At 63.5% G+C, this 230,686-nt stretch carries 200 protein-coding genes, 2 tRNA genes, 2 pseudogenes, 1 riboswitch and 1 other annotated feature (1 of these 206 cut by a window edge); of the genes and pseudogenes, 106 read left to right on the top strand and 98 right to left on the bottom strand.

Annotated features, from left to right (window positions below; all coding sequences use genetic code 11):
- The 3 genes from AB4037_RS15000 to AB4037_RS14990 all read left to right on the top strand — a co-directional run.
- A protein-coding gene (locus AB4037_RS15000) for an extracellular solute-binding protein (protein WP_434957355.1) crosses the window boundary here: on the top strand, window positions 1–568 show its 3' end. The gene continues 755 nt to the left of window position 1, outside the view; only the last 568 of its 1,323 coding nucleotides appear in the window; the start codon falls outside the window, past its left edge; its stop codon occupies window positions 566–568.
- 96 nt (window positions 569–664) lie between these two features.
- On the top strand, window positions 665–2,176 hold the full coding sequence (gene arfA / locus AB4037_RS14995; RefSeq protein WP_441772057.1) for an arabinosylfuranosidase ArfA: 1,512 nt from the start codon (window positions 665–667) through the stop codon (window positions 2,174–2,176).
- A 360-nt stretch (window positions 2,177–2,536) separates the two neighbouring features.
- Complete coding sequence (locus AB4037_RS14990; protein WP_441772056.1) at window positions 2,537–4,120, top strand: Na+/H+ antiporter; 1,584 nt, start codon at window positions 2,537–2,539, stop codon at window positions 4,118–4,120.
- 104 nt (window positions 4,121–4,224) lie between these two features.
- Here the strand turns inward: AB4037_RS14990 and scpA are convergent, their stop codons facing one another.
- The 3 genes from scpA to AB4037_RS14975 are packed head-to-tail and all read right to left on the bottom strand — an operon-like array spanning window position 4,225 to window position 8,138.
- Window positions 4,225–6,384 carry a methylmalonyl-CoA mutase gene (gene scpA / locus AB4037_RS14985; RefSeq protein ID WP_441772055.1) on the bottom strand — a complete coding sequence of 720 codons (2,160 nt, stop codon included), beginning with the start codon at window positions 6,382–6,384 and terminating at the stop codon, window positions 4,225–4,227.
- A complete protein-coding gene (locus AB4037_RS14980) occupies window positions 6,381–7,742 on the bottom strand; it encodes a methylmalonyl-CoA mutase family protein (RefSeq protein ID WP_441772054.1) in 1,362 nt (453 codons plus the stop codon). The genes scpA and AB4037_RS14980 overlap by 4 nt, the downstream gene beginning before the upstream one ends.
- Before the next feature lie 3 nt (window positions 7,743–7,745).
- Window positions 7,746–8,138 carry a DUF2780 domain-containing protein gene (locus AB4037_RS14975; protein ID WP_434957350.1) on the bottom strand — a complete coding sequence of 131 codons (393 nt, stop codon included), beginning with the start codon at window positions 8,136–8,138 and terminating at the stop codon, window positions 7,746–7,748.
- Window positions 8,139–8,339: 201 nt separating this feature from the next.
- Here AB4037_RS14975 and AB4037_RS14970 point away from each other — a divergent pair, with 201 nt between their 5' ends.
- The 4 genes from AB4037_RS14970 to AB4037_RS14955 all read left to right on the top strand — a co-directional run bounded on the left by AB4037_RS14970 (window position 8,340) and on the right by AB4037_RS14955 (window position 13,127).
- Complete coding sequence (locus tag AB4037_RS14970) at window positions 8,340–9,842, top strand: helicase HerA-like domain-containing protein (protein ID WP_434957349.1); 1,503 nt, start codon at window positions 8,340–8,342, stop codon at window positions 9,840–9,842.
- 193 nt (window positions 9,843–10,035) lie between these two features.
- A complete protein-coding gene (locus AB4037_RS14965; protein WP_434957348.1) occupies window positions 10,036–10,494 on the top strand; it encodes a response regulator in 459 nt (152 codons plus the stop codon).
- Between the two features lie 135 nt (window positions 10,495–10,629).
- Window positions 10,630–12,015 (top strand): M20/M25/M40 family metallo-hydrolase, encoded by a 1,386-nt coding sequence (locus AB4037_RS14960; RefSeq protein ID WP_441772053.1) that lies wholly within the window; start codon window positions 10,630–10,632, stop codon window positions 12,013–12,015.
- 71 nt (window positions 12,016–12,086) lie between these two features.
- Complete coding sequence (locus AB4037_RS14955) at window positions 12,087–13,127, top strand: zinc-dependent alcohol dehydrogenase family protein (RefSeq protein ID WP_441772052.1); 1,041 nt, start codon at window positions 12,087–12,089, stop codon at window positions 13,125–13,127.
- Here the strand turns inward: AB4037_RS14955 and murJ are convergent.
- The 4 genes from murJ to msrB all read right to left on the bottom strand — a co-directional run bounded on the left by murJ (window position 13,105) and on the right by msrB (window position 18,784).
- Window positions 13,105–14,634, bottom strand: coding sequence for a murein biosynthesis integral membrane protein MurJ (murJ, locus tag AB4037_RS14950; RefSeq protein WP_434957345.1), 1,530 nt, complete (start codon window positions 14,632–14,634; stop codon window positions 13,105–13,107). The two genes, AB4037_RS14955 and murJ, sit on opposite strands and share 23 nt — an antisense overlap.
- Before the next feature lie 692 nt (window positions 14,635–15,326).
- The gene (locus AB4037_RS14945) at window positions 15,327–15,926 is read right to left on the bottom strand and encodes a superoxide dismutase (RefSeq protein ID WP_434957344.1); all 600 of its coding nucleotides are present in this window, start codon (window positions 15,924–15,926) and stop codon (window positions 15,327–15,329) included.
- Between the two features lie 313 nt (window positions 15,927–16,239).
- Window positions 16,240–18,375, bottom strand: coding sequence for a S9 family peptidase (locus tag AB4037_RS14940; protein ID WP_441772051.1), 2,136 nt, complete (start codon window positions 18,373–18,375; stop codon window positions 16,240–16,242).
- Window position 18,376: 1 nt separating this feature from the next.
- Window positions 18,377–18,784 (bottom strand): peptide-methionine (R)-S-oxide reductase MsrB, encoded by a 408-nt coding sequence (gene msrB, locus AB4037_RS14935; RefSeq protein ID WP_434957342.1) that lies wholly within the window; start codon window positions 18,782–18,784, stop codon window positions 18,377–18,379.
- A 655-nt stretch (window positions 18,785–19,439) separates the two neighbouring features.
- On the opposite strand from msrB, the gene AB4037_RS14930 reads away from it, so the two are divergent.
- A complete protein-coding gene (locus AB4037_RS14930; RefSeq protein ID WP_068288823.1) occupies window positions 19,440–19,859 on the top strand; it encodes a MucR family transcriptional regulator in 420 nt (139 codons plus the stop codon).
- Window positions 19,860–20,005: 146 nt separating this feature from the next.
- On the opposite strand, the gene AB4037_RS14925 is transcribed toward AB4037_RS14930, so the two are convergent.
- Together AB4037_RS14925 and AB4037_RS14920 are read right to left on the bottom strand one after the other, a co-directional pair.
- Entirely contained in the window at window positions 20,006–20,425 is a 420-nt protein-coding gene (locus tag AB4037_RS14925; protein WP_441772050.1) for a SufE family protein, read from the bottom strand.
- Window positions 20,426–20,466: 41 nt separating this feature from the next.
- Window positions 20,467–20,769, bottom strand: coding sequence for a hypothetical protein (locus AB4037_RS14920; RefSeq protein WP_434957340.1), 303 nt, complete (start codon window positions 20,767–20,769; stop codon window positions 20,467–20,469).
- Between the two features lie 353 nt (window positions 20,770–21,122).
- Between AB4037_RS14920 and AB4037_RS14915 the strand changes: the two genes are divergently transcribed.
- Genes AB4037_RS14915 through AB4037_RS14905 form a run of 3 tightly spaced genes read left to right on the top strand, consistent with a single transcriptional unit; the run spans window position 21,123 to window position 24,008 of the window.
- On the top strand, window positions 21,123–22,871 hold the full coding sequence (locus tag AB4037_RS14915; protein ID WP_441772049.1) for an ATP-binding protein: 1,749 nt from the start codon (window positions 21,123–21,125) through the stop codon (window positions 22,869–22,871).
- The gene (locus AB4037_RS14910; RefSeq protein ID WP_441772048.1) at window positions 22,864–23,661 is read left to right on the top strand and encodes a peptidoglycan-binding domain-containing protein; all 798 of its coding nucleotides are present in this window, start codon (window positions 22,864–22,866) and stop codon (window positions 23,659–23,661) included. The genes AB4037_RS14915 and AB4037_RS14910 overlap by 8 nt, the downstream gene beginning before the upstream one ends.
- Window positions 23,658–24,008, top strand: coding sequence for a DUF1491 family protein (locus tag AB4037_RS14905; protein WP_434957337.1), 351 nt, complete (start codon window positions 23,658–23,660; stop codon window positions 24,006–24,008). Before AB4037_RS14910 ends, AB4037_RS14905 begins: the two co-directional genes overlap by 4 nt.
- A gap of 278 nt (window positions 24,009–24,286) precedes the next feature.
- Here the strand turns inward: AB4037_RS14905 and AB4037_RS14900 are convergent, their stop codons facing one another.
- Entirely contained in the window at window positions 24,287–24,526 is a 240-nt protein-coding gene (locus AB4037_RS14900) for a hypothetical protein (protein ID WP_441772047.1), read from the bottom strand.
- Between the two features lie 8 nt (window positions 24,527–24,534).
- On the opposite strand from AB4037_RS14900, the gene AB4037_RS14895 reads away from it, so the two are divergent.
- The 3 genes and pseudogenes from AB4037_RS14895 to AB4037_RS14885 all read left to right on the top strand — a co-directional run bounded on the left by AB4037_RS14895 (window position 24,535) and on the right by AB4037_RS14885 (window position 25,377).
- The gene (locus tag AB4037_RS14895) at window positions 24,535–24,696 is read left to right on the top strand and encodes a hypothetical protein (RefSeq protein ID WP_441772046.1); all 162 of its coding nucleotides are present in this window, start codon (window positions 24,535–24,537) and stop codon (window positions 24,694–24,696) included.
- Between the two features lie 12 nt (window positions 24,697–24,708).
- A pseudogene (locus AB4037_RS14890) lies at window positions 24,709–25,023 on the top strand (ADP-ribosylglycohydrolase family protein); the annotation flags it as partial.
- 15 nt (window positions 25,024–25,038) lie between these two features.
- Entirely contained in the window at window positions 25,039–25,377 is a 339-nt protein-coding gene (locus AB4037_RS14885; RefSeq protein WP_441772109.1) for an ADP-ribosylglycohydrolase family protein, read from the top strand.
- Window positions 25,378–25,392: 15 nt separating this feature from the next.
- Here AB4037_RS14885 and AB4037_RS14880 read toward each other — a convergent pair whose 3' ends face one another.
- From AB4037_RS14880 to AB4037_RS14870, 3 genes are read right to left on the bottom strand one after another with little or no spacing between them, the layout of a single operon-like run.
- Entirely contained in the window at window positions 25,393–25,920 is a 528-nt protein-coding gene (locus tag AB4037_RS14880) for a DUF1254 domain-containing protein (protein WP_441772045.1), read from the bottom strand.
- Window positions 25,917–26,528 (bottom strand): DUF1214 domain-containing protein, encoded by a 612-nt coding sequence (locus AB4037_RS14875; protein ID WP_441772044.1) that lies wholly within the window; start codon window positions 26,526–26,528, stop codon window positions 25,917–25,919. Before AB4037_RS14875 ends, AB4037_RS14880 begins: the two co-directional genes overlap by 4 nt.
- Complete coding sequence (locus AB4037_RS14870; protein ID WP_441772043.1) at window positions 26,525–28,714, bottom strand: transglycosylase domain-containing protein; 2,190 nt, start codon at window positions 28,712–28,714, stop codon at window positions 26,525–26,527. The genes AB4037_RS14875 and AB4037_RS14870 overlap by 4 nt, the downstream gene beginning before the upstream one ends.
- A gap of 229 nt (window positions 28,715–28,943) precedes the next feature.
- On the opposite strand from AB4037_RS14870, the gene AB4037_RS14865 reads away from it, so the two are divergent.
- From AB4037_RS14865 to AB4037_RS14850, 4 genes are all read left to right on the top strand, one after another.
- Window positions 28,944–29,399 carry a VOC family protein gene (locus AB4037_RS14865; RefSeq protein ID WP_434957329.1) on the top strand — a complete coding sequence of 152 codons (456 nt, stop codon included), beginning with the start codon at window positions 28,944–28,946 and terminating at the stop codon, window positions 29,397–29,399.
- Window positions 29,400–29,457: 58 nt separating this feature from the next.
- Entirely contained in the window at window positions 29,458–29,949 is a 492-nt protein-coding gene (locus AB4037_RS14860; RefSeq protein WP_441772042.1) for a YcgN family cysteine cluster protein, read from the top strand.
- A gap of 481 nt (window positions 29,950–30,430) precedes the next feature.
- A complete protein-coding gene (locus AB4037_RS14855; protein ID WP_434957327.1) occupies window positions 30,431–30,589 on the top strand; it encodes a hypothetical protein in 159 nt (52 codons plus the stop codon).
- Window positions 30,590–30,899: 310 nt separating this feature from the next.
- On the top strand, window positions 30,900–31,616 hold the full coding sequence (locus tag AB4037_RS14850) for an MgtC/SapB family protein (RefSeq protein WP_441772041.1): 717 nt from the start codon (window positions 30,900–30,902) through the stop codon (window positions 31,614–31,616).
- 77 nt (window positions 31,617–31,693) lie between these two features.
- Here the strand turns inward: AB4037_RS14850 and AB4037_RS14845 are convergent.
- Both AB4037_RS14845 and AB4037_RS14840 read right to left on the bottom strand, forming a co-directional pair.
- Window positions 31,694–32,430 (bottom strand): annotated as a pseudogene (locus AB4037_RS14845) (S1 family peptidase).
- Between the two features lie 166 nt (window positions 32,431–32,596).
- Window positions 32,597–33,451 carry a S1 family peptidase gene (locus AB4037_RS14840; protein WP_441772040.1) on the bottom strand — a complete coding sequence of 285 codons (855 nt, stop codon included), beginning with the start codon at window positions 33,449–33,451 and terminating at the stop codon, window positions 32,597–32,599.
- Between the two features lie 502 nt (window positions 33,452–33,953).
- Between AB4037_RS14840 and AB4037_RS14835 the strand changes: the two genes are divergently transcribed.
- The 7 genes from AB4037_RS14835 (at window position 33,954) to AB4037_RS14805 (ending at window position 40,981) form a co-directional block, all read left to right on the top strand.
- Window positions 33,954–34,628, top strand: a complete 675-nt coding sequence (locus AB4037_RS14835; protein ID WP_068296769.1) for a response regulator transcription factor — start codon at window positions 33,954–33,956, stop codon at window positions 34,626–34,628.
- On the top strand, window positions 34,625–36,049 hold the full coding sequence (locus AB4037_RS14830) for a sensor histidine kinase (RefSeq protein WP_441772039.1): 1,425 nt from the start codon (window positions 34,625–34,627) through the stop codon (window positions 36,047–36,049). Before AB4037_RS14835 ends, AB4037_RS14830 begins: the two co-directional genes overlap by 4 nt.
- 247 nt (window positions 36,050–36,296) lie before the next feature.
- Window positions 36,297–36,695 (top strand): hypothetical protein, encoded by a 399-nt coding sequence (locus tag AB4037_RS14825; RefSeq protein WP_434957322.1) that lies wholly within the window; start codon window positions 36,297–36,299, stop codon window positions 36,693–36,695.
- 247 nt (window positions 36,696–36,942) lie between these two features.
- Window positions 36,943–38,085, top strand: a complete 1,143-nt coding sequence (gene ccmI, locus AB4037_RS14820; RefSeq protein WP_441772038.1) for a c-type cytochrome biogenesis protein CcmI — start codon at window positions 36,943–36,945, stop codon at window positions 38,083–38,085.
- On the top strand, window positions 38,082–38,537 hold the full coding sequence (gene ccmE, locus AB4037_RS14815; RefSeq protein ID WP_441772037.1) for a cytochrome c maturation protein CcmE: 456 nt from the start codon (window positions 38,082–38,084) through the stop codon (window positions 38,535–38,537). Before ccmI ends, ccmE begins: the two co-directional genes overlap by 4 nt.
- Window positions 38,534–40,519 carry a heme lyase CcmF/NrfE family subunit gene (locus AB4037_RS14810; protein WP_441772036.1) on the top strand — a complete coding sequence of 662 codons (1,986 nt, stop codon included), beginning with the start codon at window positions 38,534–38,536 and terminating at the stop codon, window positions 40,517–40,519. The genes ccmE and AB4037_RS14810 overlap by 4 nt, the downstream gene beginning before the upstream one ends.
- A 3-nt stretch (window positions 40,520–40,522) precedes the next feature.
- A complete protein-coding gene (locus AB4037_RS14805) occupies window positions 40,523–40,981 on the top strand; it encodes a cytochrome c-type biogenesis protein (protein ID WP_434957318.1) in 459 nt (152 codons plus the stop codon).
- 39 nt (window positions 40,982–41,020) lie between these two features.
- Here the strand turns inward: AB4037_RS14805 and AB4037_RS14800 are convergent, their stop codons facing one another.
- The 7 genes from AB4037_RS14800 to AB4037_RS14770 all read right to left on the bottom strand — a co-directional run bounded on the left by AB4037_RS14800 (window position 41,021) and on the right by AB4037_RS14770 (window position 48,565).
- Window positions 41,021–41,530, bottom strand: a complete 510-nt coding sequence (locus tag AB4037_RS14800; protein ID WP_441772035.1) for a Dps family protein — start codon at window positions 41,528–41,530, stop codon at window positions 41,021–41,023.
- Between the two features lie 183 nt (window positions 41,531–41,713).
- Window positions 41,714–42,598, bottom strand: a complete 885-nt coding sequence (locus tag AB4037_RS14795; RefSeq protein WP_434957316.1) for a TonB family protein — start codon at window positions 42,596–42,598, stop codon at window positions 41,714–41,716.
- A complete protein-coding gene (exbD, locus tag AB4037_RS14790) occupies window positions 42,595–43,032 on the bottom strand; it encodes a TonB system transport protein ExbD (protein ID WP_441772034.1) in 438 nt (145 codons plus the stop codon). Before exbD ends, AB4037_RS14795 begins: the two co-directional genes overlap by 4 nt.
- Window positions 43,033–43,037: 5 nt before the next feature.
- Entirely contained in the window at window positions 43,038–44,033 is a 996-nt protein-coding gene (gene exbB / locus AB4037_RS14785; RefSeq protein WP_434957314.1) for a tonB-system energizer ExbB, read from the bottom strand.
- A gap of 125 nt (window positions 44,034–44,158) precedes the next feature.
- Window positions 44,159–46,762 (bottom strand): TonB-dependent receptor domain-containing protein, encoded by a 2,604-nt coding sequence (locus AB4037_RS14780; RefSeq protein ID WP_441772033.1) that lies wholly within the window; start codon window positions 46,760–46,762, stop codon window positions 44,159–44,161.
- A gap of 268 nt (window positions 46,763–47,030) precedes the next feature.
- Window positions 47,031–47,969 (bottom strand): FecR family protein, encoded by a 939-nt coding sequence (locus tag AB4037_RS14775; RefSeq protein WP_434957312.1) that lies wholly within the window; start codon window positions 47,967–47,969, stop codon window positions 47,031–47,033.
- A gap of 65 nt (window positions 47,970–48,034) precedes the next feature.
- Window positions 48,035–48,565 carry an RNA polymerase sigma factor gene (locus AB4037_RS14770; RefSeq protein ID WP_441772032.1) on the bottom strand — a complete coding sequence of 177 codons (531 nt, stop codon included), beginning with the start codon at window positions 48,563–48,565 and terminating at the stop codon, window positions 48,035–48,037.
- Between the two features lie 369 nt (window positions 48,566–48,934).
- On the opposite strand from AB4037_RS14770, the gene AB4037_RS14765 reads away from it, so the two are divergent.
- The 3 genes from AB4037_RS14765 to AB4037_RS14755 all read left to right on the top strand — a co-directional run bounded on the left by AB4037_RS14765 (window position 48,935) and on the right by AB4037_RS14755 (window position 52,921).
- A complete protein-coding gene (locus tag AB4037_RS14765) occupies window positions 48,935–50,473 on the top strand; it encodes a Do family serine endopeptidase (RefSeq protein ID WP_434957310.1) in 1,539 nt (512 codons plus the stop codon).
- A gap of 246 nt (window positions 50,474–50,719) precedes the next feature.
- A complete protein-coding gene (locus AB4037_RS14760; RefSeq protein WP_434957309.1) occupies window positions 50,720–51,400 on the top strand; it encodes a response regulator transcription factor in 681 nt (226 codons plus the stop codon).
- Window positions 51,401–51,472: 72 nt separating this feature from the next.
- Window positions 51,473–52,921 carry an ATP-binding protein gene (locus AB4037_RS14755; protein ID WP_441772031.1) on the top strand — a complete coding sequence of 483 codons (1,449 nt, stop codon included), beginning with the start codon at window positions 51,473–51,475 and terminating at the stop codon, window positions 52,919–52,921.
- On the opposite strand, the gene AB4037_RS14750 is transcribed toward AB4037_RS14755, so the two are convergent.
- Window positions 52,883–53,527 carry a CHAP domain-containing protein gene (locus AB4037_RS14750; protein WP_441772030.1) on the bottom strand — a complete coding sequence of 215 codons (645 nt, stop codon included), beginning with the start codon at window positions 53,525–53,527 and terminating at the stop codon, window positions 52,883–52,885. The two genes, AB4037_RS14755 and AB4037_RS14750, sit on opposite strands and share 39 nt — an antisense overlap.
- A gap of 72 nt (window positions 53,528–53,599) precedes the next feature.
- Here AB4037_RS14750 and AB4037_RS14745 point away from each other — a divergent pair, with 72 nt between their 5' ends.
- From AB4037_RS14745 to AB4037_RS14735, 3 genes are all read left to right on the top strand, one after another.
- Window positions 53,600–56,512: a bifunctional [glutamine synthetase] adenylyltransferase/[glutamine synthetase]-adenylyl-L-tyrosine phosphorylase gene (locus AB4037_RS14745; RefSeq protein WP_441772029.1), complete on the top strand. Its 2,913-nt coding sequence runs from the start codon at window positions 53,600–53,602 to the stop codon at window positions 56,510–56,512.
- Window positions 56,513–56,643: 131 nt separating this feature from the next.
- Window positions 56,644–56,949, top strand: coding sequence for an ATP-dependent Clp protease adapter ClpS (gene clpS / locus AB4037_RS14740; RefSeq protein ID WP_434957305.1), 306 nt, complete (start codon window positions 56,644–56,646; stop codon window positions 56,947–56,949).
- A complete protein-coding gene (locus tag AB4037_RS14735; protein ID WP_434957304.1) occupies window positions 56,946–57,164 on the top strand; it encodes a hypothetical protein in 219 nt (72 codons plus the stop codon). The genes clpS and AB4037_RS14735 overlap by 4 nt, the downstream gene beginning before the upstream one ends.
- A 35-nt stretch (window positions 57,165–57,199) precedes the next feature.
- Here the strand turns inward: AB4037_RS14735 and AB4037_RS14730 are convergent, their stop codons facing one another.
- Both AB4037_RS14730 and pepN read right to left on the bottom strand, forming a co-directional pair.
- Entirely contained in the window at window positions 57,200–59,491 is a 2,292-nt protein-coding gene (locus AB4037_RS14730) for an ATP-binding protein (RefSeq protein ID WP_434957303.1), read from the bottom strand.
- Window positions 59,492–59,851: 360 nt separating this feature from the next.
- Entirely contained in the window at window positions 59,852–62,473 is a 2,622-nt protein-coding gene (pepN, locus tag AB4037_RS14725; protein WP_441772028.1) for an aminopeptidase N, read from the bottom strand.
- Window positions 62,474–62,657: 184 nt separating this feature from the next.
- Here pepN and AB4037_RS14720 point away from each other — a divergent pair, with 184 nt between their 5' ends.
- The 3 genes from AB4037_RS14720 to AB4037_RS14710 are packed head-to-tail and all read left to right on the top strand — an operon-like array spanning window position 62,658 to window position 65,305.
- Window positions 62,658–63,260, top strand: coding sequence for a class I SAM-dependent methyltransferase (locus AB4037_RS14720; RefSeq protein WP_441772027.1), 603 nt, complete (start codon window positions 62,658–62,660; stop codon window positions 63,258–63,260).
- Window positions 63,261–63,293: 33 nt separating this feature from the next.
- Window positions 63,294–63,971 (top strand): response regulator transcription factor, encoded by a 678-nt coding sequence (locus tag AB4037_RS14715; protein ID WP_441772026.1) that lies wholly within the window; start codon window positions 63,294–63,296, stop codon window positions 63,969–63,971.
- Window positions 63,968–65,305 carry a sensor histidine kinase gene (locus tag AB4037_RS14710; protein WP_441772025.1) on the top strand — a complete coding sequence of 446 codons (1,338 nt, stop codon included), beginning with the start codon at window positions 63,968–63,970 and terminating at the stop codon, window positions 65,303–65,305. Before AB4037_RS14715 ends, AB4037_RS14710 begins: the two co-directional genes overlap by 4 nt.
- Window positions 65,306–65,355: 50 nt before the next feature.
- Here AB4037_RS14710 and AB4037_RS14705 read toward each other — a convergent pair whose 3' ends face one another.
- The 3 genes from AB4037_RS14705 to recQ all read right to left on the bottom strand — a co-directional run bounded on the left by AB4037_RS14705 (window position 65,356) and on the right by recQ (window position 71,714).
- Window positions 65,356–65,922 (bottom strand): TetR/AcrR family transcriptional regulator, encoded by a 567-nt coding sequence (locus AB4037_RS14705; RefSeq protein WP_441772024.1) that lies wholly within the window; start codon window positions 65,920–65,922, stop codon window positions 65,356–65,358.
- The gene (locus AB4037_RS14700) at window positions 65,915–69,583 is read right to left on the bottom strand and encodes an acyl-[ACP]--phospholipid O-acyltransferase (protein ID WP_441772023.1); all 3,669 of its coding nucleotides are present in this window, start codon (window positions 69,581–69,583) and stop codon (window positions 65,915–65,917) included. The genes AB4037_RS14705 and AB4037_RS14700 overlap by 8 nt, the downstream gene beginning before the upstream one ends.
- Before the next feature lie 274 nt (window positions 69,584–69,857).
- Window positions 69,858–71,714, bottom strand: a complete 1,857-nt coding sequence (gene recQ, locus AB4037_RS14695; protein WP_441772108.1) for a DNA helicase RecQ — start codon at window positions 71,712–71,714, stop codon at window positions 69,858–69,860.
- 289 nt (window positions 71,715–72,003) lie between these two features.
- Here recQ and AB4037_RS14690 point away from each other — a divergent pair, with 289 nt between their 5' ends.
- From AB4037_RS14690 to AB4037_RS14660, 7 genes are all read left to right on the top strand, one after another.
- On the top strand, window positions 72,004–72,972 hold the full coding sequence (locus AB4037_RS14690; RefSeq protein ID WP_441772022.1) for a CobW family GTP-binding protein: 969 nt from the start codon (window positions 72,004–72,006) through the stop codon (window positions 72,970–72,972).
- Between the two features lie 108 nt (window positions 72,973–73,080).
- Window positions 73,081–73,311, top strand: a riboswitch (cobalamin riboswitch).
- Between the two features lie 191 nt (window positions 73,312–73,502).
- A complete protein-coding gene (locus tag AB4037_RS14685; protein WP_441772021.1) occupies window positions 73,503–74,546 on the top strand; it encodes an ABC transporter substrate-binding protein in 1,044 nt (347 codons plus the stop codon).
- Window position 74,547: 1 nt separating this feature from the next.
- Window positions 74,548–75,570: a FecCD family ABC transporter permease gene (locus AB4037_RS14680; RefSeq protein ID WP_434957293.1), complete on the top strand. Its 1,023-nt coding sequence runs from the start codon at window positions 74,548–74,550 to the stop codon at window positions 75,568–75,570.
- On the top strand, window positions 75,567–76,370 hold the full coding sequence (locus AB4037_RS14675) for an ABC transporter ATP-binding protein (RefSeq protein ID WP_434957292.1): 804 nt from the start codon (window positions 75,567–75,569) through the stop codon (window positions 76,368–76,370). The genes AB4037_RS14680 and AB4037_RS14675 overlap by 4 nt, the downstream gene beginning before the upstream one ends.
- Before the next feature lie 35 nt (window positions 76,371–76,405).
- On the top strand, window positions 76,406–77,185 hold the full coding sequence (locus tag AB4037_RS14670; RefSeq protein ID WP_441772020.1) for a class I SAM-dependent methyltransferase: 780 nt from the start codon (window positions 76,406–76,408) through the stop codon (window positions 77,183–77,185).
- 228 nt (window positions 77,186–77,413) lie between these two features.
- Window positions 77,414–78,388 carry a transaldolase gene (gene tal / locus AB4037_RS14665; RefSeq protein WP_441772019.1) on the top strand — a complete coding sequence of 325 codons (975 nt, stop codon included), beginning with the start codon at window positions 77,414–77,416 and terminating at the stop codon, window positions 78,386–78,388.
- Between the two features lie 24 nt (window positions 78,389–78,412).
- Entirely contained in the window at window positions 78,413–78,904 is a 492-nt protein-coding gene (locus tag AB4037_RS14660) for a GreA/GreB family elongation factor (protein WP_434957289.1), read from the top strand.
- Window positions 78,905–78,986: 82 nt separating this feature from the next.
- On the opposite strand, the gene bfr is transcribed toward AB4037_RS14660, so the two are convergent.
- Window positions 78,987–79,469: a bacterioferritin gene (gene bfr / locus AB4037_RS14655; RefSeq protein WP_441772018.1), complete on the bottom strand. Its 483-nt coding sequence runs from the start codon at window positions 79,467–79,469 to the stop codon at window positions 78,987–78,989.
- 273 nt (window positions 79,470–79,742) lie between these two features.
- On the opposite strand from bfr, the gene AB4037_RS14650 reads away from it, so the two are divergent.
- The 6 genes from AB4037_RS14650 (at window position 79,743) to AB4037_RS14625 (ending at window position 85,332) form a co-directional block, all read left to right on the top strand.
- Window positions 79,743–80,012 (top strand): (2Fe-2S)-binding protein, encoded by a 270-nt coding sequence (locus AB4037_RS14650; RefSeq protein ID WP_434957287.1) that lies wholly within the window; start codon window positions 79,743–79,745, stop codon window positions 80,010–80,012.
- 146 nt (window positions 80,013–80,158) lie between these two features.
- Window positions 80,159–80,686, top strand: coding sequence for an RNA polymerase sigma factor (locus tag AB4037_RS14645; protein WP_441772017.1), 528 nt, complete (start codon window positions 80,159–80,161; stop codon window positions 80,684–80,686).
- The gene (locus AB4037_RS14640) at window positions 80,683–81,516 is read left to right on the top strand and encodes an anti-sigma factor family protein (protein WP_434957285.1); all 834 of its coding nucleotides are present in this window, start codon (window positions 80,683–80,685) and stop codon (window positions 81,514–81,516) included. Before AB4037_RS14645 ends, AB4037_RS14640 begins: the two co-directional genes overlap by 4 nt.
- A gap of 202 nt (window positions 81,517–81,718) precedes the next feature.
- Window positions 81,719–83,068: an NAD(P)-dependent oxidoreductase gene (locus AB4037_RS14635; RefSeq protein WP_441772016.1), complete on the top strand. Its 1,350-nt coding sequence runs from the start codon at window positions 81,719–81,721 to the stop codon at window positions 83,066–83,068.
- Window positions 83,069–83,079: 11 nt separating this feature from the next.
- Window positions 83,080–84,399 carry an NAD-dependent dihydropyrimidine dehydrogenase subunit PreA gene (gene preA / locus AB4037_RS14630; RefSeq protein WP_434957283.1) on the top strand — a complete coding sequence of 440 codons (1,320 nt, stop codon included), beginning with the start codon at window positions 83,080–83,082 and terminating at the stop codon, window positions 84,397–84,399.
- Between the two features lie 258 nt (window positions 84,400–84,657).
- Window positions 84,658–85,332 (top strand): hypothetical protein, encoded by a 675-nt coding sequence (locus AB4037_RS14625; RefSeq protein WP_441772015.1) that lies wholly within the window; start codon window positions 84,658–84,660, stop codon window positions 85,330–85,332.
- 32 nt (window positions 85,333–85,364) lie between these two features.
- On the opposite strand, the gene AB4037_RS14620 is transcribed toward AB4037_RS14625, so the two are convergent.
- The 6 genes from AB4037_RS14620 to AB4037_RS14595 form a co-directional block, all read right to left on the bottom strand.
- Window positions 85,365–86,525 (bottom strand): slipin family protein, encoded by a 1,161-nt coding sequence (locus tag AB4037_RS14620; RefSeq protein WP_441772014.1) that lies wholly within the window; start codon window positions 86,523–86,525, stop codon window positions 85,365–85,367.
- 319 nt (window positions 86,526–86,844) lie between these two features.
- Window positions 86,845–86,907 (bottom strand) — tRNA-Ile (locus AB4037_RS14615).
- A gap of 4 nt (window positions 86,908–86,911) precedes the next feature.
- Window positions 86,912–86,980, bottom strand: a tRNA-OTHER gene (locus tag AB4037_RS14610).
- Between the two features lie 374 nt (window positions 86,981–87,354).
- Complete coding sequence (locus tag AB4037_RS14605; protein WP_434957280.1) at window positions 87,355–87,918, bottom strand: hypothetical protein; 564 nt, start codon at window positions 87,916–87,918, stop codon at window positions 87,355–87,357.
- A gap of 16 nt (window positions 87,919–87,934) precedes the next feature.
- Complete coding sequence (gene rutR, locus AB4037_RS14600) at window positions 87,935–88,579, bottom strand: HTH-type transcriptional regulator RutR (protein WP_434957279.1); 645 nt, start codon at window positions 88,577–88,579, stop codon at window positions 87,935–87,937.
- Between the two features lie 38 nt (window positions 88,580–88,617).
- A complete protein-coding gene (locus tag AB4037_RS14595; protein WP_434957278.1) occupies window positions 88,618–89,169 on the bottom strand; it encodes a cupin domain-containing protein in 552 nt (183 codons plus the stop codon).
- A gap of 284 nt (window positions 89,170–89,453) precedes the next feature.
- Here AB4037_RS14595 and AB4037_RS14590 point away from each other — a divergent pair, with 284 nt between their 5' ends.
- Both AB4037_RS14590 and AB4037_RS14585 read left to right on the top strand, forming a co-directional pair.
- On the top strand, window positions 89,454–90,779 hold the full coding sequence (locus AB4037_RS14590; RefSeq protein ID WP_441772013.1) for an aspartate aminotransferase family protein: 1,326 nt from the start codon (window positions 89,454–89,456) through the stop codon (window positions 90,777–90,779).
- 232 nt (window positions 90,780–91,011) lie between these two features.
- Window positions 91,012–92,508 carry a CoA-acylating methylmalonate-semialdehyde dehydrogenase gene (locus tag AB4037_RS14585; RefSeq protein WP_434957276.1) on the top strand — a complete coding sequence of 499 codons (1,497 nt, stop codon included), beginning with the start codon at window positions 91,012–91,014 and terminating at the stop codon, window positions 92,506–92,508.
- A 218-nt stretch (window positions 92,509–92,726) separates the two neighbouring features.
- Here AB4037_RS14585 and AB4037_RS14580 read toward each other — a convergent pair whose 3' ends face one another.
- The 9 genes from AB4037_RS14580 to AB4037_RS14540 form a co-directional block, all read right to left on the bottom strand.
- Window positions 92,727–93,758, bottom strand: a complete 1,032-nt coding sequence (locus tag AB4037_RS14580) for a lysozyme inhibitor LprI family protein (RefSeq protein WP_441772012.1) — start codon at window positions 93,756–93,758, stop codon at window positions 92,727–92,729.
- A gap of 318 nt (window positions 93,759–94,076) precedes the next feature.
- Complete coding sequence (locus tag AB4037_RS14575; RefSeq protein ID WP_441772011.1) at window positions 94,077–94,850, bottom strand: enoyl-CoA hydratase; 774 nt, start codon at window positions 94,848–94,850, stop codon at window positions 94,077–94,079.
- 95 nt (window positions 94,851–94,945) lie between these two features.
- The gene (mmsB, locus tag AB4037_RS14570; RefSeq protein ID WP_441772010.1) at window positions 94,946–95,833 is read right to left on the bottom strand and encodes a 3-hydroxyisobutyrate dehydrogenase; all 888 of its coding nucleotides are present in this window, start codon (window positions 95,831–95,833) and stop codon (window positions 94,946–94,948) included.
- Window positions 95,834–95,890: 57 nt separating this feature from the next.
- The gene (locus AB4037_RS14565) at window positions 95,891–96,955 is read right to left on the bottom strand and encodes an enoyl-CoA hydratase/isomerase family protein (RefSeq protein WP_441772009.1); all 1,065 of its coding nucleotides are present in this window, start codon (window positions 96,953–96,955) and stop codon (window positions 95,891–95,893) included.
- On the bottom strand, window positions 96,955–98,097 hold the full coding sequence (locus tag AB4037_RS14560) for an isobutyryl-CoA dehydrogenase (protein WP_441772008.1): 1,143 nt from the start codon (window positions 98,095–98,097) through the stop codon (window positions 96,955–96,957). The genes AB4037_RS14565 and AB4037_RS14560 overlap by 1 nt, the downstream gene beginning before the upstream one ends.
- A 180-nt stretch (window positions 98,098–98,277) precedes the next feature.
- Window positions 98,278–99,774, bottom strand: coding sequence for a CoA-acylating methylmalonate-semialdehyde dehydrogenase (locus tag AB4037_RS14555; protein WP_441772007.1), 1,497 nt, complete (start codon window positions 99,772–99,774; stop codon window positions 98,278–98,280).
- Window positions 99,775–99,910: 136 nt separating this feature from the next.
- Window positions 99,911–101,632, bottom strand: a complete 1,722-nt coding sequence (locus AB4037_RS14550; RefSeq protein WP_441772006.1) for an AMP-binding protein — start codon at window positions 101,630–101,632, stop codon at window positions 99,911–99,913.
- An 88-nt stretch (window positions 101,633–101,720) separates the two neighbouring features.
- On the bottom strand, window positions 101,721–102,905 hold the full coding sequence (locus tag AB4037_RS14545) for an acetyl-CoA C-acyltransferase (protein ID WP_441772005.1): 1,185 nt from the start codon (window positions 102,903–102,905) through the stop codon (window positions 101,721–101,723).
- 60 nt (window positions 102,906–102,965) lie between these two features.
- Window positions 102,966–103,733, bottom strand: coding sequence for an SDR family NAD(P)-dependent oxidoreductase (locus AB4037_RS14540; RefSeq protein ID WP_441772004.1), 768 nt, complete (start codon window positions 103,731–103,733; stop codon window positions 102,966–102,968).
- 165 nt (window positions 103,734–103,898) lie between these two features.
- Here AB4037_RS14540 and AB4037_RS14535 point away from each other — a divergent pair, with 165 nt between their 5' ends.
- Window positions 103,899–104,888, top strand: coding sequence for an AraC family transcriptional regulator (locus AB4037_RS14535; RefSeq protein WP_441772003.1), 990 nt, complete (start codon window positions 103,899–103,901; stop codon window positions 104,886–104,888).
- A 134-nt stretch (window positions 104,889–105,022) separates the two neighbouring features.
- Entirely contained in the window at window positions 105,023–106,360 is a 1,338-nt protein-coding gene (locus AB4037_RS14530; protein WP_441772002.1) for an APC family permease, read from the top strand.
- Window positions 106,361–106,372: 12 nt separating this feature from the next.
- Here AB4037_RS14530 and AB4037_RS14525 read toward each other — a convergent pair whose 3' ends face one another.
- The gene (locus AB4037_RS14525) at window positions 106,373–107,143 is read right to left on the bottom strand and encodes a helix-turn-helix transcriptional regulator (RefSeq protein WP_441772001.1); all 771 of its coding nucleotides are present in this window, start codon (window positions 107,141–107,143) and stop codon (window positions 106,373–106,375) included.
- A 95-nt stretch (window positions 107,144–107,238) separates the two neighbouring features.
- Between AB4037_RS14525 and AB4037_RS14520 the strand changes: the two genes are divergently transcribed.
- Window positions 107,239–108,654: an amidase gene (locus tag AB4037_RS14520; protein WP_441772000.1), complete on the top strand. Its 1,416-nt coding sequence runs from the start codon at window positions 107,239–107,241 to the stop codon at window positions 108,652–108,654.
- 109 nt (window positions 108,655–108,763) lie between these two features.
- Here AB4037_RS14520 and AB4037_RS14515 read toward each other — a convergent pair whose 3' ends face one another.
- The 3 genes from AB4037_RS14515 to AB4037_RS14505 form a co-directional block, all read right to left on the bottom strand.
- On the bottom strand, window positions 108,764–110,365 hold the full coding sequence (locus tag AB4037_RS14515; RefSeq protein WP_441771999.1) for a phosphoenolpyruvate carboxykinase: 1,602 nt from the start codon (window positions 110,363–110,365) through the stop codon (window positions 108,764–108,766).
- Window positions 110,366–110,708: 343 nt separating this feature from the next.
- On the bottom strand, window positions 110,709–111,368 hold the full coding sequence (locus AB4037_RS14510; protein WP_434957261.1) for a dihydrofolate reductase family protein: 660 nt from the start codon (window positions 111,366–111,368) through the stop codon (window positions 110,709–110,711).
- 142 nt (window positions 111,369–111,510) lie between these two features.
- Entirely contained in the window at window positions 111,511–112,230 is a 720-nt protein-coding gene (locus tag AB4037_RS14505) for a GAD-like domain-containing protein (protein ID WP_434957260.1), read from the bottom strand.
- Window positions 112,231–112,728: 498 nt separating this feature from the next.
- Between AB4037_RS14505 and AB4037_RS14500 the strand changes: the two genes are divergently transcribed.
- From AB4037_RS14500 to AB4037_RS14460, 9 genes are all read left to right on the top strand, one after another.
- Complete coding sequence (locus tag AB4037_RS14500; RefSeq protein ID WP_434959672.1) at window positions 112,729–113,499, top strand: ABC transporter ATP-binding protein; 771 nt, start codon at window positions 112,729–112,731, stop codon at window positions 113,497–113,499.
- Window positions 113,489–114,418 carry an ABC transporter permease gene (locus AB4037_RS14495; protein WP_441771998.1) on the top strand — a complete coding sequence of 310 codons (930 nt, stop codon included), beginning with the start codon at window positions 113,489–113,491 and terminating at the stop codon, window positions 114,416–114,418. The genes AB4037_RS14500 and AB4037_RS14495 overlap by 11 nt, the downstream gene beginning before the upstream one ends.
- Before the next feature lie 221 nt (window positions 114,419–114,639).
- Window positions 114,640–115,533 carry an ABC transporter permease gene (locus AB4037_RS14490; protein WP_441771997.1) on the top strand — a complete coding sequence of 298 codons (894 nt, stop codon included), beginning with the start codon at window positions 114,640–114,642 and terminating at the stop codon, window positions 115,531–115,533.
- Between the two features lie 32 nt (window positions 115,534–115,565).
- The gene (locus AB4037_RS14485) at window positions 115,566–116,564 is read left to right on the top strand and encodes an ABC transporter substrate-binding protein (RefSeq protein ID WP_441771996.1); all 999 of its coding nucleotides are present in this window, start codon (window positions 115,566–115,568) and stop codon (window positions 116,562–116,564) included.
- A gap of 220 nt (window positions 116,565–116,784) precedes the next feature.
- Entirely contained in the window at window positions 116,785–118,239 is a 1,455-nt protein-coding gene (gene hydA / locus AB4037_RS14480) for a dihydropyrimidinase (RefSeq protein WP_441771995.1), read from the top strand.
- 261 nt (window positions 118,240–118,500) lie between these two features.
- The gene (locus AB4037_RS14475; protein WP_441771994.1) at window positions 118,501–119,097 is read left to right on the top strand and encodes a DUF1349 domain-containing protein; all 597 of its coding nucleotides are present in this window, start codon (window positions 118,501–118,503) and stop codon (window positions 119,095–119,097) included.
- Window positions 119,098–119,114: 17 nt separating this feature from the next.
- Window positions 119,115–120,356, top strand: coding sequence for a Zn-dependent hydrolase (locus tag AB4037_RS14470; protein WP_441771993.1), 1,242 nt, complete (start codon window positions 119,115–119,117; stop codon window positions 120,354–120,356).
- A gap of 40 nt (window positions 120,357–120,396) precedes the next feature.
- Window positions 120,397–121,005: a hypothetical protein gene (locus AB4037_RS14465; protein WP_441771992.1), complete on the top strand. Its 609-nt coding sequence runs from the start codon at window positions 120,397–120,399 to the stop codon at window positions 121,003–121,005.
- Between the two features lie 9 nt (window positions 121,006–121,014).
- Complete coding sequence (locus AB4037_RS14460) at window positions 121,015–121,482, top strand: YiiD C-terminal domain-containing protein (RefSeq protein WP_441771991.1); 468 nt, start codon at window positions 121,015–121,017, stop codon at window positions 121,480–121,482.
- A 23-nt stretch (window positions 121,483–121,505) separates the two neighbouring features.
- Here AB4037_RS14460 and AB4037_RS14455 read toward each other — a convergent pair whose 3' ends face one another.
- From AB4037_RS14455 to AB4037_RS14445, 3 genes are all read right to left on the bottom strand, one after another.
- Window positions 121,506–122,294: a bestrophin-like domain gene (locus AB4037_RS14455; protein WP_441771990.1), complete on the bottom strand. Its 789-nt coding sequence runs from the start codon at window positions 122,292–122,294 to the stop codon at window positions 121,506–121,508.
- A 23-nt stretch (window positions 122,295–122,317) separates the two neighbouring features.
- Entirely contained in the window at window positions 122,318–123,508 is a 1,191-nt protein-coding gene (locus AB4037_RS14450) for a M23 family metallopeptidase (protein ID WP_441771989.1), read from the bottom strand.
- Window positions 123,509–123,651: 143 nt separating this feature from the next.
- Entirely contained in the window at window positions 123,652–124,638 is a 987-nt protein-coding gene (locus tag AB4037_RS14445) for an aldo/keto reductase (RefSeq protein WP_441771988.1), read from the bottom strand.
- 143 nt (window positions 124,639–124,781) lie between these two features.
- On the opposite strand from AB4037_RS14445, the gene AB4037_RS14440 reads away from it, so the two are divergent.
- The gene (locus AB4037_RS14440; protein WP_441771987.1) at window positions 124,782–125,699 is read left to right on the top strand and encodes a LysR family transcriptional regulator; all 918 of its coding nucleotides are present in this window, start codon (window positions 124,782–124,784) and stop codon (window positions 125,697–125,699) included.
- Between the two features lie 12 nt (window positions 125,700–125,711).
- Here the strand turns inward: AB4037_RS14440 and AB4037_RS14435 are convergent, their stop codons facing one another.
- From AB4037_RS14435 to AB4037_RS14425, 3 genes are read right to left on the bottom strand one after another with little or no spacing between them, the layout of a single operon-like run.
- On the bottom strand, window positions 125,712–126,680 hold the full coding sequence (locus AB4037_RS14435) for a threo-3-hydroxy-L-aspartate ammonia-lyase (RefSeq protein WP_434957248.1): 969 nt from the start codon (window positions 126,678–126,680) through the stop codon (window positions 125,712–125,714).
- Window positions 126,677–128,758, bottom strand: coding sequence for a prolyl oligopeptidase family serine peptidase (locus AB4037_RS14430; protein ID WP_441771986.1), 2,082 nt, complete (start codon window positions 128,756–128,758; stop codon window positions 126,677–126,679). The genes AB4037_RS14435 and AB4037_RS14430 overlap by 4 nt, the downstream gene beginning before the upstream one ends.
- A gap of 41 nt (window positions 128,759–128,799) precedes the next feature.
- Window positions 128,800–129,960, bottom strand: a complete 1,161-nt coding sequence (locus tag AB4037_RS14425) for a M20 aminoacylase family protein (RefSeq protein WP_441771985.1) — start codon at window positions 129,958–129,960, stop codon at window positions 128,800–128,802.
- 98 nt (window positions 129,961–130,058) lie between these two features.
- On the opposite strand from AB4037_RS14425, the gene pgi reads away from it, so the two are divergent.
- Together pgi and AB4037_RS14415 are read left to right on the top strand one after the other, a co-directional pair.
- On the top strand, window positions 130,059–131,696 hold the full coding sequence (pgi, locus tag AB4037_RS14420; protein WP_441771984.1) for a glucose-6-phosphate isomerase: 1,638 nt from the start codon (window positions 130,059–130,061) through the stop codon (window positions 131,694–131,696).
- Window positions 131,697–131,857: 161 nt separating this feature from the next.
- Window positions 131,858–132,940 carry a dipeptidase gene (locus tag AB4037_RS14415; RefSeq protein WP_441771983.1) on the top strand — a complete coding sequence of 361 codons (1,083 nt, stop codon included), beginning with the start codon at window positions 131,858–131,860 and terminating at the stop codon, window positions 132,938–132,940.
- Window positions 132,941–133,021: 81 nt separating this feature from the next.
- Here AB4037_RS14415 and AB4037_RS14410 read toward each other — a convergent pair whose 3' ends face one another.
- The 17 genes from AB4037_RS14410 to AB4037_RS14330 form a co-directional block, all read right to left on the bottom strand.
- Window positions 133,022–133,756, bottom strand: a complete 735-nt coding sequence (locus AB4037_RS14410; RefSeq protein ID WP_441771982.1) for an endonuclease III domain-containing protein — start codon at window positions 133,754–133,756, stop codon at window positions 133,022–133,024.
- Between the two features lie 10 nt (window positions 133,757–133,766).
- Window positions 133,767–137,090 (bottom strand): error-prone DNA polymerase, encoded by a 3,324-nt coding sequence (locus AB4037_RS14405; RefSeq protein WP_441771981.1) that lies wholly within the window; start codon window positions 137,088–137,090, stop codon window positions 133,767–133,769.
- Entirely contained in the window at window positions 137,087–138,805 is a 1,719-nt protein-coding gene (locus AB4037_RS14400; protein WP_441771980.1) for a Y-family DNA polymerase, read from the bottom strand. Before AB4037_RS14400 ends, AB4037_RS14405 begins: the two co-directional genes overlap by 4 nt.
- Window positions 138,720–139,532, bottom strand: a complete 813-nt coding sequence (locus tag AB4037_RS14395; protein WP_441771979.1) for an ImuA family protein — start codon at window positions 139,530–139,532, stop codon at window positions 138,720–138,722. The genes AB4037_RS14400 and AB4037_RS14395 overlap by 86 nt, the downstream gene beginning before the upstream one ends.
- 236 nt (window positions 139,533–139,768) lie before the next feature.
- Window positions 139,769–141,253 (bottom strand): SulP family inorganic anion transporter, encoded by a 1,485-nt coding sequence (locus AB4037_RS14390; RefSeq protein WP_441771978.1) that lies wholly within the window; start codon window positions 141,251–141,253, stop codon window positions 139,769–139,771.
- Window positions 141,254–141,322: 69 nt separating this feature from the next.
- Window positions 141,323–141,378, bottom strand: a sequence feature (sul1 is cis-regulatory element that is thought to sense ions involved in sulfur or methionine metabolism; They are found in Alphaproteobacteria).
- Between the two features lie 512 nt (window positions 141,379–141,890).
- Window positions 141,891–142,175, bottom strand: a complete 285-nt coding sequence (locus tag AB4037_RS14385) for a type II toxin-antitoxin system RelE/ParE family toxin (protein WP_441771977.1) — start codon at window positions 142,173–142,175, stop codon at window positions 141,891–141,893.
- On the bottom strand, window positions 142,172–142,453 hold the full coding sequence (locus AB4037_RS14380) for a type II toxin-antitoxin system ParD family antitoxin (protein WP_441771976.1): 282 nt from the start codon (window positions 142,451–142,453) through the stop codon (window positions 142,172–142,174). Before AB4037_RS14380 ends, AB4037_RS14385 begins: the two co-directional genes overlap by 4 nt.
- Before the next feature lie 74 nt (window positions 142,454–142,527).
- Window positions 142,528–143,472 carry an ABC transporter permease gene (locus tag AB4037_RS14375; RefSeq protein WP_441771975.1) on the bottom strand — a complete coding sequence of 315 codons (945 nt, stop codon included), beginning with the start codon at window positions 143,470–143,472 and terminating at the stop codon, window positions 142,528–142,530.
- Entirely contained in the window at window positions 143,469–144,524 is a 1,056-nt protein-coding gene (locus AB4037_RS14370) for an ABC transporter permease (RefSeq protein ID WP_441771974.1), read from the bottom strand. Before AB4037_RS14370 ends, AB4037_RS14375 begins: the two co-directional genes overlap by 4 nt.
- A gap of 13 nt (window positions 144,525–144,537) precedes the next feature.
- Complete coding sequence (locus tag AB4037_RS14365) at window positions 144,538–146,049, bottom strand: ABC transporter ATP-binding protein (protein WP_441771973.1); 1,512 nt, start codon at window positions 146,047–146,049, stop codon at window positions 144,538–144,540.
- A gap of 238 nt (window positions 146,050–146,287) precedes the next feature.
- Window positions 146,288–147,322 carry a BMP family protein gene (locus AB4037_RS14360; protein WP_434957235.1) on the bottom strand — a complete coding sequence of 345 codons (1,035 nt, stop codon included), beginning with the start codon at window positions 147,320–147,322 and terminating at the stop codon, window positions 146,288–146,290.
- A 161-nt stretch (window positions 147,323–147,483) separates the two neighbouring features.
- On the bottom strand, window positions 147,484–148,779 hold the full coding sequence (locus tag AB4037_RS14355) for an amidohydrolase family protein (protein WP_434957234.1): 1,296 nt from the start codon (window positions 148,777–148,779) through the stop codon (window positions 147,484–147,486).
- 95 nt (window positions 148,780–148,874) lie between these two features.
- Complete coding sequence (locus AB4037_RS14350) at window positions 148,875–149,795, bottom strand: ABC transporter permease (RefSeq protein ID WP_441771972.1); 921 nt, start codon at window positions 149,793–149,795, stop codon at window positions 148,875–148,877.
- Window positions 149,795–150,862 (bottom strand): ABC transporter permease, encoded by a 1,068-nt coding sequence (locus tag AB4037_RS14345; RefSeq protein WP_441771971.1) that lies wholly within the window; start codon window positions 150,860–150,862, stop codon window positions 149,795–149,797. The genes AB4037_RS14350 and AB4037_RS14345 overlap by 1 nt, the downstream gene beginning before the upstream one ends.
- Window positions 150,846–152,384, bottom strand: a complete 1,539-nt coding sequence (locus AB4037_RS14340) for an ABC transporter ATP-binding protein (RefSeq protein WP_441771970.1) — start codon at window positions 152,382–152,384, stop codon at window positions 150,846–150,848. Before AB4037_RS14340 ends, AB4037_RS14345 begins: the two co-directional genes overlap by 17 nt.
- Before the next feature lie 130 nt (window positions 152,385–152,514).
- The gene (locus AB4037_RS14335) at window positions 152,515–153,609 is read right to left on the bottom strand and encodes a BMP family ABC transporter substrate-binding protein (protein WP_441771969.1); all 1,095 of its coding nucleotides are present in this window, start codon (window positions 153,607–153,609) and stop codon (window positions 152,515–152,517) included.
- A 63-nt stretch (window positions 153,610–153,672) separates the two neighbouring features.
- On the bottom strand, window positions 153,673–154,443 hold the full coding sequence (locus AB4037_RS14330) for a GntR family transcriptional regulator (protein WP_441771968.1): 771 nt from the start codon (window positions 154,441–154,443) through the stop codon (window positions 153,673–153,675).
- Window positions 154,444–154,638: 195 nt separating this feature from the next.
- Between AB4037_RS14330 and AB4037_RS14325 the strand changes: the two genes are divergently transcribed.
- The 4 genes from AB4037_RS14325 to AB4037_RS14310 all read left to right on the top strand — a co-directional run bounded on the left by AB4037_RS14325 (window position 154,639) and on the right by AB4037_RS14310 (window position 158,996).
- Entirely contained in the window at window positions 154,639–155,505 is an 867-nt protein-coding gene (locus AB4037_RS14325) for an aromatic ring-hydroxylating dioxygenase subunit alpha (protein WP_441771967.1), read from the top strand.
- Window positions 155,506–155,539: 34 nt separating this feature from the next.
- Window positions 155,540–156,445, top strand: a complete 906-nt coding sequence (locus tag AB4037_RS14320; RefSeq protein WP_441771966.1) for an aromatic ring-hydroxylating dioxygenase subunit alpha — start codon at window positions 155,540–155,542, stop codon at window positions 156,443–156,445.
- 126 nt (window positions 156,446–156,571) lie between these two features.
- Window positions 156,572–158,338 carry a Rieske 2Fe-2S domain-containing protein gene (locus AB4037_RS14315; protein ID WP_441771965.1) on the top strand — a complete coding sequence of 589 codons (1,767 nt, stop codon included), beginning with the start codon at window positions 156,572–156,574 and terminating at the stop codon, window positions 158,336–158,338.
- Window positions 158,339–158,348: 10 nt separating this feature from the next.
- The gene (locus AB4037_RS14310; RefSeq protein WP_441771964.1) at window positions 158,349–158,996 is read left to right on the top strand and encodes a glutathione S-transferase family protein; all 648 of its coding nucleotides are present in this window, start codon (window positions 158,349–158,351) and stop codon (window positions 158,994–158,996) included.
- 24 nt (window positions 158,997–159,020) lie between these two features.
- On the opposite strand, the gene ade is transcribed toward AB4037_RS14310, so the two are convergent.
- The 3 genes from ade to AB4037_RS14295 form a co-directional block, all read right to left on the bottom strand.
- Window positions 159,021–160,811: an adenine deaminase gene (gene ade, locus AB4037_RS14305; protein WP_441772107.1), complete on the bottom strand. Its 1,791-nt coding sequence runs from the start codon at window positions 160,809–160,811 to the stop codon at window positions 159,021–159,023.
- Window positions 160,812–160,877: 66 nt separating this feature from the next.
- The gene (locus tag AB4037_RS14300; RefSeq protein WP_441771963.1) at window positions 160,878–162,281 is read right to left on the bottom strand and encodes an NCS2 family permease; all 1,404 of its coding nucleotides are present in this window, start codon (window positions 162,279–162,281) and stop codon (window positions 160,878–160,880) included.
- 244 nt (window positions 162,282–162,525) lie between these two features.
- A complete protein-coding gene (locus AB4037_RS14295) occupies window positions 162,526–164,322 on the bottom strand; it encodes an adenine deaminase (RefSeq protein WP_441771962.1) in 1,797 nt (598 codons plus the stop codon).
- A gap of 116 nt (window positions 164,323–164,438) precedes the next feature.
- Here AB4037_RS14295 and AB4037_RS14290 point away from each other — a divergent pair, with 116 nt between their 5' ends.
- Complete coding sequence (locus AB4037_RS14290) at window positions 164,439–165,377, top strand: LysR family transcriptional regulator (RefSeq protein WP_441771961.1); 939 nt, start codon at window positions 164,439–164,441, stop codon at window positions 165,375–165,377.
- A gap of 273 nt (window positions 165,378–165,650) precedes the next feature.
- Here AB4037_RS14290 and AB4037_RS14285 read toward each other — a convergent pair whose 3' ends face one another.
- Entirely contained in the window at window positions 165,651–167,018 is a 1,368-nt protein-coding gene (locus AB4037_RS14285; protein WP_441771960.1) for an outer membrane protein, read from the bottom strand.
- 509 nt (window positions 167,019–167,527) lie between these two features.
- On the opposite strand from AB4037_RS14285, the gene dusA reads away from it, so the two are divergent.
- On the top strand, window positions 167,528–168,514 hold the full coding sequence (gene dusA, locus AB4037_RS14280) for a tRNA dihydrouridine(20/20a) synthase DusA (protein WP_441771959.1): 987 nt from the start codon (window positions 167,528–167,530) through the stop codon (window positions 168,512–168,514).
- 110 nt (window positions 168,515–168,624) lie between these two features.
- Window positions 168,625–169,227, top strand: a complete 603-nt coding sequence (locus AB4037_RS14275; RefSeq protein WP_441771958.1) for a hypothetical protein — start codon at window positions 168,625–168,627, stop codon at window positions 169,225–169,227.
- Between the two features lie 93 nt (window positions 169,228–169,320).
- Here AB4037_RS14275 and AB4037_RS14270 read toward each other — a convergent pair whose 3' ends face one another.
- From AB4037_RS14270 to cobT, 3 genes are all read right to left on the bottom strand, one after another.
- Complete coding sequence (locus AB4037_RS14270; RefSeq protein ID WP_434957218.1) at window positions 169,321–170,079, bottom strand: MBL fold metallo-hydrolase; 759 nt, start codon at window positions 170,077–170,079, stop codon at window positions 169,321–169,323.
- Window positions 170,080–170,386: 307 nt separating this feature from the next.
- Entirely contained in the window at window positions 170,387–170,686 is a 300-nt protein-coding gene (locus AB4037_RS14265) for a porin (protein WP_434957217.1), read from the bottom strand.
- A 241-nt stretch (window positions 170,687–170,927) separates the two neighbouring features.
- Window positions 170,928–171,953, bottom strand: coding sequence for a nicotinate-nucleotide--dimethylbenzimidazole phosphoribosyltransferase (gene cobT, locus AB4037_RS14260; RefSeq protein ID WP_434957216.1), 1,026 nt, complete (start codon window positions 171,951–171,953; stop codon window positions 170,928–170,930).
- Window positions 171,954–172,136: 183 nt separating this feature from the next.
- Here cobT and cobS point away from each other — a divergent pair, with 183 nt between their 5' ends.
- From cobS to cml, 6 genes are all read left to right on the top strand, one after another.
- Entirely contained in the window at window positions 172,137–172,943 is an 807-nt protein-coding gene (cobS, locus tag AB4037_RS14255) for an adenosylcobinamide-GDP ribazoletransferase (RefSeq protein ID WP_441771957.1), read from the top strand.
- A 36-nt stretch (window positions 172,944–172,979) separates the two neighbouring features.
- Entirely contained in the window at window positions 172,980–173,228 is a 249-nt protein-coding gene (locus AB4037_RS14250; RefSeq protein WP_441771956.1) for a DUF1289 domain-containing protein, read from the top strand.
- 107 nt (window positions 173,229–173,335) lie between these two features.
- Window positions 173,336–174,121, top strand: a complete 786-nt coding sequence (locus tag AB4037_RS14245; protein ID WP_441771955.1) for a transporter substrate-binding domain-containing protein — start codon at window positions 173,336–173,338, stop codon at window positions 174,119–174,121.
- A gap of 42 nt (window positions 174,122–174,163) precedes the next feature.
- Complete coding sequence (locus tag AB4037_RS14240; protein ID WP_434957212.1) at window positions 174,164–175,039, top strand: NAD(P)-dependent oxidoreductase; 876 nt, start codon at window positions 174,164–174,166, stop codon at window positions 175,037–175,039.
- A 28-nt stretch (window positions 175,040–175,067) separates the two neighbouring features.
- Complete coding sequence (locus AB4037_RS14235) at window positions 175,068–175,403, top strand: hypothetical protein (protein ID WP_441771954.1); 336 nt, start codon at window positions 175,068–175,070, stop codon at window positions 175,401–175,403.
- A gap of 273 nt (window positions 175,404–175,676) precedes the next feature.
- Window positions 175,677–176,879 carry a CmlA/FloR family chloramphenicol efflux MFS transporter gene (gene cml, locus AB4037_RS14230; protein ID WP_434957210.1) on the top strand — a complete coding sequence of 401 codons (1,203 nt, stop codon included), beginning with the start codon at window positions 175,677–175,679 and terminating at the stop codon, window positions 176,877–176,879.
- A gap of 272 nt (window positions 176,880–177,151) precedes the next feature.
- Here cml and AB4037_RS14225 read toward each other — a convergent pair whose 3' ends face one another.
- The 6 genes from AB4037_RS14225 to moaA form a co-directional block, all read right to left on the bottom strand.
- Complete coding sequence (locus tag AB4037_RS14225) at window positions 177,152–177,364, bottom strand: hypothetical protein (protein WP_149254465.1); 213 nt, start codon at window positions 177,362–177,364, stop codon at window positions 177,152–177,154.
- Window positions 177,365–177,531: 167 nt separating this feature from the next.
- Window positions 177,532–178,317, bottom strand: a complete 786-nt coding sequence (locus AB4037_RS14220) for an enoyl-CoA hydratase-related protein (RefSeq protein ID WP_434957209.1) — start codon at window positions 178,315–178,317, stop codon at window positions 177,532–177,534.
- A gap of 14 nt (window positions 178,318–178,331) precedes the next feature.
- Window positions 178,332–179,261, bottom strand: coding sequence for a DMT family transporter (locus tag AB4037_RS14215; protein WP_441771953.1), 930 nt, complete (start codon window positions 179,259–179,261; stop codon window positions 178,332–178,334).
- Window positions 179,261–180,145: a DMT family transporter gene (locus AB4037_RS14210; protein ID WP_434957207.1), complete on the bottom strand. Its 885-nt coding sequence runs from the start codon at window positions 180,143–180,145 to the stop codon at window positions 179,261–179,263. Before AB4037_RS14210 ends, AB4037_RS14215 begins: the two co-directional genes overlap by 1 nt.
- Window positions 180,146–180,258: 113 nt before the next feature.
- Window positions 180,259–181,389 (bottom strand): N-methyl-L-tryptophan oxidase, encoded by a 1,131-nt coding sequence (gene solA, locus AB4037_RS14205; protein ID WP_441771952.1) that lies wholly within the window; start codon window positions 181,387–181,389, stop codon window positions 180,259–180,261.
- 182 nt (window positions 181,390–181,571) lie between these two features.
- The gene (moaA, locus tag AB4037_RS14200) at window positions 181,572–182,603 is read right to left on the bottom strand and encodes a GTP 3',8-cyclase MoaA (RefSeq protein WP_441771951.1); all 1,032 of its coding nucleotides are present in this window, start codon (window positions 182,601–182,603) and stop codon (window positions 181,572–181,574) included.
- A 276-nt stretch (window positions 182,604–182,879) separates the two neighbouring features.
- Between moaA and AB4037_RS14195 the strand changes: the two genes are divergently transcribed.
- Window positions 182,880–183,296, top strand: coding sequence for a gamma-butyrobetaine hydroxylase-like domain-containing protein (locus tag AB4037_RS14195; RefSeq protein WP_434957205.1), 417 nt, complete (start codon window positions 182,880–182,882; stop codon window positions 183,294–183,296).
- A gap of 96 nt (window positions 183,297–183,392) precedes the next feature.
- Here AB4037_RS14195 and AB4037_RS14190 read toward each other — a convergent pair whose 3' ends face one another.
- Complete coding sequence (locus AB4037_RS14190; RefSeq protein ID WP_434957204.1) at window positions 183,393–184,556, bottom strand: patatin-like phospholipase family protein; 1,164 nt, start codon at window positions 184,554–184,556, stop codon at window positions 183,393–183,395.
- A gap of 29 nt (window positions 184,557–184,585) precedes the next feature.
- Entirely contained in the window at window positions 184,586–185,332 is a 747-nt protein-coding gene (locus AB4037_RS14185) for an acetoacetate decarboxylase (RefSeq protein WP_434957203.1), read from the bottom strand.
- A gap of 182 nt (window positions 185,333–185,514) precedes the next feature.
- Here AB4037_RS14185 and AB4037_RS14180 point away from each other — a divergent pair, with 182 nt between their 5' ends.
- Window positions 185,515–186,303 (top strand): 3-hydroxybutyrate dehydrogenase, encoded by a 789-nt coding sequence (locus AB4037_RS14180; protein WP_441771950.1) that lies wholly within the window; start codon window positions 185,515–185,517, stop codon window positions 186,301–186,303.
- A 65-nt stretch (window positions 186,304–186,368) separates the two neighbouring features.
- Here AB4037_RS14180 and AB4037_RS14175 read toward each other — a convergent pair whose 3' ends face one another.
- Both AB4037_RS14175 and AB4037_RS14170 read right to left on the bottom strand, forming a co-directional pair.
- The gene (locus AB4037_RS14175) at window positions 186,369–186,953 is read right to left on the bottom strand and encodes a L,D-transpeptidase (protein ID WP_434957201.1); all 585 of its coding nucleotides are present in this window, start codon (window positions 186,951–186,953) and stop codon (window positions 186,369–186,371) included.
- Window positions 186,954–187,143: 190 nt separating this feature from the next.
- Complete coding sequence (locus AB4037_RS14170) at window positions 187,144–187,890, bottom strand: SDR family oxidoreductase (protein WP_441772106.1); 747 nt, start codon at window positions 187,888–187,890, stop codon at window positions 187,144–187,146.
- A gap of 78 nt (window positions 187,891–187,968) precedes the next feature.
- Between AB4037_RS14170 and AB4037_RS14165 the strand changes: the two genes are divergently transcribed.
- Complete coding sequence (locus tag AB4037_RS14165) at window positions 187,969–188,322, top strand: ArsR/SmtB family transcription factor (RefSeq protein ID WP_441771949.1); 354 nt, start codon at window positions 187,969–187,971, stop codon at window positions 188,320–188,322.
- A 79-nt stretch (window positions 188,323–188,401) separates the two neighbouring features.
- Entirely contained in the window at window positions 188,402–188,803 is a 402-nt protein-coding gene (locus tag AB4037_RS14160; protein ID WP_441771948.1) for a rhodanese-like domain-containing protein, read from the top strand.
- A gap of 86 nt (window positions 188,804–188,889) precedes the next feature.
- Here the strand turns inward: AB4037_RS14160 and AB4037_RS14155 are convergent, their stop codons facing one another.
- Entirely contained in the window at window positions 188,890–189,660 is a 771-nt protein-coding gene (locus AB4037_RS14155) for a helix-turn-helix domain-containing protein (protein ID WP_441771947.1), read from the bottom strand.
- Window positions 189,661–189,887: 227 nt separating this feature from the next.
- Between AB4037_RS14155 and AB4037_RS14150 the strand changes: the two genes are divergently transcribed.
- From AB4037_RS14150 to AB4037_RS14085, 14 genes are all read left to right on the top strand, one after another.
- Window positions 189,888–192,164, top strand: coding sequence for a marine proteobacterial sortase target protein (locus AB4037_RS14150; RefSeq protein ID WP_441771946.1), 2,277 nt, complete (start codon window positions 189,888–189,890; stop codon window positions 192,162–192,164).
- A gap of 173 nt (window positions 192,165–192,337) precedes the next feature.
- The gene (locus tag AB4037_RS14145; RefSeq protein WP_441771945.1) at window positions 192,338–192,925 is read left to right on the top strand and encodes a class GN sortase; all 588 of its coding nucleotides are present in this window, start codon (window positions 192,338–192,340) and stop codon (window positions 192,923–192,925) included.
- 54 nt (window positions 192,926–192,979) lie between these two features.
- The gene (locus tag AB4037_RS14140) at window positions 192,980–193,762 is read left to right on the top strand and encodes a DeoR/GlpR family DNA-binding transcription regulator (RefSeq protein ID WP_441771944.1); all 783 of its coding nucleotides are present in this window, start codon (window positions 192,980–192,982) and stop codon (window positions 193,760–193,762) included.
- 388 nt (window positions 193,763–194,150) lie between these two features.
- A complete protein-coding gene (locus tag AB4037_RS14135) occupies window positions 194,151–195,659 on the top strand; it encodes a sugar ABC transporter ATP-binding protein (RefSeq protein ID WP_441771943.1) in 1,509 nt (502 codons plus the stop codon).
- Window positions 195,659–196,654 (top strand): ABC transporter permease, encoded by a 996-nt coding sequence (locus tag AB4037_RS14130; protein WP_434957195.1) that lies wholly within the window; start codon window positions 195,659–195,661, stop codon window positions 196,652–196,654. The genes AB4037_RS14135 and AB4037_RS14130 overlap by 1 nt, the downstream gene beginning before the upstream one ends.
- Before the next feature lie 12 nt (window positions 196,655–196,666).
- Window positions 196,667–197,635 (top strand): ABC transporter permease, encoded by a 969-nt coding sequence (locus AB4037_RS14125; RefSeq protein WP_441771942.1) that lies wholly within the window; start codon window positions 196,667–196,669, stop codon window positions 197,633–197,635.
- A 160-nt stretch (window positions 197,636–197,795) separates the two neighbouring features.
- Complete coding sequence (locus tag AB4037_RS14120; protein WP_434957193.1) at window positions 197,796–198,899, top strand: autoinducer 2 ABC transporter substrate-binding protein; 1,104 nt, start codon at window positions 197,796–197,798, stop codon at window positions 198,897–198,899.
- Window positions 198,900–199,329: 430 nt separating this feature from the next.
- On the top strand, window positions 199,330–200,376 hold the full coding sequence (locus tag AB4037_RS14115; protein WP_441771941.1) for an ADP-ribosylglycohydrolase family protein: 1,047 nt from the start codon (window positions 199,330–199,332) through the stop codon (window positions 200,374–200,376).
- Window positions 200,373–201,344, top strand: a complete 972-nt coding sequence (locus AB4037_RS14110; RefSeq protein WP_441771940.1) for a PfkB family carbohydrate kinase — start codon at window positions 200,373–200,375, stop codon at window positions 201,342–201,344. Before AB4037_RS14115 ends, AB4037_RS14110 begins: the two co-directional genes overlap by 4 nt.
- Before the next feature lie 87 nt (window positions 201,345–201,431).
- On the top strand, window positions 201,432–202,496 hold the full coding sequence (locus AB4037_RS14105) for an ABC transporter substrate-binding protein (RefSeq protein WP_441771939.1): 1,065 nt from the start codon (window positions 201,432–201,434) through the stop codon (window positions 202,494–202,496).
- Window positions 202,497–202,845: 349 nt separating this feature from the next.
- Window positions 202,846–203,613 (top strand): ABC transporter permease, encoded by a 768-nt coding sequence (locus AB4037_RS14100; protein ID WP_434959665.1) that lies wholly within the window; start codon window positions 202,846–202,848, stop codon window positions 203,611–203,613.
- 9 nt (window positions 203,614–203,622) lie between these two features.
- On the top strand, window positions 203,623–204,402 hold the full coding sequence (locus AB4037_RS14095) for an ABC transporter permease (RefSeq protein WP_441771938.1): 780 nt from the start codon (window positions 203,623–203,625) through the stop codon (window positions 204,400–204,402).
- Window positions 204,389–205,444 carry an ABC transporter ATP-binding protein gene (locus AB4037_RS14090; protein ID WP_441771937.1) on the top strand — a complete coding sequence of 352 codons (1,056 nt, stop codon included), beginning with the start codon at window positions 204,389–204,391 and terminating at the stop codon, window positions 205,442–205,444. The genes AB4037_RS14095 and AB4037_RS14090 overlap by 14 nt, the downstream gene beginning before the upstream one ends.
- Before the next feature lies 1 nt (window position 205,445).
- Complete coding sequence (locus AB4037_RS14085) at window positions 205,446–207,689, top strand: MGH1-like glycoside hydrolase domain-containing protein (protein WP_441771936.1); 2,244 nt, start codon at window positions 205,446–205,448, stop codon at window positions 207,687–207,689.
- A 193-nt stretch (window positions 207,690–207,882) separates the two neighbouring features.
- Here the strand turns inward: AB4037_RS14085 and AB4037_RS14080 are convergent, their stop codons facing one another.
- The 3 genes from AB4037_RS14080 to AB4037_RS14070 form a co-directional block, all read right to left on the bottom strand.
- On the bottom strand, window positions 207,883–209,742 hold the full coding sequence (locus AB4037_RS14080) for an ABC transporter ATP-binding protein (protein WP_441771935.1): 1,860 nt from the start codon (window positions 209,740–209,742) through the stop codon (window positions 207,883–207,885).
- Between the two features lie 257 nt (window positions 209,743–209,999).
- Window positions 210,000–211,289: a glycerate kinase type-2 family protein gene (locus AB4037_RS14075; protein WP_434957185.1), complete on the bottom strand. Its 1,290-nt coding sequence runs from the start codon at window positions 211,287–211,289 to the stop codon at window positions 210,000–210,002.
- 174 nt (window positions 211,290–211,463) lie between these two features.
- Entirely contained in the window at window positions 211,464–212,087 is a 624-nt protein-coding gene (locus AB4037_RS14070) for a CGNR zinc finger domain-containing protein (RefSeq protein ID WP_441771934.1), read from the bottom strand.
- Between the two features lie 97 nt (window positions 212,088–212,184).
- Here AB4037_RS14070 and AB4037_RS14065 point away from each other — a divergent pair, with 97 nt between their 5' ends.
- Window positions 212,185–213,123, top strand: a complete 939-nt coding sequence (locus AB4037_RS14065) for a DMT family transporter (protein ID WP_441771933.1) — start codon at window positions 212,185–212,187, stop codon at window positions 213,121–213,123.
- A 134-nt stretch (window positions 213,124–213,257) separates the two neighbouring features.
- Here AB4037_RS14065 and AB4037_RS14060 read toward each other — a convergent pair whose 3' ends face one another.
- Window positions 213,258–213,533: a hypothetical protein gene (locus AB4037_RS14060; RefSeq protein WP_434957182.1), complete on the bottom strand. Its 276-nt coding sequence runs from the start codon at window positions 213,531–213,533 to the stop codon at window positions 213,258–213,260.
- Window positions 213,534–213,939: 406 nt separating this feature from the next.
- Here AB4037_RS14060 and AB4037_RS14055 point away from each other — a divergent pair, with 406 nt between their 5' ends.
- The 5 genes from AB4037_RS14055 (at window position 213,940) to AB4037_RS14035 (ending at window position 220,133) form a co-directional block, all read left to right on the top strand.
- Window positions 213,940–215,133 (top strand): tyrosine-type recombinase/integrase, encoded by a 1,194-nt coding sequence (locus AB4037_RS14055; RefSeq protein WP_441772105.1) that lies wholly within the window; start codon window positions 213,940–213,942, stop codon window positions 215,131–215,133.
- Window positions 215,134–215,591: 458 nt separating this feature from the next.
- Window positions 215,592–216,272: a hypothetical protein gene (locus tag AB4037_RS14050; protein ID WP_441771932.1), complete on the top strand. Its 681-nt coding sequence runs from the start codon at window positions 215,592–215,594 to the stop codon at window positions 216,270–216,272.
- 394 nt (window positions 216,273–216,666) lie between these two features.
- Window positions 216,667–219,366, top strand: coding sequence for a DUF3987 domain-containing protein (locus AB4037_RS14045; RefSeq protein ID WP_441771931.1), 2,700 nt, complete (start codon window positions 216,667–216,669; stop codon window positions 219,364–219,366).
- 243 nt (window positions 219,367–219,609) lie between these two features.
- Window positions 219,610–219,819 (top strand): hypothetical protein, encoded by a 210-nt coding sequence (locus AB4037_RS14040; protein ID WP_441771930.1) that lies wholly within the window; start codon window positions 219,610–219,612, stop codon window positions 219,817–219,819.
- Complete coding sequence (locus AB4037_RS14035; protein WP_441771929.1) at window positions 219,816–220,133, top strand: hypothetical protein; 318 nt, start codon at window positions 219,816–219,818, stop codon at window positions 220,131–220,133. The genes AB4037_RS14040 and AB4037_RS14035 overlap by 4 nt, the downstream gene beginning before the upstream one ends.
- 220 nt (window positions 220,134–220,353) lie before the next feature.
- Here the strand turns inward: AB4037_RS14035 and AB4037_RS14030 are convergent, their stop codons facing one another.
- Together AB4037_RS14030 and AB4037_RS14025 are read right to left on the bottom strand one after the other, a co-directional pair.
- Window positions 220,354–220,896, bottom strand: coding sequence for a recombinase family protein (locus tag AB4037_RS14030; protein WP_441771928.1), 543 nt, complete (start codon window positions 220,894–220,896; stop codon window positions 220,354–220,356).
- Between the two features lie 524 nt (window positions 220,897–221,420).
- A complete protein-coding gene (locus AB4037_RS14025; RefSeq protein WP_441771927.1) occupies window positions 221,421–221,906 on the bottom strand; it encodes a hypothetical protein in 486 nt (161 codons plus the stop codon).
- Between the two features lie 467 nt (window positions 221,907–222,373).
- On the opposite strand from AB4037_RS14025, the gene AB4037_RS14020 reads away from it, so the two are divergent.
- The 4 genes from AB4037_RS14020 (at window position 222,374) to AB4037_RS14005 (ending at window position 227,040) form a co-directional block, all read left to right on the top strand.
- Entirely contained in the window at window positions 222,374–222,946 is a 573-nt protein-coding gene (locus tag AB4037_RS14020) for a hypothetical protein (protein ID WP_441771926.1), read from the top strand.
- Window positions 222,947–223,017: 71 nt separating this feature from the next.
- Window positions 223,018–223,404 (top strand): hypothetical protein, encoded by a 387-nt coding sequence (locus AB4037_RS14015; protein ID WP_441771925.1) that lies wholly within the window; start codon window positions 223,018–223,020, stop codon window positions 223,402–223,404.
- A gap of 7 nt (window positions 223,405–223,411) precedes the next feature.
- Window positions 223,412–224,911 carry a hypothetical protein gene (locus AB4037_RS14010; protein WP_441771924.1) on the top strand — a complete coding sequence of 500 codons (1,500 nt, stop codon included), beginning with the start codon at window positions 223,412–223,414 and terminating at the stop codon, window positions 224,909–224,911.
- On the top strand, window positions 224,911–227,040 hold the full coding sequence (locus AB4037_RS14005; RefSeq protein ID WP_441771923.1) for a hypothetical protein: 2,130 nt from the start codon (window positions 224,911–224,913) through the stop codon (window positions 227,038–227,040). The genes AB4037_RS14010 and AB4037_RS14005 overlap by 1 nt, the downstream gene beginning before the upstream one ends.
- 300 nt (window positions 227,041–227,340) lie before the next feature.
- On the opposite strand, the gene AB4037_RS14000 is transcribed toward AB4037_RS14005, so the two are convergent.
- The 3 genes from AB4037_RS14000 to AB4037_RS13990 form a co-directional block, all read right to left on the bottom strand.
- The gene (locus AB4037_RS14000; protein ID WP_441771922.1) at window positions 227,341–227,883 is read right to left on the bottom strand and encodes a hypothetical protein; all 543 of its coding nucleotides are present in this window, start codon (window positions 227,881–227,883) and stop codon (window positions 227,341–227,343) included.
- A 45-nt stretch (window positions 227,884–227,928) separates the two neighbouring features.
- The gene (locus AB4037_RS13995; protein ID WP_441771921.1) at window positions 227,929–228,288 is read right to left on the bottom strand and encodes a Rap1a/Tai family immunity protein; all 360 of its coding nucleotides are present in this window, start codon (window positions 228,286–228,288) and stop codon (window positions 227,929–227,931) included.
- Between the two features lie 81 nt (window positions 228,289–228,369).
- Window positions 228,370–228,555: a hypothetical protein gene (locus AB4037_RS13990; protein ID WP_441771920.1), complete on the bottom strand. Its 186-nt coding sequence runs from the start codon at window positions 228,553–228,555 to the stop codon at window positions 228,370–228,372.
- Window positions 228,556–228,748: 193 nt separating this feature from the next.
- Between AB4037_RS13990 and AB4037_RS13985 the strand changes: the two genes are divergently transcribed.
- On the top strand, window positions 228,749–230,542 hold the full coding sequence (locus tag AB4037_RS13985; RefSeq protein WP_441771919.1) for a DUF4209 domain-containing protein: 1,794 nt from the start codon (window positions 228,749–228,751) through the stop codon (window positions 230,540–230,542).
- The last annotated feature ends 144 nt before the right edge of the window (window positions 230,543–230,686 follow it).

The raw sequence follows: 230,686 nt of genomic DNA, 5'->3' as shown, positions 1-230,686 counted from the left end.
GCTTTACCAGAACGGTGACACCACCAAGGGGCAGGACTATGCCGCCTCGGTCGCCAGCTTTGCGGCCGGCGATGCGGGCGTGTTCATCTGCGGTACCTGGCTGGTCGATACCTACGACCAGGAATCCAAGAAGAGTGGCGCTCCCTTGTCCGGTGGCTATGCGGTGGTGCCTTTCCCGCAGCTCTATCCCGGCAGCCCGCGCGTCTGGGCCGACGGGCATAGCTGGGTGGTCCTCAAGGCCGATCTCACCGATGCTCAGCGCAAATCGGCCTACGAGTTCCTGAAATTCCTGTGGGACAATGATTTCCAGTGGGCACGCACCGGCCATCTGCCCATCCGCAAATCCGTGGCCGGCAGCGCCGAGTTCAAAGCCCTGCCGCATCGGGCCGATCTTGCGCCGCTGACCAGCAATGGCGCCGCCCGCCCGGCGGCGGTGAAGCGCCAATTCGCGATCCAGGAGATCGAGAATGACGAGGTCACCGCCGGCGTGACCGGCGACAAGGAGATCGACGCCGCGCTCGCCGACGCGCAGTCCCGCATCAACGAATTGCTGGCGAACGCGAAGTAACGCCGCGTTTCGCCACATCCAGGACCCACGGCTCTCCTCCCGCCGTGGGTCCCTTTCCCGCCAAACATTTCCCAGGTTCAAAGGTCAGTTTACGCCATGCCGTCCGCCCGCCTGATCGTCGATCACGATTTCATCATCTCCGATCTCGACCGCCGCATCTTCGGTACCTTCGTCGAGCATATGGGACGGTGCGTCTACACCGGTATCTTCGAACCTGGCCATCCCACCGCGGATGACCAGGGTTTCCGCCAGGATGTCGCCGAGCTGACCCGCGAACTCGGCACCACCATCGTGCGCTATCCGGGTGGCAATTTCCTGTCCGGCTACAATTGGGAGGACGGCGTCGGCCCGGTCGAGCAGCGGCCGCGCCGGCTCGATCTCGCCTGGTTCTCGACCGAGACCAACGCCTTCGGCACCAACGAATTCATCGACTGGTCCCGAAAGGTCGGGGTGGAGCCGATGTTCGGCGTCAATCTCGGCACCCGCGACCATGACGAGGCGCGGCGCTTCATCGAATATTGCAACCATCCGGGCGGTACCGAGCTGTCGGAACTGCGCAAGAGCCACGGCTATGACAAGCCGCACGACATCAAGTTCTGGTGCCTCGGCAACGAGATGGACGGCCCCTGGCAGATCGGCGCCAAGACAGCGGGCGAATATGGCCGCATCGCCCATGAGACCGCCAAGGTGATGCGCTGGGTCGATCCCTCGATCGAGCTGGCGGCCTGCGGTTCATCCAACCGCGACATGGCCACCTATGCCCGTTGGGAATACGAGGTTCTCGACCATTGCTTCGACTATGTCGACTTCATCTCCCTGCACACCTATTTCCAGAACCCGCATGACAGCACAGAGGAATTCCTCGGCAATATCGAGCTGCTGGAAGCCTTCATCCGCGAGGTGGTGGCGATTGCCGATGCCGTGGCCGCCACGCGCCGCTCGCCCAAGAGGATCATGCTTTCCCTCGACGAGTGGAACGTCTGGTACAAGGCGCGCACGCATGAGCATCTGCGCAAGCCCGGCTGGCCCGAGCACCCGGCGCTGATCGAGGAGGTCTACAACACCGAGGATGCGCTCCTGGTGGGCGGTGCGTTGATCACCCTGCTCAACAATGCCGACCGCGTGAAATGCGCCTGTATCGCCCAGCTCGTGAACATCATCGGCCCGATCATGACGGAGCCGGGCGGAGCGGCCTGGCGCCAGACCATCTTCCATCCCTTCGCGCTGACGGCGCGCCATGCCCATGGTCGCGTGCTGCGCTCGCTGATCTCCTCACCCTTCTATGCCGGCAAGACAGCGCCGGAAATTCCCTACCTCCATGCCTGCGTCACCGAGGACGAGGCGACCGGCCAGGTCACCATTTTCGCCCTGAACCGTCATCTCGGCGAGCCGATGGATCTCGAAGTCCTGCTGCGAGGCTTCGGCGGCAACCGCCAGGTGGTGGAGGCGCTGCAGATCCACCATCCCAACATGAAGGCTGTCAATACCAAGGACGCCCAGGACACCGTCGCACCGGCTCCAATCGAGAAGGTGAGCCTGGAGGGAGATCGCCTGCAGGCCAGGCTGATGCCGGGTTCCTGGAACGTGATCGTCACCGCTCCGCGCTGAGCGGGGAGGGGAGCGATATCGTCATCGGGCTGAACAAGGCGCGATTTCAGAATTGAGCGCGCCAATCCTTCCCCGTTTGCGGGGAGGATGGCCCGAAGGGCCGGGTGGGGGAGAGTGGCGCCACAGAGCTTCTTATTGCTCGATTTGAACCACTCTCCCCCTTCCGTCGATGCTTCGCATCGCCACCTTCCCCGAAATCGGGGAAGGATTGGCGCGTCTCGCTCGTCCTGGCCGTGCTCCTCGGAATGAGAGGCAAAGATAGGAGCAGTCTCATCAACCCGGCATTTGTGCTGAAACGCCGGCTTTCATTTCTGACATGACGTTATAGGGTCTGGAAAAGCCAAATGGGGGCAAAGGCTGATGGACCCTATTCACCTGTTCGAACTGGTGATCGCGATGTTCCTGGCGATCATCGTCCTGCACTTTGCTGCGCACAAGCTGGGGCTGCCGCCATCCGTCGCGCTGCTTGCCGGAGGAGCATCGCTCGCCTTTCTGCCGGGCCTGCCCGCCATCGCGCTCGATCCCAACCTGGTGCTCGTCATCTTCCTGCCGCCACTCCTGATGGACGGGGCCTGGTTTATCGCGCTCGGGCGGTTGCGACGCCACATGATCGGCATTGCCTCGCTTGCGGTCGGGGCGGTGGTCTTCACCTGCGTCGTCGTGGCCGTGGTGACCCATCTCGTATTCCCGTCCTTGCCCTGGGCGGCATGCGCTGCACTGGGAGCGATCGTCTCGCCGCCCGACGCCGTCTCCGCTCGTGCCATTCTGCAGCGGGTGAAACTGCCTCGGCGCCTGCAGATCCTGCTCGAGGGCGAAAGCCTGTTCAACGATGCGAGCGGCCTGGTGCTTTTCCGCTTCGCCATCGCGGCCGGCGTTACGGGTGCCTTCAACGCGGTGGACGCGGTCGGCGAGTTCTTCCTGTTGGCATTGGGAGGCGTTCTTATCGGCATTGCCGCCGGCGCGGCATGGGTGCTGCTCGCCCGCCGCCTCGGTGACGAATATCTGATCATCGCTGCCACGTGCCTGTTGTCCTGGTCGTCTTATCTGCTGGGTGAGATGTTCCATGTCTCCGGCGTCATCGCCACGGTCACCACGGGCCTGATTGCCGGCTGGTATCAGCACACCGTGTTTTCGGCCTCGGTACGCATGCGCGGCACCTCGTTCTGGTCCGTGATGATTTTCCTGATGGAGGCGGCGGTCTTCATCCTGATCGGTTTCACCCTGCGCGGTGTGGTGGAACGGGGCGGCGGTTTCGGCGTGGTGTTCGAAACGATGGCCGTGCCCATTCTCGTGATCCTGCTGGCGCTCACCCTGGCGCGATTTGCCTGGGTGTTCGGTTCGGATCTGGTGATCCGGCTTTGCGAGGTGTTGGGCGTCGATCGCTACAAGCCGCTTGGCATCCCCGGCGCCATCGTGCTGAGCTGGGCGGGTGTGAGGGGCGTCGTCACCTTGGCCCTGGCGTTGAGCGTGCCGGAAGGGTTCCCCGGTCGTGATTTCATCCTGGTGACGTCGTTCGCCGTCATCCTGGGAACGGTGCTCGTGCAGGGCACGACCCTCGGGCGCGTGATCGGCTGGGTGAAGCCGGTCGAGCCGGAGACGGAACGGGCGCGCCTTACCATGGCCCAAGCCGAATCCGCCATGGCGCAGAAGCAATTGGTCACCATCCAGCAGCTTGCCTATGACAGCGAGGGTACGCTCATTCATCCCCGGTTGCTGGAACGCTACCAGCGCCGGGCGACGATGATCGTCGATTATGCCGAGCGCACGGAAGACTTTACGCCGGGACTGCATGCCCATTTCGATGTCGTGCTGGCCGCGATCGCCACCGGGCGCAACGAACTCATACGTCTCCACCGCGCTGGCAAGATCGACAACGAGACGCTGCACGAACTGGAACGTGACCTCGACCTCGAAGAGTTGAGTGCGATTTCCGCAAAATCGTGACGAGCCAAATCCTGCTGCGGCCTCGGCAGGTTGGGCCCGCGGGCGGGCTTGGGCGGTTGTGAGCCGTCGACCTGCACGGGGCACTCGGTCCTTTCGGGCCGAACCTACCGGCCATCGCGCGGTTTGTTATGGTGACGATGGCGCAGCTGGCTCAGCAATTCGTCGAGCAAGCTGCTGGCGGCTTCGGTGATGACCGTGCCAGGTGGGAAGATCGCCTGGGCACCCGCCGCATAGAGGGCCTCGAAATCATGTTCGGGTACCACGCCGCCCACCACGATCATGATATCCGGCCGGCCCTCGGCCACCAGAGCCTTGCGCAAAGCCGGAACCAGCGTGAGATGCCCGGCGGTAAGGGAGGAGACGCCGACGATATGGACGTCTTTGTCGGCAGCCTGCCTGGCGACTTCCTCAGGCGTGGCGAAGAGGGCCCCGATATCGACCTCGAAACCGAGATCGCCGAAAGCCGAGGCGATCACCTTCTGGCCGCGGTCGTGCCCGTCCTGCCCCATCTTGGCGACCAGGATCCTGGGCGGGCGGCCTTCTTCCTCGCGGAAGACCGCAGTCTTCTGCTGCACCTTCTCGATGCCGCCACCACTCATCGCCGCCTTGTAGACGCCGGAGGTGGCGCGGATCTCAGCCTTATGGCGGCTGAACACTTTTTCGAGTGCCGAGGAGATCTCGCCGACGGTCGCCCTGGCCCGGGCCGCATCGACCGCAAGCGCGAGGAGGTTGGCATCGCCTTCCGCGCCCTTGCTCAGGGCGTCCAGGGCCTGCTCCAAGGCCGCCGGATCGCGCTCGGCCTTCAACTGCTCGAGCTTGGCGATCTGAGCTGTTCGCACGGCTGAGTTGTCGACCTTGAGCAGTTCGATCGCCGGTTCCGACTGCGGCTTGTAGACGTTGACGCCGATCACGGCCTGCTCGCCGGCGTCGATGCGGGCCTGGGTCCGGCTGGCGGCTTCCTCGATGCGCAACTTGGGCAGGCCGGCTTCGATCGCCTTGGCCATGCCGCCCATGGCCTCTACCTCCTCGATATGCTGCCAGGCCTTGGCGGCGAGGTCGGCGGTGAGGTTCTCGATGGCGTGGGAACCACCCCAGGGATCGATCAGCCGCGTGGTGCCGCTCTCCTGCTGCAGCACGAGTTGGGTATTGCGGGCGATGCGGGCCGAGAAATCCGTCGGCAGCGCCAGGGCCTCGTCGAGGGCATTGGTATGCAGGGACTGGGTGCCGCCCTGCGTGGCCGCCATCGCCTCGATCAGGGTGCGGGTGACGTTATTGTAGACATCCTGCGCCGTCAGCGACCAGCCGGAGGTCTGGCAATGCGTGCGCAAGGCGAGGGATTTCTGGGACTTCGGATTGAACTGCTGCACCAGGCGCGTCCACAGCAACCGGGCGGCACGGAGCTTGGCCACCTCCATGTAGAAGTTCATGCCGATGGCGAAGAAGAAGGACAGGCGCGGGGCGAAATGGTCGATGTCGAGTCCGGCCTTCAGCCCGGCCCTGATATATTCGACACCGTCGGCCAGGGTGTAGCCGAGCTCCAGGTCCTGTGTCGCGCCGGCTTCCTGCATGTGGTAGCCGGAGATCGAGATCGCGTTGAACTTCGGCATATTCTGCGCGGTATAGGCGATGATATCGCCGACGATGCGCATGGAGGGGCCGGGCGGGTAGATATAGGTGTTGCGGACCATGAACTCCTTCAGAATATCGTTCTGAATGGTCCCCGCCAGCTTGTCGGGCGAAACACCCTGTTCCTCGGCCGCGACGATATAGAGCGCCAGGATCGGCAGCACGGCGCCGTTCATGGTCATCGACACCGACATTTCGTTGAGCGGAATGCCCTGGAACAGAGTGCGCATGTCGATGATGGAATCGATCGCGACGCCGGCCATGCCGACATCGCCGGTCACGCGCGCATGGTCGGAATCATAGCCGCGATGGGTGGCGAGATCGAAGGCGATCGAGAGGCCCTTCTGGCCCGCCGCGAGGTTGCGGCGATAGAAGGCGTTGGACTCCTCGGCGGTGGAGAAGCCGGCATATTGGCGGATGGTCCAGGGCTGCTGGACATACATGGTCGGATAGGGACCACGTAGGAAGGGTGCCAGGCCCGGCCAGGACTCGACCGCCTGCAGCCCGATCAGGTCGCTCTCTCCGTGCACCGCCCTGATGTCGATGCCCTCGGGCGTCTGCCAGACTTCGCCGGTGAGGAGCGGTCCTGGCACAGGGCGCCGGAAGGCGAGCGTAGAGAAATCGGGGATGCGGCTCATAAGGTGCCTCCTGCCGTGCTCTCCGCCGTGACCTCGAAGGGCATGGCATTACGCTGGCGGTTCAAGGCCGGGGCAGGCGGTGTGGCTGGATCGGGAGACGGTCGCAACACGGGAATGGCGGGTTCTTCGGCCAAGGTATATTTGCTGGCACCGATGATGGTGCTGATCGGGGGACGTAGCCTCTCGATCTCCTCCTGCAGCCAGCCCGACTGGATCACATTGATGATGCCGCCCTGGCGTTCGACGGCCTGGAACTGGGACCAGCCCGCTTCGCACAGCGCCTGTGTCAGCGCTTCCAGCCCGCCGGAACCGGCGGCCGGATCGGCGATGCGGTGCAGATTGGCTTCGCTGATGAGGACGTGCTGGCAATTGCGGGCGATGCGCCGCGTGTGCGCATCGGCCAGGCCGTTTGCGGCCGTGTAGGGCAGGGTGGAGATGCTGTCCGCACCGCCGAGCCCAGCGGCCGCCGTGGCCAGCCCGTTGCGCAGCATGTTGGTGGCCGGATCACGCCGGCTCAGCATGCGCCAGGCGGTTTCCGCGTGGATATGGATGGGGTTTGGAGCGAGGTCGCAGGCTTCCTCGATCTGCTGCCAGAGCAAACGCAAGGCCCGAAGCTTGGCGATGGTGGTGAAGGCTTCCTGGTCGGCAGCAATGGTAAAGCCGATGCAGTGACGTGCTTCTTCGAGGCGTAGCCCGGTCGCTTCCAGCACGCGCAGATAGGACAGGGCCGAACTCAGCAAGCTGGCGAGCTCGAGCCCCGGGGTTGCGCCCGCCTCATGGAAGGGTCGGCCATCGGCTGTCAGCACCGTGCCGCCCTGCCGATGATTGGCGAGAACCGAAGCGGTGGAAGGCCATGCCGTCGGCAAGGTGCCTGTGGTCGCGAGCAGGCCGATCGGATCGTAGCCGTAATGGACGGTGCCACCTTCGATTTCGCTGAGCCAGCGCGCAATCTCGAGCGTTTGCGGGCCGGCTTCGATGCGAATCTCGATTGCATTGCGCAGGACGCCCGCCAGCAGGCCGTCCAAGGCGTTCATGGCATTGACCGCGACGCCGAAGCCGCGCGCGAACGGACTATGGGCTGTCGCCAGCACGATCCCGCCGGCGCCACCTTCCAGATCCTCGAGAAGCTGGGTGTTGGCTGCAGCGACGTCCGGATGGTCGGCTCGCTGAACCACGGTCCAGGGTGCAGCCGGCGGCCGCCCGGGAATGGGCAGGGCGCCGGCCATGCGGGCATAGAGGGGCTGCAGGCGTGCGCCGTCTGGCAGCAGGCTCGTCAGTCTGTCCTCGAAGGAGGCTCCCTTGAGCACACCGGCGACGGCTTCGCGCCAACGGGCCTCGTCCGCACCCGCCTCTGCCATGGTTCAGACGAACTGCCCGAGTTCGGGAATCTCGGCGACGATCTTGCCGACCACTTCGGGGCCGGCTTCCTTCTCGGCATAGGCGAAGAGTTCCTTGCCGATTGTCTGGATCTGGTTGAGGTCGAGGCCGAGGGCCATCAGCTGGCCGCCGAGGCCGGCGATGCCGCCACCAACATGGCCGACCATGCCGGCCAGCATGCCCATGAAACCGCCGCTCTGGGCATTCATGGCCTCGTTGGTGACTTCACGCGCGCCACGGATCGAATCGACCAGCTTCGATACCGCGTCGGCAGGTCCTTCCCGCTCCAGGAAGGCAAGCACGGCGCCGATAGCCTGCGTCGCAACTTCGGGGCTCACGCCAATTTTAGCACCCAGTTGGGCGACCAGCTCTTCCATCTTTCTTCTCCCTGACGTGACGCGGATGCCACCAAGGATTCACGATAGGCAAACCGCTCTTCTCTGTTTCGCATTTTGCCATGGAGATCAAGGCCGTGGCTTTAAATACTTGTAACACTTCCTCAAGCCGTTGCCCGTAGCGATATGTGGCGTGGGCGGGTATGGTTCGCCTCGCGATTTGACCGTTCAGGACAGGAAGAGATGACCGATCAGAGCCGGATTTTCGTTGCCAAGAGCGCAGAGCCCCAATATCTCGCGCTGGCCTTCGGCAACCGCCATGGGTTGATCACCGGGGCGACAGGAACCGGCAAGACGGTGACCCTGCAGGTTCTGGCCGAAGGGTTTTCGGCACGCGGCGTGCCCGTCTTCGCCGCCGACATCAAGGGGGACCTGTCCGGCGTGTCCCAGCGCGGCGAAGCCAAGGACTTCATCGTCAAACGCGCCGCCGATGTCGGCATCACCTATGAGCCCGACCAGTTTCCCGTACAGTTCTGGGACGTCTTCGGTGAGCAGGGCATGCCGATCCGCGCGACCGTCTCCGATGTCGGGCCGCTCCTGCTCGCCCGGATGCTGCAACTCAACGACGTCCAGGAGGGGGTGCTCAACGCCGCCTTCAAGCTTGCCGACGACCAGGGCTTGCTGCTGCTCGATCTCAAGGATCTTCAGGCGCTGCTGGCTGATATGGCCGACAGGGCGGCCGAACTGATCAAGACCTATGGCAATGTCTCCAAGACGACGGTGGGAGCGATCCAGCGTCAGCTTCTGGCATTGGAGCAACAGGGAGGCGATAAATTCTTCGGCGAGCCTGCTCTGTCGCTCGCCGATATCGGCCTGCTCGATGCCAGGGGACGTGGCACCATCAACATCCTGGCGGCCGACAAGTTGATGATGGCGCCCCAGCTCTACGCCACCTTCCTGCTTTGGCTCTTGTCCGAACTCTTCGAGCAATTGCCCGAGGTCGGTGATCTCGACAAGCCCAAGCTGGTGTTCTTCTTCGACGAAGCGCACCTCCTGTTCACCGATGCGCCGCCGGCGCTGCTGCAGAAGATCGAGCAGGTCGTGCGCCTGATCCGCTCCAAGGGCATCGGCATCTATTTCGTCACCCAAAATCCGCTCGATGTGCCCGACACCGTGCTCGGCCAGCTCGGCAATCGCGTGCAGCATGCCCTGCGCGCCTTCACGCCGCGTGATCAGAAGGCGGTCAAGGCCGCCGCGGAGACCTTCCGCCCCAATCCCGACCTCGATACCGCCAAGGTCATCTCGGAGCTCGGCAAGGGCGAGGCCCTCGTGTCCTTCCTCGAAGGCAATGGCGTGCCATCGATCGTGCAGCGGGCCCTCATCCTGCCTCCGGCGGCACGGGTGGGCGCCATCTCGCCAGCCGAACGCCAGGCGATCCAGCAGGCCTCTTCGCTGCGCGGCAAATATGAAACCGTGGTCGATCGCGAATCCGCCTTCGAAATGCTGCAGCGTCGCGTGACCGAGGAGGCTGCACCTGCCGAGCCGGCGGAGGAGGGGGGCGGTTTTCTCGGCAGCGTCTTGGGAAGCGTGTTCGGTTCGGGTAGTGGTGGCGGGCGCTCGTCCGGTCGTATGACGACGTCGCAGGCTGTGGTCCGCTCCGTCACGCGCACCATCGCCACCACGGCCGGTCGTGAGATTACCCAGGCGATTCTTAGGGGCGTTCTTGGCGGGCGTTCGCGGCGCTAGGGCCTGTCGTCGCAACGTCATAGCTGAAGAGTCAGTATATAAGTACTACCGGTACACCGTTATTCGGGTCGCCTACGTCAAATTTCCCGTATTGCATTCCTAGCCCTCCTGGTGAGGTATTGGATCAGCATATACGTTTGGGTACCCTTGGCGTATGAGCTTTTGAAGCGCGATTGCTGGAGGCTCTTGGGCGATGGATGGCGCATCTATACTGAATGATCGTTCGAATAGAAAAGTAATACAATCTGCCGATGTTTTGGTGGTCAATCCAAACCAGGAGGTTGCCGAGTTTTGGCGCGAGAACCTCCTGGATTTCGGTATGACCAAAGTCAGACTTGCTTCGGGCATCGTGGATGCTTTGGAGATGGCGCGCCGGGATCCGCCACTGGGTGTGGTGATCGCACTGCCGGTGCTTGCCGATGCCTTTGCGTTGTTGGGCGCACTCAGCCAGGATGAAGGGGGCGAGTTGCGCGAAGTGCCGATTCTGCTGATCGCAAACCAGCCCAACCGTTCCGCGCTTCTGACCGCCACTCAAGCTGGTTTCGATGCCGTGCTGACCGAGCCGGTGTCGCCGCGGCAGATCTATCGGCGGGTGGGATCGATGATTCAGCGTACGCGGCTCACCGCTCGGATGCGGAGCCTTGCGAGCTGACCATGCTGTTGCCCTCCCCTTACGAGGGGAGGGCAAAGTTATAGGCCGAAAACGACGTTGAGTGGCAAGTCGGCCCTACCCAGAGTGGGCAAGGCGCGCTAGCTTGGCGCTTTCTCACCCGCATCGTTAAGGCCCATGTCTGACATCAATAAAGCGCTCGATGCTGCCGACAAGGCACTCGATGCCAGCCTCGACCGGCTGTTCGAATTTCTCCGCATCCCCTCGATCTCCGCCGACAGCGCCTATGCCGGCGATTGCCAGAAAGCTGCCGAATGGGCGGCCGCGGCCCTGAGGGACGTCGGCTTCGATGCCTCGCCTCGCAAGACGATCGGCCATCCCATGGTGGTGGGGCATCGCCGCACCGGCAAGGCCGGCGTGCCGCATGTGCTGTTCTATGGCCATTATGACGTGCAGCCGCCGGATCCGCTCGATCTGTGGCACACCAAGCCGTTCGAGCCGGTACGCAAGCCCGGCCCGCATGGCGACATCATCGTCGCCAGGGGGGCTTCCGACGACAAGGGCCAGGTGATGACCTTCATCGAGGCCTGTCGCGCCTTGATCGAGACCCAGGGGGAACTGCCCGTCGACGTGACGGTCTTCCTGGAGGGCGAAGAAGAATCGTCCTCGCGCAGCCTCGTGCCGTTCCTCAAGGAGAATAGGGACGAGTTGAAGGCCGATTTCTGCCTGGTTTGCGATACCGACCTGTGGGACCGCGATACCCCTGCCATCACCACCATGCTGCGCGGCATGGTCTATGAGGAAGTCACCATCAAGGCGGCCAGCCGCGACCTGCATTCTGGCATGTATGGCGGTGCTGCCCAGAACCCGATCCGGGTGCTGTCGAAGATTCTGGCCGCCCTGCATGACGATAATGGTAGCGTCACCGTGCCGGGTTTCTATGACGGCGTGAAGGAATTGCCGGACGCGGTGAAGGCCGAGTGGGGTGCCCTCGATTTCGATGGCGAGGCCTATCTGGCCGAAGTCGGCCTGAAGGTGCCGGCGGGAGAAAAGGACCGTACGGTGCTCGAGCAGATCACCGTGCGTCCGACCTGTGACGTCAACGGCATCAGTGGCGGCTATGAGGGCGAAGGCGCCAAGACGGTGATCGCCGCGCAGGCTTTCGCCAAGGTCTCGTTCCGCCTCGTGGCGGGCCAGGAACCCGAAAAGGTGCAGGCTGCCTTCCGCAAATTCGTGACCGATCGCCTGCCGGCGGACTGCAAGGCCGAATTCCAGTCGCATGGCATGGGACCGGCGATCGCCGTACCGACGGACAGCGAACCGCTGGCCAAGGCGCGCGCGGCACTGGCGGAAGAATGGGGCCGCACGGCGCCAATGATCGGGTCGGGCGGGTCGATCCCGGTGGTCGGCGACATGCAGCGCATCCTCGGCATCGATTCGCTCCTGATCGGCTTTGCCCTGGAGGACGACCAGATCCACTCGCCGAACGAGAAATACGACGTGCGCAGCTTCCACAAGGGCATTCGCTCCTGGGTGCGCATTCTCGACGCACTCGCCAAATAAGGGTCATCTTGATCAGGGCCGGTACGAGGCCGGCCCTGTCACCCTTTCGCGACATGTGATGCGGGTCGATCATGAAAGCCGTCGTCTTCGAACAATTCGGGCAGCCGCCGAGAGTACAGACCGTGCCCGATCCGACCCCGGCGCCGGAAGGCGTCGTCGTCAAGGTCGAGGCTAGCGGCCTGTGCCGCAGCGACTGGCATGGCTGGATGGGGCACGACCCCGATATCGTGCTGCCCCATGTGCCCGGCCATGAACTGGCGGGCACCATCGTGGCGGTGGGCAGCCGGGTCGGGCGCTGGCGCGCGGGGCAGCGCGTTACCGTGCCTTTCGTTGCGGGCTGTGGCCGTTGCCGCGAATGCGCCGGCGGCAACCAGCAGGTTTGCGAACAGCAGTTCCAGCCCGGCTTCACGGGCTGGGGGTCTTTCGCGGAATTCGTTGCGCTCGATTTCGCCGACGCCAATCTGGTCGAGCTGCCCGAAACCCTCGATTCGGCGACGGCGGCGAGCCTGGGCTGCCGCTTTGCCACCTCCTTCAGGGCGGTGGTCGACCAGGGCCGGGTCCGGCCAGGCGACTGGGTCGCCGTGCATGGCTGTGGCGGCGTCGGGTTGTCGGCGATCATGATCGCAAGCGCCGTCGGCGCCAATGTCGTGGCCATCGACCTGACCGAGGAAAAGCTGGATTTCGCCCGCCAACTAGGTGCGGTGGCGACGATCAATGCGGCGCAGACCAAGGATGTCGTAGCCGCGGTCCGCGATCTTACGGGAGGCGGCGCGCAAGTCTCTCTGGACGCGCTCGGTCATCCCGTCACCAGCGTCAATTCGATTGGTAATCTGCGTCGGCGCGGTCGTCACATTCAGGTCGGCCTGATGCTGGGCGACCATGCCAGGCCGGCCATTCCGATGGATCGGGTGATCGCCTATGAACTCGAGATCCTCGGCAGCCATGGCATGCAGGCTTTTCGCTACCAGGCGATGTTCGACATGATCGCCGCTGGCAAGTTGGCGCCTCAGAAGCTGGTCGGCAGCCGCATCGGCCTCGACGAGGCACCCGAAGCCCTGATGCGCATGGACCGCTTCGACGGCATCGGCATCAGCGTCGTAACGCGCTTTTGAAATTCATGCCCGCCGTACCGAAGGCGAAGTAGACCGTGGCGCCGTAGAAAGCGGCCCCGACGATGCCGACAAGCGCGAGGCTGACGATGTCGCCGACATGCGAAAGCCCGGCCAGGAGCGGCACCAGGCCTGTGGCCGCCGCATACATCGCCAAGCCGGCGGTAACGGTCGCCAGGGCGACGCAGGCCAGCATGGCATAGAGGCGGCGGTCGAGATGCATGAAGTGGCGGCGGCTAGCCAGGGCAGCCAGGATGCCGAGATTAACCCAGGCGCCGAGCGAGGTCGCCAGGGCAAGGCCCGCCTGCTGCAGCGGTCCCATCAGGATGATCTTCAGAAGGATGTTGACGCCGATGCCGGTGAGGGAGGCCCAGAGCGGCGTCGCCGTATCGCCGCGGGCGTAGAAGCTGGCCACGGCCGACCGGATCAGCACCACGGCCGGCAGGCCCGCGCCATAGGCGAGAAGGGCACTGGAGGCCGCCTCGGCATCGGCGGCCGTGAAAGCGCCGCGCATGAACAGCGCGCGCATGATCAGATCGGGAACGGCAAGAAAACCGGCGAGAAAAGGCGCGGCCAGCAGCCAGGTCAGGAAGATGGTGCGCCGTTGCGCGGCGTGCGCTTCCTCGACCTGTCCGGCCGCCAGAAGCCGGCTCATCTGCGGCAGGATCACCGTGCCGGCCGCGATGCCGATGATGCCGAGCGGCAATTGATTGATGCGATCGGCATAATAAAGCGCCGCCACCGCACCGGCCGACAGCAGCGAAGCGATGATGGTGTCGGCGAAGATGGCGATTTGCGTACCCATCGAGCCGATGGTGGCCGGCCCCAGCGCCTTGAAGAAGGCTTTCACCGGCGCGTCGAGCCGTATCGGCTCCGGCGTAGCAAGGACACGAGCCCGGTGCGCTGCCCACAGCATGAAGCCGAGCTGCAGAACACCGGAGACGGTGAGGCCCCAGGCCGCGGCGTGGGCGGTGGTCGGAAACCAGTGATGCGCGAGGAGGGTGGCGATCATCGCTACATTGAGCAGGATTGGCGCTGCCGCGGCGGCTGTGAAGCGCCCGACGGCATTGAGCACGCCACCATAGAGCGTGGCGAGGGTGATCAGGATGAGATAGGGAAAGGTGATGCGGGTGAGCGTGACGGCGAGATCGAAGCGTTCGCCCTCGAAGCCCGGCGCATTCAAGCCGACGAATTGAGGTGTGAAGATCAGCACCAATCCCAGCAGAATCACCTGCGAGATCAACAATATCGAGACGATCCGCCCCTGGAACAGCCGCGCGGCGTCATCGCCGTCCTGCTGGTGGACCCTGGTGTAGGCCGGCACGAAGGAGGCGTTGAAGGCCCCTTCGCCGAAGATGGCGCGGAAATTATTCGGCAGGCGAAAGGCGACGATGAAGGCCTCCGCCGCGGGGCCGCTTCCCATCAGGGCGGCCATCATGGCGTCCCGGACAAAACCGGTCACGCGCGACACCATGGTCCAGGCGCCGATGGAAAGAATGTTCTTCAGCAAGGAGAGGGCCTATCGTGACAACCGCTCCGCCCTATACGCGGCTTTGAACGGCGGGAACAGGCACTATCGCCTTGAAAAGGTTGCTAGAGGGTGATGGCGGGATGGATTTTCGGTGGAGAAGCCACCGTGCGTGCCGAGTATGTCCGAGATGGACGCTGGTTCGCTCTCCCGCTTGTTTCGGCCTGACTTTGTGATTCTCGCCAATTGCGTCAAAGTCCCCTGAAAAGAAAGAGGCCGCAGCTTGCGCTGCGGCCCAAGTCTAGGGAGGAAACGCCCAAGGAGGGCTATCAAACGGGGAACAAGTTCCGCGCCGTTTGATGAGGATTAGTTTAGTGTGCGCCGCACAATAAACAATTGCTGAGTTTGCATGGCTGCTAAGCGAGCCATGCGTGGCGATGGCAGGTGTCCCGATACCAAATTTTTGGAAAGCCAAACGATATCAGATGATTACTGGATACCCCCTAGATTTGGCATTCAGACTTTGTGCAAAAAATAGGGCAGGGCTGATCGCCGGATGAGGCCGGTTGGCAGCGAAATCTCCAAAAATACGAAAGGGCGGAGAAAACTCCGCCCTCGGATTCTCGACAGATCTGCCGGAAGACGCCTTGCGACCCGATGGATTGCCGGGAAGCGCAGCACGATCTCTGCTAGGGGCGGAGCGTCAATCGATCCGATTGGCGCTCCGGAACTGCTTACTTCACCGCTGCTTCATAGAGCTCGGCGACATATTCCCAGTTCACCAGGCTGTCGACGAAGGCTTTGAGATAATCGGGGCGGCGGTTGCGGTAGTCGATGTAATAGGAATGTTCCCAGACGTCGACGCCGAGGATCGGGGTGGCGCCATGTACCAGCGGGCTCTCGCCGTTTGGTGTCTTGGCGATGACGACCTTGCCGTCCTTGACGGCGAGCCAGGCCCAGCCAGAGCCGAACTGGGTGACGCCGGCCTGGATGAACTCTTCCTTGGCCTTGTCCACCGAGCCGAGGCCGTCGACGATGGCCTTTTCGAGATTGCCCGGGATCGCACCGCCGCCATTCGGCTTCAGCCACTTCCAGAAGTGCAGATGGTTGTAGTGCTGGCCGGCATTGTTGAACAGGCCGGCATTCTTGCCGAAGGACCCCTTGACGATGTCCTCGAGGCTCTTGCCTTCCCACTCCGTGCCCTTGAGCAGGTTGTTGCCATTGTTCACATAGGCAAGGTGATGCTTGTCGTGATGGAACTCCAGCGTTTCGCGCGACATATAGGGCGCGAGGGCATCATAGGAGTAGGTCAGTTCGGGAAGCGTGAAGGACATGGTGTTCCTCATGAAGTGGCATGATGGCGACGGGCATGGCTACAAAACGCAGCCCGCCCCTCTTGTGTTCCCAACGGTTGCCACGAGATCGAAGACCTCGCAGTCATCCGGGCGGGAGCCGAATGAATGGGTGGCGGTCACAAGCCCGCCGCCGCCGGAGCGGACGGAAAGGCCGATGCACCGTCGGCGGGCAAACTTAAGCGGGATGGTCCTGGAAGGGAACAGATTTGGTAGAATGATTGGCATGATTTTATGCAAGCCTGCTCAAGCCCGCCCGGCCGGACAAAACTGTGCCTACCGGGCGGGGGGCAAGTCATGCCGCGCCCATCGTCTGCAGGGCGAAGGCCTGGACCAGAGCCACTTCCTTCAGCCGTTCGAAACGCCCGGAAGCCCCACCATGGCCTGAATCCATGTTCACCTTGAAGATTACCGGATTGCCGTGCGGGTTCTTCTCTCGCAGCCTTGCCACCCATTTGGCCGGTTCCCAATAGGTCACGCGCGGATCGGTCAGGCCGGCGAGCGCCAGAATCGGCGGATAGGGGCGTGCGGTCACGTTGTCGACCGGGCTGTAGGAGAGAATTGTGCGGAAAGCTGCCTCGTCTTCGATTGGATTGCCCCATTCGGGCCATTCCGGCGGGGTGAGGGGCAGGCTGTCGTCGAGCATGGTGGTAAGCACATCGACGAAGGGCACTTCCGCCACGATGGCGCCGAACAGATCGGGGGCGAGATTGGCGATCGCCCCCATCAGCATGCCGCCGGCCGAACCGCCATGGGCTATGATTCTCTTGCGGGCCGTAAAACCGCGCTCGGCCAGATAACTGCCGGCCGCGACGAAATCCTGGAAGGTGTTCGGCTTCTTTGCGAGCTTGCCCTCGCGATACCAGCGCCAGCCTTTCTCCGTGCCGCCGCGGATATGAGCGATGGCATAGACGAAGCCGCGGTCGACCAGCGATAGGGCATTGGTGGAAAACTGGGCCGGCATGGACAGGCCATAGGCGCCATAACCGTAGAGTAGGAGCGGTGCCGAGCCATCCAGCGCTGTTTCCTTGCGATAGAGCAGGCTGATCGGCACGCTTTCGCCATCCGCCGTTGGGGCGAAGACCCGGCGCGTGACATAAAGCTGGGGATCGTGCCCGGACGGAACCTCCTGTCGTTTGCGCAGGATGCGTTCGCGCGAGCGCATGTCGTAGTCATAGGTCTCGGCCGGCGTGGTCATCGAGGAATAGACGAAGCGGATCTGGTCGGTCGTAAATTCCATGCCGCCGTCGAGTGACAGGGAATAGGCTTCCTCGGCAAAATCGATGGCGTGTTCCTCGCCACTCGACAAGGAGCGGATCACGATGCGAGGCAGGCCGTCCTCACGTTCGAGCCGAACCAGCCAATCCGCCAGCAGCACGATATCGAGAATATAGCGGCCCGGCTTATGCGGGATGAGGTCGCGCCAGGACGTCTGGGCCGAAGTCGCCTGCGCCGAAGTCACCTGATCCGGCTTCGCCAGAGGCGCGGTCATGATGCGAAAGTCCTCGGCGTCGTCGAGATTGGTCAGGATCAGCAGCTGGTCCGTCCCGCCGGGCAGGGGGCGATGCTCGATCTCATATTGGACGCCTTCCTGGCGCGCGGCGATCAGATGCACCGTGCCGTCGGCATCGTCGAGGCGGATGATCCGAACTTCCGAGGTTTCATGGTCGTGGATGTCGATGGTCGCCAGGCGGCGCGACTGGGTCTGCGACAGGCCGACGAACATGCCGGCATCGGCCTCTTCGTAGACCAGGCGGTCGGTGCCGGTCGGGGTTCCCAGACGATGCAGCCACACGCTGGAGGCACGATGGTTTTCGTCGAGCCGCACATAGTAGAAGCCAGATCCATCGGCGAGCCAGACAGCCTCACCCTCCGTATCGGGAGTATTGTCCGCCAGCATTACGTCTTTCGAAGTATCGAGCAGGCGTATCGTATGAAACTCCGAACCGTTCTCATCGCAACTCCAGGCGATCAGTCGGTGGTCGGGCGAGGGGGCAAAGCCGCCAAAGGCGAAGAAGCTCTTGCCCTTTGCCAGAGCGTCGCCGTCCAGCAGTATCGTTTCCTCGCCGCCATCGCGCGAACGCCGGCAGAACAGACGATGCTGTCCGCCCTGCCGAAAACGCGAATAGTAGTCGAACGGCCCGTCCGGCGAGGGTACCGAGGAATCGTCGGCCTTGATTCTCCCCTTGAGCTCTTCGAACAGCACGCTCCGCAAATGCTCGCCGCCCGCAAGCTGGGCGTCGGCATAGCGGTTTTCCTCCTCGAGATGCGCCTTGATGTCGGCGGGCAGCGTCGAGCCGTCACGCAGCACTTCTTGCCAGTTGTCGGCCCGCAGCCAAGCATAGTCGTCCTGTAATGTAATACCGTGAACGATGCGCTTGCTTGGCCGTTTTTCGGCGATAGGCGGCAGAATAGGGGAAGAAATCGTCATCTCATGCCTTCTGGTCGGGCGTGAAATTCATGGAATGGCCATTGATGCAGTAGCGCAGGCCGGTGGGAGGCGGACCATCCGGGAAGACATGGCCGAGATGGGCATCACAAGCCGCGCAACGGATCTCGACGCGGCGCATGCCGTAGGATCTGTCCTCCAACTCGACTACCGCATTCGCATGCACGGGTTCGAAGTAACTCGGCCAGCCGCAGCCCGAGTCGAACTTGGTATCGGATCGGAACAATTCCTCGCCGCAGCAGACGCAGGAATAGGTGCCCTTTTCTTTGGAGTTCCAGAACGGCCCGGTAAAAGCACGCTCCGTGCCGCGCTCGCGGGTAATGTGGTATTGTTCTGGAGAAAGAAGCGTCCGCCATTCCGTGTCTGTTTTGTTAACTTTCTTGTTTGGCACAAGTGTCTCCCAATATTTTGCCGCAAAGGGATGCTATCGAAACGATAGACATACTTTGCGGCTGATTCGACGAGCCGAGCGTTTGAAGACTATTCAGTTCGTCGTAAATAGGGAGTGGGACGACAGTTCGCAATTCAGTGTCATGTTGAATTCGGAGGCAAGCTTGCAAATTTGCGTTTGCTGTTTGCCGGGATGGCAATTGTCGCAAGGGAAGTCGGTCTAACTCCGGAGCTTTCTCATCGGCGTCTGATTGGCGGCAGTCGCGGCGATGCTGCGTAATGCGCTGGTCATGTGCGCCTTTTTACAATTGCTGTCTGTGGTGATGCCAGAGGCGACCTATCCGGTTGTCAGTGCAGATCAGATAGTCCGATCGGGTGTTCCAGTACCCATTTGTGATAGGGGCGCGTCTTACGTAGGCGGTTGCATGTTTTCATGGCAGTAATCAGAAGCGGCGTAGTGCAAAATTCATGCTTGTCTTGCAAAAGATCTTGATTGATAAGATTTGAGAGTTTACATCAGTGCGCAATTCGAAATTCGCGATTCCAAAGTTGCGAAGCGGATGTATGGCCTGCACTGCTGTTAATGAATGGCGCGGCAGTGTAGCCGGTGGTGAACATTTAGTTAAATCAGACCAAAAAAAGAAAGTCGATTTACCATGAGCGACGGATCCAACAACACCAACTTCATCGAGCTAGCGGCGGATATCGTCTCGGCCTATGTGAGCAACAATTCGGTTGCTGCATCGGACCTGCCTGGCTTGATCAATGAGGTCCATGGTGCTCTTCAGCGTATCACCAGCGGCGTGCAGGAAGTGCCGGCCGAGGCTCCCAAGCCGGCTGTTCCGATCAAGAAGTCGGTGACGGCTGACTACATCATCTGCCTCGAGGACGGTAAGAAGTTCAAGTCCCTGAAGCGTCATCTGCGCACGCAGTACAATATCTCGCCGGAAGAATACCGCGAGAAGTGGGCTCTGCCGGCCGACTATCCGATGGTCGCCCCCAACTATGCTCAGGCCCGCTCCAACCTGGCCAAGCAGATGGGCCTGGGGCAGCAGCGTCGCCGCAAGGGACGGTAATTTCGCTACGGCGATGCCGGAACGACAACAAGAGCCGGATGCCACGCATCCGGCTCTTGTTGTTTGAAGTATCTACAGCATCGTCCCGAAAGCCGGCGTCCACTTTTTGGCACGATGCTCTAGCAAGATGTTCGATGCGGAAGCGGTCAGGTCGTGACCAGTACCTGCCGGGCATCGCTGCGAATGCGTTCGACGAATGATTTCAGCCCGTTGGAACGCTGCGGCGTGAGATGTTCCTGAAGCTGCAGGTCGCGAAAGATTTCGAGCGCGTCGATGGCCAGGATCTCCGAGGCCGTGTGGCCGGCATAGACAGCGACCAGGATTGCCAACAGGCCGCGCACGATAAAGGCGTCGCTGTCGCACTGAAAGGTTGCGCGCCCATCCTTCCAATGGGTGACGAGCCAGACCTGGCTGACACAGCCCTGCACCTTGTTGGCCGCGGTCCGCGCCTCGTCCGGCAGGGGTTCGAGCGTCTTGCCGAGATCGATCAGGTAGCGATAGCGATCTTCCCAATCGTCCAGGAGCTCGAAGTTTTCGATGATGGTGTCGATGTTCTGGCTGCTCATCTCCTTCATATAGGGGAGATGCCGGAGAAGAAAAAGCCTTCTCAGGGAATGGCCGGGCGCGGTGGCGGCAGGGCGGTAAAGCGCTGAGCAGCCGGGGCCGGGGCGGTGGCGACGTCGTCGCTCGGGCCGGCCAGCAAGCCACCGAGCTGCCTGGCACCGGCCAGGCCGGCGGCGCATTGCTGGGGACTGGTGGCGCAATAGGACAATGCCGCGCTGACAGCCTTGTCGGCCAAGGTACTGGCCGACAGATTTGCCGAGGCTTGCCTGTCGTGCGGGGCCGGCGACGCCGGCAGCAGCAGGGCAACCACGGCAAGCCAGAACATCATGCGCAGAATGAAGAACACGTCATGGGCTCCCGATCGATGGCTAATTCTAGCATGAGCACCATCGACACGGGCGTGACGGACCGCACGGGCGGCGGCAAAGTGAAGGGATGGTTAACGCGCGGGCCGCCCTTGGTGAGGAATTGTTCACCATGTTTGGCACTTGGCCCGTCTGGAGGCCTTTCTAAGCACAGGAACGGCCTGGGAGGGCCGATCTCTTAGGGTTCGTTTAAAGGACGCGCTGCCATGGTCGACGGGTCATGTAGGGAGCGCGGCCACAGTGCCGTGCCGGGGCGTTGCGTCAGTTTGATTGGTTCATATCCGCCAAGGCATCCGTCGACCGTTTGGTCCACGGATCGGCGAAACACGATCCCTTGACAGCAGCCCGGCATGGTGCCTTCGTTGCCATGTTGTTGGGAGCGGCGCTGTTCGGCCTGACACTGGTGCCACCTTTCCTGGCTTTCTCGGGGGGCCCCAGCCTCGGCGTCGGTGGCGTCATGGTGCTGGTCGCTGCCTTGCTGGCCATCGTCTGGCGTCTGTCGGTCACCGGCCGTCTCGACGTCGCGGCGCTGTTGACCGTGCTTGCCGTGTGTGGCTTTGCCGGCGTGGTGGCCCGCCACAGCGGAGGCCATAGCGCGACCGCTTACGCCCTTCTTGCCATTGTGCCTGCCATTTCGCTGCTGACGGGTGCGCGCAATATCGTCATTCGTGCCATGGTGCTTGCCGGCCTGACGGCCATGGCAATAGCGCTGGCGGGAACCACGAACGCAGCGCCGCCGGCTCTTGCGGCCCGCTTCTTCGACGGATCGGGTGTCGTGCTCGCCCTTGCGGCCGTCGGTGGCATCGTGCTGATGGAATTGCGGCTGCGGCGTTACGACCGCCAGCTCGTGAAGTCCGGCGAGGCCCGCTATACCTTGCTGGCCGAGAATATCAGTGACCTCGTGACCCGGCATGGCAAGCGCGGCCAGGTCGTCTATGCCTCGCCGGCATCCCAGGCCCTGTTTGGCGCCGAACCGTCCGAACTGCTCGGCCAGGGCCTGTTCGACTATGTGCATATTGCCGACCGTCCCGCCTATCTGTCGGCGCTCTCCAGCGCCGAGATGGACGGTCTGGGCTCGACGGTCGAATTCCGCCTGCGCCGCAAGGGGGAGGGCGCGCCGGTCTTCCTGTGGGTGGAGATGCGCTGCCGACCGCTGGGCGAGGACGACGATCGCCAGACCGTTGCCGTCATGCAGGACATCACCGATCGCAAGGCCTATGAGCATCAGCTCATCGACGCCAAGATCGAGGCCGAGAAGGCCAACGCCGCCAAGAGCCGTTTCCTGGCCACGATGAGCCACGAGCTGCGCACGCCCCTCAACGCCATCATCGGCTTTTCGGAGCTGATGCTGAACGAGGAGATGATGAAGCTGTCGGCGGAGCGGCGGCATGAATATGCCGGTCTGATCCACGACAGCGGCCATCATCTGCTGTCGATGGTCAACGGCATTCTCGATATGTCGAAGATCGAGAGCGGCAGCTTCGAACTGGTGCCGGAATCCTTCCAGATCCGCGATCTCATCGAGAATTGCCGCAATATCCTGCTGCTGAAGGCGCAGGAACTCGGCATCTCCCTGGAGACGGCGATCGCGCCCGACATGCCGCCGATCATTGCCGACAAGCGCGCCTGCCGCCAGATCTACCTCAACCTGATGTCCAACGCGCTCAAGTTCACCAAGCGTGGAGGCCACGTCACCATCGGCGCGCGGCAGGAGAAATATGGCGTGGCTCTCTTCGTCGCCGATGACGGAGTGGGCGTGGCGCGCGAGGACGTGCCGCGGCTGGGCGAAGCTTTCTTCCAGTCGACCGCCGGCAAGCCATCCAAGGATTATGAACGTACTTATGAAGGCACGGGCCTCGGCCTCTCCGTCGTCAAGGGGCTCGCCCAGTTGCATGGCGGGGGCATGGAGGTCGACAGTCTGATCGGCCATGGCACCACCGTGACCGTGTCGCTGCCCTCCGATTGTGAAAGTGAGGCCTCCCGCCGCGCCTTCGCCAGTGGCGCCACCATTGAAACGCTGCCGGTACGTCCGGCGGCCCAAGATCATTTTGTTGAAGAAGAATTGGGGAAGAAGCGTGCGTGAAGCGTTAGCCCGTTCCGATCGCGATTTTCTGCTGTCGGATAAGGTCGAAGAGACCCCCTCGCGCTATGTCGGTGTCATGCGGGTGGTCCTGCAGCGTCCGGCCGAGGTTGCGGGTTTGGTCGTCATGGGCGGCCTCGGCCTGGCGATCCTGGTCAATGCGCTGGCTCTGCAGAACGGCACGCATACGTCTCCCTTCATCGCTCAGCGTGGCTCTGCCGCGTCGGCGCCCTCCGTGCCGGTGCCGCCCCAGGCACCCGATGCAGGCGAGCGCAGTTCCGCCGATGCCGCGGCCCAGGATGCTGTCGCCGTGCTGCGCGACGTCCAGCTCGCGCTGGCGGAACGAGGACTCTATGACGGCTTGGCCGATGGCGTTCTCGGCCCCAAGACCACTGCGGCGATCCGCTCCTTCCAGCAGCATAACGGCATGCCGGTCGACGGCCAGTCCAGTCCTGCCCTGCTCACCAGAATCATCGCCAGTTCCAGCCCCTTGTTGACCACGGAGTCCGGAGCCACCGAAGCACCGCCGGCTCCGCCAGTGGATCAGATCGCCGCGCTCATCAATGGCGAGCCTGCGGCAACCGCTGGTCCCCAGCCCGACAAGCGCGTGCTGGGTGTGGAAAAGGCCCTGGCCAAGCAGGGTTACGGTCCTTTGAAGGTCGACGGTTTCATGGCCACTGATACGCGCAATGCCATTTCTCGTTTCGAGAAGGATCGCGGACTCCCCGTGACCGGCCAGATCTCGGCACGGCTGCTGCAGGAATTGGCCCGTTCCGGTACCAAGGTAGAATGAGCGCGCGTCTCAAATCCAGCCTGTTCGTCGCCGCCTATCTTCGCCGCGCCATGGTGGAAGGCGCCTTCGCCGCGCTGCGTCAGCGCGGTTCGGAGGAGGCCGGAGCGATCTTCGTCAAGATCGACCATCTCGACGGCACCGCAGTGCTTTACGGGCCGGCACCGCAATCGCTCATCACCGAGGACGACGGCGTGCGCCGCTTCGTCCGTCTCACCCAAGCAGGTGCGACGCCGCTGGATGTTGAGACCCGATTGCAGCGCGAGTTCCGCTTCGATCCGGATCTCTGGGTGATCGAAGCGGAAGATCGCCAGGGCCGGCATTTTCTCGACCTTGCCGAGGAAAGCTGAGGCAGGCCCGCCCGGATTACCATTCTGCAATGTATCAAAACGTGATTCCGCAACCGACGGCTTTGGGTGCATAGTCCGGCCGAACTGCCGACGATGCCTTGCCGGACATCATGCCCAAAAGGCCTACGCCTATTTTGTTGGGCGCGTTTTGCCCGAAAAGGGCCATTTGGCCTTAATATCGCGCGCCGATGTGCAAAATCGCACATCGGAGTCACGCCGCAGTGACGGCGGGCGGTGTTTAGTGCGTACGTACACAGACTGTTAACTTTCCTTATCTGCTAATGCCGCAAAGCGAACGGAGTCTCGATTTCTGGTGCAATCTGCTGATAGGTCCCGCCATGAGCATCGTCCTGCCATTTCCCAAACAATCCCAAGCCCCGCGCCCGCCGAGCGAGCACGAGGCACACGAGCATAATGCCCAAATCCTGTTCTTCACGGGTGTGCGCATCGAGCGCCACGTGGAAGACGATCGTCAGTCGCCCCAGCCTCGTCGTGGCACCGGTGGCGGAAAGCGCCATCGTAAGGCGTGAGTTCGAGCGACCATCTCGACCGAGCCGAGGGGGCTCTCCTCGGGCTCGCCATCGCCGATGCGCTGGGCACCACACTGGAATTTTCAACCTGTGCCAGCCAAACTCCCCTGACCGACATCGTCGGCGGTGGACCGTTCGCCCTTCCGGCAGGGGCCTGAACCGACGACACCTCCATGGCATTGTGTCTGGCGGCAAGTCTTCAGCAGCATAAACAACTCGATCCGCGGGACTGCATGAACCGTTTCGTCAATTGGTGGCGATACGGCCATCTGAGCGCGATCGGCGAATGCTTCGATAATGGCGGCGTGACCACGTCCGCGCTGGCTAGATATGAGGCCAACGGCAACCCATTCGCTGGCCCGACTGCCCCCGATACCGCCGGCAATGGTTCCTTGATGAGGCTTGTTCCCGTGGTCATCGCGGCCCGCGGGGATCGGCAGCGAGCCTTGCGGGATGCGGCCGACCAGTCTCGCCTGACCCACGGTGCCGAGCCGGCAATCGTGCTGCGGCCGAGGTGCTTGCCGGATGGGCTTCCCGAGCGGCTGAGGCGTTGCGCCGGCACGGATTGGCGGCTGGTGGGACGCGATGAGATTTCCTCCACTGGCTATGTCATGCACACGCTCGAGGCTGCCTTGTGGGCCGTCAGTCAGTCGACCTGCTTCAGAGAGGCCGGCGTGCATGCGGTCAATCTGGGAGGCGATGTCGATACGATCGGTGCCGTGACGGGCCAACTGGCCGGTGCTCTTCGGGGACGCAGCAACGTCCCGCCTGCCTGGCAGCACAAGGTCTTGTGGGGCGACAGCATTATCGTGACTGCCCGTTCCCTCGCGCTCGACTGACAGAATGCTGGAAGGTCAGCGACAGCTTGCCGGCTCCAGTGCCCGTTCCACATCGGCCTGCTGCGTCGGTTCGGGGACGAGCGCGCGCACCACGATCAGACCCGTCGGTTCGGGCGCCTGAAGACGCAAGGCGACCGGTAGGTCGGGGCCTTGCTTGGCCCTGATCTCGGCAAGCTGGGCCAGCGTGAACAAGGTCATGTCGAGGGCGCCGTTTGCGCCCGCCCGGTCGGTCAGCGTGTAGAAATTGAGGCCTGCCGGCGTATAGAACGACACCGAGAGGAAGCCGGCATTCAGCGGCACATGCACATGAACTGGGCCATCGGCCAGGTCATAGCGGCAGAAGGCCGTCACGATAGCCGGATCCGGCAGTGGCAACGGGGTCTTGTCGGGAGGCAGTACGACGAAACGTCCGAGCGGGGCGATCGCGCCTGCGCGTTGGAAGCCGGTCTGTCCGCTGAGGCGAGGCAAAGCGACGATCGTGGTCAGATGCACCACGACGCCGATGAGCAGCCCCGCAAGCGTCCATAACAGCCAGCGGATCACGTTTTGTCTCCAGTGGCGCAGTCGAGCCGCTCGATCGCTGGAACGGCAACGGCTCTCCCCGCGCCGAATTCGGTGGCGAGGCCCGTCGAGACGGGACTGTCGTAAAGACGAAGGACCAGGCTCATCGGACCGGGAGAGCTGGGCAACCAGTTGCCGGGCTGGCTATCGGGCGCCACGGCGACGGTGACCTTGCCTTCTTCGTCGCGCAGGACAGCAGCGCTGGTGAAACCAGCCCGGTTGCTGGGATTGCGCGCGAGATTGTCGGATCGGTCATAGAGAGTAATGGTCCACCAGCGCGCTTGGGGCAGCATGGCCGCAAGGCGATAGCGGCAGGCCCCGTCAAGCGCCCGCCCCTCCGAATCTTCCCGCGCGGTGAAGGCAAGGCCTTCGCCGGGGCCGAGCGGCAGGTCCCCGCTGCGAGCGATGCGGGCCCGGTTGTAGCGATCTGCTCCGAGTGGGTCGGTCAGGGGCCATGCGGTCCAGGGACCGAGACGCATGGCGCCGAGCTGGAAATCGGACCCGGTTGCCCACCAGGTGAGGCCAAGGCCCAAGACGCCACCGAGGGCAAGGGCGTAGACCAGCCCTATGATCGTGCCAAAGCCCTTCATTCGATCGCCGACACCGGCGCTGGGCGACGCATCTGGGCCGCCTGTTTGGCAGGGACGCGGTCGGCCTGCTCGATCAGGACGGCGACATCGCGCAAGATCTGTGTGGCGTTGCGGGTGAGAACCGGTGGCGCGGCGGGGGCCTCCTGGGCTGCGCCGGTGGCATCGGGCGCTGGCTGCTCCGCCTTGCTGGGTTGCTGCCCCGGCGGGAACGGGGCAACGCCGGGTATTTGCCTGATATCCACGCCTTGATGGGCCACGGCCATCACCTGCTGCCAGGTCATTGCGGGGAGCGAGCCACCGGTCATCTCATCCATGGGCTGGAAATTGTCATTGCCGAACCAGACTCCACCAATGAAATTGCCGGTAAAGCCCATGAACCAGGCGTCGCGGTAGGAATTGGTGGTGCCGGTTTTGCCGGCCACCTTGATGCCAGGCAACTGGGCCCGCTTGGCCGTGCCGTTTTCGACCACGCTGTTGAGCATGCCGTTCATGTCGGCGATCACTTTGGGATCGATCACCACCGGGTCCTCGCGGGCGGGATCGAACTTATGGAGAAGGTCGCCCTTGGCATTGCGGATCTCCAGCGCGGCATGGGGAGGCGCCTTGTGCCCGCCGGAGGAGAAAACGCCGTAGGCGCCGGTCATCTCCAGAAGGTTGACGGCCTCGACCCCGATGGGCAAGGCCCAGGACTCCTTGAGCTCCGTCTCGATGCCCATGGTTCGCGCCGTCTCGATGATCATGCGCCGGCCATCGGCGGCGCTCTTGCTGAGGGCCAGGGAAATCTTGACCGGGATGACGTTGATCGAGCGGGTAATGGCCTGCGTCAGCGTGATCGGGCCGGAGAATTTGTGGCCGAAATTCTGGGGACACCAGTTCCGTATGCAGACAGGCGAATCCACCACGATGGATTTGGGCGTGAAGCCGTTCATCAGGGCGGTGGCATAGACGAAAGGCTTGAAGGAGGAACCGGGCTGGCGCAACGCGTCCGTGGCGCGGTTGAACTGGCTCTGGCTGTAATCGCGCCCGCCCACCATCGCGCGCACGGCGCCGTCGGGCTCCATGATCACGATGGCGCCCTGGTGCACGTTATAGTCCTTGCCATATTGGCGCAGGTTCGATTCCAGGGCGTTTTCCGCGGCGGCCTGAATGGCGGGATCCAGCGCGGTGCGCACGACGAAGACGGATTCGCTGCTCAAAGCGCCGTCATCGGCGAGATCGGCGATTTCGCCATAGGCCCAATCGAGATAATAGTCGGGGGCCTTCTCGCGCGCCCGGTCGACCGGCGTCGCCGGATTGCGGCGGGCGCCGGAAACCTGGCCCTCGGTCATGAAGCCGGCATCCACGAGATTGGAGAGCACCTGATTGGCGCGCCCGCGGGCAGCCGCCAGATTGTTGGTCGGCGCGTATTTGGTCGGCGCCTTGAACAAGCCCGCCAGCATGGCGGCTTCCGCAAGGGAGACGTCGCGCACCGACTTGCCGAAATAATATTGCGCGGCCGCCTCGATGCCGAAGGCGCCGCCGCCCATATAGGCGCGGTCGAGATAGAGCTTGAGAATCTCGTCCTTGCTCAGATGCCCCTCGAGCCAGAGCGCCAGATAGGCCTCGCGGATCTTGCGCTCCAGCGTGCGCTGGTTGGACAGGAAGAGATTCTTGGCGAGCTGCTGGGTGATCGAGGAACCGCCCTGCACCACGCCGCTTGCCTGGCTGTTGACGGTGAGTGCGCGCATGGTGCCGATGACATCGATGCCGAAATGATCGTAGAAGCGCCGATCCTCGGTGGCGAGCACGGCCTTGATGACATAATCAGGCATATCGGCCAGTGCCACGCTGTCATTGCTGCGGATGCCACGCTGGCCGACGATGGTGCCGTAGCGATCCTCGAAAGTGACGGCGATGTCGGCGCGGCGCAGCCAGTCGTCGCCGATCTGGCGGATTGCCGGCTGCATCAGCATCAGGCCGAAAATCAGGCCGGCAGTGCCGAGGGTCAGCCCCTCGCAGCCGACTTCCACCAGCAGCCGGCGCCAGCCCGAGACCTGAAATCTGTTCGAGATGTCGGAGCCGCGCTCGATCCCGGCCCGCACTTTCTGCCACGACGCGTAGACGGCGTTGTCGAGCCACGAGTCCAGACGAAGGGCGGCGCGGCTCAGGCGCTTTCGAAAGGACGGCTCTGGCTTGCGTTCAGGCACGATGGAACCAACCGGTACGCGAAAGACGTCGGGACAACCAGTCTAACCCCCGGTCGCCGATCCTGAAAGGCCTGCAATTTCACCGCCGCGATTTTCCGCTGGCATGGCAAACAACATGGCCTGCAGAATTAATTTCTCATCGCTGTCGGAACCATCCGCGCTGCATCGTCCTTGGGGCAAGTCCGCAAAACCTGGCCCATCAAAACCTGGCCCATGAGGAGGGAAGACCATGACTGAGATCGCCCCGCACGGCATGAACGTCCTGTCACCGCATCTCATCTGTGACGGCGCCGCCGATGCCATCGAGTTCTACAAGAAAGCCTTCGGTGCCGAAGAGATGATCCGCCTGCCCGGACCGGACGGTAAGCTGATGCATGCCTCGATCAAGGTCTGCGGCTGCTCCGTCATGCTGGTCGATGAGAACAAGAATTATGGCATGCTCTCGCCCAAGACCCTCAACGGCTCGCCGGTGACCCTCCATCTCTTCGTCGCCGATGTCGATGCCTTCGTCGCCCGCGCGGTCGAAGCGGGGGCCGAGGTGGCGATGCCGGTGCAGGACATGTTCTGGGGCGACCGCTACGGCGTGATCAAGGATCCCTTCGGGCATCATTGGTCGATCGCTACCCATCAGCGCGATCTCACCGCCGCGGAAATCGAGGAGGGCATGCGCAAGATGGCCTGCTGAAGCGCCTTGCGCCTCCAGCAGCTATCCTCGAAGGGTGACTCGGGCCGGCTGTTCGGCTATGGCAACGGCGATGGAACAGCCTTCGAAGCCTTTCTGGAAAACCAAGCCGCTGGAGGCGCTCTCGCCGGAGGAGTGGGAGAGCCTTTGCGATGGCTGCGGCCGCTGCTGCCTGGTCAAGCTGGAGGAAGAGGAAACCGGCGACACCTATTTCACCGATGTCGCCTGCTTCATGCTCGAATGCCATAGCTGCCAATGTTCGGATTACGAGCATCGCAAGCGCCATGTTCCCGATTGTGTCACGCTGACGCCCGAACTGGTGCGCACCATCGATTGGCTGCCGCCGACCTGTGCCTATCGGCTGGTTGCTGATGGCGAGGATCTCTATTGGTGGCATCCGCTGGTTTCGGGCGACCCCGACACCGTGCACCAGGCCAAGGTCTCGGTTCGCGGCAAGGTCAAGGCCGACGACAAGCAGGTGGGCGAGGGCGAGTGGGAAGAGCATGTGGTGCGCTGGCCAGCGCGCGTACCCAAGGCCGCCCGTAGGCGCTGAAGCCGGTCCTGCAAGCCGTTTCGACGCCATAGAGCCAGACTCGTCAGGATGGAGCTCCTGCAGCCCTATCTTCCCGCGAAGGTGGCGGACCCCGTTCGAGCGAGCCGACATGCGTGGGATCTCACGGACGAGGGACTCTGCCGGCCCGGCGTAGGCAAACATGACGGCGCGGAGATCCTGGGAATTGCCCCACTCGCGCAGCATTCCAGCAACACAGCACGATTATCTTGGCGTCATTCAACAGGAGTCGCGGGATGGAAACGCTTGTCGACATCGGCTCTGCTGCCGTTCTTATGATCTTGGCGGGCATGATCTTGCATGTTGCCCTATCCATGCCGGTTTGAGATCGCACGAATACTAAGTTTACTCTTTGGTAAACATGTTTTGCCGGGAAGCGGAGTTTGTGCGTTTTCGCACGGAACGAATGCGCGCGCGGTGTTCGAAATAGCGCGTGATGAACATCAGATTCGGGGGAAGATTGATGACACGCGCACAACTGGTTCTGGATCGTCCTGAGCGGCTGTCGGGCTTCGGCCGGGTGACTCCTACGGCGGCTGGACGGCATCTGAGTTTTGCGATTTCGACCCTGTCCTTCGTCGTGATCGCCGCTTCCGCGTTGTTCCTCGCCTCGTTTTTCTAGGCGCAGCCCATGTCACTTCGTCTTCCAAGCCTAGGTCCTGGAATTGCGGACCCAGGGAAGGAAGCGTTTGCCTGGTGATCGCCCGTTCGCTATCGGGCTGCTGTTTCGGTGATCCCCAGAGCCGGTCTCGTGGTCATATCATATGTATTAAATGTGACATGCTGATAGGGCATATCGCTCCCCGCATGTATTGAGCCTATGCGTCGGGAATGGCTGCAGCTGACCGCCGAGAGAGGCATCTCAATGCAGCGCCGGGGCGTGCCGGTCGCGTCCTCCGAGCTTATTGCCCGATCAGCCGAAGGTCCGTGTCTTGAAATTCGTCGAAACTTTTACCCTCTATCCGTTTCTCGACACGGTGGTGAGTCTGTTCAGCGCCTTCGTTTTCGGCACTCTCATCGGGGCGGAGCGCCAATATCGCCAGCGCACGGCAGGTTTGCGGACCAATGTGCTCGTAGCGTTGGGAGCGGCCGCTTTCGTCGATCTGGCCATGCGCATCGCTGGCCCGCAAGAGGCCGTCAAAGTCATCTCCTATGTCGTGTCCGGCATTGGTTTCCTGGGCGCGGGCGTGATCATGAAGGAGGGCATGAATGTCCGCGGCCTGAACACGGCGGCGACGCTGTGGTGCTCGGCTGCGGTCGGAGCCTGCACGGGGGCGGACATGGTGGCGGAGGGCGCGCTGCTGACGCTCTTCGTCATTGCCGGCAATACGTTGTTGCGCCCGCTGGTCAATGCCATCAATCGCATCCCGATCAATGCGCAGCGTTCCGAAGCAATCTATGAAGTGCGGGTGACCACCAGCCGGGCTTCGGTTCCCGCCATCCGCGAACTCTTGGTGGAGCATCTGGAGGCCGCGCAATATCCCGTCGGCGATGTCGAGCTGTTCGATCGGGGTGACGACATGGCCGAGGTGGTCGCTACCCTCGTCAGCACGGCGGTCGATCCCAAGGAGCTCGACGGTGTCGTTGCCCATCTCGAGCGCGAACATGGGGTTTCCCATGCGACCTGGGAAAGCAGCACGCAGGAATGAAGGTCAGCGAGGAGGCGCAGGAACGGTGGCGGAATCTGAGATCGCTACCCGGCAAACACGCGCAATGGCCATCACGGCTATTGGAAGCGCACGGGTGAGCCAGCTCTGTCGGCCATGGTCTCGATGAAGGAGCGATAGGCCGAGACGGCGGTAACGGTGGTGATCGTGCCGCAATCGCGCCCCTTGCCGCCCATCACGGCCGAGATCACGCCGACCAGCACGTAGTTTGTGCCCTGGCGCTGGAACACCGGCCCACCCGAATCGCCCCGGCAGATGCCGTTGTTGTTGACGGTGCGGCGGGTCGCCTTGTGATCGATCAGGAAGAGCTGGTGGGATTTGCTGTCGATCTGGTCCAGCATGTCGAAGCGCCGTTCGCGCAGCTTGCCGGCGCTGCTGACCACGCGATCGCGGCTCATACCGAAGCCGGCGACCTGCACGTCGACGAAGCTGCCATCATCGGCGATGCGCGAGGCCAGCGGCACGGGTACCGCCAATCGGGAAATTCATGGTCGACCCGGATCAGGGCGATGTCGTTGATGGCCGCCGAGGTGCCGAGCGCCGTGACGTCGAATTGAGGATGGATCGCCACCTGTGTCGCCTCGGCGAAGCGGAAGCGGAACTGGGTGTCGAGGGCACGGATGCGATAGTCGCCATGCCCGCTCAGAAAACAATGAGCGGCCGTCAGCACCAGCTTGCGGGAGATCACCGTGCCGCTGCATTTGGTGCCGCTCGGCCCCGTGATTTGCACGACATGGCTGCGGACGCCCGTGGGATCGGTGACGTCGCGACCGCCTTTGATCGCCAGGGCTGGCATGGTGAAGGCCACAAGGGACATGACAGCGACGGCGAGGCGGGTTTTCATCATGGCTAAGCTGTAGAGCATTTCCAACCAAAACCAAATTGTTGCGCGCCCAAGCGGCTTCCTGCCAATCGAGCCTCAAGCTCGATCGCAAAGAAGCTGCAGGATCTCAAACGCGTGGTCACGGCAGGGAGGCCCCCATCCGCGCCGCACTGCTTCGTATCCAGGGCAGGGCGGTGCCGAGCAGGGCTACACCCGTCATGCCACCGCAGCCCCGGCCGCTATTGGCGCCCACGGCGGAAGCGAGTACGCCGACAAGCATGCCCTCGCGCAGCACCGGACCGCCCGAATCGCCCTGGCAGGCGCCACCGAGCCCGCTGCCCTCACGCAGGCGCAACTGCACCCTGGAGATGGGCGGGGCTCCCTCCAGCGCGATCTCGCGCAGGACGCCGCCGCTCTTGCCGGCATTCTGGGCGGTCAGGCCGAAACCGGCGACGCGATACACCGCACCCGCAATGCCCGCTTCGGCGGCAAGCGGAAGCGGGGCGTAGCCGGCCAGGGGCGCGTCAAGCTTCACCAGAGCGAGATCGATGGTGAAATGCCGCTTGTCATAGGCCTTGGCATCGAACTGAGGGTGAACAGCCACATTGCCGAGCGGCGAGAGCACCGGCTTGCCGGCCTGATAGGTCAGCAAGCGGTAATTGGCGCCCTTGCGCACGCAATGGCCTGCCGTCAGCAGGAGATCGGGTGCGATGACGCTGGCCGAGCAGAAACTGCCGCGATCGGAGACGATCATCACGACGTGACGGGCCATGTCGGCCGCTGCTGGCGTACCGCCGACGATGGCGTAGGCCGGTGGCGCTGATGCGAGAGCCATGGCCAAGACCAAAAGGCTCGCGGCGAGCGAGCGCAGGGCCAGGATCGACTTCGGTATCAGTATGCGTGACCGACCCGACCCGCGCGTGAACCAGCCTGAGCCCGGTGGATTGACAGGGCGCTCCTGCTGGCGGAAGGCGGAATTGAGCATTACGTTCATGCCGTGTTCAGAGGCCCTGCAGAATGATGATGATGGCTCGAATCGAGGGGAATCACGGCAGAATCTAGAGCAAGGCGCGCCAAGCGGAAATGCTGCTTTGTTCTAACTCCTTGTTTCGGCGCGTTTTTGTATTTCTCCGCATGAGGCGACCATATCGCAGAGCGCTATAGCAGAAGGATGAGGATGGGGCGGATATCTTCCTTGGTGATGGTCTTGGCTCTGGGACTTGGGTGGTTTGGCGCGATGCAGCCGGCAATGGCCGCTTGCGTCAGCCTCAGCGAGGCACGCCCGCTCGTGAAGTCTGGTACGATCGTGCCTCTTCTTTCGGCATTGGGGGCGGCTCGACGTGCTGTAAAGGGGGAAATGATAGACGGCAATTTATGTGGAGACCCTGGCAATTACCGCTATGTCGTCACATTTCTGGGGACCGATGGGCGGGTTATAAGAGCGACGATCAACGCCAAGACCGGCGAAGTCGTGGGTGTGAAGTAAAGGAATACCGATGCGGCTTCTCGTGGTCGAGGACGATCAGGATCTCAACCGCCAACTCGTCAAGGCGCTTGAGGAGGCAGGCTACGCCGTTGACCGGGCCTTCGATGGCGAGGAAGGCCATTTCCTCGGTGATACCGAACCTTATGATGCCGTGGTGCTCGATGTCGGCCTGCCCAAGCTCGATGGCATCACAGTGCTTGATCGCTGGCGCCGCGCCGGCAAGGTGATGCCTGTCCTGATCCTGACCGCTCGGGATCGCTGGTCCGACAAGGTGATGGGCTTCGATTCAGGTGCGGATGATTACGTCGCCAAGCCCTTCCACATGGAGGAGGTCCTGGCCCGTCTTCGGGCGCTCATCCGCCGTACCACCGGCCACGCCACCAACGAACTGGTCTGCGGTCCCGTCCGCCTCGATGCCCGCGCCGGCCGTGTCGTGGTCGACGGCAATCCGATCAAGCTCACCTCGCACGAATATCGCCTGCTGGCCTATCTGATGCACTATACCGGGCGCGTCGTCTCGCGCACCGAATTGGTCGAACATCTCTACGACCAGGATTTCGACCGCGATTCCAATACGATCGAAGTGTTCGTCGGTCGCCTGCGCAAGAAATTGGGTGTGGATGTGATCCAGACCGTGCGGGGCATGGGCTATATACTCACACCACCGGACGCCATGCGCGTATGACCACGCGTTCGCTGGCCTTCCGCCTCTTCGTCGCCGCCGCGGCCTGGGTGGTGGTGGTGCTGGTGGTGGCGGGCGTGGTGCTCTCGTCCGTCTACCAGCATGCGACCGAGCGTTCCTTCGACGAACGCCTGCATGTCTATCTCAAGACGCTGGTGGCTGACATCGCCGGCGCCGATGTGGGTGACCGCACGGCGCCCGGCGCCATGGGCGAGCCGCGTTTCGAATTGCCGCTGTCGGGCTGGTACTGGCAGATCAACCGCCTCGACAAGCCGGCTTCCAACGGCTCCAAATCGCTGTTCGAGGCAACTCTGCCCAGCCTGGACGATCCGAATACGCCCGACGAGCCCAGCGGTGTCCGCGAGGGCTACATCAAGGGCCCGGACGATCGCCGGCTGCGCGCCGTCGAGCGCCTCATCGATCTCGGCGAGGATGGCCGCTACCGGGTGACCCTGGCGGGCCCTGCCGACGAGATCGACAGTGCCATTTCCGACTTTCAATATTCGCTGCTGCTGACCTTCACAGCACTTGGGGTCGGACTGCTCGCCGCCATTTTGCTACAGGTGCGCTTCGGCCTCAGGCCGCTTTCGCGCATCAGCGGTGCGCTGGCCCGCATGCGTACCGGCGAGGCGGCCAAGCTGCCACCCGACCTGCCCGACGAGATCGTGCCGCTCGCGCGTGAGCTGGATGCCCTGGTCGATGCCAACCGCGAGGTGGTCGAACGGGCGCGTACCCATGTCGGCAATCTCGCCCATGCCTTGAAGACGCCGTTGTCGGTGATCGCCAATGAGGCGGGCGCGGCGCCGGCGGGCGCGCTGGCCGAACAGGTCGGCCGGCAGGTCGGCGTGATGCGCAAGCAGATCGATCATCATCTCCAGCGCGCGCGTATCGCCGCAGCCGTCAGCGTGGTCGGAACGGTGACCGAGATCGTGCCGGTGATCGAGGGGCTGGTCCGGGCCATGGAGAAAATCCATGCCGTCAAGCGCCTGAAGATCAAGGTGCAGGTCGATCCAGCGTTGCGTTTCCGCGGCGAAAAGCAGGACATCGAGGAGATGACAGGCAATCTCATCGACAATGCCTGCAAATGGGCGATCAGCGAGGTCATGATCCAGGCCGAGGCCTTTCACCTGGATGGCGTCCTGTTCGCCCGCATCGTCATCGACGACGACGGGCCGGGCCTGTCTCCCGAGAAACGCGCCGAGGTCGGCCAGCGCGGCAAGCGGCTTGACGAAACCAAGCCGGGTACCGGCCTCGGTCTTGCCATCGTGCAGGATCTTGTCTCGCTCTATGGCGGTCGCTTCAATCTCGACGAAGCACCGATCGGCGGTTTACGGGCCATTCTCGATATTCCCGCCCTTCAGGGATCGGCGCCGCCACCCGGCGCCCGGCCTTCCTCGCGGAGTGGCGAGGGGGCGACAGTCTAGCCCCCCCGCGGCCCCCACGGGCACCGAAGCGGTTCACTTTCTCGTAACGTTCGGAACAGCAGGGTCTTGCGACACCGTGAGATGGTTGGCGCGGGGCGTTTTTGCGTGTAAGGCTGCCGACAGTATCCGCTCAAGGCGTTTTGCGATTTGATGGGATCAGCTCGAATCGCAAGGCGCGTCGAAAAAAGGGAGTTGGAGCAGATGAGTGTTCAGTCATGAACGCCCTTTGCTCTGGGTTAGGGGTCCTATGACAAAATCGATCGTCAAGCTGTTTGGCCTGGCTCTGGTGGCGCTGCCGCTGGCAGGATGTGGGCTTACCGGTTCGACCACCCAGCCAAATGTCGCCGCTGCGCCACCCACGCCCGCCACCAGCAATTCGCCGATCCTCGACAGTCTCGATCCTGCCGACCGAGCCCGGGCCGAACAGGCTCGTCGCACGGCCCTGGATGGCAAGGCGAAGGTCAGCGTCGACTGGAAGAGCGACAGCAACGCCTCCACGCATGGCAGCGCGGTCGCCGGGCCTCTGCAGAACCAGGGCGCAGCCCAGTGCCGGCAATATTCCCAGACCATCTACAAGGAAGGCGTGCCGAGTGTCGCACGTTCGACGGCGTGCCGGCAGCCGGATGGCGGCTGGGTCAACAGCTAAGGCGTTTTGCGATTGGACGGAAGCGCTGAGAGCCGCGAACATGCTCTTCAAGCCAATCCGTTGGATTGGCTTGAAGACAAGGAGTTGGAGCAGACAGGTGTTCAGCCATGGACGCGCTTTGCTCCGGCGATAGTCGGGTGAAGGGGCGTGTAGCCGCGCACGCCACCAAATTGCATTGCGTGATACTGCGTGTTTGCGCGTGTGACGCGCCCAAATTAGGCCTTATGGCCAGCGCAAGAGATTTCGCATGCTCCTATGGATAGCCCTGGCCGCCATGACCGGCCTCGCAGCTCTGGCGTTGCTGTGGCCGCTGGCGCGGCGCGGTAGCGCCCTGACGCCGCAGGCATCCGACATAGCCATCTACAAGGACCAATTGGCCGAGATCGATCGCGATCTCGAGCGCGGGCTGATCGCCAAGAGCGAAGCACAGGCCGCCCGCATCGAGGTCTCGCGCCGGCTGATCGAGGCCGACGAGGGAGAGAAGCTCGAGAAAGGTCGGCAGCCCGCCGCACAGGCGGCTATCGGGCGGCGCAGGCTTGCCGCGAGCATCGTCCTTGTCGCCGTGCCGCTGCTCAGCCTCGGGCTCTATGCCTATCTCGGCTCGCCGTCGAACCCCGATCAGCCCCTTGCGGCCCGCCTGGACAGCAATATCGAGAACGCTTCGCTCGATGAACTTGTGGCGCGGGTGGAAGCCAAGTTGGCGGAGAATCCGGAGGATGGTCGCGGCTGGGAATTGATGGCACAGATCTATCTGCGCCAGGGACGCTTCGAGGATGCCAAGCAGGCCTATGCCAACGCGTTGCGGCTGCTGGGCTCGACGGCCGAGCGCGAGACCAATTTCGGTGTCGCCGTCGTCGCCGCTGCCGACCGCATGGTGACGGCCGATGCCAAGGCGGCTTTCCAGCGAGCGGTCAAGCTCAATCCCACGGAATTCCGCGCGGCCTATTTCCTCGGCCTCGCCAAGGAGCAGGATGGCGACAAGAAGGGTGCAATCGAAGCCTGGCAGGCCCTGATTGCCGGCAATCCCGATGCTGCCGACTTCCTGCGGCAGGAAATCACCAGGGTCGGCGGGCAGCCCAAATCTGCTCCCGATGGCACCGCTCCCGATGCAGTTGGTCCGGGTCCCTCGAAGGACGATGTCGTCGCCGCCCAGACGATGACGCCCGAGGAGCGCGGCAAAATGATCCAGGGCATGGTCTCCGGGCTGGCTGAGCGGTTAAAATCCCAAGGGGGCAGCCCGGAGGAATGGATGAAGCTGATCAAGGCTTATAGCGTGCTTGGGCAGGCGGACAATGCCCGCAATGCACTTGCCGATGCCCGCAAGGCCCTGGCCAGTACGCCCGATGCCGTCAGGCAGATGGACGAGCTTTCGAAGGCATTGGGTCTATGACGCGTAAGGGCAGACGTCTGGCGATGATCGGAGCGGCCGGGGTGGTCCTCGCGGCTGCGGTGGGCCTGGTGTTGTTCAGCCTGGGCGGCACCATGTCCTACTTCGCCGGTCCGAGCGACATCGTCGGCAAGCAGACCACGCCGGGTCAGCGCTGGCGGTTGGGCGGCCTGGTGGAGCAGGGCTCCCTGCAGCGCGGTAGCGCGTCTGAGATCGCCTTCATGGTGACCGATACCAACAAGTCGATCAAAGTCATCTATTCGGGTATCGTGCCCGACCTGTTCCGCGAGGGCCAGGGCGTGGTGGCGGAGGGCGTGGTCGACAGTGCCGGCGTCTTCCAGGCCGATACGCTGCTGGCCAAGCATGACGAGAAATACATGCCCAAGGAAGTGGCGGATGCGCTGAAGGCGCAAGGCCATTGGGAAGAGGGCGGCGCCTACGGGAAGAAGCCATGATCGTCGAAGCCGGCCATTACGCACTCGTTCTCGCGCTCACGCTTGCCGCGATTCAATCGGTACTGCCGCTATGGGGCGCCCGCACCGGCGATCTCGGCCTGATGCGCATCGGTACCAGTTCGGCCCTGTTCCAGCTTCTCTTCATCGCCATGGCGTTTGGCGTGCTGACCTATGCCTATGTCAGCTCGGATTTCTCGCTCACCAACGTGTTCGAGAACTCCCATTCGGCCAAGCCGCTCATCTACAAGATCTCCGGCGTGTGGGGAAACCATGAGGGCTCGATGCTGCTCTGGGTCCTCATCCTGGCCTTTTTCGGCGGACTGGTGGCGGCTTTCGGCCGTAACCTGCCGCCGACCATGAAGGCGACCGTGCTGGCGGTGCAGGCCTGGATCAGTGCCGCCTTCCTGCTGTTCATCCTGCTCACCTCCAATCCCTTCACCCGCCTCACGCCGGCGCCGATGCAGGGACAGGATCTCAATCCGATCCTGCAGGATGTCGGTCTCGCCATCCATCCGCCCCTGCTTTACCTGGGCTATGTCGGCTTCTCCATCGCCTTTGCCTTCGCGGCTGCCGCGCTGATCGAAGGGCGCATCGATGCCGCCTGGGCGCGCTGGGTGCGGCCCTGGATCCTGCTGGCCTGGATCTTCCTGACGCTGGGCATCGCCATGGGGTCCTACTGGGCCTATTACGAGCTCGGCTGGGGCGGCTGGTGGTTCTGGGATCCGGTCGAGAATGCCTCGCTGATGCCCTGGCTGGCCGGCACCGCGCTTCTTCACTCCGCGCTGGTGATGGAAAAGCGCAACGCCCTGAAGGTGTGGACGATCCTGCTCGCCATCCTCACCTTCTCTCTCTCATTGCTCGGTACCTTCCTGGTGCGCTCGGGCGTGCTCACCTCCGTGCACGCCTTTGCCACCGATCCCAAGCGCGGCGTGTTCATGTTGGCGATCCTGGTGCTGTTCATCGGCGGCGGCCTCAGCCTGTTCGCCTGGCGTGCGTCTGCCCTGAAGCAGGGCGGCATCTTCGCGCCGATCTCCCGCGAGGGCGCGCTGATCCTCAACAATCTCCTGCTGACGGTAAGCTGCTTTGCCGTGTTCATCGGCACGCTCTATCCCCTGGCGCTGGAAGCCCTGACCGGCGGCAAGGTGTCGGTCGGCCCGCCCTTTTTCGACCTGACCTTCGGGCCGCTGATGCTGGCGGTGCTGATGGTGATGCCGTTCGGACCGCTTCTTGCCTGGAAGCGCGGTGATCTGGCGGGCGCCATGCAGCGCCTGGGCGCCGCGATCGGGCTCGCCATCCTGGCTGCGTTGGTGACGCTGTGGCTCAAGCAGGGCGGGCCGGTGCTGGCACCGCTCGGCGCAGGCCTCGCCTTCTTCATCATGGCGGGGGCGGTGGTCGAGATCGCCGGGCGTATCAAGCTGTTCCGTGAAACACTGGGATCGAGCCTGCGCCGGGGGGCCGGCCTGCCACGCTCGGCCTTCGGTACGGCCTTTGCCCATTTCGGCGTCGGCGTCACGCTGATGGGCATCGTCGCCGCCTCGGCCTGGCAGTCGGAGACCATCGTGGCGATGAAGCCGGGCGATACCGCCAGTTTCGGCCGCTTCCAGGCCACCTATGTCGGCTCGGTGCCCAAGCGCGGCTCGAACTACACAGCCACAGAGGCGAGATTCGTGATTCGTCGCGATGGCGTCGAGGTCGGCCAGATCGCCTCCTCCAAGCGCTTCTACCCGGCACGCCAGATGCCCGTGACGGAAACGGGCATCAGTACCCATGGTTTCGACCAGATCTATATCGGACTCGGCGATACCATGCCGGACGGAGCCATTGCGGCGCGGCTCTATGACAAACCGCTGATCACCCTGATCTGGCTGGGCTGCCTGATCATGGCGTTTGGCGGCCTGCTGTCGCTATCCGACCGCCGCCTGCGCGTCGGCGCTCCCAAGCCGGCGCGTCGTGTCGCCCAGACCATGCAGCCGGCCGAGTAGACGATGTTGAAGCGCGTCCTCCTTGCCTGCTTTCTCGGCCTCATGGTGCTGCCGGCCCTGGCCGTGCAACCGGATGAGGTTCTGCCTGATCCGGCCCTCGAGGCGCGCGCGCGTGCGCTGTCGGCGCAGTTGCGCTGCATGGTTTGCCAGAATGAATCGATCGACGATTCGAATGCCTCGCTCGCCAAGGATCTGCGCATCCTTGTGCGCGAGCGCTTGAAGGCCGGCGACAGCGACACGGCGGTCAAGGACTTCCTGGTTGCCCGCTATGGCGATTTCATCCTGCTGAAGCCGCCGCTGGAATGGCGCACCTTGGCGCTGTGGTCGGGACCGCCCATATTATTGCTGCTGGGCGGCATCGCCATCTTCCTGTCGACACGGCGGCGGCAGGCTGCCGCTCCTGCGCCGCTCAGTCCGGACGAGCAGGCCAGGATCGACGATATCCTGAAGCGGGAAGGGTAGGCCGGGAACCATCGCGGGTCCGTCGGCCTGAGCGATTCTCTATCGGCCGGTCTCGAACAGGAACCACGTCCGGCGCTCGGTCTCGCTGATCCAGTTTTCGATCAGGCTGGCGGTCGCGACATCGCGGTGTTCGTCGCATAGATCGTGGGTCTCGCGCAGGAAGCCGATCAGGCGTTTGTTGTCGTCGAGCAACTCGGCAAGCATGTCGCCGGGCGTGACGAAATCGGCATCATTGTCCGACAGGCGCTGCAGCCGTCCGATATGGCCGGCCGAACGCAGCGTGGTATCGCCGATCTTGCGGACCCTTTCCGCGATCTCGTCGGTCATGGCGAAGATCTGCTCGGCCTGTTCGTCCAGCAGCAGGTGGTAGTCGCGAAAATGTGGACCCGAGACATGCCAATGGAAGTTCTTGGTCTTCAGATAGAGGGTGAACACGTTGGCGAGCAGCGTCGTGAGCGCGCCTGACAAGTCCTTGGTTGCATTGGAGCCTAGATCGGTTGGGACCCCCAGATCCGCCGTCTTCAATGCTTTCGCCTTGTCCTTGGCCATTACGCAATTTCCCTTGCTATGAAGTGGCTACGCCTCCGGCCGATCCGTAATGGATCCTGCGACGGGAAGCGGCGGCCGTCATAGAACATCGCTTGGCCGACAAGGTTCATCGCGGACCGGACTTGGTCGGCTATCGTGCCGCCCGGCATCTTTTCTGCTCCGCTTGGTTATTCGTGCGCGATCTCATCTTGAATCAAACAAAACCGGCGCTGTAATCGTCCGGTTCATGCCGGCTGGGGGAGGCGGAACAGGCGAGGCGCGGCGGACCAGGGACACCACCTCCTGATCGAGTTCCGCAAAACCCGAGGAACGGTAGAGCGAGGCGGCGAGGACGTTGCCGGCATCATCGATCCGGAAGCGTACATAGGCGATGCCTCGTTCTCCGCGCGAACGGGCGTCGGCGGGATAGCGCTTGCGCCGTTCCAGATGCGCGATCAACTGTGAGCGCCACTGCGCCGGCGCCGGGCCGGACACCTGGCTGGAGCTGGTTTGCCGGGCGGCATTGCGGCTGGACTGGCTGGCCTGGACCTGTGCCTCGACGGCCGCTTTCGAGGCCTCCTGAGCCTGTTGGCGACGAGGCTTGGCCGGCTTTTGCTTGAGAGGCTTCTTTGGCTCTTCCCGGCGCGCGGTCTCCTGCTTCGCCTGCTTTTGCACGGGCCGCTCCTGGGGAAGCGCAACCTCGGCCTGCTCGACAGGCGTCTGGGTCGTTTCCATCGTCGGCTCGGGCTTGGCCGCCTCCGTCACCGGTTCGGGAGCCGGGACTTCCTTGACGGGCTCGGGCGGCACGGCTTCCTCGGGTGTCGTGACCGCCTCGCTTGCTGCCTGGGGTTCCGCCGGGCGCAGATCGGGAGAAATCTCGTTCGCCTGGGTCTCCCTTGCCTCAGGCATCGGCGCGAACTCGATCATGATCGCTGGCGGGGGCGCATCGGCTGCCGGCGCTGCTGGCGATGGCTGCAGGTACCAGACCGCCGCCCCCAGATGGATTCCCAGCGTGAGGAGGCCGGCGCCAACCCACAACGCCAGATCGGCGGCGCGGTTGCCATGATCCGTAATGGCCCAATCGGTCACGGCCGCGCGTCCTCCGGCACACTCTCCAGCCCGACCAGCGCAATCTTGAGATAGCCGGCCTCGCGCAGCTGGTTCATCAGAGTCATCAGCTGCTCGTAGCTCACCGATTTGTCGGCCCGCAGGAAGATGCGGGCCCGCCTGTCATTGGCGGTGAAATTGTCGAGAGAGGCCGCGAGGGTCTCGCGCTGGGCCGGCTCATTGCCGAGTGCGAGCGACAGGTCGGATTTCAGCGTCAGATAGAGCGGTTTGTCGGGGCGCTCCACCGGCATGGCCGTGGATACCGGAAGGTCGACGGCGATATCCACGGTCGATAGGGGTGCCGCCACCATGAAGATGATCAATAGCACCAGCATGACGTCGATAAAGGGTGTGACGTTGATCTCGTGGTTCTCGGTAAGCTCAATTCCGCTGTCTTCGCGCAATCCTCCCGCCATGGCGATCACTCTGCCGCCATGGCGGCTCTTGCGGCCGTGGTGTCGGGGATTGGTATGCGGCGCAGGTCCAGTTCGAGGCTGACCAGGCGCTCCACCGCGGCCGTGGCATCGGCCAGACGTTGCCGATAGCCGGCGACGGCGCGAGCGAAGAGATTGTAGATGACGACGGCGGGTATGGCGGCAACCAGGCCGATCGCGGTCGCCAGCAGGGCCTCGGCAATGCCGGGCGCCACCACCGCGAGATTGGTGGTCTGGGTGCGGGAGATGCCGATGAAGGCATTCATGATGCCCCAGACCGTGCCGAACAGGCCGACAAAGGGTGCGGTGGAGCCGATGGTGGCCAGGATGCCGGTGCCCCGGGTCAGCCGGCGCCCCGCCTGCGCCTCGATGCGCGAGAGGCGGGAGGCGACGCGCTCCTTCACCCCGTCGCTGCCGGCATGGTCGAGGGCCGGCAGCGACCGACGCAATTCATCCTCCGCCGAGCGCACCATGGCCGCTCCCGGCCCGCCACGACCGGTGAGGGCGTGCATGGCTTGCGACAAGTCCGTCGATCCGGCGATTGCCGCAAGGGCTCGCTTGGCGCGAGCGGCGGCGCAGGCGATCTCGACTGTCTTGGCCAGCCACACCGTCCAGGTCACCAGCGAGGCGAATGCAAGCCCGAGCATCACTGTCTTCACCACCCAATCGGCGGCCAGAAACATGCCCCAGGGCGAGAGGTCGTGGCCTGGCCCCGATGCGGGCATCGCTTCGAACAGGTGACCTACGGCTCCGATCGGATCTTCGAGGAAGGCGGGCGCCGGTGACGGCGCCGCGTCCGGTGCGGATGCCGGAAGGGGCGGCACGGGCGGTGTCACTTGTCCGGGCTCGACCGGAGACCCGGGAGCTGACGCCGGCGCCTGAGCCAGCGCAACGCCTGGCGGGAGCAGCAGCACCGACGCCACCACGATGTTATGACGGATGGCAAGGGATGGGCGGCAGCGGTTCTGGAGGTAGGGATACATCTTCGTCCTGTTGCTCTCCCATCCCGGCCAGGATGTCGGGGCCCGCTCCGAGGCTGGGAGGTGTGGTCATCTCATTGGAAAAAGGCCCGAACTCGGTCGATCGAACCGAGTTCGGGCCGATGCCGTCAGAATTTAGCGGTCAGCGAGGCATAGAAGGTGCGCCCGGGCCCCGGTTGCTGCACCAGGCTCAAGGGGTCGACGTAATATTGGTCGGTCAGGTTCTCGACGCGGACGCTGCCCGTGAGGTTCTTGCTGAACTTGTATTCGGCGAACACGTCCACCAGCGTGTGCCGTTTCCAGTCGACCAGGGCGATGAACTGGGAAGCGCCCTGCACCGTCACGTCGCCATGGCCGATGGCGCGGGCGCCGACATGGGAAATCCGGCCGCCGATGGTGAGCGTGTCGTCCATCAGCTTCTGGGACAACGTCAGTGCCAGCGAATAGCGGGGCGGAATATGGTTGGTCGCATAGTCGGCATAGAGCGACTTGTTCTCGCAGGTTCCGGCGGTGCGGCAGAACTCGACATTGGTGTAGTAGTTGGCCGCAAGGTCCGCCGTGAAGCCGCCGAGCTCATAGCGTCCGGACAGTTCCAGGCCGGAAAAATGGGCGCGGTCGATGTTGAAGATGCGCATGCCCGAAGAGCCGTTGGGGAATGCGTACCATTGGCGGGCGATGTAGTCGTCGACGGTCCAGTCGAAATAACCCAGCTTCAGCATGCCTTTGTCATGCGCCGACAGAAGACCTTCCCGGCGCAGATTGGTGCCGACCTCCCAATTGCTGGAACGCTCGGGCTTCAGCTGGGAATTGACGTTCATGGTGAAGGCCGAGACCGACTCCATGATGCTGGGCAGCCGCATTGCGTTGGAATAGTTGACGTAGAACTGGGCGCCATCGATGGGCTCCAGCGTTACCCCGATCGAGGGGCTGAAGCCGCCCTTGGCCAGCCTGGTATTGTAGGTGTAGTCGGGGCGCACCTGCTCGGGGGCGTTGCGGTCCTCGGACCAGAAATGCTGGTAGCGCAGGCCCCCATTGAGGGTGAGCCAGTCGACAGGCTTCCAGGCGACCTTGGCGAAACCGGCTGCTTCATGGCGGATGCCGTCGCGCAGGTCCAGCCAGGTTTCCGCCTCCTTGGTGCCGCGGCTAGGGCGGGTGTCCTCACCCCGATAGGAGACGCCATAGGTCAGGTCGGCCGAGCCATAGGCGAACAGGAACTTGGAGGTGTTGGTGATCTCGGCGCCCCACATGTCCGTGTCGGACCCGGAGCGGAAGTCCCCCGGCTTGGGCGGCCTGTAGCCGGCGCGCAGGGGATTGCGCATCTCCAGCTTGCTCCACCACAGATTGGTCTTCAGATTGATGAGATCATTGTCCTCGGGCTTCCAGCGGTAGCGCAACGTGACGGTATCGACCGAAGTTCCGGTGGTCTGGGCCTGCTGGACCGCCTGTCCCCGGTTATTGGTAAGCCGCGATGCCAAGAGGTCGCCAGCTTCGCTGCGAAAGCCGTTATAGCCGAGCTCCATGCTCTGGCCGTCGCCGAAACGCATCGTTCCCTTGACGATCCATGATTGCGTTTCCAGCTGGGTGTTCAGCACCTCCTCGCCGGCGCGATAATTGGCGATGCCGCCATTCGCGATATAGTCCTTGTAGTTCTCGCAGAAAGAGGGATTGGAACAGACGCGGCGTGGCCCCAGATGGATGGGATAGGCCGAGGGGCCGTTCGATCCCGCATGGTAATTGCCCTGCTTGCGATAGGCATAGCCTGCGAGCAGGTCGAAATTCTCTTGCTTGACTGCTGCCACGACGCTGCCCGATCCGCTTGTCGGTGACAGGAGGGCGGGGCTGTTCATGCCGGTCGGGGAAGGCGTGGCGACGGGCGGAGCCCAGGAGGCGTAAGGCCACTGGTAGCCGGCGACCGCGCCAGCCTTCGGCGAAGAGGTGTTAGTGCCGAACCCGCCGCGGAATCGCACGCCGTAATTCTTGCCGTCCTCCACGATGTCGGCCGCGTCCAGCGTGCGCATGGCGACGGTGCCGGCAATGCCGTTGGAGGTGACGTCCGATCCCTTGGTGATGTCGATGCCACCGAGAAGATCGGGATCCACGAAGGTGCGGTTGGAGGTGCCCTGATAGCCCTGATAGACGGTCACCGCGTTTTCGGCGCCGTCGACCGTCACCGCGACGCGGCCCATGCCCTGCATGCCGCGGATATTCACATCGATGGCGCCGGCGCCGTTGCGCGCTTCGCCCGATGTCACGCCCGGCGTGCCCCGGAATATGTCGGCCGGACTCGACCCCCGGAAGCGCTCAATGGCCTTTTCCGAGATGTAGGCGGTGGGTGCCGGCGTCTCATAGGGAGCTTCCTGCGGATTGCCGCCCTTGCTGGCCGTCACGGTGATGACGTCGAGCACCAGCGAACCGTCATCGGCAACGGGCCCCACCGTGCTGGTGGCGCGCCCGCTGATGGTCACGGTGTTGACGCTGGTGAAACTGTAGGAGAGACCCGTGCCGGCGAGCAGGCGCGAAAGGGCCTGTTCGCGGGTGTAGCTGCCGGAAAGGGCAGGACTGGTCCGGTCGGCAACCAGGGACGAGGCGAACAGCAGGCGCAGTCCGGCTTGATCGGCGAAACGGGTGAGGGCCGACCCGAGACCCTGTTGGGGGATATCGAGGCGAATACTTCCCTGCTGCGACGGTTGGGCGTAGGCGTGGCCGCCTGTACCAAACGTCGAACCCAGCACCAGACAGATCGATACCGATCCCAAAAGTGCAATTGTGGTGAAGCCGCCAAAGCCGCACCCCTTGTCATATCCTGATCTTCTGCCGCCCATCAATCCCGTCCCGCTGACCAAAAGGGAGGAGGGCGTGCATTGTCTGCAACGCCTGCCAGACCCCATATCTTGAGGACGAAACGAGCGAGGCGATCTTGCACCGCATCGGGAAGAAAATTTCGAAATGATGCGGCAGGGCGGGCGAAGCGGCGTTCCGGGCGCTCGTCGTCGGACAGCCTCAATGCAGGATGGTGACGAAGGGCAGCCGCGTGACCTTGACGGGAAGCGTCGCCTCGATGGTGGAGAGAATGGACTCCGGATCGGCGAGATCGAACACTCCCGTCACCTCCAGAGACTGCAAGCGGGCGCTGGCGATCATGATCCTGCCGCGGCGCTGGCGCTCAATCTCGACCACGACATCCCCCAAGGGCCTCCGATTGAAGATGAGCTTGCCCCTGCGCCAGGCCGTTTCGGATTCGGCGTCGACGGGCTCGGCTGGCGATGGCTGCCGGTCGGCGCCATAACGCACCCGCTGATCGGCTGCCGCCAGTACGCCTGAGCCAGGTCGGGTGCCGGCCATCACGTCCACCCGTCCCTCCACCACGGTGACGACCACCTCGTGCGAGCGGATGTCGACATCGAAGACTGTACCGACAGCCCGGGCCTGGCCGCCATTGGCGGTCACGATGAAAGGCCGTCCGGCATCGGGCATGACCTGAAACAGTGCCTGGCCATTGAGGAGTTGTAGGCGCCGCTGGCCGGCATCGAAGGCGACGTCCAGTGCGCTGTCGCCGTTGAGAAGGGCGGTGGAACCGTCCGGCAGCGTTATGGTTGAGCGCTCGCCGGCGCCGGTGCTGTGTTCGGCGAACAGATGCGGGCGTAGAAGGCTGGAGCCGGCAACGGCCAATCCGCCGATCGCCACCCCGCCGAGCACAGCCCGCCTTGTCAGTTTGGCGCGGGCACTGCGCTGAACCTTCTTCCCGGCAATGCCGATGCCATGCCAGATCGTCTCGGCTTCGCGGGCGGCCAATTCGTGCTCGGAGCTCTGCTTGCGCCAGGCCGCGAAAGCCTCATGGTCGGCTTTGCCGGCCCGGCCGGAATGCAGCTTCACCAGCCAATCTATCGCGGCATCGCTGAGCGCGAGATCCGCCTGCCTTCTTGTGGTGCCTGGGTCCATCTGTCTGTCGCGATTCTAGGGATTTTCCGCGGCGGCGCATTCTACACGCCATCGTACGAGGAAGCTCAGATGGCGGCACGGAAATGGTCGCGGCAATGACGCAAGGCCTGGACCAGATAACGCGCCACCATGCTTTCGGAAACACCGAGACGGCTTGCAATGTCGCGATGGCAGAGCCCTTCGCAACGGCTCAACAGCAACGCCGCCCGCGGTTTGGGAGCCAGCTTCGATAGCCCGATCGCCAGGAAACGCAACTGATCGCAATCGATCGTGATCGTCTCGGGGCTGGGGGCGCTGTCGGCGACCGCCGCCAATATCATCTCGTCGCTGATGCAGTGGGCGGCGTGCCGCCGCTCCTTGCGGGCGAGATCGATGGCAATGTTGCCGGCGACACGCAGCAGGAAGGCCTGGGGATCCTGAATGGGTGCACGCGGATTTTTCATGTCCGCCAGCCGCAGCCAGGTCTCCTGCACGGCCTCCTCGGCCAGATCGTGGGAACCGCTCCGCTTCCGCAACAGGCCCCGCAACGCCTTCCATTGGCGCAGATAGAGCGACATCAGGTCGTCACGGGTGTCGGGCGAGGTGATCGTCGTCATCGGCGCTGCATCGGGAAGGGAAGCGAAAGCCGCGCTTCATCCAAGCGATGCGCGTCAAGTGATGTCGCGATCTGATACTATATCAATAATTTCCCTGCAACATCAATAATTTAGATGAGTTCTAAGCGGCGCTGAACTCGCGCGACGTATGATCCATGTTCATTTGGAGGCGATGCAGACGGGTGCTCCCGTGGCACCATGGGCGCCTTGAGAAAAAAAGCGGCGACTTACTAAAGAGTAATCCCACGGAAAAAGAGTCGTAATGTTGGTCAGGGCATTGTCACCGGCAACGGCGCTGAATGGGGGCGCTGAAGCAAAGGCGACCGGCCTCTCCGAACGGAAGGCCGAGTCATTATGGAGCCTATCACGATGAATTCATCTGATCATGACATGAAGCCCAGGGACGTGCAGGCGAAATCCGGCATTCTCGCCCGGCGCCGCACGCGCCTGATGGCTGCCGTGTTCGGCCTTGGCGTCGCCGGCGCGGTTGCCGGCAACTTCGTGGTCATGCCGCCTGTCACACCCGCTTTCGCGCAGACCCAGAGCCAGGTCGCCCAGCCCGGCTTTGCCGACATCGTGCAGAAGGTGCGTCCCGCCGTCGTTTCCATCAAGGTGAAGACCGAGACCAACGCCAATGTCTCGGACGATGAGAATGACGGTGCGCCGCCCAATCCGTTCGAGTTCTTCTTCAACGGCCCGGGTGGCGGCGGCAATATGCAGCCCGGCCGGCCTCGCAAGCAGTTCGGCATGGCGCTGGGGTCCGGTTTCTTCATTTCGGCTGACGGCTATGTCGTGACCAACAACCATGTCGTCGACCATGCCAAGGAAGTCGATGTCGTTACCGATGCCGGCAAGACCTATACCGCCAAGGTGATCGGCGTCGATCCGAAGACCGATCTGGCCTTGCTCAAGGTCAAGGATGATGCTGTCAAATTTCCCTATGTCGAGCTCGAAATGCAGAACGAGCCGCGCGTGGGGGACTGGGTTCTGGCCGTCGGCAATCCCTATGGCTTGGGTGGCACCGTGACGGCGGGCATCGTCTCGGCCCGCGGCCGCGACCTCAACAACTCGACCTATAACGACTTCCTGCAGATCGACGCTCCCGTCAATCGCGGCAATTCGGGCGGGCCGACCTTCGACCTCTCCGGCCGCGTGATCGGTGTGAACACCGCGATCTACTCGCCGTCCGGCGGTTCGATCGGTATCGGCTTCGCCATTCCCGCCGAGACGGTTTCTCGCGTGGTCTCGCAGCTGAAGTCCGACGGCCAGGTGACGCGTGGTTATATCGGTGTGCAGATCCAGCCGGTGAACCAGGATATCGCCGATTCGATCGGCCTGAAGAAGGCCGCGGGTGCGCTGATCGCCGACGTGACCAAGAATGGCCCTGCCGCCAAGGCCGGCCTGCAGTCGGGTGACGCCATCACGGCCGTCAACGGCAAGGAAATCGCCGATTCCCGTGAGCTGGCCCGTGCGATTGCCGATGTGAAGCCCGGCGAGACCGCCGACCTGACGGTCTGGCGTGATGGCAAGGAGCAGAGCATCAAGGTCGAGACCAGCAAGCTGCCGGGCGACAAGCAGTTGGCGGATGCGCGGTCTCTGCAGGATGACGACACAGGCGGTAAGAGCTCGCTCGCCGGTCTGGGTGTCGAACTCGCTCCTGCCGCGGCCGTGGCGGGTGCCGGCAAGGCCGGCGTGGTGGTGACCGACGTCGATCCGGGCAGCCCTGCCTCCGAATCGCTGCGCCCGGGTGATGTCATTCTCGACATTGCCGGCAAGCAGGTGAGCAATGTACGTGAGGTTCGCGAGATCCTCTCGAGCGCCAAGGCCGACTCCAAGCGCACCGTGCTGCTGCGCGTGAAGAACAATGACGGTCTGCACTTCGTCGCCCTGCCGATCGGCAAGGTCTGATCCGACCGCTAAAGACTGATCCGGTTGCCCGGTATGGGCAACCGGATCAATTTGCGGTTCAGATCCTATGCGGACCCCATCCCGTCTCCTTCGGTCGGAGGAGAGTGGGGAGGGGGCTGCATTTTTGAATATGAATGTGAATGCTGCAGGGCGCAGGTCATTGCGCCCCTATGAGGTGACCTGGAAATGTGGCAAAGCTCGTCTCAGACGCCTTCAACTCAAAACGTGACTGAGTCTGAAACCAAAATGCGTATTCTGATCGTCGAGGACGACCGCGACGCAGCTGCTTACCTGGTCAAGGCCTTCTCGGAAGCGGGACATATTGCCGACCATGCCGCGGATGGTCTGAGCGGCTATGCGATGGCCAAGGATGGCCCCTATGACGTGCTGATCGTCGATCGCATGCTGCCCAAGCTCGACGGTCTTTCCATGATCTCGCGTCTGCGCCTCGAGGATACGCAGACGCCGGCCCTRATCCTGTCGGCGCTCGGTGAGGTCGATGACAGGGTCAAGGGGCTGCGGGCCGGCGGGGACGACTACCTGCCCAAGCCCTATGCCTTCTCGGAACTTCTGGCCCGGGTCGAGGTGCTGTCGCGCCGGCGGGCCGGCAAGGGTGAGGAAACGGTCTATCGGGTCGGCGATCTTGAGCTCGACCGTCTGTCCCATGTGGTCAAGCGGGCAGGCGAAGAGATCGACCTCCAGCCGCGCGAATTCCGGCTCCTGGAATACCTCATGAAGAATGCCGGCCAGGTGGTGACGCGCACCATGCTGCTCGAGCACGTCTGGGACTATCACTTCGATCCCGGTACCAACGTCATCGACGTCCATGTCTCGCGCCTGCGCTCCAAGCTCGACAAGGGTTTCGAGAAGCCTCTGCTGCACACTATCCGCGGGGCGGGCTACATGATCCGCGACAGTGCCAAGTAAGCTGTCCCGGCAGAGTTTTCAGGCGTGAGCACCAGGAACACCGCATTGGAGGCGGACTCGGAAAGACTGGCTGTGACCGGACTGCGAAAACTGATCCGAACCACGGCCTTCAAGCTGATGGCCGCCTATCTCCTGGTGTTCACGCTGTTTGCAGCCTCGCTGCTGGGTTATTTCTTCTGGAATGCGCAGCGCCTGCTCGGCTCGCAGATCAGCAATTCGATCAACAGCGAAATCAACGGTCTCAGCGACGAATATGGCCAGGGCGGCGTGATGCTGCTGGCCTCCACCATCGAGGCTCGCACCCGCAGGCCGGGGTCGCTGCTCTATCTGCTCACCACGCCGCAGGGAGAAGCGCTTGCGGGTAATGTCACCGAGCTGCCGGACGGCGTGCTCGACAAGCCGGGCCTCAGCAATATTCCCTATCGTCGCGACGATGGCGGCAAGGCCGGGCCTCGCACGGCCTTGGTGCGGGTTTTCGCCCTGCAGGACGGCTACAAGCTGCTGGTCGGCGTCGATCTCGACGAGCAGAGCCGCGTGCGCGCGATCATGTTCAACGCGGCGCTGTGGTCGGTCGGGCTGATCATGCTGCTTGGCGTGGCGGGCGGCTGGTTCGTGGCGCGGCGCGTGCTGCATCGTCTCGACGATATCAATGCCACCAGCCGCTCCATCATCGATGGCGATCTTGCCCGGCGCCTCAAGGTTGCGGGAACGGATGACGAATTCGACAGGCTGGCTTCGACGACCAACGCCATGCTGGACCGCATCCAGGAGTTGATGGCCGGCCTCAAGGAAGTTTCCGACAACATCGCCCATGATCTCAAGACGCCGTTGACGCGTCTGCGCAACCACGCCGAAGAGGCCTTGCGCACGGCCAGGGACGAGGACGCCTACCGTACCGCGCTCGATCGTACCATCGAGGAATCGGACAAGCTGATCGGTACCTTCAACGCGCTCTTGATGATCGCGCGGGCCGAAGGAGGCCGCATCGACGGGGCGCTCAGCGAGTTCGACGTCGCCGAGGCCGTACATGCGGTGGCGGAACTTTATGAACCCGTTGCCGAGGAGAGCGGTGCCAGAATCGTGGTAGCGGCGCAGTCACCCCTACCGCTGCGCGGCAATCGCGAACTGGTCAGCCAGGCGCTGGCCAATCTCATCGACAACGCCCTCAAATACAGCCCCAAGGAGGAGGGCGGACCAGCCGGTGACGTGACGATTGCGGCCGAGAAGCGGGAGGGCCGCATCATTCTCAGTGTGGCAGATCATGGCGCCGGCATTCCACAGGCCGACCGGCAGAGGGTGCTCGAACGCTTTGTCCGGCTGGAGTCGAGCCGGACGCGTCCCGGTTCCGGCCTTGGCCTGGCGCTCGTCTCCGCCATGGTGAAGCTGCATGGCGGAAGTATCCGGCTGGAGGACAATCAGCCAGGCCTACGCGTGGTGCTGGAATTGCCCGACAAGCCCGCCGAAGAATCGGCTCAGTCCAGGCTAGCCCTGCGCCGCCCCGGCCTTCGCCTGCGGCCCTGACTCATCTGCAAGCAGGGTAGGGACGCGCAGCCAGCCCAGGGTGGGCAACGCGTGCTCGACCAGGAAGCCGCCGATATTCTTGCTGCGCGATAGTACCAGGCGCTGGCGGGCCGGGCTGGTATTCTGCTGCACGATCTCGACGAAATCGTCGCCGGTTGCGGCAACGATGGCGACATGGCCATAGCCGCCGGCGCCGGCAAACACGATCAGATCACTCTTGCGCGGCGGCTCCGTCTCGCCTTGGCGAAACTGCAGCATGCCGCGCCCGAGGTTGAGCGCCCCGTGCGGGGTCTCCTCGTCGAAGAAGCTGATCGCGTGGCCCATGCCATCGGGCATGACATGGCCGCGTGCCTGGTAGAGATAGCGCTTGATGAATTCGACACACTGCCATTTCTGGCCAAAATAGGTGCCGTCGCCGGCATAATGGCGGCCATGGAAGACGGTGAAGATCGGGCCGTTGTCATAGACGGCAACACCGTCCAGGCTCTCGATCGCCGTGCCGTTCGCCCAAGGGCTGCCTTTCCATTCGAAGCCGCGCAGAAAGACATAGGCGCCCGTGCCGCACAGAACCACGACAAGAGCACTCAATACCAGCCATTTGCGCATGCGATTTTTCCGGGTCAATGCTATCGCGAAGGAACAACGAGAAAGACCGAAAGATTGTGGCGAGGCGGCGGCATGATTCCCATTGAAGACAAACGTCGTGTCAAATCCCGTTTCGCCGATCTGGCGGAGGCCCTGGATCCGGTCGGTCAGCCCGCCGTGGCCGCGGCGCTGGAAGGCGGACCGGGCCATGCCGTGCTGGCCGGGCTTGCCACGGCCTCGCCCTTCCTGTGGGGGCTGGCTCTGGCTGATCCGGTGCGGCTGGAGCGTATCCTGGCCGGAGCACCCGAGACCGTGCTCGAAGCGGCGATTGCGCGGGCCAGGGCCCAATGCAGCGCCGCGGCCGATATCGCCGAAGCCATGCGGGCGTTGCGCCTGCTCAAGCAGGAGGCTGCCCTGTTGATCGGCATCGCCGATCTCGGTTGTGCCTGGTGTCTTGCCGAGGTCACGACGGCCTTGACCCGTGTTGCCGACGAAAGCGCGACGCTGGCCTTGCGTTTTCTGCTGCGCGAGGCGGCTGCCGCAGGCCGCTTCCTGCCCGTCGACCCTGAAAATCCGGACAGGGATTGCGGTCTGGTGGCATTGGCTATGGGCAAGCAGGGGGCGTTCGAACTCAATTATTCATCCGATGTCGACCTGATCGTCCTCTACGATCCCGAAACGGCGCCCCTGCACGAAGGGCTGGAGCCGGCGCCCTTCTTCGTGCGTCTGACCCAGGGGCTGGTCAAGCTGTTGTCCGAACGCACGGCGGACGGCTATGTCTTCCGGGTGGACTTGCGCCTTCGCCCCGATCCGGGCGCCACCGCGATCGCCATCTCGCTTCCCGCTGCCTATGGCTATTACGAAAGCGTCGGGCAGAACTGGGAAAGGGCGGCCATGATCAAGGCGCGCCCCTGCGCCGGTGACATCGCGCTGGGCGAGCGCTTCCTCGCCGGGCTGGTGCCCTTCATCTGGCGGCGTCATCTCGACTATGCCGCCATTGCCGACGTCCATGCCATGAAACGGCAGATCCATGCCCATAAGGGTCATGAGGCGATCGCCGTGGCCGGGCATAATCTCAAGCTCGGTCGCGGTGGCATCCGCGAGATCGAGTTCTTCGTGCAGACCCAGCAGTTGATCGCCGGCGGCCGCAATCCCGATCTACGGGGACGCGGCACCATTGCCATGCTTGCGGCCTTGCAGGAGGCCAGCTGGATCACGCCGCAGGCGCGTGACCAGTTGACCGAGGCCTATGATTTTCTGCGCGGGCTCGAACATCGCCTTCAGATGATGGCGGACGAGCAGACCCACAGCCTGCCCACGGAGAAGCCGGCTCTGCTGGAGTTTGCCCGCTTCGCCGGCTACGCCGATATGGGCGCCTTTTCCAAGGCGCTGATCGCCCGCCTGGAAACCGTGCAGCAGCATTATGCCCGCTTGTTCGAGGCATCGGCGCCGCTCGCCAGCGACGTCGGCAGCCTGGTTTTCACCGGCAAGGAGAACGACCCGGAGACCCTGAAGACATTGGAGCGCCTGGGCTATGCCTCGCCCTCGCAGGTGGCGGAGATGATCCGCGGCTGGCATCACGGGCGCTACCCCGCCATGCGCTCGGCCAAGGCCCGCGAGGATCTTACCGAGCTCACGCCCGCCTTGCTGCAGGCACTGGCCAAGGAGGGCAGGCCCGACAAGGCCCTGTTCGTGTTCGACGGGCTGCTCGCCCGCATGCCCTCGGGCTACCAGCTCTTCTCGATCCTGCGCAACAACGCCAAGCTGTTTTCCGTGCTCGCCCGTATCGTTGGCGTAGCGCCGCGCCTGGCCGAGGTGCTGGTGCGGCGCCCTCATGCGCTCGACGGCCTGCTCGATCATGGCACGGAGGGAAGCGATGCTCAGGGGTTCAACGCACAGGCCTGGATCGACGGTCGCCTCGCCGGCGCGCTCGCGACGGGCGAGAGCTACGAGGACAAGCTCGACCTCGTGCGCATTTTCGTGCGCGAACGCATTTTCGTGCTTGGCGCCCGCCTGCTTTCCGGGGAACTCGATCCCCTGCTGGTCGGCGAGCAGATCACCGTTTTGGCACAGGCCGTGGTCAGGGCCTTGCTCGATCTCGTCATCACCGAGTTGAAGCAGGCCCATGGCAGCCCCCCCGGCGCCCGTGTCGGCATCATCGCCATGGGCAAGTTCGGCGGGTGGGAACTGACCTCCTCCTCCGACCTCGACCTGATCGTGCTCTATGACCATGATCCCGATGCCGTCGAAACCGACGGGCCACGTTCGATCGCGCCTTCGGTCTGGTTCGCCCGGCTGACGCAGCGGCTGATCGCCGCCCTCTCGGCTCCGACGGGGGAGGGGACGGCCTTCTCCGTCGACATGCGGCTGCGCCCTTCCGGTCAGAAGGGGCCGGTCGCCATCCATATCGATGGGTTCAGGGACTATCAGCTCAAGGAAGCCTGGACCTGGGAGCATATGGCGATGACGCGCGCGCGCGTCGTCGCCGGAGATGCCGAGTTCGGGCGGCTGGTCGCGGAAACGATCGCAGGGATCCTCACCGTGAAGCGCGAGCCCCGCAGGATCCTCAAGGATGTCGCGGAAATGCGGGCCCTGCTCGCAAGCGAGAAGGGTGGGCGTGGGCCCTGGGACCTCAAGAATACCCGGGGCGGCCTGGTCGACATCGAATTCATCGCCCAGACGCTGCAGCTCCTGCATGCGGCCGAGCATCCGGCGATACTCGACGTCAATACCGGCCGGGCTCTCGACAAGGCAATGGAGGCCGGCGTGCTGGCCAAGACGGCGCATCGGCGCCTCACCGAGTCCTGGCGGCTCTACACCGCTCTTTCCCAGGTGATCCGCTTTTGCGTCGGCGGCAATCTCGATCCAGACAAGACCTCGGAGACCGGCAAGATCCTGCTCAGCCATGTGGCCGAATGCAGCGATTTCGACGAGCTCAACGCCGTCATCGGGGTGACGCAGACCCAGGTGCGGGATATCTTCAAGCAGATCGTCGGCGGAAAGTAAGGCCTCACGCAGGGACGGGCTCGCTCGTTCGCCGACACCCTTCGAGCGGGCTCGATTTTGCCGTCGGGACGTGGAAGAATGGGATTGATCCTCGCTTCCAGACGGGAGCCTTCATTGGGAGATTTCTGCCAATGAGCGACACTGACTTTCGCCCTCGTACCAAGACCGAACTCAAGACCCAGCGGCCGCGGCTGCACAAGGTCATTCTGGTCAATGACGACTATACGCCCCGGGAATTCGTGGTGATGGTGCTCAAGGCCGAATTCCGTATGAACGAGTCACAGGCCTATCGCGTTATGCTTACCGCCCATCAAAGAGGCGTCTGTGTGGTGGCTGTCTTTGCGCACGACATCGCCGAGACAAAGGCCACGCGGGCGACGGAGATGGCGCGCAGCCAGGGCTATCCCCTGTTGTTCACCACGGAGCCGGAAGAATGAACACGCCCCGCACGATACAATCCTACGATGCCGAGATCGCGATCATTCGCGAGAACATCCGTCAATTGATGGAGCAGGCGGCGGCATCCTCCGGGGCCGCGAACGAGGACCTCCTGGCCGACCGCATCGCCGCTCAGGAGGCGCGGCTGGCGGCGCTGCAACAGCAGATGGATGGTGCTGAAAACACCGGTAAAGGGGGCACGAGCCGAACCTGACCACGCAAAAGGTGGCCGAGGCGATTGCGCCGGCGTCAGTGCAGCAAGGCTGCCGATGCCGGCCGTCTCGGCACGGGGCGCATCAGGACGGGGATGGCCGGTTCGATCATCGGACGCGTGGCTTCGACCGGCAGCACCACCATGACGACGGTGCCGACGCCCACGGCGGAGCGGATACGGATCGAGCCGCCATGCAATTCCGCCAGGGATTTGGCGATGGAAAGGCCGAGGCCCGACCCTTTATGCGTCTTGGTGAACTGGGTCTGAACCTGCTCGAAGGGGCGGCCGAGCTTGCCGATCGCTTCCGCCGGAATACCGATGCCGGAATCCTCGACATAGAGGGCAACCCGGTTGCCGTGCTGGCGGATGCGCACGCCGATCCTGCCGCCTTCCGGCGTGAACTTGATGGCATTGGAGAGAAGATTGTTCATGATCAGGCGCAGGGCTCGGCGATCGGCCTGAACGTTCACGCCATTGCTCCAGGAGGGGTGGAGGCTGAGCTTCTTTGCTTCCGTCTCGGGCCGGATCGACCGCAGGAGGTCGCCGAGCAGCCTGTCGACCGCCACGAGTTCGCGTTGCAGCGTAACTTCGCCAGCTTCGATCTTCGACATTTCGAGAATGTCGTCGACGAAATTCAGGAGATAGCGCCCGCTGTCGTTGATGTCCTTGCAATAGCCGACATAGCGCGGCTGGCCGAGCGAGCCGAAGGTGCCGTTCTCCATCAATTCGGAAAAGCCGATGATGGCGTTGAGCGGCGTGCGTAGCTCATGGCTCATATTGGCGAGGAATTCCGACTTGGCCCGGTTGGCGGACTCGGCCTTGATCGTCTCCTCGGCATATTTTTCAGCCAATTCGGCCAATTCCTGGGTCTGGCGTTCGAGCACCTGCCGGGAACGCTTGAGGTCGGCGATCATGCCGATCAGGCTGCGCTCACTGTCCATCAGCCGGGTCTGCTGCTCCTTCAGCGAGGTGATGTCGGTGCCGACGGAGACATAGCCGCCATCCTTGGTGCGCCGCTCGTTGATGGTGAGCCAGCGGCCGTCCTGGAGCTGCGCCTCGAAGGTGCGGGCGCCACGCTCGATCGGTGCGTTGGCGGACATGTTGGTGCGCACCACCGGCTGGGAGCCGGCCTCGACGATGGCACTGTAATGGGTGCCGGGGCGGACGAGACCATCCGGCAGATTGTGCAAGGCCTGGAACTTGGAATTGCAGATCACTAGGCGGTTGCCGGCGTCCCACAATACGAAGGCCTCCGAGATGGTCTCGATGGCGTCGCGCAGGCGCAAATCGGCCCGCTTGGTGTGCTCGGCGAAGCGCCGCTCCTCGGTTTCGTCGACGACGATGCCGATCAGCCGCTTGTTGCCTTGCGGGCCATAGACCAGTTCGCCGCGCACGCGCACGAAGATCCATTCGCCATTGGCGCAACGCATGCGGAAACGCCGGTCGATTGCGAGTGGCGGATCCTTGGCCAGCAGTTCGGCGGAAAGGGTGCGCAAGCCACCGTCGTCGATATGGATCAGCCGATCGATGTCGCTATGGACCAGAAGATCATCCTGCGGCTCGTAGCCGAGCAGATGGAACATCGAATCCGACCAGAACACCCGTCCGGCCTCGAGATCCCAGTCCCACAGGCCGGAGCGCCCACGGCTGAGCGCGGTTTCCAGCCGGTTGCGCACATTGTTGTAGATATCGTCGGCCCGGCGCGCCCGCGAAGCCTGCCAGTAATAGGCAAAGCCCAGGATCAGCAGCACGCCGCCGGTGGTGGTGGTGAAGACGAGCAGACGGCCGCTGAGGGCATACCAGCCCTCCAGGATATCGTCGACGGGCTTGGCGGCGACGATGCGCAGGCTCTCACTGGTGCCGATCGAAGCGAGCATGGCGGTGCCACCGACCGTGACGGTCAACTGGCCGCTGACGCGGTCGCCGATCGCGCCGATCAGGCCGGCGACGTCGCCGTTGTCGTTGAGCAGGCGGCCATGCGGCGTGATCACGGCAAGCAGGACGTGGTCGGGAGCCGTGATCGCGGCACGGGTCGGCACGCGGCCGCTCTGGGCGACGATCGCGCTCAGTTGCGCGGCGGCGGCCGAGACGATCAGATCGAGGTTGCGGCCGGCATCCTGCATGGCTTGCTGGCGGCTGTCGCGGGCCTGGATGAAGGCAGCGAGTGCAATGACGGCAAGGAAGGCGATGATCAGCAAGGGCACGGCCTTGCGCAGGATCGGCTCAAGCCCGATCAGTCGCCTATAGGTTGGGCAGACCAGTGTCTTGGCAAGGCCCCGGATGCCCGGCGCGCGCAAAGACGCATGTGTCGCGTTTGCACGCGCCATTGCTAAGCCCTTCCAGCCTTATCTGAGAATTTGCGATAGAGCAGGTGTTCATCACCGCCCCCGAATCGATAAGGCTATAAGAATCAACCTTCACGTGATTTGTCTAGAGTCGGCGTGAACACTTTTTTAATTATTTGTGTCCATTTGCGGCTGAAAAGCGAAGAATTCGCGCCCGATTCAAGACGAAATCTTGATGCTTTGGCTACATGTATGGGGCTGAAAACTCTATACCACAAGATGTGGTGGGGCGGGGCTGCTTTCCATCGGGTGCAGCCTATGAATGCTTCCCTAGAGGCACCAGTACTCTCGATTGCAATGGCCAGCCTCGCGAGAAATGACCGCATAGTTGCAACAACCGGTTCATGCAAGCGATCTTTGCGCGATGTCAGCAACGTCGCGCGATAACCCCGGCCGCCTTGCGATATCGCGCAACGTCGCCGCCGCCAAGGTGCGCCTGCCTGGCTCGAGCGAGCGCCAGGTCTTGAACGCGACCAGGAGCCGGGCCGCCAATTGCGGATTCTTCGGGTCGATCGCCAGGATGATGTCGGCGACGAAGCGGTAGCCTTCGCCATCGGGGCGATTGAACTGGGTCTGGTTGGCGGAACAGAAGGTGCCGATCAAGGCCCTGACGCGGTTGGGATTATGCAGGGAGAAAGCGGGATCGCGCATGAGTTCCTTGACGCGGTCCAGCGTGGCCTCAAGCGGCAGCATCGCCTGCACGCCCATCCATTTGTCGATGACCAGTGGATCGCTGTCGTAGCGTTCCCGGAAGCTGCGCAAGGCTCGTTCGCCGGCCGGCGTGCCCGACAGGGCTAGCGTGGCGAGCGCCGCCATCTCGTCGGTCATGTTGTCGGCCTTGTCGAACTGCGTCGCGGCGACATCGAGTGCTCGTGCGGTTCCTCCGGCACAGGCCAGATCGAGTGCGCCGTTGCGTAGGGAACGCCGTCCGGCATCGGCGGCCTGGGGCGAATAGGGGCCCGCCACCGTCATGGTCGCGATCGTGCGCAGCAGGTCGACCTGCAACTCCCGAGCCAAGGTCTGCCGCAGAATCGAGCGGGCCTGATAAATCGCCTGCGGATCGACGTCATTGCCGATTTCACGGGCGATATCCGTTTCGCTGGGCAAGGCCAGGGAGAGCGCGGTGAAGGCCGGATCGGCGGCCCCCTCGACAAGGAGGCCACGGACAGCCGCGACGAAGCGCGGATCGACCGGGGTCGCCGGATCCTTGACCAGCCGCAACAGCAGCTTGAGTGCGTAGCTCTGGGACGCCTGCCAGCGGTTGAAGGGGTCGCTGTCAGCCTTGAGCAGGGTCAGCAGAGCTTCCTCGTCGAGCGCGACCGTGAGCTTGACCGGGGCCGAGAAGCCGCGCAGCAGCGAGGGGACGGGCGCTTGGCGCACATTGCCAAACACAAAATTGCGCTCGGATTCGGCCAGGGCCACCAGGCCATCGAAAGGCTGGCCGTCGAGCGTGACGGCAAGATCGCCCTCCTCGCCGACCAGACCGAGGCGGATCGGGAACAGCATCGGTTGCTTGTTGGGCTGACCCGGCGTCGCCGGCAGGATCTGCTTCAGGTTGAGGTGATAGGTGCCGGCCTGCTCGTCCCAGCGTCCTTCGGCGCGGATCTCCGGTGTACCCGATTGCCTGTACCAGAGCATGAACTGGCCGAGATCGCGCCGACTTGCCTCGGCGAAACAGGTCAGGAAATCCTCGATGGTGACAGCCTCTCCGTCATGGCGCTGGAAATAGAGATCCATGCCGGCGGCGAAGGCCTCCCCGCCGATCAGGGTCTTGAGCATGCGCACGACCTCGGCACCCTTCTCATAGACCGTGGCCGTGTAGAAATTATTGATCTCGTTATAGATTTCAGGCCGGACAGGATGGGCGAGCGGCCCGCCGTCCTCGGAGAATTGTTGGCTGCGAAGGAGCTTGACGTCATTGATGCGCTTGACGGGCCGCGAGCGCTGGTCGGAGGAGAATTCCTGGTCGCGGAAGACCGTCAAGCCTTCCTTCAGGCAGAGCTGGAACCAGTCGCGGCAGGTGATGCGATTGCCCGTCCAGTTGTGGAAATATTCATGCGCGATGATGGCCTCGACAGCCGCGAAGTCGCCGTCCGTGGCCGTCTGGGGCAGGGCCAGCACATATTTGTCGTTGAAGATGTTGAGGCCCTTGTTCTCCATGGCGCCCATGTTGAAGTCGGACACGGCGACGACCATGAAGATGTCGAGGTCGTATTCACGGCCAAAGGCCTCTTCGTCCCAGCGCATCGAGCGCTTGAGGGCATCCATGGCATAGGCGCAACGATCCTCCTTGCCATGCTCGACATAGATCTCCAGCCTGACCTGCCGTCCGGAACGGGTGGTGAAGCTGTCGGCCACCATGGCAAGGTCGCCCGCCACCATGGCGAAGAGATAGGAGGGCTTGGGGAAGGGGTCGTGCCAGACGGCAAAGTGACGGCCGTCGGCCAAGGAGCCTTGCTCGGTCCGATTGCCGTTGGCGAGCAGTACCGGCGCTTCCTGGAACGAGGCCTCGATCCTTGTGGTGTAGACCGACAATACGTCCGGCCTGTCGAGGAAATAGGTGATGCGCCGGAAGCCCTCGGCCTCGCATTGGGTGCAATAGGCCGAATTGGATCGGTAGAGCCCCATCAATTGGGTATTGGCGGACGGATCCAGGCGCGTCTCGATGGCCAGCGTGAAGGGTTCGGCGGGCGGATGGTGGAGGCTGAAGCCATTGGGCGAAACCGAATAGGCTTCCGATGGCAGCGACACGCCGTCGAGCCAGGCCTCCACGAAGACGAGGCTGTCGCCGTCGAGCTTCAAGGCATCCTGCCCCGAGCTGCGCGCATTGCGCTGCAGAGTGAGGGTGGAAACGATACGCGTCTGCGTCCGCTCGAGCCGGATATCGAGATGCACCGTATCGATCAGGAAGGCGGGGACCCGATAGTCGGCGAGGCGAACGGGTTCCAGGGCAGCTTCGGTCATAGGGGCTTCATTCCGGCAGGGACAATCTGAATCGTCAGGTTCTTTCTCATCATGGCGGATGAGGGGCGTGCACCGCAACCCGGGCGCGCCGGTTCGAGAGGATGGTATCGATCGTCTTCGCCAGAGTGCCGTAATGTTGGTGCCGTTCGTGACGCGTGCTTTCCACGCCAACACGAAGGTTACGATGCTCAATTCCGATAGATCGCGGTTCTTCCGCGCCTGGCTGAGGCGGCCCTTGCGCATTGCGTCGGTGACGCCCTCCAGTGCCGTTCTGGCGGCGCTGATCACCCGGGAAATCACCGCCGTGTCGGCACCGGTGCTCGAACTTGGCCCCGGTACCGGCATCTTCACCCAGGCGCTCATGGCGCGGGGCATCGCAGAGGACGACATCACCCTGATCGAGCGCGAAGAATCCTTCGTCACTGGCCTACAAGGCTGCTTCCCGCATGCGCGATTGCTCCCGATCGATGTCAGGGAGATCGCACGCGAGGAGGCTTTGCGAAATTGCAGCTTCGGCGCCATCGTCAGCGGGTTGCCTTTGCCGAATCTCAGCCGCAACGATCTCTATGCCCTGATTGGGGACTGTTTCGAACGCCTGATCCAGGGGGGCGCTTTCTATCAGTTCACCTATGGACTGAAATGCCCCATCCCTGCGAGGATCTTGCGAGCCCTGGGGCTGCGCTCCGACAGGATCGGCTGGACATTGCGCAATTTTCCTCCGGCTGTCGTCTATCGTATCAGTCGCCGGGGATGCCGGGTCGCCGCCGATGACGCCGCGATTCCATGACGATAGGGCTGATCATGAAGGCTGAGGGGCGATATGCGTGTCTTGCTCGTCGAGGATGAACCACGCATGGCGGCGGCGTTACGCTCAGCGCTCACCGTCAAGCACGACATGGTCATGGATCATGTCGCCACGCTGGCCGATGCTGAACTTGTCGCGGGGGATATCGATTATGACGCCATCCTGCTCGATCGTCAGCTTCCGGATGGGGATGGCCTCGATCTGGTGGCGAGGCTGCGAAGCCGGGGCGTCATGCTTCCCATCATCGTGATCACCGCCAAGGGGGCGGTGACGGAGAGGGTGACCGGCCTCGAAATGGGGGCGGACGATTATCTGGCCAAACCCTTTGCCTTGGACGAGTTGTTGGCGCGCCTGCGCGCGGTTATGCGCCGGCCCAGCGATTTGCGCCCGAGTCGGATCAGCATCGGCAGGCTGTCTTTCGACATGACGTTTCAGGAGATATCGGTCGATGGCAGGCCCTTCGACCTGCCAAGGCGCGAGATTCTCGTGCTGGAATGCCTGATGCGGAGGGTCGGGCGCATGGTGCCGCGCTCGGTTCTCATGGAAGCGGTGTTCAGCCTGGACGATGAAATTCAGTCCAACGCCCTGGATTCCCATATCTCGCGGCTCAGGCGCAAACTGGCTGGGGCCCAGGCCGGCGTCGTCGTCAATGTGGTGCGCGGGCTCGGCTACATGTTGCGCGAGGAAACGTGAGCTCCGGCGGGCCATACTCTCTGCGCCAGCGCCTGTTCTGGCGGCTGCTGGGGGTGCAGTCGGTGGTTCTGCTGATGGTGGTGGCGGTGCTTTTCGGCTCCGGGCAGCTTGCCAGCCTGCGATCGACCGATGCGACCATCGAAATGCTGCGTGATGCCGTCATCCGGCAACCGTCCGGTGCACTGTCCCTCGAGGCGACCCCTGCGCTGGAAGCCTTGCGCAAGCAGGAGCCGGATCTGTGGTTCCTCATTCGCGACACCAGGGGACAAAGGCTCAGTGAAGGACGCATCCCCGAGGAATACGCCCGTATCGGCACGGCGCTCGATCAGATCGGGCAGGCGCGGCTTGGTTGGAACATCGGCGATCCCGATCGGCCGACCGCGCGCATGCGCTGGGCCGAGACATCTGCAGGCCGGTTGCAATTCATCACCGGCACCGAAGTCTTCGCCTCGCCATTGCTGGTGATGATGGGGGCATCGCTCGTCCTGGCCAAGCTGGTCGCGCCCATCGTTCTGGTCATGGCCGTCGGCGCCCTGATCGCAACGCCGCTCGTGGTGCGAAAGTCCCTGGCAGGTGTCGATCGGGCAGCGAAACAGGCCGATGCCATCGACGCCATCGAAAGGGGCGGCCGGCTTTCGACGGACGATATTCCCGGTGAGGTCACCCCGCTGGTGAAGGCCGTGAACCGGGCACTCGATCGCCTGGACGAAGGCTTCGAACGCCAGGAGCGCTTCCTGGCCGATGCCGCGCATGAACTGCGCACGCCGGTCGCCATTCTGAGCACGAGGATCGGCGCGCTGCCGGACGGGGCCGCACGCTCGCAATTGCTGGAGGATTCCGAACGGCTGACCATCCTGACAGAGCAGATGCTAGACCTCCAGCGTCTCAGGCAGGGCAAGGTCGAATTCGAGACGATCGATATCGGTGAGCTGGCGAGCGAAGTGGGTCTCGACATGGCGCCTATCGCCTTTGCCGCTGGCTATACGATGCAGTTCGATAACCGAGGGAGCGGTCGCACCCAGGGAGATCGATCCAGTTTGAGGCGTGCCCTGATGAACATCGTCCAGAATGCGGTCGACCATGGCGGCAGACGTGGTGAGATCGGCGTAATCGTCGAGGCGAACTGGGTGGAGATCCGCGACGAAGGGCCGGGGATCTCGGCCGAATTGCAGGAACGTATCTTCGAACCCTTCTTCAAGCACCATCAGAACGGGCGGGGAGCCGGCCTTGGCCTCCACCTCGTACGCGACATCATGCGGATGCATGGTGGTGAGGTCACGATAAGCAACGGCGCAAAAGGGGTCATCTGCAGGCTTATGTTTCCGAAAGCCTGAAATCGCGGTGAACCTATGCCGCTGGCCGAAAGACCTTCAAGCGCCTAACTTTAGCCCATCAGTGCGAGAATGGCCTTCGCCATGTCCGGGGCGCGGTTGCGCAGCGGGCCTTGGAGCCGGCCATAGACGGTGAAGATGGCGGGCTGGGCGACGATGCCCAGTGCCATCGCGGTCAGGAGGTCGGCGTCTCGCTCGGGAATGTCCCTGCGTTGCATGGCTCCGGCAAAGATCGAGCGCACGGCCTCGACGACGTTCTTGTCGGTTTCATCAGGCACTTCGGCCAGATGGGTGTGCTGGGAGAGCAACAGGAAGGTGAACAGGGCCCGATCCTCGTCGAAAAGTTCGCAGAAGACCTCGACGATCCGCATGATCTTGGCATCGAACCGGGGATGGGCCTGGTCGGCAGCGAGGATATCGGCCGCAAGCCTGGCATAGCCATCCAGGAACAGGGAGCGTGACAGGGCGTCCTTGGAGGCGAAATGGCGGTAGAGAGCTGCCTCCGCCACGCCGACGGCGCCGGCGATATCGCGGATGGAGGTCCCTGCCACCCCTTTATCGGCGAACAGGCGCAGGGCCTCCGTCACGATCTTGGCGCGGGTCTTCGATCCGTCACGCATGGTTCTCGCCCGTTCCATCCTGGATGGCCTTGGCCGGAACCGGTGCTTCCGCTTCGGCTGCCTGGTCCGCCGGAGGCTTGGAATCGCCGGCGGGGCGACCCGGCGCGGCGAGCGGAGCGGGCGGCGGGCGGTGGGAGCCAGGCTCGGCGCCATTGCCCTGCGCGGGCGAAGGCGCGGCGGGCAGAATCTCGGCGGGTCTGGACGAATCGGGCAAGTCCGGCAGCTGGGCAGGCGGGGTGACCTTGGCCTCGCCGGCGGCGGCATTGGCCTGGCGCTCCTTCAGCATCTTGTTAAGGCCGACATAGTCGGTCTTGCCGGTGCCCATCACCGGCATGGCATCGATGATCATGATCTCCGAGGGGATCATCAATTCGGCGGCGTGCTTGTAGCGCAGATGCGCGATTACATCGGCGCGGTTGGCATGCTTGTGCGGCGTGATCAGCACCAGCCGCTCGCCCTTGCGTGGATCGGGGGTCGCCAGCACGGCCACCGGGCTCTCCGGCCACAGGTCGGCGAGCATGGCCTCGACCGCGGCGAGCGAAACCATCTCACCGCCGATCTTGGCGAAGCGCTTGGCGCGGCCCTTGATGGCGATGAAGCCCTGCGGGTCGATGGTGACGATGTCGCCGGTGTCGTACCAGCCTTCCTCGGGCGCGGTGATCTCGCCTGGCTGATCGGCCTTGAGATAGCCCAACATCACATTGGGGCCGCGCACATGCAGGCGCCCGCCTTCCTCGATGCCCGGGATTTCCTCCAGCCGCGTCTCCATGTCGGGTAGTGCCCGGCCGACGGTGCCGTTCTTGTTGAACATCGGCGTGTTCAGCGCCAGCACCGGCGAGGTCTCGGTGACGCCATAGCCCTCCAGGATGCGCAGGCCGAACTTCTCGTTATAGGCCCGCCGCGTCTCTACCTTCACCGGCTCGGCGCCGGCCACGACATAGCGCAGCGAGCGGAAGTCGTAGGGGTTGGCCATCTTGGCATAGCCGGCGAGGAAGGTATCGGTGCCGAACAGGGCGGTGGCGTTGGTGCCGTAGATCAACTCGGGAATGATGCGATAGTGCAGCGGTGTTGGGTAGAGATAGAGCCTGACGCCGTTGACGAGCGGCAGGATCATGCCGCCGGTCAGGCCGAAGGAATGGAACACCGGCAGTACGTTGAAGACGATGTCGCCGGGGCCGAAATCGATGCGGGCGCCGACCTGCGCGATGTTGGAGAGAATGTTGCGGTGCGACAGCACCACGCCCTTTGGTGCCCCCTCCGAACCCGAGGTGAACAGGACGGCGGCAGGGGCGTCCGGCGTGGGTTTGGCATGGGCCCGTCCGGCGCCGAGGAGGCCCCTCAGCTTGTCGGCGGTGCCGACTTCGGCGCGCACATCCTCCAGCCAGACGAAGCGGACATGCGCCTCCATCGCGGCCACGACGTCACCGAGCCGGCCCTTCTCCACGAAGGCGCGGGACGATAGCACTGTCTTCACCTGCGCGGTCTTGCAGGCCGAGATCAGGTTGGCCTGGCCGGCCGAGAAGTTCAGCATGGCCGGAAGGCGACCGATCGACTGCAGGGCGAAGAAGGTGACGGCGACGGCATTGGCGTTGGGCAGGAGCACGCCGACATGTTCGCCAGGCGCTGTGAAGGCTTCGAACTTGCGTCCGAGCACGTTGATGCCGATGAGCAGGCGCTTATAGGTGAGGCTGCCGCTGACCGGATCCTCCAGCACCACCCGCTTGCGGCCATATTTGTCGGCAGCCGCCACCAAAGCGCGGAAGAGATCGGTGTCGACGGAACTCGTCTTGTAGATGAGGTCCGACATCACGTCGTAGAGGGCGGCACCGGCGGCCTGGCGGCGCTTCTTGCCGCGCAGGTCATCGTCGATCGTAAGGCGCGTCGGCTCGGTGAAAGTCACCGTCACCTTCGGGAACCAGCGGCGCGAGACCTTGTTGGCATCGAGCCTGGTGAAGGGCGTGCGCTCCAAGCCGTCGATACGCATCGGCACGATGTCGGCATGCGACTTGTCGGCGATCAGGCCGGCGCCGTCATAGACCTTCATTAGCGCGCCGGTAACGGTGAGGCGTCCCTCGGGGAAGATCACCAGGGTTTCGCCGGCTTTCACGGCATTGATCAGCCCGCGCGTCGCCATCGGCTTGGTCGGATCGAGCGGATAGGCCCGGCAGATCTTCAGGAAGGGCTTGACCCACCAGGCCTTGGCGATGGTGTGATCGATGGCGAACACCGGGTCCTTGTCAAGCAGGGCCAGGACCAGGCCGGCATCGAGAAAGCTGACATGATTGATCGCGATGATGCGATGCGGTGTCGGCGTCTCCAGGTTCTCGATGCCCTTGACCTCGAGGCGGTAGATCAGCCGGTAGAGCAGCAGGATGAGGTCACGGAAGCGGCTCATCGGCAGGACATAGAGCAGGACGATGCCGGCGATGATGTTGAGGATGGCGATACCCAGAAACGCGACCGGCGTGGTCAGGCCGAATTGGGCCTGCAGCAGGGAGAGGCCGCCGGCGCCCACCACCATGAATATGGCGGTGATCACGTTGCCGCCGGCGATGACGCGAGCCCGTTCATCCTTGGGAGCCCAGTGTTGTACGGCGGCGTAGGCGGGAACGATGAACAGACCTGCTGCGACGGCAGTCAGGATCAGCACGAGCGTGGTCTGAATGCCGTTGGCGCTGGCAAGATAGCTCATGACGCCCAATGGCACTTCGGAGCGCGTGGTCGCGAAGGCGATCACCGCTACGACAAGGCAGAACACGCCCATCAGAATGCAACCGATCGGCGAGAGCAGCAGGATGATGCGGCCGGCGGCGAGGCGGGCCGCCAGGATCGAACCGAGAGCGATGCCAATCGAGAAAGCGGTGAAGAACAGCGAGTTCACCGTATTGTCGCCGCCGATGACATCATGGGCGAGCGATGTCGTCAGGGACAGGATGACAATGCCGATCAGCCAGAACCAGGCTACGGCGAGCGATCCGATCAGGAGCTTACGGTCGGCTGCGACCAGGCGGACCAACTGGTAGCTGGAACGCACGACATTCCAATCGACCTTGAGGTCCGGCGCTGCTTGTCCCGTCGGTGGAATTGCGCGAGCGAACCACCAGCACGCCACGGCGATCACGATCATGACGCCGGCTACCAACGTGCTGGGCAGATCGGGTGCCACGATATTGGCACCGAGTGTGCCGATCAGGATCGAAAGAAAGGTACCGGCTTCGATCAGGCCATTGCCGGCCGGCAGTTCTTCAGGCGCGAGATGGTCGGGCAGGATGCCGTATTTGACTGGCGTGAACAGGGTTCCCAGGACCCCCATCGCCAACATGCTGAAGAGCAGCACGGGAACCGAATGCATCGCGAAGCCGACAGCAGCGATGGCAATGATGACAATCTCGACCAGCTTGATGCGTTGCGCCACGACGGCCTTGTCGTAGCGATCGGCCATCTGGCCCGCCAGACCGGACAGGATCAGCCCCGGTGCGACCAGCAGGGCGCTTGCCAGGGAAACCAGACTGTTGCTGCCTTCCATCGGCGCCGTCTGGGCGATGCCGTAGACAGCCAGGACGATCAGGGCCTGTTTGATGAAATTGTCGTTGAAGGCGCTGAAGAACTGGCTCCAGAACAGGGGCCAGAAGCGGCGGGCGGACATCAGCGATGCGAGCATCGGCGTGGTTCCTGGATGGGCGCGTACCGGGCGCGGGAGAATCGCATTTAAGTTAGCGTTCGTTCACTAACTTAAAATGTATGGTAAACGGCGTCAAGGCGGGGGAGGTTGGCGCAGGTCCGGCATGTGCGCCGCTGCACAATGGCTGGAGCCATCGGTATCGCGTGGCCATCCTAGAGCAAAACGCGTTCAAGTGTGAACGCTTATTTCCTCTAACTCTTTGTTTCGACGCGTCTTTGCGATTCTTGGTGATCCCGTCTCTTCGCAAAACGCTTTAGCCTTCGCGCCTGACGACTTCCAGGAAGAGTTCGCCGTAGCGCTCCAGCTTCGCCTGCCCCACGCCCGGTAGGGCCAGAAATTCGGGCAGGGTGCCGGGGCGCTCGCTCGCCATGGCGCGCAATGTGGTGTCGGCAAAGATCATGTAGGGCGGCACGCTTTGCTCGCGGGCGAGCCGACTGCGCTCGGCGCGAAGGGCGGCGAACAGGGCGCCGTCGCGTTCCGACATCTCGACCTCACCCCGCCGAGCGCGTTTTGCCTCGGTGCTCTTGCGTGGCCGGTCGCGGCGGAAGACGATTTGCCGCTCACCCTTGAACACGGCCCGCGCCTCTTCGGCCAGGATCAGGGCGCCATGAGCCTCGTGGTTGACATTGACGAGGCCGGCGGCGGTGAGCTGGCGCAGCACCGATTGCCAGGTACGCGCCTCGATGTCCTTGCCGGCCCCGAAGACGGGCTGGTTGTCGTGGCCGAAGCGCTGGACTTTCTCCGTGACCTTGCCGGTGAGCACGTCGATGATATGGGCGGCGCCGAACATCTGACCGGTGCGGTAGATCGCGGCCATCGCCTTGACCGCGGCATCGGTGCCGTCCCAGCTCTCGACCGGCGAAAGGCAGGTATCGCAATTGCCGCAACGGCCGGGATGGGTCTCGCCGAAATGAGCGAGGATGGCCTTGCGCCGGCATTCGGCGGTTTCGCAGATGCCGAGCAGGGCGTTGAGCTTGCCGAGTTCGACCCGCTTCACCGTCTCCGGCGCATTGCCCTCCTGGATCATGCGGCGGCGCTGTACCACATCGGCCATGCCGTAGCTCATCCAGGCATCCGAGGGTAGGCCATCGCGCCCTGCGCGGCCCGTCTCCTGGTAATAGGCTTCCACCGAGGCCGGGATATCGAGATGGGCGACATAGCGTACATCAGGCTTGTCGATGCCCATGCCGAAGGCAACCGTAGCGACCAGGCAGAGATCTTCCTCCTCCAGGAAGGCGTCCTGGTTGGCGCTGCGAACAGCCACTTCCAGGCCGGCATGATAGGGCAGGGCGCGGATACCCTGCTCGTTCAGCCATTGCGCCGTTTCCTCGACCTTGGCGCGCGATAGGCAGTAGACGATACCGCTATTGCCCTTGTGCGCAGCCAGGAAGGCCAGCAATTGCCGGCGGGCGTTGTCACGCTCGACGATGGCGTAGCTGATGTTGGGCCGGTCGAAGCTGGTGGCGAAGACCTCGGCCTCGTTGAGACCGAGCCGCTCGATGATGTCGGCGCGAGTGACCGGGTCGGCCGTGGCAGTGAGGGCGATGCGGGGCACGCCGGGGAAGGAAGCGGCGAGGCCGCCGAGTTCGCGATATTCGGGCCGGAAGTCGTGGCCCCATTGGCTGACGCAATGGGCCTCGTCGATGGCGAAGAGCGCGATGTCGGCATCGGCGATCAGCGACTGGAAACCCTGTGTCGCCACACGCTCGGGGGCGACGTAGAGCAGGTCGAGCTTGCCGTCCATCAGGGAGCGGCGGACCTTGTAGGCTTCCTCGCGCGACAGCGAGGAATTGAGCGCCGCCGCGCGCACGCCAGCCTGCTTGAGCGCCTCGACCTGGTCGCGCATCAGTGCGATCAGCGGCGAGACCACGATGCCGACGCCGTGCCGGCACAAAGCCGGGATCTGGTAGCACAGCGACTTGCCGGCTCCGGTCGGGAACAGCACCACGGCATCGCCGCCTTCGGTGACATGGCGCACCACCGCCTCCTGCTGGCCGCGAAAGGCGCTGTAGCCGAATATGGCGTTGAGGACGGAGAGAGGATCTTGAGGAGAAGAGCGGGTCATGCCTGCAGGATGCACCTTTGGAGCCTGATTCCATTCCAGGGACATCATGGACACTTACCCGACAGGGGCCATGATTCGAAAATCTCCCACGTCGATTTCCCACGCTGACAGGCAATTGCGGTGGAACGGTCGCGGTCGCGAATGCCGGCAATGTGCCCCTCGGCCAGAATGCGGGTTACACCCGCAACACCGTTGACGGTCTACCGAGATGTTGACGGTCTACCGAGATAAAGATAGTTATGTTATAACGTTTCATGTAAATGAAGCCCATTCTGGCGCCCGTGGTATCGACATGCTCCCAGGCGCCTGCAACGGATCAAGGAATTCCGACATCATGCAGCCCGCCCCGCAGACACCCGTCACCGTCCTCACTGGCTATCTCGGAGCAGGCAAGACCACGCTTCTCAACCGCATCCTGACCGAGAGCCACGGCAGGAAATATGCTGTCATCGTCAACGAGTTCGGCGAAGTCGGCATCGACAATGATCTCGTCGTCGATACCGACGAGGAGATCTTCGAGATGAACAATGGTTGCATTTGCTGCACGGTGCGCGGCGATCTCATCCGCATCATCGAGGGCCTGATGCGCCGACGTGACCGCTTTGATGCCATCCTGATCGAGACGACCGGGCTGGCCGATCCCGCGCCGGTCGCCCAGACTTTCTTCGTCGACGACGATGTGCGCGCCAAGACCAGGCTCGATTCGATCGTCACAGTGGTCGACGCCAAGCACCTGCTCGGCGAAATCGAGACAGCGCATGAGGCCCAGGAGCAGCTCGCCTTTGCCGATACGATCCTCCTCAACAAGACCGATCTGGTCACGGCCGGGGAACTCGAACGGGTGGTGAAGCGGATCCGTCGCATCAATCCCACCGCTACCCTCCACGAGACACGCCGCTGCGATATCGCGCTCGACAAGGTGCTGGATCGCGGTGCCTTCGACCTCGACCGCATCCTGGAAGCCGAACCCGATTTTCTTGCAGGATTCCATGACCATGAGCATGACGACCATGTCGGCAGCTTCGCCCTCGTCGCCCGGGAATCGCTCGACCCTGGCAAGTTCATGCCCTGGCTGAACACGATCGTGCAGCAATTCGGCACCGACATGCTGCGGCTGAAAGGCATCATCGCCTTCGACGGCGATCCCCAGCGCTTCGTGGTGCAGGGTGTGCATATGCTGATCGAGGGCGATCATCAGCGCCCCTGGAAGCCAGAAGAGGAGCGCAGGAGCCGTCTGGTGTTCATCGGGCGTAATCTGCCGAAAGACGTGATCGAACAGGGGTTCCTGGCCTGTCGGGCCTAAAGCGTTTTGCTCCAGGTGAGGGAAGGCGCGCACTGGGGCGGGAAAACAGGGCTCGCCATCGTCCGCCACCCGCTTTGCATATTCGCTTGACCGCGATCGGGACACCCCGGTAACTGTGGCACTGACGGTTCCCGTCGGGTGCGAGCCCGATGGGAGTAATAGGGAACACGGTCCGGCTTTCTCGAAGCCCATGCCGTGGCTGCCCCCGCAACTGTAGGCGGATTGCCGAGCATCCTCGTGGCGCCAAAAGCGCCATGCCACTGTGGGTGACCCCATGGGAAGGCAGAGGCAAGGCCGATATCCGCGAGCCAGGAAACCTGCCGTCATCTCGATCAATCCCATGTCACGGGCGGGGATGCCCGGAACAGGAGACAATGTGACGTTTCTTCCCGCCATCTCGGGCCGTCGCCCACCTGTTCCCTCCACTTCGCGCCATCAGACCCTCTGCCATAGCCTGGCCTGAGGGCGTTTCCCGTTTTCGGCCCTGCGCCGAACAGCGCCATCTTCCTATCGCGAACCGAGAGAACGTCATGACTTTTCCCAAGGCAAAGGCCTGCTGGTCCAGCTTCGCCGTCATGCTTGCGGCCGGCTTCAGCCTGACGCTGAGCATCGATCCAGCCGCCGCCCAGGCGACCAAATATCCGCTCAAGATCGCCAATTGCGGACGCACCGTCACCTTCGAGCATGCCCCGCAGCGCACTGTCTCCGTCGGCCAGAGCGGTACGGAGGTTCTCTACCTCCTCGGTCTTGCCGACAAGGTGGTGGGGACGGCCGTCTGGTTCGGCCCGGTTCTGCCGGGCTATGAAGAGGCCAACGTCAAGATTCCGCGCCTGGCCGACAATGATCCGAGCTTCGAAAGCGTGATCGCCAAGAAACCCGACCTCGTGACCGCCCAGTTCCAGTGGCATGTCGGCCCCAGTGGCATCGTCGGCAAGCCCGAGCAGTTCGAGGAACTGGGTGTCCAGACCTATGTTTCGCCCGCTGATTGCGTCGGCAAGGACAATTCCAGCGGTGGCGACGGCACCCGCGGCACCCTTTTCACCATGGATCTGGTCTATCAGGAGATCAGGGAACTCGCCGAGATCTTCGACGTGCAGGAGCGCGGTTCGAAGGTCATCGCGGACCTGAAGGCACGCGAGGAAGCCGCCCGCCGCAAGATCGCCACCGGCGATGGCAAGGTCTCGGCTGCCTTCTGGTTTTCGAGCGCCAAGGTCGATGTCGATCCCTATATGGCCGGCAAGAACAGCGTCCCAGGCTACATCATGTCCGTCCTGGCTCTCCGGAACATCGTGGAAAGCGAGGAGGAATGGCCGAGCGTCGGTTGGGAGACCGTCGCCAAGGCAGATCCCACCATCATCGTCGCCGGGAGGATGGACCGTCGCCGCTATCCCGCCGACGACATCGCCGTGAAGCTCAATTTCCTCAAGACCGATCCGGTGGCGAGCCTGATGCCGGCCGTCAAGGAGGGCCATGTCGTGGAAATGGACGTCCAGGCCATGCAGCCGAGCGTGCGCGTCGTCGACGGCATCGAGATGCTCGCCGATGCCATCCAGCGTTTCGGCCTGAAGCGTTGAGATGAACCGCGCTGTCACGCGATTGCTGGCAATCGGCATGCTGGCGCTGGCCGTGCTGGTGTTGGCGCTCTGGCTGGGCGCCGCCATCGGCGAGACGGCCATCCCGATGGAGGTGGTGGCCAAGACGGCGGCCAACCGCCTGTGGGGCGCCGGCTACATTCTCGATCGCATCGATGAAGGCATCGTGTGGAACTACAGGCTGAGCCGCGCCGTCGTCGCGGCCTGCTGCGGCGCGGCCCTGGCGCTGTCGGGCGTCGTGCTGCAGTCGCTGCTGCGCAATGTCCTGGCCGATCCCTATGTGCTCGGCATCTCGGCCGGGGCATCGACGGGGGCGGTCGGGGTCGCCATTCTCGGCCTCGGCGCGGGATTTTTGAGCCTGCCGGCCGGCGCCTTTCTCGGTGCGCTGGTGGCCTTCGGTTTCGTCGCCTTGCTGGCGATGCGATCGGGGCGCGGAACCGGCGCGGTGATCCTCGCCGGCGTGGCTGGGTCTCAGCTTTTCAATGCCCTGACCTCCTTCATCGTCACCAAGGCGGCCAATGCCGAACAGGCGCGGGGCATCATGTTCTGGCTGCTGGGCAATCTTTCGGGCGTGCGCTGGCCGGATGTCTGGCTGGCCCTGCCGATCACGGCCGTGGGGCTGCTGGTCTGCCTCTGGCACGCTCGCGCGCTTGATGCCTTCACCTTCGGCACGGAATCGGCGGCATCCCTCGGCATTTCCGTCCGGCGCGCTTATGTCGTGCTCGTCGGCGTCGCGGCGATGATGACGGCGGTGATGGTCAGCATCGTCGGATCGATCGGCTTCGTCGGTCTGGTGATTCCGCACGCCGCGCGGATGGTGGTGGGCGTGCGCCATGGGCGATTGCTGCCGGCCAGCGCCCTGATCGGCGCCGTCTTCATGATCGTCGCGGACATTCTGTCCCGGATCATCATCCCCGGCCAGGTCCTGCCGATCGGGGTGATCACGGCCCTTGTCGGCGCGCCGGCCTTCGCTCTCATCCTCAGCCAGAGAAAGGCGACGGCATGAGCCTGTCGGCACGCAATCTGTCCTGGTCGGCGGGCGGGGCCTCGATCCTGCAGGGTGTATCGCTGGAGGTTCGTCCGGGCGAGTTGCTCGGCATCATCGGCCCGAACGGCTCGGGCAAGACCAGCCTGATGTCCCTGCTGGCCGGTATCCGCCGCCCGCAGGGCGGCGAGGTGTTGCTGTCGGACCAGCCACTCCACGCCTTGGCTCGCCGCGAAATCGCGCGCCGGATCGCTCTGGTCGAGCAACAGGCCGAGACGGCCGATCGCATTACCGCCCGCCAGGCCGTGGAGCTCGGGCGGACGCCGCATCTGGGTGCCTTCATGCCCTGGTCTGGCAAGGACGATGCCATCGTCGACCTCGCACTGGAGGAGGTTGCCATGACCAGCCTTGCCGCTCGCCTGTGGCATACGCTCTCGGGCGGCGAGCGCCAGCGCCTCCACATCGCCCGCGCCTTGGCGCAACAGCCCGAAATCCTGCTTCTCGACGAGCCCACCAATCATCTCGATATCGGCCACCAGATCGGCCTGCTGCATCTGGTTCATCGCCAGAACCTCACTGTCGTGGCGGCCCTGCATGATCTCAATCATGCGGCGATGTTCTGCGATCGGGTCGCGCTGATGCAGGCGGGGCGGATCGAGGCGATCGGTCCTCCGTCCGAGGTGCTGACGGCTTCGCGCATCCAGTCGGTCTTCGGTGTCGCCGCTGAGGTTGTCCACGACGGTACCGGTGGCTGTTTCATCCGCTATCGGCATCCGGATCTTCCAGTGCCGCGGCCGGGCTGGGTCGCGGCTGCGTCATGACGCGGGCTCAACCGACAGATGAGGAGGGCCGACGGATGACGGGCGCCAGTTCAGCGAATTTCGATCTCAAGGAAGAGATCCGTGATTATTGGTCGAGGCGTTCGGAAACCTTCGACCGCGCCTTCGGGCATCATATTCCCGAAGGGCCGGAATTCGAGGCCTGGGCCGCGGCGATCCGCGATCATCTCGGTACCGAACCGCGCCGGATCCTCGATCTGGCTTGTGGGACGGGCGAGATCACCAAGCTGCTGCTGGCGCTCGGCCACGAGGTCACGGCCCTGGATTTCTCCGAGGCCATGTTGGCGGTGGCCCGTCGCAAGCATGCCGGCCGGCAGCGCCTGCGCTTCCGGCTCGGCGACGCCGAGAACACCATGGAACCGGAAGGCGCCTATGACGCGGTCGTCTGCCGGCATCTGGTCTGGACACTGACCGAGCCGCAGAAGGCCTTTGCCGATTGGTATCGCGTGCTGAAGCCGGGCGGCAGATTGCTATTCTTCGACGGGGATTGGGCCAGGCCCACCAGGGTCGGCCGGATGGCGTCCAAGCTCATCGCCCTGATCGACCGCCTCGGCGGTGCCGATCCCTATTATGACAGCGCGATGAGCGAGCGCCATGCCCGCATCATGGAGAGGCTACCTTTCGGTGGGGGGCTACGGAGCGCCGATCTCCTTCCGTTCCTGGAGCAGGCCGGTTTCAGGAATATCGTGATCTCTTCGCATCGGCCGATTGCCGCTGCCCAAAGGCGCCAGGCCGATCTGCGCAACCGGCTGCGTACCCATCTCTACCAGCGCTTCATCATCTGCTGCCGCAAGTGAGGCCTCCGCGACCGGTCGCCTTGCATGGCTGTCCGGCAGGAACCATATGATCGAGATCAGTCTCGAAGGACCGCAGGCGGAGAGCGTTCCCGGGAACGCGGGAGCCCGTCTTTTCTTCCCTCTGCAGTGGGGCGAGAAAACAAGCACGATAACTGATGACGCCGCCGGGGCTGGGGTTTATGGTCCGTGCCGGGACGCTATCAAGGTCTGTGAACAAGGACGTTACATATGGCTTCGAAACTCGAACAATTGCGCGCCATGACGGTCGTAGTTGCCGATACCGGCGATATCGACTCGATCAAGGCGCTCAAGCCGGTCGATTGCACCACCAATCCGAGCCTGCTGCTCAAGGCCGCCGAGATGCCGGCCTATGACCATTTGATCGCGGAAGCCGTGAGCTGGGGCGGCAAGCAGGGCGGCAGCAAGGAAGGCACCGTCGCAGCCATCGCCGATCGCTTGGCCGTCTCCTTCGGCGCGGAACTCACCAAGCTCGTTCCCGGCCGTGTCTCGACGGAGGTCGACGCCGACCTCTCCTTCGATACGCAGGCGACCATCGCCAAGGCGCATGCCATCATCGCCGACTACAAATCCCGCGGCATCGAGCGCGATCGCATCCTGATCAAGATCGCCTCGACCTGGGAGGGCATCCGTGCGGCCGAGGTGCTGCAGAAGGAAGGGATCGACTGCAACCTGACCCTGTTGTTCTCTCAGGCCCAGGCCGTGGCTTGCGGCGATGTCGGCGTGTTCCTGATCTCGCCCTTCGTCGGCCGTATCCTCGACTGGCATGTCAAGAATGACGGCCGTACCTTCACGCCGGAGGAAGATCCGGGCGTGATCTCGGTCAGGGGCATCTATGCCGACTACAAGGCACGTGGCGTCAAGACGGTGGTGATGGGCGCTTCCTTCCGTTCCACCGGCGAGATCGAGGCGCTGGCCGGTTGCGATCGTCTCACCATCGCCCCGAACCTGCTGCAGGCACTCGAGGCGGACGAGGGCACGCTGGAGCGCAAGCTCTCCCCCGACAATCATGCTTCGGCCCCCACGACGGGCAAGATCGACGAACGCGCCTTCCGCTGGGCGATGAACGAGGATGCGATGGCGACTGAGAAGCTCGCCGAAGGCATTCGCGGCTTCGCCAAGGATCTCGGCAAGCTGCGTACGCTCCTTGCCAAGCGCGTCGAGGGCACGGCCCAAGCCGCATGACCTTGGCTGCTTGATCGTCATATCGTGAGCCGAGCCTTTACCCAGGACGGCCAGGAAGGGGAGGACGCACAGGTCCTTCCCGAGCGGCCGGTCTCGAGCGAGCGCAATCTCGTTACCGCGCGCGGTCTTGGCATGATCGAGGCCGAGCTCAGACAGGCGCGTTCGCTTTTCGCCACGGCCGAAGCCGCAGGCGATCGCATTGCCATGGGCAATGCATCACGCGAAATCCGCTACTGGGCCACCCGCCGGGCAACGGCGGAACGGGTGGTCCCGGGCGCTGGCGATGCAGGTATCCGCTTCGGCATGGCAGTCACGCTTCACTATCCCGACGGGCGCGAACGCATCTGGCGTATAGTCGGTGAGGATGAGGCCGATGCCGCATTGGGACGGATCAGCCATGTCTCGCCGCTGGCGAAGGCATTGTTCGGCAAGGATGTCGGTGAGGTGATTCGCGTCGGGCCACAGGAGGCCGAGATCGTGGGGATCGACACGACTCCGGAGGGCAAGCCGCAATAGCCGGCCGGACCCAAAGACCCGACCAACGAAAATGGCGGCCAGCGGCCGCCATTGCTATGCACATCCCTGCAATCAGGAAAGCTTACTCTTCCGCGAAGCCGCCGAGATGGCTCTGCGAGTAGTTCTGGATGCCGAGGCGCTCGACCAGGTCGAGCTGGGTTTCCAGGAAGTCGATATGGCCTTCCTCGTCGGTCATCAGCTCCTTGAACAGATTTTCGGAGACGAAATCCTTGACGGTGCGGCAATATTCCGCAGCCTCCTGATAGAGGGCGCGAGCCTCGCGCTCGGCGGCAAGGTCACACCCGAGAACTTCCTTCACAGTCTGGCCGATCCGCAGCGGATCGAGCGTCTGCATGTTCGGGAAGCCTTCAAGGAAGAGGATGCGTGTGGTCAGCTTGTCGGCGTGCTGCATCTCTTCGATCGATTCGGCGCGCCACTTCTTGGCAAGGCCCAGCAGGCCCCAATTGTCGAAGATCCGGTAATGCAGCCAATATTGGTTGATCGCGGTCAGCTCGCTCCGCAAGGCCTTGTTGAGATAATCGATGACCTTCTTGTCGCCCTTCATGAGCGTTTCTCCATACTTGGTGGACTGAAACTACATTAGAAGAATTCTAAATTTAGGCAAGCCCCCAGACGCGGCAAATTTGTCCGGAGGATTTTGCCAGGGGAGGGGAAGGCACGAAGCCTCCAGTGGCCACCCAGGCGTTTCCCAGTTTATTCTCGTTCTAAACTACTGATTTATAACGATTCTATTGTTGCGTCGGGCCATTGACAAGGTGAGCTCGTCCGTCCACATCACTCTCGTCACTGCCTTTGCTCGAACCCAAGATCGCTGCGAATGATCGTCTGTTCCTGCCGTGTTTTGACCGATGAGGATTTCACCAGCACGCTCGCGACCGAGCAGCCGGGTTGTCCCCGTTCGGCTACGGAAGCCTATCGTTGCCTGGGCTGCGGACCGGAATGCGGCCGTTGCCTGATCACAGTGCGGCAGATTCTCGCCGATGCACGCGCGGCTGCGCGTTGCCATGAGTGTACCGAGGATTGCGCCCTGCGCGATATGGTTGAAGCCGCCAATACCGACGAAGTGATGCTCGACGCCGCTGAATAGGCGTCATCCCGGGCGATTGTGCGCGAGGCGCTCGCAAGGCAGCCTCCAAATGCGGTTGATCGCCGGAAATCCTGGTTCCCCCTCACGGTTGCGTTTCCTGTCCGCCGCGCCACAATAATGCCGCTCCCTATCGGCATAGGCGATTCATGCCCCAATCAGGTGACCAGGACGTTCGGACCGGCCTTGCTGCGCATCTCGTGGCGTTGTGGCGGTTCGGGCTCGTGCTGTCGGGCAATGGGCAGTTCGCGGAGGAGTTGGTGCAGGCCACCTGCCTCAGGGCGCTCGAGCGCTCGCACCAGTTCATCCCGGGGACCCGCCTCGATCGTTGGCTGTTCGCCATCGAGCGTTCGATCTGGCTCAACGAGGTCCGGGCCAACAAGGTGCGCAACCCCGTCGAGCTGGAGCAGGCCGAGAACGTCCTGTCCTTTGATGGTGCGCGGCAGTTCGAAACGAATATTTTGGCTGCCCAAGTGTTGAGGCAGGTACAGGCCTTGCCTGCAGCACTGCGTGAAACCGTCTTTCTGGTCTATGCGGAAGGGCTCAGCTATGCCGAGGCGGCGGACATGCTGGCCGTACCAATCGGAACCGTCATGAGCCGCCTGGCTTCGGCCAGGCTCAGGCTCGCTCATCTGAACAAGGATACGCCGGAGGGCGGTGCGGGGGAGGCATCATGACTACGCAGGAGATGGGACCCGATGACGCCAGCCTCGTCGCCTTTCTGGATGGAGCTCTGTCGCCCGAAGAGCACGCGGGGCTGGAGGTCCGCCTTGCCCAGGAGCCGACTCTGAAGGCGAGACTGGACGCGCTCGCGGCCGGTTCGCTCCCGTTCAAACAGAGCTACGATGCTCTGGCGGCGCACGCGCCCCGGCAACGTCTCGAAGCGCTTCTTGCCGAAAGCCAGACGGCGATTCCGGCGCCGGTGGTCAATGACAATGCACGGCGCTCGGGCTGGCGCATCCCGCCGGCAGCGGTCGCGGCGGCGCTCGCCTTGTTCGTGGTCGGAGCCGGGGTTGGCCGTTACGCGCCGCCCGGTCTGTGGCCGTTCCCTTCGGCGCAGCACAGCGACCATGAAGGGCCGGATGCCTGGCGCACGACGGTGGCCGAATATTGGGGGCTGACGACGTCGCAGACGCTCGACTGGATGCCGAACGATGTCTCCACCGCGCAGCGCGATCTTGCCGCGGCGACCCGCCGGCTCGGCTTCCCGCTGACACCCGAAAAGGTCAACCTGCCGGCCCAGGAGCTCAAGCGCGTCGAACTCTTCCACTACGACAATGCGCCCCTGGTCGAGATCGCCTATCTCGACGAACTGACTGGCCCGCTGGCCTTCTGCATCTATGCCAACAATCCCGGCACGGCGAGCGCACCCACGCTCGAACAACGCAACGGCTTCAACGTGGTCTACTGGTCGGATGCCGAGCGTTCCTACATGCTGATCGGCCACGGGCCGGACGAGATCATGCAAAAGCTTGCCGCCATGCTGGCAAAACAGATCGCGGCGTGACAGAGGGCGGGTCTTTGGACCCGCCCTACCCCTTGCAATGTGTAGCGGTTCCAGGCCGGTCTGAAGAGCTGCCCCCAATGCGCTTGCCAAGCTGGCAGAGCAGGCGGATTCTTACTCTGGAGCCGTTCAAAAGTGTGATTGACAGCGACTCGTTCTTTTGATCAACTGGTAAAAAATAAAGAGCTGATTACCAGAGGTTCAGATGACTGCACGATCCGACATTGCGCGGGGCCGTCTCGATTCCCCCACGCTCGCCAGCAATTTCTCAGACCTTCATCCGGCCTTCGACAGGCATGAGGCGCGCGTTGCCGCCGAGCGCTGCCTGTTCTGTTATGACGCGCCCTGTGTGAAGGCCTGCCCCACCTCGATCGATATTCCGATGTTTATCCGCGAGATCATGACCGGCAACACGGTTGGAGCGGCGCGGACCATCCTGGAATCCAACATCATGGGCGGCATGTGTGCTCGTGTCTGCCCGACCGAGACGCTGTGCGAGGAAGCCTGCGTCAAGGAAACCTCGGAGGGCAGGGCGGTCGAGATCGGCAACCTGCAGCGCTATGCCACCGACGAGCTCTTCGCCAAGGGCAGGCAATTGTTCAAGCGCGGCGCTCCCACCGGCAGGCGCGTCGCCGTGATCGGCGCCGGCCCGGCCGGCCTGTCCTGTGCCCACAAGCTGGCAACATTGGGCCATGAGGTCGTGGTGTTCGAGGCGCGTGAGAAAGCCGGCGGCCTCAACGAATACGGCATCGCCGCCTATAAGAGCACCGGCGGCTTTGCGCAGGCCGAGGTCGATTACATCACGGCGATCGGCGGCATCACCATCGACTATGGCAAGCGTCTCGGGCGCGACATCGAACTCTCGGATCTCGCCAAGCAATTCGACGCGGTCTTCCTCGGCATGGGGTTGGGGGACACCAACGATCTCGGCCTGGAAGAAGGTATCGAGGGCGTGATCGATGCCGTCGACTACATTGCCGCGCTGCGTCAGGCGGGAGACCTTGCGGATTTGCCGGTCGGCCGCCGCATCGTGGTGATCGGCGGCGGCATGACCGCCATCGACATCGCCTCGCAGACCAAGCGCCTGGGCGCGGAAAGCGTGACCATCGCCTATCGCCGCGGCCAGCAGCAGATGAATGCCTCCAATTACGAGCAGGAACTCGCCCAGACCGACGGCGTGCTGATCCGCCATTGGCTCAAGCCTGCGCGGCTGCATGCTGAGGATGGCAGGCTGGTGGCTGTCGAGCTCGAATATACCAGCGAGCAGGGCGGGCGACTCACGGGTACCGGCGAGACCCTCAGGCTCGAATGCGACCAGCTTTTCACCGCGATCGGGCAGTCCTTCCTGCCTGGGGAGGTCAACGGCGTGCCGCTCACGCTGGAAAAGGGACGAATTACCGTCGACGCCGAACGACGCACCTCGGTGCCCGGCATCTGGGCCGGTGGCGATTGTATCGCCGGCGGCAAGGATCTGACGGTGGCTGCGGTCGAGGACGGCAAGCAGGCCGCGCTTTCGATCGATCAAGCCCTTAAGTCCCAAGCCAAAGCTGCGTGAGGAGAAAAGACATGGCCGATCTCAGCACCAATTTCCTGGGCATCAAGTCCCCCAATCCGTTCTGGTTGGCTTCCGCGCCACCGACCGACAAGGAATACAACGTCGTCCGTGCCTTCAAGGCGGGTTGGGGTGGCGTGGTCTGGAAGACACTCGGCGAGCAGGGGCCGCCGGTGGTCAACGTCAACGGCCCGCGCTACGGCGCCTGGCATAGCCAGGACCGCCGGGTGATGGGCTTCAACAATATCGAGCTGATCACCGACAGGCCGCTCGAGGTCAACCTGCGCGAGATCAAGCAGGTCAAGCGCGACTGGAAGGATAGGGCGCTGATCGTCTCCCTGATGGTGCCCTGCGAGGAAGACGCCTGGAAGTCGATCCTGCCCTTCGTGGAGGACACCGAGGCCGATGGCATCGAGCTGAATTTCGGCTGCCCGCACGGCATGTCGGAGCGCGGCATGGGCTCGGCCGTCGGGCAGGTGCCTGAATATGTCGAGATGGTTGCGCGCTGGTGCAAGCAATATACCCGCATGCCGGTGATCGTGAAGCTGACACCCAACATTACCGACGTGCGCAAGCCAGCCGAGGCGGCCAGGCGCGGCGGCGCCGACGCGGTATCGCTGATCAACACCATCAACTCCATCGTCTCGGTCGACATCGACACTATGCGCCCCTGGCCGAATACGGACGGCTTCGGCACCCATGGCGGCTATTGCGGCCCGGCGGTGAAGCCCATCGCACTCAGCATGGTTTCGGAGATCGCGAGAGCCGAGGCGACGCGCGGCATGCCGATCTCCGGCATCGGCGGCGTCGAGACCTGGCGTGACGCCGTGGAATTCATGGCGCTCGGCTGCGGCACCGTGCAGGTCTGCACGGCCGCCATGGTCTATGGCTTCAAGGTGGTGCAGGAGATGATCTCCGGTCTCTCCGACTGGATGGACGAAAAGGGCTATACCTCGGTCGATCAGTTCGTCGGCAAGGCCATTCCCCAGGTGACCGACTGGCAGCACCTCAATCTCGAATATGTGGTCAAGGCCCATATCGACCAGGATGCCTGCATCAAATGCGGCCGCTGCCACATTGCCTGCGAGGATACCTCGCACCAGGCCATCACCAACATGGTCGCCGGCGAGCGCAAGTTCGAGGTGATCGAGGAAGAGTGCGTGGGTTGCAATCTGTGCGCCGTGGTCTGCCCGATCGAGGACTGCATCACGCTCGAGCCGGTGACCTCCGGGGTCGACAAGCGTACCGGCAGGCCGGTGGGCGGGCATCGCACCTGGAAGGAGCATCCCAATAATCCGGCGGTGTACGCCAAGGCTCCTGCCGCGGCGGAGTAGGTGGCACGCTGCTTCACCTCCCATCACCCTGCTGGAACCTTCTCCCACAAATCGAGAAGGGGCTCTGCTCGGATAGGCGAGTTTGCTTGAACAGGGCCGCGCTACAATATCCCGGCCCAATAAATTCCCTTCTCCCCTTGCGGGAGAAGGTGGCGGCAGCCGGATGAGGGGTGAAGCCCAACAGCGCAGAATGAGATTGTCATCTCTCTCCACCCACAACAGGATGCAGCGCTCTCATCGGGAAATCACGCCGGGCCCATGACGCTGGATCAGATTGCAGAACACGCCGAAGTCGTCGGTCTCTCAGTGAGGGGCGCCTTCCATCCCCGACCTGAGGACGGCGTCCCGGCGCTCGATACCGGGTCAGTCGAAACGCTGGTACTGCTCGGCTGGAGCGGTGGCCGGCAATGGCCGGCCTTCGCGGCTTCGCACGAGGCTGCCGATGGCGCACTGCATCCATTGGATCGTTGGTCCGCGCGGGTGATTGATGCGATGGCAAACGAGTTTAGCGCCGTCGCCCTCTATCCCTTCGGCGGCCCGCCTTATTTACCGTTTCAGCGCTGGGCGCAACGCGGCGATGCTGTCTTCGCTTCGCCGCTCGGCATCTATGTGCACCCCGTGCATGGTCTCTGGCACAGCTATCGCGGTGCGCTCGGCTTTGCGCAAAGGCTGGCGCTGCCCCCGCTCGCAAGGGCGGTCCATCCCTGTGAGAGCTGTGCGGCCAAGCCCTGCCTGAACAACTGTCCGGTCGGCGCCTTCACACTGGCGGGCTATGATGTGGAACGCTGTGCCGCCCATGTGCGCTCGCCGCAGGGTACGGCCTGCAGACAAGGCGGCTGCCTCGCGCGCCGGGCCTGCCCGGTGGCACCCGACAAGGCTTATGGCAGCCAGGAAGCAGGCTTCTACATGAAAGCCTTCCTGGCCGCGCATTGACGAAAATGGGCGGGTCGCAGGACCCGCCCATCTCACTTGTTGTCCGCCGGCGACAGATCCCGCAGCTTGACGAGATCGTTCATCAGGCCGCCGACCCCGTTATGCACGGTCAGGCGCTCGACCTTGCCGGCAATCGCCTCCAAGGCCTCCAGCTCCTTGAGCCGCAGCATCACCGGGTTCTCGGCCATCACCTTGGCCGTGTTGAGCAGCGAACGGGTGGCGTTCGTCTCCTCGCGGCGGCGGATGACATTGGCCTCGGCCTGCTTTTCAGCCGCCACGACCTGGTTGAGGATCTCGCGCATCTCGCCCGGCAGGATCACATCCTTCAGGGCGATCTCACCGACCTCGATACCGATATCGGCCATGTCGCTGCGCACCTTTTCGGCGGCCTCGGCATCGACGACGGTCTTGCGTTCCAGCAACTGGTCGAGCGTCAGGGCGCCCAGAGCCTTGCGGAAGGCGTATTGCAGGGAGCGGTAGAACGCATCCTCGCAATCCTTGACGGTGGTAACAGCCTTCACCGGATCGACGACGCGGAACTCGGCCGCGATGTTGACACGGATGGTCACTCGGTCGCGCGTCAGCATCTCCTGGCCGTTGACGTCGAGCGAACGCAGCCGCACGTCGAGTGCCTTGACCTGTACCGGCTTTCCGATGTTCCAGAAGCCATGCACGCCCGGCGCCAACGTGCGGATGAAAGCACCGTCGACATAGAGCAGTCCGACCTGGCCATCCTGCACGGCGTGCAGGATCACGAGCTCGGCCTTGCGGGCCTGCACCAGCCGAGGGAGCAGGCCCGGCTCGACGACGAGGTCGGCCGGCGGAGCGATGGACGTCGAGGTCCAGGGACCGGCCGCCTTCCACACGGTGAGCTTGCGATCGGGGCCCAGCAACACATGGACGAGACCATCGCGCTCGACGATGGCAATCATGCCCGGCTCGGTGCGGAACCGCTGCAAATGACGCTCGGCCACGGCCGGAAGCTTGTCGAACAACGCCTTCTCGAGAGGAGAGTTGAACGGCCCTGCTTCAATGTCATGGCGCAGGATTTCGGTATCGTCCTTCCGGCCGGCCAGGACGTGCTCGCCCGGCTCCAGAATGGCACGCACCTCGCCCTTGCGCAGCACGATGGCACGCTCGGTTTCCTTCACGACGACGCGCTGGCGCCGCAAAATCAGGTCGAGAAAAGTCATGTCGTCTCCTTTCGGCAAGCTCAGATCATCTGCCGATCGTTCCTTCCGTTGTTGATGATTGGTCCCGGCAAAGATCCGGGAACCGGTGACGTCTGCCCGTGGCGGACCGGCGGCAGCGGGGCGCGAGGCCGAGTGGCGGGCGCGGATCCGAAGATACGTCGCCGGCCACGGGACGTCTTGCCCATATCCGCAAGCCAGGCTGCGGGCGAACGGCTTCAGGCTCTCCGTCAGAGGTAACACCCGTGGGCGCTGCCTCCTGGGAAGACCGTCGGCATGCCAATTCCCGGACCGTCAAGGGCGAAGCGTTTTTCAGGCGCTTTGGAGAAGGATTCGAACCTTCGTGCGTAGAGTATCAGTCTACTGCTCGACCACTGAGCTATCCGAGGTTAGGCTGACAGGAATCGAACCCGCGACCTCCGGCTCCCGCCGGCGCTCTGCCATTGAGCTACAACCCAAACCGATCCCGTCCCGACATCCGTACACAGGACGGCAGAGCCGCCTGCGCGGGCGGAGGTTTCGAACTCCGGCCGCTGATATCGTTCCGGCTGGATGACCGGGGCGCGGCTTGTAGCTGCACGCTTGAAGTTACGCAAGGGGCCAGTACAGAAAATTCGGCCTTATTCTTTTTGGGTTGAGTGCATGCACCCGGATATTCCAAGCAAAGGCGCGACCTGCCTCCCCCAGCCTTGTGGGGGCGCGCGCTATATTTGGTTGCTGTTGTGCAGGATCTGACCTGGGCAGAAGCCACGCATTCTCACTTAGCTGAAAAAGTTGGCGAGCATTTCTGAAGACTGCTTTGGAGCGAAAGCTCATTAACGGCCTCGGTTGCTCAGCGTGATGAAGCTAAGGACATCCGATAAACGCAGCGCCTCTCGATGCTGGCGAGAGCCGCCGGGACTAGCTCCGTCGGCGCGCCCGGCCCACCGAGCGAACCGAAGCCAACCGGTGGTACGAAGACATCGAACCGGGCCCGGCTATCGTCGCGTGGCACCTGCCGGAATTCGAGACCGAAATCGCCGCGCGCTGAGGTCATCACGGCGCTGGCGGCCAGTTCGGGCGCCGGCCGGCTCGCAGCATATTTCTCGTCGAGATAAAGGCTGGTGTCGAACAACAGGGCAGGGAAGCCACGCTCGACCAGGAGAAAGCGGTATGGATCCTCGTCGATGTTACGCAAGGTTTCGCCGGCTTCCTGCATCATCGGGCCGAGCGCGGATTTGAACTGGTCCCATTCCTCGCGATTGCGCTGCTTGAACGCGTCGCCTTCGCCGCGCTGCGCCGCACCGAAACCATTGCGAAAACCGTTGAGGAACCCCCTGGCGAAGCTGCGCGCGCCGGCGCCCGATTCTCTGGCGATCCAGCGGGCCTGTCTCCATCGGCGCCTGAACAGCTTCATGCGTGCGCTCCCGCTTTCAGCGATCGGCCAGCACGCCGCGCAGGATCGTCTCGGTCAGCGTCTTCAGCGTTTCCTGGTAGAAGGCCTCGTCGGTGAGGTCCTTGCCGGTGAGGACACTGATCTGCGTGGCGAAATCGGCATAATGCTGGGTGGTCGCCCAGATCATGAAGAGGAGGTGATAAGGCTCGATCGGCCGCAGTTTTCCCTCGGCGATCCAGCCTTGGATGATGACGGATTTCTGCCGGACGGTGTTGGTGAGATCGGTTGCCAGGACCTTTTTCAGGTGAGGGGCGCCCTGCATGATCTCCATGGCAAACAGACGGGAGGACTCCGGATAGAGCCGAGAGCATTTGAGCTTGTGCTCGATATAGGATGTCAGTGCCACGACCGGGCCGCGTGCGGCATCGAGTTCCTTCAGAGGCGTGACCCAGACTTCCAGAGTGCGGGTGAGAACGGCCTCGTAAAGGGCGTCCTTGGTTCGGAAATAATAGAGAAGATTGGTCTTCGACATGCCGGCGGCTTCCGCGACCTGATCGATACGGGTACCGCGCAAGCCGTGTTTCGAGAAAGCCGAAAGGGCGCTGTCGAGGATCTTGTCGATATTGGCCAGGCCGAGCTTGGTCTTGCTGCGTTGCCGGCCGGCCTCTCCTCCCTCTGCCATGAGCGCTTCCTGTTTCGTTGTCCCCACCCCTTCATGGCTCAGAAGCTTGGCGGTGTGCAAGCCGATATCAACTCGCAGGGCGTGTCGCCGACATTACGAAAACGATGAGGTTCACGGCTGTCGAAATAATACGCGTCGCCGGGGCCGAGCACGGCCATATCCTCGCCCACCGTGACTTCGAGCTGGCCGCGGATGACGATGCCGCATTCCTCGCCCTGATGGTGCAGCAGCACTTTGCCGGAATCCGCCCCGGGCTGGTAGAGTTCGGAGATCATCTGCAGGGCGCGTCCGCGCAGGTCCGAACCGACCTGGCGATAGGAGACGCGCCCGCGACCAATCTCCATCAGTTCGTTGTTGCGGTAGAACACCTTGCGCCCGGGATTGGCATCGAGGGCGAAAAACTCCGCCAGACCAATCGGCAAGGCATCGAGTACCCGCTTCAAGGCGCCGACCGAAGGGTTCACCGCATTCGATTCCATCAGCGATATGGTGGCATTGGAGATGCCTGCCCGCTTGGCGAGCTGGCGCTGCGACAATCCGCGCGCCTCGCGCACGCGCCGCAGCAATGACCCCAAATCGACGTTCTGCATGGTGCCGCCCTTCGTCCAGTCCTGTTTAGAATGTTAAATATCATGAACGCTGTCGACAATTCCACTTTGCATTCAATGCACCGGAATTTGCGAACCTAACGCTTGTAATTGAACATTCGTTCTAGAACAAAAACTCGGGTATTGAAGTGCGGCCGAAATAGGAATGATGCTGCCACAACAAAGAGTTGGCATAATTTCCAAATTCAAGGCAAAGCTATTGCCAGCTTAACGAGCCGGGCTTCCCGCCAGCCTTCGGGACCTCGGCAGCTTCCGGAGAGATCCCGATGAATGCCCCGATCCGCGCGACCAACAACCTCGAAGCATTCTGGATGCCGTTTACGGCTAACAGACAGTTCAAGGCCAATCCGCGCATGTTCGTCGCCGCCAAGGACATGCACTACACCACGGCCGATGGCCGCCAGGTGCTTGACGGCACGGCGGGCCTTTGGTGCTGCAATGCCGGCCATGGCCGCCCCAAGATCACAGAGGCGATCCAGAAGCAGGCGGCCGAGCTCGATTATGCGCCGGCCTTTCAGATGGGGCACCCCGCTGCCTTCGAACTGGCTTCGCGTCTGGTGCAGCTGACGCCCCAGGGCATCGATCACGTCTTCTTCGCCAATTCCGGTTCGGAAGCCGTCGATAGCGCGCTCAAGATCGCCCTGGCCTATCACCGCGCCCGCGGCGAGGGGCAGCGCTTCCGCCTGATCGGCCGCGAGCGCGGTTATCACGGCGTCGGCTTCGGCGGTATTTCGGTGGGCGGCATCGTATCCAATCGCAAGATGTTCGGCACGCTGCTCACCGGTGTCGATCATATCCGCCATACCCATGACCTCACCCGCAACGCCTTCTCCCGCGGCCTGCCCGAGCACGGCGCCGAATATGCCGAGGATCTGGAGCGTGTCATCGCCCTGCACGACGCTTCCACCATCGCGGCCGTGATCATCGAGCCGATCGCAGGCTCTACCGGCGTGCTGCTGCCGCCCAAGGGTTATCTCGAGCGCATCCGCGCCATCTGCGACAAGCATGGCATCCTCCTGATCTTCGACGAGGTCATCACCGGTTTCGGCCGCCTCGGCACGCCTTTCGCCGCCGACTATTTCGGCGTGACCCCGGATATGATGACTGTAGCCAAGGGCATCACTTCGGGCGTGATCCCGATGGGAGCGGTGTTCGCCAAGAAGGAGATCTACGATGCCTTCATGACGGGCCCCGAGCACCTCATCGAGCTCTTCCACGGCTATACCTATTCGGCCAATCCGGTGGCCTGTGCCGCAGCGCTCGGCACGCTCGACACCTATACCGAAGAAGGTCTGCTCACCCGTGCTGCCGATCTCGCCTCTTATTGGGAAGACGCGATCCATTCGCTGAAGGGCCTGCCCCATGTCATCGACATCCGCAATCTCGGCCTGATCGGCGCCATCGAACTGGAGCCGATCGCCGGCCAGCCCACCAAGCGCGCCTTCTCGGCCTTCCTGAAGGCCTACGAGAAGGGCTTGCTGATCCGCACCACCGGCGACATCATCGCCCTGTCGCCGCCGCTGATCATTTCCAAAGTGCAGATCGACGAGTTGGTCGCGACGCTCGGCGACGTCTTGAAGACGCTGGATTGATATTGCCGTCTCCCCTTGCGGGACTCCGCAGTTCCTGCGGAACCGCTCGGGGTCCCGGCAGGGGGATGAGGGGTCTTGCGGCCTCGCCTGACGGGATGACGTCGTCGGAAATTTCAATTGGAGGGGCCTCGTCCACCCCTCATCCGCCCTTTTGGAGCACCTTTTCTCACAGGGGAGAAGGATGGATCGCTCCTAAGGTGCGCAGCAAGACAAACTCCTTCAGAGGAAACCCATGGCCCGTATCGACAATCTGATCGGCGGCAAGCAGACCGCCACCACCAGCGGACGCTTCGCGCCCGTGTTCAACCCCGCCACCGGCGAGCAGAGCGGTGAGCTCGGCTTGTCCTCGACCGCAGATGTCGATGCCGCCGTGCAGGCGGCGAAGAAGGCCTTCCCTGCCTGGTCGACCACGGCGCCGCTCAAGCGGGCCCGCTACATGTTCAAGTTCAAGGAACTGATCGAGGCCAATGCCGACAAGATTGCCCAGGCGATCTCGGCCGAGCATGGCAAGACCCATTCCGATGCCCTCGGCGAGGTGCAACGCGGCCTCGAAGTGGTGGAATTCGCCTGCGGCATTCCGCATCTGCTGGCTGGTGAATTCAGCCGCAACGTCGGCCCGGCCATCGACACCCATAATGACCGCCAGCCCCTCGGCGTCGTCGCCGGCATCACGCCGTTCAACTTTCCCGCCATGGTGCCGCTGTGGATGTATCCGGTGGCGATCGCGGCCGGCAACACCTTCATCCTCAAGCCGTCCGAGCGCGATCCCTCGGCCGCCCTGGTGGTCGCTCAGCTCCTCCTCGATACCGGCCTGCCGGAAGGCGTGCTCAATGTCGTCAACGGCGACAAGGAAGCTGTCGACGCGCTGCTGCATCACCCCGACGTCAAGGCTATCAGCTTCGTCGGTTCGACGCCGATCGCCCAGTATATCTATGCGACGGCTGCTGCCAACGGCAAGCGCTGCCAGGCTCTCGGTGGTGCCAAGAACCACATGGTGGTGATGCCGGATGCCGACATGGACCAGGCCGCCGATGCGCTGGTCTCGGCGGCCTACGGCTCGGCGGGCGAGCGCTGCATGGCGATCTCGGTGGCCGTGCCGATCGGCGACAAGACCGCCGACGTGCTGGTCGAACATCTGCTGCCGCGCATCAACAAGCTCAAGGTCGGCCCCGCCGCCGATCCGCAGGCCGAGATGGGGCCGCTGGTCACCAAACAGCACCAGGAAAAGGTACTTGGCTATATCGATGCCGGCGTGAAGGAAGGCGCCAAGCTGGTGGTCGACGGTCGCGGGCTCAAGCTGCAGGGCTATGAAAACGGCTATTATGTCGGCGCCACTTTGTTCGATCACGTCACAGAAGAGATGTCCATTTACAAGGAGGAGATCTTCGGGCCGGTGCTTTCCATGGTGCGCGCACGCGACTATGCGCATGCCACCAAGATGATCAATGATCACGAATATGGGAATGGTACCGCCATCTTCACCCGTGACGGCGATGCGGCGCGCGCCTTTGCCGACAGCATCGAGGTCGGCATGGTCGGCGTCAACGTGCCACTGCCGGTACCGGTCGCCTACCACTCGTTCGGCGGCTGGAAGCGCTCGTTGTTCGGCGACCACTCGATCTACGGCATGGAGGGCGTGCGCTTCTATACCCGCCTGAAGACCGTGACCGCCCGCTGGCCTACCGGCATCCGCTCGGGCGTGAACCTCAACTTCCCCTCGACGAACTGAGATCGGGCGTAAACACTCGGCGGAGCCGCACTCCTTCTTGGCTTATGGAGTGCGGCTTCGCCGCAATGACCGCCGGGGACAGCTTCGGCTACAGGGTGGTCGAGGGATTTCAGCTTTTTCGGCAAGAAGGCTGCGGCTTGCCGGCCCGCCTATCCGAGCCGCGCGCCTGCTGGTTCCAAGCAAACCCTGCTGCCGACCCACCCCCTGCTCAGCGAGTGTCACGACAGGAATTCGCGTAGCGCGGCAATACGTTCATTGGTCAGCACGCCCTTGATGTCATCGGCAGAGCGACCTGGAAAAGCCTCGGCAACAAAGTCCGCGAAAGCGTCGCGATAGGTGAGCCAGGCACGCTGGGTCTCATGAATGCCGCTTTTCTGGACCGTGCCGTAGGAGAAGTTTTTCAGGCGCATGACCTTCTGATAGGTCGTGTTCAGGGTGGCATCGGCCTTGGCCAGTTGCGGTGCGCTGAATTTCTGAACCTTGCCGTTGACGACCTGCCGAAGATCGTCGTGGAAGGCCTTTTTGGCCGCGTCCGTCGCGTCGGTCTGCATGGCCGCGCGAAGTGTGCCGCTGAGATCCACCTCATTCTTCCCGACGGCGTCCGCATAGGCCGCCGATGCAGTCTGAAGCCGGGCCAAGGCTGCCTTCTGTTGATCGTTCCAATCCCTGGAGAGGGTCGTGATGGCCTGATCGCGTTGAGCGTTCTCGATGCGGGAGGCATGGACCTCGCAGGCGCCGCCGAGGAAGCCGCTCGTGGCGTCGTCGCATACGCTGAAATCCGTGCCCGCCCATCCTTCGGTGCGCAGCTTGGCGAGATGCTGGATGCGAAGATCCATTTCGTAATCGGCACCGTTGAGTTGGCAGGCAAGGGCGATTGCCCGATTGAGGTCGCGCGGTGCCCCGACTCCATTGGCATACATCATCATGAGAAGGCTGTTGCCGCCGAAGGGCGTTTCGTTTCCGTCGGGTCCCTTTGCCTCCTGTGCGGCACAGCGCCGAGCCGCGTCGAGGTCTGCCTTCATCCCGATGCCGTAGTAGAGCGCCTCGGAGTCGCAAGGGGCCTTGTCGTCAGGTTGGGCTGGTTCGGAAATGTCCAACGTCTTCGCCGATCGGCAGATCTGTTGCGACTTCGAGAATGACGGATCGGCCTTCGCATCCGCCCAGGATCCTGCATGGGTGGAGAGCGGAGCCGTTAGAAGGACGGGAATTGCCAGGGCAACGGGAGCGAGTTGCACGCAAAATTTCTTCATTCCTTGTCCTTCTGTATTAAAGGCAGCGACAGGTAAGGGAGGTCACTATACCAGTGCCATGCTCATCATCTCGCATTTATACCTAGATGTTCAGCAGCCTCACCTAGCCGAAGGAGATTTGCAACGTCTAAGTTGTAGTCCTTTCGGAATGGAAACTTGCCTGACTAGGGCACTGATCCTTTGCGCTCCCACAAGGGCTTGGTTTCACCATCGTCCTTATGAGAATAGGCGTGAAGATGGGATGCCCGCGGCGAGCAATTTCGGGCTGGTCAGGGACCAGTCCGCTATTGCAACGTTTTCGCGGTGAGAGCCCCGAAACTATCCCCGGTTGAACTGCGCCGGGCGCTTCTCCACGAAGGCAGCCATACCTTCCTTCTGGTCCTGCGTCGAGAACAGGGCTTGGAAAACGCGGCGCTCGAAGGTGAGGCCGCTGGTGAGCGGCAGCTCATAGGCCTGGTTGATCGCTTCCTTCATTACCATAGCGGCCGTCAGCGACATGCTGGCGATGGTTTCCGCCGTCTTCACCGCGTCCTCGACGAGATCGGCGGCCGGAATGATACGCGAGGCCAGGCCGCAGCGCTCGGCCTCGGCGGCGTCCATCAGCCGGCCGGTGAGGCACAATTCCATCGCCTTGGACTTGCCGATCGAGCGCACCAGCCTCTGGCTGCCGCCCATGCCGGGGATCACGCCGAGCTTGATCTCAGGCTGGCCGAATTTGGCGGTGTCGGCGGCCAGGATGAAGTCGCACATGAGCGCGAGTTCGCAGCCTCCGCCCAAAGCATAGCCGGCTACAGCTGCGATCTTCGGCTTGCGAGAAGCGGCGAAATGGTTCCATTCCGAGAACCAGTCGCTGCTGTGCATGTCGACGAAGCTCTGAGCCTGCATCTCCTTGATGTCGGCGCCGGCGGCGAAGGCCTTGGCGGAACCGGTGATCACCAGGCAGCCGATGCCGGGATCGACGTCCGCCGCCTGGGTCGCCGCCAGGAGTTCGCCGGCCAGCTTGCGGTTGAGGGCGTTGAGGGCCTCGGGCCGGTTGAGCGTGATCAGCAATACGCGTCCGCGCTTTTCGGTGATGATGGTCTCATAGGTCATGTCTGGTCCTCAAACCTTTGGCCATTTCCGTCCTCGAGGAGAGGGAAATGCGCCCTTCATTTGAAATATTGAGCCGGCTGTTATGTTGATGAAACTCAGCTCCTGCCCCGAAGCAGCCGGATGATGGCGGAAAAATCTTCCGTACCGTGGCCGAGGCCGTCGAACAGGGAATAGAGCTGGGCGGCTTCGGCGCCAAGCGGCGTGTTGGCGCCGACCGAATTGGCGGCCGCCTGGGCGAGCTTGAGATCCTTGAGCATCAGGGCCGCCGCGAAGCCCGGCTTGTAGTCGTTGTTGGCGGGCGAGGTCGGCACCGGCCCCGGCACGGGGCAATAGGCGGTGAGAGACCAGCACTGGCCGGAAGAGGTCGAGGCGACATCGTAGAGCGCCTGCTGCGACAGGCCGAGCTTTTCGCCGAGCGCGAAGGCCTCGCAGACCCCGATCATCGAAATGCCGAGGATCATGTTGTTGCAGATCTTGGCCGCCTGGCCGGCGCCGGCGCCGCCGCAATGCACCACGCGCTTGCCCATTATGGTGAGCAGCGGCTCGGCCCGGGCGAAGGCCTCGTCCGGGCCGCCCACCATGAAGGTCAGCGTGCCGGCCTTGGCGCCGCCGACGCCGCCCGAGACGGGAGCATCCACGGCGGCTAGGTTACGTCCGGCCGCGATCTCATGGGCCTTGCGGGCGCTGTCAACGTCGATGGTGGAGCTGTCGATCAGCAGCGCGCCCGCAGGCACGAGGCTGGCCAGATCCGACCATACCTTCAGCACATGGGCGCCGGCCGGCAGCATGGTGACCACGGCGTCGGCATCCTTGACCGCTTCGGCGGCGGAGGCGGCGATGGTGACGCCATCAGCACGCGCACTGTCGAGCGAGACCTGGGACAGATCGAAGCCGCGCACCGCGTGCCCGGCCTTGACCAGATTGGCGGCCATCGGTCCGCCCATATTGCCGAGACCAATGAAACCTATCTTGCTGCGGGCCATTGGAAACTCCTTTGCGAGAATACGATAAGGATCGGTGTCTTACGCACCGCCATGCGCTTAAGGAAACACCCGATCCGCCACCGGCTGGGTCCAGGCTTCGATATCGTGGTCATCGACCTCTGCAAGGCTTGCCGGCGACCAGCGCGGATTGCGATCCTTGTCGATAATGGCCGCTCGCACACCCTCGTAGAAATCGTGGCCCTGGGCCACCGCAACCGCTGCAGCAAATTCGCGTTCCAGAGCCTCTTCAAGGCCATCGGCCTCGCGGGCCAGACGGATCAGGCGGAAGGTGAGCTTGAGGCTGGTCGGCGATTTGGAGGCGATGAGGTCGCGCGTCTTCAGGGAGAAGGGCGTATTATCCGCTTCGAGAGCTTGCAGGATGGCCTCGACGGAGGAGCCGGCAAAGCAGCGATCGATCAGCGTGCGATGCTCGGAAAGGCGAGCGAGTTCAGGCTGCACGGCATGCTTTGCAAGCACGGCGCGGATTGCCTCATTGTCGGTTCCAGGCATCAACTGAGCCAGCTCGTCGATCAACGCGGGAATGCTGCCCTGAGGGATCTGGAGGTCGGCCAGGCCGGCATAAACAGCATCGGCAGGCCCGATCGTCTCGCCGGTGAGGGCGAGATAGGTACCGATCTCGCCCGGCGCATGGGCGAGCAGCCAGGTGCCGCCGACATCCGGCACGAAGCCGATGCCGACTTCGGGCATGGCGATGCGGCTGCGCTCGGTGACGATGCGGTGGGCGCCGTGAGCCGACAGGCCGATGCCGCCGCCCATGGTGATGCCGTCCATCACGGCCAGATAGGGCTTGGGAAAGCGGGCGATGCGGGCATTGACGCGATATTCGTCACGCCAGAATTTCGCGCCCGTACCATCGGGCGTGCGTTCGCCTTCGTAAAGGGCCCGAATGTCGCCCCCGGCGCACAGGCCACGCTCGCCTTCGCCCGTCAGCAGTATGGCGGCGATGGCGGCATCTTTCTCGAACGCGTCGAGGGCCGGCGCGATCAGATGTACCATGTCGCGCGTGAGGCTGTTCATCGCCTTGGGGCGATTGAGCCGAATGCGGCCAAGCGAGCCTGTGCGTTCGACGATCACGTCCGGAAGCGTCTCTTCTGCTGCCATTAGCGATTCCCCAGCAGGGCACGGGCAATGATCACGCGCATGATTTCGTTGGTTCCTTCCAGAATCTGGTGCACCCTGAGATCTCTGACGATCTTCTCGACGCCATATTCGCTCAGATAGCCATAGCCACCGTGAAGCTGCAGCGCCTGATTGGCAACCTCGAAACCGGCATCGGTGACGAAGCGCTTGGCCATGGCGCAAAAGCGCGTCGCCTCGGGGCTCTTGGCATCGAGCGCGCAGGCGGCCCGCCACAGGAAGGTGCGCGCCACTTCCAGTTCCGTCGCCATGTCGGCAAGGCGGAATTGCAGGGCCTGGAAATCCGAGATCTTCCTTCCGAAGGCTTTGCGCTCGCCCATATAGGCGATCGCCTTGTCGAGAGCCGCCTGGGCGCCCCCGAGCGAGCAGGCGGCAATGTTGAGGCGGCCGCCGTCGAGCGCCGCCATGGCGATGCGAAAGCCCTGGCCCTCTTCGGCAATGCGGTTGGCGGCGGGAACCCGGACATTCTCAAACATCACGGCGCGGGTCGGCTGGGCATGCCAGCCCATCTTCTTCTCGCTGGCGCCAAAGGAAAGACCAGGCGTGTCCTTCGGCACGATGAAGGTGGAGATGCCCTTGGGGCCATCGCCGCCGGTGCGGGCCATCACGATGTAGAGATCGCTGGCACCGGCACCCGAGATGAACTGCTTCTGGCCGTTGAGGACGTAATTATCACCCTCGTGCGTCGCCCGGGTAGCCAGGTTGCCGGCATCCGAGCCATAGCCGGGCTCGGTCAGGCAATAGCTGGCAATCGTCTCCATCCTGGTCATCGCCGGCAGCCATTGCTGGCGCTGTTCGGGCGAACCATAGCTATCGACGATCCAGGCGCACATATTGTGGATCGACAGGAAGGCGGCGACGGCCGGGCAGCCCGAGGACAGGGCTTCGAAGATCAACGCCGCATCGAGCCGGGTGAGGCCGGAGCCGCCGACATCCTCGCGCACATAGATCGCGGCCATGCCGAGCCCGGCGGCCGCCCTGAGCGTGTCGATGGGAAAATGCTTGTTCTGATCCCATTCGAGGGCGTGCGGGGCGATCGCCTCCGCCGCGAAGCCGGTCGCCATCTCCCGGATGGCCACCTGTTCGTCGCTGAGTTCGAAATCCATGGTGGTTGCCTCGTTTCCTACCCTCCCTGGAGGGGGAGGGTCGGCCCAAAGGGCCGGGGTGGGGTGACTGGCGCAGCGTTCTGCCAGATTGGGCGGCGCTAGACTGGGATCGGTCGTGCAGACACCCCACCCCGACGCCACGCGTCGACCCTCTCCCTCCAGAGGAGGGTAAAGATTGCCTCACCGCATCGTCGGGATCGAGAAATCCGCGCCGCTCTTGATGCCGCTCGGCCAGCGCGAGGTCACCGTCTTGGTCTTGGTATAGAAGCGGATCGAATCCGGCCCGTGCTGGTTGAGGTCGCCGAAGCCCGAGCGCTTCCAGCCGCCAAAGGTGTGATAGGCGATCGGCACCGGGATCGGCACGTTGATGCCGACCATGCCGACATTGACCCTGGCGGCGAAGTCTCGGGCAGCATCGCCGTCGCGCGTGAAGATCGCCACGCCGTTGCCGTAGGAATGTTTGGTCGGCAGAGCCAGCGCTTCCTCGTAATCGTGCGCACGCACCACGGAGAGCACCGGGCCGAAGATTTCCTCCTTGTAGATGGTCATCTCCGGCTTGACCTCGTCGAACAGGCAGCCGCCCATGAAGAAGCCGTTCTCATAGCCCTGGAGGCGGAAATTGCGGCCGTCGACGGCTAGTTTCGCGCCCTCGTTGATGCCGATCTCGACATAGTGCTTGACGCGCTCCACCGCCTCGCGGGTGACGAGAGGGCCGTAATCGGCGGAGCCGTCACTGGAGGGACCGATCTTCAGCGATTCCACCCGCGGGATCAGCTTTTCCATCAAGGCATCAGCCGTCGGCTTGGTGACGGGAATGGCGACCGAGATCGCCATGCAGCGTTCGCCCGCCGAACCGTAGCCGGCGCCGATCAAGGCATCGACCACCTGGTCCATGTCGGCATCCGGCATGATGATGGCGTGGTTCTTGGCGCCGCCGAAGCACTGGGCTCTCTTGCCGGTCTGGGCGGCGCGGACATAGATATATTCGGCGATCGGGGTCGAGCCGACGAAACCCACGGCCCGGATGTCTTCGTCGTCGAGAATGGCGTCGACCGCTTCCTTGTCGCCGTTGACCACATTGAACACGCCCGCCGGCAGGCCCGCTTCAAGGAACAGTTCGGCGATGCGGATCGGCACGGAGGGATCACGTTCGGAGGGCTTGAGGATGAAGGCATTGCCGCAGGCCAGCGCCGGGGCGCATTTCCACAAGGGGATCATGGCGGGGAAGTTGAAAGGCGTGATGCCGGCGACGACACCCAGCGGCTGACGCAGGGAATAGACGTCGATGCCGGTACCGGCGCTCTCGGTATATTCACCCTTGAGCAGATGCGGGATGCCGATGGCGAACTCCACCACTTCGAGGCCGCGCTGGATGTCACCCTTGGCATCCGGCACGGTCTTGCCATGCTCGCTCGCCAGGAGTTCGGCCAGACTGTCATGCTCGTCCCGCATCAATTCGAGGAAGCGCATCATCACACGGGCGCGCCGCTGCGGATTCCAGCCCGCCCAGACCACCTGTGCCTCGCGGGCATTTTCGACCGCGGCCCGCAACTCGGCCTTGCTGGCGAGTGCCACCTTGGCCTGCACCTCGCCGGTGGTGGGATTGAACACGTCGGCAAAACGGCCGCTGGTGCCCTCGACGCGCTTGCCGGCGATGAAATGTCCGATCTGTCGCATGGCTTGGTCCTTCATCGTGTTGTGAATTTCATTTTCCGGGTGCGCGGACGTCTCGTCCACTCTTGGAAAAACAGTGTCTGCCGAGAGCAAGAAGCGGACGAGACGTCCGCGCACCCGGAACGCCTCTGCCGCAACCCTATGCGCGCTTCCTCTCCGATGCCATCTCCGGGAAATCGGTCTCGGCGAATTCAACGCCCCGGAATGCGCTTTGCGTATCGCCCTCCACCTCCAGCCGACGCAGCTGGACGCGGCGGATCTTGCCGGAGATCGTCTTGGGCAATTCGGTGACGAATTCGATGCGGCGGATGCGCTTGAAGGGGGCGAGCCGCTCGCTGGTGTAGCGGAAGATCGACAGCGCCGTCTCGCGCGACGGCTTGGCCGCGCCGACCAGCAGCACATAGGCCTTGGGGATCGACAGGCGGATGGGATCGGGCACCGGCACGATGGCGGCCTCGGCCACCGTCTCGTGTTCGATCAGCACGCTTTCGAGCTCGAAGGGACTGATGCGGTAGTCGGAGGACTTGAAGACGTCGTCGGCGCGGCCGACGAAAGTGAGGTAGCCGTCCTCGTCGATGAAGGCGACGTCGCCGGTGTGATAGACCTCGTCCTCCAAACCTCCGAGCTTGCCGTCGATCCCCTGATAGCCCTGCATCAGACCGGCCGAGCGTGTGTCGCCGAGCGGCAGGCAGACCTCGCCTTCCGTGGCAGGCTTGCCATCGGCGTCGAGGACGCGGATGTCGTAGCCGGGGAGGGGGCGGCCCATTGCACCGACCTTGATCGTCTGTCCCGGCGAATTGGCGATCTGGGCCGTGGTTTCGGTCTGGCCGTAGCCGTCGCGGATGGTCAGCCCCCAGGCGTTGCGGACCCGTTCGATCACTTCCGGATTGAGCGGCTCGCCGGCCCCGCACACTTCGCGCAGCGAAACCTTGGTGGCGGCAAGATCCTCCTGGATCAGCAGGCGCCAGACGGTCGGCGGGGCACAGAGCGTGGTGACCTCGCAGCGTTCGAGTTCGCGCAGCAGGACTTTGGCGCTGAATTGCGGCTGGTTGATCACCAGCACCGTGGCACCGGCATTCCAGGGCGCGAAGAACGAACTCCAGGCATGCTTGGCCCAGCCGGGCGTGGACACGTTGAGATGGACGTCTCCCGGCTGCAGGCCGAGCCAGTACATGGTCGAGAGCGCGCCGACGGGATAGCTGCGCTGGGAATGGCGCACCAGCTTGGGCTTGGCCGTGGTGCCGGAGGTGAAATAGAGCAGCAGCGGATCGTGCGGATGGGTCGGGCTATCCGGTGTGAAGGTGGTGGGCTGGTTGAAAGCTTCGACATAGGTGATCCAGCCGGCTCCTCCGCCGGGGCCGACGGCGATGCGCTTGACTTCCGGTGGCGCCACATCTTCGCATTTGGCGAGCTGGTCGCGCTCGGCGATGATGGCGCGGGCCCTGCCGCGGTCGAAACGGTCGGCGAGCTCGTCCGGGGTGAGCAGCGTCGTGGCCGGAATGAGGATCAGCCCGAGCTTGATCGCCGCCAGCGTCGTTTCCCAGATAGCCGGCACATTGCCGAGCAGCACCAGCAGGTGGTCGCCGCGTCTCAGGCCCTGAGCGCGCAGGAAATTCGCCACCTGGTTGGAGCGCCGGCTGAGCTCGGAAAAGCTGAAACGGGTATCGGTTCCGGTGGCTGTGTCGACGATCCGCAGGGCCGTGCGGTCCCGGCTTTCGGCAGCGGTGGCGAGCTCGGCGTCGAACCAATCGAGCGCCCAGTTGAAATGGGAGTCATCCGGCCAGCGGAAGCCGGCGCGAGCCGTCTGGTAATCGCTACGATGCTTGAGCAGAAAGTCACGAGCCTGCCGAAAGTCTGGCATGAAAGTTTCCTCGCTGTTGCCGTCGGGAGACGGGTCTTCAGACCCGCCAGTGCTTCGATGAAGGCGGGTCTGAAGACACGCCCCCCACTTACGCCAACCGTTCCACCGCCATGGCAGTCGCTTCGCCGCCGCCGATGCAAAGACTTGCGACGCCGCGCCTCAGTCCATGGCTTTCGAGGGCGGCCAGCAGCGTTACCAGCACGCGGGCGCCAGAGGCGCCGATCGGATGGCCAAGGGCGCAGGCGCCGCCATGCACATTGACCTTGTCGCCGGGCAGGTCGAGGTCACGCATCGCCGCCATCGTCACCACGGCGAAGGCCTCGTTGATCTCGAACAGATCGACCTCGCCGGCCGTCCAGCCGGTGCGCTCGAACAATTTGCGCATGGCGCCGATCGGAGCGGTGGCGAAGCGGTTCGGTTCCTGGGCGTGGCTGGCATGGCCGACGATCGCGGCGAGCGGGGTCAAACCACGCTTTTCCGCCTGGGAGCGGCGCATCAGTACCAAAGCAGCGGCGCCGTCGGAGATCGAACTCGAATTGGCTGCCGTCACCGTGCCGCCCTCGCGGAAGGCGGGCTTCAGCGTCGGAATCTTGTCCGGGCGGGCCTTGCCCGGCTGCTCGTCGACGCCGACGACCTGCTCCGTCTTGCCGGAACCGACGGTAACGGCCACGATCTCGCTGTCGAAACGTCCGTCTCGGATGGCGGCCTGGGCTCGGCTCAGGGAGCGCAAGGCAAATTCGTCCTGCGCCTCGCGGGTGAACTGATAGGCCTCAGCACAATCCTCGGCGAAGGTGCCCATCAGTCGCCCCTTGTCATAGGCGTCCTCCAGCCCGTCCAGGAACATGTGGTCCTTCACGCTGCCATGGCCCATGCGGTAGCCGCTGCGCGCCCGGTCGAGCAGGTAGGGCGCGTTGGTCATGCTCTCCATGCCGCCGGCCACCACCACGCCGGCCGTGCCGGCGGCGATGAGGTCATGGCCGAGCATGGCGGCCTGCATGCCCGAGCCGCACATCTTGTTGATGGTGGTGGCGGGAGTCGAAATCGGCAGGCCCGCGCCCAGGGCAGCCTGGCGAGCCGGGGCCTGGCCCTGGCCGGCGCTGAGCACGCAGCCGAACACGGTCTCCTCGATGGCTTCGGCGGGCAACCCGGCCCGAGACACCGCGGCCGAGATGGAGGCTGCGCCGAGGCGTGCCGCCGGCAGGCTGGAGAAGGCTCCCTGGAAACCACCGAGCGGGGTCCGCGCGGAACCGACGATCACGACAGGGTCATTCATCTTGAGGTCCCTTTTTGCGAAGGAGGATTTTACGCCGATTTCGGCGACATGTGTGGTCGATCAGCGCGGCGCCATGCGTAGGGCGCCGTCGAGCCGGATGATTTCACCATTGAGCATGCGGTTTTCGACGATGTGGCAGACCAAGGCGGCGAACTCTTGCGGATGGCCGAGGCGGGGCGGGAAGGGGACGGTCGCACCCAGCGAGGTCCTGACCTCTTCCGGCATGGCCTGCATCATCGGGGTCTCGAACACGCCGGGCGCCACGGCGACGACGCGGATGCCGAAGCGAGCGAGCTCGCGGGCTGCCGGCAGAGTGAGGCTGGCGACGCCGCCCTTGGAAGCGGCATAGGCGGCCTGGCCGATCTGGCCGTCATAGGCCGCGATCGAAGCTGTGTTGACGATGACGCCGCGCTCGCCGTCTTCGCCGGGCGTATTGGTGGAGATTGCCCGGGCGGCGAGGCGCGTCATGTTGAAGGTGCCGACGAGATTGATCTGGATGGTGCGGGCGAAGCGGTCGAGATCATGCGGGCCGTCACGTCCGACGATGCGCTCGCTGGGGGCGACGCCGGCGCAGTTGACCAGGCCGTCGAGCCGGCCGAAGGCGTCGAGGGCGGCCTCGACGGCGGCCTGCCCATCCCCGGCATTGGCGACGTCGGTGTGCTGGAAGCGGGCCGCAGGACCCAGCGCCGCTGCGGCTTTCTCGCCGGCTTCGGCATTGAGATCGCAGAGCAGGACACGCCCGCCGCGGCTCACGAACCCGGCTGCTACCGCATGGCCGAGCCCGGACGCTCCACCAGTCACCAGGAAGACGCGATCTTGGATTTGCATGGCGCGGAACTCTCCCCGTGTCGGCCCTTTGAGGGCCGTTGTCGTTGGCACCGATATTACGCGCGTCGGCGGTGGCATTCGATGACCCTTCGTGCTTAAAAGCGTGATCGGTTTTGCCATATCGTAAGGGGCGCGGATGGCCTGGAGAGCGCAGAGATTCACGCCATGATCGGCGTCGGCTTTATCGAGGATACGCTCGAGCCCCTGAGGCGCGGCGGCTTCGACCTCGCGACGGCGCTGGAGGCGGGTGGATTCAGCGAGAGCGATCTCGATCTGCCGGGCTTTCGCCTGTCGGCTGAGCAATATGGCCGGCTGTGGCTCAGCATCGCGCAGATCATGAGCTGCGAATATTTCGGCTTCGGTGCCCGTCCGATGGCGCCGGGCAGTTTCGCCATGCTCTGCCACGCCGTGATCTCCAGCCAGACGCTGGAGCATGCCGTGAGGCGGAGCTTGCGCTTTCTCAACCTGGTGCTGGGAGAGCCCAAGGGCGAACTGGTGATCGAAGAAACGAGCGCCAGCGTGATCCTGCGCGAGACCGCTCCTCCCCGGCCGGCCTTTGCCTATCGCACCTATTTCCTGCTGCTGCACGGCATCGTGTGCTGGCTGGTCAAGCGCCAGCTCGAGATCCGCGAGCTGCATTATCGCGGGCCCCTCCCGAGCGGCCGGGAAGACCATCGCGACTTCTTCGGCACCAAGGTCGACTTCGATCGGCCACAGACCATGCTGACCTTCGACCGTGCGCTGCTGTCCTTGAAGGTACGCCAGACCGAGAAGACGCTGCAGGGCTTCATAACCGGCGCTCCGGCCAACATATTGGGGCGCTATCGCTATGACCGTGGCGCTGCCTCCGCCACGCGACGTCTCCTGCGCGAGCTCCCTCCTACCGAATGGCCTTCCTTCGCCGAGATGGCCGCGAGGTTGGACCTGTCCGAACCGACATTGCGGCGCCATCTGGCTGGAGACGGCGAGAGTTTCTCCGAAATCAAGGAGGAGATTCGCCGCAAGCTGGCCCTGGACTGGCTGCTCCGCACGGCCAAGCCGGTTGGACAGGTCGCTGCCGATCTCGGTTATACCGAGCCGAGCGCCTTCCACCGCGCTTTCCACAAATGGGCCGGCTGCAGCCCCGGGGAATTCCGGCGCTCGCGTGGGAAATGACGGATGGGCCGGCCGGTTCCGTCATAACTCCTTGGGGTTATTGTTCGATCGCCGGCATCGGCACAAGCTCCCCGATGACAACGATAGGACGAGCGCCGGCAAACCGGAGAACTTGTCGCCAGGGGAGAGAAGCGATGCAGGACGTGAAATTGGACAGGGCGTTGGGCCTGTGGTCGGTGGTATTATTCGGCTTGGCCTATATGACGCCGATGATCGTATTCGGCACCTTCGGGCCGCTGGCGACGGCGAGCCAGGGCACCACGGCGATGTCCTATCTGCTGGCCTCTGGCGCCATCCTGCTTACCGCCCTGAGCTATGGCGTGATGTCCCGGGTCTATCCCGTAGCGGGTTCGGCTTATACCTATGCTCGACGATCGTTGAGTTCCGGCGTCGGTTTCCTGGTCGGCTGGGCCGTTCTGCTTGATTACTTCTTCCTTCCGATGGTGATCTGGCTGATCGGCGCGGCCTATCTGTCCTCCGCCTTTCCCGCCGTAACTAGCTGGGTCTGGATCCTTGCCTTCATCTTCACCACTACCGTGATCAACATCCTCGGCATTGCCTTCGCAAGCCGGGTCAATTTCGTGCTGATGCTGGTGCAGCTCGTCGTGGTCGTCGCCTTCATGCTGCTGGCGGCCCGCTACGTCGCCGCGGCGAACGGAACGGGCGGCTTGGCGGCAGCGGCGCCCTTCTTCCAGGCCAATGTGCCCTTTTCCGCCTCGGTGGCAGGCGCCGCCATAGCGGCCTATTCCTTCCTCGGTTTCGATGCCGTTTCCACGCTGACGGAGGAGACCAAGGACGCTGGCCGCACCATTCCGCGCGCCATCCTGATCGTGGCCCTGGTCGGCGGCGCCATCTTCGTGGCGGCGGCCTATGTGGTCCAGCTCGCCCATCCCGGTTTCGAGTTCGCCTCCGTCGATGCCGCCGGCAACGAAATCGCCCAGAAGATCGGCGGCGATTTCTTTGTCGTCATCTTCCTGGCGACGCTCGTCCTGGCACAGTTCAGCTCGGGTCTCGCCGCTCAGGCCAGCGTCGGCCGCCTTCTCTATGCCATGGGCCGCGACAATGTCCTGCCGAGCGGCCTGTTCGCCCGCCTGCATCCGAAATGGCAGACGCCCCTCGTCAATCTGCTTTTCGTCGGTCTGGTCGGGCTGGCCGCGATCTGGATGGATGTCACGACCTCGACCTCCTTCATCAATTTCGGTGCCTTTTTGGCTTTCACGGCGGTCAATCTCTCGGTGATCGCTCTCTATCTGCGCGGGCATGAAGGCGTCAGGCCGCTGGGCGCGCTGCTGGGTGTGATCGTTCCGGCCATCGCGGCGGCCTGCGACCTCTATCTGCTCCTCAATCTCGATGCCCACGCCAAATGGCTCGGCCTGATCTGGCTGGCGCTGGGGGCTGCCTATCTGGCTTATCTGACGCGCATGTTCAGCCAGGCCCCGCCCGAAATGGACTTCGTGGAGGAGACGGCCTGAGCAGGCTCTTGTTCAGGCGGCAGTGGACTGCCCGGCCAGGAACAGGCGGAACAACTGCCCCTGGCTCGATATCTTCAGCTTTGCGTAGATGTGGCGGCGATGCACCTTGACCGTTTCCGGGGAGAGCGAGAGGAGAGCGCCGACCGAGAGGCTCGAATGCCCCTTGAGGATCAGTGCCACGATTTCCCGCTCGCGTGGCGTCAACTGAGGATGGGCGATAGCCGCCGATGGGAGCGCCTCGCTGGAGAGGGAGGGCGGACGCGTGGTTTGCCAATGCCGCTCGGCAAGGCGGCAGATGAGTTCGGCAATATCGCCGAATTGCTCGATCTGGCGGCGGCGGAACAGCGGGTTCGTGCCAAGACGGCTGATCGAGAGCACCCCGACATGTCTGCCTCCGAGATCGAGCACGAAGCCGATCTCGTCCCTGATGGTCGTCGCGGCATAGTGGATCCGGTAGTATTCGGACTGTCTGAAATGATCGGGTGCCAGATCCTGCATGACGATCAGGGATGTGGCGTCGCTCCCCCGGACGGCATCGTAGAAGGGGTCGAGCACATAGGCGCCGGCGAGATATTGATCGACGATGATGCCACGATCCACCAAGTCGGACGGGTTGTGAAGATCATGCGCCCTGCCGTCCGGCGTATAACGAAAGCCGTTCATCATCTCGAAAGGGGCGATCAGGCGCAGGACCGTCTGCAGCGCCGCGGGAAAGCCCGGCGAGCCTATGGCCTCGACGGCATGGGCGAGGAGGCGGTTCCAGGCCTGGAATGGTGGCGGCATGGCGCTCCCTCGGACCTTTTTGGACAGGTGGATGGTTTGGCTGCCAACCCTATGCGCCCACGTCGGGCCGCCAACAAGCCGGAATGGAGAAGACGATGAATCTAGCCGGCATGCGAACATCCCGAACTCATCCGCTCGACCTGCCGGCTTACGCGATTGCCGACGGCATTCGTCGGCAACGATTCAGGGCCGTAGATGTGGTGGCGGAAGCACTGCACCGGGCCGAGGCGTGTCAGCCCGAATTGAATGCCTTCACAGTTCTGCGACGCGATCGCGCACTGGCCTCGGCCAGCCAGGCGGATGAGGTTGCCAGGGCCGGACAGTCTCTGGGAGCGCTGCATGGCGTACCTTTCGCTTCCAAGGACATGACGCCGACGGCTGGCGATCTCACCACCTTGGGTTCCTGGACGAGCGGAGATCCGGTTCCCGCTGAAAGCGCCCTGTGCATCCGCCGCCTGGAGGCAGCAGGAGGCATTCTGATCGGCAAGACCACCACGCCGGAATTCGCATTCTCCAGCTTTACTCAGAGCCCGCGTTGGGGGGTGACACGCAATCCCTGGGATCCCGAGCGCACGAGCGGCGGGTCCTCCGGGGGATCGGCGGTCGCCGTGGCCATGGGCGTGGTGCCCATGGCGGAGGGAACGGATATGGGCGGCTCCGTGCGCATTCCCGCCGCCTTTTGCGGCGTGGTGGGCTTCAAACCAAGCCTGGGGCGCATTCCGATGACGATCCTGCCCAGTGTTTTCGACAATATCTCGCATTTCGGGCCGCTCGCACGCAGTGTGGAGGATGCCATCGCCTTCATGGCCGCGACGGCTGGGCCAAGTGACGAGGATATCCTTTCCCTGCCATTATCCTTCGACGGCATGCGGGCGCGCAAGGCAGGTCTGGCCGGCCGGCGTTTCGCTTTCTCGCTCGACCTCGGCTTCTATGCCGTCGAACCGGCGGTGGAGACGGCCATTCGCAGCGCGGTGGAAGACCTTCGCGGGGCGGGGGCCGTCGTCGACGAGATCCCGATGGGATGGAGCCGGGCCGTCGTCGATCAATGGTTCGACATCTGGTGCGTGTTCATGTCGGCCTATTTTGGAGACCGGCTCGCGGCAGGGCGAGAGCGCATGGATCCATCCGTGGTGGCGATGATGGAGACGGGACTTGCCATGGATGCCACGCATTACAAGCGCATCGAGTTGCTGCGCACCCAAATGTGGCGCGACATGGCGAAGCTGTTCGGGAGTTATGATGCCCTGTTGTGCCCGACCTGCGCCATCACAGCGCCCCTGGCAGGGCTAAGCGATGACGATTTTGCCGAGAGTCTGCCGGATGGGCGCCTGAAGGGACTGGACATGACCTGTCCCTTCAATCTCCTGCCGCAATGCCCGGCTCTCTCCCTGCCGGTCCATCGCGCCGGGGACATGCCGGTCGGCCTGCAGATCGTTGGTCGGCGCCATGCGGACGAGGACGTCCTTGCCATCGCGCTGGGCGCTGAAAAGCTCCTGGCGCCGCCGCGATAGATCCGTCCTGCAGAAAGAGAAAGCGGCGGCCCAGGGGAGCCGCCGCTTTGGCTTTTATTGCCGTATCGTTTCCTGCCGAAAATCGGGATCCATTTTTCGGCGCGATGCTTTAGCCGCCGAGCGCCGCGCTCATCGTCGTCTCGTCGGCTGCCACCTCGAACTGCTTGAAGTTCTCGGTGAACATGCCCACCAGCCTGCGGGCCTGGTTCTCATAGGCCGCCTTGTCGGCCCAGGACTTGAAGGGGTCGAGCACGTGGCTCGGCACGCCTTCCACCGCGGTCGGAACCTGGAAGCCGAAATGGCGGTCGGTGCGGAACTTGGCCCTGTCGAGGCTGCCGTCGAGGGCGGCATTGAGGAGGGTGCGGGTCCATTTGATCGGCATGCGGCGTCCGGTGCCATAGGCGCCGCCGGTCCAGCCGGTGTTGACCAGCCAGCAGGAGACCTGGTGCCTGTCGATCAACTCCTTCAGCAGGCGCGCATATTCGACCGGATGGCGCGGCATGAAGGGGGCGCCGAAACAGGTCGAGAAGGTCGGCTGCGGTTCGGTCACGCCACGTTCCGTGCCGGCGAGCTTGGCGGTGAAGCCCGAGAGGAAGTGGTAGATGGCCTGCTCCGGCGTGAGGCGGGCGATCGGCGGCATCACGCCGAAGGCGTCCGCCGTCAGCATCACCACCGTACCGGGATGGCCGGCTGCACTGGTTTTCGAAGCATTTTCGATGAAATGCAGCGGATAGGCGGCGCGGGTGTTCTCGGTCTTGCGGCCGTCGGTGAAGTCGAGCCTGCGCGTGATCGAATTGATCGAGACGTTTTCCAGGACTGCTCCGAAGCGCTGCGAAGCGGCAAAGATCTGCGGCTCGGCCTGCTTGTCGAGATTGATGGTCTTGGCGTAGCAGCCGCCTTCGAAGTTGAAGATGCCGTTCGGGCCCCAGCCATGTTCGTCATCGCCGATGAGCGAACGGTCGGGGGAAGCGGACAATGTGGTCTTGCCGGTGCCAGAAAGCCCGAAAAACAGGGCCGAGACGCTGCTAGGGCCGACATTGGCCGAGCAATGCATCGGCATGACGCCGCGCGCGGGCAGGATGTAGTTGAGATAGGAGAACACCGACTTCTTCATCTCGCCGGCATAGGCCGTGCCGCCGATCAAGACGACGCCGCGGGTGAAATCGCAGGCGATCACCGTCTCCGAGCGTAGGCCGTATTTGGCAGGGTCGGCCTTGAAGCTCGGCATGTCGATGATGGTGAGGTCCGGATAGAACCCGACGAGGTCATCGGCGGAGGGGCGAATCAAAAGATTGCGGATGAACAGGCTGTGCCAGGCCAGCTCGGTATAGACCTTGACCTTGATACCGTTGTCCTCATCGGCGCCGGCATGCAGGTCCTGCACGAAGAGCTGCTTTTCCGTCGCATGCCAGAGCATGTCGGCAAGCAGCGTGTCGAAGGCGGCGCGGGAGATCGCGTTGTTGTTGGTCCACCAGACAGAGTCTTCGGTCTCGCGCTCGCGGACAATATATTTGTCCTTCGGGGAGCGACCGGTATGGCTGCCGGTATCGACGACCAGGGCGCCACCGGGGCTGAGAAGGCCTTCGCCGCGGCGAATCGCAATCTCGATCAGCGAGGGCTCGTCGAGATTGGCGTGCAGCGCGCCGAGATTGTTGAACTGGATCGGCTCGATCTCGTCCTTGGCGCCGCCTTCCACAACATGAAGTTTCATATCACGCTTCCTCACATTTGCCGGTGCCTGGCCCGTTATCCGGCCTTGTTCCCGCGGGCAGCACCGTACCAATCATTCGCTGCCATGGCGATGCATGGCGGGGGCGGCTGCTTCCCATCCAAATGCGACCTTAGCACGGCGGCCGGGCGGAAGTGTCATGCGAATGTTGCGGCGAAATGCATCGGCGGCAGAATTCTGGCCGGCATTGGTATTGTTATGACAAATGACAGAAAAGGACGATCGCAGAGAGGCCCGCGATCGTCCCGATGCCGGTTAATACTTTGAGAGAACGCCGCAATTTCCGGTCCCGTCTTGCAGATGGGACCGGCAAGCCTGTCCAATCTCAGCCCTCGTGCTTCATGCGCTCGCGACGCTTGATCTCCGCCGGGCTCGGTTCGGCAAGCTCGAAGGTGCCTGTTGGCACGGGGCCGGCCGGTTCATAGGTGGCGATGACGACCCCTGTGCTCGAAACGTCATGGCTGGTCAGTTTCAGGGCGCCGGACGGCGTGCCGGTACCGAACAGGCGCTTGCCCTTGCCGAGCACCAACGGGAAGGTCATGACGAAGAGCCGGTCGATCAGGCCCGCGGCCAGCAATTGGGGGTAGAGCGTCGTGCTGCCCTGGATGAGGATGTCGGGACCTTCGCCCTGCTTCACCTTGGCGACGGCGGCGATATCGGCGAGGCGATGGCTGTTCTGCCATTCGAGAGGCTCGCTGCCGCGCGTGACCACATATTTGGCTGCCTTGGTGAAGGCTGGGCCGATGGGATCCTCCGGACCGACGAAGGGCCAGTGGGCTGCGAAGATCTCATAGGTCTTGCGGCCGAGCAGCAGGTCGAAGGGATTGCTGAACAGGCCACCCATCGCGGTGCCCATCGTGCCGTCCCAGAAGGTCGCCGACCAGCCGCCGAGCTCGAAGCCGCCGGTCGGATCCTCCGGTGGGCCGCCGGGGGCCTGCATCACGCCGTCGAGAGATTGGAATATGCCGCCGATGATCTTGCGCATGAGAAGATGTCCCTTGATTGCCCTTGTTTGGATGGGAGGCCGCTATGTTGGAGGCATGGCGTTATGCTCCAAGGACGAGCGGGCAGGTCCTCTCCCGACAAGGAACGCAATATTTCGCCCGGCTCTTCGTCGCCCTATGGGGTCACTTGCGCGAGGGGCCGGAGGAAAGAGCCAATTGCAGCAGGATTTCCTGATGAACGAGGCAGTCGCCACGGCCGACGGATTTCTTGGTCGCCTGGCCGCCGAGGGCAAGGGCCGGCACGAAATAGAAGCATTCGCCAGGGGCGAGCGGCTGCCCGCCGACCGTCGAGTAGAACTGGTGGAAGGCTTTCGGATTCTCCTGCAGGAAGCCCTTGAGATCCTTGGCGAAGAAGTCGTCCACGGACCAGGTGATGGCCGAACTGCCGCGATAGTGGATGCTGAGAAAGATCACGTCGCTACCGGTCTTCCAGTCGGCAGGCAGTCCGTTTTCCGCCGCCCTTTGCCGCAGATCCCGAAAATAGATCAGGTCGCCGAAGGCGGTGCGCGCAATGGGGACCCGCGTGGGGTCGGGATGTTGGAGCAGGAGCCAACGCGCCAGCATCGTTTCGGCGTCGCGCGGATCGAAAAAGGTGATGAAGCCATTGCCGAAAGAGCCGAAGCCAACCCTTTGCCAGAACTCGATCAATCTGGGGTGGACGTGCTCCTTTAGTGCTGGCGACAACTCGCCGCGAAAGGGGTGCACATCCTTTCCCGGCGGGAAGTCGGTCAGGAAGGTTTGGAACTCCTTCGGTCTGTCCTGGGCAAAGCCCGGTCGTGGCGCGACGAGCAAGCTCAACAAGCCCAAGCTCAACAAGCCAAGGAGGATAACAAGGGTGCGCATGATGGAATCTTCCTGCCGGCCAGACATCGACGGCTAATATGTACAATGTGACGATAGGGAAGATGGCTGGCAATCGGGAGTTTGGGTTTCCGCCTCGTTCGAAAGAGAGCTGCGCGGCGATGTGGATCCTCCTTCCTTAAATCTCTTCCAAATGGGGTTGCCTATTTTTTGTCCATAAGGTCAATATTGCTGCCAGCCGTTCGGGCAATCCGGGGTTGCCCTCGGGAGCGGTGAAGAGCAGGGGACGATCCCGCTTTTTTGCTCGCAAGGGGCAATCGGCTCGGTTTGAAATATTCCAACCGGGGCGGTGAGCCGGTAACGTGATAAAATAGAGACTCTCGTCGCAATGGCACGATCATTGCTGTGAACGGGGGCGAGCAGGGCGGAACGGTTCACCGTGTCCGCCGGGGACGAACCAGAGGTAGGGCCGGCATGCAGGTTGAGGGCGTGGATCGGAAGCTTGGTGCCGTACGGGAACGAACGGGCGCCGGCGAACCCGTGATTGCGGTCGAGGATCTTTCCTTGACCTTCGATACCGGCGATGGGCCGGTTTATGCGCTCTCCAAGGTCAATCTCACCGTCAATGAAGGCGATTTCGTCTCCTTCATCGGGCCTTCCGGCTGTGGCAAGACCACCTTGCTGCGTGTCATCGCCGACCTCGAACGCCAGACCTCCGGCTCGATCAAGGTCAATGGCCTGACCCCGGAGCAGGCACGTCTCGGCCGGCATTACGGCTATGTCTTCCAGGCGCCGGCTCTCTATCCCTGGCGCACCATCGAGCGCAACGTCATGCTGCCGCTCGAAGTCATGGGTTTTCCGGCCGCCGAGCGCAAGGCGAGGGCGGCCCGCAATCTCGAACTGGTCAATCTCAAGGGGTTCGAGAAGAAATTTCCCTGGCAATTGTCCGGCGGCATGCAGCAGCGCGCTTCGATCGCCAGGGCTCTGTGCTTCGATCCCAAGCTGATGCTGATGGACGAGCCGTTCGGGGCGCTCGACGAGATCGTCCGCGACAAACTCAACGACCAACTCCTGCATCTGTGGCGCACCACCAAGAAGACGGTAGTGTTCGTCACCCATTCCATTCCCGAGGCCGTCTATCTATCCACCAAGATCGTGGTGATGTCGCCGCGGCCCGGCCGCATCATCGACATCATCGATTGCAACTTCCCGCGCGACCGCACGCTCGACATCCGCGAGACGCCTGAATTCCTCGAAGTCGCCCATCGCGTGCGCGACGGCCTCAGGGCGGGGCACTCCTATGACGACTGAGGTGCTTTCAGCCCGTACCGCCCCCTCGCTGTGGAGCCGCCTGATGGTCGGCAAGGCCGGGCCGGTGACGGTGGTGGTGTTGGCGATCTTCGCGTTGTGGTATCTCGCCTGCCTGCCGATGAACGGCTCCGCGCTGCAGCGCGCCATGCCCGATGCCGCCAGCCGGCCGCTGATCGAACAGTTCATCGCCGCCATCAATCTGCCGGACGGCAATCTCGCCGCGCCTCACCAGATCGTCATGGCGATGGTGCAGGGCCTGTTCTTCGAGCCGCCCCTGGGGCGCCGCAGCCTGGTCTATCATGGCCTGATCACGCTCTCCTCGGCGCTATCGGGCTTCGTGCTGGGCGCCGTCCTCGGCATCGTGCTGGCGGTGCTGATCGTGCATTACCGCTCGATGCGCCAGAGCCTGATGCCCTGGGTGATCGTCTCCCAGACCATCCCCATCCTGGCGTTGGTGCCGCTGCTGACCGCGATCACCGGCCGGCTCGGCGCACCGATCCTGGTCCCGAAAGCCCTGATCGCCACCTATCTCTGCTTCTTTCCGGTGACGGTCGGCATGGTGAAAGGGCTGATGTCGCCGGACCTGATGCAGCTCGATCTGATGCGCACTTATGATGCCTCGAAATGGCAGACCTTCTGGAAGCTGCGCTGGCCGGCGGCGACACCCTATCTGTTCGCCAGCCTGAAGATCGCCATCGCCGGCTGCATCGTCGGCGCCATCGTCGCCGAGATGCCGACGGGCGCGCAGGGTGGTCTCGGCTCGCGCCTGCTTGCCGGCTACCAGTACAACAATCTACGCCTGGTGCTGTGGGCCGCCTTGTTTACCGCCGCGTTGCTTTCGGCTGTCTTGATCGGTCTGATCGGTCTGATCGAAAAGCGCACCTTAACGCGAATGGGCGTGAAGGGAGAGCAGGCATGACAAGGTTCCAGTCGTGCGGATGGCTTAGTGCAGCAGTGCTGATTGCAATAAGTGTCCTCTTCCCTCTGAGCGACGGCGCCGATGCCGTTTCAAATCAGTTGGTCAGCCCAATTTATATCGTCGGAGTTCTCTACCTTGGCGCTTGTCTTTATAGGAATCGCTACGGCGGATGGTTCTTTAGTCTACTCCCGCTCTCTTTTGTTGCCGTCTTTACTCTGACGATGATCGTTCACTCACCGGGCGTTGCGGGGATAGCCGGCTGGGGTTTCTGGCTGAAGGCGGTCGGTCTGTGGATCGCTTCCTGGATGCTGGTCGACATGATCGCCAATGCCGGGGAGGGACGCCGCACCTCGCACTGGCGGAATCTGGCGCCGATGATCCTGTTTGGCGCCACGTTGCTTCTTCTTTGGGAGTGGCTGGTCGTCGGTTTCGGCATCTCCCCCATCATCCTGCTGCCGCCTTCGGCCATCGGCCAGGCGGTGGTGGCACAGGCCAATACGCTCGCCACCGATTTTGTCTGGACCTTCCTGCACGAGGTCCTGCTCGGCTGGCTGATCGGCTCTGGCTCGGGTTTCCTGGTGGCGCTGGTGGCCGACCGCGTCCCCTTCCTGCGCCGCGGTCTCCTGCCGCTCGGCAATGTCGTCTCGGCGCTGCCCATCGTCGGCATCGCGCCGATCATGATCTGGTGGTTCACCTATGACTGGCCCTCCAAGACGGCCGTCGTGGTGGCGATGACCTTCTTTCCCATGCTGGTCAACACGGTGGCGGGCCTAGCAGCCAGCGGCACGCTGGAGCGCGACCTCATGCGTTCCTACGGTGCCAGCTATTGGTCGACGCTGATCAGCCTGCGGCTTCCCGCCGCGATGCCCTTCATCTTCAACGGCTTGAAGATCAATTCGACCCTGGCGATGATCGGCGCCATCGTGGCCGAATATTTCGACGGCCCCACCATCGGCATGGGCTTTCGCATCAACACCCAGGCGGCCTTGTCACAGACCGACATCGTCTGGGCGGAGATCGTGGTGGCCATGGTGGCCGGTTCCCTATTCTACGGCCTCATCGCCCTCGTCGAGCGGGCGGTGACGTTTTGGCATCCCTCTTACCGGCGCGCGTGACGCAGGACGAGGTTAACAGAGGAGTGGACGGAATGAAGAAGGCACTACTGGCCGGCGTCGCTTTCGCGCTCGGGCTTGGGGCGATCAGCGCGGCACAGGCAGCCGACAAGGTCACGCTGCAGCTCAAATGGGTGGTCCAGGGGCAGTTCGCAGGCTATCTCGTCGCCAAGGACAAGGGTTTCTACAAGGAGGCCGACCTCGACGTCACCGTGTCCCCCGGCGGTCCCGACATCGCGCCGGAAACTGTGATCGCCAACAAGCAGGCCGACGTGATCGTCGACTGGATGCCGGCGGCCCTCGCCGCCCGCGAGAAGGGCGTCGGTCTCGTCAACATCGCCCAGCCCTTCAAGCGCTCCGGCCTGCAGCTGACCTGCCGCAAGGAGTCCGGCGTCAAGACGCCGGCCGATTTCAAGGGCAAGACGCTGGGCGTATGGTTCTACGGCAACGAATATCCGTTCAACGCCTTCATGGGCAAGCTCGGCCTCAAGCTCGACGGCTCGGCCGACGGCGTCAAGGTGATCAAGCAGGGCTTCAACGTCGATCCGCTCCTGCAGAAGCAGGCCGACTGCATCTCCACCATGACCTATAACGAATATTGGCAGGTGATCGAGGCCGGCGTGAAGGCCGAGGACCTGACCGTCTTCAACTATACGGACCAGGGCGTCGCGGTGCTGGAGGACGGGCTCTACGTCATGGAAGACCGCCTCAAGGATCCGAAATTCGTCGAGACCATGGCCAAGTTCGTCAAGGCCTCGATGAAGGGCTGGGAATATGCCCGTTCCCACCCCGACGAGGCCGTGAAGATCGTGCTCGACAACGATGCCTCCGGTGCCCAGACCGAGGTGCACCAGACCCACATGATCGCCGAGGTCAACAAGCTGACGGAAGGCTCCGATGGTACGCTCGATCCGGCCGCTGCGGATAGCACCGTCAAGACGCTGCTCGGGGCCGGCGGCGATAGCCCGGCCATCACCAAGGCTCCGGTGGGCGGCTGGAGCTCGGCGGTCACCGACGCGATGAAGAAACTGTGAGCTGAATGACCCTCCTCTGGAGGGGGGAGGGTCGACGCGCAGCGTCGGGGTGGGGTGAGAAGGCAGCACCTTTGTAATTTCGAAGGTATTGATGACCTGACCGGTCAAGTCGAGCCTAATCACCCCACCCCGGCCTTTCAGGCCGACCCTCCCCCTCCAGGGGAGGGTAAAATCAGCGCCGAGGCAACAGGCGCGGCGAACTCGTTATTGGAGGACTATTATGCCGATCCTGATCCGTGGCGGTGTCGTGGTGAACCACGATCATTCCAAGCCGGCCGACGTGCTGATCGACGGCGAAACCATTTTGGCGATCGGGCCGAAGCTGTCGGCGCCGGCGGGTGCCGAAATCATCGATGCCGATGGCTGCTTCGTGCTGCCAGGCGGCATCGATCCGCATACCCATCTCGAAATGCCGTTCATGGGCACCGTGTCGGCCGACGATTTCGAATCCGGCACCAGCGCCGCCTTGTCCGGCGGCACCACCATGGTGGTGGATTTCTGCCTGCCCGCGCCTGGCCAGTCGCTGCTGGCGGCCTATCAGGAATGGCGGCATAAAGCCGAGAAGGCGGTCGCCGACCATTCCTTCCATATGGCGATCACCTGGTGGGACAAACAGGTCTTCGACGAGATGGAGACCGTCGTGAAGACCTACGGCATCAACACCTTCAAGCATTTCCTCGCGTATAAGGGCGCGCTGATGGTGAATGACGACGAGTTGTTCCACTCCTTCAGCCGCTGCGCCGGCCTCGGCGCGCTGCCGCTGGTCCATGCGGAGAATGGCGACATCGTTTTCCGCCTGCAGCAGCATTACATCGACCAGGGCGTCACCGGGCCCGAGGGCCACGCCTATTCGCGCCCGCCGGAAGTGGAAGGCGAGGCGACCAACCGCGCCATCATGATCGCCGACATGGCGGGCAGCCAGCTCTATGTCGTGCACACGTCATGCCGCGACAGCCACGAGGCGATCGCGCGGGCGCGGGCAGCCGGGAAGCGCGTCTATGGCGAGCCGCTGATCCAGCACCTCGTGCTCGACGACAGCGAATACCAGAACAAGGATTGGGACTACGCGGCCCGCCGGGTGATGTCGCCGCCCTTCCGCAACAAGTCGCACCAGGATTCGCTGTGGGCGGGCCTCGCCTCGGGCTCGCTCCAGGTGGTGGCGACCGATCACTGCGCCTTCACCGCCGAGCAGAAGCGCATGGGCCTCGGCGATTTCCGCAAGATCCCCAACGGTACGGGCGGGCTCGAAGACCGCATGCCGGTGCTGTGGACGGCCGGCGTCAAGACCGGGCGCCTGACCAAGGAGGAGTTCGTGGCGGTGACCTCCACCAACATCGCCCGCATCCTCAACATCTATCCTCGCAAGGGAGCGATTGCGGTCGGTTCGGATGCCGACCTCACCATCTGGGATCCCGCCGCCACCAAGACGATCAAGGCCAAGACGCAACTCAGCCGCGTCGAATACAATGTGTTCGAAGGCTATGAATGCACGGGCCTGCCTGTTGTCACCCTGTCGCGCGGGCGCATCGCCTGGAAGGACAAGCAGATCCAGCTCAAGAAGGGCGACGGCGCCTTCATCCAACGCGATCCGTTCCCGGCCAGCGCGGTGGCGAACGCCACCTGGAAGGAGCTCAGCAAGCCCAGGCCGGTCTCGCGCATCGAGGTGACGCCGTAGTCGGGGGCGTCACGCGCAAAAAGCCCTCCCCGCGAAGCGGGGAGGTCGCGCGCACTATTTGTGCGCGCTGGGCCCGGCGAAGCCGGGTCGGGTGAGGTGTGGCGGGCAATGCGAGACGCCTTTTTGAAGAATGGCGCGACCGTGGTGCAACCATGTTGGATTCAGTGCACTGCCCGCCACACCCCATCCGTCAGTGCTTCGCACTGACACCTTCCCCACTTCGTGGAGAAGGCTTTCGTTCTGCGTTGCAGGAGATAGATCTTGGATTCGACGCCTTCCTCTTCCCTCAAGCAAGGCCGCTGGCTGAACGAACCGCCATCCTGGTCGCTGGCCGGCGATCGGCTAGAGGTCGTGACCGGCGAGGCCACCGATTTCTGGCGGAAGACCCATTACGGCTTCACCCGTCATAGCGGCCATTTCTTCCACCTCGACAGTGGCGGCGATTTCACTGCGGAGCTGCGCGTGCGAGCGCGTTTCGAAACGCTCTACGACCAGGCGGGCCTGATGGTCCGGCTCGATGACGAGGCCTGGCTGAAGGCAGGTATCGAATATAATGACGACGCGCCCATGCTGGGCAGCGTGCTGACCGTGGGGCAGTCGGATTGGGCGACCGGTCCCTTTCCGGGCGACGCCCAGGATTTCCGCCTGCGCCTCACCGTCGCAGACGGGGTCATCAGGCTGCAATATTCGACGGACGGGATAGTCTGGCCCCTGGTGCGGCTGGCGCCGTTCCCGAAGGCTGTTTCTTATCAGGTTGGCCCGATGTGCTGCACGCCTGAAAGGGCCGGTCTTGCCGTTTCCTTCTCGGATTTTCGCCTGTCTCAGCCCAATGGCAAGGCGCTTCACGATCTTTCGTAACTTCAGAAAGGCCCACCATGCTCACCAATCTCAACATCAATCCGCAGCGCCTATGGGACAGCCTGATGGAAACCGCCAAGTTTGGCGGTACGGCCAAGGGCGGCATCAAGCGCCTGACCCTGTCGGACGAAGACAAGAAGGTCCGCGACTGGTTCAAGGCGCAATGCGAGGCACTCGGCTGCACGGTGAGCGTCGACGAAGTCGGCAACATGTTCGCGGTGCGCGCAGGCAGGAACAATGATTTGCCGCCGATCGCCATGGGCTCCCATCTCGATACCCAGCCGACCGGCGGCAAGTTTGACGGCGTGCTCGGCGTGCTCGGGGCGCTGGAGGCGATGCGCACCTTGCATGAGCAGGGCTACGAGACCAATGCCCCCATCGAGATCATCAACTGGACCAACGAGGAAGGCTCCCGTTTCGCCCCGGCCATGCTGGCTTCGGGCGTGTTTGCTGGCGTCTTCACGCCCGATTATGCCTATGAGCGCCTCGACCGTGACGGCATCAGCTTCAAGGACGAACTGGAACGCATCGGCTATCACGGAACGGAAAAGGCTGGCGCCCACAAGTTCCAGGCGATGTTCGAGCTCCATATCGAGCAGGGGCCGATCCTCGAGGACGAGAAGACGATGATCGGCGTGGTCACCGGCGTGCAGGGCATGCGCTGGTATGAGGTCACGGTGACCGGGCAGGATGCCCATACCGGCGCCACGCCGATGTATCTGCGTAAGAACGCCCTGCTGGGCGCCGCTCGCATCATCGAGGCGGTCGATGCCATCGGCCAGAAGCACCAGCCGGGCGTCGCCACCGTCGGCCTGATCGAAAACAAGCCCAACAGCCGCAATGTGGTGCCGGGCGAGGTCTTCTTCACCATCGATCTGCGTCATCCCGACGAGGAGGTGCTGGAAGTGATGGAGCAGGAGTTCCGAGCCGCCCTCGAGGCCGCGCTGCCGCCGATGAAGCTTGCCTATGAAGAAAAGCGCATCTGGAACTCGCCAGCGGTGAAATTCGCCCCGGACCTGATCGAATGCGTCGAACATGGTGCGGACAAGGCCGGCTTTGCCATGCGCCGCATGGTATCCGGCGCTGGCCATGACGCGGCCTATATCGCCCGTGTCGCGCCGACCACCATGATCTTCGTGCCGTGCGAAGGAGGGCTGAGCCACAACGAGGCCGAATCGACCTCCTTCGATGAATGTGCGGCAGGCGCGCAGGTGCTGCTCAATGCCGTGATCGAGCACGACCGGCGCCTGGCGGGCTGATGGGGCGCGACTGGAAGTCCGCACTCCGAGGGGCATAGACATGCTGTTCAAGCAGGCCGCGCTCGATGGCATTGCCGCCGGCAAGGTGACGCTGGCCTTCCGGCGCTGGACGCGGCCGACCGTCCGCGCGGGGGGAACGCTGACCACCGCTGTCGGTGTCCTGGCCATCGAGGCGGTGGATGTAATCGAACTCGCCGATCTCACCAACGAACAGGCTGATCAGGCCGGCTATGCTTCGGCTGCCGCGCTTCGGCGCGATCTGCGGCCGGAGGGACAGCTCTACCGCATTGCCTTCCATCGGATGGGGGACGACCCCCGTATTGCCTTGCGTGGCGAGGCCGCCCTCGATGCGGCTGACGTCGATGGCCTGCGTTCGGCGCTCGCCAAGCTTGACCGCAACCATCGCGGCGGCGCCTGGACAGCCGCCGTGCTCGGCCTGATCGCTGGGCGCGACGGCATCACCGCTGCCGAGATTGCTGGGCAGTTGGGGCGTGACAAGGCAGCGCTCAAGCTCGCTATCCGCAAGCTCAAGGCCCTCGGCCTCACCGAAAGCCTCCAGGTGGGCTATCGCCTGTCGCCGAGGGGGCGAGCCCTGCTCGACCGCCAGGAACGGATTTCGCTAGTTGAGAAAACGGCTGGTGAGCGATAGAGCGGGCGGGTGACCCTGATAGAGGAGGCCGCTGTGCAGCCCGCCGAGCTTGAAGCCGATCTCCATGGCAATATTCCGCTGACACAGGCCATGCAGGTCCGCGTTCTCGAAATCGGACCGGATTCCGTGCGGCTCGGCGCACCGCTTTCCGCCAATATCAACCATCACCGCACGGCGTTCGGCGGTAGCCTTGCCACTTTAGCCACGCTTGCCGCCTGGTCGCTCGCTTTTCTCAAACTCAAAGGAGCAGGGCTCGACTGCAGCCTGGTCGTCGGCTCCGTCCACATGGATTACCTAGCGCCGGTGGAGGGTGATTTCTCTGCCCGTTCCGTTCTGGCCGAACCCGAGAAGTGGGCCCATGTGCTGGAGGCCTTCGCGCGCAAGGGCAAGGCACGCATCCCGGTCCTTGCCGAGATCGAGTATGGCGGTCGCTGTGCGGCCCGCTTCAGGGGCGATTTCGCGGCGTTGGCCCGCTGAAGCGGGCCTGAGTGCGCAAGCCGTCAATTGGTGCTGACCGCCAGGAAGGCGGCGGGCTGCACCGAGATCTGCCCCATGAACGGCCGGTCATGCGCGAGGATGACGAAATAGGCTGCTGTCACCACCACGACGAAGATGTGGGTGGCGAGGATCTGCATGCGGAAGACATGGTTGTTGCAGATGGCGATAGCCGTGACGGTCGTTGTCGAGATGATCCAGATCGCGATCCATTGGGCCCAGCTCATGCCGGTATTCGAGGCCGACAGCCGAAGCAGACGCGCATGGCGCACGGCCAGCAGTTGATTGACCAAAGGCTGATAGGCCGCTGGCTGGACAGTGGTTCCGTTCTGGCGCGAGACGAGGCCGATCGTGTTGATGAGGATGTTGCCGGAACGGTCGAATACCGGGCTTTCGATGCGCTCGCCGTTGGCCATGGCGGGCCAATCGCCGGAGATGACCTCAGCGACATAGGCCTTCAGGCCGTCGCGCACACTGGTCTGTAGATCGGCCGGAAGGCCGGAGGACAGCACCAGAACATTTTCGACCGCATCGGCCTCCTGCTGGACGGCGCTACGGGCGGCGAGGGAATCGGCCCACAGACCCGCGGCCGAAAAGGCCACCATCAGGCCGAAAATGGTGGCGCAGACACCGACGATCGACTCGCGGATGGGTAGCGCCTCGTCCGGGGCGTAGCCGCCCCTGGCAATGGCGAAGCGAACGAGGCCGATGACGATCCAGGTGATCACCAGGCAGATCCCCAGCACCGTCGCAAACATGACGGGCAGTGACAGCTGATGCAGCAGAATGAACATGAGTGGACCCCGGAAGAACGAATCTATTGAAAATCGACGACCTGGTCGTTCAGCGGGAGCTGATTGGCGTGCTCTCCGCGCCAGCGTGGTTCGATCCTTGCCACGGCGCCTTGCTCGAGTTCCTCCTCGTTCCCCGGCGCCAGCACGCCCTGCCCGGAGAAGCGCGTGAGTACGAAGGGCAGGCTGTTGGCATTGAGCGGCGAGGGGCCATCCATCAACTGGAAGTGCAGATGGGGAGCGGTGGAATTGCCGGTATTGCCGACCCGGCCGATGACCTGGCCGGCTTTCACGCGGTCACCCAGCTTGGCCCTGAGGCTGCCGCGCTGGAGATGGGCATAGAAGGCAAAGGCACCATTGCCGATGTCCGTCACCAGCATGTTGCCGCCGATATTGGCGGGGACGATGCCGCGGGCCGGTTGGCTGGGGATCTGTTCGTCGGCCTGGTCGTAGAGATTGACCACCACGCCATCGGCCGCCGCATGGACTTCGGCGCCGTAAAAGGAATAGCTGGCCAGATCCTGGGCATTGCCGGTGAACAGGCGGCTGCCGGCGTCGAGCCTGATCCAGTCGATCGCGAAGCGCTCGGGTATGCGCAGACGCCCGTTCACGGCCATGACGGCGCCGCGGTGGGCGGTGACGGCGTCGCAGCAACCATCGGCTGCAACCCAGCCGGTGCCCCTCAACGGTGGCTCGACCACCACGGCCGGCTTGCCGACCGTCGTAGCGCCGCCGATGAAGCTGTAGTGTGCGGAGACGGGTGCATCCGCCGGCAAAGGCGTGGGCTTGCCGTCTGCGCCTGCATTCTCACGGAAAGCCTCGATGCGGGCGGATACCCGCTGCGCCAGCTTGTCATCCCGGGCAAAGCCGACATCCATGAAGACGATGGCGGTGCCGCCGGGCGGCAGCTGGCGATCCCTGCCGCTGTAAAGATGCATCATCTTCGCCAGCTCTTCGCCCTCGAGGGAGGACAGGCTTTTGCCGGCGTCGTCGATCGCTTCGACCTTGTCGAGCCGCACGAACACATTGCCTGGGTTGTTGATCACCAGTTCATAGGCGAGATGGACGCGTCCATCGGCGCCGAGAACCGGATTGGGCTCGCTGATCGGCTGTACGGTGACCGAACTCAGGATCTCATCGGGTTTGAGGGATTGGGCCATGGCGGCAGAGGCCGCCAGAAGCCCTGCACAGGCAACGGAAAGCGACAGGAAACGCATAGGAAATGCCCCACCGGCTGCCCCGCACCGGAAGGCAGAACCTGTAGGCACAATCCCGCATTTGCCTCATCCTTTGTCAAGCGATGTCCGGGCGGTGACGGCCGTGGCCGGGAGCCGCCGACCGGCGCCCGGCCAAGCATTTCCTACCATAGATGATGGACGAAGCCGGCGATCTTGCGCTGGTAGAGGTTCTTCAGTGTTTCGAGCGTCGCCTGCGAAAGAGCCGGCACGTCGCTGGCGGCGGCATTCGCCGTGGCCTGGGCCGCATTCCTGGCGCCGGGGATGACGGTGGTGATGGCATCATCAGCCAGGATCCAGGCCAGCGCGAACTGCGACATGGTCATGCCATCGGGCACCAGCGGCCTGATCTCCTCCACGGCTGCCAAGGCGACGTCGTAGGGGACGCCCGAGAAGGTCTCGCCCTTGTCGAAGGCCTCGCCATTGCGGTTATAGGCGCGATGATCGTCGGCCGCGAACTGGCTGGCGGCATTCATCTTGCCGGTCAGCATGCCCGAAGCGAGCGGCACGCGCGCGATCACCGCGATGTTGCGCGCCTTCGCCTCGCGGAAGAAGAGCTCGGCCGGCCGCTGCCGGAAGATGTTGTAGATGATCTGGACCGAGACGACGCCGGGATATTCGATCGCCTTCAGCGCCTCTTCCACCTTCTCGACGGAGACGCCGTAATTGCGGATCTTGCCGGCGGCCACCAAATCGTCCAGCACGCCGAACACTTCGGGCCGGTAATAGACCTCTGTCGGAGGGCAATGAAGCTGGACGAGGTCGAGGCAGTCGGTGGCGAGATTCGTCAGCGAACGCTCGACGAAAGCGGTGAGGTTTTCCCGATTATAGCCGTCGGCGGTGTGGGGCTGGAGGCGACGCCCGGCCTTCGTTGCCACGAAGGGGCGGGGTCCGCCGCGCTCCTTCAGGACCTCGGCAATGAAACGCTCCGAACGGCCGTCGCCATAGACATCGGCGGTATCTATGAGGGTGGTGCCGGCATCGAGGGCGGCATGGAGGGCGGCGCGCGCATCGTCATCCGGCACATCGCCCCAGGAGCCTCCAATGGCCCAGGCCCCGAAGCCAATCTCCGAGACGTTGCGCGCGGTCTTGCCGAACAGGCGTTCTTTCATCGTTCCATTCCTGCGTTTCATGGCCGTCGAATAGGAGCCGGCCGGTGTTTCAGCGTTCCTCTTGCAGGATAGGGCTTGAGCCGGCCGGGCGCTCATTGTTTAGTGTGAACGGTAATCATAGAAGCATTGAAAGTTTTTCATCAATGGCGGCTCTCGAACGAACGGATCTCGGCGACCTCAACGTCTTCCTGACCATCGTCCGCCGGCGCAGCTTCACCACGGCTGCCATCGAACTCGGCCTGACGCCGTCAGCGGCTAGCCATGCGATGCGGCGCCTCGAGGCCAGGCTCGGGGCCAAGTTGTTGAACCGCACCAGCCGGGCGGTCTCGCCGACAGATCTCGGCCTGAAGTTCGCCCAGCGCCTCGAAGAAGGATTCGATGTGATCGGCTCGGCCCTGGAGGTGCTGGAAGCGCCGGGAAACGTGCGCTTCGGCGAATTGCGCCTGAACGTGTTCCGGGATGCCGCCCATCTCCTGATCTCGCCGGCCTTGCCGGAGTTCGCCCGCCAATGCCCGGATGTCCGCCTGACCGTTGCCGTGGATGACCGGCCCATCGACATCGTCGCCGAGGGCTTCGACGCCGGCATGCGCTATGGCCATCACGTGCCGGAGGACATGATCGCCGTGCCGCTCACGGGGCCGCAGCGCTGGGTGGTTGTCGGCTCTCCCTCCTATTTCAGGGAGCATGGCAGGCCGCAGACCCCGGCTGGCCTCGCCAGCCATGTCTGCCTGCAACTGCTCCTGGGCGACAACACAGCCTATCGATGGGATCTCGGCAGCGGCGCGGAGGCGCGCCGGCTGCGCGTGCCCGGCCTCATCACCCTCAACGACACAGCGACCACGATCACGGCTGCCAAGGCCGGGCTTGGCCTTGCCTATGTTCTGGAAGCGCGGATCGCCGGAGAACTCGCGCAAGGCAGCCTGAAGATCGTCCTCGACGACCACGCCTCGGATGGCGATCCCTTTCACATGTATTACTCGAGCCGGCGCCACAATCACCCGGCCTTGCGCAGCCTGATCAACATCATCCGGATGCAGAACGGCATGACGAGGCTGGCGTGAGCCGGGTGCGTCTTATTCTCCCAGCAATTGGCAGAACCGGTCGATATCCACATTGCCGCCGCTGATCAGCACGCCGACGCGCTTGCCGGCGAGGTCTGTCTTCATGGCACGGGCGGCGGCGAAACCGAGGCAGCCGGTCGGCTCGATCACCAGCTTCATGCGGGTGGCGGCGAAGCGCATGCATTCGACCAGCTCGGCATCGGAGACGGTGAGGATGTCGTCGACATCGCGCTTGATGATCGGGAAGGTATGGGCGCCCAGATATTGGGTCTGCGCGCCATCGGCAATGGTGCGGGGCGTGTCGATCCTGACGATCCGGCCGGCGCGGAAGGATTGCTGTCCGTCATTCCCCGCTTCGGGCTCGACGCCGTAGAGCCGGCAGTTGGGCGACAGTGCCCGCGTCGCCAGCGCCGATCCGGCGAGCAGCCCACCGCCGCCGAGACAGACGAAGAAGGCGTCGAGTTCGCCGACCTCCTCGAAGAGTTCCTTGGCAGCGGTGCCCTGGCCGCAGAGCACGTCCGGATGATCATAGGGTGGAATCAACGTGAAGCCATGTTCGTGCGACAGATTCCGCCCGATCACCTCGCGGTCCTCGGTATAGCGGTCATAGAAGATGACCTTGCCGCCATAGCCCATTGTGGCCTCGGCTTTCGCCTTCGGCGCATCATGCGGCATGATGATGGTGGCGGGAATGCCGAGGATGCGCGCTGCAAGGGCGATCGCCTGGGCATGGTTGCCCGAAGAGAAAGTCACCACGCCCTTGCGCTTCTGCTCCTCGTCGAAACGCGACAGGGCATTGAAGGCGCCGCGGAATTTGAAGGCGCCCATGCGCTGCAAATTCTCGCATTTGAAGAAGACCTGCGCGCCGAGCTCCTCGTCGAAGCTTCGAGAGGTCAGCACCGGCGTGCGATGGGCCTGGCCACGGATGCGCTCGGCGGCGGCGGCGACATCGGCATAAACAGGCAGGACTGGTTCGCTCATGCCTGGCTCTCCCAGCCGATGGCCTGGCGCAGAAAGGTGTAGCCGAGTGCGATGAAGGAGGCGCGCTCCCGGCTGTCCTTGCCGTAGCCGTGGCCGCCGGCCTCGGGCTCGTAGAAATGCACGCGGTGGCCAAGTGCCTCCAGCTTGGCCGCCATCTTGCGGGCGTGGGCGGGATGAACCCTGTCGTCGCGGCGCGTGGTCGCCAGCAAGATGGGCGGATAGGAACCGGCATCGGCGACATGATAGGCGGAGATCTTCTGTAGGAAGGCCCAGTCGTCTGGCTTGTCGGGGTTGCCATATTCGTCGATCCAGCTCGCGCCGGCCAGGAGCTTGGTGTAGCGCCGCATGTCGATCAGTGGGATGGTGCAGAATAGGGCGCCGAATTTCTCGGGATGGCGGGTGAGCATATTGGCGATCAGCAGGCCGCCATTGGAGCCGCCTTCTGCCGCAATCCGCTCCGGCTGTGTGATGCCGCGCCTGACCAGATCGGCAGCCACCGCCGCGAAATCCTCATGCGCGAGATGCTTGCCCTCGCGGCGGCCCGCCTCGTGCCAGCGGGCGCCGAATTCTCCGCCGCCGCGAATATTGGCGGTGACCGACGTGCCGCCCCGTTCGAGCCAGAGCTTGCCGATGGAGGCGCTGTAGCTGGGCAGGACGGAAACGCCAAAGCCGCCATAGGCCGTGAGATGCACCGGTGACTCGCCGGTCTCGCCGGCGGGGCCGACCAGCGTATAGGGGATCTTCTCGCCGTCGACCGAGACGGCCTCGTGCTTGACGACCTGCAGCCCCTTGCTGTCGAAGGCATCGGGACTGCGCTTGAGGAGCAGGGGACTGGCCACCGCCTCGGGCCTGCTCACATCGAGCAGCAGCATTTGTGGCGGCGTGACCGGATCCTGCAGGGACACCATCACCTCGCCATTGGTGTCGGCCTCCTCCGCGTCGAGCGACCAGATATGCACGACGCCCGTGGAGGGCAGCACGTCGATGGCGTGCTTGGCCCAGGAGTCGGGGGAGGGCGTGACGAGCTCGAATCGGGGCTGGAGATTGTCCAGGATCGACAGCACGAGCTGTCCCTGGTTCCAGAAAAAGCCGTCCAGGGTCCGCCGTTCGGCAGGTTCGAACAGCACTTGGAAAGTGCGGCTGCCTGCCCGGAAGGCGGCAAGCGAGATGCCGAGAAGGGTATCGCCGGCAAAACTTGTGCCGGCGGGAGTCCAATTCGTGCGCAGCTTAACCGCCAGCCAGTCGCCGAACACGTCCCATTGCGAGTCGGCCGGCAGGTCAATGGCCTCGCTCGGGCCGCTCCTGTCGCCGAGCCAGCCCCGCGTTTCGAAGAAGACGGGCTTTTCGAGAAACCAGATGCGCTCGCCGCCGCCGGTGCGGTCGATGCCGGCCCAAACCGACATGGACTGGGGTTGGACCTCGAAGACCACCGCCGTCTTCAGGGGATCCTCGCCACGACGCCACAGGCGCACCGTGCGGGCATAGCCGGAGGTCGTCGCCATGCCCTCGCCGAGTGCGCTGGAGAGCAGCAGCGTGTCGGCGTCGAGCCAGGCAATGCCGCCCTTGGCTTCCGGCAGCATGAAGCCGTCGGGGACGAAACGCCGTGAGGCCAGGTCGAATTCACGATGCACCGCCGCATCGCTGCCGCCGCGCGACAGGCTGAGGATGGCGCGCTGCCGCCCATGGGGTTCGAGCGAGGCCCCGGCCCAGACCCAGTCCTCGCCCTCTGTCTTGGCGAGGGCATCGAGATCGAGCAGGATATCCCAGGCCGGTTCCGCCTGCCGGTAGGAGGCAAGAGTGGTCCTGCGCCACAGGCCGCGTGGATTGGCGGCATCAGTCCAGAAATTATAGACGAACTCGCCGCGCCTCCCGATGCCGGGAATGCGATCGGGGCGATCAAGGATCGCAGCCAAGGCGTCCCGATCGCGTTCGAAGCCGTCGGTGCCGAAGCGGGCCAGCGTTCGTTGCGAGCGCTCCTTCACCCAGGCAAGGGCGTCCTGGCCCTCGATGTCCTCCAGCCAGAGATGAGGGTCGTCGTCGGGCGCGGCCAGAGTCGGCCGGGAGACGAAATCGGACATGCGGGAGTTCCTTGAGATAGGGAGGCCGAGGAAGAGAGGTCTCAGCCGGCGAGCCGCGTTTCCGCCAGTTGTGTCCAGTAGCTGATCCCGGCAGGGATGATGGCATCGTTGAAATCATAGGCGGCATTGTGCAGTCCGGCGCTGTTGCCATTGCCAATGAAGATGAAGGCGCCGGGGCGCGCCTCCAGCATGAAGGAGAAGTCCTCCGCGCCCATCATGGGAAGAGCGGCAACATCGACATTGTCATGGCCGGCCACCATGCGAGCGACTTCCCCGCAGAACACGGTCTGCGTGGCGTGGTTGCGGGTGACGGGATAATGACGCTGATAGACGGCCTTGGCACTGGCGCCCAGAGCCTTCGCCGTCAACTCCGCCACCTCGACGACGCGTGTTTCGAGCAGGTCGCGAATTTCCGGCGTCAGAGCGCGGCAGGTACCGTGCAGATGGGCCGTGGAGGGGATGACGTTATAAGCGTCCCCCGCCTTGATCGCCGTCACTGAAACGACGGCGCCATGAAGGGGATCGGCATTGCGCGAGACGATGGTCTGCAGGGCATTGATGATCTGGGCCGCCACCAGCACCGGATCGACGCTCTCGTGCGGGCGGGCGGCATGCGCGCCCTTGCCGGTGATGTCGATGTCGAACACGTCGCTAGAGGCCATGATGGGCCCGGGGCACATGGCAAAATGACCTGGCGCCAGGCCCGGCAGATTGTGCATGCCATAGACTTCGCCGATGGCGAATCGCTCCATCAGGCCATCTTCCACCATGGCCTTGCCGCCGCCGCCGCCTTCTTCGGCCGGCTGGAAGATCACCACGGCGTCACCGTTGAAGTTGCGGGTATCAGCTAGATTTTTCGCCGCGCCGAGCAGCATGGCGGTATGGCCGTCATGGCCGCAGGCATGCATCTTGCCGGGCACGGTGGAAGCATATTGCACGCCACTCTCCTCGAGGATCGGCAAGGCATCCATATCGGCGCGCATGCCGATCGCGCGCGAACCGGGGCGCCCCTTGATCACCCCGACCACGCCGGTGCGCCCGATTCCCTCGACGACTTCATCACAGCCGAAATCACGCAACAGGCCCGCGACCAGGCCGGCCGTACGCTGCACGTCATATTGCAGCTCGGGGTGGCGGTGAATGTCGCGGCGCCATTGCGTCGCTTCCGAAGCCAAAACCTTGATGCTGTCCGAAATCGTCATCTGCAGTCAGTTCCAATATTGATTTATGCACCCGCTCCGGGCGACAAACACAGCCCGCAGTTTGACACGCCTTCGGACAATGAGGAAGGGAAACGGATATGGAGCATTCACAGGCCGCAAAGGTTTGGCAGGATCTCGAAGCCCATAAGCAGACACTGGCCTCGACGACGACGCGCGACCTTTTCGCCGCGGATCCCGGCCGATTCGCCAAATTCTCCTTCACGCTGGACGACGTGCTGGTGGATTTTTCCAAGAACCGCATCGCCGACGAAACCCTGTCCCTGCTGCTCGAGCTGGCGCGGGCGCATTGCATCGAGACCCGCCGGGACGAGATGCTCAAGGGCGACAAGATCAACACCACCGAAGGGCGGGCAGTGCTGCACACGGCCCTGCGCGCGCCTGTTGATGCCGACATTCGCGTGGACGGCAAGAATGTCGTGCCGGAGGTGCATGAGGAACTGGCGCGCTGCTACGCCTTCGCCGAGAAGATTCGCTCGGGCGAGCTGCGCGGCGCCACCGGTGACAAATTCACCGACGTGGTCAATATCGGCATTGGTGGTTCCGACCTCGGCCCGGCCATGGGGGCCCGCGCCCTCTCGCCCTATGCCGACGGCCCGCGCGCCCATTTCGTCTCCAATGTCGACGGCGCCGACATGGCGGACACGTTGTCGCGCCTCGACCCCTCGCGTACCCTGTTCCTGGTTTCGTCGAAGACGTTCACGACGATCGAGACCATGACGAACGCCCAGTCGGCGCGGCAATGGATCGCCAAATCGCTCGGTGAGACCGCGGTGGGCGATCATTTTGCGGCGATCTCGACCAATATCGTCGCGGTCGAGGCCTTCGGCATCAACAAGGACCGGATGTTCCGCTTCTGGGACTGGGTCGGTGGGCGCTACTCGATGTGGTCGGCCATCGGCCTCGGCCTGATGATCGCCGTCGGGCCGGAGAACTTTTCGGAGTTCCTGGCCGGCGGCCATGAGGTCGACCACCATTTCGCCGCCACGCCGCTGGAGAAGAACATCCCGGTGCTGATGGGCCTGATCGGCATCTGGCACCGCAATTTCATGGGCTATGCCGCCCATGCCGTGCTGCCCTACGACCAGCGGCTCGGGCGCTTCCCGGCCTATCTGCAGCAGCTCGACATGGAATCCAACGGCAAGCGCGTGCATCTCGACGGCTCGCCGGTGACCTCGGAGACCGGCCCCCTGGTCTGGGGCGAGCCTGGCACCAACGGCCAGCACGCCTTCTACCAGCTCATCCATCAGGGCACCAATGTGATCCCGGCCGACTTCCTCATCGCGGCCGAGCCGCATGAAGCCGGAATGGGCGATCATCATGCCATCCTGATGGCAAACTGCCTGGCGCAGACCGAGGCGCTCATGCATGGCCGTTCGCAAGAGGAGGCGACGGCGGTGCTGAAGGCCCAGGGGCTCGACGACAAGAAGATCGCGCTTCTGGCCCCACACAAGGAGTTCCCCGGCAGCCGTCCCACCACCACCATCGCCTATCGCAAGCTCACCCCACGCATGCTCGGCCGCCTCGTGGCGCTCTATGAGCACAAGGTGTTCACGCAGGGCGTGATCTGGGGCATCAACTCCTTCGACCAATGGGGCGTGGAACTGGGCAAGGAACTCGCCTCGCGCCTGCTGCCGGTGGTCAAGGGCGCGACGGTCGACGGGCTCGATGCTTCGACCAAGGGCCTGGTGGCCCATCTGAAGTCGCTGCGAGGCTGATCGAACAGGATCTCCTGTCCGACATCCGCTCCACGAAACAAGCCCGGCCGCGACGGCCGGGCTTGTTATCTCTCAGGCATCCTCTGTGGCAGCGCCTGGGTGAGAAGGTCGGCCCCTTCCGGGCCGAATGATCGTGCTGCCAGCCTGGAAAGAAATCTCCCATGAACCCGACCGTCGAACCGTCAGCCATCGTCCCTGTCTTCGATGGCCACAACGACACGTTGCTGCACCTGGCCTCCAACAAGGCAAAACCGGCAGAGACGGTGTTCGACGAGGGCGACGGTGCCGGTCATATCGATCTGCCGCGAGCGCGCGCCGGCGGTTTTGCCGGCGGCTTCTTCGCCATGTTCCCGCCGCCCCTGAGCATGGCGAACATGGACGAGGAGATGAAGGGGACGAGCTACGATCTGCCTTTGCCGCCGCTGCTGCCCCTGGAAAAGGCGCAGGCTTCGACCATCGCCATGCTGTCGATCATGCTGCGGTTGGAGCGGGCCTTTCCCGACGACGTCGCCATTTGCCGCAGCGTCGTCGAGATCCGAGCCGCCATGGCGGCCGGTAAGATCGCCGCCGTCCTGCATATCGAGGGGGCCGAGGCTGTAGATGCCGATTTCGCCAATCTCGACGTGCTCTTCGCCGCCGGCCTGCGCTCGATCGGGCCGGTGTGGAGCCGCCCGAACATCTTTGCCCATGGCGTGCCCTTCCGCTTCCCTGCTTCGCCCGATACCGGCCCTGGCCTGACCGAGGCCGGCCGCGAGTTGGTGAGGCAGTGCAACAAGCGCGGCATCATGATCGACCTCTCGCATCTCAACGAGAAGGGCTTCTGGGACGTCGCCGGGTTGAGTACGGCGCCGCTCGTCGCCACCCATTCCAACGTCCACGCCCTGTGCCAGTCCACGCGCAATCTCACCGACAGGCAGCTCGATGCCATCAGGGAGAGCCGCGGCGTGGTCGGCCTCAACTTCGCCACCTGCTTCCTGCGGCCGGACGGCGCCATGCGCGCGGATACCGATCTCGACGTCATGGTGCGCCATCTCGACTACCTGGTCGAACGGCTGGGCGAGGACGGCGTCGCCTTCGGATCGGACTTCGACGGCGCGGTGATCCCCGCCGCCATCGGCAGCGTCGCCGGCCTGCCGCGCCTGATCGAGAGGATGCGCGGCGCGGGATATTCGTCGGCTCTGCTGCACAAGATCGGCCATGAGAATTGGCTGTCCCTGCTGGAGCGGACGCAGGGGCAGGCTTGAGATCGAGCCGAGACCAAGAGAAAGCGCAAGAATCCTTCCCCGAAGTCGGGGAAGGATTCCCACGCTATGCGCGACGATGCCCTAACGCGTCGGAACCCGCGGTATTGAGGTGGATCCATGGCGGCATAGAGCCGCCATCTCGCACCGTGGGCAGAGCGGCCTCTGGCTGGTGCAGACCTCCTGGCCGAAGCGTTTGATCAGCCAGTGCAGTTCATAGAGATCGTCGGCGTCCCAGGCCGCCGGCATCAGGCGCAGCATGATCCGATGGGCCATGGCGAAGCTCACACTTTGTGGAAACAGGCCGAAGCGCTCGCCGAAACGCTTGATGTGCCTGTCAACCACGAAGACACGCCGCCTGAGCGTCGAGAAATTCAGGATGGCCGCCGCGCATTTGGGGCCGATGCCCTCATAAAGCTGGAGCAGTTCCATCCCGGCCTCGACCGACAGCGCGGCGAGATGGGAGAGATCGAACCGTCCCCGCTGCTCGACGATGCGGCCGACCGAAGCAACCAGCTGGCTGGCTTTCTTCTCGGGATGGGTGACGGTGGCAAGATGCGTGAGTACCTGGCGGGGATCGCTCTGCCCCAGCCTGTCGAGGGGGCGGAAATGCTCGCACAAGGCCTGGAAGGCTTTTTCGGAAGCGGAATCATAGGTTTCCGAGCTGATCAGCGCCTTGACGAATTGCTCGGACGGCGTGTGGCGCCGAGCATCGCGCCGCGGGCCATAGGTTGCCAGCAGGCGCTGGCGCAGCACGGCGATGGGCTCTTCCCGGCCGAAATCGAGCCCGAGCTGGATCTGCTCCCTGATGGCAGGCATGTCCAAATCCTCAGTGGAAATCCCGGCTCTTGAACAGGCTCAGTTCGAGCTGGGCCGGCGGCGGTGAAGCGCCATCCGTCATATCGCGCAAGCGGGCGAGTTCGGCGGAGAGGTCGAGTACCTCCTCGGCGATGACATGCACGACATCGCTGGCACGCTGGAGCCGGCCGCGTATGGCGACGAAGCGGGCATTCATCACCGCGCGGCGGTTCCTCTCGAAGGTTCGCGACCACACGATGATGTTGGCGATGCCGGTCTCGTCCTCGATGGTCATGAAGACGACGCCGCTGGCCGTGCCGGGGCGCTGGCGCGTCACCACCAGGCCGGCGACGGTGACGAGGCTGTCCTGCTTGAGCTTGACGTCGCGATGCGCCTCGTTGGTGATGGCGCCGAGATGCTGCAATTGCGGGCGCAGGAAGGAGCAGGGATGGGCCTTGAGCGACAGGCCCGTCGACTGATAGTCCTCCAGCACATGCTCGCTTTGCGACATTACGGGCAGGGCGACGGCAGGTTCGGGAAACAGGGCATCGTCGAAATCGGCGGCCAGCAATGGCATGTCCCGGCTCGTCTTGGTGACGCCGATGCCGATGGTCTCGAAGCGGCGCACGGCCCACAGGGCCTCGCGCCTGTCCAGGCCGAGCGAGCGGAAGGCATCGGCCTCGGCCAGTTTCTGCATTGCCGCCAGTGGCAGGCCGCTTGCCGTGCCGAAGCGCTCCAGGCTGGAAAAACCGTTGCCGCGCCGGCCGACCATTGCGGTGATCTCCTTCTCGTTCAGTCCGGAGACCAGCCGCATGCCGAGGCGTACGGCAAAGCGATGTTTGATGGGATCGCTGGCCGGTTCCAGCGTGCAGTCCCATTCGCTGGAGTTGACGTCGACGGGCCGGATTTCGACGTCATGATTTTCGGCATCCCGCACCAGCTGCGCCGGCTGATAGAAGCCCATGGGCTGGCTGTTGAGGATGGCCGCGCAGAAGACGTCGGGATAGTGGCATTTGATATAGGCCGAGACATAGACCAGCACGGCAAAGCTGGCCGCATGGCTTTCGGGAAAGCCGTAATCTCCGAAACCCTTGATTTGCTCGAAGCAGCGTATAGCGAAGTCTTTTTCGTAACCACGCCGGGTCATGCCATTGATGAACTTCTCTTCGTAATTGCCGATGGTACCGGTATGACGGAAAGTCGCCATGGCACGGCGCAGACCATCCGTCTCCTCCTGGGTAAAACCAGCTGCGCGGATGGCAATCTCCATGGCTTGTTCTTGAAACAGAGGAACTCCTTTGGTGCGAAAAAGAATTTTCTCCAATTCATTCGCGGGGCCGTGTTCAGGTGAAGGGGAAGGGAAACTTACCTCTTCTTTTCTATCGCGCCGGCGTAGATAAGGATGGACCATGCCACCTTGGATTGGACCGGGCCGGACGATTGCGACTTCAATGACGAGATCGTAAAATTCCTCAGGCTTTAAACGGGGCAGCATTGACATCTGCGCTCGGCTTTCGACCTGAAAGACACCGACAGTGTCGGCCTTACACAGCATCTTGTAGGTGTCTTCATCGTTGCGTGGCAACTTGGCGATTTCGCCAAGTTCTCTGCCATAGTGCTGCTTAAGCAAATCGAGGCCGCGGCGAATACAGCTGAGCATACCGAGCGCCAATACATCGACTTTCATCATATGCAGTTCGTCGATGTCGTCCTTGTCCCATTCGATAAAAGTGCGGTCTTTCATTGTCGCGTGGCAAATAGGCACGGTGTCGTCGAGCCTCATGCGCGTAAGTACGAAGCCGCCGACATGCTGCGACAGATGGCGGGGAAAGCCGGTGAGGGCGGCGGTGAAATGGAGCGCCTGGCGGATCACCGGATTGTCGGGATCCAGGCCCGCCTGGCGCACGCGGCTGGGCGTCCAGGTCTGCATGCCCATGCCCCAGACCGTCTTCGACAGGGCTGCCGTCACATCGGGTGTCAGGCCCAACACCTTGCCGACTTCACCGACCGCGCGCCTGGAGCGGTAATGGATTACGGTAGAGCAGATTGCTGCGCGATGGGGCCCATAGCGCTTATAAATATGCTGGATGACTTCCTCACGCCGCTCATGCTCGAAATCGACATCGATGTCCGGCGGCTCGCCTCGCTTTTCAGAGATGAAACGGGAGAACAGTAGTTCTGTTTCGTCAGGATTCACTTCGGTGATGCCGAGGCAATAGCACACGGCGCTGTTCGCGGCCGAGCCGCGCCCCTGACAAAGAATATTGAGGGCATTGCGGGCATGATCGACGATGTCATGCACGGTCAGAAAATAGGGCGCGAATTCGAGCTTGTCGATCAGAGCAAGCTCTTTGTGCATCGGGGTAGAGACTCTGTCGGGAATACCATTGGGGAAACGTCGCCGAGCGCCAGCCCAGGCCAGGTCTTCCAGGTGCTGTTGCGCGGTCTTACCCGGTGGAATGGGTTCGTCCGGATATTCATATTTGAGCCCGTAAAGATCGAACTGACACGCTTCGACGATTTCGATCGTGCGCGCCAGTGCGTCGGGATGATCGGCGAAGAGTGCGGCCATCTCGGTGGGCGACTTGATATGGCGTTCCTCGTTGACCTCGAGCCGCAAGCCGGCTTCGGCCAGAGTGCATTTCTCGCGGATGCAGGTGAGGATGTCCGCAAGCGGCCTTTGGGCCGGGACGTGGTAGAGCACGTCGTTGATGGCGACCATCGGGGCGCCGATCCTCTCGCCCAACTCGGCGAGCAGGCCGAGGCGGCGAGGCTCGTCTCCCTTGAGGCGATGGCTGCCGGCCAGATAGACAGAGCCTGGTGCCGCCTTGGCCAGCCTGGTTACCCGTTCGACGAAGAGGGGATCGAGCGTATAGGGCGGCAGAACGATCAGTTTCTGCCCCTCGCAGGCGTCGAGAATGGCTTCGAAGCCGAACTGGCACTCGCCTTTCGCGCGCACCATGCGTTTGTTGTTGTCGCTGAGCAGGCGGCAGAGCCGACCATAGGCCTCGCGGTCGGTGGGATAGGTGATGGCCTCGAAGCCATCCATGGTGACGAGACGCACGCCGGGCAAATAGCGCAGGGACGGATGTTTTTTGGCCTCGCGCAGGGCCCTGACCACGCCGGCGAAGGAGTTACGGTCGGCGATGCCGATGCCGGCCAGGCCGAGCTTCTGGGCCTGCCTCACCATGTCCTGCGGGAAGGAGGCGCCGCGCAGGAAGGAGAAATTGGTGGTGACGGCGAGCTCGGCATAGGCGGATGGGGCTGGTGTCGGCAAATCCACAGGAAACGTCTGGTCTTTCACCCTGCCGGGAAGGGCGACATAGCCGCTGTCGGCCTCTCTCTCACATCTCATGCGAGCAGACCTCGCAGGGACCAGCTCTGCCGGCCGTCATGGCAGAGCCAGAAGCGTTGGCCGGTCTGCGTCTCGGCGACGTAATAGTCCTGGTAGGTCGGCGCTGGCAGCAGGACGGCGCGCTCGCGCGTGGCTTCTCCGTCCTCGAAACGGTTGCGCTTCTGGCTCCTTGGGCTCTCACCGTTGGGGAGGGCAGGAGCTTCCTCGCCCATCTTGCCCCAGCCATATTCCTCCTTGCCCGGCTTGTCGGGCAGGGCCGGGGGAGCCGCTTCCCACCAGGGACCGGCGATGCGTTCCGGTCCCTGCAGCGCAGTGATGTGATGGGACGAACCGCGCCAGCGGACATGATCGGGCAGGCCGTCTGGACGGGTGGCGAGGATCTGCAGGGGCTCGGGCTGGTCCAGAAACAAGGGTGGTCGCTGACGAAAGCCATCGGCCGCCGGCCAGGCCGGTGCAGGATCGGCGGCATCGCGCGCCTCCTCGGCGAAGGCCGGATCGTGCCGGGCGACGGGATGGAGTCGGCGCACGCTGCCGGGGCCGAGGCGCTGGCGGAGAGCGTCGATCAATTCGGCCCGGCGTTCGCCGGCATCGGCCGGCGGCGCATCCCGGCGTCCTTCCCGCAGGGACAGACGAGCCTGGCGCTGGCCGAATTTCTCGGTGACGGTCGCGGTGAGGCTGATGGTCTCGAAGCCAAAGCCGGCATCGATGGTCTCGCCCAGCCTTTCCAGGTCGAGCTCCACCAGCCTGGCAATATGGGCCGGATCGCGTGTGGCGGCGGCAAGGCCGATATGGATGGTACGCACCTCGCCATCGACCCGGAACAGGCGGAGCTGCAAAGCGCGCACTGCCACCCCGCCGGCGACGAGGGCGGGAACCAGGTCCTGCATCAGGCGGGTGGCGACATGCACCACGGCTGCCTGGCTCACCACCGGCTCGAGGAGCTGGCGACTACGATGGTAGAGCGGCGGCGGTTCGATCAGAGCAAGGGCTTCCTCGCGCCGCCCCATGGCCTGGTCGAAGCGCTTGAGCAGGATCGCATCGAAGCGCGCGGCGAAGGGGGCTCGCGGCTTGCCGATGAGATCCCCGATGCGGATGAAGCCGAGACGGTGCAGGGTCTGGATGAGATCATCGCCGAGGCGCAGGGCAGCCAGGGACAGATCGGCCAGAGCCGGGGCGGGATCGCTGCCCTCGGCCAGAATGCAACCATTCTGGGCATCGAAGCGGGAGAGAGCCCAGGCCGCGCCGGGTGTGTCGGCCAGCGCCACGCGCGCACCGAGGCGAAGATGGCGCAGGCGCTTGACGATGTCGGCGAGAAGGGCCTGCTCGCCGCCGGCCAGATGGCTGGCGCCGGTGATGTCGAGGAACAGGCCGTCGGCGCCGTCGGCCTCGCGGTAAAGGGCCACGGAGGGCGTATAGCGCATCGCCCACAGGCCGAGCCGGTGCAGGGCCTTGGCGTCGGCCTCGGGCATGGCCGGCCGCGTCTGCAGGCCCGGCACCTTGGCTCTCGCATCGGCAACCAGCCCGCCTGCCGCGAGGCCTTCGCTCTCGGCCGGCTTGCTGGCGGCAGCAATGCGAGGGCCGCCGGCGGCGTCGACCGTCAGGACGAAGGGGTAATGGCCGTTGATCGTATCAGGCGACCTTGGCGTGTTGCTCTGGGCGACGAGAAAGCGCTGGATCGGCCAGCGTGGCAGATAGATCGAGACGATGCGAGGCATGGTCATACTCCATGAACCAGGATCCGCTTTGCCCGTTGCGGCTGCGTTCGAGCCGAACGTGCCAGCGCCAGGCGGTGAGAAGGCCGAAACGATCGCGCGGACCTGCGGCCGCGCCGATGCGCCAGCGGGTGATCGCAGCCAGGGAAGGCGTGGCCAAAGACGGGCGCAGAAGGAAGAGGGGACAGGGGGCGGAGGCGGCCGCGAGCTGGAGGCGGCGGCTGGTGGTAGCGTCCATGCCGCCACCCGTCACGGCTGCCACCGCCGCAGCGGCGCCGGAGCGCAGGATCTCCTCCATGGCCCAGGCAGCCTCGGTCTCGTCGCCGGCCGTGACCACGACCAATCCGGTGGGATCGAGGCCGAGGGCGTTGAAGCCATGGCCGTAAAACCGTCCCAGGCCGGCCATGCCGCGCGGCGAGGTCACCAGCCAGATCGTCCCCTTGGCCTGTCGCAGGCACAGGCGGGAGGCGAGGAAACCCAGCGCGCTGCCATTGTCGAAAATGGTTTGCGGCGCGATTTCATGCAGGCCGTCCAAGGCGAGGCCGCCGCCCGGCAGGCGCGCGTCGATCGCCCCGATGCCGAAAGGCAGCACACCGGCATCGGCATGCACGTGGTCGAGCCGGGGCAGCAGAGCGCGTAATTCCGCCAGCTTCTCGGCCCGTTGGCCGGCGAGAGAAAATTGCGATTCCGCTGGATCCCGATTTTTCTCTACCTCATTGTTTTGACGCATTTTCTTAACCGAAAAGCCTGCCAACTTTTCTGGAAAATGTTTTGGAACAGGAGGAGGGGCAACGCGTATCGTCATGGCTATGATCCGTTTCGTTCAGATTAGAACAAAACAAGAACATTTCAAGCGGAGTCTTCGATCACGCTCCATCCGGCCGCAAAAGAGCGCGGCATGGTAAAGGGACTCTTCCATGACGGGATGGCAGAGTCCCCGATTTCAAAGGTCGTGCGAAACGCGCCTCAATGTGACGGCAGGGAACCAGCCTGGCCTTCCTTGTCGTGCACGGCGAAGCGTTCCACCAGGGTGGCGCTGGCCTCGTTGAGGCCGACGACCTCGACCTCGCGCCCCTGGCGGCGCGCTTTGAGGACGATGCGGTCGAGCGCGCCGACCGCCGAGATGTCCCAGAAATGCGCCGCGCCGACGTCGATGACGATGCGCTCGATGGGCTCCTGCACGTCGACGGCATCGCTGAAGGTACCCGCCGATGCGAAGAAGATCTGCCCTTCGACCCGATAGACGCGCTCCTTGCCGTCGGCCGAGAGGCTCGAACGCACGCGGCTGAGGCGCGAGACCTTGCCGGCGAAGAACACGCCCGACAGGAGCACGCCCACCAGCACGCCCTTGGCGAGGTCGGCCGTCGCCACCACGGTGCCGACGGTTGCCAGCATCACCACGGAGGAGGGCACGGGATTGCTGCGCAATTGCAGGAGCGAGCGCCAGGAGAAGGTGTTGACCGAGACCATGATCATCACCGCCGTCAAGGCGGCGACCGGCACGATGGCGAGCAGGTCCTGCAGCGCCACCAGCAGGACCAGGAGGAAGCCGCCGGCGACCAGCGAGGACAGACGGCCGCGGGCGCCGGAGGAGACGTTGATCACCGATTGGCCGATCATGGCGCAGCCGCCCATGCCGCCGAACACGGCTGAGGCCATGTTGGCGATGCCCTGGCCGGCGCATTCGCGGTTCTTGTTGCTCGGCGTATCCGTCATGTCGTCGACGATCTGCGCGGTGAGCAGGGATTCAAGCAGGCCCACGGCCGCCAGAGTGAGCGCCACCGGCGTCAGGATCCTGAGCGTCTCCAGCGTCAGCGGCACCTCAGGCAAGCCGAAGCTCGGCAGCGTGGAGGGAAGCTCGCCCAGATGGGCCACCGTGCGCACGTCCAGTCCGAGACCCCAGGCGATGGCGGTGAGCACGGCGATCGCGACCAGGGGTGCGGGAATGGCCCTGGTGACATAGGGAAACAGATAGATGATGGCGAGGCCGAGGGCGATCAGGCCGTAGGTCGCCACCGGCACATTTACGAGCTCGGGCAGTTGGGCCAGGAAGATCAGGATCGCCAGGGCGTTGACGAAGCCCGTCATCACCGACTGGGAGACGAAGCGCATCAGCCGGCCGAGCTTGAGAAAGCCGGCGATGATCTGGAAGACGCCCATCAGGATGGTCGCCGCAAACAGATATTGCACGCCGTGGTCGCGCACCAGGCCCGTCATCAGCACGGCCGTGGAGGCCGTTGCCGCCGAGATCATGGCGGGGCGACCGCCGGTGAAGGCGATCACGCAGGCGATCACCACGGAGGCATAAAGGCCGACCTTGGGGTCGACGCCCGCGATCACCGAAAAGCCGATGGCTTCGGGGATCAGGGCGAGGGCGACGACGATGCCGGAAAGCACGTCGCCGCGTGGATTGGAAAACCATTCCCGGGAATAGGCAGACAATTTGTTCATGAGAAAATTCGCAAGGGACATGCGGCCATACCCGGTGAAACGGGTTGGATGATGCTGTCGCGCCATTTGCGTTATCCGGCGGATCGGCGGCCGGAAGAGCCACCCGGAATTTCACCGGGTCCTTCTGAATGGCCTCCTTCTAGCGGCAAGGAGCGGGACGAGGCAAGGCGAAAGGCGGCGCTGGCCACACATTGTAACGCTAGAGCCAAAATGAGTGGCATCGAACATTGCCAATGAGGCCGTGCAAGCAACCGAAAGCCTGCATCAACAGTAGCCGCCTCTTGCTTGCCAGCCTTGCTCATCCATGCATCTGGAATAAGCCAGTGCCTCATGCTGTTTTGGGCTATAGCTGGAGACAGGAGACGAAGTGATGGCTTGAAGCGCTCGGGCACGGCAGAGCTGTTGAGCCTGTTGGAAGTCGACAGGTAGAGCTTGGTTTTTGTCAGGGTAAACAAACCTGCTACCTTTGACGTAATATCCCTCTTTGCACATGCATCCTGAGAGCAAGACACCACAAAGTGCGGTGACCAATGAAGCTTTCATGATTAACCGATCGAATGATGTACCCATTCACGAAGCCTCGACTAAAGCGGCCGTTTTGCGTCCAAATTTTGCGAAGTCCCCTGAGACATCATTCTCATAGCAATTCCTGCCATTGCCGTGCTCCGTGGATGACGCGCACGATTTCAGCGCCGCCTTCGATCTCACGATACAAGATAAGGTATTTCCCCAACGGGAACATGCGCAGGCCTGGTCGCACATCCGGTCGAGCTACGCCCATTCCCGGCATGTCGCCAAGGTTTCGGCAGCAGCGATAAATGTCCTCGAACCATCGTTTGCCAGCAGAGGGGTTGTCCTCTGCGATATAGAGCGTGATGTTTTCAATGTCCGCTTCGGCCTCGGGCCGTAAGCGGAATATCATGTTGGATCACGGTCTTTGAATTTCGCGCCGATGCGATCTCGCATACGGGCAAAGGCCTGGTCGCCGTCCGTTGCTGGGCCGCTTGCAATGCCGACATCCCAAATACGGCGCAGCTCCTCGATGGCTTGTTCGCGCTGAGTTCGACGAAACTTCCAATCGCGCAACGCTTCACGCACGACCTCGCTGGTGGAGGCATACTCGCCTGCCTCGACAACCTGGCGCATCATGGCAGCATATTCAGGCGTCAGAGAAACACTCACTTTTTCGACATTGGCCATCGTGGCATCTCCTTCCTTGCAAAGTAGGAAAGTTTAATACCGCTCGCAAGCCTTCCGATAAATCCTTGCTGTTCTCAGCGCTCCTCCTTGCGGAAGGGCTTGAGCAAAGCGGCCGGCGCCATGGCGTTGCGCGACATCATCGCCATGGCGACGATGGTGAGCAGGAAGGGCAGCATCAGGAAGAGCTGGTAGGGAATATGCCCCAGGCCCACCGCCTGCAGACGCAGTTGCAGCGCGTCGACGCAGGCAAACAGCAAGGCGGCGCCAGTGGCGCGCAGGGGATCCCAGCGACCGAACACCACCAGGGCGATGCAGATCCAGCCGCGTCCCGAGATCACGCCGAAGGTGAAGGCGTTGAACTGGGCCATGGTGAGGAAGGCGCCGCCGAGGCCCATCAGGGCACCGCCGAGGATGACGGCTTCGAAGCGGCGGGCGATCACGCTGATGCCGGCGGAATCGGCGGCGCGCGGGTTTTCCCCCACCATGCGCAGGCCGAGGCCCCAGGGCGTGCGATAGATCAAAAAAGCGGTGAGGGCGACGCCGATCAGCGCCAGATAGACCAGGGCGTATTGCTGGAACAGGATCGGCCCAAGGATCGGAATCTCGGCAAGGCCGGGGATCGGCACCGGCTGGAAGGCCGCGATGGTCGGCGGCGAGGCCTGCTGGCCGAACACCAGGCGATAGAAGAAATAGGCAAGGCCCGAGGCGAACAAGGTGATGCCGATGCCCGAGACATGCTGGCTGAGGCCGAGCGCCACCGTCAGTACGGCGTGCAGCGCACCGAGCAGGGCGCCGGTTGCGATGGCGGCGAGGACGCCGAGCCAGGGGCTGCCGGTAAAATAGGCGGCGGTAAAGCCGGTCATGGCCGAGAGCAGCATGATGCCTTCGATACCGAGATTGAGCACGCCCGCGCGCTCGGAGATCAGTTCGCCGAGCGTGGCGAAGATCAGGGGGGTGGCGATGCGCAAGGTCGCCGCGAAGAAGCCGACCTGGAAGATCTGTTCGAGGATCAGGTTCATGCCGTAACCCCCGAGCGTCGCAGGCGATAGGAGGTGAACAGGAGTGCGACCAGCATGGTCAGGAGGGAGGTGCCCTGGATGACGTCGGCCAGGAAGACCGGCACGCCGGTGGCGCGCGACATCGCCTCGGCGCCGGTCATCGCCGCCGCGAAGAACAGGGCCGCCGGCACCACGCCGAGCGGATTGAGGCGGGCCAGCATGGCGATGACGATGCCGCTATAGCCATAGCCCGGCGACAGGTCTCCCATTACCTGGAAATGCACGCCGCCGACCTCGCCGACACCGGCCAGGCCCGCCAGCCCGCCGGAAAGCAAAGCGGTGGCGACCAGGATGGCATTGACCTTGATGCCGCCATAGGCGGCCGCCTCGGCATTCTCGCCGGTGACGCGGATGGCAAAGCCCAGTGTGGTACGCGTGATCAGGAACCAGATGGCCGGCGCCGCGACGAGGGCAGCCAGCACGCCCAGATGCAGCCGCGTGCCCTCGAAGAAGATCGGGAAATTGGCGCTGTCCTCGATCGGCGGCGAGATCGGATAGCCGCTGAGCGAATCCTTCCAGGGGCCTTCGATCAGGGCGAGCACGCCAAGCAGGATTACCGAATTGAGGAGAAGCGAGGAGACAACGTCGTCGACCTTGAGCTTCACCCTGAGCAAAGCCGGCACCAGCGCAGCGATGCCTCCGGCTGCCGCACCCGCCAGCGCCATGGCGATGTAGGCAAGGGCGCTTGGCATCGCAAAGCTGCCGACGAAGCAGCTCGCCACCGCTCCGGCCATCAACTGGCCCTCGGCGCCGATGTTCCAGAACTTGGCGCGGAAGGCGACGGCGACGGCGAGGCCGGTGAAGATCATCGGCGCGGCCTTCACCAGCGTTTCGGTGAGGGCGTAGAAATCACCGAAGGCGCCTTTCAGCATCAGGCCATAGGCCTCGAAGACATTGGCGCCGGCCAGGACGATCAGGCCGCTGCAGAGGACGAGCGTGACCAGCACCGCCAGGATGGGCAGGGCGATATTGAACCAGACAGGGGTGGATTGGCGGGGTTCCAGCCTCAACATCAGTGCCTCAACATCAGTTCTTGGCTCCTGTCATCAACAGGCCGAGTTTTTCGATCGTCGCTTCGCCGGCCGGCAGGATACCGGCCACGCGCCCCTCATAGAGCACGGCGATGCGGTCGGAGAGGGTAAGCAATTCCTCCAGGTCCTCGCTGATCACGATCAGGCCGCGGCGGCGGGCGCGCAGGTCGAGAAACCGCTCATGCACGAAGCGAGCGGCGCCGACGTCGAGGCCGCGGGTTGGCTGGGCGACAATCAACGCCTTGGGATCGAAGGCGAGTTCGCGCGCCAGCAGGGCCTTCTGCATGTTGCCGCCGGACAGCGAACCGGCTCTCGCCATGGGCCCGGGGCAGCGTATGTCGAAGGCCCGGATCTGTTCCTCGGCGAAGGCCTGAATGGCGCCGGGCTTGAGGAGGCCGCGCGCCGAGAAGGCGGAAGTGCCGATGCGGGGCAACACCATCGAATCGGCCAGGGGCAGGGCCGTGACCATGCCCTGGGTCATGCGATCCTCGGGGATGCGGCCGAGCCCCATCTCCTGTACGCGGCGCGGGCCATAGGGCACGACTTCGGCGCCCGCGATCTTCAGCGTCCCAGCCGAGGGAGCGAGCATGCCGGCGACCACATCCGCCAGGGCCCGCTGGCCATTGCCGGTCACGCCCGCGATGCCGAGGATCTCACCCTCGCGCACGGAAAGGGAAACGCTGGCAAGCCGCATGCCGCCATGCCGGTCGGTCGAGATGTTTTCCAAGGACAGGACCACGGCGCCAGGCTCGGAGATGGGGCGCTGCGGCGGCACGATCTCCTGGCCGCACATCAGCCGCGCCATCTCGGAAGAGGAGGTCTTGGCGGGTTCGTCGATCGAGCCGACGACGCGGCCATGGCGCAGCACCACGCAGCGATCGGTGATGGCGCGTACCTCGGTGAGCTTGTGCGAGATGAAGATGATGCCGAGGCCCTCGCCCGTCATCGCCCTTAGCGCCTTGAACAATCCTTCCGCCTCTTCGGGCGCGAGGACGGCAGTGGGTTCGTCAAGGATAAGGAGTCTCGCGCCGCGAAACAGGGCCTTGATCACCTCCAGGCGCTGCTGCTCGCCGACGGCAAGCGAGGAGACCGGCCTGTCTGGATCGAGGCGGAGATTGAACTTGGCGGCAATCTCGCCGAGGCGGACCAGGGCGCCTGTCCGATCGAGCCGTCCACCCCGCCCTGGCAGACCGACCAGCAGGTTTTCGAGCACACTGAGGCGGGGAGCCAGATGAAAGTGCTGATGCACCATGCCGATGCCGGCGCTGAGCGCATCGGCGGAATTCTGGATGCGTCGTGCCTGGCCATCGATCAGGATCTCGCCTTCGTCCGCCGCATAGGCGCCGAACAGGATGTTCATCAGCGTGGTCTTGCCCGCTCCGTTTTCGCCGAGCAGGCCGACGATCTCGCCCGGGCGCACCAGGAGATCGACGTCCGCATTGGCCTGGACGGTGCCGAAGCGCTTGGAGATGCCGCGCATCTCGACGAGGGGAGGGGAAGGGGGCATGGGTGGAAGGCGCACCTGGTTTCTACCCTCCCCTGGATGTCCGCAACTCTCTTGAGTTGCGCAGGGAGGGTCGGACGAAGTCCGGGGTGGGGTGATGGCTGGCAGTGATTTTCTTCCAAACCATCAATGTCGACACTGTCGTTGAGGGGGCGCCGGCCACCCCACCCCGACGCTGCGCGTCGATCCTCCCTGCGCAACTCAAGAGAGTTGCGGACATCCAGGGGAGGGTAAAGGTAGCTCAGTCCGAGACCGGGGTGTTCTCGTCGACGTCGACGCGGAATGTGCCGGCGAGGATCTCCGCCTTCTTCTTCTCCACCAGATCCTTCACCTCGGCCGGCAGCAGCTTGTCGAATTTGTGATAGGGCGCGAGCGAGGAGCCGCCCTTGGCCATGCGCGAGAAGTCGCCATAGTCTTGGGCGGTGAACACGCCGGCCCGCACCATTTTGATGGCCTGCTGCACGGTGGGATACATGTCCCAGACCGGGCCGGTAATCACGGTGTCCGGTCCCTGGTCTGATTGATCGGACATGTTGGAGATCGCATAGATCTTCTTTTCCTTGGCCGCGTCGATCACGCCGAAGCGCTCAGCATAGATGACGTCGACACCGCCGTCGATCTGGGCAATGGCGGCTTCCTTGGCCTTGGGGGGATCGAAGAAGGAGCCGATGAAGGTGACTTTCTTCTTCACCTGCGGATTGGCTTCCTTGGCGCCGGCGAAGAAGGCGTTCACCAGGCGGTTGACCTCGGGAATGCCCATGGCGGCCACGGCGCCGACGGTATTGGACTTGCTCATCTTGCCGGCGATCAGGCCCGACAGATAGGCCGGTTCATGGATCCAGTTGTCGAAGACACCGAAATTGGGCTCGGCCGGACCGGCGCCGGAACCGAACAGGAAGGCGGTCTTGGGGAATTGCTTGGCGGTGCGGCGGGACTCGCGCTCGGCGGCGAAGGCATCGCCCATCACCAGCTCATAGCCGCCCTGCGCGTATTCGCGCATGACGCGGCCGAAATCGGCTGCCTGGACCTTCTCGGAGAACTTGTAGTCGATGTCGAGTTCCTTGGCCGCCTTGGTGAGGGCGAGATGGATCTGCTTGTCCCAGGGTTCCTCGATCGGGGTAGCGAAGATAGCCGCAACCTTGAGCTTCTTGTCGGAGGCGGCGAAAGCCGGCAGCGGCAGGCCCGCCGCGACCAGGCCGGCGGCGCCGAGCCCGATGAAATGGCGGCGCGACAGGCCTGATTCCCCGTGAAGCGGATTGCGATCTTTGCGCGACATGTCATTCCCCTCTCTTGTCGGATGAAGTTTGTAGCGGTTCGAAATACGGGATGGAACGTCTGGTTTGCCAAGCACTTGGCGGCTCTTGCCAGAGCAATGTGCCCTTTGGCGTGACGTCTGTCCAGATGGTCAAATCCGGTTTGAAGACCGGCACACCGGGTTCACTCCGCCGCCTTCGGTGCGTAGCTCGCCGGATCGAGGCTGGCGGGACGGTCCGGCAGATCGAGTGCGCTGCGTCGGGCCGGGGTCTGCGCAATCACCTTGCCGCGACGCACGACGAAGAGGCGGGTCGGGCGCATGCGCACCGCTTCGATGGTGTCGGCCGCCTGCAGGATGACGAAATCGGCATGGCAGCCCTTGGCGAGGCCATAATCTTCCAGCCCCATCACGGCTGCCGGCACCGACGTCACCGCCTCGAAGGCCCAGCGTATCGCCTCGCGGCTGGTCATCGGCACGGCATGCACCGCCATATGCGCGACATCCAGCATGTCGGCGCCGCCAAGCCCATACCAGGGATCCATCACGCAATCCTGGCCGAGCGCCACGGGGATGCCGAGCGCCCGCATCTCAGGGATGCGCATCAGGCCGCGACGCTTGGGATAGCTGTCGTGACGGCCCTGCAAAGTGATGTTGATCAGCGGATTGGCGATCGCGAAGATGCCCGCCTCCAGGATCAGCGGCAGCAGCTTGGAGACGTAATAGGAATCCATCGAGTGCATGGAGGTGAGATGCGAGCCTGCGGCCCGCCGGCCCAGGCCGAGGCGCTGGGCCTCCGCCGCCAGCGTCTCGATATGGCGCGAATGGGGATCGTCGCTCTCGTCGCAATGCAAATCGATCATCAGGCCGCGCTTGGCGGCGATGGCGCATAGCGCCTTCACAGAGGCGGCGCCGTCCTCCATCGTACGCTCGAAATGGGGAATGCCGCCGACCACGTCGACGCCCATGTCGAGCGCCCGCTCGAGGTTCCTGGCGGCGGTGGGCGAGCGGTAATAACCGTCCTGCGGGAAGGCGACGAGCTGCAGGTCGAGATAGGGTTTGACCCTGGCCTTGACCTCGAGCAGTGCCTCGACCGCGAGCAGGCGGTCGTCGCAGATGTCGACATGGCTGCGCACGGCCAGCAGGCCCTGGCTGACAGCGAGATCGCAATAGCGCAGCGCCCTTTCGATCACGGCCTCATGGGTCAGCATGGGCTTGAGCTCGCCCCACAGGGCGATACCCTCCAGCAGCGTGCCCGACTGGTTGAGCCGCGGCAGGCCCAGCGACAAAGTGGCGTCCATGTGGAAGTGGCAGTCGACGAAAGGCGGTGCCACCAGCTGCCCGCCGGCATCGATACGCTGGGCCGCCTCGCCGGTGATTCCAGGCTCGATGGCGGTGATGCGTCCAGCCGAAACCGCGATGTCCTGGCCGGTGCGTCCGTCGGGCAGGGTGGCGTTGGTGACGATGAGATCGAGCGACATCGGGGCGGTTCCGTTGCAATTCGTTCAGGAGGGAAGGGCGGTTGCCATCATGGGCGGTTTGACGGATTCGGCCAATGGCGCAAGTAGCCTTGCCCTCATCCTGCCGGCCTGAACGGCTTGGCCAGCGAGGCCGGGAAATGCAGGGCCAGCATCTGGCGGTTGCGCGAGATCAGCACCAGCACCACGATGGTGGCGAGATAGGGCAGGGCCGATAGCAGCTCGGAGGGAACCGCTATGCCGAGCGCCTGGCCCTGCAATTGCAGGATGGTCATGCCGCCGAACAGCCAGGCGCCGAGCAGCACGCGGAGCGGCCGCCAGGTGGCGAAGACCACCAGGGCTAGGGAGATCCAGCCCTTGCCTGATGTCATGTTCTCGACCCAGAGCGGGGTATAGGCAACCGAGAGATAGGCACCGGCAAGGCCCGCCATCAACCCGCCGAACAGCACGGCCATGTAGCGGATGCGCACGACCGGATAGCCGATCGCATGCGAGGTCTCCGGCGACTCGCCCATGGTGCGCAGGACCAGGCCCGCCTTCGTCCGATAAAGGAACCAGCTGATCGCCGCGAACAGCGCGAAAGCCAGATAGACCAGAGCGTCGAAGCGGAAGAACATCGGCCCGACCACTGGGAGCGCAGAGAGCACGGGGATGTCGAGCGGTTTCAGGGCCTCGATCGGGGCGCTGCCGAAATTGCGGCCGACAAAGGCGGAGACGCCGGAGCCGAAGATGGCTAGCGCCAGGCCGGCGGCATATTGATTGGTGAGGAAGGTGAGGGCGAGCACCCCGAACAGGAGCGAGGCTGCGGCACCGGCCAGCGCGCCGATCAGGATTGCGACGGGCATCGGCAGGCCCGATATCACCGCCCAGAAGGCGAAGGCGGCGCCCATCAGCATCATGCCCTCGATGCCCAGATTGAGCACGCCGGATTTCTCCACCACCAATTCGCCGAGCGCGGCATAGATCAATGGCGTGGCGGCAATGATGGTACCGGTGAAGATCGCGATGAACAGATCCATCAGGCATGCTCCCGCACGAGGCTGAACCGGTAGAAGATGAAGAAGTCGGCAGCTAACAGGAAGAACAGCAGGATGCCTTGGAAGATGCGGGTGAGGGACGAGGTCAGGCCCAGGGTAAGCTGCACGCTTTCGCCGCCGAGGAAGAGAAGCGACATCAACAGGCCACCGAAGACGATGCCGAAGGCGTTGAGCCGGCCGATGAAGGCGACGATGATCGCCGCGAAACCGTAGCCCGGCGAGATCTGCGGAGACAATTGCCCGAGCGGCCCGGAAAGCTCGGCCATGCCTGAAATACCCGCGGCCGCGCCTCCGGCGAGCAGGCCCGTCCACACCGCAGCGGATTCGCGGAAGCCGGCATAGCGGGCGGCCAGGGGCGCCGCGCCGCTCACCGACATCTTGTAACCGAGAAAGCTGCGGTCGGTGAACAGCCACATCGCGATCACGCCGATCACGGTGAGGATGATCGAGGTGTTGAGGCGATAGGCATCGTCGAAGACGGGAAACATGGCGGCGGGGGGCAGCAGCGCCGTCTGCGGATAGTTGAAGCCGGCAGGATCGCGCCAGGGACCATGCACCAGCCAGGACAGCAGCAGGCCGGCGATATAGGTGAGCATCAACGTGACCAGGATCTCGTTGGTGTTCATCCGTGCCCTCAGGAAGGCGGGGATTGCGGCCCAGGCCATGCCGGCCAGCGCCCCGGCCAGGATCATCAGCGGCAGCAGCAGCCGGCTTTCCGGATCGGGATAGAACAGGCCGACCCCGCAGGCTGCGATCGCCCCCACGATCAGCTGGCCTTCGGCACCGATGTTCCAGACATTGGCGCGGAAACCGACGGCCAGGCCGCAGGCGATCAGGATCAAAGGTGAGGCTTTCAGCAGCCACTCCGACACGCCGTTCAGCGAATTCAGCGGTGCGATGAAGAAGGCCTGCAGGGTCTGGAGCGGATCCTGGCCCAGCGCCGCGAACAGGATGGAGCCGACCAGCAAAGTCAGCATGATCGCGACCAGGGGCGCGGCGAGGCGCATGGCGGCGGATGGTTCGGGTCTTTGTTCAATCTTGAAGCGCAACGGAACCGCTCCCACCATTCTGGCCCCGGCCACCGATCCTGGTCATGAGCAGGCCGACCTCCTCCCGATTGGTCTCGTCCCGGATGAGAGGCGAGGAGACCCGCCCCTGGCAGATCACCAACAGCCGGTCGCAGATCTCGAAGAGTTCGTCGAGTTCCTCGGAGATCACCAGCACGGCGGCACCGGCGCGGCTGAGATCGATCAGCGTCTGGTGGATGAAGGCCGCCGCGCCGACATCGACACCCCAGGTCGGCTGGGAGACCAGGAACAGCTTCGGGGCAAGCGCAATCTCTCGCCCGACGATGAATTTCTGCAGATTGCCGCCCGACAGGCTGCGTGCGCTCGCCCGCGGGCCGTTCGCCTTGACCTTGAATTTGTCGATAATACTGCCGGCGAAGCTGGCCGCCCGCCTGCGGTCGACCAGGCCATGGCGCACCAAGCCCTTGCCATGGGCCGTGAGCACGGCGTTCTCCCAGAGCGAGTGAGGAGGCACGGCACCGCGGCCGAGCCTTTCCTCCGGCACGAAGGCGAAGCCGAGCCGGCGCCTGGCGGCAGCATCGAGCCGGCCGACGGGCTGGTCGCCGAAATGGATGGCCTCAGGGCTTGCGACGGGCCGCTCGCCGCTGAGGGCGGCGATCAGCTCGGCCTGCCCATTGCCCGAGACGCCGGCAAGGCCGACGATCTCGCCGCCATGCACGTCGAAGCCGACATCGTGCAAGGCGACGCTGCCCTTGTCGGCGAACACCGACAGACCGCGCACCTTGAGGATCGGATCGGCGCTGAGTGTCGAGGGCGTGACCTTCATCTCGGGCAAGGCTGCGCCGACCATCAGCCGCGCCAGCTCCACCGAGGTGCTCTGCTTGGGCTTGGCGGTGCCGGTCACCCGGCCACTGCGCAGCACGGTGGCGGAGTCGCAGAGCGCCTGCACCTCGTCGAGCTTGTGGCTGATATAGAGGATGCTGCAGCCTTCGGCGGCAAGCTGGCGCAGCGTCTCGAACAATTTCACCACGGCCTGCGGGGTGAGCACCGAGGTGGGCTCGTCCAGGATCAGCAGCTTGGGCGTGCGCAGCAGGCAGCGCACGATCTCGACGCGCTGGCGTTCACCGACGGAGAGGTCGTGCACCCGGCGCCAGGGATCGATCGGCATGCCGTAGCGTTCCGACAGGCTGATAATCTGCCCGGCCAGGGCATCCAGGCGAAAGGGGCCGGGGGCGCTGAGGGCGATGTTCTCGACGACGGTGACGGACTCGAACAGGGCGAAATGCTGGTAGACCATCTCGATGCCGAGGGCGCGCGAGCTCGCCGGATCATGCGCCTCGATCAGCCTGCCGTCGCAATGGATCTCGCCGGTATCGGCTTGGGCAGCGCCGTAGATGATCTTCATCAGCGTCGATTTGCCGGCGCCGTTCTCGCCGAGCACCGCATGGATTTCCCCAGGCATGATCGAGAGTGAGATGCGGTCATTGGCAACGACGCCGGGATAGCTCTTGGTGATATCGCGCAGTTCGAGACGCGGGGTCATGGCCGATCCTGCATTGGCTGGACGTGATGGATGGGCACGGCAAGGCATCACCGGAGAGCGGGCCCTCCGGTGGAGAGCGGGCCCTCCGGTGGAGAGCGGGCCCTCCGGTGGGGATCTTGCCGCCGGAGCCTCAGCCGAGCTTGCCGATCATGCCCTTGACGAACCAGTTCATGCCGCGAATGTCGGCGTCGGCGGCCACCGCACCGGCCGCGACCTTGATAGTGCCGGCCTGGTCCTTGAGCTCGCCTGCATAGGGGTGGATCTTGCCAGCGCCGATATCGGCCTCGAGCTGCTTGAGCTTGGCGACCACGTCGCTGGGGATGGCTTCGTTATAGGGCGCCATCTTGACCACGCCGCCAGCCAGGCCATCCCAGCGGGCCTCGGGCTTCCAAGTGCCGGCAGCCACGCCCTTGGCGGCGCGCACATAATCGCTCGACCAGTCCAGCGTGAAGGAGGTGAGCTGCTTGCCCGCGCCGAACTTGGCCATGTCGCTGGCGTAACCGATCGACCAGGCGCCACCCTCGCCGGCAACCTGCACGCCCGTGGCGGTATCGGTCATCGAGCAGATGACGTCGCATCCTTGCGACAAGAGGGTCTTGGCCGCTTCCTTTTCCTTGCCGGGATCGAACCAGGAATTGAGGAAGATGGCGTTGCAGGCAATCTCGGGCTTCACGCTCTGGGCGCCGAGCAGCAGGGCGTTGGCCGGGCCGACGATATCGGGGATCGGGAAGCCGCCGATGAAGCCGATCTTGCCGGATTTGGTCATATGCCCGGCAGCGGCGCCGGCGACATAGGTGCCTTCGTAATATTTGGCTTCGAAGGTGCCGAGATTGGCCAGGTGCACGATGCCCGAGCAATGCTCGAAGGCGATCTTGGGGAAGCGCGGCGCCACCTTTTGCAGCGGGGTGCCGTGCGAGAAGCTGGTGCCGAAGATCAGCTTGTTTCCCGAGGAGGCGAGCTCGCGGAACACGCGCTCGGCATCCTGCGGCATGAAGATGTTGTCGATGACGGTGATCGCGACCTTGTCGCCCAATTCCTTCTTGATCGCCTCGACGCCGAGGCTGTGCTGTTTGGTCCAGCCGATATCGGCGATGGGCGAAACGTAGACGACGCCGATCTTGAGTTGCTCCTCGGCGTAAGCGCGGCTTGCAAAGGTCCCGGTGCCCAAAGCAGCGCCGGCCATGCCGGAATATTGCAGGAATTTTCGCCTGGTCAGGTCGATCATGGTGGCAGTCCCTCTGTTGGCTCGGTGATTGCCCGGCTTGTTGCCGAGTCTGTATGGAAGTGTCTATTTCGAAGTGTGGCTGTGACGATGTTTTGCCGCCTCACCATTGCTCTTTCTGGCGAGTTGCGGCCTGGCTTGCGAAGCTTCGCCGGCTTTGTGCTCGAGATAGGGCGCCAGCGCTTCGCGCGGCGACAACTCGGGAAAGACCTGCCGATCCATGATATAGCCGCGCACCACGCTGCGATGATGGGTGTCGATCAGTTCCATCGCCTGTTTGAGGCGACCCTTTTCGAGCAGGTCGATCACCCGCGAATGGTCGTCGATCAGGTTGCAATAGTCGAAATCGGCGGTGACCAGCGAACGCAGCAGCGTGGTACGGCGGACCAGCTGCGCGTGAATATCCTGCATCACCTTGTTGCGGCTCAGGCGGACGAAGATCGTGTGGAACTCCTGGCCGAGGACATCCGCCAGGGCATCATTGCCAGCCGCGATGGCCTGCCTCTGGCGTTCGACATGCTGGCGCAATTCGGCCCAGCCGGCCGGCCCCAGCCGATCGCTGAGCTGGGCCGCCACGCCCTGTTCCACCAGCGTCAGCGCGTCATAGATTTCCAGCGCTTCCTGCATGCCGGGGCGGGCGACGAAGGCACCGCGATTGCGCTCGATCTGCGCGAGGCCGTCATCGGCGAGCCGGATCAGGGCCTGGCGCACCACGACGCGGCTGACATCGAAGATCTCGGCGAGGTCACGCTCTCCGAGCTTGCAGCCGGGCACCAGCCGGTGCTCTATGATGGCCCGGGTCAGGATGTCGGCTATCGCCTGCGAGCGGCTGCTCATGCCCATTACCTCCCGCGCCGGCAACGCGCCATATGCGAACTGCCTCCGTTATATCGGTATTCAATCCTCTCTCTGTGTCAATCAAGAATCCTTCTTTGTTGTGCAATTTTTAATTGATTGGTATCCAATCCTGTGGTTCCAATGAGCCGTAACAGAGCTAGGTTCATGGGGAAGAGCTAGCCAAGGGAGGGTGCGATGAACACAGCAACCCTTTGTCGCGACCGGTTCCTTCTGAACGACTGGCACGTGATCGCCGAGCTGACCAACCTGGCACCCGACAAGCCCTTCCAAACCCGCCTGCTGGGCGTGGCGTTGAATATCCGCTCCGGAGACGGCGCTTGCTGGCGAGTGATCCGCCAGCACGATGGTGAACCGGTCGCCTCGACTTGCCGATACGGTTTTCTATGGGCATGCGTGGGCGTGCCCGAGCGTGACATCCCGCTTGTGCCGGAAGCCGAGGAGGAGGATCGCTATCTGGTGACCGGCGGCTCGATCGCCGTCCGCGCCTCTGGACTGCGGGCGGTGGAGAATTTTCTGGATCTGGGCCATCTCCCCTTCGTGCATTCGGGTACCCTGGGAGAGGAACCCCATACGGAGGTGGCGCCCTACAATGTACGGGTGACCGAGGCCGATGAGATCCTGGCGACCGAATGCAAGTTCTTCCAGCCCTTCGCCTCGCCTTCAGCGCAGGGTGGCTTCCTGGTCGAGTATGTCTACAAGGTGATCAGGCCCTATACGGTGGCACTCTACAAGAGCAATTCCGTGCACAAGCATCGCTCGGACGTGATCGTGTTGTTCGTCCAGCCGGTGGATGAGGAGAATTGCATTGCACACCCCCTGCTTTGCTATGTGAAAGACGGGACTGGTGAGGCCGCCATCCGTGGTTTCATGCAATTGATCTTCGCCCAGGACAAGCCGATCCTGGAAAACCAGGTGCCGAAACGGCTGCCGCTCGATCCGCGTGCCGAAACCCCGATCCGCGCCGACGCCGTCTCCATCCACTACCGGCGCTGGCTGAGGGACCATTCGGTCTCCTATGGCGCCATTCCGGCGCGGCCGTGATGCCTTGTGCCGCCGCGATATGAGAGGAACAGCAATGACCGAGACACGATGCAAGGATCTGGTGACGCTCAATCTGTGGCACCCGCTCGCGGCGGTTGTCGAGACACTTGCCGGCAGGGTCGCTGAGACCGTGCTTCTCGAGGAGAGGCTCGGCTATGCCGTCGACGAGCGGGGCGATGCCGCCGTCTGGCGCACGCGGCCCACACTAAAGCTCGGCGACGCCATCGATATCGGATCGCTGGAGGGCACACTACCGGTCAAGGTCGCCTATGGCTATGTCTGGACCTCGCTCGGCACCCCGCCCGCCGATCTCTTCCCCATCCCGGAATTCGCCGAGCCGGATCGCCGTCGGCTCAATGCCGCGACCGTCGGCGTCAATGTCTCGGCGCCGCGCGCGATCGAGAACTTCCTCGACATGGGCCATTTTCCCTATGTCCACACCGACATCCTCGGTGCGGAGCCGCATACGGAAGTGAAGGAATACGACGTCGAGATCTCGGTGGACCGCGACGAGATCCTGGCAACGCGCTGCCGCTTCTTTCAGCCGATGGCATCAACCGTTTCGACCGGCGGCGCCGATGTCGACTATGTCTATCGCGTGCCCCATCCCTTCTGCTCGGTGCTCTACAAATCGAGCCCGGCCGACGAGAATCGGCGCGACGTGATCGCCGTCTTCCTGCAGCCGATCGACCAGGAGCATGTCCGCGCGCACATGATGCTGTGTGTCCTTGACGAGGAGAACGAGGACAAGGTGATCAAGCGTTTCCAGCAGACCATCTTCGGGCAGGACAAGCCGATCCTGGAAAACCAGTTCCCCAAGCGCCTGCCGCTCGATCCCAGGGCTGAAACGCCGATCCGTGCCGACAAGTCGGCAATCGCCTATCGCCGCTGGCTCAGCCAGAAGGGCGTGACCTATGGCGTCATCCCGGCTGCGACCTGACGACAAGAGCAAAGCGCGTTCAGGCGTGAACGCTTATTTGCTCTAGCTTTTTGTTTCGACGCGTCTTTGCGGTTCGACGTGATTACGTCTCATCGCAAAACGCTTTGCCGAATTCCGGAGACAACCATGCTTGAGACCGCCAAGACCCGCTGGCATCCCATTGCCGCGTCTCACGAGCTGCCATGCCGCCATGTCTTCCATGGCCAGTTGCTCGGCCGCGAATTCGCCGTCTGGCGCGCCGATGACGGCTACGTCAATATCTGGGAAAACCGCTGCCTGCATCGCGGTGTGCGCCTGTCGATCGGCATCAATGACGGGCGCGAGCTCAAATGCCAATATCACGGCTGGCGCTATTCCAACCGTACGGCAGGCTGCACCTATATCCCCGCCCATCCGGCCGATGCCCCGGCGCGCACCATCACCAACCGGACCTTCGCTTCGGTGGAGCGCTACGGCCTGATCTGGTCGGCCGAGGAGCCGCTCGGCGAGGTCCCGGAGATCGACGGACTGCCGGAAGGCAATTTCCTGGCCTTGCGCGGCATCCCGGTGAATGCGCAGCCGGAATTGGTGGCAGAAGCGCTGAAGGCCTATCGCTTCCAGCCGAACGACGCCGTCACGGGTTCGGTGGCGGAGGTGACGGTCGAAGCCGCCGATGGGCTCAGCGTGACGCTGCACTCGAAGGAGAGCGAGCACTCGACCCTGGCGGTGTTCTTCGTGCAGCCGGTCGATTCCAATCGCTCCGTCATCCGGGGCGTGCTCGATGCCATCCCGGAAGGGGCCGGTCGCCTGGTGGTGCTGCGTCATCACAACGAGCTTCTGTCGAAATTGCGCGACAGGCTGGAGCGCGAGGCCGCCGCCCGGCCGGCGCCGGCTCCCCTCGAGGCAGTGATCGAGCGCGTCTCGCCCGAGCTTGCGGAGATGCCCGAACTCACCGCGCATGGCCGCAAGGCCACCATTCGTGTGGAGGTGGCGCGCAAATGGCAGGCGGCCGATGGCATTGTCGGTTTCGAACTGCGTCCGGTGAAGGGGCTGCTGCCGACCTTCCAGCCTGGCGCCCATATCGACGTACACCTGCCCAACGGCCTGATCCGCCAATATTCCATCACCAATGGGCCAGGCGAGAGCGACCGCTATGTCATCGGTGTCAAGCTTGAGCGGGATTCCAAGGGCGGCTCGACCTGCCTGCATGACAGCGTACGGGAAGGGGACGTGCTGGCGATTTCCGATCCACGCAACAATTTTCCCCTGCGCCGGGATGCCTTGAGGACCATCTTCATCGCCGGCGGCATTGGCGTGACGCCGATGCTGGCCATGGCCCAGGCGCTGCATCATCAGGGATTGGCGCATGAGTTCCATTATTTCGCGCAGAACGAGTCACAGCTTGCCTTTCGCGATCGCCTGGATCTTCTGAAAGCGACGCTGGTGCCGCATCTCGGGCTCGACCCGGAAGCGACGGCGGGCAAGCTGCGCGAAATTCTTGGCTCCTATGACGGTGACACGCATCTCTATCTCTGCGGCCCGGGCCCCATGCTGGAAGCGGCGCGCACCATCGCCTCCGAATGCGGCTGGCCGGAAGAGGCGGTGCATTTCGAGTATTTCAAGAACACCAAGGCGATCGACGACAGCTCCAGCTTCGAGATCGCCCTGGCGCGTTCGAACGTGACGCTGAAGGTGTCGGCCGGCCGCACCATCCTCGAAGTCATGCGCGAGGCGGGCATCGACATGCCCTCCTCCTGCGAGCAGGGCGCCTGCGGCACCTGCCTGTGCTCGGTCATCGAGGGCGAGCCCGATCACCAGGATGTCTATCTCACCGAGGCCGAGAAGAAATCGGGCACCAAGATCATGACCTGCGTGTCGCGCGCCAAATCCGCCCGCCTCATTCTCGATCTGTAGGATTGAAGCCGTGATCAAACTCTACGACTACGAACTCTCGGGCAATTGCTACAAGCTTCGCCTGCTGATGGGGATCCTCGGCATCCCCTATGAAACGGTGCCGGTCGATTTCTATCCCGGCCGCGAGCACAAGTCGGACTGGTTCCTCAGGATCAACCCGCTCGGCCAATTGCCGGTGATCGACGATGACGGGCTGGTGCTGCGCGACGCCCAGGCCATCCTCGTCTATCTCGCCGCCAAATATGACGCAGGGGGCAGCTGGTATCCACAGGGCAACCCGGCTTTGCTCGGCGAGATCAGCCAATGGCTTGCCTTCGCCGACGGCATCACCGCCACGGCTTCGGCGGCGCGGCTGCATGACGGCCTTTTCTACGAACTCGATGTCGAGGCGGCGCGGGCAGGCGCCCATCGCCTGTTCCGCATCCTCGACGAGCATCTGTGGTTCGGCGAGCAGGAAAAACGCGACTGGCTTTGCGGCGCGTCCAAGCCGACCATCGCCGACATTGCCTGCTTTCCCTATGTGATGCTGTCGGAGGAGGGCGGCATTCCCCGCCAGGACTATCCGGCGATCCGCCGCTGGTCCGATCGGGTCAAGCGCATCAAGGGCTTTTCGGTGATGTCCGGCGTCTTCCCCGCCGGCCCGGCGAAAGCGGCGTGATCGGCACGCCGCCTCGAGCCCGACTTAACCCTCCACCAGCACCGAGGTCTCGGCGAAACGGGTGACGTCGATCAACCCCCTATCGGAGATGCGCAGCTCCGGGATGACCACCAGCGCCAGCAGCGAGTGCTGCATATAGGCGTTGTTGAGCGTGCAGCCGCAGTCGCGCATCGCCTCGACCAGCCGGCTCGCCTTCCCGGCCACGATCTCGGCCCGCTCGTCAGACATCAGTCCGGCCACGGGCAGTTCGATCAAAGCGAGTTCGCGGCCCTCGCTGATCATCACGATGCCGCCGCCGACTTCCCCGAGCCGGTTGGCGGCCAGCGCCATGTCGCGCTTGTTGGTGCCCACGACGATCATGTGGTGGCTGTCATGCGCCACGGTGGACGCCATGGCGCAATCCCTGGTGTAGCCGAAGCCGGATACGAAGGCGTTGACCACCTCGCCGGTGGCGCGGTGACGCTCGACCAAAGCGATCTGGCAGACATCGTCGGCCCTGTTCATGCCGACGATACCATCCTTGACCGGCAGCTTCCTTTCCAGCGCCCTTGTGGGTGCCTGGTTCTCGACCACGCCGATCACCCGGGCCGTGACCTCGGATGCGCCGGGAGCGGCAATATCGAAATCCTCAGCCTCCAGGTGCTTGCCGAGGCGCACCGTGTTGCAGGCACTGTCCGGATAGGCGTAGCGCGGGATCTCCGCCGTCAGGGCCCCATGCTCGGCCAGCAATTCTCCGCGGGCGAACACCATCTCGACAGGAAGCGCCGCCAGATCGGAGCTGATGATGAGATCGGCGCGGCGGCCGGGCGCGATCGAGCCGAGCTCGCGTTCGAGGCCGAAATGCTGGGCGGTGTTGAGCGTTGCCATCTGGATGGCGGTGACGGGCTTCAGCCCCTGCGCGATGGCATGGCGCACCACCCGGTTCATGTGGCCGTCATTGACGAGCGTGCCGGAATGGCTGTCATCGGTGCACAGGATGAAGTTGCGCGGATCGAGGCCGCGTTCGGTGATGGCCTTGACCTGGGCGGCGACGTCATACCAGGCCGAGCCGAGGCGCAGCATGGCGCGCATGCCCTGGCGCACCCGGGCAATGGCGTCGTCCACGGTGGTGCCCTCGTGATCGTCGGCCGGGCCGCCGGCCGCATAGGCATGAAAGGCGCGGCCGAGATCGGGGGAGGCATAGTGGCCACCGACCGTGAGGCGGGCCGCCTGCGTCGCGGCGATTTCCGCCAGCATCTTGGCATCGTTCGAGGCGACGCCCGGGAAATTCATCATCTCGCCGAGGCCGATGATGTTGGGCCAGGACAGGGCCTGCCTGACATCATCGGCGCTGAGCTCGGCACCGGCGCGTTCCAGCCCGGGGGCGCTCGGCACGCAGCTCGGCACCTGCACCAGGATGTTGATCGGCAGGCTCTGGGCCTCGTCGTTCATCAGTTTGACGCCGGGCAGGCCCAGCACATTGGCGATCTCGTGCGGATCGATGAACATCGTGGTGGTGCCGTGCGGGATGACGGCGCGCGCGAACTCGGTCACCGTGACCAGGCCGCTTTCGACATGCATGTGGCCGTCGCACAGGCCCGGCACGAGATAGCGGCCGGTGGCGTCGACGACCTTGGTCTCAGGGCCGACGGTGTGGCTGGCGTCAGGCCCGACATAGGCAAAGCGTCCGGCCGAAATGGCGATGTCGGTTCCCGGTACGATCTCGCCGGAATAGACGTTCACCCAGCGCCCGTTGCGGATGACCAGATCGGCCGGTGTCCGGCCCATGGCGACGTCGACCAGCCGGGGCGCGATTTCAGACCAGGGCTTCAGCATGTCCTGCTGTCCTTTCAGTTCGGGGAAGAAACGGGCGGGCGTGGTGACGCCCACCCGCGCGGCTCATCAGGATTGCACCTGCAAGACCAGCATGGCCGCAAGCACCGCCACGAACCACATCACCGGCTTCACTTCGCCCGGCTTGCCGGCCAGAAGCTTGAGCAGCACATAGGCGATGACCGCGAGCGACAGGCCGAGCGTGATCGAGAAGGTGAGGGGGATCAGCACGATGGCGAGAAAGGCCGGGATGGCATCCTCCATGCTCGACCATTGGATGCGGCCCATCGGCTCGGACATGAACAGGCCGGTGAGGATCAGCACCGGCGCCGTGGCGATGGCCGGCACCAGCGAAAGCAGCGGCGACAGGAACAGGAAAGGCAGGAAGAGCAGGCCCGAGACCAGCGCGACCAGGCCCGTGCGCCCGCCCTGGGCGATGCCCGCACCCGATTCCAGATAGACCGTGGCCGGGCTGGTGCCGAGCGGCGCCGAGATCAGGGCGGCAACGGCATCGACGTGCATCGACTGCTTGACGTTACGTGGCATGCCGTTCTCGTCCTTGAGATCGGCGGCTTCGGCGAGACCGAGAAAGGTCGACAAGGCCTCGACGAAATTCGTGAATAGGAACACGAAGATGAAGGGCGCATAGGCAAATTGCAGAGCGCCGAAGAGATCGATCTTGCCGACGAAGCTGAAATCGGGGGCCGCGCTCAGGCCGCTCCAATTGACCAACGTGTGCAGGTCGGGCGTGCCGGCATTGAAGGCAGCGCCATCCCCCCACCAGCGCCCGATCGGGATGGCGAGAAGGGTGGTGAGGATCATGCCCGCCATCATGGCGCCGGGCACACGGCGCACCACCAGCGCCACCGTGACGATGAAGCCGGAGATGAAGGTGAGCGTCACGGGCGAGAAATGGGTGAGCCCGACGATGGTGTCGGCATTCGAGACGATGAACTTGGCGTTGACCAGGCCGATCAGCGCAATGAACAGGCCGATGCCGCAGGCAATGCCATAGCGAAGGTCTGTCGGTATCGCCTCGATCACCGCCGTGCGCAGGTCAAGGAGCGCCATGATGGTGAAGAGCACGCCGGCCCACAGCACGCAGCCGAGCGCGATCTCCAGCGGCACCTTGGCGCCCAGCACCATCGTATAGGTGAAGAGGGCATTGATGCCCATGCCGGGCGCCACCAGGATCGGGCTGCGGGCATAGAGCCCCATGGCGCAACTGCCGATGAGGCTGACCAGCACGGTGGCGGTGACGCCGGCCGAGAAGGGAATGCCGGCCGGCAACAGGATCGAGGGATTGACGACGATGACATAGGACGCGGCCAGGAACGTCGTCAGTCCGGCCAGGATCTCGGTGCGAACCGTCGATCCGAACCTGGATATGCCGAAATAGCGGTCGAGCGCAGCCGCGAGCCAGGATTGCCCCTGGCCTGCGTGTCTGGCTTCGATGTCGGTCTGATAGCCCATTTCTCCTCCCCAGGAATTATTGTCGTTCTTGCCGTCGTTACCAGATGCCGTTTGCGATCGGCGTTTTGTCATCCCCGGCCGAGCCTTCACAAGCTTGCTTGTGAGCGCGAGGGGAAGGGGATCCAGGGGCCATCATTCGAGCCCTTCAACCCCTGGATCCCCTTCCCCTCGCTTTGCTCGGCCGGGGATGACGATCTTATCAACCTGCTTGTTCGTGGAGCGGCTCTAAGCCTTCGACAGCGCGTTATGCCGCCGCCTCGATTTTTTTGCCGGCCGCATCGGCCAGCGGCGAGATCACCTTCAAGTTGACGCAATCGACCATGCCGAGATCGGTGATTGCGTAGTCGGGAATCGCAGTGATCTGCAGCACGAACATGTACATGAACGGCCAGGACAGGTCGCAACCGAGGCTCCGCACCGCGTCGTCGAGCCGCAATTCCTTCTCGGCCATCGCCTGAGGCTCGATATCCGCCACGATGCCGCCGATCGGCAGATGCAGGAATTCGAGCACCTTGCCATCGCGCACCACCACCTGGCCGCCCTGGTTGGCGATGAGATGGTTGATGGCAACGGCCATGTCTTCGGCATCGGTGCCGATGCAGATGATGTTGTTGTCATCCGGGGCGGTGGAACTGGCCATGGCGCCGGCCTTCAGGCCGAAGCCGGAGGTGAAGGCGACGGGCCGGTTGCGCGTCTTGCCGTAGCGTTCGACCACGGTGATGTACTGCACGTTCTGGCCGATATCGGCTTGTACGCGCCCGTCCTTCACCGGCAGCGTCACGTCGCGTCGCGTGCGCACGAAGATCTTCTCCGGCGTTACCGCGATCGCCAGGACGTCGGCACTGTCGCCGGCGCCGGTGACGGGCACGGCGATTTCTTCAGGCTTGATCGGCTCGAGCTTGATCGAGTGCAGCAGGGCCTCGCTGCGTGTGGGAGGCGCGAGATCGACGGCCATCCTGCCGTCGCGCGCCGCCAGGGCGCCCTTGGCGATCACCGCCTCGATCTTGAAGTCGCGCAGGTCGTTGATCAGCAGGATATCGGCGGCACGGCCCGGCGAGATCGAGCCGACCTTGTCGTCGATCCTCAGGGCATCGGCGCCGTTGATCGTCGCCATCTGGATCGCCGCCATCGGCGAGATGCCCATGGCGATCGCCATGCGCACCATGTTGTCGAGATGGCCGCGCGCCAGGATGTCGCTGGCGACGACGTCGTCGGTGCAGAAGCTGATGCGGCGCAGGGCCTTCACGCCCATTTCGGTGACGATGCGCAGATTGTCGGAGAGGAAGTGCGAGATCGAGGATTCGCGCACCACCACATGCATGCCGGCGCGCAGCTTCTCCAGCATCTCCTCGGGCGTGTAGCTTTCATGGTCGGCGCGCACGCGGGCCTGCTGATAGGCGTCGAGCCGGGCACCGCGCGTCATCGGGCAGCAACCGAGCAGGGGCAGGCGGCTGGCCTCGGCGATCTCGATCGCCTTGAGCACGTCGGCATCCTCCTCCTGGATGAACTCGCGCACCGTCTCCCAGATGCCGACGCATTCGGGCCAGTGGTGGGTGGCGAGGTGATCCTGCGGGCCGAAATAATGCCCGACGGTCGAGCGGGGCATGGTGTATGGCGTCTTGCAGGGCGCGCCCCAGAACACTTTCAGCGGCGTCTGGCGGGCCTCGTCGAGGAATTCGCGGGCTGCGGCCGGGCCGCCCACCACGATGATCTGGTCGAGGCCGGTGACGATCGAGGTGGTGCCGAGCGGCACGACGGCCTTGGCGAAGCTGGTGATCGAGAGCTTGGAGCATTCGACATGCAGATGCCCGTCGATCATGCCCGGGCAGAGATATTTGCCGCTGGCATCGATGATCTCGGTCTGCGGCCCAATATGGTCGGCGATATCGCCCACGGCGATGATGCGATCGCCGAGAATGGCGATGTCGGCCTTGTAGATCTCCTCCGACACCACATTGACCAGCCGGCCGCCGCGAACCGCCAGGCTCGCCTTGGCACCGTGGCCCGACGCGGCGCGAATGAACTCCCGTATATCCGTCACTGAAACCTCCCTGGATTGGAAGGGAGTATTCCGGCCGCCGATCGTTTACACAACTGGTCGAATTAGGCTATCCGATGAACTGATCGTCCAATTCTTTGAACGAAATTGGGGCCGGCATGGATCTTTCCATCATCGATTGCTTCGTGAAGGTGGCGGATGCCCGCTCGATTTCAGCGGCCGCGCGGCTGCACCGCCTGCCCAAATCCACGCTCAGCCATCGCATCCGCCAACTCGAGGACGAGTTCGGCGTCGAACTCTTCGTGCGCGAAGGCCATCACCTCCACGTGACCGATGCCGGCTCCGAATTGCTGCGTCACGCCCGACGCATCCAGGCAAGCTGCGAGGATGCGGCGACGGCCATGGCCGAGATGCGCCACGAGGTCGCCGGCACGCTGCGGGTCGGTTCCACCGGCGAGTTCGGCACCACCATCACCTCCGAGCTGCTGTTCGCCTTCCGCCAGAACTATCCGCAGGTGGTGCTCGACGTGATGTTCCTCACTTCGCGCCAGCCTTTCTCGGATGTCACCGAACTGGCTCTCGACGGTATCTTCCACTGGGGAGAGCCGTCCGAGATCGACTATGTCAGCCGCCGCTTGGCGACGGCCTCCTACGGGCTCTATGCCAGCCCTGATTATCTCGACCGCCACGGCCTGCCTGAAACGACCGACGATCTCGCCGGCCATCGCGGCCTGATCTTCCGCCAGCCCACCCGTCCGCAATCCTGGTATCTCGCCGATGCACAGGGCGCGGAGACCGACATCCTGCCGGCGGTGAGTTGCATGACCAACGACTACTGGACGCTCAAATATTTCGCGGTGGCTGGCGAAGGCATTGCCTATCTGCCCGGCTTCTTCGTCGAAACCGAATGCGAGCATGGCCTGCTCGCGCCTGTCCTGCCGCAATGGCGCTCGCCGGAGACTGCGATCAACCTGATATACTCCCGGCGCCGCCACGTCTCGCGCCGCTTCCGGGCCTTCGCCGATTTCTGCGCCGATTTCTATCGCGACCGGGAAAGGGGGCGGGTTCCGCGCTATTATGTCGAGCGCGTCGGCTGAGGACGGGCGATATCATCGTGTTGGGCGCTAAAGCGTTTTGTGATTTCTCGGAATCACCGAGAATCGCAAAGACGCGTCGGAACAAAGAGTTAGAGAAAAAAGCGTTCACGTGTGAACGCGCTTTGCTCTAGAGGCGTAAAGAGCAGCGAAAGCGGTGTCCCACAACCGTACTGAGAACTTCCCTTTCATCTGCATATTCGGAGCTCTCCGCTCGGCGAGAGATGCGCCGTCGCCGGCGCTCAAAGACTGCCTCGGCTGTTGCGACCCATGCCCTCACAGTTTGAAGGCGGCGCCGATGCGAACCTCATCCGTCCTGATGTCGACCATATGGCTAGGCCCTCTGTGCGGAGTGACTTCTCCATAAGGGGTGTAGCGGTATTCCACTCTGACGAGCAGATGATTGGTAAGTGCGTAGTCCACCCCGGCTCCCGCCGTCCAACGCGTGAAATGATGGTTGAACTTCCGCTGCTCGAAGGGGGTCTCGACGGTATGACTGAATTTGGCTCCGGCAACGCCTCCGGTAATGTAGGGAAGAAATCGACCGAAAGCGAAACCGAGCCGACCCCGAACCGACCAAGCATGATCCAGGGCGGACGCGACCTGGAAGTCTGGGTAGGGTGTGCCATGGGCATCCCTTAGGACCCCGCGGGAGTTGATTTTCGATAGGAGAACGTCGCCTTCCCCACCCAGGACGATCCTTCCAACCTGCCAGTTATAGCCGGCGAAAATCCACGGGACGGTGGTCGACGTGTTCAACTGAACCCGTGACGATATTGCCGTGAGCGGATAATAGCTGGACCGTTCCCAGGCGAAGCCGGCCTGGGCGCCGGCGTAGGGGCCACTCCAATCAAAGGGCGGGAGTTTCGCCCAAGGAAGAGCTTGCTCGCCCCATCCAGACGGGGCTCCAAGTTTCCAGGCGATGCCGACCCGGATCTCGTCGGTGGCGATTGAGGTTTGCGCCGGGCGATCGGCGGAACCATCGGGCATCGTTCGGAATACGTATTTCTTGCCAAAATCGGTATGGCGGTACTCGGTGCGAAGGATCAGGTTCTCGGATAGCCCGTATTCGATGCCTGCGCCGATGGTCCATCCGACATGCGACTGGTGGTCGTTGCGGGGTGCCTGCCCGCCATACAGGACGGTCGGGAAATTTGCGTCGGCGAACGTCACTCCGCCGGCTACATAGGGCAGGAAGTTGCCGATCGCGTATCCCAGCCGCCCCCGAACGGAAACGCTCCAATCGATCTGCGAACCGACGGACATGGCATTGAGCGGTACGACGAAGCGATCTCCGCGAATCCATGTCTTTGCGAAGTCAGCCTCCATGCCGGCCACCAATGGGCCCGACTGAAAATTATATCCCGCATAGACCCCGGCCAAACCGCCGGCCATGTCGATTGGTTGAGCCGGTCGCCTTCGGGTGGCAGGACCCAGGCTGTAATGAGCACGCGCCCATCCGCCGCCGGTTTGCGCCCCGAAATAGGCCCCGGACCAAGAATAGGATGGCGAAGAGGACAGGGAGAGAGCAGTTGATTCTTGCGCCTGTCCGTCTATTGGGATGGCTAGAAGTCCTGTTGTCGCCAATAATACTTGATAGGCTATCTTTGATCGAGAATGTTTGGCATCACGATTCGGGCGCATGAAACTCTCCAGCCGCGCATTGCCGGAGAATTATGGCATCGCGCACTGCTAAACGCAAAGTCTATTATTCCAAAACGGCCGAAAGCCATGGCAGTTTCAAGGTTACATTCCATTCAGCTTAGTCAGAGCGGCCTTTTAAACTGCTTATGAAACAAGCAACGCTCAAGCGGTTGCTGGCACCAGATCGCTTCAGGTTTCGTTGCCGACCTTCTCGCCTGGGTTCTTCATGTTGCCAACCAGAACGCGCGTGTCGGTCTGGTCGAGGTGGCTTCAGCGGAATGGTCATGGCTCCTTTCCTGATGTCGGCACATCTCGCGCCGTTTCTGCGCCGATTTCTATCGAGATGAGGAAAAGGGCAGATCCCGCGCTATTATGTCCAGCGCGTCGGCTGAATGGACGGCGATCAACTCTTTGAAAAAAACAGGAAAATGCTGTAAGAGCCTGCGGCGCTCAGCGGCCCGACGCCCTCAGGATGGGTGCCGCGAGTGTGAAAGAGCGACGAAAGCAGCATGTTGGAACGAGACTTCTCCATCGCCCCGATGATGGACTGGACGGATCGTCATTGCCGGTTCTTCCATCGTATCCTCTCGGCGAAGGCCTTTCTTTACACCGAGATGGTGACCACCGGTGCCGTGATCCATGGCGACCGGCAGCGTCTGCTCGGCTTTTCCGGCGAGGAACATCCCATCGCCGTGCAGCTTGGCGGCTCCAATCCGAAGGACCTGGCCACCTCGGCCCGCATCTGCGCCGATTTCGGCTATGACGAGATCAATCTCAATGTCGGCTGCCCGTCCGATCGCGTGCAGGAGGGGCGGTTCGGCGCCTGCCTGATGGCGGAACCGGAACTCGTCGGCGAGTGCGTGGCCGCGATGAAGGCCGCGGTCGATCTGCCCGTCACCGTCAAGTGCCGCATCGGCATCGACAAGCAGGATCCCGAGGTCGCACTCGATCGCATTACCGCGACCGTCCGGGCTGCCGGCGTCGATGCCCTGATCGTGCACGCGCGCAAGGCCTGGCTGAAGGGGCTGAGCCCCAAGGAAAACCGCGACGTGCCGCCGCTCGACTACGGCCGTGTCTATCGGCTGAAGGAAGCCAATCGCGATCTCTCCATCTCCATCAATGGCGGCATCAAGGCCGTCGAGGAATGGAGCACGCATCGCGCCCGTCTCGACGGCGTGATGGTGGGGCGCGAGGCTTATCAGAATCCCGAGATCCTGCTCGCCGTCGATCCCACGCTGTTTGGTGTGGCCGCGCCTGTCGCCGACGGCTTCGAGGCCATCGAGGCGATGGCGCCCTATATCGAGGGGCAGTTGGCTGAGGGCGTGCGGCTGAGCTCTATCACCCGCCACATGATCGGTCTCTTCCCGGGGCGGCCGGGCGCGCGGCTCTATCGGCGCCACCTCGCCACCGAGGCGGTCAAGCCGGGAGCCGGGCTCGAAGTGCTGTTCGAGGCGGCTGTGCATGTCCGCCGCGCGATCGAGGCCAAGGCCGCCTGATCGGGCCGCCGACCCGTTGCTCCCGTCAAAGTGAATCGCCTCGTCTCGCCGCGGCGCTATGCTGCGTCATCGGGGACGCTGTTGCGTCGCGGGGGCGCGGAGTTTGCATCATGACGAAACCCTATCGGCTTGCCGGCTTGCTGGTGCTCGCCTTCATCCTTCCGGCCCAGGCGCAGGAGGCCCCTCGCAAGATCTTCCGCGGCATGATCGAGTCGCTGGATGGCAAGGGGCTCAGCCTCAAGACCCCGGACGGCCAGAGCATTTCGATCCATCTTGCGCCTGACTGGAAGGCCCGGCTGGTGGCGCCCATCAGCGTCGAGGCCATCCATGCCGGCAGCTTCATCGGCACGGCGCAGATCCCCCAGGCAGACGGTTCGGGCAAATCGCTGGAGGTCCATGTCTTTCCGCCCGGCGTCAAGAGTGGCGAGGGCGAGCGGGACTGGGATTCCAAGCCGGGCGCGCGCATGACCAATGGCACGGTTGGCGGCGAGGTCGTCTCGACCGCGGCGGGGCGGGAGGTCATGCTCAGCTTTCCCGGTGGCAGCCGCAAGATCGTGATCCCGCCTGAGGTTCCCGTCGTGCAGTTCAATGCGGCCGAGCGCACGATCATCAAGCCGGGGATCGCGGTTTTCGTCGTGGCCCAGCCCGACGGCAAGGACTGGCGGACAAACAGCGTCGCTACGGGCCAGAACGGCGCCGCGCCGCCGATGTGAGAAGAATCGGAGCGCGGACATCTTGTCCGCTCTTGGAACCGCCGTATGCAGGGCGAGAAGAGCGGGCAAGATGTCCGCGCTCCAAGGTAGAACCTATATCTCGATCACCATGCCGTCTTCGGCAAGGTCGAACAAGGTGCGGTCGACCTTGTCATGATGGGCCAGCATGGTCGGGCCCATATGGGTGAGCACGACGCGTTTGGCGTTGAAATCGCCGCGGCGGGCGAGCAGGCGATTATAGTTGAGGTGAGGCGGGGTTTCCTCGATGGCGAAGCATTCGAGAAAGAGCAGGTCCGCGCCGTCGGCGATCTCAGGCAGGACTTCGGTCCATTCGGTGTCGCCGGAATGCACGAAGATCTTGCCGCCGCCTTCCAGCCGCACCGCGGTGGCCGGCGCGCCGCAGGGATGCACCACCTCGACGGTACGGATCGTGAAGCCCTGGGCTTCGCGCTGCGTCCCCGGCGCCATTTCCTCCACGCTCCAGGCAAAGCTCCAGGGCGTCTCCATGGTCGCCCCGGCAAACAGGGCTTCGATGGTGGTGGACAGGCGTTCGATCGTACCGGGAGGGCCGATGATGCGCAGTGAACGGGTGCGCTTGCGGACCCATTGCGCATCGAGCAGCAGGAAAGGAATGCCGCCGAAATGATCGCCATGCAGATGAGTCAGCATGATCAAATCGATCTGGTCGGGGTCGATGTTGATGGCGCTGAGCGCCGTCATCGTCGTCGCGCCGCAATCCAGCAGGCAGACGGTGCGGCCCTCCTGCGGGTCCTCGATTTCGACCAGGCTGGCGGTATTGAACCGTCCACCTGACCCGAATGCATCGCCGCAACCGATCACCGTCACACGCATGACAGGATCCCCTGCTGCCGGGGCATCGAGAACTGGGGAGAGCGAAGAAGTATCTGCCTCATGCCGAAGTCTGTTCTATTTCGATCGGAAACCTCGCAGGTCGGCGAGGCTTCAGCCGGGTGATGCATGTCAAGTCATCCACCGGTATGAACCGAAAAGTCCCGGGACTTCAACTCAAAGAAAGCAGCCAAAACCGGCGAGAATGGGCCAGGAGAGGCCAGCCCACGAAATGCCAAAACTGTCTGTGCGAAAACGCACAAAGCGGGCGCTTGAGACCCTGCAGTTCGATCAGGGTAGTCTGCCTGGCTCAGAACTTGCGTGCGGTCGGTTCGACCACGATGCGGAAGGGGCCGAGATCGGTGTTGCCGCGCGCATCGACATGGCCCTTGACGGAGGAGCCGAAGCCGCTCTGCTGGCCGAGGCCGCTCTGCTTCCTGAAGCCGTAATCGGCCCTGAACTCGCCGCCGACCCTGATGCACATGCCGGTATCGGCCGAATAGACGAACCCTTCGCCATACTGACTGCAGCGGGGATCCGTTTTCTCGCCGGCAAAGCCAGGTGCCGTGAAGGCAAACACGGCAATGGCGGCGCTGATCGTCCTGAACATGAATAGGCTCCTAAAGCGTTTTGCGATTTGGCGGAATCACCGACATTCGCAAAGACGCGTCGAAACAAAAATTAGAGCACAGCAGGCATTTTTACCGAGACATACCCGACTCTAGCATCGACTCAGGCCTAGCGCCCGATCGTGACCACTTCGCGGCAAAGCTTTTGCGGGTGGAACACGAGATGTAACGGTTTGTTACATTTCGTCGTCGTCCCGCCCTATCTGTATCATCAAGCGCAGCTCACGCCTTGTCGGTGACACCAGCCTGAGCGAAGGTCGCCATGCCGGTATGGCAGGCAAGAGCTGCTTTGATGAGAGACACCGCCAGGGCAGCGCCGGATGCTTCGCCGAGTCGCATGCCCAGATCAAGCAGGGGCTTCTTGCCGAGACGAACCAGTACATCGGCATGGGCTCCCTCGGCGGAGACATGCCCGGCGATGCAGTGGTCCAGCAAGGCGGGATCCATGGCATGGAGGATGGCTGCGGCGGCGCAGACGACATAGCCGTCCAGCACTACCGGCACGCGCTGGCTGCGGGCCGCCAGGATGGCGCCGGCCATCGCCGCGACTTCGCGGCCACCGAGACGCCGCAGCACTTCGAGCGGGTCCTTGAGATGGTCGCGGTGAAACTCGACCGCGGCGGAGACAGCCGCGATCTTGCGGGCCAGGCCGGCATCGTCGATGCCCGTGCCGCGGCCGACCCAATGGGCTGCCTCCTCGCCGTAGAGAGCATGGTAGATGGCGGCGGCGATGGTGGTGTTGCCGATGCCCATCTCACCCAGAACCAGCAGGTCGATGCCGCCGGAAACCGCCTCCATGCCGAAAGCCATGGTGGCCGCGCAGGCTTTTTCGTCGAGGGCGGCTTCGCAGGTGATGTCGCCGGTGGGGATATCCAGAGCGAGATCGAACACTTTGAGGCCGATGTCGAATGTCGAGCAGATCTGGTTGATCGCGGCGCCCCCGGCGGCGAAATTCTCCAGCATCTGGCGCGTGACTTCCTGCGGATAGGGCGAAACGCCGCGGGCGACCACGCCGTGATTGCCCGCAAAGATCGCCACCAGGGGCCGCGAGACCGTGGGAGAGGGCGTGGCCTGCACGGCGGCGAGCCATTCGACGATGGTCTCCAGCCGCCCGAGGCTGCCCGGCGGCTTGGTCAATTGGCTGTCGCGCTGCTTCACCCCTGCCACGGCGTTGTCGTCGAGGGCGGGCATGTTGCGGGCAAGCTCGCGTATGTCGTCGAAGGGCAGGGCGGTGCCGGCAAAAGCCATTGGGATGTTCCAGCGCAGGAGAAATGATTTGCCGCGCTTATAGACCGATGACTGCGAGGCGGAAAGGTCGTGTGACGACGGTTGATACCCCGGCGTCGACACGGGAGGCGGTGCAAGGAAAAGCCGCAGGGGTCATCGCACCGTTGATTTGATGTGCGCCAGCATGGCATGCAGGTCATCGCCATGATGCATTCATCGCTTTTCGCCAGCATTCCGCAGGCTCTGCGCTTCTGGTCGCGCCTTCCGGTGCCCGTCCTGTCCTTCGAAGTCGATCCGCATGGTCGGCCTGATATGGAGCGGCTGGCGCCGGTCACGCCGTTGGCAGGCGCCGTGCTCGGCCTGGCTGCCGCCATCGTGCTGGCCATCGCCCATCTTGCCGGCTTGCCCGCAACGGTTGCCGCCATCTTCGCAGTCGCCGCCCTGGCCGTGATGACCGGCGCCATGCATGAGGACGGACTTGCGGATGTCGCGGATGGATTCGGCGGTGGCGGCACGCTGGAGCGCAAGCTCGAAATCATGCGTGATTCGCGCATCGGCGCCTATGGAGCGACGGCCCTGATGCTGGCCCTCGCCGCCCGGGTGTCGTTGCTCGCCTCCTTGCTGACGGCGACGGGCAGCGTCTGGCGCGCGGGCCTGATCTTGGCCGCTGCCGTCGGTGTTTCCCGTATCGTGGGGCTTTTGCCGCTGGTTTTGCTGGGGGCGGCGCGCCGGGACGGCGCCGGTGCCTCGGTGGGCCGTTTGACCAGCCATGCCTGGCGCTCGGGAGCCGTCCCTGCCATGGTCGTGGCGGCTCTCCTGGCTTGGGCCGGAACCGGCCATTTCATGTCGGTTCTCGCGCCTTTGGTCGGGCTTGCGGCGGCCTATGCTGTCACCAGGCTGGCGGAGCGGCAGATCGGCGGACAGACCGGCGACGTTTGCGGTGCCGCCGTGATGCTTGCCGAAGTGGCGGTTCTGGCAGGTGCTCTGGCGCCGCTGGGCTGGTATGCCTAGATTACTCGATATCGCGCTATCTGGATTGTGAACGCCATGCAGATCACCTCCACGCCATGCATCGCCATTTGCCGCATCGAGGCGGCGAGCGGCTTTTGCATCGGTTGCGGACGCTCCGGCCTGGAAATCGGCCGCTGGGTAGAGATGAGCGAGGAGGACCGCTTGGCGCTGATGGCGAGATTGCCGGAGCGTTTCGCGCAAACGCCGGCCTTGCAGGCCGCCCGCGATGCTTTCGACGCTGCGATGGCGGCGCGCAGGCGGACCGGGCGGCGCAACCGCGCATGAATGCCACATTTGAAGGGCTGAACTCTTTTGTGCTTCGAGGTGCCGCTGCGATTGCTGGTGATTCCGCCAAATCGCCAGACATTTCGGGGAATCATCGAGGAGACGGTATGACGCGGATCGGCACTTTCATCTTGGCTGTCGCCCTCGTCGCCTTTGCCGGCAGCACTGTCTCGGCCAGGGAGTGGAAATCGATCCGCATCGCCACAGAAGGCGAATATCCACCCTTCAACCAGCTCGATGCCAAGGATCAGCCCATCGGTTTCGATGTCGATATCGCCAAGGCGCTCTGCCAGAAGATGGGAGCGACCTGCAGTTTCGAAGTTCTCGATTGGGACGCCCTGATTCCGTCCTTGAACGCGGGCAAGGTCGACGCCATCGTCTCGTCCATGGCGATCACGCCGGAGCGCCGGCGACAGGTCGCTTTCACCAATCGCTATTATGACCGGCCCACCAGTTTCGTGGCCCGCAAGGATAGCAAGATCGCCGCCTGGGACGCTGCGGGATTGAAGGACAAGGTGGTCGGTGTGATGGCCAACACGGCGCAGGCCGCCTTCCTGCAGGCGGAGATCCAGGCGGGAGGCGCCCAGATCAAGCTTTATGGCAGCCAGGCCGAGGCCAATGCCGATCTGGTGACCGGGCGGCTCGATGCGGTGCTTGCCGACAAGCTGGTGCTGGCCGGCTGGCTGGCCAAGCCCGAAAGCCTCTGTTGCGAGATCAAGGCCGACGTCGACGTGGCCGATTATCCCAGCTTCTTCGGCGAGGGCGAGGGCATTGCCTTGCGCAAGAGCGATGGGGATCTCGTCGAAAAATTCAACAAGGCGATTGCCGATATCGTCGCCGATGGTACCTACAAGACAATCAACGACAAATATTTCCCCTTCTCGATCTATTGAACCTGGCAGCTGTTGGAAGCGCTGGGATAAAGGAGTTCTGCGATGAAAGTGGCGTTTCTCGGCCTTGGCGTGATGGGCTTTCCAATGGCGGGCCATCTGGCCGTACGCGGCGGTCATCAGGTCACCGTCTATAATCGCACGCCCGCCAAGGCACAGGCCTGGGTGGAAAAATACGGCAACGCTTCCGCGCCGACGCCGGCCGAAGCGGCTGCGGACGCCGACATCGTCTTTGCCTGCGTGGGCAATGACGATGACCTGCGCTCGGTGACAACGGGTCCGCAAGGCGCCTTTTCCGGCATGAAGAAGGGGGCGGTTTTCGTCGACCACACCACCGCCTCGGCCGAGGTCGCGCGCGAATTGTACGAAGCGGCCGGCAAGCTCGGCCTCGGCTTCATCGATGCCCCGGTTTCGGGCGGGCAGGCCGGCGCGGAAAACGGTGCGCTTGGCGTGATGTGCGGCGGCGATGCCGATGTCTATGCCCGGGCTGAGCCGGTGATCGCCCACTATGCCAAGGCTTGCCAGCTCATGGGGCCCTCGGGCGCCGGTCAATTGACCAAGATGGTCAATCAGATCTGCATCGCCGGGCTGGTACAGGGCCTCTCCGAGGGCGTCCATTTCGCCAACAAGGCTGGGCTCGACATCGAAAAGGTGATCGGTGTGATCTCGAAGGGGGCCGCGCAATCCTGGCAGATGGAAAACCGCTGGAAGCCGATGCAGGAAGGCAAGTTCGATTTCGGCTTCGCGGTCGACTGGATGCGCAAGGATCTGGGCATCTGCCTGGATACCGCACGGGCGAATGGCGCCCAATTGCCGGTGACGGCACTGGTCGACCAGTTCTATGCGGAGGTCCAGGCCATGGGCGGCCGGCGCTGGGATACCTGCAGCCTCGTCGCCCGGCTCGAAAAGCCGCGCAGCTGAATCAGGCGATGATGGGAAAGCCGCATTCATGAAGACCCTCGAGGATATGGGCTCGCCGTCAGGTTTCGACGGCGAGCCGGACTACAATGCCGAGACCGACGAGGAGGAAGGCAAGCTCTATGAAAGCCTGATGCTGGCGACGTCATCCGGTCTCGACGAGGCCGTGGCAGCCCTCACGGCCTTCCTCGAACGCCATCTCGGTGCCACGCTGGAAACCACGTCCGAGGACGTTGCCGGTGTGCGCAGCTGGGTGGGGCGATGCACGAATGCAGGCCAGTTAGCGGATGCTCAGCTAACGGATTTCGGGGACTATCGCGGCGGTTATCTGCGCCTGGTCTCCGATCTGGATGGCCTGCAATCCTGAGGGGCAGGGGCCGACCCTGACAAGGTGGCTCTCACTGTAGCCGGTCGAGGAAATGCCCGCCGAGGATTGTTCGCCCGGCAGCATTTTGATAAAGCCGTGCCGCTCATCCATTGCAATGACAGCCAGGAGCCGGACATGAAGGGCCTCAAATCGTCGGACCGCTAGGCCGCAACGACATGTCGATGTTGTTGCGGCGTTCTGTCCGATCCCGTCCGGTTTCGCGCTGAAAGGCAGACCGCCGCCGAATGTTTTCATTTGAGCGGATGTTTTGTCATGCCTGCCAAAAACCCCGTCTGGGGCTATACCCTGCCGTCGACCCTGCTGCTGATGGCACCCTTCGATATCCTCGCCTCCCTGGCCATGGATATCTATCTGCCCATCGTGCCCATCATGCCGGTGACGCTGGCAACCAGCGTATCGGTGATCCAACTGACCCTCAGCCTCTATATGGTGATGCTGGGCGTGGGGCAGATCGTCTTCGGACCGCTGTCCGACCGCATCGGCCGCCGGCCGGTTCTGATCGGAGGCGCCGCTGTGTTCCTCTTCGCTTCTTTGGGACTTGCGGCCAGTTCGAACGCCACCGCCTTCGTGGCCCTGCGCTTCCTGCAAGCGGCCGGCGCCTCCGCCGCCCTGGTGGCAACCTTCGCCACGGTGCGGGACGTCTACGCCGAACGCCCTGAGGGTGCGGTCATCTACAGCCTGTTCAGCGCCATGCTTGCCTTCGTGCCGGCCCTGGGGCCGATTGCCGGGGCGCTCATTGCCGATCATTTCGGCTGGCGGGCGATCTTCGTCACGCTCGGACTGCTGATGGCGGCTGCCTTCGTCCATGCGGCATGGCGCTGGCCCGAGACCCGGCGAGCAGTGGTGGAGGGCGCCCGGCGCCCCGCCACCTCGGTTCTCGGCAGCTATGCATTCTGGACCTATACGACAGGCTTCGGCACGGCGATGGGAAGCTTCTTCGTCTTCTTCTCCACCGCGCCCCGCGTGCTGATCGACAGGGCCGGCTATTCGCCCCTGGCTTTCAGCCTTGCCTTCGCTACGGCAGCCTTGGCGATGATGGCCGCAACGCGCTTCGTGCCTGGCCGTGTCGAGCGCTGGGGGCGTCTGGGTTGTCTCAAGCGGGCGATGGTGACGATCCTGGCTGGCGCCGGCTTGCTCGCTGCGGGCGAGATCATGGAGGCGCCGTCCTGGTGGAGCTTCCTCGCGCCGATGTGGGTGATCGCCGTTGGTATCGTCCTCGCCGGCGGTGTTGCCGCCAATGGCGCGCTCGAAGGCTTCGATGACATCGCCGGTGCTGCGGTCGCGCTGTATTTCTGTGTGCAGAGCCTGCTGGTCAGCATCGGCGGTACCTTGGCTGTATTGATCCTGCCGGGGGATACCGCCTGGCCGCTGGTCGCCTATGCCGCCGGCATGGCGGGCCTGGTTCTCCTGCTTGCCGGAGCAAAGCGCGAGAGGCTCTTGGAAGCCGACGTCTGAAATTCATCTGCGGGCTGAAGCATTTTGCTCCAGCCCATCTTGTTCCCGTCACAAAGGCTCTCTATATAGTCACTCAAGGGTGATTCGGCGGACGCGTCGGGTGCCTGATTGAAAGGCAGTCCTACCACGGATGTACTGGGGGATGGGTCGATCAAAATGAATAGGCTGGTGCTTCGCCTTCGGGTTTGATCCTGGTCTTTGTCGCAAGGCAACCCCGTCAGCAATGGCGGGGTTTCGTTTTTCTGGCGTCCCTGGCTCGGAACGCCGAGCGCTCACTCCTTGCGGATGAGGAAGAACCAGGCGAGATAGCCGCCGACAGCCAGGGCGATCAGCAGCATCACCGTCTGCTTGGTATCCGCGCTCAGGGCCGCGTCGCGCTGCGCCTGGGCATAGCGACTCGCCATTTCGGGATTGCTACCGACATAGATGGCGGCGATGCCGAGTATCGCGGCCAGTACCAGCCAGATCCAGCGTGAACGAAACAAATCAGATCCTCAACTTCAACGTGGTTGCATTCTCGGCCGGAATGCCGACGATTTCACGTTAAGAAAGCGCAACTCTAGAGCAAAGCGCGTTCATGACTGAACGTTTTTTGCTCGGGTACCTTGTCCCGACGCGCCTTTGCGCTTCCGCCAAATCGCAAAACGCGTTGTCAGCGCCCCTGAAACTGTGGAGCCCGCTTAGCCAGGAAGGCCGCAACGCCTTCGGCAAAATCGTACGAAGCGCCGGCTTTGCGCTGCAGGGCTGCTTCCAAGGCCAGTTGAGTATCGAGATCATTACCGGCGCTGGCCAGGATCGCCTCGCGGATCATGCGAAAAGCGAGGGCCGGGCCTTGGGCAAGCTTGGCGGCGAAACCGGCGACGTCGTCGCGGAAACTCGCATCCTCGAAGAGCTTGTAGACCAGGCCCATGCGCAGGGCCTCCTCCGCCGGCACCGGTTCGGCCGTCAGCATGAGGGCGAGAGCCCGCTTGGGGCCAATCAGGCGCGGCAGCAGCCAGGTGCCGCCGGCATCGGGGATCAGGGCGATCTTGGCAAACGCTTCCTGTAAGGTGGCGGAGCGCGCCGCCAATACGATGTCACAGGCGAGCGCGATATTCATGGAGGCGCCGACGGCCGGCCCGTTGAGCGCCGCGATGGTCGGCTTGGGCGACGTGACGATCTGCTTGATCAGGGGATTGTAGTCCCGCTCCAGGGCAGGGCCGAGATCGATGCCGCCCTTGTCGTCGCGCGGCAGGTCCTCGGTGAGGTCCTGGCCCGAAGAGAAGGCGCGCCCCTCGCCGGTGAGTACGACCACCTTGACGCCGTCATCGGCGATTGCCGCCGAGAGGGCCGCGCGGAGTTCGGCGTGAAGGCTTGCCGTAAAGGCGTTGAGCTTTGTGGGCCGGTTCAGCGTCAGGGTGCGTACCGAACCCACATTCTCCACCACCAACTCGCTCATGCCATACTCCCTGCTCAGGCACCCTTATCCAAAGCAGCCTCGATCGCACGCCGGCGCCGCATCTCGCGTCCGGCGGCATAAAGGCCGCTGAGGATGATCAATATCATGCCGGCGCCCGTCCACGCATCGGGCAAATCGCCGAACACCACAAGTCCGGCCAGCACGGAGAGCGCGATGGCCGAATAGCGGAACGGGCTGACGGCCGAGACGTCCGTACCGCGATAGGCTGCGATCACCAGGGCATGACCGCCGACCAGGCTCAGGCCGCCCAGCATCAGCAGCGAAAGGTCGGCAAGGGCGAGCGGCTGCCAGGCGGACACTGCCGAGCCTGCGAAGCCGGCCAGGGAGACGATGGTGGTGGTGCCAAGCGTCACCAGCAGGGTCGGCACGCTGGAGCCGATACGATGGGTGACCAGGTCGCGCAGCGCGGCAAGTACGGCACAAGCCAGGGTTGCCAGCACATAGAGGTTGAGGCCCTCCGTGCTCGGACGGGCGACCAGGATCACGCCGGCGAAACAGACGAACACGGCGGCCCATCGCCTGGCATCGACCTTCTCCTTGAGCAACAGGGCCGAAAAGGCGAGCAGCAGGATCGGCGCGATCTGCCCGATGGCGGTGGCGATGCCGAGCGGCACATGGCTGAGGCCGAGAATGGAGGCGAAGGCAACTATGCTCTCCATGCCGCCGCGAGCCGCGACCCGCCATTGCCAGATCAGGCGGAAATGGCGCTGAAGGCCGTTCGCCAGGATGAGGGCGAGTACGAAAAGCGTCGCGAAGACACCGCGGATGGCAATCACCTCGCTGACCGGAATGCGGGCCGTGGCGAGTTTGGCGACGGAATCGTTCACCACGAAGCAGGCCATGGCGCCGATCATCAGCACGATGCCTCGCTGATTGGCCCGCTGACGGCCGAGATCGGCCTCGGTGAACGCAACCGTGGTCATCAGGCGATGGCTTCCTGTGTTCGTCTCGATTTGACGAAGAGCAAAGCAAGCCCGCTCGCCACGATCATCACCATGCCGGTGACGGCGAGCCCGTTCGGTACTTCGCCCCAGACCAGGAAGCCGCCGATCACCGCCCAAACGGTGAAGCTGTAATAGTAGGGCGCCACGATCCCGGCCGGCGCACGGCGGTAGCTGAGGAAGATTGCCATCTGGCCGAGCGTGACGATGAAGCCCGACGCGGCCATGGTCAGCCACTGGTCGAGCGAGGGCGGCATCCAGCTCTCATGGATCAGGGTGGCGCAGCCGGTGGCGAGCGTCAGCACGACGGTCGTGGTGGTGAGGACGACGAAAGTGGGAATGGTGGACGGTGTGCCACGGGTGAGCAGGTCCCGCGTCGCCACCATCATCGCAGTCAGAAAAGCATAGAGCGCTGCGGCCGACAGGCCCGAGCCACCGGGCTGTGCCACTAGGAGGGCGCCAAGGAAGCCGGTGCAGACCAGAACGAGGCGGATCGCATTAATCCGCTCGCGGAAGATGACTGCAATGGCGACGATGACCAGCAGCGGTGCGGTCTGGCCGATGGCGATCGCATCGGCGATCGGCATGGCGGACAGCGCCGCCATGTAGAAGAAGGTGGCCGTCGCCTCGAGCAGGGCGCGCAACACGGCGCGCCAATGCAACGCGCCGCCGAGCTGGCGCACCTGTCCGGTCGCGATCAGCAGGAGGCTGCAGGACAACAGCCCGAAGAAACCGCGCATGAACAGGACCTGGAACGGTTGCAGGCCCTGCGCCGTGAGCTTCATCAGACTGTCGCTGACGACGAACAACCCTGTCGCGAGAACCATCGCGACGATTCCGGACCAGTGCGATTGTGCGGGTGGCATGGAGGCGCAATCAAAAGATCGCCGCCGGCAGGCAGCGGGCAATCAGGAGGGTAAGAGAATAATACTTACCTATACTTTGTCCGACGATTTGGCAAAGACAAACCGAGACAATCTCAAGAAAAGCGCCCGAGGTTGAACATGCCGAGGTCAAGGCGGCTACGGCCCGCGGTGGCGAGTTCGGCGAGGGCTTCGCCGATGGCGCTGGCGAATTTGTAGCCATGGCCCGAGCAGGGCGATGCGACGATGACCTGCTCATGGCCGGGCAGGGTATCGATGACGAAATGCTCGTCAGGCGTCATCGTGTACATGCAGGCCTTGAGGCCGAGCAGGTCGCCATTGGCGCCTGGAATGTGCTTGGCGAGGCAGGCGCGTAGCTGCTCGCGATGCCGGGGCGAGGGCTCCCGGGTGGGGGTATCGGGATCATAGGCCTCTCCGCCATAATGCGGCGAGCCGAGCTTGAAGCCCGGATGCTGCCAGAGCGGAAAGCCATAGAAATGGCCTTCGTCGGCTTCGAGCGTGAAAACCGGGAAATGGGCGAGATCGAATAGGGAGGGCCGGGCAGGGGCGAACCAGCCGAGCGTCTGCAGCACTACCTCGGTGGAAGGCTTGAGCGCGGGCACGAGATCCCCGATCCAGGCGCCGGGCGAAAGGATGAGCTTGCCTGCTTCGTAGCTGCCCTGGTCGGTTCTCACACGCACACCGCCGCCTGCGGTCGGCTCCCAGTCGATCAAGGCCTCGCAGCCGTGAATCTCGGCGCCGTGATGCAAGGCGAGTGCCGTATGGGCGAGGATGGCCCGCTCGGAAGCCACGAAGCCCGACTGAGGTTGGTAGAGGCCGATATGATTGCGATCGAGGGTGAAGGGATAGCGTGCCTCGATGGCATCGCGGTCGAGCAATTCGTGCTCCAGGCCGTGGGCCTGGCTGGCTTCGAGCGCCTTCTCGACGATGCCGCTGCCCTCATGGGCGATGTCGAGCGCGCCGACCTCGAAGAAGAGCGGCTCGCCGGTGAGCTTGCCTGTCTCGATCCACAGTTCCCGCGCGCGCTGCACCAGCGGCACATAGGCCGCGCCCTCGAAATAGGCGAGGCGCAGAATGCGCGTCAACCCGTGCGAGGAACCCATCGCATGGCCGATTTCGAATTTCTCGAGGCCGAGCACACGCACGCCCCGCTTGGCGAGCTGATAGCAGGCGGCCGATCCCATGCCGCCGACACCGACGACGATCACATCAAAGGTCTTGGACATTATGGGGGCCAAGTGGAAGGCAAACCGGCCGAGTCTTCAACCCCTGGAGCAAAGCGCGTTTGGACGAAAACGCTCTGGGAGCGTTATTCGCCTGGGACCGCCAGCATCCTGCCGGCTCTCCCTTCTTGCGGGGGTAACGTTTTCCAGGAGCCAGCAGGATGCTGGCGGGCGCAGGAAGGGCTTCACCCGCCCGTCACGCTCATATGCCTGCTAACAGCGGGCTGCTTGGTGCGCCGGTCGATGACAAAATCGTGTCCCTTGGGCTTACGGGTGATGGCGCGATCGATGGCGGCGTTGAGAAGATCGTTCGCCTCGGAGGCGCGCAGCGGAGCCCGCAGATCGGCGGCGTCTTCCTGGCCCAGGCACATATAGAGAGTGCCGGTACAGGTAACGCGTACGCGATTGCAGCTCTCGCAGAAATTATGCGTCATCGGCGTGATGAATCCCAGGCGGCCGCCGGTCTCGCGGACGCGGACATACCGGGCCGGGCCACCCGTATTATAGGGAATGTCATCCAGCGTGTAGCTGTCGAGAAGTTGGGCGCGCAGCACCGAAAGCGGCAGATATTGGTCGACTCGGTGCCCCGTGACGTCGCCCATCGGCATCACTTCGATGAAGGTGAGGTCCATGCCGCGGCCATGCGCCCATTCAATCAGGCCGACCGCTTCGTCCTCGGTCATGCCCTTGATCGCAACGGCATTGATCTTCACCGCGAGGCCCGCTTCCTGGGCCTTGTCGATGCCGTCCATCACCTTGCCGAAATCGCCCCAGCGGGTGATTGCCTTGAATGCGGCCGGATCGAGCGTGTCGAGGGAGACATTGATGCGCTTGACGCCGCAATCCCTGAGTTCGGCGGCGTAGCGGGCAAGCTGCGAGCCATTGGTGGTCACGGTCAGTTCGTCGAGCCGGCCGCTGTCGAGATGGCGCGAGATCGAGCGGAACAGCGTCATGATATCGCGCCGCACCAGGGGCTCGCCGCCGGTGAAGCGCAGCTTCCTGACGCCCTTGGCAATGAAGGCACTGCACAGCCTGTCGAGTTCCTCGAGGGTGAGCAGATCCTTCTTGGGCAGGAAGGTCATGTCCTCCGACATGCAATAGACGCAGCGAAAGTCGCAGCGGTCCGTCACGGAAACACGCAGATAATTGATCGCGCGCCCGAAAGGGTCGATCATCGGCGGCACATCCGCCATTTCATGATCATCCAGCACGTCCATACTCCCGGAAGCAAAGCGTTTTTGCGGAAATGCCGCTCTGCTCCAACTCCCTGTTTCCAAGCCAATCCGACGGATTGGCCAGAGCGCCTTTGCGAATGTTGCCGAAGCGCCGGATCGAAAAACGCTTTAGGGGCATGTCCCCTTTGGTATGTTTCTAAGCCGACAGCGGCCCAAACACCAATGATTGTCTACGGAAACTGCCATTATGTCGCAGAGATCGAACCGAGTGCTCTGACAACATGGGTTTGCTGCTTGCGCAGCATCCGCCTTCTCCCTATGTGGCGATCAGAACGAAAAAGGGAAGATGCCGTGAGCGAAGACGTCGCGAAGGCCTGGCCAACCGAATTGCGCCTGTCCAAGGACAAGAAGACCCTGACCGTGAGTTTCGACGACGGTCGGTCCCATGCGTTCAGCGCTGAGATGCTGCGCGTGATGTCGCCGAGTGCCGAGGTGCAGGGCCACAGTGCCGCCGAACGCAAGACGGTTGGGGGCAAGATCAATGTGGCGATTCTGAGCCTCGACCCGGTGGGTAATTACGCCGTACGCATCTCCTTCGACGACATGCACAACACCGGCCTGTTTACCTGGACCTATCTTGCGGAATTGGGCCGGGAGAAGGAGAGCCGCTGGGCCTCCTATCTCGCCGATCTCCAGGAGAAGGGCCTGTCGCGCGAAAGGCCGGGGCAGCGCTGAGCGAAGGGCCTGCCGAGCGTAAGTCCGCTCGGCCTGCTGGAGACCAACCACTGCCCGGCGACACGGCGATTGGCCGGTGAGGGGGATAGTGCCTCGTCAGACGGGATCCTCGCGATGGAGATCGTGAATGGCCATGCCGCCCTCGGCGTCCTTGGGCGGCAGCAGCCATTGGCGATGGCGTAACGTGCGCTGGGTGTCTTCTAGCCCCATATCCCAATGCTCGCGCATCGAGGTGCCCGAGAATTCATAGTCCTTGGCGTGACCCTCGTAATTCTTGTGCTGATAGATCAGGTGCACGATGTTGACGACGCCGAGCCTGGCGTGGCTGTCGATAAGCGCCTGTTCCTCTGGCGTCAGCAGGTCCTTGGGCAGGCGCTTCAGCGCATCGATCAGATGAGTCTTGATGCCATGGATACGCTTGAAATTGTCGGTATTCTGCCGCGTCCGGCTCGAATACATGATGTCCTTGTGGCGCGAGAGCACGTCCGGCATGCTGCGCGGCAAGGTACCGCGGGCGCTGAAGAGATCGACCTGGAACACCAACGAACTGCGCTCTTCTTCCTGGTCGAGCAGATATTGCAGCGGCGTGTTGGAGACGATGCCGCCATCCCAGTAATATTCGCCTTCGATGCGGATGGCGGGAAAGGCAGGGGGCAGCGCACCGCTGGCCATGATGTGCTCGGGACCGATGCGAACCTGGTCGGTGTCGAAATAGATGAAATTGCCGGTCCGCACGTTGACCGCGCCGACACTGAGGCGCTTGCGGCCGTCGTTGAGGATATCGAAGTCGATGACCTCTTCCAGCGTCCGCTTCAACTCCGAGGTGTCGTAGAAGCTGGTGGCGCCATCCGCACCCGGGAGTTCGAGCCAGGGATTGGGCAGGCGCGGCTTGAAGAAGCCGGGCTGGCCCTGCGACATGGTGATCCAGGAACTGGTGCGGTTGCGGATGTCGCGGAACAGATCGCCTTCCGGCGTGTAGGCCCAGATCTTGCGGCCGGAGATCGTCTGCCAGAACTGCTCGAGCCGCTGCAGCCGGTGACGCGGCTCGTTGCCGGCGATGATCGAGGCGTTGATGGCGCCAATGGAGACGCCGGAGAGCCAGTTGGGTTCGCAGCCGGCATTGGCCAGCGCCTCATAGACACCGGCCTGATAGGCACCAAGCGCGCCGCCGCCCTGGAACACCAGGGCGATGCGATCATATTGCGCCGAGATTTCCTCGATGGTGGCGCGCGCGGCCTTGTCTCTGTTGCGTTCGAGCACGATGGAAAACTCCGGTAAGACAGGCAGGATCAGCGGGCGGTGGCGAGATAGTCGTGCACCACCTCGCCGAGACCGAGCGTGAGGTCGGCGACGAAATGCACGGCCGAGACGACTTCGAGCACCGGCAGGCGGCTGACGTCGGCCATCACATGGGCATGGAGTTCCAGCGCTGCCGGGGCCGTCCAGGCCTCCTTGAGCGTCACATCCGTGAGGTGGTAGCGCACGAGTTCGCAGATCCGCGGCGACCCGTCGACATGGGGGATGATCTTGATGAGGAAGTTCGGCGCGGCGAGCGAGTCCAGCACGGCCTGCCGGTCGGCAAGGCGATGCTTGTAGCCCATGGTCCCGGTCGCGCACAGCACGCTGCCATAATGCAGCGTCCCCACGATGACCTCGCCCTCATGCACGATCCTGGGCGTCGCCAGCTTCTTGGGAAAGCCCCACAATTCGCGCCCACCGGCAATGGGGGCATCGTCGTCCAGATACATCGAATGCACATAGGCACCGTGCTGGCCCTTGTAACGCACGGGAATGACCTGCCCTGTCTCGGTGTAGTCACCGAAGCCGGTTGAATCAGGCATGCGGATGAACTCGTATTTGACCAGCGGCTCGTCGATCTCCAGCGGCGCGGGAACCACGGCCTCCAGCGCCTCGCGCGTCGTGCGATAGGTGATGATGATGTATTCGCGATCGAAGAAGCGGTAGGGGCCGGGCGGGAAGGAGGGATTGGTCAGCGGCATGGCATAGGCGCGCTTGACGACGTCGGCTTGGTCCACGGGATGTCCTTCATGAGAAAGCAGGGAAGGGATCGCCGCTATGTTGCACGGCAGCATGACAGGTCCGTGTCCGCCGCGCACAGGGCCGAACTGTAATAAGGGCGACATCTGGCCGTGCCAGCTTCCGGGCCGGTGGCACGTCGATGCCGCGCCTTCCCGCCTTCCTGTCTCATGAGATGAATATGGCCCAATTGTCTTCCCGCAATGCCCTGGTCACCGGCTCGACCAGCGGCATCGGCCTCGCCGTCGCCCGCGCTCTCGCAGCCGAAGGGGCCAATATCACCATCAACGGTTTCGGCGATGCAGACGCCATCGAGCATGAGCGGGCCGGCATCGAGAAGGATTTCGGCGTGAAGTGCCGCTACAGCGGCGCTAACATGATGGTTGGGGCGGAGATCACCGCCATGATCCATGAGGCGGAGGAAGCCTTCGGCAGCCTGGACATCCTGGTCAACAATGCCGGCATTCAGCATGTCGCGCCGATCGACGAGTTTCCGGATGACAAGTGGGAGGCGATCACCCGCATCAACCTGATCGCCTCCTTTTATGCGATCAAGGCGGTGCTACCCGGCATGAAAGAGCGCAAATGGGGGCGCATCATCAACACCTCGTCGGCCCACGCGCTCGTCGCCTCACCTTTCAAATCGGCTTATGTTGCCGCCAAGCATGGCGTGACCGGCCTGATCAAGACGGTGGCGCTCGAGGTTGCAGAGCACGGCATCACCGCCAATGCCATCGCCCCCGGCTATGTCTGGACGCCGCTGGTGGAAAAGCAGATCCCCGACACGATGAAGGCGCGGGGCCTGACCGAGGAGCAGGTCAAGCACGATGTCCTGCTGGCCGCTCAGCCGACCAAGGAGTTCGTCACGGTCGACGAGATCGCGGCTGTCGCGGTTTTCCTGTGCAGCGATGCCGCCCGGCAGATTACCGGCACCACCTTGCCGGTCGACGGAGGCTGGACGGCGCAATAGTACGGGTCATCCCGGATCTATGCCGCAGCATCTCATACTGCAGCGCGTCCGGGATGACACGAAATTCAGCCGCGGACCACAACGACGCGGGTGCCGACTTTTACACGATCGTAGAGGTCGGTGACGTCGTCATTGGTCATGCGGATGCAGCCCGACGACACGGCCTGGCCAATGGTCTGCGGCTCGTTCGAGCCATGGATGCGGTAGAGCGAAGAACCGAGATACATCGCACGGGCGCCAAGCGGGTTCTGGATGCCGCCAGCCATGTAGGCGGGCAAGTCCGGCCGGCGTTTGCGCATCTGTGGGGGCGGGGTCCAGCCCGGCCATTCCGCCTTGCGCGAGATGCGGTGCGCACCGCCCCATTCGAAGCCTTTGCGGCCGACGCCAACGCCATAACGCAGTGCCGTGCCGTCATCGAGCACGAGATAAAGCCGTCGTTCCGGCGAATTGATCACGATGGTCCCGGGCTTCTCCCGACCGTTGTAAGCCACCACCTCGCGTGGAATCGGCGAGACGGCGGCAACGGCGCCGGCATTGGCGGGCTGGCGTGGGCCGCCGAACAATTTCTCGAAGATACTGGCCGCATTCGCCGAGCTTGAGGCGATGCCCAAGCTCGACACCAAGACCAGGCCGGTCAAAAGACGACGCATGTTGAAGCCCCGAATGGTCCGATCGAAATTCTTCGATCTCATTGTAGTCGACGCAATAAACTGCGCTTCGATCTTTGGATTCTTCAATCGTTGCCTGAGTGTTTACAGGCAACCGTCACATGAAAATCGAAGGCTGTGTCCTCTCAACAACACATGGCGGGGCGCCGCCGTGCGTATCGACACGCGCCGGTCAGGTATTGGTGCCGCCGTCTATGGTATAGGCGCCGCCGGTGGCATATTGCGCTTCCGGACTGGCGAGCCAGGCGACGAGACCGGCGATCTGCGCAGGTTCGCCATATTTGGGGATCGCCATTGCCGTCCGTGCCTGGGCGGCACGATCGGTGGAGGCCGGGTTCATGTCGGTATCCGTCGGGCCGGGGTGGACGATGTTGACGGTGATGCCGCGCGCGCCGAGGTCGCGGGCCATGGATTGGCTGAGGCCCGTGAGGGCGGCCTTGCTCATCACGTAGAGACCGATGCCGGCGCGTCCGACGCGTCCGACCAAATTGGATCCGATGGAAATGATGCGCCCGCCTTCGCCCATGTGCGCGGCGGCGGCCTGGGAGGCAACGAAGGCGCCGCGCACATTGGCGGCAATGATGTGGTCGAAATCTTCAAGGGTGACCTGCTCTACGGTACCGCTGGTGAAGATGCCTGCATTGTTGACGAGGATGTCGAGACGGCCGAACGCGGCAGCGGCCTGGTCCACGGCGTCCCGTACGGCCACGGCGTCGGCGCTGTCGGCCTGGAGTGTCAAGGCGCGCTGGCCATTCGCCCGGATTCGATCCGCGACGGCCTCGGCACTGTCGGCCCGGCTGGCATAGGTAATCGCGACATCGGCGCCCAGTTCCGCCAAGCGCACTGCGATGGCAGCGCCAATACCGCGGCTTCCTCCGGTCACGATGGCTGCCTTGCCCGACAGGGTCTTGATCATGATCGCCTCCTTGGTAAGATGTTCGCCTTACCTAGCAGATGATTTAGGTACGACGCAAGGCTTACCTTTGGAGTGTTTTCCATGGCGGATCGCGAGGGCCATCCGGAACCGGAGGAGATGCAGCTCGGCCGCCTCATGGCTGCTCTGGCCGACCCGTTGCGCCGGCGCGTCGTTGCCGAATTGGCGCTGGCGCCGGAGGGTACGGCGCGCAGTTGCGCCTCTTTCGGTTTCGATGTCAGCAAGGCGACGCTGACGCATCATTTCCGGGTGTTGCGCGAAGCCGGCCTCATCCGGCAGGTCGATCGCGGGAACAGTCGCACCGCCAGCCTGCGCCGACAGGATGTCGAGGCGCGTTTTCCCGGACTGTTGAGCCTGGTTGCGGCGGATATCGAAGACGTGTCGCGGCGGCCTGAAGCCATTCTGGCCAGATCTTGACGCTGTCTGGCAATCGCGCCAGCTGCCATCACGGTGCGCGTGATCTACGAGGATGGCAGCCCCACAGCAGGAGACGATCATGAGCCTGGTCAGCGCCATCCCCGCAGCACCACCCCATCATGCCATTGCGCATTTCGAGCGCCGCCTTTCGGTCGAAACCGATTGTTCCGACGTGGCCCAGGCGCTTGCCTCCGGGGAACGGGACTTCGTTCTCCTGCATGTCGTCGGGTCGCCGGAAACCTTTCGTCGCCGGCACGTTCCGGGGGCCCTTTATTTGCCGCATCGCGAGATCGATGCGGAGCGCATGGCGCAATGGCCTGCCAACACGCTGTTCGTGGCCTATTGCGCCGGGCCGCATTGCAATGGCGCCGACCAGGCCGCCCTCAAGCTCGCCCGGCTCGGCCGCCCGGTGAAGATCATGATCGGAGGCCTCACCGGCTGGGCCGACGAGGGATTGGCCTTCGCGGATGGGGAGGGGTGAAACTCATCGGGAGGCAGGTTTTCGGACCCGCCTCTTCCATTCGGCGGGCGTGGAGATATCAGGCTGATCTGAAGACCAGCCGCCCGTTACGGCCCCGCCTTGAACAGCGCGAACTCGTCTGCCGTCACGCGGTCGAGGTGGTCTCGATAGGCTTGATAATGGCGATGGGAGGGGCCGATCCGGCCGAAGGAGAGATCGTCCTCGCGACCGGGCAGAATCGGGACCAGTGCGATGGCGGCCGAGACGGGCGTGAGCTGCGTGCCTCGGCCGGCGCGCAACGAGGTGAGAATGCCGTACATCTCGCCCGTGTTCATCGGCCGGCCGACCACGGCCACTCGATATTGGCCGCTGATGGAGGTCACCAGATAGACATGGCCTGATTGGTTCGGCACCGAGACTTCGCCCGCCTGGTTGAAGCCGGTGTCGAGGCGCTCGGCTTCGCGGAAGATCAGGCGGGACGTGCTGTCGTTCCAGGTGATTTCGGTGCGGTAGGCGAAAACCGCGCCAGCTTCGCCGAAGGACGGACGCAAGGTGAGATAATTGCCGGTGAGCCAGGATACGGCCGCCTTGGTGTAGGAACCCAGATGCTCCGGTGCCGTCCCGCCTCCCTGGACGGTGGCTGGCGGTACGGTGTGATCAGTAGGGCGCAGGCTCGTCCCGAGCGCCTCCTCCAACCGAATGACGGTTGCCAGCGTGAAGGGACGCCGGCCGGACAGCGCCTTCTCCAGGGTCGACAGGCTGATCTTGGCCTTCTCGGCCAGGGTCTGCCGTGAAATGCGCCGGCGCGCCAGGGTCTCGCGGACCGCGAGCGTGATCTGGTGGGCTTGCTCGCTGGAAAACTCGCTGTCCGACGTCACGGGGCTGATCCTGCTGGTGCGATCACGCTGTATCCAGGCCTCACGACAGGCCATCGCGCACAATCACGTACAAAACCGGACATTGCCGCAGGAGTTCACCGCCGGCAAGGCGCTTTGTGACGGTTTATGCCTAACAAACGCGGTTAATGAAGCTCGTACGCACAGTCCTCGCAGGAGCAGAACAGAACGAGGCTGCATGAAGCCCGACAGCGTTCAACGAGGACGACATGAACATGAACCAAGCGGTTGCCGGCCGCCAAACCGGCAGACGACGGCATCCTCATTCCGGTATCGGTCGCGCAGCGCTGGTCGCGCTCGCCGAACGTTTCCTCATGGCGGTGTTGATCCTCGCGACCTTCCTCATCTTCGGGGTCGGCGCCTATGCCGCTCCCCGCATCACCGTCGACGACGTCAAGGCGGGTTCGCTGCTGATGCGCACCGAGGATCCCGGCAGCTATGTCGAGGCCGTCAGGACGGCCACAGACGTGCAGCTCAATGTCAGCGGCCCCACCATCCGCGCCACGCTGACGCAGATGTTCCACAACCCCAGCAAATCCTGGGTCGAGGGTGTCTATGTCTTCCCGCTGCCCGATGGGGCCGCGGTCGATACCATGAAGATGGTGATCGGCCAGCGCGTCGTGGTGGCCGACATCAAGGAAAAGCAGCAGGCCAAGCTCGTCTACGAGCGTGCCAAAGCCGAGGGCAAGAAGGCGGCACTGGTCGAGCAGCAGCGGCCGAACATGTTCATGAACTCGATCGCCAATATCGGCCCCGGTGACACGGTGGTGATCCAGATCGAGTATCAGGAGCCGGTGCGCCAGGCCGACAACACTTTCTCGCTCCGCGTGCCGCTGGTGGTGGCGCCGCGCTTCTCGCCGAACGCGGTCGGCGCCGGCTCGGCCCAGACCGTGACCTTCCAGGATAAGTCGGGCTGGGGTGCCGTTACGCCGGCTCCAGCGTCGAGCCCGGTACCGCAGGCACCCGTCCTCGACCCGCGCGAGAACGCGCCGGTCAATCCCGTACAGATCCGTATCGATCTCGACGCCGGCTTTGCGCTGGGCGAGGTGAAGAGCGCTTTTCATCCCATCAACATCACCGACAAGGGACCTCAGGCCCGCCATATCGAGCTGGCTTCGGGATCGGTGCCGGCTGATCGCGATTTCGAGTTGACCTGGCAGGCCCAGCCCAGCCAGACGCCCGGCGTCGGTTTGTTCCGCGAACGGGTCGGCAGCGACGATTATCTGATCGCTTATGTCACGCCCCCCGGCCTCAAGACCGCGCAGGCCGACCAGCGTCCGCGCGACGTCACCTTCGTGATCGACAATTCCGGCTCTATGGGCGGCACCTCCATCGAGCAGGCCCGGGCCAGCCTGGGCTATGCGCTGAGCCGCCTGTCACAGGCCGATCGCTTCAACGTCATCCGCTTCGACGACACCTTCACCAACCTGTTCGGCGGCACGTTGCCGGCCACGGCAGAGAACATCGCGCGGGCCCAGGACTATGTCTCGCGTCTCCAGGCCAATGGCGGCACCATGATGGTTGCGCCCATGCTGGAGGCCCTGAAGGACGACCATGTCGACGACCAGAATACCGCCAATCTGGGATTCCTGCGCCAGGTGGTGTTCATCACCGATGGCGGCATCGACAATGAGCAGGAACTGTTCGACACCATCGCCTCGCATCGCGGCCGCTCCCGTGTCTTCATGGTCGGCATCGGCTCGGCGCCGAATTCCTACCTGATGACCCGCGCGGCGGAACTCGGCGGCGGCGCCTTCATGCAGATCGGCTCGGTCGATCAGGTGCAGGAGCGCATGAAGCAACTGGTCGACAAGCTGGAAAGCCCGGCGATGACCAATGTCGACGTCGCCATCTCGGCCGGCTCCGCCGATGTGACGCCGCGCATCCTGCCCGATCTCTACCACGGCGAGACGCTGGTGCTGGCCGCGAAGGTCGGGCATCTCAAGGGCAATGTCGAGGTTCGTGGCCTCATCGACGGCAAGGGCTGGTCAGTCACGCTGCCGGTTGCCGGCGCCGCTGAGGGAGCCGGCATCTCCAAGCTGTGGGCGCGACGCAAGATCGACGATACCGAAGTGGCGCAGACACTGCGCCAGATCAGCCGCGAGGATGCCGACAAGCGCATCCTGGCTCTTGCCCTCGATCATCACCTCGTCACCCGCCTCACCAGCCTGGTGGCCGTGGACAAGACCCCGGTCCGCCCACGCGGCGTGCGCCTGTCCCGTTCCGACGTGCCGCTGAACCTGCCGGCCGGCTGGGATTTTGACAAGGTCTTCGGCATCAAGGGCGAGACGGCTGCCGACCGCGAGCAGCGCCAGGCCTTGCTCGATCTTGATGGCAGAAAGGTGCAGACGATCGATGCCTCGCGTACGATCAGCCTGCCGCAAACCGCCACTGACGCCGAACTGCGCCTGATCATCGGCGGCCTGCTACTCGCCGGCGGCCTTGGCTTCGGCTTCCTGACCCGCCGGCGCGGGGCTCCAGCATGATCGCGCTCAAACTCGAAAGGCTACCGCCCGCAGCGGCGGGGCCTTCCTACCCTCCCCTGGAGGGGGAGGGTAGGCCTGACAGGCCTGGGTGGGGTGATTGCTCCACTTTGAGCGACGAGCCAAGCGGTGCGATAGGCCATTCCAAGAGGAATGGCCGACCCCTCCAGGGGAGGGTGCGGATTCTCCGCCTCATAATAACCGGTTTGCTGCTCTGCGCCGGCCTGGTCCTGGCAGGGCAGGGGGTGTGGATCCACACCAAGGCCTTCCTGGCCCAGATCCTGCTCGACCGGGCCTTCGACCAGTCCGTTGCCAGCGGCGCCATCGTCAAGCCCTGGTCCTGGCTGGATACCTATCCGGCCGCCCGTATCGAGGTGCCTCGCCTTGCAAAGAGCGCGGTGGCTCTGGAGGGAGCGAGCGGGCAGGCACTGGCATTCGGGCCGGCTCACGTCGCCGGTACGCCGGCCGCCGGGGAGGAGGGTACCGCCGTCTACGCCGCCCATCGCGATACGCATTTCGCCTTCCTCGGCGAGGTGCGGATTGGCGACGAGATCAAGGTCACCAACCGCGACGGCATCGCGGTTCGCTATCGCGTCACCGGTCACGACATACGCCGCTGGGATGGTTCGGGGATCGATCCCGCCGCGTCCGGCCGTCATCTCGTGCTGGCGACCTGCTGGCCGTTCAATGCCGTCACCAGCGGCCCCCTGCGTTATCTCGTTTACGCCGAGATGGTGCAGGAAGGCATGAGGAAGATCGATTGAAGCGGCGCTCGCCATGATCTAGTTTGCTCACAAAACGTCCGATGGGAGCGAACCTTGAGCGAACTGAACCGCCAGAACCGGATCATCGAGGTTCTGGGCAAGCGCCCCTTCCTCACCGTGCGTGACCTGCAGGGGCAACTGGGTGTCTCGGCTGCCACCATCCGGCGGGATATCGACAAGCTCGACCAGTCCGGCAAGGCACAGAAGGTCTATGGCGGTATCGCCGCGCTCGACGGTTCAGCCGCGCCAGGCCGTCATGCGGCCAAGCCTTATGACGAGAATCGCGACCTTGCCGTGGAAGCCAAGCAGGCGATCGCGGAGGATGCGGCAACTCTGGTGCGCGATGGCGATTCCGTCATCATCCATGGCGGCTCCACCTGCTTCTATCTCGGCGCGAAGCTCGCCCATCGCAATGTCCGCCTCTACACGAATTCGATGCCCCTTGTCGCCTTTCTCAGCGACCATGGCAGTTGCGGCCTGACGATCGCCGGCGGCGAATTGCATCGGGAGCCGGGCATCATTCACCCGACCGCTCCGGCACAGCCGTTCTACGCATCGAAATTCTTCCTCGGTGCCCAAGGCATCAGCCGCGACGGGCTGCTCGAATCCCATCCCCTGCTGGTTCGGACCATCATCGACCTGAGCACCAATGCCGACCAGGTCGTCGTGCTGGCCGATAGCCGGAAATTCGCCATCCGTGCACGCAGCGTCGCCCTGCCGCTTTCCCGGGTGGGCGTGCTCATCACCGATGACGGCTTGTCCGACCGGGATGCCAAGATGCTGGAGAATGCCGGCATCACGATCCGGATCGTTTCTCTTGCGCCCGATGCGGTCTGACTTGGCCGCGCGGTGGGCTTTGTGATTGAGATCAATCGAATTGGTGCTCAGGACGTTGCATGCGTTGGCGGTGCTACGCAGCTTCATGGAGGCGTTGGCTTGTCCTTATCTATTGAAATGTAAAAGATAAAATCAATTTCTCTCGTAAATTCGACTTTTGTAAGCGTGATGATTCTAGATCATGCGTGAGTTAATTATTGCACATTATGCGTTATCCCGCTTGCTGAAAGACGATTTTTGATCTAGTTGGGCGATATGTCTTACAAAAAAGCGTGAGGAGAGGCGCGGACATGGGGGAGACGCGGGTCGGCCGGATGGCGATCGCCACCGGGCAAGCCTTTCGGTCACGCCTGGGGCGTTTCATGGCGGCAGTCACTCGGAGGGCGCCATGACGGCCGTCGTCAGCCTTCGCGACATCTCCAAATCCTTTTCCGGCGTGAAGGTGCTGCGCGACGTCAATTTCGACGTGCGTCCCGGTGAAGTCCACGCTTTGCTCGGCGAGAACGGTGCCGGCAAGTCGACCCTGATCAAGGTGATCGCCGGCGTGCATCAGCCGGATACGGGTACGCTGACGGTCGGCGGCGAGACCGTCCGCTTCACCTCGCCACGGCATGCGCGCCGCCACGGCATCGCCACCGTCTATCAGGAGCTCCTGCTGTTCCCGGAACTGACGGTGGCCGAGAACATCTTCCTGGGCAATGCACCGCGCCGCAATTGGGGAGGGCTCGATTGGAGTGCGATGCGCCTCAAGGCTCGCCATCTCCTGGATTCCCTGGATAGCCATGATCTGGACGTGGATGCCAAGGTCGGCACCCTTTCCGTGGCCAATCGCCAACGGGTCGAGATTGCCAAGGCACTGTCGCAGGAGGCCCGCCTGCTGATCATGGACGAGCCGACGGCCGCCCTGGTCGAGGCCGATGTGCGCCGCCTGATGAGCGTGGTCAAGAAGCTGCGCGAGCGCGGCGTCGCCATCATCTACGTCTCCCACCGCATGCCCGAGATCTTCGAGCTGGCGGACCGGGTCACGGTGCTGCGTGACGGCAGCTATATCGGCACGCGCGACATTGGCGAGGTGACCGAAGCCTCGCTCGTCTCGATGATGGTCGGCCGCTCGATCGAGCAGCTTTTCCCAAAAGTGGAGGCAACGCTCGGCGAGGTCGCACTCGAGCTGCGCGACGTGAGTTTCGGCCGCAAGGTGCAGAACATTTCGCTGAGCCTGCGGGCCGGCGAGATCTTGGGCCTCGCCGGCCTGATCGGCTCGGGGCGCACGGAACTGGCATTGACCGTCTTCGGTATCACCCCGGCCAGCACCGGCGATATCCTGGTCAATGGTCGCAAGGTGGTGATCGACGGCCCGCGCAAGGCCCGGGACCTCGGCATCGCCTATGTGCCGGAGGATCGCGGCTCCCAGGGCCTGGTGCGGCCGATGACCATCCGGGAGAACGTCTCGATGGCGGTGCTCGACAAGATGTCGAACGGCTTTTCCATCCGCTTCGGCGACGAGATCCGCCGCTCGGTGGAGGCGATCAAGCGCCTGGGCATCCGCACCCGCGGCCCCGAGCAGATCGTCGGCCAACTCTCCGGCGGCAACCAGCAGAAGGTCGTGCTGGCCAAGTGGCTGGAGGCCAATCCGCGCATCCTGATCATGGATGAGCCGACCCGCGGTATCGATGTCGGCGCCAAGGCCGAGATCTACATCCTGATGGGAGGGCTGGTGCAGCAGGGTGTCGCCATCCTGATGATATCGAGCGAACTGCCGGAGGTGCTCGGCATGAGCGATCGGGTCCTGGTCATCAATGGCGGGCGCATCGTTGCCGAATTCGATCGCGCCCAAGCGACGCCGGATGCCGTCGGCGCTGCCATGACCAATGCCCAACCCCTGCAGGGAGCGGCTTGATGGGCGAAACTGCATCCTCTTCCGCCCTTGTGCCCTCGCGCGGTCCCCTGGCACGCCTCTTCGGCGGGCTCGGCCAGGAGATGGTGGTGCTCGGCGCGCTCGTGGTGCTGATCACCGCCATCGGCCTCTACAATCCGCGCTTCCTTGGTGCCAGCAACCTCAACGCCATCTTCGCCGGCAATGCCTATATCGCGGTGGCCGCCATCGGCATGGCCATGGTGATCATCTCCGGGCACATCGACGTTTCCATCGGCTCGCTGATCGGCGTGCTCGCCACCATTGCCGGCACGCTGGCCACCAAGGGCTATCCCATCTGGATCGCCTGGCTCGTGCCGGTGCTGGTGGGCATCGCCATCAATGCTTTCGTCGGCGTGCTGGTTGCCTATGCCAGCATCCCTTCCATCGTGGTCACACTCGGCATGCTCTCGATCCTCAAGGGCGGGCTGATCCTGGCGACCAGCGGCAACTGGATCAACAACCTGCCGCCCGACTTCATGATCGCCCAGGCGAACTGGTTCGGCGTGCGCTCGCCGATCGTCATCATGGTGGTGCTGACAGCGGCCGTTGCCTTCTGGATGCGCTATTCGGCCTTCGGGCGTTCCATCTATGCCGTCGGCGGTAATCCCGAGGCCGCACGCGCGGCCGGCATTCCGGCCAAGCCCGTGACCGTTGCCGTCTTCGCCATTCACGGCTTTTTTGCCGGTCTGGCGGCGCTGCTCTTTGCCACGCAGCTGCAGGTGATCCAGTCGACGGTACCCCCCGGCCTCGAGCTCACCGTCATCACCGCGGCCGTGATCGGCGGCGTCTCCATCCTCGGCGGTACCGGCACGGTGATCGGCTCCACGCTGGCAGCCATGCTGTTCGCCACCATCACCTCGGCCTTGACCTTCATGCCCTATTCCAACGTGCTGGTGTTCTGGAAACAGGCGATCGTCGGCGTGCTCATCCTCATCACCGTGCTGGCGGACATGGTCCGCCGCCACCGCATGCTCTGAGGGGAGGGCAAGATGAACTGGCGTTCCCTCCTGCTTCGTCACGAGAGCATCCTGGCTGTGCTGCTGGCGGTGGTGCTCGTCTTCCTGGCACAATCGTCCGACAGGTTCGTCACCTTAGACAACCTGCTCAACCAGACCCGGCTGATGACGGAGATCGGGCTGATCGCGCTGGCGATGACCTTCGTCATCGTCACCGGCGGCATCGACCTGTCCGTCGGTTCGATCGTCGGCGTAGTCGCTATCGTGCTCGGCGTGCTCTGGCAGAATCTTGGCCTGCCGCTGCCGGTCGCCATCGTGCTGGCACTGGCGCTCGGCACCCTGTGCGGCGTCGTCAACGGCCTGATCATCACCAGCTTCAAGGTGCCGCCCCTGATTGCCACCCTGGCCACGCTCGCCCTCTATCGCGGCCTGGCTGAGGGCATCAGCCAGGCCCGGTCCGTGCGTGGCTATCCCGACTGGTTCCTGGTGCTGGGGCAGGGGCAGGTGCTCGACGTGCCGGTGCAGGTCTGGCTGCTCCTGCTGGCGGCGGTCGTGGCGGCCTGTGTCCTCGGCCTGACGGTATTCGGTCGCGCCACCTATGCGATCGGCTCCAACGAGATCGCCGCGCGCTTCTCGGGTATCGCGGTCGACCGTACCAAGATCCTGATCTACGGCGCCTCCGGTCTCTGCGCTTCGCTGGCTGGCGTGATCTTCGTCTCCCGGGTGACGACCACGCGCTCGGACATGGGGTCGGGCTGGGAGCTCGATGCCATCACGGCGGTGGTGCTGGGTGGCACCAGCATATTCGGTGGCCGCGGCACCATCATCGGCACGGTGCTCGGCCTGGCCCTGATGCAGGCGTTGAAGAACGGCCTGCTGCTGCAGGGCTACAAGGGCGACAGCACCATCATCCTGATCGGCACGGCGCTGATCCTCACCGTATTGCTCAGCAATCTGGTTCCCCTGCTGAGCCGCATGGCCGGTCGCAAGCGGCAGGCCTGACGAAGGCCTTTCGGGCGGGGCTAGCGCTCCTGCCTGAAAGGGTATGCAAGTGTAAGACGTGCAATTTCAACGATCTGGCCCTTGTTCCGGAATCGGTTTCTCCGGCAACGAGGACGGCAATGGCAGCCGGCCCAAGGCCGGCGAACAGTGGAGGAAGACCATGATCCGCATATCCCTGGCGCTCGCTCTGAGCGTATCCCTGGTGGGCCTGGCGCATGCCGCCTCGGCCTGGACCGGCGGCGACGAGTTGCCCACCAATCCGCTCGCCTGCGATGCCACGCCGGCCAGCGCGACGAGCAAGCCCTATGATGGCGGTGCCGTCACCGGCGCGCCCGACCGCAAGGGCAAGCCGATCAAGGTGGTCGACGTACCCAAGCTCATCGGCATCGGTTACTTCAACGCCACCTCCAAGGGTATTGCCGACGCGGCCAAGGAACTCGGCAATGTCGATGCCAAGACCGACGGGCCGACCAAGGCCAATATCGACGAGCAGATCACCTTCATCGACAATTACATCACCTCCGGCGTCGACGGCATTCTCTATGCCGCCAACGATCCCGTCGCGATCGCCCCGGTGCTGAAGAAGGCCCTGTCCAAGGGGATCAACGTCGTCGGCTATGACGCCAATTCCACCCCGGACTCCCGCCAGTGGTTCGTCAACCAGGCCGAGTTCAACGGGATCGCCAAGGCCATGGTCGATACCATGGTCAAGGAGAGCGGCGAGGATGCGGGCGTGGCTATTGTCACCTCGACCTTCACCACGCCCAACCAGGCTCGCTGGATCGCCGAGATGGCAGCCTATTCCGCCAAGTGCCATCCCAAGCTGAAGCTTCTGGAGACGGTGGAAGCGCAGGAGGACAATGCGCTCTCCTTCTCGCAGGCGACCACGCTGATCAACAAATACGGGCCCGATCTCAAGGGTATCTTCGGCATGACCAGCGTCGCCACGCCGGCATCGGCCGAGGCTGTCACCCAGGCCGGCCAATGCGGCAAGGTGGCGGTGATCGGTCTGGCCACGCCCAATGCCATGAAGCCCTATGTCGCCAAGGATTGCGTGAAATCCGTGGTGCTGTGGAATCCCGTCGATCTCGGCTATGCCGCCATGCAGGTCCTGCGCGCCACGGCGGATGGTTCGCTCAAGCCCGGCGATACCAAGGTCAAGGCCGGTAAGCTCGGTGAGCTCAACGTGATCAATGGCTCGGAAGTACTGCTCGGCTCGCCCTTCGTGTTCACGAAGGAGAATATCGAGAAGTTCGATTTCTGACGAAAGATCAAGGCTGTAGGCGTCTTTTCCGAATCGGTTTGTCGCGGCGCCAGGAACGAACACGAAGCCGGGAGAAATCCCGGCTTTTCCTTTGACGCCGATCCGGAATCGGTGTGGAGAGAGCAGTATCCGGCTACCTAGAGCAAAGCGCGTTTAGACGGAGACGTTTGTTTGCTCTAGGGCAAAATGCGTTCTTACCGAAACGGTCTTCGAGAGAGGCGCTTTGATATCAAAAGCATTTTGCGGTTCCTGGTGATTCAATTTGAAGGAAACGTGCTCTAGCTCTTTGGTCCGACGCGTCTTTGCGATTCTTGATGTAACCGCCAAATCGCAAAACGCTCTGGCCGGATGCCCCTTGACAGGGGGCGAATTGCACGGGAAGATCGTTTGTACACAAACGAATTTTAGGCGCTTTCTCGAAAGGGGAGTCATGGCCGTTTCCGCTCAAAGCCGTGCTCGGGGGGCGCTGGTCGGCCTGGCGATCGGTGACGCTCTTGGCATGCCCACGCAATATATGCCGCGAGCCCTCGTCTCGGCACGTTACGGCATTCTCGAGCGCTTCGAGCCGGCGCCCGACGACAATCCGATCAGCCGCGGCATGCCGGCCGGCCGGGTGACCGATGATACCGACCAGGCCGTCATCCTTGGCGAACTCCTGGTCGAGGGCAAAGGCTATGTCGATCCCCGGCGTTTCGCCGATGAACTCCTCGCCTGGGAAACCCGCATGATCGCGGCGGGCTCTGCCGATCTCCTCGGCCCTTCCACCCGCAAGGCGCTGACACTGATCGCCGAAGGCATGCCCACCGACGAGACCGGGCGCACCGGCGCCACCAATGGCGCGGCGATGCGCGTTGCCCCGGTCGGCATCGTCTTCCCGGCGCGTCCCGTCGAGGCGCTGGTCGATGCCGTCTTCCAGTCCGGCCATGTCACCCACAACACCACCATCGGTCTTGCCGGCGCCTCGGCCGTCGCTGCTGCCGTCAGCGCGGCCATCGACGGCGCAAGCATCGATGAGGCGCTGCAGGCTTCCGTGGAGGGTGCCCGGCACGGCGCCAGGCGCGGCTTCTATTTCGCCGGCGGGGACATCGCCGCCCGCATCCGCTGGGCGATCGAGCTGGTGCGGGGCAAAGGCGAGGCCGAGGCCCTCGAACTCATCTATGACATCGTCGGCACCGGCGTCGCTACGCAGGAGGCCGTGCCGGCGGCGATGGCCATCATCTCGCTGGCGCCCGAGGACCCCTGGCGCATCTGCCGCCTGTCGGCGAGCCTCGGTGGCGATTGCGATACCGTTGCTGCCATTGCCGGCGCGGTAGCGGGTGCCTGCCATGGCGTTGAAGCTTTTCCCGCTCCGGTGATCGCAGCCCTCGAGGCCGCCAATCCGGATCTCGATCTTGTCGGCCTGGCCGATTGCCTGCTGGCGCTGCGGGGCAGGGCATCGATCCTGCCTCCCGCTGGGAAGGGGGCTTCCACGGCATGAGCAGCAGGCCGACTCCCACCCGTCTCCTGTCCGTGGGCAGCATCCTGGCCGATGTCCGCCTCGACGTGCCCTGCCTGCCGCAACGCGGTGGCGACGTGCTGGGGTCCGAGGCGACGATCAGTGCGGGTGGGGGCTTCAACATTCTCACGGCGGCGGCCCGCAACGGGCTCAGGGCCGCCTTTGCCGGTCAGCATGGCAAGGGTCCCTATGGCGAGCGCATCCGTGCCGAACTGGCAGCCGAAGGCATCGAGGCGCTGATGCCGGTGAGCGCGGACGGCGACAGCGGCTTTTGCATCGTGTTGGTCGAGCCCGACGGCGAGCGTACCTTTGTCACCAGCCCCGGCGTCGAGGCGCGGCCGGGACGGGAGCCGCTTTCCGGGCTGCGATTGGGCGCTGCGGATGCGCTCTTCGCTTCGGGCTATGATCTCTGCTACCCGCAGCTTGGGCCCGCCATCGCCGATTGGGTCGGCGGCTTGCCGGCCAGCGTCACCGTGATGATCGATCCCGGTCCCCTGGTCGCCGACATTCCACCCGGCATCATGGCCGCGGTGCTGGCGCGGGCCGACATCGTCACCCTCAACCGGCGCGAGGCCGGCCTGCTTACCGGAGCCGATGACAAGACGGAGGCCGCCAAGCGGGCTCACGATCGCCTGTCGCCGGACACGCTGGTGATCCTGAGGGATGGCCCAGCCGGGTGCTTCCTGCTCGGCGGCGACATTGGCCAGTCCGGCCTGCAGGTTCCGGCGCCGGCCGTGCGCATGGTCGATGCGACCGGAGCGGGAGATGCCCATACCGGCGTGTTTCTGGCCTCCCTCGCGGCCGGCTATCCGGCTGCCGAGGCCGCGCGGCGGGCCAACGCCGCCGCCGCCATTGCCGTCACGCGCAAGGGGCCGGCGACCGCGCCCGGCACGGAAGAACTGAACGCTTTTCTCGCCACGCAGGACCACGACAAGACAACAACACGATAGGGTGGATGCCCCCGCAGGCACGAACGCCCAGCCAATGATAAGAAAATCGAGAGCAGAATGTCGCCATCGACGAAGGGAATTGGAAAGATGACATATCGGATCACGCGCCGTCATTTCACCGCCTTGGGAGCCGCCGCCGTCGCCGGCCTGTGGATACGCCCGGGTTTCGCCCAGGCCAAGGAAATCACCGTGCTTAACTGGAAGGGCTACGGCACCGACGAGGCCTTCGCGCTCAAGGCCTTTGCCGAGCAGACCGGCATCACGGTCAAGCATGACTATTTCAACTCCGAGCCGGAGATGCTGACCAAGCTGCGTACCAATCCCGGCGCCTATGACGTGGTGCTGATCAACAGCGCCCGTACCCAGCAGGCCCAGGCCGAAGGCCTGATCGATCCGGTCGATCTTGCCACCATCGCCAATGCCAAGGATCTGGCCCCGGCGTTGAAGGATCACGCCAATCTCAAGGCCGACGGCAAGATTTATGGTCTCGCCTGGCTCTGGGGCATGAATTCCCTCGCCGTGCGCCAGGGCATCAGCGCCGACAGCTGGACGATCTTCTCCGACCCCAAATATGCCGGCAAGCTGGCCTTGTTCGACGATGCCGTGACCTCCGTCGGCATCGGCGCCCTGCTGACCGGCCAGGATGCCAACGATCCCAAGGACCTCGCCAAGATCACCGAGGTGCTGAAGGCGATGAAGCCGAACGTCAAGCTAATGTGGTCCAGCGAGGACGAATGGAACAAGGCCTTCGCCGCCAATTCCTTCGACATCTCCGTCTACTGGTCCGGCGCGGCGGTGCGCTCCATCCGCCAGCACAAATTGCCGGTGGAATTCATCGTACCCAAGGAAGGCGCCATCGGCTGGCTCGACAGCCTGGCGGTGCCGACGTCGAGCACCAAGAAGGAGGATGCACTCAAATTCCTCAACTACATGATCGACCCGACCTTCTACCTGACCTGGGCCAAGGAGGCGGGCGCCCCGGCTTCAGCCAATGAGGGGGCGATGAACAAGCTGCCGGCCGATGATCTCAACCGGCAGATCCACAAGGCCGACTACCTGCCGAAGCTGACCTTCATGGCCGCCCTGCCGGATGATCGCCGCCAGGCCTTCAACGATCTGTGGGAAGAAGTGAAGGCGTTCTACGCCAAGTAGGGCGGATGGCGCCGACCTTTGTCATGCCCGGGCTTGACCCGGGCATCCAGATTTTCGGCCCTTCCAGCATGGGAAGGTGGACTGGATTACCGGGTCAAGCCCGGCAATGGCAAAGGTCGTGCTGAAACAAGCATCGTTCTGCTCGCGATCCCGGATCTGCGCCGCTGCCCTGCGTGCTGCAGCGTGGCCGGGGGGACCGAAAGGGGAAGCACAGGTGGAGATCGTGTCGAAAGCCGATGGCGGCAAGGCAGGCCCCCGAAGGCGCCTGGGGCAGGGCTGGACGACGGCGGCCCTGTTGACGCCGGCCTATGGCTGGCTGCTGCTGGCCGTCTTCCTGCCGCTTTGCGCCATGCTGTTCTTCAGCTTCCTGAAGAGTTCGCCGGTCCCGGGGCGGGCGCTGGTCTACACCGTCGACAACTACCTTGCCTTCATCAAGCGGCCCTATCTCTTCAACGTCGCCTGGACCTCGATCCAGATCGGCTTGTGGACCACGGGCCTGTGTGCACTGATCGGCCTTCCCGCCGCAATCGCTTTGGCGCGAGCGACGGCCGGGCGCTCGCGGCACATCCTGTTCCTCCTCATCATCCTGCCGTTCTGGACCAATGGGCTAGTGCGCGTGTTCTCCTGGACCATGGTGCTGAGGGAAGGAGGCATTCTCGATTATGCCCTGCACTGGATCGTGCCGGCGGCGCCCTCGGTGTCGCTTCTCTACAGCTTTCCGGCCATCATCATCGGCCTGGTCCATGCCTATCTGCCCTATATGATCCTGACCTGCTACCTCTCCGCCACGGCGATCGAAGACTCGACCATCGAGGCCGCCCGTAGCCTCGGTGCACGCACACCGGTGGTATTCTGGAAGATCCTGCTGCCGCTCTGCATGCCCGGCCTGATTTCCGGATCGATCCTGATCTTCGTGCCTGTGATCGGCAGCTTCATGGAGCCTCGCATCCTGGGCGGGCGCATCGGCGTCACCATGGGCACCGTGATCGAGGACCAGTTCACCGCGGCCTTCAACTGGCCGCTGGGGGCAGCCCTGTCCTTCACCATGCTGGCAGTGGTGCTACTGATCTTCGCCGTCTCCTCGCGCGTGCTGCCCGGCCGCGCGGCGACGCCGTAGGAGGGGACCATGATCGCTCTCGGCCGTACCTTCCTCGCCGCCACCCTGATCTTCCTCTATCTGCCTATCGCGGTGATGGTGGCGATGGCCTTCAACGCCTCGCCCCTCTACACCTTGCCGATCGAGCCGACCTTTCACTGGTTCGGCGTGCTCGCCGAGAACGGGCCGCTGCTCTCGGCCACCTACAACAGCCTGCTGATTGCCCTGGCAACCTCGATCATCGCCACGGCCGTGGGCACGCTGGCCTCGCTTGCCCTCAACCGCCGCACCTTCCGGGGGCAGTCGCTGCTCAAGGTGCTGCTGCTGCCGCCGATCGCCATTCCCTGGCTGATCACCGGCACGGCCATGTTGGTGTTCTTCTTCTGGACGGGCATCGGGCGCGGCCTGCATGCCATGCTGATCGGCCATGTCGCCCTGGCCATCCCCTATGTCGTCCTGATCGTCGGCACCGGCATGCAGACATTGCGGGCCGATCTCGAGGAGGCGGCGATGAGCCTGGGATCGACGCCGATTCATGCCTTCTTTGCGGTGACGCTGCCTTTGCTGGCGCCGAGCATCATCGCGGCCCTGCTGTTCGCCTTCGCGGTTTCGCTCGACCAGTTCGTGGTCTCCTATTTCCTGGCCACACCAGGCGTCTCCACCTTGCCGGTCGAGATCTATACCTCGATCCGCAAGGGCTTCACGCCGGAGATCAATGCGATCTCCGCCATCTTCCTCGGCGTCTCGGCCGTTCTCGTGCTGATCTTCGCCCAATTGTCCAATCTGGGAGGCAGTCGTGATCGGCGTTGAAGTCGCTTCGATCAGCAAGGACTATGGGTCCCTGCGGGTGCTCGACAAGGTGAGCACCGCCTTCAAGGCGGGCGAGTTCACCAGCCTGCTCGGCCCTTCGGGCTCCGGCAAGACCACGCTGCTGCGCATCATCGGCGGCTTCGTCGACCCCGATGAGGGGCGCATCCTGTTCGGGGGCGAGGACGTCACCGGGGTCGCCCTATGGCAGCGCAAGATCGGCATGGTGTTCCAGTCCTATGCGTTGTTCCCGCATATGAGCGTTTTCGACAATGTCATCTTCGGCCTCAACCGCCAGGGCATCCGCGGCGAGGCGGCACGCAAGGAGGTGGCCCGGGTGCTGGAGATGGTTCATCTCACCGGCTTCGAGCAGCGCAAGCCCAAGCAGCTTTCGGGCGGCCAGCAGCAGCGCGTGGCGCTGGCCCGCGCCATCGTGACCAAGCCGAGGGTGCTCCTCTTGGACGAGCCGCTGTCCGCGCTCGACAGGCGCCTGCGCCAGGACATGCAGATCGAACTGCGCCGCATCCAGCGCGAGAGCGGGCTCACCACCATTTTCGTTACCCATGACCAGGAGGAGGCGCTGACACTATCAGACACGGTGGCCATCCTCGATGGCGGGCGCATCGTGCAGGAGGGGGCGCCGCTCGAGATCTATGAGCGCCCACGCACCCGTTTTGCCGCCTCCTTCCTGGGAGACGCCAATTTCTTCGAGGGCAGCGTGACCGGTGAGGGGATCGCGATCGGGAGCGGCGTCATTCGCACGGACGATGGGCTGCCGAGCCCCGGCAGCCAGGCTACGGCGGCGGTGCGACCCGAGAAAATGCGACTTCTCGCGCCCGGAGAAAGACCCGAGGGCGACAATGTCTTCGCCACGAGGATACGCGAGATCATCTATGCGGGCGCTGTTTCGACCTTCATCGCCGAAGGGCCTGGTGGCAGCGACATCAAGGTCCTGTCGCAGAACCGGGAGATCTCGTCGGTCTCGCCCGGGCAGGCCATCACGCTGGCCTGGTCGCCGGCCAACACCGTGCTGCTGCAGGCCTGACATGCCGGTAAGCCTCAACATTCCTCTCGAACGCGCTTGGAACAGCTGGTCGTCGCGGCCGGCGGAAATGGTGTTCCTTCCGCTCGGCCTCCGACTCACCCCGCTTGCCTTCGCGGCCAGCACGGGCAAGGCCTGCCTGTTCGAGCCGGGCGATGCCCTCGCGCTGGGGCGGCACGCCCTCGATGCCTCGCTGGTGGAGCTCCAACTCTCCCACGCCGGAACCACCCTCGACTGGCGTTACACCAAACCCGATCCCTTCAGCCTTACAGGCAGCTGGCATACGGCCAAGACCGGCGAATGGGGTTTGCGCTTCTGGATCAATCTCTGCCTCTCGTCGGATAACGGCGAGGAGGTTCGTTTCGACGAAACGCACGGCGCTGCCATCATCCGTGTCGGGCACCGCTTCGCGGCGCTCGTCAGCGAGGAACCAGCCGTGCAGGTGACCGGCCACGCTTGCCTCGCCGACGCGATGCAGGACTACGAAACGCACGGCTATTTCCATACCGCTTCCCGGGCCGAGGCGGCGCCGGTCCTCGTGCTGCGCTTCAACCTGGAAATGATGCGCGACAATCGCTTCGCACTCGCGATTGCCGACAGGCAGGATCTTGCGATCACCCAGGCGCGGGCCCTGCTGGCGCGGCCTGAGGTGGTGCCGCCCCAAGCTGAAGGCGAGCCCGCTGTCGCCCTGGCGGCGCTACGCGACGTCGTCGCCTGGAACACGATCTGGGACGGCATCAACCAGCGCCCCTATACCGCCATCAGCCGCAACTGGGACCTTGGGAAATTCGGCGGCTTCGGCGTCTGGCTGAATGACCAGTTCTATGCTGCCCTGATGGCCGGCGAACTCGATGCCGGCCTGGCACGCGATAATCTCGCTGCCGTGTTTTCGGGCGCAACGCCGCAGGGCAATCTGCCCTGCCTGCTGACGGCGAATGATGCCTGGGTCGACCGCAGCCAAAGTCCCATCGGCGGCTTCGTGGTCTGGCAACTCTATCTGCGCCATCGCGCCCGAGACCTGATCGAGGATGCCTATGCCACGCTGGCCCGTAATCATGCCTGGTGGTGGCGAGAACGCGATCCGGGCGGGACGGGCCTTGCCTCCTTCGGCACCTCGGATGTGGGCGAGGGCCTCTACAAGGGCACCCATTTCGGGGCCCGCAATGAATCGGCAATGGACAATTCGCCTGTCCACGATGAGGCCTGCTACGACAAAGTCACGCGCACGCTCGATAGCTGGGATGTCGGCCTCAACAGCCTGCTGGCCCTCGATGCCGAAATGCTCGCCTTGATGGCCGCGGAACTGGGGCATGAGACGGAGGCGGTCGCCCATTTCGCTCGCGCTGAAGCCACGAAAGCTCGTATTCGCGAGAGTTTATGGGATGGCGAGCGTGGCATCTTCGCCAATCGCCGGTGTGGTGGTGGCTTCGTGAAAAGCCTGGCGCCGACCAGTTTCTATCCTCTGCTTGCCGGCGCCGCGACGCCCGAGCAGGTCGGCCGGTTGTGTGAGCATCTCGACGATCCGATGGCCTTTGGCGGTGACCCGGTCATCCCCGGCGTCAGCCGTGCGGATCCTGCCTTCGGCGACAATTCCTATTGGCGGGGCCGGATCTGGCCGCCCTTCAACTATCTCGTCTATCACGGGCTGCGTCGCTACGGGCTGGACGACAGGGCTGCTGTCTTGGCGCAGCGCAGCTTCGCCCTGTTCCGCTCCGTCTGGGAAAGCCGCCGCATCTGCCCGGAAAACTACAATGCCGAGACGGGTGAGCCGCTCGACCAGCCCGACACCGAGCGCTTCTACAACTGGGGGGCGCTGATGGCCAAGCTCGGCATCGCCGCGGTGACCGACGTCACGCCCTGGCATGGCTGGGAGATCGCCAATCCGGGTTCGGAGGGCGAGTTCGGGCCTTTCGCAAGCCCCATGGGACAGGTTCGCCTCGCTATTTTGCAGGGCCGCCTGAGCCTGATCCAGGGCGAGCGCACTCTGCTGGACACCGATGTCGCCGGCCGGATCTGCCAACTCTCGATTGCTGCCGGTGCGATATCGTTGCGATTGCCGCCGCTGGAAAGAGCATGCTCCCTGCGCTTCCCGTATCTTCGTGCCGGGATGAAGCCTCAGGCAAGCCTCGACGGCGAGGTGGTTGCAACCACGGAGGAGGGTGGCCTCCGGGTTAGCCTTCCCGCGAGTGCCAAGGCGGTTGATTTCGAGCTGCGGTGGCGTGCGCCAATCAAGTCAATGCAGCCATGAGGCTGGAGGAGCCGTTCCTCGATAATTGAATCGAACGGATTGTCATCCCCGGCGGGGTCAAAGACCCCGGGAAGGGGATCCAGGGGCCAAGGGCTGTTCCCTTCGGCTCCTGGATCCCCTTCCCTTCGCCCTCTCTCGCTGCGCTCGCGAGCGGCTCAGCCGGGGATGACGAATGCATTTTTTCGACATTGCCTCAGGCTGCCGAACTATCTTCCAAAGCCAGGAAGCCGCCGGACTGGCGTCGCCACAGCCTGGCATAGAGGCCGTCGCGTTCGATCAGATCCTCATGCCGCCCCTGTTCGACGATGCGGCCGCCATCGAGCACGATCAACCGGTCGAGTTCCGCGATCGTCGACAGACGATGGGCGATGGCCAGCACCGTCTTGTCATGCATCAGGCGGCGAAGCTGGCCCTGGATCGTTGCCTCTACCTCTGAATCGAGCGCGGAGGTCGCTTCGTCCAGTACCAGGATGGGCGCATCCTTGAGCAGCACGCGGGCGATGGTGATGCGCTGGCGCTGCCCGCCGGAGAGCTTCACGCCGCGCTCGCCGACGCGCGACTCATAGCCGGCGCGACCATCCTGGTCCCCCAGCGTGACGATGAAATCATGCGCGGCGGCCTGCCTCGCCGCATCCTCGATGGCATCCTGGTTCGCTTCCATACGCCCATAGGCGATGTTGTCCTGGATGGAGCGATGCAGCAGCGAATTGTCCTGCGTCACCACGCCGATATGCCGGCGCAGGCTGTCCTGGGTGACGCCGGCAATGTCCTGCCCGTCGATCAGGATCCGACCCGATTGGATCGCATAGAGGCGCAGCAGCAGGTTGACGAGCGTCGACTTGCCAGCGCCGGACGGGCCGACGATGCCGACCTTCTCGCCGGCGCGAATGGTGAGCGAAAGATCCGAGAACACCGGCAGCGTTCCGCCATAGCCGAAACGGACATGCTCGAAGACGATTTTCCCGCGAGGCACCGAGAGTGTGGCGGCATCCGGGGCGTCGACGAGGTCATGCGGCTTGGCGATGGTGAGCATGCTTTCCTGCACGGCGCCGATATTCTCGAAGACGTCGCGGATCAGATACATCAACCAGCCCGAAAGCTGGATCAGCCGAAGCACCAAGGTGAGGGCCGCCGCGCCGGCGCCGGCCGTCAAGCTTGCCTGGCTCCACAGCACGAGGATCATGCCGGCGATGACCACCAGCAGCAGGCTGTTGAGCACCTGCAGGACGAAGCTGGCGCCAAGAATGAGTCGCATCAGGTCGAGGAAGCTCTCGTTCCAGCGCTTGAGTGCTTCCTTGACCGCCGAGCGTTCGAGATCGGAACGGGCGAACAGCTTGACGGTGAGGATGTTGGTGTAGGAATCGACGATGCGGCCTGTCGTGGTTGAGCGGCCGAGGGAATTGGCTTCCGAGCGCTTCAGAGCGCGTGGCACGAAAAAGGAGAGCAGCGTGGCATAGGCTGCCAGCCAGACGAGGACGGGCAGCACCAGCCAGGCATCGACCGAGCCGAAAAAACCGATGGTGACCCCGGCAAAGACCAGGGCATACCAGAGGTCGCCGATCACCGCGATGATGGCCGAGCGGATCGATTGTCCGGCCTGGATCACGCGCGCCGATAGGCGCCCGGCGAAATCGTTCTGGAAATAGGTGAGCGAATGGCCGAGCGTGTAGATGTGGTTGCGCCAGCGGATCTGGTTGGTGAGTGGCGGTACCACGATCAGATTGGTGACGGCCTGGGTCACGAAAAACAGGACCGGCCGCAGGAACAGCACCACGAACAGGGCGCCGGCAAGCAATAGGCCATGATCCTGCAGCAGGGTCTGCGGCGATCCCTTGTTGAGCAGGTCCACGAACCAGCCGACCATCAGATAGATGCCGGCCTCCACGCCGCTGAAGGCCAGTTCGATCGCCATGATGGCGAGGAGCCAGCCCTTTACAGGCTTGAGGTGATGCCACATGAAACGCCACACCCCCGTGGGGGGCGTGTCATGCTCGTCGAAAGCGGCGAATACATCTATGCGGCTTTCGAAAAACCGGAATAAGCGCGCAACCATCGAAAATATGACCTTGAAACAATGTCGGAATCGCTTCGAAGCGACACCAAATCACCAGTTTCAGGTCAAATTACGAGTCGCGCCAGCCTTCTTGCTGTGGGGAGGGTCTCGTCATCCCGGACGCGATGCGGCGCGTAGTGCCGCTTCGCAGATCCGGGATCGCAAGAGGGTGGGGATGATTTATCCCCAGGGGGTCCCGTGTCTGCACCGCGACACTGCGTGTCGCAGCGCGCACGGGACGACCAGCGCTTCCTGCCTCAGCCCACCAGGATGACCCGAAGGTCGTTGACGTTGGTAAAGGTCGGGCCGGGTGCGACGAGATCGCCGATGGCTTCGAAGAAGCCGGTCGAGTCGTTGTCGGCAAGATAGGTGGCCGGATCGATCCCGGCAGCGCGAGCTCGGGCGAGCGTGGTTTCGTCGATGATGGCGCCGGCCGGATCGGTGGCGAGACCACCGCCACCATCGGTGCCGTCCGTGTCGGCGGCGAGCGCGCTGATACCCGTTTCGCCGTCGAGGGCGAGGGCAAGGGCCAGGCTGAATTCCTGGTTCGGGCCACCGCGACCCTTGCCGGTGATGGTTACCGTCAACTCTCCACCGGAGATCAGGGCGGCTCGGCGGCCGGAGGCCTTCAGCGCGCGCGCCTGCCGGGCCTGGTCGGCTGCGACCTGCCGGGCCTCGCCCTCGACATTGGCGCCGAGCACGACCGGCTCGTAGCCATGCTGCTCGGCAAGGGCGGTCGCCGCCGCGATCATGTCGCCGGGGGTGACGACGATGCGAAACTCGCTGCGGGCGAACACGGCGTCGCCCGGCTTCGGTGTCTCGTTGCCGGCATCCTCGAAGAGGGCGCGGGCGGCGCCGAGAGGCGTGTTGAAGCGTTCGGCAATGGCGAGGGCCTCGGCATTGCTGACGGGATCGGGCACGGTGGGGCCGGATCCGATCACGGCGGGATCGTCGCCCGGCACGTCCGAGACGGCAAGGGTGAGGAGACGAGCCGGGTAGGCGGCCTGGGCCAGGCGCCCACCCTTGATGCGCGACAGGCGTTTGCGCAGGGCGTTGATCTCGCCGATGGCGGCGCCGGAGCGCAGCAGATGGCGGGTGATGGCGCGCTTGTCGTCCAGGGTGAGGGCGCCGGCGGGTGCCACCCAGTTGGCGGAAGCGCCACCCGAGAGCAGGACCAGGACGAGGTCGTCCTCGCCCGCCTCGGCCGCCAAGGCGAGCGCACGCTCGGCGCCGTCGATGCTGCCCTGGTCCGGTACGGGGTGGCCGGCCTCGATCATCGGCAGGGTTTTGAGAGGGCGGCCATAGCCATGACGGGCCACCGCCACGCCGGTGATGCGGTCGGCCGGGATGCCGAGTGCGGTGTAATGGGCCTCGGCGATCTCAGCCATGCTGCCGGCTGCCTTGCCGGCAGCGAGCAGGATCAGACGTCCCGCGGTGGGCGGTGGCGGCAGGTGTTGTGGCAGGAAGGCTGCCGGATGGGACGCGGCGACCGCTCCCGTGAAAATGGCGTCGAGAGTCTGGCGGCGGGCATCGACACGGTCAGGCATTGCGGCTTCGGGCTCCCTCGCGGCAGGACGCGGATGAGAAAACGCGTCGTGCTCCATACTTGTTCTTGCGTCTACCTTCGCGATGTCTTGGCGGCGATGGCTTGCCATGTCCCTTAACCCATGGAGCCGCGGTGAAGCCAGCCCATTGGCGGTAAATTTAAAATCCGCCGGCGGTCAGGATCCCGGGCCGCCTCTTTCTCGAAAGCGGCGCACGCGCATATGGGTGCCGCAGGCCTCTTCCGAGCACCATTGCCGGCGCCCGCCGCGCGAGGTGTCGAGGAACAGCCAGCCGCAATTGATGCCATGGCATTCCCGCACATCCCGGCGTCCGTTGCGGCTGGTGAGCAGGTCGGCTGCGGCGAAGGCGATGCGATGGAGAATCGCGTCGAGATCCTCGCCCTCGCGCCATCCCCATTCGAAAGAGCCGGCGACCAGACGCAATTCGCGCTGATGGTTGGCGCTCCGCAGCACGCCATTGAGGAGAGCGCTATCCTCCTCGCGTGCCGCTTCGCCCATGGTTTCGGCGAGGAAGAGATTTCTCAACGTCGTGCGCAGGGCCCGGGCTCGCATCAACGCCGCGTCCGCCTCGGCCGGCTCAGTATCGGCCTGGTGCCGCAGGTGGGCCGAAAGGGCCGAATCGATGAGGTCGACACGTTCGGCCCAGGTGAGGAGGTCGTCATAGGAGACGAGCAGGTCCGGCCCCCATCGATCGCGCCACGCGTCGACCGTGTTGACGAAGTCCAAGGCCGGATGTCCGCCGACGAGGCGGGCGGCGGCAATGGTCTTGTTCTGGCTCATCTTCGCACTTTCCAGCGCCCAGGCTCGAAACTCAAGGGTGCATTGTAACGATTATAATGATATATAACCGTTACGAAAAGTCGACGGAGGTTTCACCATGCCCAGCCGCACCACACTGCTGTTCCTGGTTCTTTGTGTGATCTGGGGAACCACCTGGATCGGCATCAAGGCTGGCGTGGAGGCGGTGCCGCCTTTGCTGTTCGCTGGAACCCGCTTCATCGCTGCCGGCGTGCTTCTGCTGGGATTCGCGACTTGGCGTGAAGGATTGCCGCGACTGGCATGGCGGGACCTGCCCCGCCTCGCGGCCACCAGCCTGCTGATGATCACGCTGTGTTACGCGGCGCTGTTTTGGGGCGTGGCGCATGTCGATTCGGGCACGGCGGCCGTGCTCGAAATGTCGCTGACCCCGATCGCGCTGATGGCCTTTGCGCTCGGACTGCGGGAAGAAAGCTTCGACAGGCGGCGTTTCGGTGCCCTGGTTCTCGGAGTGGTGGGACTGGCCATCCTGTTCGGGCCGACTGCGCTTCGAAACTGGTCCGTTACGGCGGGCGATGGCGCGGGGTTGCGTCTGGCAGGGGCGGCGGCGGTATCATGGGCGGCCGTGGTCTATGGCTGGGGTTCGGTGGTCGCGCGTCCCTTGCTGCGGCTCTACTCCTCGACCTTCGTGGCCGCCAGCACCACTCTCTTCGGCGGCCTGCTGCTGCTGGGCCTGTCGCTCGCCGGCGAACCGGGGGCAATTCCTGCCCTGGCGGGACAATGGGGCGCAGCGGCCTGGGCGGGATGGCTGTTTCTCGTGCTGTTTGGCTCGCTGATCGGCTACACCATCTACATGACGCTTCTCAGGGAGATCGGCGCCACGCGGGCCGGAACCTATGCCTTCGTCTCGCCCATCATCGCCGTGCTGCTCGGCATGGTCTGCTTCGGCGAACAGATTCACCTGCTCGACATGCTCGGCATGGCGGTGATGCTGGCAGGGGCTGGCTTGGCGATGGCCGAGCCCAAGCCAAAATCGCAGCTGAAACCCGCCACGAACTGAAGAGCCAGGGCGGACCTTTAGCTCGGACGTCTCGGATCGGAAAAGGTGTCAAAACAGGAAGTTGAAGCAAAGTGCAATTGGCGTAAATCGCACTTTGCTCCAGTCAAGGGCTTCGTCGGAGTCCCTGAGAAAGGTCAGGTCCGCCGATGGTGGCGATAATGCCGGCGCTGGTGATGGCGATGCCGATAGCCTTCACCGCCATGCTGGCGCAGCCAGCGCGGCCCGCGATGCACGCCCGGCATGCCATACCATTTGCAGCGGGCAGTGCGGGACGGGGCGTTGCAGGTCCGGTCCCTGACGGTCTGCACGAGCGAGGGATTGTCCGGCTGAGACACAGGCATGGCTGAGGAAGGCCCGGCGAGGGCAAAGGTGGCGCCTAGGGCGATGGCGGCGGCAATAAGAAATCTCATGGGCCTCTCCTGTCGAAATGAAACGAAAAACACGCATTTGATCGAAACGCTCGATTGAACGCATGGGCAGGGAGAAAGTTCCGCATGGGATGACGATGTATATCGAGGCAGGCCCGCAAATTGATCCATTGCACCGACCCTTAAAACAGGGCGATGAATACAGCCACCGGGCGATGGACTTGCGGAGTTTTGAATGGTGGGCGCGACAGGGATTGAACCTGTGACCCCTCCCGTGTGAAGGGAGAACCCTAGGGGGTAAGAGAGGTTGCTAAGGGTCGCGAGAAGACATCTAACGCGATGGAAAATAAGGGCTTTTCTGGGTATCATGGGTACGTAGGGGGCGGCTACGGACTGAGAAATGGTGCTGCCCCGGTGCTGCCCTAAGGAGCCGGTCGCATTGCCAAAGGTGAAATTGACGGATGCCGTGGTCAAGGCCGCTGCCCTGCCGCTAAATCAGTCAGAACTGACTATCTGGGATAGTGAGGTGACAGGCTTCGGCCTCAGGCTTCGGGCCGGCGGTCGTACCTACATTCTGGCCTACCGCCCGGCCGGGGCGGGACGCAGCGCGACCACGAGGCGCCTGCGGCTGGGAACCCCGGAGACGATCAAGACCGCGACCGAGGCCCGCACACTGGCCCGGGCTGCGTTGGGCCGGGTCGCAAGCGGTGGCGATCCCCATGCCGAGCGGCAAGAGCATAAGCGCCGGGAAAAGGCGCGCATCGCCGATCTGCTCGACCGCTATAAGGCATCGCTGGTGAAACGCAGATACGTTAACGCGGTGACCGTGTTTAACGGGTTGAAGGTTCGACTTAAGCCGCACCTAAACAAGGATATCCAGGAACTGAGCGGCACCGACTATGCCACCATAATCGAAGGTCTTGAGAAGGCAGGGGCTCACGGCGCTGCCAATGATTTTCGTAGTCGGTGCAGTGCATTTCTGTCTTGGTGCGTTTCAAAGCCCAAGGTCCTGAGTGCCAATCCGCTGATGAGCTACAGGAAGGAACGCGCGACGAGGGCGGAGCGGCTCAAGCAGGATCGTCCGGGCCGGGCTCTGAGCGATGCTGAGTTGGCGAAGGTTTGGCACGCCGCAGGGGCAGCGACCGCGTTCGGCCGCTGCATCCGATATTTGATCTTGTCGGGTTGCCGACGAGGGGAAGGGGCCGGCTTGACCCGCGCCATGCATGATAGAGCCGGCGCAGTTCTCAGACTGCCGCCCGCCTTCGTAAAGCAGGGCAGGGGGCACAGTGTGCCGATTTCGCCGGCCATGGATGCTCTGTTCGCCCTCTGCCCGATCGACGCGCGATCAGATCTCATGTTCCCATCAGCAAAGACCGGCCAGGAAATAAACGGCTGGTCGAAACTGATCCCCAAGCTAGCGAAGGCCTCTGGGGCGGATTTCACGCTCCATGACCTGCGGCGGACTTTCCGTACCGGCCTCTCTCGGCTTGGCGTGTCGGACGAAATTGCGGAGCTGGCGCTAGGTCATGCTCGCGCCGAGCTCGAGGCAATTTACAACCGAGACGAGGCAGTAAGCGAATTGCAGAAAGCCTTCAACTTGTGGTCAAGTCATGTCGAAGGGGTATGTAAGGCGCTGAAATGACTGGCTAAGACAAGCTCTTTTGTATGCCTCGATGGCACACAAGCTATAAGTAAAATAAATGTATATTGCCCTCTTGTGCTCCTATGAGGGCAGGAAGTAACATTGCTGTGTTCGTATTCCATTGCGAATGTTGCCGCAGAGCTTGTCTCCTCTCTTTCCTGTCTAAAAAGCTGCCCTGTTCAATGCTGTGCACTGCGGTTGCCGCTCAACTGCAAAGGGTCGCTTATGCCAACCGAGACATATATCAGCTGCGCCAAGGCGCTGCCGGATCTCGACACACTTCCCGCTGACGCTCTCTTGTCGAGAAAACAGCTTATGGCCCTCACGGGCCTATGTTTAACCACGCTTAAGGCGTGGGCACGCAAGCGTGGGAAAGGCCCCAAGGTCACGACCATCGAAGGTAGGCCCAAATATCGGGCCGGGGATGTCCGCGCTTGGATCCGTGGAGAGGCAACACCATGATTGCCGCCTTGCCAAAATCGCTTTTCGCAAAAGCCCGCTGTAGGTTCGACCCATTCCGGACCGAGGCTGAAAAACAGGCGGAGCAATCTGAGTTCTGGCGCTCCGTCCCTGACGATCAACGCTTGGCGCTGATGTGGCTGGAATTCACCGACGAAACTCCAGCACACAGGTTGCATCCTGAGATCATCGCGGAGTTCATTACCAAGCCCTGGATGGTCGATAATGGGATGACCGGGAATAGAGCCACCGTCATGGAGTTCGCCGCGGGCTGGCTTCGCCAGGCCTTCGAAAAGGCAGATCCGCGGGAACTCAATACTCGGCCCGACAAGAGCTACGTGCGGACGTTGATTGTAGCTGGCGCCTACCTTGCCGAGGTTATGGCGGGGCGCGGACAAGGACGTAGAGAGAATTGGCACTATGAAGGCGTTGCGCTTCGACTTTCAGCATATAGTCAATCGGCGCGGCCAAAGGACGCCCAGCACCTTGATTTCAACCGTTTCAAGGTGCGCAGAGAAGTGAAGCTGTTCAAGCGAATGCTCGCTACGGCCGATGGCGCCGAATGGCGCGACCTAATTCTGGCGTGCGCCCTTCGTATGGCCTGGCATCTTGACCAGATCGATGCAGAGGATCCCGACAGGCGGCAATTTGTGCGCAACGTTCGCTTGCCCGCCGCCTAGCCACGCCCAATTTCCGACGCCAACATTACGGCAGGAGGAAATTGACCATGCCCCGCAACGCTCAATCTACGCCGAATTGGCCGTCCCGCAGATATGTTTCTCTTGAGGAGGCCGCAGCCATTCTGGCTCGCCCGCCGTCTTGGATCCGATCTCAAATTACCATCGGCAGGATCGAAACTGGTCCGAGGCTATGGCCCCTAGAGATTACGTCGGCCAGCCTGATCAAGCTGATCGGTACCCGCATCGCGCGGCACGGGGCGGCCCACCAACAGCCAGCGAAAAAGGCCCGGTCGCGCCGGCCGCAGCATCTGCGCCTCGTGGTCAACAACACGGCGCCCTAGAAACGAATTGGCCGGCCGCTCGTCGCCACGAGCAACCGGCCGGAGTAATGGATATGCTCTATAAAATTACCAAAAATGAGCCCTGCGAGCAAGTACTTAAGGCGGATCCCGACCAGGTTCTGACTTTCCTCAATGCCGTGTTCAGGCGTTGCAAGGTCGGGGAAGGCAACTATGCGCTACGGGCGTTTGAGCATAGCGCCGAAGGGCGCTGCGTCTTGCGCCAGGCGGTTCCGTTCGACCGGATGCTTAAGGGGATTTTGGTCGAAGCTGCCAACGTTATAGCGGCCCGCTCCGCGCCGCCGGCAGTCTTGAGCCCGCCGGTCTGTATATTCGGCAATGAGACGAGGGACGGGAAAAGCACGGCCACAGAACGGAATGTGTTGGCTGCCCCCGCGATCGTCATCGACCTGGACAAGGCGCCGCGCGCCGGCCTGGAGGCCGCCCGCACAGTGTTAGGGCCGCCCACCCTCGTGGTCCAGTCCGGCGGCCTGTGGGTGGCGTCCGACGGCGAACAGCAGCCCAAGCTGCACGTCTATTGGCGTCTGAAAACGCCGGCCTCCAGCGATCAGGAAAAGATCGACCTCAAGCGGGCGCGCAGGCTTGCCGCCTTGATCAGCGGTGGTGATCGAACAGCTGCCGCCCTTTCTCATCCGCTGCGCCTGCCGGGGTCCTGGCACACCAAAGGCGAGCCCCGGCTATGCCATGTTATCGAGAACAATGTGGAGGCCGAGGTCGGACTGTCTGACGCTCTAGCTCTGCTTCAGGCCGAGGCGGACCTCCGGGGGCTGGAAGCCGGCGACAGCCGGCCCGCCGACAGCCGCACGGGTTTCAAGGCAGAGGCGCCGCTTTGCCGGGGTGACCTGCTGGCGCTCGCTGCGGCCATCCCTAACCCCGACGCCCCGGACTGGAATAACTGGAGCGATACCGGCATGGCGTTCTATGACGCTAGCCACGGCAGCGATGATGGCGAGGACGCATTTCACGCCTGGAGCGAAAAGGCGGTAATTGTTCACGATCCCGAAGCTACACAATACAAATGGGATCACATTCGCCTCTCTCCGCCCTCGGACATCTCCACGGGCACTTTGATACGCCGGGCGAAGCAGGCCGAGCCAGGCTTTCGGCTGCCGAGCGGCGCCACGATCCGCGCTGAGCTCCGGCCCGAAGATTTCTTTGACCCAATTCCCGAACTGCCCGGCGGCGCTGGCACTGACGGCCAGGAGTGGCCGGAACCTCTCGATATATTCGGCCACGAGGATCCCGCCAGTCTTTCCGAGCCGCCGCAAGGCGCCCTCCCCGAAACACTAGACCGGTGGGCACGGAGCGAAGCGCGGCGAAAGGGCGTCTCGCTTACCTTTGCAGCGGCGTCCGCGATGACAGCCGTTGCAGCGGCCATCGGCGGCTCTCTGCGCATTCGGCCCAGGGTGCACGATGACGGATGGACGGAGCCCGCCGCCTTCTGGACTGCGCTTGTTGCGGATCCGGGGAGCGCCAAGAGCCCGACCATAAGCGCCGCGGTCCAGCCCTTGAGGGAGTTGGATAAGGAGCGCTGGAGGCTGGACAAGCCGCGGCACGACGAATGGCTGGCAGCCACCAGGCGGCGGGGCAAGGACGCTCCGCCGCCCGGGCCCGAGCCTGCAATTCGACGCTGCGTCGTCGACGACATCACCATGGAGCAGCAGGTTCGCATTCATGCGGCGAACCCGCGGGGCTTGCTGCGCGCTCCGGATGAGCTGGCCGGGCTTCTCGGCTCATTAGGCGCCTACAAGAAGGGCGCGGATGCTGATCGCAGCCAGCTCTTGCGCCTTTTTGACGGCGGCGAAATCACGATCGACCGGGTGGGCAGCGGCACGACCCGGGCTGATAGTGCCCTCATGACCGTGCTAGCCGGAACGCAGCCGGACAAGATCCGGTCTTTGACACGCGATCTTGGCGCCGACGGTCTGCTGCAGCGCTGCATCTTTGTCCTGGATGACGGCGCCGATCGCGTCGGCATCGACGAGCCCGCGGACGCTCAGGCACTGGCGGACTACAGGCAGTTGGTCCGCCACTTGGCGCAAGCTGAACACCTGTCGCTCTCCGTAGTGCGGGCATCGCCCGACGCCCAAACCGTACTTGTCGGCGCCCGGCGCAGAATATCGGCGCTCGTGCATCTGCCCGGGGCGTCGGGCGCGCTGCAGGGGCACATTGCCAAATGGGAAAAGCTCCTCTGGCGCATCGCGCTCGTCTTCCACTGCGCGAATGAATTCGGCAGAGCGGGATGTGTCGATTGCGAGGTCCCCTTGAGCCTGGAGACGGCGCGACAGGCTGCCCTATTTGCCGGGCACCTCGTGCAGCACAGCATTGAGTTTTATCGGCGCAACTACGATGCGAGCACGACCAACACCGAGGCGATTGGGATAGCCGGATGGCTTTTGACCCGGCCGGACATTTCGACTGTCACCCGTCGCGATATTCAACAGGCGAGAAAGAGCCTGGCAGGCGTCGACAATGTCCGGCAGCTACTGAGGGCCATGGAAGAGCTCGTCATCGCGGGATGGTGCAAGGAGGAAGCCCGCAAGGTGGATGGGCCTACAAAGTGGGCCATCAATCCCGCGGTGCATGAGCGCTTTTTTGGCCAGGCTCAAAGGGAGCAGGAAGAGCGTAAACGCAAACACGAGCTCATCAAAGAAGCTGGTGCGGCGCGGCGCGCTTTGGCCGAAGCGCTCGACTTAAATTCCGCCCGCGGCTTAAATGAAGGGGCATTCGCATGAACGGCGATCAGATTTGTAGAAAATGTAGCTTGCGTGTGCGTGAGGTATATTGCCTTCTGAACCTCTCTCTATCCCTATTTCTACAACTATGTATTCGCGCGCAAGAAGCTACATTTTCTACATTCGACCGCGCTGGTGAAAATTGGCGCGCCATCCCCCGCAAAGGGCAAATGATAGAAAAACAGGCGCACGGGCCGGCCGGCGGCTGGGCCGGCCTCGCGGCCCAAACTTTTGCGGGGCATCATGGCTAACGGCTGGACCGACGCGCGCCGGGCAAGGATGTCGGCAATGATCCGTGAGTGGAAACCATGGACCCGATCGACCGGGCCGAAAACCCTCGCGGGCAAAGCGAAGGTTTCGAAGAACGGTTACCGCGGCGGCTTTCGTGAAGTCGTCAGAGACGCGGCGCGCGAACTCAACCGCGCAATAGCAACGCTGGAGAATGAAAAGTGAGCAAGGATCGCAAAAACACCCCGGCGTCAGCTCTTGAAAACGTCCGGCAATATATCGCCACTGAAAGCGCAATGGCCGCGGCCATTGCCCTCACGGAGGTTTGTCGGAGCACGAAGGCGAGCCCGCAGGCGAAAGCTTCGGCCGGCAGCGCACTCCTTCGTGCGAGCGGCTTATTCGACAAGCCATCGGAGAAGCTGATCCCGAGAGATCCGCACGAGATGACGGCAGACGAGATCGCGGCAGAACTCGACAGGCTGGAACGCGCCGCGCTCAAACGGCAATCAGAGGCCGACGGTCGCGACGCGTTCGCCTAATGGTCATTTTTACGCGAAAGCGCCAGCGGGCAACTCGGCAATTCGGGCCTCAGCCTGGCTACGCCTGCTGCTGTCCAGGCACCGCGACCAGTAGGCGTCGGCACTCCTTCGGCGTTAAGGGTCGCCGCGACTGCGCGGAGGCTTGTGGAGCCGGTCGGATCAATCCTCCGGAGTATCGGGGCAAGCGCCCCTGCATGGCCGTTAGCGGCCATGGCGGCCACTACGCGGCCAGAACGCGATAAACGCTCGCGCGGCCGATACCTAGGGCTTTGGCTATTTCCGTGGCTCCCATGCCGCCCGCCTGTAGCTCGCGCACCCGAGCAATATCGATTGACGGTTTACGGCCCTTGTAAACACCGGAAGCTTTCGCCTTAGCAATACCTTCCATTTGGCGCTCTCTGCGTAGGTTCGTTTCGAACTCTGCGAAGACGCCCAGCATGTCGAGAAATGCTTTGCCGGCCGCGGTGCTCGTATCGATTGGCTGTTCGGTGGCCTTAAGAGCAACCCCTTTAGCCTTGAGCGTACGAACGATATCCTGGAGATCGCCAATGCTTCGCGCCAGTCGATCTACGCGAGTGACCATCAACGTATCGCCCGCGCGAAGGAAAGCCAGGAGCGTATCAAGCTCTGCTCGGCCTTCTCGTGTCGCCCCGGAGCGCTTTTCTTCGCGCACGACCTCACACCCTGCTCTGCGGAGCGTCTCTATCTGGATGGTCAAGTCTTGCTCAGTGGTGCTGACGCGGGCGTATCCGTAGGTGGTCATGTTCCGTGTCTCTGTGTCTCATTAGGCTCTAGACCGTTTCAATTTACTGTCTTGAAAATAAAAAAGCAACCCTAATAAGACAGTCATTTTGTCTCGTGCAGCCGCCTCGCTGGCGTATACCCAAATAGAACACGGGAGCCAGAGCCGGAGAGTGCTTGAACCTGCCGCTGGGCGCATCCATATGCTGAGCACAAAAATGACCACCCTTAGGGAGGATCGAGATGCAATTATTTCCTTGGAATGACACGCCTGCCCGGGCGGAGGTTTTGGCTAGTCTTCGCGGGGCTCGAGCTTGGGATGCCGCCGAGGGGCATCTTCCTAAAACTCTGCGTTTGTCGTCAGGATGAACCGACGAGCCGCGCGTTGCCGCCGCGATCTGCAAACGCTACGCACAAATAACAGCTGGTCGTTTTGGCCCTCTCTAATCCGACTAGAAAGCACAAAGCCCGGCGGTTGGCCGGGCTTTGCTTTCTTTGCGGACATATCGGACAATCATGCGCCCGAACGAAGAGGCGACACGCCTCCTACTGTCTTGCGGGCTCCTCCTTGTCTCGGTTGCCGATCAGCTGAGCGAAGGTGTCGCAAGCGAGCCTCCGAATGCTGGCGGTCTCAGCGTGCATCACTAGGGCCTCGAGCTCATCCAGGAGGGCTTCGCGATCGTCCGCGCCTGACAACTCCTGCACAAGCTTCCCAAAGTGCCGCATTTCCATCTCTGCGGTTTCGGGGTTGCCGGGAATAGCCACGCGCAGCTTTTGCGATTGTCTTTGGACCGCGACCAAGCGGATTTCCGCTAGAGGCGCACTCCAGAGGTGTTGCATGAATTTTGCCAGGCTAGGGCGCGGTCGCTTCGGCGGATCCTGATAGATGCTGTGCCAGTAATGCATTTTAGCCAGGTTGCCCCCGTCAATTGACCAATCGCCCTCATTGGCACTTTCGATCGCGGCGGCCGCTTTTTTGTTGTGGGCGATCAGATCCCGTTCGTTCCAAGCTATATTTTGTTCGATTTCCATTTTCGCGCTCCTATTTGCTTAGGAAATTAAGCACGCAAATGATGAGGCTAAGTAATTGATCAGTCAATATAAATTAAGTATAAAGTTATTTAATACAACACACGTAATCACATGTCGATATTTCAAATACTTACGAACAAAGTCAAAGTATGACTTTGACTTTGTATTACAATGTAGGCTTTTGTATTAAGTTACTTCATACAAAGCATACAATGATTTGACATCTTCGGCACCAGTCCGAGAGGCAGGCCGGCTGGCTCCAGCCCCGGCCCGCCCCCTGCCGTCAGACCGGCCAGCGCGCAGAAAGCGCCAGTGGCTGCCCATAGAAATTTGCGCCGATCTGGAATTCAGCCCGGCTGCGCCGACACCCCTGCAGTTGTGCAGAAAACTGAACTTTTCAGGCCCTTGCGGTGCCCAAATTCCCCAGCCAAGCTGGCGTCAGGATGTGTAAATCAAGGACGCTGATCGTGTTCGCAATCACGACCGCAGAAACCCAAAACTCCGCTCTCGACGGGTGGCACGGCGCGCAAACGGACCGCGACCACCGCGTGTCGGCTCTGCGTGCGCATCTCAGCGCTGCGGCCGCAGATTGGCCCCTCATTGAAGCCGCGTGGGCGCTGGAAAATGCTCTCGTCATTCTCCGACGGGGTGGCCTCCACCTCTCCGCTGAGCTCAGCGGGGAACTGGCCGATGCCGTGCACCAGGCCTTTGCCAAGGCCGCCGACCGGCTTCCCCTCGATTTTGACGACGTGTCGGAAGGGTTCGCCGCGATCCTGGAGGCAGTGGCGGCCAATACCAAAACCGGCAGCGTTCTGCGTCCCTTGCCAAATTTCCCGCGGCGCGAGCTGCATCACCGCACAGGCCTTTTCCGAGCCCAGCTTGAGACCGTAGCGCGTCGGGCCGAGCTCGAGCTGCTCGCGAAGGGCAAAGGCTCAAGCGGCGACGATACGGGCACCGGAAAGTCGGGCAGCCCGTTTTCGGGCAGCAGCGTCTTGGCGTTTCCCTCTCAGCCGAGAAGCTCCAGGGAGAAATCGCAATGACGTGCCAGGCCGCTGCATGGTGCAGGCAGATCGCACTGCAATGCGATGCTATCGCGGAAGGGCAGGCGAGCATGGCCGCGTTCCTCCTGCGTGACATCGTGGAAGCGTGCGAAGCGCCAGGGACTATTGAGCTGCTGCCTCACCAGGCGGGCGACTTGACCAATCGGCTGCAGCAAACGCCGCCAATTATCGCGGCTCGCTTCCCCAGCATCCCGAAGACCGCGATCGGTCAAGCGATCGCTTGCGCCAGGCTGCTGGTCACGGGCTTGGCAACCCCTGGCTTTCTATTCGCCGGCTATCTCCCGGCTCTGGTCAATCCGCCCGCCATTCTTGCCGCCGAAATCGAGATCGTCTTGCGCAAGCAGAGCATGGCCAGCCTGACGGAACATTCCGCTCGGGCGCTCGCTGTGGCGCTGGCGGCCGCCGAGACGCCAAACGAAACAACCATCTTCCAGTGAGGCAACCATGCCGGTGCGCAGTAGCCAATACTTCAACGACCCTCAGATCGGCCAGGCCTTTTCGAACCTGTCCAGCATCTTTGATCCGCCCAGCGGGGCAGAAGCGGCCAATTGGGCGGAGGCGGGTCTGCGTAAGCAAAAGCTTGGCGCGATCCAGGGCATGTTGGCCAACCCCAACGACCCACTGAACGATCGGCGAAGCACGATTATCGGCACGTACACGCCGACACAGAGCTATTACGCGGTCGACCAAAACAACGCGACGTCGCGGTCCAACAACGCGGCCGACAACACCCGTGTGGTTCAGACCAACGCTGCAGACAACACGCGAGCGCTACAGCAGACCGGGATTGAGCAGTCTGGAGCGAACTATCGTGCTGATACTGCACCCTTGAAAGAGGGGGAGGTCCGAGCGCCCGGTCTCGGTGACCGGTGGGGCGTTCAGGGGAACCCGACGACGGGCCTCGTCAAGCTGTCACCTGGCGAGCAGGTCACGCTGCCGGGCGGGCAAGTGCTTGCCGGCACGCCGAAGCCTTTGACCATGGATGAGTGGCAGGCGCAGCAGGCGGCCGGGTTGCGCACGAACGGCGCGATTTCAGATCAGGATCTGGTCGACAACATTTTTGGCAAGAACACCCCCGTGCAAACGGTTGGGCCGGCAGGCAAACCGGTCTACATGACGCCAGGTGCTGCGACGCGCACCGGCGCTCAGGTTTTCGTGAAGCCGGATAATGCGTCGCGTCCGGACATCGTGAATTACGTGCTGCCCGACGGCCGGCGCGGGACCGCTTTTGCAGCCCCCGACGGCGCACTCGTCGATAGCCAGAATGGGGCCAAGCTCCCGGCCGGCGCGACCACCTTCAAAGGCCAGGCGCAGGGCGCGCCCGATCAGTTCGGCGGCAAACCGACGGAAGCCAGCGACAAGGCCGCGGCGTTCGCCGTCCGTGGCGGTTTCGCGAATGACCGCATAAACCAGTTGCTTGCCGGCGGCTTCGCGCCGAATGCGAGGGATTTCGAGAGCACGCAAGGCGTAATCGCGAACAATCTCCCCGTGTCGATCGCCAACCAGCTTCCGACCGACAAGGGGCAGCAATTCGCCACGGCGTCGATTGATTTCCTGAACAGCATTCTACGCCCCGACACCGGCGCTTCGTTCTCCGCACAGGAGAAGGCCGACTATATGCGGACCTTCGTTGACCTGCCGGGCGACAGTGACGGCACGCGCGCGGCGAAGAGGCAAGCCAGGGACTTGGCGATTGCAGCAGTGGCCGGCAATTCGCGCGGCGGCGCCGATCGGCTCGCGCAGGAGGTCCAGAAGCTCGGCCTGCCGGTGCCGGAACTTCTACTGAAAAACCTCCGGTTGGACGGGCGTGCACCCGCGGAAGGCCAGAGCGGGCCGCCTGCCGGAGCCGTGCAGGCCTTGAAGAGTAATCCGGGCCTGGCTGAGCAATTTGATCAGAAGTACGGGGCCGGCACGGCCGCGGCGATTTTGGGCGGGGGCCACTGATGGGCAACTTTTTCGATGAGTTCGACGCCGGACCTGCGGGCGCCAACTACTTCGACCAGTTCGACGCCCCGGAAGCGCCGAAGATGAATGCGAAGGCGCTGGAGTGGGCCTCACAGCCTGGCGTCGTCCGAAAGGTCAATGCAGAACAGGAACAATTGCACGGGACGCCGATGACGACCGCGGGCGACGCTGTGGCCTCGCTCGGCTCCGGTGTGTTGCGCGGTGCGGCCGAGACCGCAATGGCCCCGGTCACGGTCAAGCGCATGATGGAAGGCGGGGTTGATTGGGCGATGCGCAAGGGTGACGGCCTCGTGCGGACGATCTTCGGCGGCGCTCCGCTCAGCGATGACGAGTGGAACGCCCGCCTAGAGCAGAGCCGGCCGGCGTATGGTGTCGATCGCGCAGTCAACAGCATGCAGGACCAGACGCGCCAGCAAATGAACGCCGGGCTCTATGCGCCGCGCACCACCACGGGCAAATACGCCGATGCTGTCGGGCAATTGATTCCCGGCGCCGCGATGATGGCGACGCGGGCACCGTCGCTCATGAGCGGGGCGGCCCAGCTGATCGGCGACGCCGTGGCGCCGGGAGTGGCGTCAGAGGCGGCCGGCCAGATGACGGAGGGCACGGCCCTGGAGCCGTGGGCGCGCGCCGCAGGCGCCTTTGCGGGCAATCTTGGGGCGGCCGGCGCCCGCCACTATCTGCCGTCGGCGGATCGCGCGGTTGCGCGGGCGGCCGCTACCGTCACGCCGCAGCAATTCCAGGCCGCGCAGGATCTGCAGGCCCGCGCCGCGGCGTTCGGCGTTCCCCTGACGGGCCCGGAAGCTCTTTCGCAGGTAACCAGCGGGGCAACGCGGTTGCCGGATCTGCTGCGTGTGGTCGAAAACGCCCCAGGCGGCGGGGGAGCGACTGGCGCCTTTTTTGCCGAGCGGCCGCAGCAGGTTCAAGCGGCTGTCGGGCGAATGCTTGATACGGTGGCGCCGCAGGATGCAAATCCGATCACCCTCGGCCCCCGTGTGGCCGGAGCTGCACAGGGAGCCTTGGAGGGCGTCCAGCGCGACATCAACAGGCAGACCCGGCCGCTCTACCAGGCCGCCGAGCCGCAAATCGTCAACAACCCTGCCATGGATGCAGCGACGGCGGCCCCGGCGTACACGGCCTCCCTGCAGCGCCTGAGGAGCGATCGTGTACTAGGGCCGCAGTACGCCCATCTGCCGGATAACTCCGTCGCGGTGGTCGACGCGGTGACGAAGGACATGCAGGCCCAGGGCCGCACCCTGGCGAACAGTAGCGTTGCCGGCTTCAATCCCGAGCGTGCCGCCGCCTACAACAGCGGCGCCGCCGATGCACGCGGGATTGCGAGGGATCCGGCCCAAGGCGGTGTTCAAGCCTATGACGACGCGTTGACGCAGCAGGCAAACTTGCGTGCCACGCAGTTGGATCCGCTGGAGCAAGGTACCCTCGGTAGCCTGTCCAAGGCCGGCAGCACTCGGCAGGCCTATGAGGCGGTGATGCCGCGGCAGCCTCTCGTCGGCGGCGCGCAGGAGATTGGCGACGCCCTGACCCGCATTATCATGGCGGATCCGAATGCGCCCGCTGGCGGGCTGGTAAGGCAGGGCCTTGCTGATGCATTCGACCAGGCGGGAAAGCGCCTGCAGGGCGGTTTGAACCAATATGCCGGTGCCGGCTATACCAAGACGATTGGCGGCACCGACCAGCAGCGTGAAAACCTCCGGGCCGCGCTTGGCGCGCTTCCCAGCGGCGGGGCCTCCGTGCCTTCACTCGACAACGCATTGGAGATCCTTGGCGCCACCGGCACCCGGGCGCCCAAGGGGAGCGCCACGGCATTCAATTCGATGATCCAGGATGAGCTTTCAGCGCCTGGCGTTGTCGGCGCCCTCGCGACAGGAGTGAAGACGGGCGGCTTGTCGTTCCTCCGAAATGCCGGCGACGCGGCCCGCCGCGCGGCCTTTGGCCGAGGGCTGAACGATCTTGCTGACCTCTTCGTGTCGCCTGATAGCGTTCGGCAGATCCAGGCCATAGCGGAGCGCGGCGCCGCAAATCCACTGGTGCAGGCGATCATGCAGACCGGCATGCAGGCGCCAATCGTGGTGCAGAACGCTCAGTGAGGCGTCAGGCGCGCGGCCGGGGCAGGTGATCGAATGCGGGATCTCTGTTCCGGCTGCCCGCCGGATATAGGTTCGCCGGGGCGTCGGCTCTCAGATAGTTGACGGGTGCGCCGGCTCGCCTGGCGCGCTTCCAATCGCGCGCCAGCCTCGACCACAATGCGCCGAAGGCCGTCGTTATCAAAGCCACGGCAAAAAGGGCGAATATCCAGGACATTTGTCACATTCCTCCGTGCATAACGGTCACCAGCCGTCCAAAATCCGCCGTTGGCGGATAAGTGGCTTGTATGGCCACAAATACCGTTACGGCTTCTGCTGCGTCTCTCGTGAATGTCGGAAAGATAGCAGCGGCTTGCCCCCGTCACCTTTGGCAGCTTCGCTTTTCAGCCATACTTCCCATTCGTCTATGAGCACATGGTCATCAAAACCAAATTGAGCAGTGGTGGGCTTCGATAGCTTGAGATCAATTGCAGCTTCTACAGTGTGGGGATCTTGCGGCCGCGGCGCGATGCAAATTGTCTGTAAATTCTCACCTATTGCAATTACGCCCGGCGTCAACCAGTTAACGTCACGCCTCTTTATGCGGGGCACGGAATTGTTGATCTGAATAAACCAATCCTTTCCATAGCTCACACAACAATTTTTTGGCAGCCATTCATAATAGCCCAAATACACGCCCAACTCCGGCCGGCCTTGATCGTGAAGAACAGCAATTTCTCTTTTATTGTTGTGCCAATCAATCACAAATCCAATGATCTCTTTTTCTTTTCCTGAGAAACAAACTAGATCACCAGGGGATAGTGATTGCACGGGCAAAATTCGAAAATCTTTCTGAATATCGACCATGCCATTTTCCTCCTTTTTTGGCACTACTTCCGGCTGCGGTGCACGCTAATTCTGACAAGGCCAAGCTTCATGAAAAGCATCGATCGCGAGACTTAGCAGTGGTTCGTGTCGACGTTCTGGATGCTTATCGATAAAGGCGACTATTACCGCTGCATCTTGGCGCAGGGTCGATCCGCCCGGCGGGCAAGAGCGAAATTGTTGTTTCACTCCGGCTTGGGAGGCCACCACGGTATGCATGATCCCAACGCACACTCCTTGGCCGAAATAGTCGCTAGTCTTCTGCAATAAAAACGCCCGACAGCTCTCTACCAAAGCGTTGCCCGACAATTCAGCTCCGCCGCCAGCAGCCTCGGCATTTACTGCTGCAAGGGTGGATAGGGCAAAGATGGCGGAAAAAATACGCATTGGCGACGCACCTATTGACGATTTGTGAAGCGCTGCGAGCCTCCGACCGCTTAGGCGATGGATGGGGCGCACCGAGGCCGGCTAGCTGTCGCCTTTCGAGCACGTGCGCTTTGACTGGCTAATCGTTCCGTTGTTGCACAGGAACTTGCCATTCGAGGTGCAGGCTTTGACGCCGCCCTTCTTGCCGGAACACGGCGTATTTCTAGCTTCGGCAATGCCGGTTGCCAGGATGACGGCGATCACGGCGATAATAGTCGCAATTTTCATGTTTGCCCCCGGTCCCCTCCGCGTGCGTGATTGGAACTTGGGGCGTGACAGGACCGTGAAGTTCGGCCTGCAAGAACCCGATTTTCTCGCTTATGCGGTAGACCGAAGCATGGAGCGTCGACAATCTATCTGCCGGGGCGAGGCTGCCTCCACGCGTTTGCTGGCGGCCACCAGATGAAATTACGGACTTGCTATGAGCGATCTCGTGAAATTGCCAAACGCTGATCTTGTTCAAGCGGTATTTGAACGCTTGGGTCCGGTTAGAGACGACATACTCGCTGCGGAACTTAGAAAGGAGCACGAAGCCACCCCCGAGGCTGGCTGGCGCCTGCTTTGGGCAGTCTTTAGCTACCTTCTCCGCCCCAACAATGTTGGGCAACCTTTCCACCCAGCGGCCATTATGGGCGGAAAGCGTAGCCCCCTGCCCGAAGACCTAACCGAGGCTGAGCTTGAGGCGTTGCGAAAGCTCTGGGAGGAAATGGAATTGCCCGAATTTGTAGGGCGCGTGGGGGATGTCCTTTGGCTGCGCAAGCGCGACGGCAAAGCAGCAAAAAGAGCAGTTGAGGCCTATTTCGAGGCAGGTAAAGGCAGTGAAGACCCGGTCCATTGGCCGCATTGCATGGCAAGATACGAACGCGCACTTCGCCTCGCTCGCCAACTCAGCCAGGAACCGCTGCGCGTCTCGATCCTGGAGCACCTACAAACCAGGATCCTGCATTATGACGGCAAGGATCCGTCGAACTTTTCTATGAGGGGGCTCCGGCTGCTTGCGGAATTCAAATACGGCGACGTTCTCAAGCTAGCCGAGATTGCTGGCCGCATCGCAACAAGGGCAGAGACAAGCGGAGCTTTTGAACGCGCGCGTGGTGCGTACCACATTCAGGCCGAGTTCTTTAGGTCGGCGAAAGACGGCGCTTCGGAAGAAGCCGCACGAGAGGCGCTTACCGAAACCTTCATTGCTGAGGCCAGCGCCGCGGAAGCCAGCAATAACTGGATGAAAGCTCATTTAGCCTTGGAAAATGCGATCGCGGCAAGCAGAGATCGCCCAGGGCTTAAGAATAAGATCCCCGCGTTGCAAAAACGCCTCGCTGAAGCGGGTAGGCGGACAATAGAGAGCATGGATGAATTTAGCCACAGCACCGATATTACCGAACATGTTCGGAAAACAACCGCGCAATTTCAGGGACTAATGTTGGACGATGCCCTGTTGACGCTTGCGATATGTGTTCCTCTGCAGGATCCAGCTGAATTGCGGACTGTTACACTCGAACAAATCGAGGGCGCGATGCACGCGCATTTTGATGCTGTCATTTACGACGCTGCCGGGAGGAAAGTTGCCGTCAGGCCGGCCATTGATAGCCCCGATGAAGAAGACCGCGAGCGAGCGATAGCCGGCTTCATCGACCAGACGGCGCGACTAAATCGAGATCTCTCGGTTCACGCGGTAATTGCTCCGGCACTCCGCGTCATAGCGAATGAGCACGAGATCACACCGGTAGTTGTCGGGCCGTTATTGGCGGGGAGCCCACTCATTCCGGACGATCGCATGCCCCTGTTCGTGAAGGCCATCGTAGCCGGGGCCAAAGGTGATTTCATCACTGCCCTTCACCTTTTAATCCCCCAGGTTGAAAATGGGCTTCGCCATCTGATCGAGACCCAAGGCGGAGAGGTCCCGAGAACCATGTCGCCCGAGGGTATTGAAGAGGTTTGGGGGTTAGAAAAGTGCCTGGATCATCCATTTATATTGAAGTGCTTGGGCACCGATTTCGTCTTTGAGTTGCGATCGGTGCTCGTTGCTCGTATCGGCCCCAACGTTCGCAATTGCTTGGCCCACGGCCTTCTATCGCTCGAGGCCTTGAGTGATGCCACAGCTGTCTATCTCTGGTGGTTGCTGTTCAGGCTGGCAGCGGTGCCTGCGCCTGCTATGAGCGCCTTCGTTGAGCGGCATAAAACCGAGAGGGCTGCTGAAAGTTCTGCAACTACCTAGGTGTTTGATCCCGTGTTTTGATGGTGCAATCTTTTCCACCGGATGGAAGGAGGCACTATGGGCCAGGTTCTTCATGGCAGCGCCACGACGACAGAGGCAATCCGTCGAGCGATACAACATAGTGAAGAGAGCCTGAGAGCTCTG

Source organism: Labrys sp. KB_33_2, assembly GCF_052114505.1.
Lineage (GTDB): Bacteria > Pseudomonadota > Alphaproteobacteria > Rhizobiales > Labraceae > Labrys.
The sequence above is the reverse complement of the archived record's forward strand: the minus strand, read 5'-3'. Positions and strand labels throughout refer to the sequence as shown.

Coding starts and splice junctions, on each gene's coding strand:
- arfA (WP_441772057.1), top strand. CDS start 665: ATGCCGTCCGCCCGCCTGATCGTCGATCACGATTTCATCATCTCCGAT.
- AB4037_RS14990 (WP_441772056.1), top strand. CDS start 2,537: ATGGACCCTATTCACCTGTTCGAACTGGTGATCGCGATGTTCCTGGCG.
- scpA (WP_441772055.1), bottom strand. CDS start 6,384: ATGAGCCGCATCCCCGATTTCTCTACGCTCGCCTTCCGGCGCCCTGTG.
- AB4037_RS14980 (WP_441772054.1), bottom strand. CDS start 7,742: ATGGCAGAGGCGGGTGCGGACGAGGCCCGTTGGCGCGAAGCCGTCGCC.
- AB4037_RS14975 (WP_434957350.1), bottom strand. CDS start 8,138: ATGGAAGAGCTGGTCGCCCAACTGGGTGCTAAAATTGGCGTGAGCCCC.
- AB4037_RS14970 (WP_434957349.1), top strand. CDS start 8,340: ATGACCGATCAGAGCCGGATTTTCGTTGCCAAGAGCGCAGAGCCCCAA.
- AB4037_RS14965 (WP_434957348.1), top strand. CDS start 10,036: ATGGATGGCGCATCTATACTGAATGATCGTTCGAATAGAAAAGTAATA.
- AB4037_RS14960 (WP_441772053.1), top strand. CDS start 10,630: ATGTCTGACATCAATAAAGCGCTCGATGCTGCCGACAAGGCACTCGAT.
- AB4037_RS14955 (WP_441772052.1), top strand. CDS start 12,087: ATGAAAGCCGTCGTCTTCGAACAATTCGGGCAGCCGCCGAGAGTACAG.
- AB4037_RS14945 (WP_434957344.1), bottom strand. CDS start 15,926: ATGTCCTTCACGCTTCCCGAACTGACCTACTCCTATGATGCCCTCGCG.
- AB4037_RS14940 (WP_441772051.1), bottom strand. CDS start 18,375: ATGACGATTTCTTCCCCTATTCTGCCGCCTATCGCCGAAAAACGGCCA.
- AB4037_RS14930 (WP_068288823.1), top strand. CDS start 19,440: ATGAGCGACGGATCCAACAACACCAACTTCATCGAGCTAGCGGCGGAT.
- AB4037_RS14925 (WP_441772050.1), bottom strand. CDS start 20,425: ATGAGCAGCCAGAACATCGACACCATCATCGAAAACTTCGAGCTCCTG.
- AB4037_RS14905 (WP_434957337.1), top strand. CDS start 23,658: ATGAGCGCGCGTCTCAAATCCAGCCTGTTCGTCGCCGCCTATCTTCGC.
- AB4037_RS14900 (WP_441772047.1), bottom strand. CDS start 24,526: ATGGCGCTTTCCGCCACCGGTGCCACGACGAGGCTGGGGCGACTGACG.
- AB4037_RS14875 (WP_441772044.1), bottom strand. CDS start 26,528: ATGAAGGGCTTTGGCACGATCATAGGGCTGGTCTACGCCCTTGCCCTC.
- AB4037_RS14865 (WP_434957329.1), top strand. CDS start 28,944: ATGACTGAGATCGCCCCGCACGGCATGAACGTCCTGTCACCGCATCTC.
- AB4037_RS14860 (WP_441772042.1), top strand. CDS start 29,458: ATGGCAACGGCGATGGAACAGCCTTCGAAGCCTTTCTGGAAAACCAAG.
- AB4037_RS14855 (WP_434957327.1), top strand. CDS start 30,431: ATGACACGCGCACAACTGGTTCTGGATCGTCCTGAGCGGCTGTCGGGC.
- AB4037_RS14840 (WP_441772040.1), bottom strand. CDS start 33,451: ATGAACGTAATGCTCAATTCCGCCTTCCGCCAGCAGGAGCGCCCTGTC.
- AB4037_RS14835 (WP_068296769.1), top strand. CDS start 33,954: ATGCGGCTTCTCGTGGTCGAGGACGATCAGGATCTCAACCGCCAACTC.
- AB4037_RS14830 (WP_441772039.1), top strand. CDS start 34,625: ATGACCACGCGTTCGCTGGCCTTCCGCCTCTTCGTCGCCGCCGCGGCC.
- AB4037_RS14825 (WP_434957322.1), top strand. CDS start 36,297: ATGACAAAATCGATCGTCAAGCTGTTTGGCCTGGCTCTGGTGGCGCTG.
- ccmI (WP_441772038.1), top strand. CDS start 36,943: ATGCTCCTATGGATAGCCCTGGCCGCCATGACCGGCCTCGCAGCTCTG.
- ccmE (WP_441772037.1), top strand. CDS start 38,082: ATGACGCGTAAGGGCAGACGTCTGGCGATGATCGGAGCGGCCGGGGTG.
- AB4037_RS14810 (WP_441772036.1), top strand. CDS start 38,534: ATGATCGTCGAAGCCGGCCATTACGCACTCGTTCTCGCGCTCACGCTT.
- AB4037_RS14805 (WP_434957318.1), top strand. CDS start 40,523: ATGTTGAAGCGCGTCCTCCTTGCCTGCTTTCTCGGCCTCATGGTGCTG.
- AB4037_RS14800 (WP_441772035.1), bottom strand. CDS start 41,530: ATGGCCAAGGACAAGGCGAAAGCATTGAAGACGGCGGATCTGGGGGTC.
- exbD (WP_441772034.1), bottom strand. CDS start 43,032: ATGGCGGGAGGATTGCGCGAAGACAGCGGAATTGAGCTTACCGAGAAC.
- exbB (WP_434957314.1), bottom strand. CDS start 44,033: ATGTATCCCTACCTCCAGAACCGCTGCCGCCCATCCCTTGCCATCCGT.
- AB4037_RS14775 (WP_434957312.1), bottom strand. CDS start 47,969: ATGGACCCAGGCACCACAAGAAGGCAGGCGGATCTCGCGCTCAGCGAT.
- AB4037_RS14770 (WP_441772032.1), bottom strand. CDS start 48,565: ATGACGACGATCACCTCGCCCGACACCCGTGACGACCTGATGTCGCTC.
- AB4037_RS14765 (WP_434957310.1), top strand. CDS start 48,935: ATGAATTCATCTGATCATGACATGAAGCCCAGGGACGTGCAGGCGAAA.
- AB4037_RS14750 (WP_441772030.1), bottom strand. CDS start 53,527: ATGCGCAAATGGCTGGTATTGAGTGCTCTTGTCGTGGTTCTGTGCGGC.
- AB4037_RS14745 (WP_441772029.1), top strand. CDS start 53,600: ATGATTCCCATTGAAGACAAACGTCGTGTCAAATCCCGTTTCGCCGAT.
- clpS (WP_434957305.1), top strand. CDS start 56,644: ATGAGCGACACTGACTTTCGCCCTCGTACCAAGACCGAACTCAAGACC.
- AB4037_RS14735 (WP_434957304.1), top strand. CDS start 56,946: ATGAACACGCCCCGCACGATACAATCCTACGATGCCGAGATCGCGATC.
- AB4037_RS14730 (WP_434957303.1), bottom strand. CDS start 59,491: ATGGCGCGTGCAAACGCGACACATGCGTCTTTGCGCGCGCCGGGCATC.
- pepN (WP_441772028.1), bottom strand. CDS start 62,473: ATGACCGAAGCTGCCCTGGAACCCGTTCGCCTCGCCGACTATCGGGTC.
- AB4037_RS14720 (WP_441772027.1), top strand. CDS start 62,658: ATGCTCAATTCCGATAGATCGCGGTTCTTCCGCGCCTGGCTGAGGCGG.
- AB4037_RS14715 (WP_441772026.1), top strand. CDS start 63,294: ATGCGTGTCTTGCTCGTCGAGGATGAACCACGCATGGCGGCGGCGTTA.
- AB4037_RS14705 (WP_441772024.1), bottom strand. CDS start 65,922: ATGCGTGACGGATCGAAGACCCGCGCCAAGATCGTGACGGAGGCCCTG.
- AB4037_RS14700 (WP_441772023.1), bottom strand. CDS start 69,583: ATGCTCGCATCGCTGATGTCCGCCCGCCGCTTCTGGCCCCTGTTCTGG.
- recQ (WP_441772108.1), bottom strand. CDS start 71,714: ATGTCCCTGGAATGGAATCAGGCTCCAAAGGTGCATCCTGCAGGCATG.
- AB4037_RS14690 (WP_441772022.1), top strand. CDS start 72,004: ATGCAGCCCGCCCCGCAGACACCCGTCACCGTCCTCACTGGCTATCTC.
- AB4037_RS14685 (WP_441772021.1), top strand. CDS start 73,503: ATGACTTTTCCCAAGGCAAAGGCCTGCTGGTCCAGCTTCGCCGTCATG.
- AB4037_RS14680 (WP_434957293.1), top strand. CDS start 74,548: ATGAACCGCGCTGTCACGCGATTGCTGGCAATCGGCATGCTGGCGCTG.
- AB4037_RS14675 (WP_434957292.1), top strand. CDS start 75,567: ATGAGCCTGTCGGCACGCAATCTGTCCTGGTCGGCGGGCGGGGCCTCG.
- AB4037_RS14670 (WP_441772020.1), top strand. CDS start 76,406: ATGACGGGCGCCAGTTCAGCGAATTTCGATCTCAAGGAAGAGATCCGT.
- tal (WP_441772019.1), top strand. CDS start 77,414: ATGGCTTCGAAACTCGAACAATTGCGCGCCATGACGGTCGTAGTTGCC.
- bfr (WP_441772018.1), bottom strand. CDS start 79,469: ATGAAGGGCGACAAGAAGGTCATCGATTATCTCAACAAGGCCTTGCGG.
- AB4037_RS14650 (WP_434957287.1), top strand. CDS start 79,743: ATGATCGTCTGTTCCTGCCGTGTTTTGACCGATGAGGATTTCACCAGC.
- AB4037_RS14645 (WP_441772017.1), top strand. CDS start 80,159: ATGCCCCAATCAGGTGACCAGGACGTTCGGACCGGCCTTGCTGCGCAT.
- AB4037_RS14640 (WP_434957285.1), top strand. CDS start 80,683: ATGACTACGCAGGAGATGGGACCCGATGACGCCAGCCTCGTCGCCTTT.
- AB4037_RS14635 (WP_441772016.1), top strand. CDS start 81,719: ATGACTGCACGATCCGACATTGCGCGGGGCCGTCTCGATTCCCCCACG.
- preA (WP_434957283.1), top strand. CDS start 83,080: ATGGCCGATCTCAGCACCAATTTCCTGGGCATCAAGTCCCCCAATCCG.
- AB4037_RS14625 (WP_441772015.1), top strand. CDS start 84,658: ATGACGCTGGATCAGATTGCAGAACACGCCGAAGTCGTCGGTCTCTCA.
- AB4037_RS14620 (WP_441772014.1), bottom strand. CDS start 86,525: ATGACTTTTCTCGACCTGATTTTGCGGCGCCAGCGCGTCGTCGTGAAG.
- AB4037_RS14605 (WP_434957280.1), bottom strand. CDS start 87,918: ATGAAGCTGTTCAGGCGCCGATGGAGACAGGCCCGCTGGATCGCCAGA.
- rutR (WP_434957279.1), bottom strand. CDS start 88,579: ATGGCAGAGGGAGGAGAGGCCGGCCGGCAACGCAGCAAGACCAAGCTC.
- AB4037_RS14595 (WP_434957278.1), bottom strand. CDS start 89,169: ATGCAGAACGTCGATTTGGGGTCATTGCTGCGGCGCGTGCGCGAGGCG.
- AB4037_RS14590 (WP_441772013.1), top strand. CDS start 89,454: ATGAATGCCCCGATCCGCGCGACCAACAACCTCGAAGCATTCTGGATG.
- AB4037_RS14585 (WP_434957276.1), top strand. CDS start 91,012: ATGGCCCGTATCGACAATCTGATCGGCGGCAAGCAGACCGCCACCACC.
- AB4037_RS14580 (WP_441772012.1), bottom strand. CDS start 93,758: ATGAAGAAATTTTGCGTGCAACTCGCTCCCGTTGCCCTGGCAATTCCC.
- AB4037_RS14575 (WP_441772011.1), bottom strand. CDS start 94,850: ATGACCTATGAGACCATCATCACCGAAAAGCGCGGACGCGTATTGCTG.
- mmsB (WP_441772010.1), bottom strand. CDS start 95,833: ATGGCCCGCAGCAAGATAGGTTTCATTGGTCTCGGCAATATGGGCGGA.
- AB4037_RS14565 (WP_441772009.1), bottom strand. CDS start 96,955: ATGGCAGCAGAAGAGACGCTTCCGGACGTGATCGTCGAACGCACAGGC.
- AB4037_RS14560 (WP_441772008.1), bottom strand. CDS start 98,097: ATGGATTTCGAACTCAGCGACGAACAGGTGGCCATCCGGGAGATGGCG.
- AB4037_RS14555 (WP_441772007.1), bottom strand. CDS start 99,774: ATGCGACAGATCGGACATTTCATCGCCGGCAAGCGCGTCGAGGGCACC.
- AB4037_RS14550 (WP_441772006.1), bottom strand. CDS start 101,632: ATGCCAGACTTTCGGCAGGCTCGTGACTTTCTGCTCAAGCATCGTAGC.
- AB4037_RS14545 (WP_441772005.1), bottom strand. CDS start 102,905: ATGAATGACCCTGTCGTGATCGTCGGTTCCGCGCGGACCCCGCTCGGT.
- AB4037_RS14540 (WP_441772004.1), bottom strand. CDS start 103,733: ATGCAAATCCAAGATCGCGTCTTCCTGGTGACTGGTGGAGCGTCCGGG.
- AB4037_RS14535 (WP_441772003.1), top strand. CDS start 103,899: ATGATCGGCGTCGGCTTTATCGAGGATACGCTCGAGCCCCTGAGGCGC.
- AB4037_RS14530 (WP_441772002.1), top strand. CDS start 105,023: ATGCAGGACGTGAAATTGGACAGGGCGTTGGGCCTGTGGTCGGTGGTA.
- AB4037_RS14525 (WP_441772001.1), bottom strand. CDS start 107,143: ATGCCGCCACCATTCCAGGCCTGGAACCGCCTCCTCGCCCATGCCGTC.
- AB4037_RS14520 (WP_441772000.1), top strand. CDS start 107,239: ATGAATCTAGCCGGCATGCGAACATCCCGAACTCATCCGCTCGACCTG.
- AB4037_RS14515 (WP_441771999.1), bottom strand. CDS start 110,365: ATGAAACTTCATGTTGTGGAAGGCGGCGCCAAGGACGAGATCGAGCCG.
- AB4037_RS14510 (WP_434957261.1), bottom strand. CDS start 111,368: ATGCGCAAGATCATCGGCGGCATATTCCAATCTCTCGACGGCGTGATG.
- AB4037_RS14505 (WP_434957260.1), bottom strand. CDS start 112,230: ATGCGCACCCTTGTTATCCTCCTTGGCTTGTTGAGCTTGGGCTTGTTG.
- AB4037_RS14495 (WP_441771998.1), top strand. CDS start 113,489: ATGACGACTGAGGTGCTTTCAGCCCGTACCGCCCCCTCGCTGTGGAGC.
- AB4037_RS14490 (WP_441771997.1), top strand. CDS start 114,640: ATGATCGTTCACTCACCGGGCGTTGCGGGGATAGCCGGCTGGGGTTTC.
- AB4037_RS14485 (WP_441771996.1), top strand. CDS start 115,566: ATGAAGAAGGCACTACTGGCCGGCGTCGCTTTCGCGCTCGGGCTTGGG.
- hydA (WP_441771995.1), top strand. CDS start 116,785: ATGCCGATCCTGATCCGTGGCGGTGTCGTGGTGAACCACGATCATTCC.
- AB4037_RS14470 (WP_441771993.1), top strand. CDS start 119,115: ATGCTCACCAATCTCAACATCAATCCGCAGCGCCTATGGGACAGCCTG.
- AB4037_RS14465 (WP_441771992.1), top strand. CDS start 120,397: ATGCTGTTCAAGCAGGCCGCGCTCGATGGCATTGCCGCCGGCAAGGTG.
- AB4037_RS14455 (WP_441771990.1), bottom strand. CDS start 122,294: ATGTTCATTCTGCTGCATCAGCTGTCACTGCCCGTCATGTTTGCGACG.
- AB4037_RS14450 (WP_441771989.1), bottom strand. CDS start 123,508: ATGCGTTTCCTGTCGCTTTCCGTTGCCTGTGCAGGGCTTCTGGCGGCC.
- AB4037_RS14445 (WP_441771988.1), bottom strand. CDS start 124,638: ATGAAAGAACGCCTGTTCGGCAAGACCGCGCGCAACGTCTCGGAGATT.
- AB4037_RS14440 (WP_441771987.1), top strand. CDS start 124,782: ATGGCGGCTCTCGAACGAACGGATCTCGGCGACCTCAACGTCTTCCTG.
- AB4037_RS14435 (WP_434957248.1), bottom strand. CDS start 126,680: ATGAGCGAACCAGTCCTGCCTGTTTATGCCGATGTCGCCGCCGCCGCC.
- AB4037_RS14430 (WP_441771986.1), bottom strand. CDS start 128,758: ATGTCCGATTTCGTCTCCCGGCCGACTCTGGCCGCGCCCGACGACGAC.
- AB4037_RS14425 (WP_441771985.1), bottom strand. CDS start 129,960: ATGACGATTTCGGACAGCATCAAGGTTTTGGCTTCGGAAGCGACGCAA.
- pgi (WP_441771984.1), top strand. CDS start 130,059: ATGGAGCATTCACAGGCCGCAAAGGTTTGGCAGGATCTCGAAGCCCAT.
- AB4037_RS14415 (WP_441771983.1), top strand. CDS start 131,858: ATGAACCCGACCGTCGAACCGTCAGCCATCGTCCCTGTCTTCGATGGC.
- AB4037_RS14410 (WP_441771982.1), bottom strand. CDS start 133,756: ATGCCTGCCATCAGGGAGCAGATCCAGCTCGGGCTCGATTTCGGCCGG.
- AB4037_RS14405 (WP_441771981.1), bottom strand. CDS start 137,090: ATGAGATGTGAGAGAGAGGCCGACAGCGGCTATGTCGCCCTTCCCGGC.
- AB4037_RS14400 (WP_441771980.1), bottom strand. CDS start 138,805: ATGCCTCGCATCGTCTCGATCTATCTGCCACGCTGGCCGATCCAGCGC.
- AB4037_RS14395 (WP_441771979.1), bottom strand. CDS start 139,532: ATGCGTCAAAACAATGAGGTAGAGAAAAATCGGGATCCAGCGGAATCG.
- AB4037_RS14390 (WP_441771978.1), bottom strand. CDS start 141,253: ATGAACAAATTGTCTGCCTATTCCCGGGAATGGTTTTCCAATCCACGC.
- AB4037_RS14385 (WP_441771977.1), bottom strand. CDS start 142,175: ATGATATTCCGCTTACGGCCCGAGGCCGAAGCGGACATTGAAAACATC.
- AB4037_RS14380 (WP_441771976.1), bottom strand. CDS start 142,453: ATGGCCAATGTCGAAAAAGTGAGTGTTTCTCTGACGCCTGAATATGCT.
- AB4037_RS14375 (WP_441771975.1), bottom strand. CDS start 143,472: ATGAACCTGATCCTCGAACAGATCTTCCAGGTCGGCTTCTTCGCGGCG.
- AB4037_RS14370 (WP_441771974.1), bottom strand. CDS start 144,524: ATGTTGAGGCTGGAACCCCGCCAATCCACCCCTGTCTGGTTCAATATC.
- AB4037_RS14365 (WP_441771973.1), bottom strand. CDS start 146,049: ATGCCCCCTTCCCCTCCCCTCGTCGAGATGCGCGGCATCTCCAAGCGC.
- AB4037_RS14360 (WP_434957235.1), bottom strand. CDS start 147,322: ATGTCGCGCAAAGATCGCAATCCGCTTCACGGGGAATCAGGCCTGTCG.
- AB4037_RS14355 (WP_434957234.1), bottom strand. CDS start 148,779: ATGTCGCTCGATCTCATCGTCACCAACGCCACCCTGCCCGACGGACGC.
- AB4037_RS14350 (WP_441771972.1), bottom strand. CDS start 149,795: ATGGATCTGTTCATCGCGATCTTCACCGGTACCATCATTGCCGCCACG.
- AB4037_RS14340 (WP_441771970.1), bottom strand. CDS start 152,384: ATGACCCCGCGTCTCGAACTGCGCGATATCACCAAGAGCTATCCCGGC.
- AB4037_RS14335 (WP_441771969.1), bottom strand. CDS start 153,609: ATGATCGACCTGACCAGGCGAAAATTCCTGCAATATTCCGGCATGGCC.
- AB4037_RS14330 (WP_441771968.1), bottom strand. CDS start 154,443: ATGAGCAGCCGCTCGCAGGCGATAGCCGACATCCTGACCCGGGCCATC.
- AB4037_RS14325 (WP_441771967.1), top strand. CDS start 154,639: ATGAACACAGCAACCCTTTGTCGCGACCGGTTCCTTCTGAACGACTGG.
- AB4037_RS14320 (WP_441771966.1), top strand. CDS start 155,540: ATGACCGAGACACGATGCAAGGATCTGGTGACGCTCAATCTGTGGCAC.
- AB4037_RS14315 (WP_441771965.1), top strand. CDS start 156,572: ATGCTTGAGACCGCCAAGACCCGCTGGCATCCCATTGCCGCGTCTCAC.
- ade (WP_441772107.1), bottom strand. CDS start 160,811: ATGCTGAAGCCCTGGTCTGAAATCGCGCCCCGGCTGGTCGACGTCGCC.
- AB4037_RS14300 (WP_441771963.1), bottom strand. CDS start 162,281: ATGGGCTATCAGACCGACATCGAAGCCAGACACGCAGGCCAGGGGCAA.
- AB4037_RS14290 (WP_441771961.1), top strand. CDS start 164,439: ATGGATCTTTCCATCATCGATTGCTTCGTGAAGGTGGCGGATGCCCGC.
- AB4037_RS14285 (WP_441771960.1), bottom strand. CDS start 167,018: ATGCGCCCGAATCGTGATGCCAAACATTCTCGATCAAAGATAGCCTAT.
- dusA (WP_441771959.1), top strand. CDS start 167,528: ATGTTGGAACGAGACTTCTCCATCGCCCCGATGATGGACTGGACGGAT.
- AB4037_RS14275 (WP_441771958.1), top strand. CDS start 168,625: ATGACGAAACCCTATCGGCTTGCCGGCTTGCTGGTGCTCGCCTTCATC.
- AB4037_RS14270 (WP_434957218.1), bottom strand. CDS start 170,079: ATGCGTGTGACGGTGATCGGTTGCGGCGATGCATTCGGGTCAGGTGGA.
- AB4037_RS14265 (WP_434957217.1), bottom strand. CDS start 170,686: ATGTTCAGGACGATCAGCGCCGCCATTGCCGTGTTTGCCTTCACGGCA.
- cobT (WP_434957216.1), bottom strand. CDS start 171,953: ATGGCTTTTGCCGGCACCGCCCTGCCCTTCGACGACATACGCGAGCTT.
- cobS (WP_441771957.1), top strand. CDS start 172,137: ATGATGCATTCATCGCTTTTCGCCAGCATTCCGCAGGCTCTGCGCTTC.
- AB4037_RS14250 (WP_441771956.1), top strand. CDS start 172,980: ATGCAGATCACCTCCACGCCATGCATCGCCATTTGCCGCATCGAGGCG.
- AB4037_RS14245 (WP_441771955.1), top strand. CDS start 173,336: ATGACGCGGATCGGCACTTTCATCTTGGCTGTCGCCCTCGTCGCCTTT.
- AB4037_RS14240 (WP_434957212.1), top strand. CDS start 174,164: ATGAAAGTGGCGTTTCTCGGCCTTGGCGTGATGGGCTTTCCAATGGCG.
- AB4037_RS14235 (WP_441771954.1), top strand. CDS start 175,068: ATGAAGACCCTCGAGGATATGGGCTCGCCGTCAGGTTTCGACGGCGAG.
- cml (WP_434957210.1), top strand. CDS start 175,677: ATGCCTGCCAAAAACCCCGTCTGGGGCTATACCCTGCCGTCGACCCTG.
- AB4037_RS14220 (WP_434957209.1), bottom strand. CDS start 178,317: ATGAGCGAGTTGGTGGTGGAGAATGTGGGTTCGGTACGCACCCTGACG.
- AB4037_RS14215 (WP_441771953.1), bottom strand. CDS start 179,261: ATGACCACGGTTGCGTTCACCGAGGCCGATCTCGGCCGTCAGCGGGCC.
- AB4037_RS14210 (WP_434957207.1), bottom strand. CDS start 180,145: ATGCCACCCGCACAATCGCACTGGTCCGGAATCGTCGCGATGGTTCTC.
- solA (WP_441771952.1), bottom strand. CDS start 181,389: ATGTCCAAGACCTTTGATGTGATCGTCGTCGGTGTCGGCGGCATGGGA.
- moaA (WP_441771951.1), bottom strand. CDS start 182,603: ATGGACGTGCTGGATGATCATGAAATGGCGGATGTGCCGCCGATGATC.
- AB4037_RS14195 (WP_434957205.1), top strand. CDS start 182,880: ATGTGGCGATCAGAACGAAAAAGGGAAGATGCCGTGAGCGAAGACGTC.
- AB4037_RS14180 (WP_441771950.1), top strand. CDS start 185,515: ATGGCCCAATTGTCTTCCCGCAATGCCCTGGTCACCGGCTCGACCAGC.
- AB4037_RS14175 (WP_434957201.1), bottom strand. CDS start 186,953: ATGCGTCGTCTTTTGACCGGCCTGGTCTTGGTGTCGAGCTTGGGCATC.
- AB4037_RS14165 (WP_441771949.1), top strand. CDS start 187,969: ATGGCGGATCGCGAGGGCCATCCGGAACCGGAGGAGATGCAGCTCGGC.
- AB4037_RS14160 (WP_441771948.1), top strand. CDS start 188,402: ATGAGCCTGGTCAGCGCCATCCCCGCAGCACCACCCCATCATGCCATT.
- AB4037_RS14150 (WP_441771946.1), top strand. CDS start 189,888: ATGAACATGAACCAAGCGGTTGCCGGCCGCCAAACCGGCAGACGACGG.
- AB4037_RS14135 (WP_441771943.1), top strand. CDS start 194,151: ATGACGGCCGTCGTCAGCCTTCGCGACATCTCCAAATCCTTTTCCGGC.
- AB4037_RS14130 (WP_434957195.1), top strand. CDS start 195,659: ATGGGCGAAACTGCATCCTCTTCCGCCCTTGTGCCCTCGCGCGGTCCC.
- AB4037_RS14125 (WP_441771942.1), top strand. CDS start 196,667: ATGAACTGGCGTTCCCTCCTGCTTCGTCACGAGAGCATCCTGGCTGTG.
- AB4037_RS14120 (WP_434957193.1), top strand. CDS start 197,796: ATGATCCGCATATCCCTGGCGCTCGCTCTGAGCGTATCCCTGGTGGGC.
- AB4037_RS14115 (WP_441771941.1), top strand. CDS start 199,330: ATGGCCGTTTCCGCTCAAAGCCGTGCTCGGGGGGCGCTGGTCGGCCTG.
- AB4037_RS14110 (WP_441771940.1), top strand. CDS start 200,373: ATGAGCAGCAGGCCGACTCCCACCCGTCTCCTGTCCGTGGGCAGCATC.
- AB4037_RS14105 (WP_441771939.1), top strand. CDS start 201,432: ATGACATATCGGATCACGCGCCGTCATTTCACCGCCTTGGGAGCCGCC.
- AB4037_RS14100 (WP_434959665.1), top strand. CDS start 202,846: ATGCTGTTCTTCAGCTTCCTGAAGAGTTCGCCGGTCCCGGGGCGGGCG.
- AB4037_RS14095 (WP_441771938.1), top strand. CDS start 203,623: ATGATCGCTCTCGGCCGTACCTTCCTCGCCGCCACCCTGATCTTCCTC.
- AB4037_RS14085 (WP_441771936.1), top strand. CDS start 205,446: ATGCCGGTAAGCCTCAACATTCCTCTCGAACGCGCTTGGAACAGCTGG.
- AB4037_RS14080 (WP_441771935.1), bottom strand. CDS start 209,742: ATGGTTGCGCGCTTATTCCGGTTTTTCGAAAGCCGCATAGATGTATTC.
- AB4037_RS14075 (WP_434957185.1), bottom strand. CDS start 211,289: ATGCCTGACCGTGTCGATGCCCGCCGCCAGACTCTCGACGCCATTTTC.
- AB4037_RS14070 (WP_441771934.1), bottom strand. CDS start 212,087: ATGAGCCAGAACAAGACCATTGCCGCCGCCCGCCTCGTCGGCGGACAT.
- AB4037_RS14065 (WP_441771933.1), top strand. CDS start 212,185: ATGCCCAGCCGCACCACACTGCTGTTCCTGGTTCTTTGTGTGATCTGG.
- AB4037_RS14060 (WP_434957182.1), bottom strand. CDS start 213,533: ATGAGATTTCTTATTGCCGCCGCCATCGCCCTAGGCGCCACCTTTGCC.
- AB4037_RS14050 (WP_441771932.1), top strand. CDS start 215,592: ATGATTGCCGCCTTGCCAAAATCGCTTTTCGCAAAAGCCCGCTGTAGG.
- AB4037_RS14045 (WP_441771931.1), top strand. CDS start 216,667: ATGCTCTATAAAATTACCAAAAATGAGCCCTGCGAGCAAGTACTTAAG.
- AB4037_RS14040 (WP_441771930.1), top strand. CDS start 219,610: ATGGCTAACGGCTGGACCGACGCGCGCCGGGCAAGGATGTCGGCAATG.
- AB4037_RS14030 (WP_441771928.1), bottom strand. CDS start 220,896: ATGACCACCTACGGATACGCCCGCGTCAGCACCACTGAGCAAGACTTG.
- AB4037_RS14025 (WP_441771927.1), bottom strand. CDS start 221,906: ATGGAAATCGAACAAAATATAGCTTGGAACGAACGGGATCTGATCGCC.
- AB4037_RS14015 (WP_441771925.1), top strand. CDS start 223,018: ATGGCCGCGTTCCTCCTGCGTGACATCGTGGAAGCGTGCGAAGCGCCA.
- AB4037_RS14010 (WP_441771924.1), top strand. CDS start 223,412: ATGCCGGTGCGCAGTAGCCAATACTTCAACGACCCTCAGATCGGCCAG.
- AB4037_RS14005 (WP_441771923.1), top strand. CDS start 224,911: ATGGGCAACTTTTTCGATGAGTTCGACGCCGGACCTGCGGGCGCCAAC.
- AB4037_RS14000 (WP_441771922.1), bottom strand. CDS start 227,883: ATGGTCGATATTCAGAAAGATTTTCGAATTTTGCCCGTGCAATCACTA.
- AB4037_RS13995 (WP_441771921.1), bottom strand. CDS start 228,288: ATGCGTATTTTTTCCGCCATCTTTGCCCTATCCACCCTTGCAGCAGTA.
- AB4037_RS13990 (WP_441771920.1), bottom strand. CDS start 228,555: ATGAAAATTGCGACTATTATCGCCGTGATCGCCGTCATCCTGGCAACC.
- AB4037_RS13985 (WP_441771919.1), top strand. CDS start 228,749: ATGAGCGATCTCGTGAAATTGCCAAACGCTGATCTTGTTCAAGCGGTA.